The sequence below is a fragment of the Paenibacillus sp. JDR-2 genome (assembly GCF_000023585.1).
Lineage (GTDB): Bacteria > Bacillota > Bacilli > Paenibacillales > Paenibacillaceae > Pristimantibacillus.
In genome coordinates this window covers 4,455,620-4,686,305 of sequence record NC_012914.1, presented here as the reverse complement: position 1 = coordinate 4,686,305, position 230,686 = coordinate 4,455,620, and the positions used below count along the sequence as shown (strand labels likewise).

The window sequence follows — 230,686 nt, the reverse complement described above, 5'->3', positions numbered from 1 at the left end:
GCAAGGGGAAGCGCAGCCCCCTCGGCAGAGGGTGGCGATAAACCAGGATCCAGCGTTGTGCCGGCGGATCCGGCTTTCACCAATGTGTCCGTACACGACCCTTCCATCGTCCGGGACGGAGATACGTATTATGTGTTTGGCTCTCATATTGAAGCAGCTAAGTCTACCGATCTGATGAACTGGACGACCTTCACCAACGGATATACAACACCTAATAACGTCCTTTACGGCAATCTCTCGCAAAACCTTGCGACTTCCTTCAAATGGGCGGGCGAGAATGACTCCGACAGCAAAGGCGGCTTCTCCGTCTGGGCGCCGGACGTATTCTGGAATGCCGGCTACCGCAACGCGGACGGAACAAAAGGCGCTTATATGCTTTATTACTGCACGTCTTCGACGTATATCCGTTCAGCGATTGGCTTTGCGGTATCCCAAAATATCGAGGGTCCCTATACGTACGTAGATACGCTTGTGTATTCCGGCTTCACGGCAAATGTAGCTTATGATGCCAACAGCGTCATAAACAAAAAGTGGACCAATACCAATATTCCGCAGTTAATATCGGCAGGCAAGCTGGGCGGCGAGAGCGACAAATGGTTTAATGCGGACGGAACGTTCGCCAATATCAACTACCCGAACGCGATTGACCCGCAGTTGATGTTCGACAAGAGCGGCAAGCTGTGGATGTCCTATGGCTCCTGGTCGGGCGGCATCTTCTCCCTGCAGATTGATCCGGCGACCGGCAGAGCCATTTATCCGGGCAAGGATTCGGTTACGAAGGACGGTCGTTTGACAGACCGTTATTTCGGGACCAAGATCGCAGGCGGTTATTACAAATCCGGCGAAGGGCCTTACATGGTCTATAACAAAGATACGGACTACTACTATTTGTTTGAAACCATTGGCTGGCTGGGCGCGGACGGCGGTTATAACATGAGGCTGTACCGCTCGAGAAATCCGCTGGGCCCATTTGTGGATGCGGCGGGCAAAAGCGCGGTGCTTGCGGAAGATACCGACAACTCGGCAGTTGGCAACAAGCTGATGGGCAACTTCCTGTTCAAGCGCGAAGTAGGGGACCCGGGAACCGGCATCGGCTACGGCTACGTATCCCCGGGACATAATTCTTTCTACCAGGATCCGAAGACAGGAAAAATGTTTCTCGTCTTTCATTCCAGGTTCCCGCAAAAAGGCGAGGTCCACGAGGTTCGCGTTCATCAAATGTTTATGAACAAGGACGGCTGGCTCGTAACCGCGCCTTACCGGTATTCGGGAGAGGTTCTGGAGAAGGTGAACCGCCAGGATCTGATCGGCGAATATAAGTTTATTAACCACGGCAAAGGAACAACGGCCGATATTGTGGAGTCGAGCTATATTACGCTGAATAAGAACAACAAAGTGTCTGGCGACGTGGAAGGCACATGGAAAACAACCGGCCGTAACGATGCCGAGCTTACCTTAGGCGGCATGACGTACAAAGGCGTGTTCGTCAAGGGCTGGGATCCGATGTCGCAGTCGTTTGCGATGACTTTTACGGCGATGTCGGGTGACGGAGTTACGATCTGGGGAAGCAAGCAGAAGGAGGAGACAGAATCGCAGATTGTACAGGATGTCCTGGCCGATCTAACTGTGGGGGATACAAGCCGCGTAATTGCGAATTTGAATCTTCCTTCGGAAGGAGCACGCCATGCCTCGATTGCTTGGACTTCCAGCAATCCGGCTGTGGTAACTTCCCAGGGCGTTGTAACCCGGCCGGCTTCCGGCTCGCCTTCGGCGACGGTAACATTAACGGCGGTTGTTAGGAAGGGAATGGTATCGGAAGCAAAGAGCTTCGCTTTAACGGTCCTTCCTTACACGGACGCATCGCTGGTTGCGAAGTACTCGTTCGAAAATAATGTAAGCGACTCTACCGGCAGCTTTGGTGCAGGTTCGGTTACCGGCAACCGGATCGATAATACGGGAGGCACGTTGTCCTATTCGGCAGGAGTGGCTGGCCAAGCCGCCGTGTTCGATGGCAATTCCGGTGTACGGCTTCCTAACAAGCTGATCGACAGCAATCAGTATTCGGTATCGCTTTGGGTGAAGCCTGATCAGCTGACGACGTATACGACCACCTTTTTTGGTGCCAAGGATGGCTTTAACTGGGTGAGTCTGGTGCCAAAGGGTCCGGCTGCAGACAATACAATGGTATGGTCCGGAAGCGGCGTCTGGTATGACGGCATCGCGGGACTTACGATTCCAACCGGTGAATGGACGCAGCTGGCTTATTCCGTTGATAACGGTACCTTGACCGTTTACGTTAATGGCGTACAGAAATTCAGCGGTTCGAACTTCCCGGATATTTTCACAGGTACGGATTCGGTCTTCAGTCTTGGCGTGAACTGGTGGGATGCACCGTTCAAAGGTCAGCTCGATGAACTGCAGGTGTATGAAGGAGCTCTTAGTCCGGCTCAAGCAGCGGAATTGGCAAATCAATAAAACAATTGCAAACGGGACGATGCGGGCTTGCTCCGCGGCGTCCCGTTTGCGTTATTTTCTCCTAATCGATCGGCGTACAGGGGGAATTGTCCATTAAAAGGCGATTTGTACCCCCTAAATCGGGAAATCGGTACGCTAAACGACCGAGATGTACCTACCTTCGCAAGCGGACGATCGCTACAATCGGATGTACGGTAAGCGTTTTCATTACGGAGTCCGCATTTACTGACGTACTTACATAACGGACGCGCAGCGCTGCCGAATAACACGGGTAAAGGGGATGCAAAGATTGAGCGTTAACGCAAAACGCCGGAATAAGGCGTGGATGGGGATACTTCTGGTGGTCGCCGTCCTGGCGCAAATCGGCTTCATTCCACCGCGGACGAACGTCGCGGAGGCGGCCGACAACGGTTTGGCGCAGAAGCCTTACATGGGCTGGAGCAGCTACAGCATGCAGGTGTACGACGGACCGTCGGGCAACTGGATCTCGGAAGATAAAATTAAGCTGATGTCCGATACGATGCACGAAAAGCTGCAAGCCCACGGATACGAATACATTAATATCGACGCGGGCTGGAACGGCAGCATGGACGAATACGGACGGCCTGTTCCGAGCACGGAGAAGTATCCGAACGGCTTCGAGAACCTCATAGACTATGTGCATGCCAACGGGCAGAAGGTTGGTATCTATATGATTCCCGGCATATCGCCGGACGCGGTTGAACGCGACCTGCCTATCTATGGAGCTCCGGAATGCACAATCGGCGACATCGCCGTGAGGCCCTATAAATACGGCGATTATTGGAATCTCGGCTACAAGATCGATTTCAGTAATCCATGCGCGCAAAAATGGGTCGACTCCGTTGCCGATCTGGTCGCGTCGTGGGGCGTCGATTTCGTTAAGTTCGACAGCGTGACGCCGGGCTCCGGCCATAACGACGAGAGCATCGATGCGCGCGGCGACGTTAAAGCGTGGTCGGAAGCGTTAAGCAAGCACGGCATCTGGCTGGAGCTGAGCTGGGCGCTAGATCACAACTACGTGGATTATTGGAAGAAATACGCTAACGGCTGGCGCATCGACTGGGATGTCGAGGCGTACGATCCGAACATTGGCATGACGCAATGGGCCAACGTCGCCAGGTTGTTCCCGGGCGCGGCTCTTTGGTGGCGCGATGCCGGACCTGGCGGCTGGAACGACTTCGATTCCCTGAACGTCGGCAACGGTGAAACGTCAGGCTTGACGAAGGACGAACGGCAGACGGCCGCTACTTTGTGGGCCGCTTCGGCCGCGCAATTTTATACCGGGGACGACTTAACCAATCTGGATGATTACGGCTTATCTCTCTATACGAACGATGAGGTAATCGCCGTCAATCAAGCGGGTCATCCGATTCATCCGGTATCGATGGATACCGATCAGCAAGCTTGGTACGCCAATAACGGTGACGGCACGTATACGGTGGCGTTGTTTAATCTTGGCAGCAAAGGCGCTCGGGTTGGCGTGAAATGGAGCGATATCGGCTTAAGCGGTACCGGTTCGATCCGCGACCTGTGGAGCCATAAGGAAATGGGCAGCTCGGCAACCGGCATTGATCCGTTATTCCTCGAGCCGCATGCATCGCGCCTGTTTAAGGTGACGGTACAAAACGGCACCTCGATCGTTAACGATGACGATACCGGCATGAAATATACGGGCGATTGGACGCGCAACGGCGGCAACGAGCTTGTGCGCGACGCACAGGACTTGTCCGTTGTCATCACGGACTCTTCGGGTTCGGGTGGCAGCTCCGGCGTGGATTCGGGCGCTGGCAACAGCGGTGATTCTGGTGCTGCCGACGGTTCAACGGGTTTGGGAGACGCTGCGTCTTCCTCCTATACGGTTACGATCAACGATGATGATCCGGCAATTGCGTACGCCAATAAATGGGGTCACAGCACCGGCCGGTCCTTCGGCGATTACATGGGCGACGTGCATTACGGCGAGCCGGATGGTTCGGAGCCGGAGTTAACGTACACGTTCCAGGGTACGGGGATTGAGCTGCTATCGGAGCAAAGCACAAGCAGCGGCAAGATTGATATCTATATCGACGGTGAATTTAAGTCGACGGTTGATTCCTATGGAAGCGACCAGGTCGGACAGCATTCCGTATTCAGCGTGGCTGATCTGCCGCAAGGCACGCATACGCTGAAGGCGGTCCGGAATGCAGGCGGCCAATATTATTTCCTATTTGATGGGTTCAAGGTTACGGCGGATACGCTGCTGGGCAGCCCTTCGTCGACAAGTTTCAATAAGGATGAACCGACTGACATTACGGTTCCGCTGCAACTAGGCAAGAGCTCGTTGACCGGCGTAAGCAACGGTGGATCGGCGCTCCAGCAAGGAACCGACTATACGGTGTCTGACGGCGCCGTGACGATTAAGTCGTCTTATCTGGCGCAGCAGGCTTCCGGTCAGGCAGCGGCACTCAGCTTCCAATTCGCGGGAGGCGCCGCACAGACGTTATCCATTGCCGTTAGCGGCACTTCGATCAGTCCGGTATCGGCTTCGTTCGATAAGCGTCCAGGCGCTCAAGCGGATCTTGCGGTTACGCTGACGCTTGGCGACTCTAACGAGCTGACCGGCGTTAAGAACGGCGCAAATGCGTTGACGGAAGGAACGGATTATACGGTTGACGGCAACGTTGTCCGTATCGCCAAATCCTATTTGGCATCGCTGCCGGTTGGGGACGCAAGCTTGTCGTTCGAATTCTCGAGCAGCGGCCCAAGAACGCTTGCGCTTACCGTAATTAATTCGGCTTCGCCTGGCCGTTACGTCTTCGTAAACAATGACGACCCGGGCATCCGCTATACGGGCAGCTGGAACCGCAGCAGCGGCCGCGGTCTCGGCGACTACAAGGATGACGTGCAATGGACGGAGAACAATGACTCCTTCTTCACGTATACGTTCCAAGGCACGGGGATTGACTATATTACCGAGGTCGATGAAGGTCAAGGCAACGTTGAAATCTTCATCGATGGAGTCAGCCAAGGCAATGTAAGCACGTACGAGGCGGGTGCGCACAACGCTCCGCAGCGGACCGTGTATACGGTTCGCGGCTTGACGAACGGCTTCCATACGATCAAAGCCGTGAAGAAATCAGGGAAATTTATGCTGCTCGACACGCTGCGCGTGCAGCTGCCGGACCTGATCGATGTTTCCTCGACGGACTTTGCGAAGAACGCGCCTGCTGATGTCAGCGTTAATCTGCTGGCAAGTCCGGACAGCCTGAACGGCATATATAACGGTTCAACAGCGCTTGTTCGCGGCACTGATTACGCGATTGAAGATCATGTGTTGACCATCAAGCAACAGTACTTGGCCACTCAGCCGGTCGGAACAACGAAGCTGACGCTACGCTTCCGGGGCGACTACGGCGACGACGCGCATGCGTCCGCGGCGGAAGGAGCAGCCTTCTCCTATACGTTTAAAGGCACCGGCATCGAGCTGCTGTCGCCGGTTGGACCAAAGCAAGGCGAGATGGAAGTATATATTGACGGTGAGCTGAAGAAGACGGTTAATGCTCATGCAGACAGCCGCGACTCGCAAGTAAGCCTGTACAGCGTCTCGGGATTAACCGCGGGTTCGCATACGATCCGCGTCGTTAATAAGTCCGGTGAGCTGATGCTTGCCGATGCCCTGCGGTTTACCGCTGCGGAAGCAAGCGTGCCGCCGGTATCCGGAGGCGGAGGAAGCGTAACGACGCCGGTTGAGCCTGCAGCGCCAAAAGTTGTTCGCACGACGCAGCCGGACGGAACGGTGCGGGATGAGCTGACGCTGGCCGCCACGGAAGCGAAAGCGCTCATTGACGCGCGTAAGGCATCGGGAGCAAGCTCCTTAAAGCTGGTGGTGCCGGATTCGAAAGGCGAAGCGGCAGAGACCGGAGTGAAGCTGGATGCGGAAGCGGTCAAACTGCTCGCAGCCAGCGGACTTGATCTGGATATTGACGTGTCCGGCGCGAAGATCCATGTGCCTAATGCGGTATTGAAAAACGTAAACACGGAAGTACACTTCGTCATTTCGCCGGTTAACGAGCGGAAAGCGCAGCTCGAACGCCGCGCCAATCTGTCCACGGTTGTTTCCGCAGCCGTCAAGGACAGCAAGATAACGCTGATCGGCATTCCGGCGGATATTGACACAAATCTGCCGGAAGGAGAGACAACGCTTGTGCTGCCGCTTCCTGCGGGAGATTGGAACTCCGAAGCGCTTTCGCATATCGGCGTCTACATCGAGCATAGCGATGGTACGGTAGAATACAAGCAAGGCTCTGTTGTCGATATGGACGGAGGCAAGGGAATTCAATTCAAGAATTCGAAGTTCAGCACATTTGCGCTCGTGAAGCTGGGCGAAGCTTCGGAATCGGCTCCGGCCGCGTACATGAATGGCTTCGAAGGCAATCTGTTTAAGCCGGAGAAGGCGATTACCCGCGCGGAGATGGCGACCATTCTGTCGCGTATTGCGCAGGACGCCACGGCAGGAGAAGACAGCCGCGTTTATAGCGACGTCAAGCAAGGGTACTGGGCGGCGGATGCAATCCGCAAGGCTACGGCAGCCGGTTTGATGAAAGGTTATGCCGACGGCACGTTCCGTCCGGAGAAGGCGATTACGCGTGCCGAGATGGCACAGCTTGCCGTACGTCTTGCCGGTGGCGGCTCCAAATTAGGCGCCGGCTTCGCGGATACAACCGGTCACTGGGCGGAGCAAGCGGTGAAAGCCGCCGAAGGTGCCGGTTACATTAAAGGGTACGCCGACGGCATGTTCCGGCCGGATCGCACGCTGTCTCGCGCCGAAGCCGTTGTTGTAATCAATCGCTCGTTGGGCATTAACCCATCCAGCGGCGGAGCATCTTCCTGGAAGGATGTTCCGGCAAGCCATTGGGCATACGGCGACATTGAAGCAGCATCCATCCAAAAATAAATCATAAAAGCAAAAGAAGAAGCATCGCTTTCCGTTTACCGGAGAGCGATGCTTCTTTCGCGTTTCCCCGCCTGCCAAGAGCAGCATCCGTCGGGATCGTATGATATTGCCCGCGCAATAATTTCCGACACGAAGACCGCTGCCTTCTCCCTGAAAAAAGGATGATTCGTGCCGTCATCCTTCATCCGTTTCAAATCTTCTGCCACGACATCCTCATCCCACAGCTCCGGATACCAGGCTGCCCCATGATACAGCTTCTTTCCCATGAACAATCGTACAATTTTGCCTCTTTTGCCGGGACTTTCTACTATTTTGACGGGTTTGCATTATCTTGATTAGCGCTTGTATCCATGGTTTGAAAGGGTTTTCTCAAAAATGTCCGATTGGCGGAAAGGCGAGGGAGGTTTAATAATGAGGTCATGCGATGCAACCAAAACTTGGAGGTGACCTCAAATGAAGCAGGCGGCTGCTCCCAGCCAAGCAGAACTGATGCAGGCGACAACCATTCATGCAAGAACACGACCTAACGTGCTGGCGAGACTCAAGAAAGACAAGTGGCTGTACTTGCTTTTAACTCCAGGCCTGTTATATTTCATTATTTTCAAATACGTACCCATGTGGGGCGTGCTGCTAGCGTTCAAAAACTATCAGCCCTTCCTTGGCTTCTGGAAAAGTGATTGGGTGGGGCTAGAGCATTTCCGGGTGTTCTTCACCAATCCCGAATTTTTCATGCTGCTGCGAAACACTTTAATACTTTCCTTGTACAATTTGGTGTTCTACTTCCCGGCACCTATTATATTAGCTCTTCTATTAAACGAGCTGAGGCTGGCGTTCTTCAAAAGAATCGTACAAACCTTGATCTACATCCCGCATTTCATCTCGCTTGTTATCGTAGCCAGCTTGACGTATGTCTTTCTGACGACGGAAGGCGGTGTGATTAACGAGTTCCTATTCAAGTATACGGGCGCCAAGATCGATTTTCTCGCCAGTCCGGATTGGTTCCGGCCGATGATTATCATGCAGACCGTCTGGAAGGAAACCGGATTTGGCACGATTATTTTTCTGGCAGCGCTTGCAGGGGTAGATGTCGAGCAATACGAAGCGGCGATTACGGACGGGGCGAACCGTTGGAGGCAGCTGTGGCATATTACGCTTCCGTCGATCCGCAGCACGATTATTATTTTGCTGATTCTGCGGATGGGCGATGTGCTGGACAACGGATTCGAGCAGATCTTCCTGATGCTGAACCCGTTGAACCGGGAGTCTGCCGAAGTGTTTGATACCTATGTCTATATGATGGGGATCACGCAAGGGGCGTTCAGCTACAGTACGGCCGTAGGCTTGTTCAAGGCGGTTATTGGCGTCACGCTTGTGCTTGGAGCGAACTGGCTGGCCAAACGGTTTGGACAATCCGGTATTTATTAGGTCATGCTTACGAAGTAAGAATTACCGCAATAGCCTTAACCCGGCTTTTTGCGCAGCAAAGGGGGGATTAGTTCGTGGCAAAACAATATAGAAGCGCATCCGGGACCGCATTCGATATATCGAACGCGATTGTGCTAAGCGTCATCAGCCTGCTGGCCGTGCTGCCTTTTATCTACATCATAGCGGGATCCTTCGCATCGGATGCGGAATTAACGAAGAGAGCCGTGTTCCTGATTCCGAGTACGTTTACCACCGCGGCCTACCAGTTTATTTTCTCAACGGATACGATTCTGCAAAGTATTAAGGTGTCACTGTATGTAACGGTTGTGGGCACGGCAGTGAATCTGTTCTTTACGGTGACGATGGCTTATGCCTTGTCCAAGCGTAATCTGATGGGGAGAAATACGGTGCTTAACTTGATCGTATTCTCGATGCTGTTCGGCGGAGGACTGATTCCGACCTACCTGGTTGTCCGCGATCTTCATCTGCTCGATTCTTTTTGGGCCTTAATGCTTCCCGGCGCGATTAGCGCTTTTAACTTGATTATCGTGAAAAACTTCTTCCAGGAGCTGCCCGCCGAGCTGGAGGAAGCGGCCAGGATTGACGGATGTACCGAGCTGGGACTGCTGTGGAAAATCGTCCTGCCGCTCTCGATGCCGGTGCTTGCGACATTTACGCTGTTTTATGCGGTAGGGCATTGGAACAACTTCTATTCCGCCCTGCTGTACATCAACGATCCGCAGAAATGGCCGCTTCAGGTTATGCTCAGACAAATCGTGCTGCTCTCGCAGACGGCCGCCGGCGACATTAATTCCATGGATCCAAACTTTGTCGCACCGCCGGATCAATCGATCAAAATGGCCGTTATCGTCATTGGCACCATTCCGATTCTGCTCGTCTATCCGTTCCTTCAGAAGCATTTCGCCAAAGGGGTCTTGATCGGCTCGGTCAAGGGGTAATACGGATTGCGATATAACAAATTAAAATTAAAGGGAGGCACCAGTAAAGATGAACAAAAAGACGCAAAAATGGGTAGCAACAGCAGCTCTCGGAACATTGGCCATGACAGCGATTGCCGGCTGCAGCGGCAACAAAGAAGATACGGCTAAGCCGGAAGAATCGGCAGGTGCAACGGCAACCGCCGCAGCCACAACCGACGCGGCCGCCGAGAAGCCGCTGGACATCAGCATTATGCTGCCAATCTTCAAGACGAACTTTCCTAAAGACGACGGTCCTGTTGTCACGGAGATTGAGAAGAAGACAAATACGAACATTCACCTGGAATGGGTGCCTAACGCCTCCTACGGGGATAAATTCAACATCACGCTTGCTTCCACGAAGCTTCCTGAAATTATATACGTACCGGGCTCGAAAGATCCCAGCTTTGTGAACGCCGTTCGTTCCGGCGCTTTCTGGGAGCTTGGTCCTTATCTGAAGGATTATCCGAATTTAAGCCAGGCGAACGAGGTCATTATGAACAACTCCTCCATCGACGGCAAAAACTACGGCATCTACCGTGGACGCGCCCTTGGACGTAACGGGATTGTCTACCGCAAGGATTGGCTGGAAGCGGTTGGTCTTGAACCGCCAAAGACGGTTGATGAGTTTTATAACATGCTGAAGGCGTTTAAGGAGAAGGACCCTGACAAGAACGGAAAGGACGATACGTACGGCATGGTGCTGGTGAAATGGACCGGAGCTTGGGCAAGCGCCTTTGATACGATCAAGCTGTGGTTCGGCGCGCCAAACAAATGGGGCGTTGTAGACGGAAAGCTGGTGCCGGAGCATCAGACGCCTGAATATTTGGAAGCTCTTAAATTTATGAAAAAGCTGTACGACGAGAAGCTGATCAACCAGGACTTTGCGGTATTCGATTCCGCGAAATGGGTGGATCCGATCGTTAACGGCCAAGCCGGCGTTATTGTTGACGTGACGGATACAGCCGGACGGATTGAAGATAAGATTCATGCGGCGCTTGCCAAGGAAAACAAAGATAATCCGGATGCCCAATACATGGACAATATGATTGGCGTGACGGGAGCGGATGGTAAGCTAAAAGCGCTGCCGACCTCCGGCTTCGCAGGCTTGCTGGCGATTCCGAAAGGGACGGTCAAGACGGAAGAAGAGCTGAAGCGCGTGCTTAAATTCCTGGATCAAATGAACGATGACGATCTGACAACGCTGGCCGGATATGGCATTGAAGGCAAGCATTATACGCTGGACGGGGAATTTATCGTGCCTACCAAGGATGCTGCCCTTCTGGAATCCGAGGTGGAAGGCCTTAACCAGATGCTCCCATTCATTCCTGCAGGCCGCGGGCGCGTCGTGCAGCAAACGCCGCTTCGTCTGCAAACGACGGAAATTCAGAAGGAAGCCGAGCAATACATTGTTGCCAACCCGGCTGAGCCGTTTATCTCCGACGTTTACTCGCAAAAAGGCCAGCAGCTGGACAACATCATCAACGATGCGCGCATCAAGTTTATCGTAGGTCAAACCGATGAAGCAGGTCTGATGGCGGCCTTCGAGACATGGAAGAAATCCGGCGGCGACGACCTGGTGAAAGAAATGAACGAGCTGTACGCAGCCTCCGCGAAATAGAATAAGCAGGCCATTAGCACCCATCAAAAATTCCTTCGGGAGGATGGGTGCTTTGGCATGACCGGAAAAAACTCTGAATTTCGCACAAAATAGTCTGATTTTCATGCTTCCCTTTTATTGGAATCTATTATAAGGTCAAATTTATAACCGAATGGAATGGGGGAATAGGATGCTCCATGGAAAGAAAATTTGGCGGAACCGCACGGATTCCGGCAAAGGACGCTTTTTTAGAAAAAGCTTAATTATGATTTTCATCGTTTCCGGCATTCCCGGACTTATTATCGGAGGACTTATCTATTGGATGGCCGGCGGCCGAGTAGAAAGCGAGCTGCTGCAGCTTCACTACCAGCAGATTGAACAACGTTCCGAGCAAATGGATGATCAGTTAAGCAACCTGGAGCTTCTGCTTTCCCACTGGGCATTTGACAACAAATTCGACTATAGCTTAAACGGACTTGATTTTGTCCGCGATTTCAAGAGGACCGACGATATAACAAAGACGCTGATCGCCATGCAAGGCTCGAATGCATTGGTCAAGAAAGCCGAGCTGTTTGTTGGCGGGAAGAGCCGGATATTGTTTAATCCCGAATATACGCCGCTGCAGGACCAGCAGGATTTAAACCTATACAGCAAGCTGATACACGGTAAAAACCTGACCTATTGGACCCAGTGGGCGTTTGATTCCGATCATCCGGATCAGAAGGACTTGACGCTCGTGCACCATATTCCGGGGGGCAGTCCAAATCCGTTTGGCGTGCTGGTCTTCCGGTTTGACAGCGAGAAGATTGCCAGTCTGCTTCAGACGATGACCCCGTATTACGAAGGGGAAGCTTTCCTGCAGCAGAAATCGGGAGATCTTTTTGTTTCCGCGAACGGAAGCGCTTCCAACGATTCGTTTGTGGTGGCGCTGCGCGAGAAGATCAATGAGATGAATACGGAGAAAGGCTCCTTTTTCTTCGACTGGAAGGGTTCGACCTACACCGTGTCTTACGGCAGCCTGTCGCGAATTTCGGATGAATGGCTGTACGTCTCGGCCTCTCCGATCAACAGCATTATCGCGCCGGTGATGTTCATCTCTAAGCTAGTTATTACGGTAAGCCTGATCTCCTTGCTGCTGGCGGCTTTGTTATCCTGGCTCGCCTCCCACCGGATCTATTCGCCGGTCAAGCGTCTTGCGAATCTGCTTGGAGGTTATTCGGGCGGAGCGGCATGGACGGGCAAGGAGGATGAGTTCGCGCTAATCGAGCAGCAATATCAGCATCTTCATAAGGAGCGGCTTGAGCTGAATTCGAAGCTGGCGGAGCAGCTGCCCCATGTGAAAGAAAGCTTTCTGCATCAGCTGCTCCAGGGTTATCTCTATGCGTATTCGGACGAAGATTTGCTGCGACGCATGGAAAAGTTCAAATGGGAGGTGCGCGGCCGTTATTTTGCCGTCTTGTTCATTCAACTTAACGGAATCGCGAATATGGACGAAAAGTTCCGCAGCGGAGACGAAGGGCTGGTTACGTTTGCGGCCGTAAATATGATAAAGGAGCTGGCGTCCAAGCATTTCGAGCAAAGCGACACGCTTAACTTTCATGATTTAACGGCAGGAATCATGCTCTGTATTCCGGAAGGCGGCTCGTATAAGCAGGCGGTTGAAGCTTTCAGCGAGGAGCTGACGACTTCGGTGAACCGGATTTTGCGGATGAGGGTGACCCTTGCCGTCAGTCGCCAGACTGCTCATATTTCCGACCTGCCGAACGAGTTCGAACGGGTCAAGCAGGCGGTCAGTTACCGTAATTGCGATAATGCCAACCAGATTATCGATATGGAGCAGGGAGTGCTGGGCGGCGAGGCTTGGGCGGAACCGCAGTATCCTTTTACCTTGGAGCGGGAGCTTATTCAGGCACTTCGTACGGGCAAGGAAGAAGAGGCAAGCGAGCTGCTTAGCGCGTTTGTTGGCGCGTTATCCTGCGCCGGAGCCAAGGAAATCGAAGTGCAGCAAGGAATGCTCCATCTGCTTGGCAATATCCAGCATGTCATTATGGTATCCGGGGTTAATCCGAACAGGCTGTTCAAAGGCGTTAATCTGTATGAGCAGCTGTCCCAAATCCGGGAGCCGAAGCGGATGCTTTGCTGGTTCAGAGATAAAGTACTTGCTCCTTACCAGAAGGAGCTGTCCTGCCGGGCGGGCTCCGAGGTGAAGAGGCTAATCGAAGCGGCGATGATCTACATGCAGCAATACTACAGGCAGGATATCTCGCTGGATAACTGCGCGGAGCATATCGGCACCAATCCGTTTTACCTGAGCAAGTCATTTAAAGTGGTGACCGGGAAGAATTTCATCGACTATCTGACGGAGCTTAGAATCGAGAGGGCCAAAGAGCTGTTACGGGAATCGGAATTGAAGATCAATGACGTAGCCGAACAGGTCGGTTACCAGCACAGCTACTTCAACCGGATTTTCAAGAAGCTGGAGGGCATGACGCCAACCAGCTATAGAGAGCAAAGCCAACACCTGTAAGCAAGATCGTGCAAACGGCGCAATAATTTGCAAACCGTCGTGTGACCCTTCCGCAATATTGTCTCATTGAGCGTTAATCCGCCAGCTTCTACAATGAGGCCAAACGACGAAGGAGATGAGGATAATGGCTGCCACGATTCGATTGCACGGCTTATCGCCAAATCAGAATACAATGCCGGTCGGGATGACTTGGGGAATTCCGTGGAAGGAAGGCGAGCTTGGACGAGGCGAAGCTTTGCGCCTGACAACCAGCTTGGGCGAGCCCGTGCCGATGCAGCACTGGGCGACCGCTTACTGGCCGGACGGAAGCGTGAAATGGTCCGCTCACGCAGCGGCAAGCGCTGAAAGCGGAGCGGAATCTTACACCTTAACGAAAGGGGAAGCAGCAGCTGCCCCTTTAACGGTTAAGGTGACGGAGACGAGTGATGCGGTTCAGCTGGATACCGGCGTTATCGTTTGCAGGCTTGGCAAGCAGGGCAGCAGCTGGCTGCGCGGCATTACCCGGAATGGGGTGGAGTTGTGCAGCGGCGGAAAGCTTTTTTGTATAAGGGAGAGCGCAAGCGAAGTATCCGGCGTCCGGACGGTCCGGCAGGAACCGTTTGAAAGCCGGGTGCACCGGTTAACTATTGAGCAGGAGGGTCCCGTTCGCGCGGTTGTGAAAATCGACGGCAGGCACCGGGCAGCCGCCGGTACGCGGGAATGGCTTCCTTTTTCCATGAGGCTCTACCTGTATGCGGGTCTTGAGACGATCCGGATTGTGCATACGTTCTTCTATGACGGCAACCCGAACGAGGATTTCATTAAGGGACTTGGCATACGCTTTGCCGTGCCGATGAGGGGCGAGCTATACAACCGTCATATCCGTTTCTCGGGAGATAACGGGCTCTTCTCGGAATCTCCCAAAACCCTTCATACCCGGAGAACAAAAGGAAAATACCGGGAGCTGTTCGCGCAGCAAACAACAGGCGGCAAGTTCAGCTTTGACGCTGCGGAGGACGCGTATTTCCTTGGCTTGCTGGATGACTCGGCGACTTGGGACGGCTACAAGCTTATGCAGCAGTCGTCCGAGCATTACCGGATCTGGAAAAGAACCGGCGAAGGCTGCAGTTGGGTAAAAGCGACGGATGGTCATCGGGCGGGAGGACTTGCTTTTGTTGGCAGCGAAGGGGGCGGACTTGCCTGCGGGCTGCGGCATTTCTGGAGAAAGCATCCTTCGGGCTTTGAGGTTCATGGAGCTTCAGGTGACGAGGCTGCGTTTACCGCATGGTTATGGACGCCGGAAGGCGAACCGATGGACATGAGGCATTACGATACGAAAACCCATGTGGAATCGTCCTATGAAGGGGCGGAGGAACTGCGCGCAACGCCTTATGGCATCGCCAATACGAATGAACTGACGCTCTGGTGTACGGAGGAAACGCCGGGGCCGGAGCTGCTGAAGCTGATGGGGCGGGAAACGGACAATCCGTCCCTGCTTGTATGCGAGCCGTCCTATTACCATGAAGCCGGAGCTTTTGGAATATGGAGTCTGCCGGATTATTCGACTGAAGAGAAGCGGCAGCTTGAAGCAAGGCTGGACGGCATTATTGCCTTTTACCAAAAGGAAGTCGAGCAGCGCAAATGGTACGGATTGTGGGATTACGGCGATTACATGCACAGCTACGATCCGGTGCGGCATGTCTGGAACTATGATTTGGGCGGCTGCGCCTGGCAGAACACGGAGCTTGCGCCCAATATGTGGCTGTGGATCATGTTTCTGCGATCGGGCCGGGAAGATATCTTCCGGATGGCGGATGCGATGACCAGGCATACAAGCGAGGTAGACGTCTATCATTTCGGCGAATATGCCGGTCTTGGCTCGCGCCACAACGTAGTCCATTGGGGCTGCGGCTGCAAGGAAGCAAGGATCGGCATGGCAGGTCTTCACCGTTACTTTTATTATCTGACGGCGGATGAGCGGATCGGCGATATGATGAACGAAACGAAGGACTCGGATTTTACAACCGTTAATCTTGACCCGATGCGGTATTATTTTCCGAAAGACGAGCATCCGACCCATATCCGGGTTGGTCCGGACTGGGCGGCTTTCAGCTCGAACTGGATGACGCAATGGGAACGTTACGAGAGTACGGCTTACCGTGACAAAATTCTGGTCGGCATTAACAGTATCAAAGGAGCCAATTACCGGCTGATATCCGGTCCGACCTACGGTTATGATCCAAAGACGGGAATTTTAACGCCGATGGGCGACGATAACTGGGGACGGCATCTCGCGATTTGCATGGGCGGACCGCAGGTATGGTTCGAGCTGGCCGGCATGCTGAAGAATCCGGAATGGGAAGAGATGCTCGCGGAGCTTGGCGTTTATTACAACAAGACGCAGGAAGAGAAGGATAAGCTGACGAAGGGCGAGATTAGCGCAACGCGCTTCGAGCATCCGGTGCTCAGCGCGGCGATAGTTGCTTACGGCGCTTACTACATGAAAGATGAAGCAACGGCCCGGCAATGCTGGGATATATTGCTTGGCAATCCGTTTGCGGCCGTGAATCTTCAGGAGGAAGCCGCGACGGTTGCCCACATCGACGTTCTGCAGGAAATCGACTGGATGAATACGAATGAAGCAGCCCAATGGTCGCTGAATACGATTATCGCCTTGGAGCTGATCGCAGACCATCTGCCTAAGCTTCAGGAGAATCCTCTACAGGAGTTGACTTGACGATGACAAACAGCATGCTGATTCCCGCCGGATGGAAAATGATTTATAATAACCCGCTGCGTTCGGCTGAGGACGTATCGGATTTCCGGATGGAAGGGGATGCATCCGTCACCTTTCCGATGGGGCGCATGCGTCTTGAAAGCACGCGAGACCCCGAAGAGGGCCAGGCCGCTAATCTGGTCTTCTGGTGCCCGGAGCAATTCCCGCCTGATTTCGTTGTCACCTGGGATTTCTGGCCGGTCCGCGAACCGGGGCTGGCAATTCTATTCTTCTGCGCAGCGGGAATGGAAGGCCAAGATTTGTTTGATGCCGGGTTAGCCGGCCGCAGCGGAATCTACGACCAGTATCATCATGGTGACATCAACGCGTTCCATGTATCCTATTTCCGTAGGCGACACGCGGAGGAAAGACGGTTCCATACCTGCAATCTGCGGAAAAGCTACGGCTTTCATCTCGTTGCGCAAGGAGCGAATCCGATCCCGGATGCGGCGGATGCGGAGGGACCATACCGAATGCAGTTGCTGAAGCAGGGGCCGTACGTGCAATTTGCCGTAAATGATCTATTGTTGTTCAGTTGGAAGGATGACGGCACCACCTGGGGGCCGCTGCTTGGGAAAGGCAAGCTGGGCTTCCGCCAGATGGCCCCGCTTATTGCGGAATACGGAAATTTACAGGTGTATGCCCCTTAAGGGGATGCATGTGGTAGAAACAGGAGGTTAAAGCAATGGCGATTGTGATGTGTTTCCCGGAAGGAAGACATAAAGCGTTGACGCTTAGCTACGATGACGGCAGGTTCGCCGACCGGCGGCTGGTCGATATTTTTAACCGTTACGGGTTGAAAGGTACATTCCATCTTAATTCCGGACTCCTTGGAACAAACGACCGAATTGGCGGCGATGAAGTCAGGTCCCTATATGCCGGGCATGAAGTGTCGGCTCATACGCTGACTCATCCGACGATTGCCCGCTGTCCGAATGAGCAGATCGTATACGAGGTTATGGAGGACCGGCGCAATCTGGAGCGGATTGTCGGCTACACGGTCCGTGGAATGTCTTACCCTAACGGGTCTTACAACAATAGGATTAAACAGCTGCTGCCCGGTCTTGGCATCGAGTATGCGCGGGTTGTTCCCAGCACGGGACATTACGGCATGCCGGATGACTGGCACGAGTGGCAGCCGACCTGCCATCATAACCGGGATCTGATGAAGCATGCGGAGGAATTCGCCGGACTTCAAAAATCGCAATATTTGTACCTGATGTATGTGTGGGGCCACAGCTACGAATTTGACAGCGACAACAATTGGGAGCTGATGGAACAGTTCGGACAATTCATCGGCGGTAATCCGACGATCTGGTATTGCACAAATATGGAGCTTGTGGATTATGCGAAAGCCTTCGAGGGGCTGAAGTTTGCGGCTGACCTTAGCTTCGTCTACAATCCTTCCGCCATCGGCGTGTGGCTGAAGGTTGACGCTGAGACGGTGGAAGTGAAGGGCGGACAGCAGATCAGTCTGAATAAATAAAATTTTTTTAGGCTTATGCTTACGAAGCAAGAATCATCACAGTCAGCCTTCAGGCTGACAATTCTTTTTAGGAGGGACAAGGATGTCTTCTGTATCCACAACGGAGCCTTATCTTCTTGGAACCATAGATCTGCAAGCTGCGGGGGCAAACTGCAAAGTGCTGCTCGGCGATCTGAACGGCGACGGCCGGATGGAGCTGCTGATGGTACAGCCGGATAACCGTCAGGATGTCCGTTATATTCCCCATCAAGTGCAATGTCTGACCGCTTATGATCTCGAGGGCAATCTGCTGTGGCAGACCGGCAAGCCCGATCCCGGAGCGGGACGCCATGGCTCGGATTATCCGGCGCAGATTGCGGATATCGACGGGGATGGCAGGCTTGAAGTGCTTTGCGTCATGGCTGACCGGCTGCATATCCTTAACGGGCATGACGGCTCGGTTCGATCGACCCATGAGCTGCCTGATCCGCATGCCCACGACTGTATTATTGTCGCAAACCTGACGGGTGGCACGCATGCCGGAGACCTTATTTTGAAGGACCGTTATCATCGTCTGTGGGCGCTGGACCGTGAGTTCAAGCTATTATGGACGCATGAGGGGAATCCGGGCCACTTCCCGTGGGTTTACGATTTGGATGGCGACGGAAGAGATGAAGTCATGGCCGGCTACGACCTGCTTGATTATGACGGCAAGCTGCTGTGGAGCTGTCATGATCTGGACGATCATGCCGACTGCATCTGGGTTGGGGATGTGAACGGAGACGGGGAGCCCGAGCTTGTCATCGGCGGCAGCGTGACGGTTATGTATGACCGGCATGGCAAGGAGCTGTGGCGATATGAGGGCTCCGTTGAATCACAGCATATCGCGCTGGGCCGGTTCCGGACCGATCTACCGGGCTTGCAGATTGCCGGGCTGGACCGGCTTGTCCGGGAGGATGACGGCAAAGGTCTGGTTGGCAAGGACGCCTTGTTCCTGCTTGACAGCGAAGGCAAGGAGCTGTGGAAGGAAGACCGGAAGACGCCGGGCTGGCTTACCATTATTGAACCGTTAAGGGGCTGGACGGAGGATGCGCCGGACTACATTCTGGCTTACCGGCGCGGAGGCGGCGTATTCCCAACCCTGTATGACGGCTCTATGAATGCAGTGGTAGAATTCCCTTCCGAAGGGTATGCCGTCCACGCGGACTTATGGGGAAGCGGCACGGAACAGGTTATTATTTATTCCAACAATAAGGCATGCATTTATTCCAGCAAGCAAGTGGAGCTGAGCAAGCGCGTAACCGATTCTCCGCTGCCGCAGCCCAAACGGCTGTCCAGCTCAACCTTGTATCCCGGCGGAGAAATAAAGTAGAGGAGCTAGAAACGAAATGACGCGAAACTATCGATTTGATTTTGGCACAGGCACCCCGGCCGAAGGCTACACGAAGATTACGCCGCAATCCGTCTATGATTCCTTTACGGGTTACGGCTTTACCCGGACGGATCGGATTAACGCGAAGGACCGCGGAGAACCGGGAGCCTTGCGCAGTGATTTCTGCATCCCGCTTGATACGGCCTTTTTGCTCGATGCAGAAGACGGTATCTACCGCGTCTCTGTCCTGCTGGGGGATGAAATTGCCGAGACCGAAACAACCATTAAGGCTGGCCAGGGACGCCTGTTCGTGCATAAGCAGCGGACAGCTCCAGGCAGCTTTTCCCGGATCAGCTTTTCGGTATGGGTAACCGGCGGGCAGTTAAAGCTCTCTTTCTCCGGGCTTGCGCCTCGCATTAACGCGTTGGAGGTGGAGCCGGCGCCGCAAGCCTGTACGATTTTCCTGGCGGGAGATTCGACGGTTACGGATCAGCCGGATGACGGATATCCGTACGCGGGCTGGGGTCAGATGCTTCCGATGTTCGTGAAGCAAGACGCTGCAGTAGCGAATTATGCCTTATCCGGCCGCAGCTCCAAAAGCTTCATCAGCGAAGGCGTGCTGGATCAAATCTGGAGCCGCATCAAGCCTTACGATTATTTGCTTATCCAGTTCGGCCATAACGATCAGAAGTTTGACGAAGAGCGGCACACGGAGCCTTTTACCACTTACAAGCAGACTCTGAAGGCCTATATCGACGGGGCGAGGGAGCGGAAGGCGATTCCGGTTCTTGTCACTTCCGTGCAGCGCCGCTTCTATGAGGAGGACGGAACGCTCCGGGATACGCACGGGGATTATTTGACGGCGGTCAGGGAGCTGGCGGCCGAAGAGGAAGTGCCGTTAATCGACTTGGCGAAGGCAAGCAAAGCCTTGTTTGAAGCGTTAGGTCCGGAAGATACCAAGAAGCTGTTCATGTGGCTGGCTCCGGGGGAATTTATGAACTTCCCGGACGGCACCGAAGATAATACGCATTTCCAGCAGCTTGGCGGGATCGAGATCGCCAGACTGGTCTACGAGGAATTAAAGACACTGAAGCTGCAGCCGCTTATGCTTTATTTGCGCTGATAGGATTTGGAATTTTTGAAATTCAACAAGTTTTGACAAAAATATTGCCTAAAACAGGATGAGTTAAGAAGAAAGTTGGTTGCCAATTGATGGGGAAAACAGTACAATTGGTGCAATGAAACCGCTTTCTTCTTTTTTTTGCTTGGAGAAGTCCCGCTGGATTTCATATTTTTACGCCTAACATGAAACGGGTTTCATGAAACCGGTTTCCGAAACAAAGGGGGGAGCTCGCAAGTTTTGCCAGTATCATCCGCGTTTGATCGTACTCTAATCTATTTAAAGGAGCGAAAAGAAAGTGCGGAAAAAACCGATTGTTTGGCTTTTACTGCTGTCATTAGGTGTTTCCTTGTTCAACTTTACGCCGATTCCCAAGGTGTCGGCAGCTTCGGCTATCGATTTTCAAGATCATTTTACGGACGGGAATTATACGGCTGATCCGGAGTGGACGATTGCTTCCGGTACATGGACGGTAGCAGCCGATCCGGCTGATGCAAGCAATAAAGTGCTTAGCCAGACCGATGCCGGCGAAGGCATTATTACTACGGGAGATAACTGGACGGATTCCACGGTTTCCATGCGGTTCTATACGGGAGCCGGCGGTGCTTATCCGGGCATTCTGGCCCGCGTCCAAGACTATAAAAACTTTTACTATTTCCAGATGCAGGCTGCAACCGGGCTTACCCTGACCAAACGGGTCAATAATACGGATGCAACGATTAAAGGCGCCACCGCTTATACGCTGAGCAAGAATACCTGGTATACGCTGAAGCTTGTGCTTATTGGCAGCTCAATCAAAGCTTATATCGTGGAGAACGGAAAAGATAAGCTTCTGTTTGACGCAGTCGATACAACGTTTGCAAGCGGGAAGATCGGCATCCGCAACAAATGGCAGTCGGTTCAAGTGGATGACGTTATGGTTACGGATATCCCGGCAGCCAATTCGGCCGCCATTCAATCGGATGCGCAGACCAGCTCCTCCGTTGCGTTGAAATGGAATGCCGTTGAAGGAGCAAGCAGCTATAATGTGTACCGTTCCACAACTTCTGGAAGCGGTTACAGCTATGTGGGCAACACCTCCGAAACCAGCTATTCGGATACAGGTTTGAGCTCGGATACGGATTATTATTATAAGATCGCTTATTTGTACGGGGGACTTACCGAGTCCCAGTGGTCGCCGGAATTTAACGTGAAGACAATAGGCGTAGCGCCTGCTGCGCCAACCGGTCAGACCGCGGCAGCGGTTAATTCATCGAAAATCAATCTGAGCTGGGCTGCCGTTGCCAAGGCAACCGGCTACAAAGTGTACCAGTCTTCGAATGGCGGCACATCTTATGAGAAGATTTACGACGGAACCTCTTTAAGCTTCCAGGCTACGGGCCTGACAGCCAACAAGGAATACAGATACCAGATTACGGCCTACAATGCTTTTGGCGAATCTCCGCCTGCATCCGTTCAAGCAACCACCTATGCGTTTGACGCGCCGGCTAGCTTCAAGGCCGCATCCGCAACGGATTCTTCGGTTACGCTTAATTGGGATGCATTGCCTGGTACCGAAGTTGCTTATTCCGTCAAGAGAGCGACGAGTGCTACGGGAACCTTTACCGAAGTGTACAACGGTACCGATAAAACCTTTACCAATACCGGATTAACGCAAGGTACGGGTTACTTCTACACGATTAGCGCAGTCGTAGACGGCGTTTCCTCCGCTGTATCCGATTTGCTTGGGGTGAGTGCAGTGCGTACATCTTTGGTACCGGGTTCTCTATGGGCAGATACAACGGGCAATCCGATTGACGCTCACGGTGCGGGCATGATGTACGACGAGAAAACGAAGAAGTATTACTGGTATGGCGAATACCACAAAGGCGGTTGGCCGGCTGCAGGCGTCCGAGTGTATTCTTCCACGGACCTGATGAACTGGAAAGACGAGGGTATGGCTCTTACGTTAATCAACTCTATGGATGATTTTACGAATGACCCTCTGATCTCCAAGCTGTATGAAGGAAGAACGGATACCGTTAACGTATGGGCGGATATCCGTAAAGGAAGAATTGTTGAACGGCCTAAGGTTGTTTATAACGATGAAACGAAGAAATACGTCATGTGGGCTCATATCGACGGCGATAAGGATCCTTACAACAACAACGCCAACTACGGCAAAGCTCAAGCGGGTGTTGCAATAAGCGATTCGCCAACCGGACCGTTCGTCTACCAGCGAAGCTACCGGATGGACCAGGCTCCTGCCGGCGAGATTGACTACCAGCCAGGCAACCCGGGTATGGCAAGGGATATGAACCTCTTCAAGGACGATGACGGAACCGCGTACCTGATCTATTCGAGCGAAGAGAACCTAACGATCTACATCTCTAAGCTGATGCCGGATTATCTCGATGTAACCGGCTGGCATAAAGACGGCAACGTGGACGAGAACGGGAACGCTGTACGCGATGCTTCGTACAAAGCCGTTAACGGCGTTGACTATGTGCGGGTATTCCCGGGAGCCCAGCGCGAAGCACCGGCCATGTTCAAATATAACGGCCATTATTACTTAATTACTTCCGGTGCAACAGGCTGGTCAGCCAACCAGAACAAATATACGGTAGCGGATAACATCTTTGGCCCATGGGCTCCGATGCAGGATCCGTTCGTCCGTACGTCGGCAAGCGATCCGGACCCGACGAAAGCCTTTAATACGCAATCGACGTATGTTATTCCGGTTGATCCGGAGAACGGCAAATTTATCTACGTAGGGGATATTTGGAACGGCGGCAATTTTGCCAATGACGGAGCCAAATACGTGTTCCTGCCAATCGAGTTCGGAATGGGAACGGATATTGCGATTAAATGGTATGCGAGTTGGACACCGGACCTGCTGAACGCAATGGGTCAAGTGAACGTGACCACCAAGTTCCCTGAAGCGGTTAAGCTTGGGGAAGTGCCTAACTTGCCGAACCAGGTTGACGTCTTGGGTAAAACGGGAACCGTATCAACACCCGTAACCTGGTCCATTAATTCTCATGCTCTTACAGCAGCGGACTTCGCGAAGCCGGGTCCAATTACGGTTCAAATGACGCTGCCGGAGTATTACAACAAGGTGCAGAGCATCAAGATGTACGTCGTGCCGGACAATGCGCTGTATTTCGTAAACGCAGGCGGTTACGCGACATCCGATTACAAGCTGCTCGCTTCTTACATGCAGGACACATTGGCGAACAAAACGGTAATCGAGCAGGCCTACAATGCAGCCGATGCTTCGCCTTGGGGTTATCTTGGCGCAGATTCAATGCCTTCCGGTTCGGCTGACGGGGATATTTTCTCTACGGTCCGTTACTTGAACGGCGGTAACGTAGCCAACTCTCCTAAGGGCACGGACCTTGCTTATCAGTTTACCCTGGAGAACGGTTCGTATGATGTGTATCTGGGCTTTAACGATCCGTGGAGCAATGCGAGCAGAAAAGCCAATCTGCTCATTAACGGGGACAATAAAGGAGCTATTACGTTTACGCCAAGCAACACGATGGCCGTTACAAGCGTAAATGTAACAAACGGCACGATGAATATTACAATCAGAAATACGGCATCGCAAGACCCGATGATCAGCTGGATTATGATCGTAGATCCGGATTTGACGCCGGCTGCGGATTCTACAATGGGCCTTACGGCAACGGCGGCATCTTCAACCAGCGTGAAGCTTGCCTGGAACAAAACGACCGGTGCGCTTGGTTATAATCTGTACCGTTCGGATAGCGAAGAAGGAACATTCGCGAAAGTGTACAGCGGCACGGCCGGCACTTACACCGATAGCAGCCTGCCTTCCGAGCATACGTATTTCTATAAAGTTGGCGTGATTGACGGAACGGGCACGGAGTCTGCATTGTCGACTGTGCAAAATGTCGCGATTGCCCGCACGGCGAAAGAAATCGCTGACGGCATTACGGCGATTACGGCTCCGGCGAAGGATGCTACAGCGCTGACGCTGCCGGAAGTACCGGCAGGATTCACGATTGCCATCCAGTCTTCGGACAACGAAGTGATTGGAACAGATGGCGTTATTACGCCGCCGGCAGCAGAAACCACGGTTAATCTGGTGCTTCGCGTAACAAGAACGTCGGATAATACGACAGCGGATACGGCTTCCATCGCTGTAGTTGTACCGGCGAAATCGGAAGAAGGACCAGTCGAAAGCACGGCGCAGGAAGTAGCTGACGGCATCACCTCCATAACGGCTCCGGCGAAGGATGCTACAGCGCTGACGCTGCCGGAAGTACCGTCAGGGTTTGCGATTGCCATCCAGTCTTCGGACAACGAAGTGATCGGCACTGATGGCGTTATTACGCCGCCGGCGGTAGAAACCACGGTTCATCTGGTGCTTCGCGTAACAAGAACGTCGGATAATACGACAGCGGATACGGCTTCCATCGCAGTAGTTGTACCGGCGAAATCGGAAGAAGGACCAGTCGAAAGCACGGCGCAAGAAGTAGCTGACGGCATCACCTCCATAACGGCTCCGGCGAAGGATGCTACAGCGCTGACGCTGCCGGAAGTACCGTCAGGGTTCACGATTGCCATCCAGTCTTCGGACAACGAAGTGATCGGAACAGATGGCGTTATTACGCCGCCGGCGGCAGAAACCACGGTTCATCTGGTGCTTCGCGTAACGAGAACGTCGGATAATACGACAGCGGATACGGCTTCCATTGCAGTGGCTGTACCTGCGAAATCGAGCCAAAGCAGTTCCGGCAGCGGCAGTAATTCCGGCTCCTCAACCGGTCTGACGCCAGTCGTTACATCGGACCTGGCAAGACTTACGGTAAACGGAGTTATGGATTCGTCTACCAAAGTCGCGAAAGGTTCCGTAACGAGCGCCGACCTGACGAAAGCTTTAACGCTTGCCCCGGTACTGCGGGACGGCAGAAAAATAGTAGAGATTGAATTGCCGCAAGTGGCAGGAGCGGAAGCGTATGAGCAGCAAATTCCGGCCAGCTTGCTTGGACAGCTCGAAGACTCGCAAGAGATTCGGGTAAAAACGCCATTTGGCACCGTAACGCTGCCGGCAGGCATGTTTACATCCGCGGAGCTTGGTTCCGCCCAAAACGTAACTCTTCATATTGGACCTGCAAGCTCTCTTGCGGAAGGGAAGCCGGCTGTGGATATTCATTTGCTGGCGGACGACAAGCCGCTTGGCTTCCACAATGACAATGTTCAAGTCCTAGTAACCATTCCATACACGCCTGCGGCAGGCGAAAATCTGGATCATCTCGTCATCCTGTACGTGAAGAATGACGGTACGACGGAGCCTGTACCAAGCGGTTATTATGATCAGGCAGCTGGCGTAATGGTGTTTACAACGACGCATTTCAGCAAGTATGCAGTTGCGGAAGTGCACAAGACCTTTAATGACCTGGCTGCCGTACCTTGGGCCAAAGCACAGATTGAAGCTCTGGCATCCAGAGGAATCATTAAAGGCACTTCGGCTCAAACCTATTCGCCAAATGCGGCGATCACGAGAGCTGATTTCATTCAGCTTCTTGTATCCACGCTTGGTCTGACAGCCGAAGTAGATTCAAACTTCGCGGATGTCCAATCTACCGATTATTATTATCAGGCGGTAGGCATTGCGAAGAAGCTTGGCATTACGAACGGCATTGGCGATAACCGCTTTGATCCGCGCGCAAGCATCAGCAGGCAAGATATGATGACGTTAACAGCCAAAGCGCTGGTAGCGGCTAACAAGCTGTCTGCGATGAACGGTACCGCAGCTGATATCAACGGTTATGCGGACGCGGATCAAGTAAGCCCGTATGCGGCAGACAGCATCGCAACTCTCGTTAAGAACGGCATCGTTCAGGGGGCGGGAAGCAAATTGTCTCCTCTGGCGACAACTACAAGAGCGGAAGTTGCCGTTATGCTGTATAACATTTACAAGAATTAGAGTATGAGCGGGGGCAATCCGGAAGCAGTCATTCTTCCGGATTGTCCTTTTCTATGCAAAGGCTGATATAATAGCGCTAGATTAAAGGAGGTGTTCGATACGCATGCCGGATGTCGTCTTTTACCGCGACCAGGCGCTTCCGTTTCTTGAGGCCAAACGATGCCGGAAGAGTGATTTTGCCTATCAGAAGCATTTCCATGAAGAGTATTCCGTAGGGCTGATCGATACCGGGGAGACCCATGCGTGGTGTGACGGAACGCTGCACCGGGTGGAGGAAGGCCGCATGATCAGCTTCCCGCCAATGATGCTTCACGCCTGCCAACCGGAAGAAGGAGCGGACTGGAGTTACAAAATGCTGTTTATCAAGCAGGATTGGCTTCAAGGGCTGAAGCAGCGGGAGCTTGAACGGCTTCATATTCCTTTTCTGCTGGAAGAGAACAAGAACAAGGCATGCCGGATCCGCATCAACCGGACTATGGAAGCTTTATCGGGAGCAGGTTCTCCGCTTGAAATCGAAACCTCGCTGATCGAGCTTATCGAGGCGGTAGTCAGCCGGAATGATTCCGACTTTGCGCATCAGCGCCGCAGAACCAGACAAGACCGTAAATACGTCAATCTGGTCAGAGAATACCTGCATGAGAATTATACCGAAAAGATTACTCTGGACGAACTGGAGAAGATGACGGATATCAGCAGATTCCATCTGATCCGGTTGTTTAAGGAATCGAGTCATCTGCCGCCCCATGCCTATCAGAACCTGCTGCGGATTAATCATGCCAAGACGGAGCTTATGAAGAACCGGCGGGCGATAGCGGATATTGCGGCGGAAGCCGGATTTTATGACCAGAGCCATTTCTCCCGCATGTTCAGCAGGATTGTAGGAGCTACACCGCAGAAGTACGCGTTATCGCTGTAAGAATAGAGCAATTTTATACAATACGGTCACTCTCTTTTCACTTACAATAAACGCAATTGGGGAAAAGGGAGTGGCATCGCCGCATGAATCAGCATTTGGAATTGGAACAACAGTTAACTATAGCCTTGAAATCTATCGCTCGCCGTTCGGATTTGAAAGCTTATGTGGAGCAGAACCCGCTGGTGAACCGGATTTTGCGTCAGGCTGCGTTAAGGTATACCGCGGGAGATAATCTTTCGGAAGGATTGGAAGCCGGAAAAGAGATTTTGAGAAGGGGTTATTCTCTTTCTATCGAATACATTGGTGAGAATACATCGGATGCCAAGGAGTGCGAACAAGCCGCGGCGGAGATGAAAGCGCTTATTCAGCAATTGAAGCAGTCGGGACTCCCGGGGCGGGTATCTTTTGATCTGTCGCATATCGGTTTAATGATAAGCCGAGCGCTTGCGTATGCCAACTTGACCGAGCTGGCCAGACAGGCGGAAGGAACGCAGATTGAGTTGTTCATCAGCATGGAAGAGTCGGGGAAAACGGATCCTATTTTATCCGTCTATAAGCAGGCTGCGGCCGAGTATTCCTGCATAGGCATTACCTTGCAGGCGCATCTCAACCGAACGCCGGCGGATTTGGCGGCGCTGACTTCGCCCGGCCGGATCCGTATCGTAAAAGGAGCTTATCAAGAACCGGATCATCTGTCGCTTGCACGGTCGTCCGAGCTGAATGAGCGTTATTTGAATCTAGTTGAATTGGCAATCCGTCAAGGCCATCAGGTATCCATCGCTACCCATGACGACGCGATTATCGACGCCGTACGGGAGAGAGGCTGGTTAACAAGCGCTCAAGCGGAGCTTGAAATGCTGTACGGCATTCGTCCGGAGCTGGCTAACCGGCTTCGGAGCGAGGGGAATCCGATACGGATTTATATCCCGTACGGCCGCGAGTGGTACTTGTATTTATGTCACCGGATTGCGGAATATCCGCCTAATCTGTATCAGGCTGTCATTGATATGGTAAGCGGACAGGCAGTGAACAACAACTATTAGTATGGGAGCGTGTTCGTAATGGCATCTAACTTTCATCTGAACGACGGTTCTTCGCATCCGCCAAGAATGGAAATCCAGCAGTCCTGGTGGGCGATGATTGGTCTTGGCGAGAACGGCCGGGAATGGACGATGGAGGAGAAGTTTGAGAAAATTGCCGAAGCCGGCTTTACCGGCATTAGCGCCACGATGCCGCCTGAACAGGAATATGAGCAGTGGCACCGTCTGCTGGACAAGCACCAGTTCAGCTTCAGCACGATTGCTTTTCCGGCGAACGTAAAGGACATTCTGGATACGCTTGAAGCCGCCAAACAATTCGGCCGGGTTCAATACATCAATTCGCAGGTCATGGATGCCTTTGTGGTTGGCGATGAAGCCGTGCAATTGCTGGAGGGACTCCTGGAAGCGTCTTCGGAAGCGGGCATTCCGCAATTTATCGAAACCCACCGGGGAAGAATCACGCAGGATCTGCTTCGGACGACCGATTACGTACGCGCTTTGCCGCAGTTAAAGCTTATTATCGATCTGTCTCATTACGTTGTTGGCGGTGAGCTTGACGGCACGCATAACCGCTCGGAAGCCGAGTTTGACGTGCTGCTTCAGCGGACGGCCGGAATTCACGGCCGTATCTCCAATGGAGAGCAGGTTCAAGTGGATATGGTTAACGGAGATCATCCGATGGTTAAGCATTTCAAACGCTGGTGGCGCAAAGGGATGCGGAATTGGTATGCGAATGCCGTGCCTGGCGATATTCTTTCCTTTATCCCGGAGCTGGGTCCTCCGGGTTACGCGATTACGAGAGTGGTTGAGAACGACCGCGAGGTCGAGACAACCGACCGCTGGCAGGAAGCTTTGCTGCTGAAGCAAATCGCCGAGGAATTATGGGAAGAAGTTGTAGCCGAGGCTTCCAATTCGCAAGCCATACGATAAAAGACAAGAGGAGCTGTCTCAAAAGGTGATCGCTCACTTTAAAGATGGCTCGCATTAGTAAATAAAGAGTGATTCTTATGAAAATAGTGCTGCATAGGGTTACCCTTGCAGCACTATTTTTGTTCTTGCTGCTTTCTTCAGCAAATTGTGGGCAAGCGAAAGCCACCCGACCTCCAGGCTAACTTTCGGCAAGCCTCGAAGTAGGAATCTGCGGAATCCCCGATTATTTTTTATTTGGCCAAACACACTTTCCGGTTCATGCATCCGTCGAACTGACAAGGCATGTCCATCTTCACTCTTTAACTGCTCCCCGGCATGTTGTTTGAGGCGGAGATATTCCATGCTGACCTTGATTTCACGATCTCCTTGTACCTTCGTCCATCTCTCCTTCAGCGGACAACCTTCACACGAAAGGCTGCGATAATGGCGAGTGGTAATTTCATAGCCACTTTCTGTGGTACTTTTGCTTTCATAACGGAATAGAAGTTTCTGTCCTGCTGAACATGTCCACGTATCTTCTGTCTCGTCATACAACCCATGCTCGAACTTGCTTATATCTTGCTTCCATGCTTTGGTGTTTTCTTTGTGGTAGGTATTGTATTTCACAAGTACTCGTTGTTCCTCTGACTCCAGATAAGCATAGTTTTCTTCACTCCCATAACCTGCGTCTGCAAAAATGGTTCCTGGCAATTGACCAAGCAATGCTTTTACTTTGTCCAGATGCGGCTTGAGACAACGCGTATCTGTTGGCCGTTGGTGAAGGCTGTAGCTAATGATGAACTGGTCTTCTGTTCCAATCTGCACGTTATACCCTGGCTTCAATTGTCCATTTCGCATGTGATCTTCCTTCATGCGCATAAACGTGGCGTCGGTGTCGGTCTTGCTAAAGCTGTTGCGGCTTCCGAGTGTTTCCTGCTGCACTTCATATTTTTGCAGGCGAGGCAGAAGATCCCTCCGAACAAGGCGCACAGTTTTCTTTAACGGTTTGTCCTTCGGTTTTTCTTGAAGTTTGTTTTCTAGTCGCTGAACCGCTTGCTCCAGCTTTTCGCTCGTGATAGCGGAAGCCTCTCCGAGCTCAGGAAGGTCCACGTTATTCAGCGCCTGATCTTCCTGTTTCTCTGCCTCTTCAATGGCAGCGAACAAAGCCTGCACTTTCTCTTGCAGCTTCATCTTCTGTTTGACGACAGCTTTACACCAGACAAACGTGTAACGATTGGCATTCGCCTCGATTTTCGTTCCATCCAAGAAGTAGTGCTCCAGCTTGATGAAGTTCTCTTCCTTCAGAAACTGAAGAACAGCCGTGAAGACGGTCTCTAGCACATCTTTCATACGTTCCGAGCGGAAACGGTTAATGGTGCGGAAATCTGGGCGCTGTCTAGCGGAAAGCCACATAAACATGATGTTCTTACGTACCGCTTTCGCGATTTGACGAGAAGAGTAAATGCACTGCGTGTAGGCATAAATGATGACCTTCATAAGCATTTTGGGGTGGTAGCCTATCTCGGCCACCTCCGGGATAGGCTTTAGTGAAGAGATTCATATCTAAGTGATTGACCGCGTCGTTGATGACGCGAACGAGATGGTTTTTGGGGTTATCTTCCTGCAAGTCCATTGGCAAGGACAGCTGATCCATGGTATATTCTTTGTACATAAGAAGCCTCTCTCTATTAAGGTGGTTGGGTGGTACCTCCATTTTAACAAGGATCGGCTTCTTGTTGTTTTGTCCTTAAAGCATTTCATTGACAGGTTAATGGCAAACGGAGCATTTTAATGATTCTGGAGAAGCGTTAGCGGTCGCTTTTGTGAAGGGATTCCAACCTTACCTCGTTGATTCAAGGAATCCCTGAGCAATGGCGATTGGAAGAACATTAAAATGCGCAGGCTGCTGTTTAACCCAAACCAAAATAACAAAGGGGGTGTCCCATTCGTCATATTAATGACTTATGGGACATCCCCTTTTTTATGCCCGTTTTATAGAAATGATCAATAAAAGGGTTCATTTTGCCGATTCGCTGAATAAATCATCAATCGCAATCAAGCTTTTGCTAATACCCATTTAGAATACAGACATTCTATAATTTGGATGCTTGATTGAGTGCGGAAGGAGGGCAGATGAGTTTTTGTAATCGCTATCATATGAATTATATTTTGAATCGCGATGAGGAGGAACTGATGGATGAAGACAAAATGGTTGCTAATCATGATGACGGCTTGCTTGCTAATGAGCACATTAATCACGGGCTCGAAGGGACAAGCCGCACACGCGGCCGATGCGGCGGTTCCGCCGGGAACGATTCCGCTTGGAGCGGACGGGCGAAGCCAGCTCTACCCGGACAATTGGTATCCGGGGTTTGAGGATGGGGAAGGAAAGTTCCTTCATGACTTCTCTTATGCGGGTTACCACCGGGGCGAAGCACCGCTTCCAACTGTTGATCTGGCCGGAAGCATCGATGTGACGAAAGCGCCCTACCTTGCGGATTCCACGGGGCAAAACGATGCGACTTCGGCTATCCAGCAGGCAATTAATGATGCATCAGCCGCTGGAGGCGGTGTTGTCTACTTGCCGGAAGGCACCTATAAGCTGAATCCGCCTGCCGGACAAGCCTATGCGCTTGGCATCAACGCCAGCAACGTAGTGCTTAAAGGAGAGGGAATTGGCAAGACGTTCCTGTACAATGCCTCCGAATATATGAAACAGAAGGATATTATCCGGATTGGCGGCGGCGATTGGGTGAAGACGGATACGTCCGCCAAGCTGAGCAAATCGCTCGGCAAGCCTACCGTTCTGCTGCCGGTTGATCATGCGTCCGGTTTTGCCGTTGGCGACTATGTGCTCATTACCTTCGATACAACCCGGGAGTTTCTTGCGGAGCTGGGGATGCAGAACAAATGGGCTTCGCGCCTTGGCAAGGTGGAGCCGATCTTTTACCGGCAGATTGTCGCCGTAGACGAAGCGCATAATACGCTGACGGTAGACGTTCCAACCCGTTATCCGCTGAAGATAAGAGATAACATCACCATAACGAAAACGGCAGCGCCAATCTCGGAGATCGGGCTGGAAGATTTCTCGATGGCAAATGTTCAAAATTCCAAGAGCGGTCTTGGCGAGGATGATTACAAGGTGGAAGGAACGGCCGGCTACGAGACGGATAATGCAAAAGCCATCAATGTCATAGCAGCCGCGAACAGCTGGATCCGCAATATCAGCACGTATAAGCCGGAGGGCAACTCTACGTATCACATTTTATCCAAAGGCATCATTCTTGACCGGACCAAAAATATGACCGTCGACCATGTCACGATGCAATATCCGCAATACCGAGGCGCGAACGGCAACGGATATTTGTACCAGTTCATTGGCAACGATAATCTGATTACGGACAGCAACGCGATTGGCGCGAGGCATAGCTTCACATATGCGAACTTCTCCGCGAACGGCAACGTGATGCACAATGTGTACTCGGAAAATTCCTCGCTAATGACCGACTTCCATATGTATCTCAGCATGGCGAATCTGATAGACAATATGACGGTAAACGGCGACGGCATCTCTGCCATTACGCGGGATTATGGCTCGTCGGCAACGAACCGCCATGGCGTTGTGACAACCGAGAGCGTGTTCTGGAACACGACGGGGCTTAAAGCGCATAGCAGCAAAAAGGGCATCATCGTCGAATCCGAGCAGTTCGGCAACGGCTATGTCATCGGAACAAAAGGTCCCGTAAACGGTGTTAACGTGCAAATTACCGGATCCATTCCGGAAGCCGACACGAAGCCGTTTGATATGGCGGAAGGCATTGGCGAAGGCGACAGATTATCGCCGCAAAGCCTCTATGAGGATCAGTTCGAACGGCGGAACAGCCAGCTTGCGGCAGGACTTGCTTCGGTGCTGGTGAACGGGGAACCGGTTGAAGGCGTACAATTCCTGAAAACCGCGTATACGGTCGTCCTGCCTTACGGAACAAAAAATACGCCAACCCTGGAGGCAACGCCTCTAGCTGGCAGCGCGTCCATGCAAATCGAGCAGCCGGCCGGCCCGAACGGCAGGGGTACGATTCATGTCGCCAATAAAGGCCGGACTCAGAATTATTCGGTGACCTTCCAGGTTGCGGCGAATCCGGCTCTGCCGAAGAGCATCACGCTTTCACCGGACCGTTCCGTGCTGGGCTGGAGAACAACCAGCGATGCGATCAGCGCCGGGCATGAAGGCGTTATAAAGTCGCTGGTTACTCTTAACAACGGGGAAACCATCGATCCCTTGCAGGCCGGACTCAAGGTGAAATACACGCTTGATAACAAAGAGCTTGGAAGCATTAAAGGCAATGTGTTCAAGGCGAAAAAGCCGGGCACGGTCACCATTACCGCAACAAGCAAAATGAACGGCGTAACGGTGACGGGTATCAGAATCTTTACGGTACTGGAACCGATGGCGGAGCCGGAAGGCAAGCTTGCGGATATCCGCCAAGTGACGGCTAGCGCCAATGACGGCAATCTGCCGGTAAATACGATGGACCGTGATCCGGATTCCCGATGGTCGGCGGACGGCAGCGGCCAATATTTGTTGGTGGAGCTTGCGAAGGCGCAGAAGATCGACCAGGTCAGCATTTTGTTCTACAACGGCAATACGTGGTACAGCACCTTCGATATTGAAGTATCGGAGGACGGCGTTCATTTCGAGAAAATACTAGATCACCAGAAGAGTCATAAGCCATCGCCTAACGCGATCGAGAATTTTCCGCTCCCTAAGTCTGTAAAGGCAAAGTACATCAAATATGTAGGATACGGGAACGAATTAAACGGCTGGAACAGTATCGTGGAGTTCTGGGCGCATAAGGCCACGGAATAAGATCTGCAAGAGGAGAGGGATGACCCTCTCCTTGTTGCTATATAACCTGTGCCATTTGGGGAAAGATAATCCTCAACATGACGAAAAAGAGGTTGCACCCTTATGGAAGACAAGTCCAAATGGCTGCGAAGCCATCTGATACCGTTCAAACAGAATAGGCTCTTGCAGATCACGATAGCCGTATTTTCCGTATTCTGGATCATCATGGCGATCCGTCCATCCGACTGGAAAATATGGGCGGTCGAAAATTCGCTCCTGGTTGCTTTTGTCATTGTTCTGATTGTGGTGTACCGGAAGTTTCCGCATAGCAATTTATCATATGTGCTAATCGCAATTTTCCTCGCGATGCATGCTTACGCCGCGCATTACACGTATCAGGATACACCGATCGATGATTGGCTGAAGCAGATTTTTCATATCAAAAGAGGGTTCTACGACCGGATTGTCCATTTCGCTTTTGGCTTGCTTATCGCCTTTCCCGTACGGGAGGCGGTTCAATATTTTCTGAAGCTTCACAAGAAATGGCCAGCTTATATCGTGACGTTTACGATGATTATGACGGCAAGCGCATTATACGAACTGCTCGAAATGTGGTCGGCTTATTTGTTCAACAAGAAGATGGCGGCTAAATATATCGGGCTTGAGGGAGATGTGTTTGATTCGCAGAAGGATATGACGTCGGCTCTTGGAGGAGTGCTGATTGCTATCGTAATATTTCTGATTCTGCATAATACGTTGAACCGCAGGAATAACACGATCGGGAAAAATACGGATTGAAAAGCCGATTTTGATATGCTATGATGTGCAAAAGCAAAAGCGCAGAAGAGAATAACATGCAAGCGGCTTATGTCCAGAGAGCAGAGGGAATGGTGAAACCTTTGCCTTAAGCGTTGCATGAGGTCATCTCGGAGCTGTTGACTGAAGGCTGAGTTTCAGCTGTGTAGGCTCAACCGGATTGGCACACGTTATTGTGCAGCAGGTAAGCAGAAGCTTATCTCATGAGACCGGATTTGCAAGAACGCCGGTGAACCAGGGTGGTACCGCGAAGATAACCCCTTTCGTCCCTAGGCAAGTTCAGCTGTATGCTGACGCCTGTGGAAGAAAGGGGTTTTATGATTTTCATAAAAGAAGCGTGGAAGAGAAATAGCGGCATGCGGCTTATGCACAGAGAGCAGAGGGATTGGTGGAACCTTTGCCGTAAGCGATGGACGCGGTCATCTCGGAGCTGTTGACCGAAAGCTGAAGTTCAGCCAAGTAGGCTCAACCGGAATTGCACACGTTAACGTGCAGCAGGCAGGAGCATTCCTGCCTCTTGAGACCGGATTCGCGAGATTCCGGTGAACCAGGGTGGTACCGCGAAGACTAAACCCCTTTCGTCCCTTATGGCCTTGCAGCATTGCTGTGATTAGCCGGGGAAGAAAGGGGTTATTTTTTAATTACGGGAGGCTGCCCATTATGGAACAATCGACAAAAACCTGGATGACTGGTTCGGAAGCATTGCTGCGAGGATTATTGGATGAAGGCGTGGATACGGTATTTGGTTACCCGGGCGGAAGTGCTTTATATATTTACGATGCGATGACGAAAAATAAAGAGTTCAAGCATATTCTTACCCGGCATGAGCAAGGTGCGGTTCATGCCGCCGACGGCTATGCCCGTTCCACCGGCAAAGTTGGCGTATGCATCGCAACTTCGGGACCGGGAGCAACCAACCTGGTAACCGGCATCGCAACTGCCCATATGGATTCGATTCCCATGGTCATCATTACCGCTAATGTTCCTACGTATATGATTGGAACGGATGCTTTCCAAGAGGCCGACATTATCAGCATTACGATGCCGATTACGAAGCACAGCTATTCGGTACGAGATGCGGCAGATATTCCGCGGATTCTGCATGAAGCCTTTTATCTGGCGAGCACGGGAAGGAAAGGTCCGGTTCTGATCGATATTCCGAAAGATATTTCGAATGCCAAGCTGGAATACGAAGCGTATACGGCGGAGGTTAAACTCCGCGGCTATGAACCTGAACCGGCTATAGATGCAGAGCGTGTAGAAGAATGGATGAAGACGATGGCGGAAGCGGAAAGACCGGTTATCATTGCAGGCGGGGGGATCGTTCACGCGAATGCTTCCGAAGAGTTTATCCGATTTGTCGAGCGGACGCGGATCCCTGTTGTAACAACCTTGCACGGACTTAGCGGATTTCCGAGCGGACATGATTATGCGCTAGGCATGGCGGGCCATCACGGTAATTATGCAGCAAACATGGCTATTCAACAGGCGGATCTGATCATCTCGCTCGGCTCCCGGTTTGATGACCGTCTGACGATGAAGGTAGGGGGCTTTGCGCCGCAGGCCAGAAAGATTGTCCACATTGATATCGATCCGGCGGAGATCGATAAGATTATCAAAGCGGATATCAGCATCGTAGGCGATTTGAAGGGGATTCTTGCTTACGCCCGTACGTTGGCGGCTCCTGCCAAAACCGAAGGCTGGATGGAGCAAATCAGGCAGCATCAATCCCGGCATCCGCTGCGCTATAACGATTCGGATAACGAGCTAAAGCCGCAATATGTTCTCGAGATGATTTATCAGACCTCCCATGGCAACGCGATTATTTCAACGGACGTAGGCCAGCATCAAATGTGGACGGCGCAGTTTTACAAGTTTAATCAGCCGCGTTCGCTCCTGTCCTCGGGAGGACTTGGCACGATGGGATTTGGTTTTCCGGCAGCGGTGGGTGCCCAGATCGGCAATCCCGACCGGCTGGTTATCTCGATCAACGGCGATGGCGGAATGCAGATGTGCGCCCAGGAAATGGCGATTTGCGCGGTGCAGCAAATTCCGGTGAAGATCGTTGTTCTGAATAACCGGGTGCTTGGCATGGTAAGACAGCAGCAGGAGCTTATGTACGAGAACAGGCTAAGCCAGATTGATCTGGCGGGAAGTCCGGATTTTGTAAAGCTTGCGGAAGCTTACGGGCTTAAAGGGCTGCGCGCTTCGAGCAAGGCGGAAGCGGACGCTGCCTGGAAGGAAGCGTTGGAAACGCCGGGTCCGGTGCTCGTAGAGTTCGTAATTCCGATGGACGAGAACGTATACCCGATGGTTCTCGGCGGTACAGCGTTGGATGAAATGATTTTAGGAGATTTCGAGTAAAACTTCTCCCTTGCGATTACGTATAATGGGTAACGCGTAATGAACAATACGCTCTTCGTTTGTGTTACAGGAATAGCCTCCCGGATAGTGAAACCGGAATCCGCTGCATGAGTAATTTTCCCAGTAGCCTGTTGACATCATTAACTGTATACATTATTATAACAGTAACAACTTAAGTTACAGTTACTTACTTCAATTAAGGCGGTGATGACCATGAGTATTGCAGTCAGCGATTGGGTGCAAGGTCAAACGATCAGCGGTGAATTTGTTTTCGGCTATGTCGAGCATATCGACGTGGAACAAAATGTTGCAAAGGTTCATGTTGTAAAATCGGATAACGAGGATTCGGCCGGGCGTATGGCGCTTGCTAAGGTTCATCATTTAAGACAGCAAGCAGAGTGGGTTCCTGACGAGGAGGATATCCGGAGCTTGATTGACCTCGCTCTTGAGGCGCAGGATCAAGCCTGGTTCATGGAGCTCAGCGGTCAGCTGAAGGACACGGCGCAAGGCGATGCGAAATCCCGCAAATGGTTGTGGAACAATAACGGATCCCGTTTATCCCATATATTTGAGTAAAAATAAAAGGGTTCAAGTTAGCCGATTCGGCTTACTTGAACCCTTTCATTAATTTGAGCAAAGGATGATTTTTGCCGATATTGCCGAAAGGCATTCCGATTGGCAGGTTAGGTAAGACAGATGCGGCTGGTGCTGACGTTTTTTTCGCCGCGGCAGTCGTTTTGCCGGTTGGCTTACTTTTGCTTTTGTTTGCGCCTTTGCTTTTTCCGTTAGTGGCTTTCCCTTTATTGCCTTTATTGTCTTTATTGTCGCTATTGCCATTAGTACTGCTATTGCTGCTATTGCTGCTATTGCTGTCTTCCCCGTTAGCCTGGTTTTCGGTTTCTCTCCCCGTTTCCTCCAAATCTGCCTCTGATGTCGTTGAGCCGTTGCCGTTACCGACTTGAATGGATTCGGGAGCGATTTGTTTGGCAAATCCAAAATGGATAATGCCGCTGTTATTCACGATAATGACCTTTCCGATACAGTTAAACATGCAAGACTCGCATCCCCTCGCTGCGGCAGCTTATCTCATAGTTTATGGACAAAATTCCGAAACCGAATGGGTGTTTTAATAGGGCGATAGAGCCTTTTTCCAACAGCGGGCTGAGAAGAACAAAAGGCCATGCCCAAGCCGGGCATGGCCTTTTCATGATTATGACTGTGCTGCTGGCTTCATGGTATGATCCTTCGGTTCCACCGCCCTTGGCTCTGAAGCCTTGGTCTCGAACCTGTCCCAACGGATGACGTTCTCCAAAAGGATGACGAGGATAACTCCGATTATAAGTCCGTTGGAGAGAATTGGCGTCAGGAGCGGAGGGAACTCCGCAAAGGCAGAAGCCGGGATGTTCATGATGCTTATCCCTGTTAATACAGGAAGCGCGACGCGATAGATCGTCTTGGCATTAAACGTGGTTCCCTGAAAGGAACGAATTGCAGTGCCAAACATCTGCAGGTAAGCGACGAATAATACCGCATTCCCGACGGACAACGGCAGCTTAGCCAGCCAGCCTCCTAATGCCGGGAAGATTCCGACGACAATGAACATCGTTGCTCCGGCAATAAGCGCGGCACGGCGCAGTACCTTCGTATTTTCCAGAAACCCGATCGACGATGCGAATGTTCCGAACGGGATCAAGCCTAGACACCCCGCCAGAATCGAGAAGCCGTTCGTGAACAGGATCGAGCGGACGAACTGTTTATTGGTTGCTTCCCGTTTGAAAAGCCTTCCCGCCGCCGTCAAGCTCGTTAGCGTATTGGTCATATTGACGAGCCCGGCAAGCAGGCCCACCATAATAATGCCAGGCTCAAAGCCCGGGGTTCCCCACGGAAGCCAAAGCCAGATGCCGGTGCCGCCGCTTGCCGTTTCCATGCGGCTCTGACTTCCGAAAAAGACGGCGTAAGCGATCCAGCCTACAATAATCCCGCCCAGCAGGGAGAATTGTCCCCATTTCCCTTTGCCTTTCAAATGAATAAAAGCAACAACGATAATAATAAAGAGGGACAAGCCAGCCAGCTTCAAATCCCATTTTCCGTTTTGATCGTATCCAATCATTCCCTTGAAGAATGTGTTGGCGAGCTGGAAGGTAAGCAGCAGCAGGAACACGCCCATAACCATCGGCGTAAAGATGCGCCGCAGTACGTTCAGGAACCCGCATAACGCAAGAATAATGACTACGCTGCTCGAGATGATAAAACCGCTGCTAAGGCTTGCCGCAACCGTGCCGATATCCAGTCCCATCGCGGGTGCGGAGGCGCAAATGCTGAGCACAAGCCCCCACCAGACGCCGGCCGGACCATCCATTAACGCATAACGGTGCCCCCAGACCGCCTGAACGATACAGAGCAGACCGGTCAATATGAACGAGCGCTGCATGGAAGAAGCGATATCCTCCGGCGCAAGTCCAAGCGCATGGCCGATCGATAGCGGCACCATAACCGTATTGGTAAATATAAAGAACAGCCACTGCATACCGGCAAGCAGTACGGTGAAGCTATCTTTTGTTTTCAACATTACTATTCCCAGCTTTCTTCAAAATTTCCGTTCACTTCGAGCTTCGTTTTTCTCCCGAATGCTTCGTATATGGTATCATGAGCATAACTATATTAAAAATATTAAATAAATTGCGAAAGCATATGGAAATCATATAGCAGACGTACGGATGGGAATAAAAAACAATGGATATTAAACAAATGCGTTATTTCATAGCCCTTGCGGAAGAGCTTCAGGTAACATCGGCGGCGCAGCGCCTGCATATGTCGCAGCCTCCGCTCAGCCAGCAGCTGAAGCTGATGGAGGAGGAGCTTGGCGTGTCGTTATTTATCCGCAGCGGCCGCCATCTGGAGCTGACGGCGCCTGGCAAAACGTTATATGAGCATGCGCTTACCATTACAAGGCTGCTGGAGGAAGCGAAGGAAGAAGTGAAGGAATCGGGTCTTGGACTTCGGGGGAAGCTGTCGATCGGAATCAATACGTTGTCGGATGAACGGCTTCCGGTCGTGCTTAGCGCCTTCCGCCAGTTGTATCCGAAGGTCACGTTCAAGATTCAGCAGAATGAGACCAATACGCTGACGAGATTGATCAAAGACAAAGCCTTGGATCTGGCGATCGTCCGGCTTCCGATCAGCCTGGTGGAATTTGATCACGTCATTCTTGGCGCCGAGCCTTTGTTTTTCGTGACGGGAGCAGGAGACGGGGAATTTGACAAGGTTACGTACGAATGTATTGCCAAGCACCCGCTTGTTCTCCCGAGTACCGAAGGGTTAGGGCTTTATCATCTGATTCTCGATCAATTCCACTCGCGTGGACTTTCGCCTGCGATTATAGGAGAATGCTCGGATATCGGCATGCTCGTGGAGCTTATTGCTTCTGGCTTTGGCGCTTCGATTCTGCCGCGCACCTCGGTGAACCGATATCAGAATCACCGTATCCGGGTTGTGCCAATCGACGGGCCGGACGTTACTTCAAGCTCGGCGATTATTTGGCTGAAGCAGCACTATTTGAGTAAAGCCGCACAGAAGCTTATTGATTTGATTACTTGATCTTTATTTAAATAAGGAATGAACGTATTGCGAGGGAGTCCTGTCGGTATATTTCTTAAACACTCGGCCAAAATAATTCAAATCATTAAATCCGACAAGGAAAGCAATATCTGTTATGGGAAGAGTACCGCTTTGCAAATAAAGCTTGGACTCCTCAATCCGTTTCCAATTGACATAATCCGTAAATCCCATTCCGGTTTCCAGTTTGAACTGTCTTGATAGATGAGAGGCGCTTACTTCTACCGTCTCGGCAAGACCGGATAGCGTCAATGGCTGGTCCAGATGCAGTGAAATGTAGTCTACAGCTTTCCTAATGGATATGCTGTATTGTTTGGTGGAGTCCTCCTTCACCGCTTCGCAATATTCGATCATTATCCTTTCGCCGATTTTTTTGATATGCGGCAGGTTGGACGCCCGTTCAATCATAATCGCAAACCTCTCCGAAATCGTATGGAGCTGCATCGGCTTCATGCCGCCTCGCTCCGCTGCAATTCTGCAAATCGTATTACTGACAATCAGCAAATTTTTGGCCGATCGGATCGGGCTTTCCGGAAACCGGTCGGGTAATTCAAATATCCCCGCGGCTTCTTTCACCATTTTTTTTACCGCTGTAGTATCTCCCTTCGTTATAGCGTTCATCACGGTTTTCTCATACCGGTACCTGATATCGATAATATTGTAATTATCCGCGATGTCGGATCGCTGCTGTTCCTTGTCCACTGGCGGAAGAGTTTGAATGTCCGTTGTAATGAGGCGGGCATCAACGGGTTCATGCGCGCACAATTGGACAAGCAGGTCGCCTAAGGAGGTTCCTTCGTTGCTGCTGATCATCCTTAAGGATCGATAAAATTCCTGAAGAACCTTGCGTTCTCCGATAGGCAGACGGTTCAGGTAGATGATGCCGCTAATAAAGTCGCTATCCGGATTACTGGACAGAAAAGGTCCGAGCAGTACATAGCTTGTCTTTAAATCGGCGCTTTCCGTTGCCGCTGCCGCAATAAATTCGAGACCGCATGTATTTACGTAATAAAAGTAGCTGCCTGGCGGATTTTTATCCAAACAAGCAAGGATCGTTCCGTACTCAGCGGATAAATCCGTCATACACGCAGGAAGCTGGTGCGACACCCACTCCAGCATGGTATGGCCATTCCGGTCGATAACCCGAACGTCCAGCTTGGTTACTTGATGAACAATCGTGGCAATTTTATTAACTTTGATTAAGTGCTGAGGTTCCATTTCCAACATCGCTTGAATCACTTCCTTCTGTATCTTTGTAATAATTTTATCCTACATCAATATTGTGCGAAATCAAACATGATTGTGCGATCATTATTGGAAGAAATCGCTTACAATCACAAATGTAATCGCTATCATGCATGGGCGGATGACGGGAAGGGAGCAAGAAGGATGAGAAAATATATAAGTCTCAACGGAAATTGGCTATTTACGAAGCAGCAGATACCGGACGCTGCAGCCCGCGCAACGGATGCAAACGGATGGGAACCGGTGGAGGTTCCCCATACTTGGAACGCAATCGACGGCGCAAACGGGTTTGATTTTTATAAGGGCGCTTGCTGGTATAAAAGAGAATTTTCGATAGACCGTTCCGCTTCAGGCAACCGCGTGTTTATCGAGTTCAAGGGCTCGAACAGTATCACGGATGTGTATATCAACGGTACTTACTTGGGTCAGCATCGCGGGGGTTATTCGACTTTCCGGTTTGATATTACGGAGCATGTATGCTTCGGGGAAGCGAATATGGTGTCTGTTAAGGTGGACAATACGGTTGTTGACGATGTCTACCCGCAGATGGCCGATTTCACCTTCTTCGGAGGCATTTACCGGGATGTCAACCTCGTGATCGTGAATCCCGTTCATATTGACATGATGGATTATGGTTCGCAGGGCGTATATGTGATCCAAGAACAAGTTAGCCGGGAACAAGCGGTCCTTACGATTCGGACAAGAATGGTAAACTCGCTTGATTCGCAAAAGAAAGTAAGACTTTGGGCAGACCTGGTTGATGCAGACGGACGTACCGAAGCTTATACGGCTAAGGAAGTCGTGCTGGCAGCGGGAGAAGCGCTTGAGGTGGATATGCCGCTGACCGTTTGTCAGCCGACATTATGGAATGGCCGCAGCAATCCGTATTTATACGAAGCTCGAGTCTCTATTAATTCCTTTAACGATACATTGGATTCGCTTTCCATTCCCGTGGGAATTCGTTATTTCGAAGTAGACGCGGAACAAGGCTTCTTCCTGAACGGCGAATCGCATCCTCTGCGCGGGGTATCCAGGCATCAGGACCGTAAAGATATGGGCTGGGCTATTTCCAAGCGAGAGCATGAGGAGGATATGGCGCTTATTAAGGAGGTTGGAGCGAACACGATTCGTCTGGCGCATTACCAGCATGATCCATACTTCTATGATTTATGCGATCAAGAAGGGATGGTCCTCTGGGCCGAGATTCCTTTTATCTCCGTAATGTCCAAGAATGAGCTGGAAGGCATCAACGCGAAGCAGCAGATGATTGAACTGATCCGGCAAAACTTCAACCATCCGTCGATTTGCTTCTGGGGCATCCAGAATGAAATCCAGATCAGCGGCGAACGTCCCGAGCTTAGAAGGCTGGTAGGCGAGCTGAACGAATTGACCAAGAAAGAAGATCCGACGAGATTAACGACGATGGCCAACGTCATGTTCGTTCCGGATAACGACGATTATAACCGCGTCACCGACGTTGTGGGGTACAACAAATATTACGGCTGGTACCAAGGCAAGGTTGAAGACTTCGCAGTCTGGATCGACGGGTTCCGCCAAACGAATCCGACTGTCAAGCTCGGCATATCGGAATACGGGGCGGAGGGCATCGTTGAATACCATAACGACGACCCGCAGGTGAAGGATTACTCGGAGGAATACCATGCTTTATTCCATGAGAAGGTATGGAGCATTTTCCATGCACGTCCGTTCCTTTGGTCAACCTATGTTTGGAATATGTTCGACTTTGGAGCCAACATCCGCGACGAAGGCGGCGTGAAGGGGCGCAACAATAAAGGCCTTGTGACGTATGACCGTCAAATTAAGAAAGACGCCTTCTATATGTACAAAGCGAACTGGTCGGATGAGAAATTCGTTCATATTGCCGGCAAGCGTTATATTGACCGCCCAAACGAATCGATTTCGATAAAAGCATACTCCAACTGCGATGAAGTATCGCTTTACGTAAACGGCGTTCAGCAGCAGACGTTATCATCTGATAATCGGATCTTTATTTTCGATCATTTGCCGCTTCAAGAAGGCTTGAATACGGTACGCGTTATCTCCAATGCTAACGGCATGCCCGTAGAGGACAAGGCATGGTTTAACCGGACCAACGAACCGAATCCAAGCTATGAAGCGCCGGAAGACAAAGGCGGAATCGTAAGCAACTGGTTCCAGCTTCCCGAAGAGGAAGATATCGAGATGGAAGAGCTGATCATTACGGACGATGTGTTCTCTACCCGCTGCACGATTAGGGAAATGATGAATCATCCGGAAGCGAGATTAGTCGCGGAGAAATATCTGGGCGCTAATTTCGTGGACAACCCCATGTATGGGATGGCTGAGGGCATGTCGATGGAATTGATAGCAGGCATGGCTTCCGATGTTTTCACGGAAAAAGTGATGTACCGCATCAACAAAGAATTGACGAAAATCAGCAGAACCTGAGATCTTAGCTTTCATAGAGGGGGCAAGCAGCAATGAGCCAGACTGCACCGCTTGAAAATACTCGGCAAATGATTAGCGAAATAGAGATAAGAAAATTTGGATTGCGAGATAAAATAGGTTATTTGTTCGGCGATTTCGGGAACGACTTTTTCTTTATTCTGGTAAGCTCGTTCCTGATGGTCTATTATACGGATGTTTTTCATATCAGCGCAGGCATTGTAGGAGTTTTGTTTCTGATTGCGCGTCTGTGGGATGCGGTGGCCGATGTCGCGTGGGGACGCTTCATAGATTCGCGTAAACGGAGTCCGCAAGGCAAGTTTAAGCCATGGATATTCCGGATGTCGTTTCCGCTCATTATCTCCGGGGTGCTCATGTTCGTCCGGATTCCGAACATGTCCGAAGGCTTTTACTTGGCTTATGCCTTTGTTACGTATTTGATTTGGGGAACGTTCTACAGCACGGTCAACATCCCGTACGGCTCCATGGCTTCGGTCATTACGAGCGATCCGGTTGAACGTACCCAGCTGTCGACCTACCGCACGATGGGCGGATTATTTGCAAGCGTCATCATTAATGTCGTAGGTCCTCAAATTTTGTTCGTCGACAACGAAGCGAATGCAGGCAGGTTCATGCTGGGAGCTATTTTATTCGGGCTGTTGTCGCTCAGCTGCTACATGGCTTGTTACCGGATGTCGACGGAGCGGATCGACCGTTCCGAGTCGCAATTGAACAAAATGAACGTATGGCGCTCGTTTAAGGGACTGACTAAAAATAAGCCGCTTATCTCGATTCTGGTCATATCTCTCGTCTTTATGATGTTAACGATGCTGACCGGTGCGGTAAATGTGTATCTTTACAAAAATTATTTTGGAAACGCATCCGTACTAAGCATTGTTGGTCTGGTTCAAGTCGTTGCCATATTGGCCGCCATACCGCTCTCCAAGCCGCTGATTGCCAGATTCGGCAAAAAAGAAGTAGCGGCTGCCGGCATGTTGTTCGCGGCTGCCGTGAACTTGATTCTTTATTTCATCCCTGGTCTTGACGTTGGGGTATTCATAGGCATTTCCGCGTTAGGCGCATTTGGGTCTGCCTTCTTTAATCTGGTCATCTGGGCTTTTGTAACGGACGTAATTGATTATCATGAATACGTTACCGGGATGCGGGAGGACGGAACCGTCTATTCCGTATACTCCTTCGCCCGCAAAGTTGGTCAAGCGTTTGCTGGCGGTTTAGGCGGTATCGCGATTACGGCTATCGGGTACAACTCCGCGATAAAGACGCAGACGGAAGATACGCTGAACGGCTTGTACCTGCTCGGCACGCTTGTTCCCGCTATCGTGTTCTTGGTTGTTGCTCTGCTGCTCGCTTTTGTCTATCCGCTCAATAAGAAACGGACAAGCGAGCTTGCAACCGATCTGGCGAATAGCAAGAGAATAACGTAATCGACTTAGCCCGAGACTTTTGAAGTCCGGGCTTTCTTTCCAGGAGGGGGACTAATGATGAGGCTGTGGAGAAGGTCGGATTTCCATTCCATTCGTTTCAAAATCATCATTGGACTGCTGATTGTCGTGACCCCTATCTTATTTCTGTTGATTTATAACAATTTGTATTCTATTCAGCTTGTTCGCAATCAGGTCTCGCAGTCCAACAAGAACATGCTTCATCTGTACATGGGGCTAATCGACAAGGAACTGGAAGGTATTGACGATTACCTGTTCCGTTTCGCCACGGAAGAGACAGGACTCTTGTATTTGGACCGGTCTGAAACGGATGATCCCGATTTGTACAATCTGGCCAAATACCGATTATATCAACAGCTCTATTCGGTTACGGGCTCTGTGTCACTCGATTATTACTTCTTGTATTCACCCGCCAACCGCGAGTTGGTGCTTGCCCCCAAGAATCAAGCTGCTGAAAGCAGGGATTTGGATACGATTCGGCAGCAGCTTAACCATGCCGTAGAGAACCAGCATAGGAATCCGACCTTCCGGTATTGGAAGTGGTCGAGTCTTGAGCTGGGAGGAAAGAGTTATTTTATTCGCTTGTTCAAATCCGGAAATGTATATATTGGGGCCTTGGTTAACTATGACCGTGTTATGAGCGCGCTTGATGAACTGGACCTCGGAGCCTCGGGCCAAGCCGTTATGCTTGACCGCGACGAGCAGCCGATTGAGGGAGCGGATTGGATCAACGACCGTCATATCAACGTCCTAGCATTGCGGGAAGATTATCGCATGACGGGAGACGTTCAGCGGTTTATGGTCATCCGGGAGCAATCGGGGAGAGGCGATTTTGCTCTAGCCGCCATCTTGAGTGACCGCAGCATTATCGAAAAGCTGCCTTATAAGAAGCGTATTATTGTTCTCATTGCACTAGGGACGGGGGGGATTCTGCTCGGGGCTTGGTTATTCCTCCGAAGAATCGTTCTGATTCCCGTATACAGGCTGATGGTCGCCATGCGCCGGATGAGGGAGGGGAAGCTGGATACCCGGATGGAGGTTGGCTCCACGTCATTGGAGTTCGAGCTCATGAACGAAAGCTTTAACAGTATGGCCTCCCAGATCGAGAGACTCAAAATCGATATTTACGAAGAGCAACTTCTTTCCAAAAGGGCTGAGCTCAAGCATTTGCAGCTTCAAATCAATCCCCATTTCTATTTGAACTCTCTGAACACGTTCTACTATCTTGCAGAGGATAACAAAAGCGAAGTAATCAAAGAGCTGTCTCTATCGCTAATTCGCTATTTCCGCTTTATGTTCCGAGGACATTCGGATTTTGTCAGCGTTAGGGATGAGATTGAGCATGTTCGCAATTATTTGCGCATTCAGGCCTTTCGTTTCCCGGAACAAATGAAGTATGAAATTGCCGTTACGGAAGAGCTCTTAGATGCGCGGATCCCTCCGCTGCTTGTACAGACATTCGTCGAGAACGCAATTAAGCATGCAGTGACGCTGGATCAGCCAGTTACGATTTTCGTTACGATCAGGCGTTTAACGGATGCAGACGATGATCCAATGCTTGTCCGCGTTTATGATGACGGCAGCGGTTTCCCAGAGGAGGTCATTCGTAAATTTGAAGAGGGTGAAAGTCTGCTGACCGAGGCCGGTGAACGCATCGGCATTTGGAATGCGAAGCAAAGGCTGTCGCTGCTTTATTCTGGACAGGCGTCAATGGCTATCAGCAATTCACCGGGAGCGGATATTCGTATTCAATTGCCGGTCAGGGCGGAATAAGGAGGGACTTATGTTATCGCTGCTCATTGTGGATGACGAAGTGTATATTGCCAGAAAAATTCAAGCTAGCGTAAACTGGGAGGATTTGGGGATCTTTGAAATATGCTTGGCTCATAATATCCGGCAAGCGAAGGAAATCATAGAAAGCCGGCAGATCGATATCGTCATCTGCGATATTGAGATGCCGCAAGGCACAGGGATCGATTTGCTTGCTTGGGTCCGCGAGAAGGAGCTGCCCATCGCGTTTATTTACTTAACCTGCCACTCCGAATTCGAATATACGAAAAAAGCGATTCAGCTTGGCAGTCTCGATTATCTGCTGAAGCCCGTTCAATCGGAGGAGTTAAGATCGGTTGTCGCGGGCGCTGCCAAGAAAATCGATAAAGAAAAGCCGCTATATGCCGAGCAATTCTGGCAAGAGCTGCTGCAGCAGCGAATCTCCTCATCGCCAAGCAACCTCTACCCATTAATCCACAAGAGGCAGCTTCCTTACTCGGAGAATACGAGAATGATGCCCGTATTGATCGGCATTCATCAATGGGAGAAGAAGCTGTCGCCGCTGGACGAAAACAGGCTGGAATACGCGATTCGAAAAGCTGCCGAGGAGATTGTTCTTACGGATAGAAGCGGAATGATCCTGCATGTGAAGAGAGGCACGCTGCTGCTCTTGCTATCCGAGTGCCCGATAAGGGGAACGGAAATAACGGAACTAGGCTCCAAGCTTCAGCTGTTCATTCATGAAAGCGCAAAGTATTTCTATTGCAAGCTGTCCTGTTATCCCGGGCGGTTTGTCAGCGTCCCGGAAATACTGGGCCTCTATGAGAAGCTGGCCGATAACCATTGGAATAACGTTTCCCGTTGGATGCGGGTATTGCCGTTCAAGGAACAGCAGGAGTGCCAATTGGACTTGCCGGGTCCTCCTATGAACGTCTGGTCGGAGATGCTGAAGCAAGGGGACAAATCCGGGCTGCAGGATGATATCGCGCGGCTGGTGGAGAGCTGGCGAAGCGTTGAAGGGCTTGATGTGAAGAGACTTGAGCAGTTCTATCAATCCTTTATGCAGATGTTTCTGTTCACCACGCAGCAGCAAGGTCTTCCGGCCGAGGGCCGTTTCCTGCCTCTCTTATCGCCAGAGAGGGCACGGAAGGCAACGAGTTCTCTCGAAGATGTGGAGGCCTGGGCGAAAGAGCTTGTAGAGGAAGCTCTCGGCATGGTTATCGATGAGGATGAGCAGCAACTTCTGATCGACAAAATCAAACGCTACATCACCCTGCATATTGACCAAGGCCTGTCCCGCCAGTATATCGCCGACCATGTCGGGCTGAGTCCCGGCTATGTCGCTAAGCTCTTCAAGAAAGCCGCAGGATTATCCGTGTCCGATTATATCGTCGAGGAGAAGATGCGGATCGCCAAGGAGCTCCTTGCCAAGTCCGATATGACGGTCAGCAGCGTTGCGCTTGCCGTAGGCTTCTCGAACTTTGCTTATTTTTCCGCCATATTCAAGAAAAAGGTCGGAAGCACTCCGGTTGACTATCGCAGAAATACGGGACTGTATCGGAATCCAATAGAGCGATAGCCGATTATTGGTAGCCCGGAAAACGCGATTTCCTTAATAATAGGGACATAGCCGGCGATTAATCGTGAACGTTCGGTTAAAGGAGATATGAGGGGGCCTTAAGTATGAAGAGGGTATGGAAATGGACCAAATCGGTGTTGGCAGTCAGCATAAGCGCAAGCGTGGTTCTGGCGGGATGCTCCTCTGGAGGCAATAAGGAGAATAGCCCGGCACAGGGCTCAAGCTCAGCGTCCTCGGGTGCCGCTGAAACAGGATTAAAGCCGTATGCATTGACCTTTGTGTTCCCGACAACCGCAGATGCGAAGGATATGGGCCTGGTCGAGGAAGCAGTCAACAAAATTACAAAAGAGAAGATTAATGCCACGGTCAAGTTCGTTCCCATATCTTTTGGCGCTTGGGCGCAGCAAACGACACTCATGTTGTCCGGCAATGAAAAGGTCGATGTCATCTTTAGCGGTATCGGCACTTATAACCAGCAGGCTTCCAAAGGGCAGCTGCTGCCAATGGAAGACTTGATTGAACGATACGGCCAAGAGGCAAAAGCCGCACTGGATGATCAAAGTCCGCAAATTCTGGAGGCTGCCCGCATAGACGGTCATATTTACGGCATGCCGGATATTAAGGATTTGGCGGAGAATTACGGTTTTACCATCCGCAAGGATCTGGTAGACAAATACGGCATTGACTTATCCGCCGTTAAGACGATAGACGATCTTGATCCTGTATTTCAAAAGCTTAAGGACAATGAGGCAACGATGTTTCCAACCTATAAATACTCACTGTCCATTATCGATACGATTTCCAATGGTTATATGGATAACCTGGGCGACGGATTTGGCGTGCTGCCGAACTTCGACAATAACCTGAAGGTTGTTGACTGGTACGAAACGCCTGAATACGCCAAGCTGCTCGACACCGTGAGAAGATGGTATTTAGCAGGCTTTATTCCCAAGGATATCGCAACCAGCACGGAAACCGGCACGCAAGTGATGAAGGCGGGGAAAACAGCCTCTTATTTATCCCATATGAAGCCGGGCTTCGCGGAGCAGGAATCCAGAAACTCCGGTCAGACGCTAGAATCGATCGAATTGCTGCCGGCTGCGGCGACAACGGGCAAAATTACCCGGTTCCTGCTCAGCATAGCGAACAACTCGGACAATCCGGACAGAGCGATGATGTTCATTAACCTTTTGTATACGGACAAAGAACTGTCCAATCTATTGGCATGGGGGATAGAAGGCAAGCATTACGTGAAGCAGGCGGACGGCACAATCAACTATCCGGCCGGCGTCGACGCGACAAACACGGGTTACGGCTTGTTTACGGGTTATTTGTTCGGCAACCAGTTCCTGCAGTACGTTTGGTCCGGGAATGACCCGCAGCTCTGGACAACGATGTCCGATTTCAATAAAGCGGCGAGAAAATCGAAAGCCCTCGGATTCTCGTTTAACGCGGAACCGGTCAAGACAGAGCTGGCCGCCGTTACCAATGTAACCAACCAGTTCAAAGTCTCTCTGGAGACCGGCACCATTGATCCGAAGAAAAACCTGCCGGAGTTCATTAAACAGCTGAAGGCTGCGGGTATTGACAAAATTGTTGCGGAAAAGCAGAAGCAGCTTGATGCATGGGCTGCCCAGCAGTAGTCGAATACGGCCCCGCACGAGGGACGGGGCCTTAAAGGATGTGAGCCGGATGAGCGAACCATTCAAGGCAAAGATGAAGATCGTGAAGAGATACCGGGCACTGCTGCTTATGACGCTTCCCGGCGTGATCTACCTGCTGATCAACAATTATTTTCCGATGCTCGGCATGGCTATTGCCTTTAAAGATATCAATTTCGCCAAAGGCATTATCGCTAGCGATTGGGTCGGCTTCAAGAACTTCGAATATTTATTCAAGACCCGGGATGCTTTTCTCATTACCCGCAATACGCTTCTGTACAATGTTGTATTCATCATTCTCGGCACGGTTCTTGCGATTGGACTCGCGATCGTTCTCAACGAGATCAAAAATCGTTACGTCTCCCGGACTTATCAAAGCATCATCCTACTGCCGCATCTCATCTCCATGGTTATTGTCGGCTATCTCGTGTTTGCCTTTTTGGACAACAGCAACGGGTTTATGAATAAGACTTTGCTGCCTTGGCTCGGATTGTCGGAAATTTCCTGGTACAGCGAGGCAAAGTATTGGCCGTATATTCTGACCATCGTGCATGTGTGGAAGTCGATCGGTTACTCCTGCATCATCTATTTGGCGGCCATCATCGGCATTGATCAGGAGTATTACGAGGCGGCAAAAATTGACGGCGCAAGCCGCTTGCGTCAAATTTTCAGCATTACGGTTCCGCTCATTACGCCGGTGATTACGATATTAACCTTGCTTTCAATTGGACGAATCTTTTACTCCGATTTTGGATTGTTCTATCAGGTTCCGCTAAATACGGGCATTCTGATGCCGGTTACCCAAACGATCGATACGTACGTTTATCGCGCGCTGATCAATCTTGGCGATATTGGCATGTCGTCGGCTGCGGGGATGTACCAGTCGCTTGTAGGCTTTACTCTCGTCATTCTCTCCAACGCGGTCGTGAAGAAATTCAACAAGGACAATGCGTTGTTCTAGGAAGGTGGGCTCCGATATGAACGACGGAGGCAAATGGTATCAAGGCTTTCTGCACGGATTCATGATGATTTTATCGGTTCTAACGTTATTTCCGTTCGTGCTGCTCTTGTCCGGCTCCTTGTCGGACGACAACGAAATTATCCGCAGCGGCTATGCCGTCATTCCCAAGATGCTTAGCTTCTCCGCCTATGATTATTTGTGGAGCGACGCAGCAGACATTGTCCGTGCTTACGGAATAACGATCTTTGTAACGGTGGTTGGAACGGTGGCGGGGCTATCCATTATCGCCTTGCTGTCTTATCCGCTTTCCCGAAGAGAGCTGCCATTCCGGGGACCGCTCGCCTTTTACGTCTTTTTTACGATGCTGTTTAACGGAGGGCTTGTGCCTACTTATCTGGTCTACACCAATATGTTCGATGTGAAGAACAGCATGCTGGCTCTGCTTGTTCCCGGATTGCTTATGAATGCCTTTTACGTCATCTTGATGCGGACATTCTTCGCCACATCGATTCCGCCTGCCATTATCGAATCGGCTTATATGGACGGGGCCAAGGAATTCCGCATCTTTCGCAGCATTATCATTCCGTTATCCACGCCCGTGCTTGCGACAGTAGGATTGTTCCAGACGATTGCGTATTGGAATGACTGGTTTAACGGTCTGATCTATATTACCGATCCAAAGCTGTTTAGTCTGCAGAACCTGCTTAACCGGATTTTGCTGGATGTTCAGTTCCTCCAGACCAGCCAGGATTCGATCGCGATGGGCACGCATATCCCGCTTTTATCCATGAGATTGGCGATGGCGGTTATCGGTATTATTCCAATCCTTATCGCTTATCCGTTCTTCCAGAAGTATTTCGTCAAGGGAATTACAATCGGAGCTGTTAAGGGCTAGTTCCCGGACTGACTAAACTATTACAACTAAAGGAGAGATTTGAGAGATGGAAAAAGTACGTCTTGGCATTATCGGTTTAGGCGCGGAGGGCGGCATGTACGCAGGCCTCCTCACGGATGGTAAAGTGAACAATATGGTTCTTGGCGCCGTTTGCGATATTGATCCGCTCAAGAGAACCCTGGCAGCGGAGAAGTACCCGGAGATCCCTTTCTATGAGGATTATATCCAGATGATGGAAAGCGGAGAAGTGGATGCCATTGTGACCTGCGTCCCGCATTACCTTCATCCCGAGATGGGAATTGAAGCGCTGAAAAGAGGCGTGCACGCCTTGGTTGAGAAGCCGGCAGGCGTCTATACGAAGCAGGTACGCGAGCTGAATGAATTTGCGGCGACGAAGCCGGAGCTGACTTTTGGCATCTTCTTTAATCAGCGCACCAACAGGCTTTATCAAACGCTGAAGAAGATGATAGAGGATGGGGAGATTGGAGCGATTCGCCGGACGAACTGGATGATTACAACCTGGTGGAGACCTCAGGGCTATTATGATCAAAGCGAGTGGAGAGCCACTTGGGGCGGGGAAGGCGGCGGCGTGCTCGTGAACCAGGCGCCTCATCAGCTGGATCTCATGCAATGGATTTGCGGGATGCCAACCAAAGTGTATTCCAATGTGAAATACGGCTATCAGCGCAATATCGTTGTTGAGGATGAAGTAACGGCCATGTTCGAGTACGAGAACGGCGCCACTGGCGTATTTGTCACCTGCACGCATGATGTTCTTGGCACGGACCGCTTTGAGATTCTGGGGGATAAAGGAAAAATCGTTGTAGACGGCAGCCGCAAGCTGACCATCAAGCGTCTTGCCCGACCGGAATCCGAGATGAGCAGCTCGATGAGCATGCAGGATGTGATGAAGATTTTTATGGGTCACTCGGGCAATGACATCTATACGGAGGAAGTACTCGAGTTCAACGATGCCTTCGGCATCCAGCATATTTCCGTTATGGAGAACTTCGCCGCGAATATTATCGACGGTACGCCTCTTATCGCGCCGGGCAGCGACGGTATCCACGGTGTTCGACTTGCCAACGCGATTCATCTGTCGAGCTGGTTGGGCAAGGAAATAGAGGTTCCGTTCGATGAAGAGCTCTTCCTTGCCGAGCTGAATAAACGCATTGAAGCAGAAAATAAATATCCGGTTAACGCATAAAAAACGCGTATTGGAGGAGGAGACTACCATGAATAAAGGTAAAATCGGCGTTCAAATGATGATGTTAAAGGGCAAAGCGGAAGAGCTTGGCGTATATGAAACGCTGCGTAAAGTAAGGGAGCTCGGTTATCGGAGCGTTGAAGTATCGCAAATACCCATGACGGAAGAAAACGTAACGGAGCTTCGCAGAGCAAGCTTGGACTTTGATATCGAAATCGCTTCTTTAAGCGCAGCGGTTGATCCTATGGTGCCCGGCATGCCGGGGGAATTTCTATCGACTCATTTCGAGAAGATCGTTGCCGACTGCAAGACGCTCGGTTGCGGTTATCTGCGCATTCCGATGCTGCCCTTCACCTCCATGGGCGATAAAGAAGCCGTGCTTGAGTTCGTCCGGCAAGCGGACAGTTACGCAGAGCGTTTGCTTCCTCACGGCATTTCTCTTTATTACCACAATCACCATGCCGAGTTCCAAAAGTTTGACGGCGAGTATTTGCTTGACATCATTAAGAATCATACCAAGCATTTGGGCTTTGAAATGGATGTTCACTGGGTGCAGCGCGGCGGGGAAAATCCGGTTACCTTTATCCAGAAATACGAGGGCCGGATTGCATTGATTCATCTGAAGGATTACCGCATTGGCGCTTTGAATTACGATTTTTCAAAAGGGATGGATATGCAGGGCATAATGAACGCTTTCAATAATATCGTGCAGTTCGCCGAGGTTGGAGAAGGCAGCCTCGACATCAGCGGCATTATGAACGCGGGAGCTGCCAGCGGCGCGAAATATTTCCTGGTCGAGCAGGATGACGTATACGGTAAAGATCCTTTTCATTGCCTGGAGACTTCCGCGAACAATTTGCGGAAGCTGGGTTACGGAGATTGGTTCTAGGAATCTTAGATAGCCGCCCTCAAGCAGGGCGGCTTCTTTGTGCCGGAATTAATCGCGTTAATTGTTCAAACCCTGAAAATCGTACAATTGAATCTAAAAAATAGCCAATGCTTTTTGCCGGACAGGTCGTTATATTATTGTTTGTAATCGATTTCATAATTAGGAAAGGTGCTTATGAAGTAAGAAGCATCACAATTGGCCGGATAGGCCACTGAGGCGACAATTCTTTTAAGGAGGCTTGTTAATGAAACTGAAAAAAGTACTGACCTTGGCCGTGACGGCTTGTCTTGCGGTGGGGATGATGGGCTCCATCAAGGTACAACATGCGGATGCGGCTATCGGAGCAAGCGATTTTCTGAAGACAAACGGAAAACAGATTAAGAACAACAACGGCAATGGCAGCGTCGTCAGTCTCCATGGCACGAACCTTGGCGGCTGGATGATGGAAGAAAACTGGATGTCCCCGCTTGGCGGCACCGACGAGTGGACGGTCCGGGGAACGCTGATTAACCGCTTTGGATCTTCCGCAGTCGATTCCTTGAAGGACAGCTATCAGGATTTATGGATTCAGGCAAGCGACCTGGACACGATTAAAAACATGGGTCTTAACTTTATCCGGGTGCCGATTTATTGGGAGAACATGATGAACCGCGACGGTACGATGAAGTCGGATGCCGTATCGTTCGGCAATCTGGACTGGCTGGTATCTAACGCGCAATCCCGCGGTCTGTATGTGCTGCTTGATCTGCACGGGGTACCGGGCAATATGAACGGCTGGCAAAGCGGCGGCCGCGAAGGCGCCAACGAGCTGTGGAGCAATACCACGTACCAGAACTGGGTTGTGCAGCTGTGGCAGCGGATTGCCACTCACTACAAAGACAACCCGACGATTGCCGGCTACGATCTGCTGAATGAACCGGTTAGCAATAACGGAAGCTTGTCGATCAGCCAAATGTATGACCGTCTGTACAAAGCCGTCCGCGCGATTGACCCGGATCATATGATTTACGTGGAAGCTTTCGGCTACTGGAACAATATCGTGGCTCCATCGACATACGGCTGGACGAACGTGGTGTACGAGGTGCATAGCTATGACTGGAACGATACGGACTGGAATAGCCAGAACAACAGCATCAACCAGTGGTTCTCGGATATTATCTGGCATCAGAATAACTGGAATGTGCCGGTCTACTCCGGCGAGTTCACGTTGTTTACGCATAACGACTTATGGGAGAAATGGCTGTCCGGCCTGGATGCGCTTGACGTATCCTGGACGAACTGGTCTTTTAAAGTAACGAGCGGCGGCAATTGGGGCTTGTACCAGAACAATACGAACCCGTTCCCGAACGTAAGCAGCGACAGCATTGCAACGATGCAATCGAAGCTTGCCAAATTCACAACCAACAACTTTACGCCAAATACGACCCTTATAAATATGTTCAAAGCTTACGCGAAGCTGAATGCGCCTTCCAGCCTGCAGGCGAAAGCCAACAATCTGTACGTTACGGCAGAAAATACCGGCGCTTCGCCGCTAGTAGCCAACCGCACTTCCGTTGGCACATGGGAGAAATTTATCGTGGTGACGAACGCGGACGGCACGGTATCGTTCCTGTCGCTTGCCAACAATAAATATGTCAGTGCCGATCTTAACAACAACGGCAGGCTGATCGCGCAGGCGCAAGGTATTGCGGCTTGGGAGAAATTCACCAAATCAACCAATGCCGACGGCACGGTATCGTTCAAGTCGGTCGCCAACAATAAATATGTCAGCGCGGATTTGAACCTTGGCATGCTGATTGCCAACCGCGACAGCGTCAGCGGCTGGGAAGCTTTCACTCTGACGGCTGCGCCGTAATGCTCGAATTGAAAATGAATTCCAAGAAGACCGCCCTCCCGCAGGGCGGTCTTCTTTGTGCCAAAATGCCGTGTCCCATCTACCAGCGCATGAATCTACTAATAGAAAGAAGATACATGAATGACCCGAAGGAGGGGATGTCGTGCAAGGAAGAACTAAAGGAAATGCCCAAGGCATTGACGTATCCCATTACCAGGGAACGATTGATTGGTCGAAAGTAGCGGGCGACGGCATAACGTTTGCTTTTGTCAAAGCAACCGAAGGGGAGAACTATAAGGATCCAACCTTTCTGCAAAATGCCAACGGAGCGGCAGCGGCCGGACTTCTGGTAGGGGCTTATCATTTTCTGAGGGCAACCTCCTCGGCTGCGGCGAAACGGGAAGCGCAGTATTTTCATCAAACGGCTTCGCAAGCCAGCAGCCTGCTATTACCTCCCGTAATGGATTACGAGACGAATTCGGGCAACCTTAGCGATGCCGGCATGAGCGCGGTAGCGAAAGCTTTTCTGGAAGAGACGGAGCGGTTATTTGGCGTAAAGCCGATTTTTTATACCGGCAACGCCTTTGCGAATCATTTTGATATCTCGCTGAGCAACTATTCGTTGTGGATTGCCAGATACAACGCTACAACGCCGCCGGATGATGCCAAGGCTTGGACCAAATGGACGTTCTGGCAATACAGCGACGGAAGCTCGGGCGGTACCTTGCCTAGCGGGACCCGGAAGGTGTCCGGCATTAGCGGTAATGTCGATCTGAATGAATATGCGGGGACGGAAGACGATTTGCTTAGAGCCTATGCGCCGGAGGAGGATAAACCAATGACAGAAGCGGAAAAACAACAAATGGAGGAGCTTCAGCAGCGGATTGCCGCGCTTGAGACTCATGTTAACATTTCGGGTAACCAAACGCCGCCGAGCTGGACGAAGACTTCGACTTCGGCAGCGATGAAAGCGGGAATTATTACTTCGGTCAACGATAAAGGAATGCCGGAGTTTATTACGATTCAAATGCTGTATAACGCGGGATTGTGCAATGCGGAGCTGATCAAATTTTTCAAGGAGTTCAGCGCCGACACGCGCAAAGCAATCGAAGATCTGCTGAAGAAAAAATGAATAAGCGAAAAAATCCCTTTCCGGAAGTCCGGAAGGGGATTTTTGTTGTTTTGCGGGGGGCTGGCACAGTATAGTAAAAGTGGTGATCGCCCTTGAAGGATATTCCATTATATAAACAAATTCAGGAAGCTATCAAAACCCAAATCTCGCTTGGTAATCTGCGTCCGGGTGACCGGATACCGTCCGAGACGGATTTGGCCGCGCAGTTTCACGTCAGTCTGATGACCACCAAAAATGCCTTGGCCGGTCTCGCGGAGGAGGGAATTGTCGTTCGCTCCAAGGGGAAAGGCACGTTTGTTGCCGGACAAGCGCCGTACAAACTGTTTTTCTCGGCTGATGAAGGAAGCAGAGGGGGGCCGGAGCTCCCGGCAAACCGCCATTCGTCCAGCAAGCTTATCGGGATGATCATTCCTTCCATGCGTACGAAGGTGGAACAGCGCCTTTTGGATGCTATCGAAAATGCGGTTAACAGCTATGGCTATACGCTGGTGATCCGCGTATCCAGGGGCAGCACCGCTAAAGAGCTGCAATCGCTTGAAGATCTTGGCGCGCTTGGCATCGGCGGTTTAATCCTCTTCTCCATAGGAGCTCAGCATGAACGCCAGACGGTTATAAGGGCGGAGGAGCTCGAATGTCCGGTAGTCTTGATCGACCGTTATTACAACGATATGCCTGTCGTCAGCGTCTGCTCGGATAATAAGGCGGGTGCGCGAAAAGCCGTATCGTATCTTTTCAGAAAGGGACATGATCGTCTTGCCCTGCTGACACCCCCCGTAGAGCATAGCGTAATGGCCGACAGGCTTGCAGGCTTCGAAAGCGCAGTGACTGATTGCGGGCTGAAGCCATCATCCGTTTTACGATATACCGTTCCTTATGAGAGATTTAACGTCTCAAGGAAGGATGGGGCTGAGCTTATCAATCAATGGATGCTTATGCATCATGGCAGCTTCTCCGGCCTTGTTGCTACGGATGTGGAGCTTGCCCGATTGGCTTATCATGCTTTGAAAAGGATAAACCGGGCGGCAGATAAACAATTGGTTGCGTTTGACGATACCGGGATTCCGGAGGTAGCTTATATCCGCCAAAACGAAACCGCAATCGGCGCCAAGGCCGTCTCGCTGCTGATGGGCCATATCGCTCGCGGTGAGCAGCTTCAAGGCAGGTTTGTTATACCGACTCAGCTGATTTTGCCCTCATAAATAAGGAGGAGGCAGACCTATGATGGTCTGCCTCCTTTGCATTACGGGTTAACTTTGAAATTATCGAACCGCGTGTGGTTATTCATCGTGCGCAGGCCTACCTTCCCGTGAGTAAACGGATTGCCGCTGTTATCGGTATAGGTGATTTTCGGAGTTGTCATATCGTTTACGTAGACCTTAATCGTCGTTCCCGAAGCGACAACCTTCATATGATGCCAAGCCCCCGCTGCCAGTGATACAGGGGAGGAGGCGACGCCCGCATAGTTGTAATTCATCTTGCCCAGGTAGACGCCATCCGGTTTGATAAAAGCATAATAGCCTTGAATGTAATCGGGGTTGTTAACCAGCACGGTACCGTTTGACGGATTATTCACTCTTACCAAGACGCCGGCGTCCCCGGTCGTGTCGACGAGCTTGATATCCGATTCAACCGTATAATCCGCCCAACGCTCATTGCCGATCGTTGTTTTGCCGAATACGCCTCCGCCAGCAGAGTCCAGCTCGCCCGAATTGACGGACCAGTTGCCTTCAAATCTTGTCCAGCCGTTATCATTGCCGTCATTAAAGTCATCCGACAGGCTGGTCACCGCATCCCCGCGGGAGAACGTCATGCCCGAGAAATCGAATTCGCCTTTGACGAACTCAAAGCGCAGCTCATGATAACCGGCTGTCAGATACAGCCCTTTTTTGCTTGAAGTTATCCACGTTTCCCAGTCGCCGGAGCTTGGCACGCCAACGACGCCGGTCAGGTCGGTCGCGCCGTCCCATACGCGGTAGCTTGCATCGGTAAACGTAGTCGCAAGACGCACATCCAGATCATAATAGCCGGTCTCCGCCACATTCACGCGGTATTTCAGCCATTCTCCGGTCTGATTCCAGCCCACGACATTTTTGCCTTCGGCTGCCGAGCTGCGAATATCGACCGATCCGCTGCGGTAAGCACCGCCGATATTGTCGGCCGTCAGATCGTGATAAGCCGTTCCTTCAGCGCCGTTCATATAATGAACGGCTTCGATTTTGCCCGGAAGAGGCTTGTACGCATTCCATGCGCTGCTGCCGTTCACTTTATTGCTAAAGGCCGTATAACCAAAGTCCGCATGGGCATCCGTTGTGGTATAGCCGATTTTGCCGCCGCCGATGCCGCTGACGGTCCGGGTTTGTTTTTTCATGCCGTCCACAAACACGGTGAAGCTGGTACCGGCTTTCTCAACGCGGATCTGATGCCACTTGGTATAGTCGTAGCCGGAAGGCAGCGCGGAATATTGCCAGCCCTGGCTGACGCCGCCAACCACAAAGTTCGTTTCCAGCCGGTTCAGGCTGCGGTTCAAGACGGCTGTTCCGTAATTGCTCTCATCGGTGTAGGAGAAGACGGTTCCGTATACCGGATTGCTGCTGGTACCCTGCTTCATCTGCTTGGTGTTGAACTCCGCCGTATAATCGCCGGCAGTGCCCGCGCTGGTAACTTGGCGGTAAGTATTGGTGTTCCCAATCGTATCCTGCCACATCAGCTCTTGATTGTAGATCCCCCATGTGCCGCCCCCGATAGTTGTCCAGCCGGTTCCGATAGAGGTGCGGTTAAAACGGTCCTCGAAATCCGCCAGCTCGGGATTTTGCTGGGAAGCCGTTGTTGGACCAAGGACCAGCATCTTATCTCCGTTCCAGGCGATGCGGTCCAGATTCATTTTGCGGCCCGGGTAGGTCAGATTGCCATTCGATGCATGACTGTGGTAGACCATAAAATCCGAATCCAGGTCAGGACCTTTGATCACGCTGTTATGGCCAAGTCCGACATTCGAGCCTTCCGTGTCGATCAGAACCGGATTCTGGCTATCCGCCGGCGCGAAGCCGGTCGTTGGGCTTGCGCTGGTTGCGTAATTGACCCGGTACCCGGTGCTCCACACATGATTGCCGGTATAGGTCATATAATATTTGCCGTTGCGCTTGAAGGTTGTGGAGCCTTCCGTCCAGCCTGCCATCGATAAGCCGGTGCCGACTGCGGCACCAAAGGCCGTAGGGCTTGTCATCGGCCGTGCGTTAATCGTATTGGAGCCGGTCGAGTAGAAATACCATTTGCCGTCATCGTCAATAAAGACGTTGCCGTCAATTCCCATGCCCAGATTGCCTGTTGCAACCGTAAACGGGCCTGTTGGACTCGTACTCTGCAGCACGTAATGACCGCCTCCCCCAGGGGAGGTGTACATATAGAACATGCCGTTCCAGTAGACGACTTCAGGCGCATACGCCGCCTTGGTAATCGCTTCCGTCGTACACAAGCCGCGATAGCTCCAGTCGACGAGATTAGTAGAGGACCATACTTTAACGCCGCTCTGATCGTCAACGGTACTGACGTAAAGATAATAGGTGCCGTTAAATTTCAAAATATACGGGTCGCCTTCGCCATAGAAATCGTTGTTCGCCCAATGCCAGGAGTCTGAAATCGTAATCGGATTGCTGTACGCGCTCACGTGAAGCGGCATAAGCATAACGGCTGCGGCCGCTCCGACGAGCAGGGTTTTCCATTTTTTCAACCTCATTCATCTCCTCATCCTATTATGATCAACGCTTTAGTAAGCGTTTTCATAAAGTAGTATAGCAAACGTATCCTGCAGTCTCTTATATCTAATTAGATATAAAATATAAAGGCATATGTCGTGATTTTGCAGAGGTAAAGCTGAGCGGAATGACGAAGCGATAAAGATCACGACCTAGGGGGATTCAAGGTGAACAACGTGTTGAAACCGCTGAAGGCTGTTTCTTTTGAAGAGCTTCCGCTTGGCGCTATCCGGCCCGCAGGCTGGCTGAAGGATCAGCTGGAGATTCAAGCGGAGGGAATGACCGGGCATCTGGACGAGTTCTGGAGCCATGTTGGTCCAAGCAGCGGCTGGCTTGGCGGAACGGGGGAGAGCTGGGAACGCGGACCTTATTATTTGGACGGGCTATTGCCTCTCGCGTATCTTTTAGAGGATGAGAGACTGATCAATAAGGTGAAGCCCTGGATCGATTGGACGCTGGAGAGTGCCAGGGAGGATGGGCAATTCGGGCCTGCTTCGAATGACGACTGGTGGAGCCGGATGGTCATGCTGAAGGTGCTCATCCAGCATGCGGAGTATACCGGCGACGAACGGGTTATCCCTTTTATGACCAATTACTTTAGATACCAGCTGAAGCAGCTGCCGGAACGTCCGCTTGCCGATTGGGCGAAGGCAAGGGGCGGGGATAATCTGATTAGCGTGTATTGGCTGTACAACCGTACCGGTGATCCGTTCTTAATGGAGTTGGCGCAGCTGCTGATCGTACAAACCGAGGACTGGAAAGGGCTGTATGAGCAATATCCGTATTGGTACCGTCAAACCTCCTTTGATCACCGGGTCCATGTGGTGAATGTGGCTATGTCCTTCAAGCAGCCGGCCCTACAGTATTTGCTGACCGGCGATGAGACGGATAAAGCGGTTGTATATAAAGCCATTAACAGCGTTATGGCTTGTCATGGCCAGGTGAACGGGATGTTCTCCGGCGATGAATGGCTTGCCGGCACTCATCCAAGCCAGGGGACAGAGCTGTGCTCGGTTGTCGAGTATATGTACTCTCTGGAGAATCTTATACGTATAACCGGGGACGGCTTTTTCGGGGACATTCTGGAGAAGATCGCCTATAATGCGCTGCCCGCAGCGATAAGTCCGGACTGGAAGGTTCACCAGTATGATCAGCAGGCGAATCAGATTATGTGTACGCATGCCAAGCGCAATTGGACGGAAAACAACAATGAAGCCAATCTGTTCGGGGTCGAGCCGCATTTCGGCTGCTGTACGGCCAACATGCATCAAGGCTGGCCAAAGCTTGCGGCGAGATTATGGATGGCTTCGGAAGGCGGCGGAATAGCGGCAATCTCCTACGCACCTTGCCTAGTAACAGCTGCATTAGGGTCAGACAAGAAAACAAAAGCAGAGATCCAAGTAGAGACCTCATACCCGTTCAGGGATACGGTCAACATAAAGGTCGGGCTGGAGTCTTCGGCGGCTTTCGCCATGAAGCTGAGAATTCCTGCATGGTGCGAGGAGCCCGTACTGCAGATTAATGGCGAGCCTTATCCGCTGCAGCCCGTGAATGGTTTTGTTTCTATTGAACGTATATGGATGCCGGAAGACGAGCTTCTGCTTACTCTGCCTAGGCACGCGACACTTATTCCGCGCGCGAACGGAGCTGCCGGGGTTCAATATGGCCCCCTTATGCTGGCTATTCCAGTCAAGGAGCAGTGGCAGAAGCACCGCACTTACCCGCCTTATCATGACTGGGAGCTGTATCCGCAATCTCCGTGGAACTATGGCGTGGAGCTTAACGAGTTGACGCTTGCCGATAAGGGAAGGGTGTTGGAGGAGGAAGTCCGGAGGCAGCCGTTTGCCGCAGACAATCCCCCGCTGCGCATGAGGGTAAACGCACGCAGAATTCCTCAGTGGACGATGGAGATGAACTCAGCGGGAACGCCCCCGGTTAGTCCGGTTGCCAGCAAGGAACCGCTCGAAGAAATTGAACTGGTTCCTTATGGCTGCGCAAGGCTGCGGATTGCGGAATTCCCGGTTCTTCTTCGCTAGTCTAATTCTATCATTAGAAATAAAAAAAGCCGATCATCGGTAGTCCCTGTTTAATCGGGAATGCCTATGATCGGCTTTTTCTATTATTCGGTTCTGATCTTATCTTTGTAATAGACATTGACCATAATATCCTGCTTGTAGTTGCCGAAGTGTCTGCCGAACAGGCTGATTCCGCCGCAATGGCGGGCAGTCTCGAGAGAAGCGAGCTTGAAGCGGAAATCCTCGCCAAGCTTCAAGCCGACATCCGTAAGAGTGACCTCGGACAGCTTAACGCCATCCAGAAACGTACCGGTCGCCTGAATGGACAAACTTTTGAGCAGACCGTTCTGCGTTCCAAGCTGCCACCAGGAAGGGGTTAGCGCTCCGCGTTTGCTGCCGAAGTCCCCCGGGCAAGTCCATATGCCAACCTCAATGTCATTGATGTAAAAGCTGATATCGGAAGGCCAATTCTCGTTATACGAAGGGGCTTCCGAACAGAGCTCGAGCGAGATGTCCAGCTGGGAAGCCGCTTGTCCGGCATGCAAGTAATTCGGAACACGGTATTCGACGTAACCGCTGCCGAACCATAGATGCGACGCATTCATTCGTTCCGGATCGGAGAAGTACCTCGGATCATCCACAAGTCCAAGAATTTTGCTCTCCGATGCAAGGCCGCAGGTTGGCTTAACCGCATAATCCGAATATTGGCCAATCGGGATTTCCACCGTATATTTGGTTTCCTCATTCAAAGCTTTTTCCTGTGAAGAGGTGCGAAGCTGCAGGGTAAGCGAGTCGATAGCGAGCGAGCACATTTTCGGGCTTCCCCGGGTTCCCGACAGGCTTTCGGTCTTGATAAGGCCGCCTTCCTCCATCTTCTGAATATGCTTCGTTACGATTGCCGACGACAAGCCTAACGTTTCCGCGAGCTCTTTGATGCTCATCGGTCCGTTATTAAGCAGCTCGATCATCTTCACCCTCGTCTCCGATGAAAAACATTCGAGCATCGTCATATATTTGGTGCTGACTTGTATATGCACGCCGGTTTCCTCGCTTTCCGTTGTCTTGGCTATTATATAACCTAATTGTTAATAAAACAACTTTTTAGTTGACGGTTAATGGGGCAGGCGATAAAATAGGCAACAGATTCATATGGTTTTGTTAATATAACAACTAACTGGTTAACTAATGGAGGCGTAACAGATGACAAACTTGCCAAGAGCCGAATACCCTAGACCTCAATTCAACCGTAACGCATGGGAATGCCTGAACGGGGAATGGGAATTTGAATTTGACGATGCGCGCGTAGGCGGGGAAGAAGGCTGGCATTCGGGCAGCAAGAGCTTTTCGAAAAAAATCCAAGTGCCGTTCAGCTTTGAGAGCGAACTAAGCGGCATTGGCGATCCGAATTTTCATGATGTGGTATGGTACCGCAGAAAGCTGGATATTCCGAAGTCCTTCCAAGGAAAACGGGTTGTGCTTCATTTCGGCGCCGTAGATTATGAAGCTTATGTATGGGTAAACGGCCAATTGGTCGCTTCCCATGAAGGCGGTCATACCCCGTTCCAGGCTGACGTTACGGAAGCTTTGCGCTCGGACGGCGACAACACGCTTGTGGTAAAAGCAGTGGACCACGGCATGGATGTATTCCTGCCGCGCGGCAAACAGTTCTGGGAAGAGAAATCCCGTTCGATCTGGTATACCCGTACAACGGGCATTTGGCAGTCCGTGTGGATGGAGGCGGTATCGCCGGTTCATCTTCGCAAAGTGAAATACGTGGCGGATATCGATACGAATGAAATTCAGATCCGTTCGTTTGTTGGCGGATTTGCCCAAGGAATGAAGAATGTCAGCCTGTCGGTAAAGATCTCCTTTGCCGGAGAGGTTGTGTCGGAAGATACGTATCAAGTGCGTGCGGGAGAAGAAAGCCGGAAGATTAAGCTGAGCGGCTTGAACGACCATGGCATGGACCGGTTCTGGTGGCCGGAGCGTCCAAACCTGTACGACGCGGAATTTGTGGTGTACGTTGACGGTGCGGAAGTTGACCGGGTGACAAGCTACTTCGGCATGCGGAAAATTTCGCTCGAGAACGGCAAGTTTAATCTGAATAACCGTCCTTATTACAGCAAGCTTGTTCTGGATCAAGGCTACTTCCCGGACGGCAACCTGACACCTCCTTCGGACGAAGCGATTAAGCAGGATGTGGTGCTGATGAAGGAAATGGGCTTCAACGGCGCGCGTAAGCATCAGAAGGTCGAAGACCCGCGCTTCCTGTACTGGTGCGATAAGCTGGGGCTGATCGTATGGGGCGAAATGGCGAACGCTTGCGACTACTCCGAAGAATACGTCCGCCGCATTACGAAGGAATGGCAGGAAGCGATCGACCGCGACTTCAACCATCCGTGCATCGCGGTATGGGTACCCCTGAACGAAAGCTGGGGCGTGCCTAACATTCAGGTCGACGTTCGTCAGCAGCAGCATGCGCTTGCGATGTACCATTTGACCAAGTCGATTGATCCGACCCGCCTTGTCATCTCCAATGACGGTTGGGAAATGGTTGCAACCGACCTGTACAACATCCATGACTACGAGTGGAGACGCGAAGTACTCGAAGACCGTTATGGCAGCGTAGAAAAAGCCGTATCGGCTATGCCGGCTAACCGCCGCCTTAGCGTAGCGGGATACGAATATGACGGACAACCAATCATCATCACCGAGTTCGGCGGCATTGCCTACAAGAAGAGCGAATGGGAAGGCTGGGGTTATTCCGGCGCATCGAGCGACGAGGACTTCGTTGAACGTCTCCGCAACGTTATTCAGCCGCTTATCTTCTCCGGCGTTGTCCAAGGCTACTGCTATACGCAGTTGACGGACGTCGAGCAGGAGATCAACGGTCTGCTGACGTACGACCGCAAGCCGAAGGTGCCGCTTGAGCTGATCAAAGCGATCAACGAAGGCAAGTAATCGGGGCTTCGGCGGCTGTTGGTCGACGCGATCGGCTGGTTTCCGCAGGAAATGGCCGAGTTGCGGTCGGAACGGCCGTTATTGAGCGGGCTTAACGATGCCGCGCATCGTTAAGGTCCGCAAGTTAGCCGGATTACCGGCCAAAAAGGCATTATTGGACGGTCTTAACGATGCCGCGCATCGTTAAGACCAGCGAATCAGCCGCTTCTGACAAACCCCGGACAGCACGAGAAAATTCTCCCAGCTGTCCGGGGTTTTGCGTTCAGGCTGGGGACAAATTTTTCGCAACGATCTAAAAATATGTCCATTCCTTCTAAAAAAGCGACATGGGCGCGTTATCCCCGGCCAGCTAGAATGAGTATCAGAAAGAGCCACACACACATTCTAGGGGGAAGCGAACATGAAGAAATCGATGAAGGTCTTAGGTACCTCGTTAATCGCACTTAGCCTTGTTGCGGCAGCAGGCTGCGGAAGCAACAGCAATAACGGCGGCAAAGACGCGGGATCAAACAACCAGGCAAACAGCGGCGCAAACGCGGCTGCGGGAAATAGCGGAGACGCGAAAGCGGAGAAAGCCGACATCCTGTTCTGGACACCGTTCTCCGGTGCTGACGGCGAGTTCATGAAGAAGATTGTAGAGAAATACAACTCTTCCCAGGACACGTACAAAGTGAAGCTCGTCATTCAGCCGAACGGCGAATACTACAAACTGCTTGACGTAGCGATGAGCGCGGGCAAAGACCGTCCGGACCTGGCGATCATGCACGTTGACCAAATTCCGACTTACGTGAACAAAGGCCAGCTTCAGCCGTTGGACGATCTGGCGGCGGCAGCTTCGATTAATAAAACCGATTACGTAGAAGCTCCGGTAAACTACGAGACAATCGACGGCAAATGGTACGGCATTCCGCTTGATATCCATCCGCTCGTCATGTACTACAACAAAGATTTGTTCGACAAAGCGGGAATTACGGCTCCGCCAACAAACCGCGCCGAATTCGAAGCCGATGTTGAGAAGCTGACAGACAAAGCGAAAGGCGTATACGGATATGTAGTTCCAACGCTTTGGCCGCAGCAATTTATTTTCCCGACGCTGGTATGGCAAAATGGCGGCGACCTGTGGAACGGTACGGATGTCGCTTACAACTCGCCTGAAGCAGTTGAAATGGTGCAATGGATGCGCGGCCTCGTAGACAAAGGCGTATCGCCGGGCAATGTTCAACAGGACGGAGAAAATACGCTGTTCCTGCAAGGCAAAAACGCGATTCAATTTAACGGTCCTTGGATGAAAGGCCAATTCGACGAAGCGGGCATCAAGTACGGCGTAGCTCCGGTTCCGCAAATCGGCAAGGCTAAACAAGCGGTATATGCAGGCTCCCATAACTTCGTATTGCCTAAAGGCGTAACAGACGCAAATGTCGTTAAAGGCATCGGCGACTTCCTGAAATACGTATCGACCAACTCGATGGATTGGGCGGCTTCCGGCCAAGCGCTGGCTTCCAAGCCAATGCTGGAAAGCGCGGAATTCAAAGCTCTCGACATGCAAAGCAACGTAGCGAAATCGTTTGATTACGTTCAATTCGCGCCAAACGTTCTGAACTGGGGAACGATCTCCGATCCGATCTGGGGCGAACTGAGCAATGCGCTGCTTGGCAAGAAGGACGCTCAAAAAGCGATGGACGATGCCGTAGCGAAGTCCAGACAAGCGATGAAAAAATAAGTACGGCAGGACGAAGAAGCTGACAACCAGCTTCTTCGTCCCTCTGTTTATACCTTTAATCAGAATGGAGGAGCTGTAATGGTCAAGAGCTCTTTGCAATCCCGCTTAACGTCAACCTTGTTCGTACTGCCGTACCTGCTCAGCTTTTGCGCTTTTCTGCTGATCCCGATTTTATACGGCATTTATATTTCGTTCCATAACTTCGAACTGCTGTCGGATTCGCATAAATTCGTAGGTTTCGATAATTACGTTAAAATCTTTACGCCCGGCTCTTATTTGTTCGAACAGTTTACAACCGGTCTGTGGAATACGGTGCAATTCGTTTTGTACTCGGTTCCGCTGCTGGTTATTCTTGGCCTTGCGCTCGCTTTGCTGCTGAATCAGCTGCCGAAGCGGATCCGCGGACTGTTCCGTACGTTTTACTTCATGCCTTACGCCATATCGGGTTCGGTAATGGCCGTTATCTGGCTGATGATGTTCGATACGAACGCGGGCTTCCTGAACGGATTGCTAGCCAAGCTTCACATTGATCCGGTTGCGTGGCTGACGGATTTGCCGTGGGTGTGGGTGTCGCTCGTATTGACTACGCTGTGGTGGACGATTGGCTTTAATATGATTATTTTCACCAATGCGCTGAATGAAGTGCCGGAGGATTATTACGAGGCGGCTTCGATTGACGGTGCGAATGCTTGGAAAAGGTTCGTCAGCATCACCCTGCCATCGATCCGTCCGGTTATGCTGTTTATCATCATTACTTCAACCATTGCATCGTTTAACGTGTACGCGCAGCCGTTCCTCCTCACGCGTGGCGGTCCCGGCGACAGTACGAAGGTTCTGCTTATGAACGTGCTGGACGAAGCGTTTAAAGGCAAGCAGGTCGGCTCGGCTTCGGCGATGGCGATTCTGATGGCGCTTATCATTATTATCGTGTCGGCTGTCCAGTACAAAATCGCTTACGGAAGGAAGGAGTAGAAGCATGAAAAAAACATTACTTGTTCTCGTTGCAGTCATCATAGCGGTTATTTTCCTGCTTCCGCTCATCTGGATGTTGTCCACTTCCTTCAAAAACGATTTCGAGGCTCTTGCCGGACAGCTGAGTCTGATTCCGAAGAAACCAACGTTCGAGAACTACCTGGACGGGTTAAAAGGCAACCTGATGAACGTTCCGATTACGCGCTGGATCTCGAACTCTTTGTTCGTCGGCGCTGCGGGCACGGCGATTGTCCTGCTCTTCTCGTCAATGGCGGCATACGCGCTTGCCCGTCTACAGGACTTGCCGTTTAAAAAGCTCATGTTCCCGATATTTATCGGTTCGATGATGATCCCCGGCGTCCTGACGTTCCTGCCGATGTATTTGGAATTTAACGCCCTTGGCTGGATCAATACGTATGCGGCGCTTATCCTTCCTTATTCGTCCGGTGCATTTGGCGTATTCCTATTGTTCCAGTTCTTCACGGCGTTTCCGAAAGAGATCGAAGAGGCCGCGCGGATCGATGGCGCTAACAAATGGCAGATCTACTCCCGTATTCTGCTTCCTGCTTCGGTATCGATTATGGTTACGCTCGCGATCTTTACGTTTATGGGCATTTACAATGATTTCGTATGGCCGCTTTATTCAACAACTTCGCCGGAGATGCGCACGATTACGGCAGGCATTGCGATGATGGCGCAGGGCAGCTATACGCAGGCATACGGCAAGCTGATGTCGATGACGGTTATCGCAACGCTGCCGGTATTCATCATCTTTATCGTAGGCCAGCGCTCCTTCGTAAAGGCTATTACGCAAGCCGGTGTTAAATAGTAGAAAAATGGATGCTTACGAAGTAAGAATTGCATTCGCAATTCTTTTTAGGAGGTAATCAGAAATTGAACGCAAAACGATGGGCTGTCCTGACAGCAGCGGTGCTGCTGGTCGCGGCGGCTAGTATAGGAGTGTGGGTAATGAACGATAGCACAAACGAAGCAAGCCAGGTTGCAGCCGAATACAAAGGCCATGGCGGTACGTTCAAAAATACGCTGGCGGAGATCGATACGCCGGACCCCGCCGTGGTGTACAAGGACGGCTACTATTATATGACGTTTACGCACAACGGCGCGGATATCATGGTCATGAAATCCCGTACCATCGATTTCAAGCAGTCTGAGCGGAAGGTTGTCTGGTATCCGGATATCGGAACCAATTACTCAGCTGAGCTGTGGGCGCCGGAAATCCAGTTCATTCAGGGGAAATGGTACATTTATTTCGCCGCTGACGACGGTCAGAACGAGAACCACCGGATGTTTGTTCTGGAAGCGGACACCGATGATCCGATGGGCAGCTATACGTTTAAAGGCCAGGTGAAGGATGACACCGATAAATGGGCGATCGACGGACTCGCGATGGAGCTCAACGACAAGCTTTATTTTGTATGGTCCGGCTGGGAAGGCGATATCAACGTGCAGCAAAATACGTACATCGCCCCAATGAGCGATCCGCTGACCATCAGCGGCCCTCGCGTCCTTTTGTCCGAGCCTGATCTGGAATGGGAGAAAGCAGGGGGTCCTCCTTATATTAATGAAGGACATTCGATTCTTCATCATAATGGCCAGGTTCATATCGTGTATTCGGGAGCGGGCAGCTGGACGCCGTTTTATGCGCTTGGCATGCTCTCACTGAAGGAGGGCGCTGATCCGCTGGTGGCCTCGAACTGGACGAAAGCGCAGGAGCCGATTCTGAAGATGGACGAGGACGCCGGCGTTTACGGTCCAGGACATAATTCCTTCGTAACCTCGCCGGGCGGTACGGAGCAATGGATCGTTTATCACGCAACAACCGCGGCTACGGACGGCTGGGGCAACCGGAAAGCTCGCGCGCAGAAGCTGGCATGGGATGAAGCGGGAAATTTGCGGATCGGCAAGCCGATAAGTCTGGATACAGCTATTGAGGTTCCTGCGGGCATGGGAGTCTTCAAGGCGGCGGAAGCCTCTGCTGACGTAAGCTTTGATCTGATTCCTTCCACCATTCATACTGCGGCACCTCTTCTTATCCATTATCTGAACGATACGGGAGAAAAGCTTCAAGCAGGCGTTAGCGTCAATGGTGAACAAGCCGTTGATGTTGAGCTTCCCGAAACGGATGGGACGGGTTACGCTTATGCCGACATTTCGCTCGCGGCGGGCATGAATGAGGTTCATATCGCAATTGCAGGCGGGCAAGGCAAGATTGATGCCATTGAGCTACCAAGATATGAAGCGGAGTATGCGGCTGCGGGAACGCAAGGCGAAGCAGAAGAGAATCTGTTCTCGTCAGCGGGAGGCAAGGCCGTGATTACGCCGGGTGAAGGCGAGGCTTTGCGGTTTGCCAACATTCAAGTGCCGGTAAGCGGAGCTTACGAGATCAGACTGGCGGCCGCTAATTCCTCCGGCCATGATGCGGAGCTTCAAGTTCGCATAGACGGCAGCGGGGGCAAGTCGAAAAGGATTGTTTTTCCAAACGGAAAACGCAACAATTACCAGACTCAATCGGTCATCTTGCAATTGAAGGCGGGCAAGAACGCCATTATACTTGAGAATGCGACAGCAGAGGTGCATGTCGATTATATGGACATCTTGAGAAGTTCCGCACAATAGGATTACGCTTTCGAAGCAAGAATTGTTCAGCAATTTTACTAACCTAAATCCTTCACAATTCTTTAAGTAACGCTTTCGAAGCAAGAATTGTTCAGCAATTTTACTAACCTAAATCCTTCACAATTCTTTAAGTAACGCTTTCGAAGCAAGAATTGTTCAGCAATTTTACTAACCTAAATCCTTCACAATTCTTTTTAGGAGGCGCTGGTCATGAGAGGCTTGTCCTTTCGTTCTTATCTTACATCAGGCTTAAGTATCATCATCGCGGCAAGCCTTACCTTGACTGGCTGCAGCCATAGCAATAATGGCACGGCGGCATCCGCCGAGCCTAAAGCACCAGCTATTCAGCTTAATTATTGGACCCCCTTCAGCGGGGGAGATAATTTGTTTATGACCGAGATGGTCGATCAATTTAATAAAGAACACGAAGACATTCAAGTCGTCCAGATGAATTCAAGGCTGGACGACTATTATTCGCGGTTACGAACGGCCATACTTTCCGGCAACGCGCCGGATGTGGCCATTATTCACGCAAGCTCCTTGCCTCAATTCGTACAGAACGGTTACATTGAAGATTTATCCGGCCCGGCGCAAGAAGCGGGTCTGGATTGGAACTTATATAACAAAGCAGGGATGAAGGCAGTATCCTTCCAAGGGAAGCCTTATGCCGTACCGCTGGATACCCATATGCTTGTCATGTATTACAACAAGACGTTTCTGGAGCAGGCCGGTGTTCTTGACGCGCAGGGCAAGCCGGTGCTTCAAGGCGGGGAAGACGGATTTACCCATTTTCTTCAGCAAATCAAGCAGGCCGTTCCTAGCGATGTCGCCCCGCTTGCCCAGCCAAGCACCCGGATTGATGCCGTGTGGTTCTGGTGGAGTCTGTATAACCAGATTCAAGGCGGGGGGAAGTTCTATAACGCGGAAGGAACAAAGGCGGTGCTCAACAACCCGGCTGCTCTGAAGGCGTTGAACTATATAGATGGGCTGTATAAGAGCAAGCTGATTCCGCCTAATATTCCGGACTCCTTCAAGCTATTTAATGAAGGAAAAGCAGCAGTGCTCATTACGGGCGTATGGGCAACCGGCGCGCTTGAGAAAAACGATGCCCTGAACTTTGGCGTAGTGCCGCTGCCAACGATCTATGATAAGCCGGCAGCATGGGCGGATTCCCATACGCTGGCGATTCCGTCGCAGCATGATATGTCGCAGGAGAAGCGGGATGCGGCGATGCTGTTCATGAAATGGCTGGCCGAGCATGGCGCCAAGTGGGCGGAAGCGGGCCATGTTCCCAGCGCCAGCGCGGTGATGGATACGGAAGCGTTCAAGTCGCTGAATTATCGCAGCGATTACGCGGCCGCCGCCAATTCCGTCGTCTTCTGGCCGAAGCATACGAAGCAGCATAGCTTTATCGAAGTCATTATCCGGCAGTTCGAACGGATGATCTACGGTCAGCAGACGCCGGAGCAGGCGCTCCAGGCAACCGAAAAGCAAATCAATCTTGAGCTGTCGAAATAAGCGGGGTGGGCGATGATGACATTCTATAGACGCTTACAGCAATGGTTCAAAAATCTGGCGCTTGCCCGCAAGCTTATACTAGTCAACGTGCTCCTTATTGTGGTACCGCTGGGAGTGATCGGTGCGTGGTCCTTCTCGATCTTTGCCTCCAAAATGGAGGAGCAGGTCGGCAAGTATCAGCTTCAGATGTTGAAGCAGGTGACGCTGAATATCGATACGTATATGAATGAGCTGAACCGGCTGTCGCTGATGCCGTATCAATATCAGGAGATTCTGGATTTTCTCGCAACGTCCAGAAAACCCGGCGAAGCCTTATCCCTGCAGGAAATCGATGATTTAAACAACTTTGTCTCCAAGGTGTTTCTTAACGGACGCGTCGATATAATGGGTATTTCCTTGTTCGGCGAGCATGGCGCATCTTATGTCGTGCTGCCGGAAAGCCAATACATGACGACGTATCAGCTTGGCGGCAATACGGAATGGCTGGAGAAGGCTAAGGGCCGCTTCGGACAGCCGACTTTTATAACAACCCACGAAGTTAAGTCGACAAGCGGGACTGCCTATCAAGTATTCTCGATTGCCCGTGAGCTGAGAAGCTTCGACAGCGGAGATACGCTTGGCTATATCGTGATTGATATCGATCCGGCGGAAGTGCGCAAGCTGTTGTCTCAGGTCAGCCTAGGAAGCAAGGAATCGCTGTACATGACGGACAGTGCCGGAGATCTGGTGCTGCGCAAGGAGAAAACGGCGATTTATCCCGTTATCGAAGGCTTGTCGGATGAAGGCGTCTCTCATCATAAGATAGACGGAAAAAGCTTGCTTGTCGCCCATGTCAGCTCGGAGGTAACGGGCTGGACCACCGTTGGCGTCGTTCCCGTATCGGTGCTGATGAAGGACAGTCTCGTGGTCCGCAACTCGATTATACTGATCGGCGGCATTTGTGTCGGACTTGCCGTGTTGCTGTCGGTTTTTATCGCGTTCAGAATTACGAGTCCGCTGCGGATGCTGCGTTCGCTTATGCGCAAGGTGGAGAGGGGCGATCTGAAGGTATCGTTCCCCGTCCGGCAGTGGGACGAGGTTGGCCAGCTGGGCAATGCCTTTAACATGATGGTGTCTCATCTGAGCGAGCTGGGCTACCGTCTGTACGAGACGGAAATCAGGGAAAAGGATGCCGAGATCGCCGCGCTGCAAAGCAAGATTAATCCGCATTTTCTATACAACACGCTTGGTTCAATCTCCATGTACGCCGAAGTGGAGGGCAATAGGGAAGTGGTTACGATGACGAATAATTTAAGCCGTCTGCTTCGATATTCGTTAAGCGGGCGCAAGGAAACCGTAACGCTGCGCGATGAGCTGGACCATGTAAAAGGTTATATGACGATTCAGAAGATGCGTTACGACGACCGGATTGATTTTCGTCTAGAGGTGGATGAATCGTTGTACGGCTGTCCGGTTATTCCGCTGATGATTCAGCCGATCGTAGAAAATGCCATTAATCACGGGCTTGATAAAGGGATCGGAGAAGGAAGAATTCAATTGTCCTGCTATCAGGAGCAGGGGATGCTCATGATTGTCATTGAGGACGACGGCATTGGCATGACCAGCGAGCAGCTAAGCGCGATGCGCAAGCGAATGGATAAAATTCATGATCTGGGAGGTACCTCCGGCAATGGTCTGATGAACGTTCACCGCAGAATCCGTCTGCATTACGGCGAGCAATACGGTCTGCAACTGGAGAGTATGCCGTTCCAAGGGTTAAAGGTCATCTTAACGATGCCAATCGCTTATTCAATGACGGGATAGGGAGGAGACTGGCACATGCCAAACATTCTGATTGTTGACGATGAGGCGATATTCCGCAGGGGACTTCGCAAAATGATCGAGTCCTCTTCCGGCAGCTGGGAGGTTGCAGGTGAAGCGAAGGACGGGTACGAAGCTCTGGAAATGGTGGAGAGCCTCAAACCCGACGTGCTATTGACGGATATCCGGATGCCCCGGATGGACGGGCTGCAGCTGATTCAGATTGCGAAGGAGCGGTTTCCGAAGCTGCTTGTTATCGTTCTTAGCGGCTTTGACGAATTTACGTATTTGCAGCAATCGCTCCGCCATGGAGTTAGGGATTATCTGATGAAGCCCGTGGAGCGGGAGGAGCTGTTCAAGACGCTGGGGAAGCTGGAGAGCGAGCTCGCCAAATTACAGCAGCAGGTACCTGAACTGTATACGGCGGAGCCGGCCGATGCGCGGATCATTCGCCAGCATGTAAGCGAGCATCTGGTGGCAGGGCTGCTCAAGGGTTATGTGAACGAGACGGATCTAGCCTTGCTTGCGAGAATCGGCGTTACTTTCCAAGAGCCGTGTTTCGCCTGCATGATTATCAAGCTGGATAAGGATCTGCTCGATAAGGAGCGGTACGAGAAAGCGGACCCAAGCTTGTTCCAGCTGTATATTCAGCAGATCGTCCAAGAGCTTTTGGATCAGCGGGCAAAAGGGTTTTCGTTTATTTTATCCGAGACCGAGGTTGTAGCGCTTGTTAATCTGCCCGGTCAGCCGGGGGCAGGCGACCCGCTGTTCGAACTGTCGGAGACGATTCGCAGGCGCATGATCTCCTTGTCGAGATTAACCGTAACGATTGGACTTGGCAGAACCGTAGGCGGAATCAAGGAAATTCCGCAATCGTTCCATGAGGCGAAGATCGCCCAGCTGCACCGTTTAATCGTAGGAGGCGACCGCGTGATCAGCTATTCGAGGATTAAGGATGGCGAAGAGGAGATGGCCTGGAGCTCGCTTCTAGAGCTTCCGCTTGAGCTTCTTGAGTCCTCGATTCAGGAAGGCAAGCGGGAACAGACGAGACAATACGCGGCTATGTTCGTAACGGCTCTCTGCTCGCAAGCCCGAAGTCCGGAAGTCATTCACCAGCAGATTTGCAAGCTGCTGATCCACGGGTATGAGGAAGCGGAGAAGCTGGAGCTCACGCAAAGCTGGCTTGGCGACCGCACGATCCAGGCGGTGCTGCTGGAGATTTGTTCTCTCACTTCCCGCACGGAGCTGATCGATTGCTGCAGCGCTTATCTGGAGAAGCTGGCCGAATGTATCGCGAACGGGCAGAAAAACGCCGACCATGATCCTATCGAGAAAGTCATCCGGTACGTGAACCAGCATTATCAAGAGCCTTTGTCGCTGACGCAAGTCGCGGAGAAGGTTTATCTGAACCCGGCTTATCTGTCAACGTTGTTCAAGCAGCGGACGGGCAGTTCGTTGGTCGAGTACTGGACGGAGCTTAGAGTCTCCGAAGCGAAGAGGCGTCTGGTCTCCTCCAACGAAAAGGTGACGATTATCGCCGAGAGCACGGGATTTGGGAATATACGCCATTTCAACCGGGTATTCAAAAGCGTTACGGGCTTTGCCCCGATCGACTACAGAGAACAAGCCAGGTCGGTGAAGGTATAGAGAAGATTAACAGCCTGCGGAACCGTTCATGTTCTGCAGGCTGTTTTGTTTTTCGCAGGAAGGGAGGCTTTCCGCAACAAATCGATTTCCTTTGCGTCTGTAAAGTGGAATTATTTGGAGGGAGGTCATGCCATGGGCATAAAATCAAAAATAGTGCTGTTCTGCTTCATCCTAGCTTTATTAACTTGTACTTTAGTAATCATTCGCCAGAGCGGCGAGCAAGGAATGGAGAGAGCCGCGCTTTCCCTAAACCAGCCGATGGCAAGGGTGGCTTATATTGAAAAGCTGGGGAAGATGAATGCCATCGTATTTTATGACTGGGGTACTTATCCGGAGTATTTCGGAACAGCGCGATTGAAGAAAACGATATTCGGCTGGCATTTTACTGGCGGTTCCACTTCAGCCGAGCCCAAGGAGCATAAGTTTGGCTGGTCGTTTAACGGTTTGAAAGGCGATTTGAAAGGCGATGTGCCGCACTACGCAGGCATGTATTCCGGAAAGATCTATGACTCCGAGATAGTAAGCATGTGGAAGAAGAGCAGATCGAGCGGTAAAGAACTACCTTGTCAAATCATCGAGTACGGGGCTGGCGAGAGGTTCTGGTTCTATTTATCGGAGCAAGAAGAGGGGCCGGATTCCGTTATTCTTGCACGGTCACGGACGGGCGAGATTTTGGAGCAGTATCCGAGTGAATAAGCAAAAGCTTTCCCAACGCTTCTATTAATAAAGCGTAGGAAAGCTTTTTTCATAATCATACGGTTCATTAGAAACATTTTAGATCAGCAGCTGCTCCAACTTGGAGACCGTTTGTTCATCGGCCGGGAGGTTAACGGTGACGGTAAACTGGGGAGAGTCCGATACGATAAAAGAAAGCTGGTTAAACTCTAAAGTTCCGGCTACCGGATGGTAATTGACTTTCTTCCCTTCCGGTCCGTTCAGCACGTCATGCTGCGGCCACCATTCCCGGAATTCTTCGCTTGTTCGCTGCAGCTCGTCGATCATCTCCAGCCACCAGGCATCGCCCGGGAATTTGGCGTAACCGGCACGGAATTGGGCAAGTCTGTGCCGTGCATGCTTCTCCCAATTCTCCTTCAGGAGCTCCCGGACGCCGGGCAAATGGAAAGAGCGCCATACGGTGTTGCGTTCGCGCTCCGACATCGATTCGAAGGGGCCGTATATGAGGTCTGCGGCTTTATTCCATGCTCTGATAATCAATCGTTGATCGGTTATAAAGGCCGGACTTGTACCTTGACGGTCAAGGAAGATTTGCAAATTGTCGCTGATTCTGTTCTGGTCCAAGGAGGGGTCAGCCGGAACCTGCTGGATAGCCAGCAGGAACAAATGCTTCCGCTCGTCGGCATCCAGCTGCAGCGCGCGGCTGATGCAGTCCAGTACTTGCGCGGATACCTGAATCGGACGGGCCTGCTCCAGCCATGTATACCAGTCCACGCTTACTCCTGACAGCATAGCGACTTCCCCGCGTCTTAGCCCGGGTGTCCGCCTTCGTCCGCTTGCCGGCAATCCCGCTTGCTCCGGAGACAGCCGGGCTCTCCGCGTCTTCAGAAACTGCGCAAGCTCTTTTAATCTTACAGAGTCGTCCATGCTTCAGAACCTTCTTCCTTCTTCCCGATATGAAATGTTTATTCAATTCCTATCGTAGGAGAAAAACTCCTAGGATAAGCTCTCCTCTTAATCTCTTATCGAATTCATTATACACTCTATGGGAATTCGACATGAAGAGTAAGGTAGGGGAAAAACAATGGAGAAAGCTTTGCAACAAGTATCCGGCAGGAGCCGGCTGCTTCTGCTCGGACTATCGCTTGGCTATTTTATGGTGCTGCTTGATATGACGGTCGTTAGTGTTGCCCTTCCGGCGATCCAAGAAGATCTCGGGGGCGGGATCATAGATCTGCAATGGGTAGTGAATGCCTATACAATCGTGTTTGCCGGGCTTTTGCTGTCAATGGGAGTTTTCGCAGACCGATTGGGAGCAAAACGGGTCTATGTCGGCGGTCTCATTCTGTTCCTTGCCGCATCGGCAGCATCTGCGGCCGTAACCACAACAGGCGCACTCATCGCTTTGCGGGCTATTCTTGGAATCGGGGGAGCGGCTTTGCTGCCAGCCTCGTTAACCTTATTGTCCCATGCCTATCCTGTGCCGGGAGAACGGGCCAGGGCACTAGGAGCGTGGACCGCGGTTACGGGAGCCGCAATGGCGGCAGGGCCTGTGGTTGGAGGAATACTCGTTGACTCGTTTGGCTGGCGGAGCATTTTTTTGCTTAATGTACCGATTGCCGCAGTTAGCCTGCTGCTGACTTGCATGCAGTTAGAAGAGACTCCTCGATTCGCGCATAGGAGCTTTGACGCAGGCGGGCAGGTAACCGCTTTGGCGGCCATAGCCGCGTTATCCTTCAGTTTGATGGAGGGACAGTACTACGGCTGGGGCTCTCCCGTTATTTTGGGAACGGTTGGTTTGGCGGCTTTGAGCATGATCCTGTTTGTCTTTACTGAAGCAAAAGGGCAAGCTCCGCTCTTTCCTTTAAGCTTGTTCAAGAACAGTACCGTTTCCACGGGGCTGATAGCCGGAATGGCCATTAATGTGGGATTGTCCGGCGTATTGTTTGTATTGCCCCTATACTTCCAGCAGAGTAAAGGGTTATCGGCTCATGATGCCGGTCTGTCGCTGCTCCCGATGATGCTTCCGCTGGCCTTTAATCCGATTCTGACCGGTCGGATCGTCAGCCGGATTGGCGCACGGAAGCCAATGGCGGCAGGATTTGGCCTTGGAGCAGCAGGAACGCTAATCCTGGCATGGACCCATTCCGGCACAAGCTATGCATGGACTTTTATCGGCTTGCTTATGATAGGTTTTGGAGTTTCTTTTACTATTCCATCGCTGATGGCGGCGGTTATGTCCTCCGTAGCGAGGGAACAGACTGGCGCGGTTTCCGGGGCGATCAACGCAAGCCGCCAGCTTGGGTCGGTTCTTGGCGTTGCCCTGCTTGGAGCGGTGTTGAACGGCAGCCAGTCGTTTCTATCCGGCATGCGGATTTCTTTTATCCTGATTGCAATTCTGCTGGCCGGAGGTTCTGTTCTGACCCTTGCCGTATTCGGCAAGAAGTGATAAAGCGGCCGATGGGCTGGCAAGCATCATAATATAACACCTAATATTCCCAATAATACACCTCGTCCTGTAAACCCTTACATTCTAAGATGGGAGATGCAACTAATCCTTGACGAGACTTAAGGGGGAGTACGAATGGCACGAAGCAAGGCAATGCTGTCTGCTTTGATGGCGCTGCTGCTGCTGTTGACGGCGTTTCCGGTATATGCGGCAGACAATGACAACAATCAAGCAGTCGCTGCGGTTAGCAGCGGGTCGGACAGCTATGTGCGGATCAAGAACAAATGGAAAAGCAATTATTTGTACGAGGGCTCGGACGGCGTTGTCCGCTATGGCTTTACGGCGATGGACAACGAGAGCTCCCATTGGCTGATTGAAGAAAGCGGCGGGGTGAAGCGGATCAAGAACCGCGCGACCGGCCATTACATCTCGATGGAGGATACGAATCAGCGGCGTGATCCTTTGTACAGCCGGAGCATTGCAACGAGCACCACGGATGATCAATGGATCATAACGGATTCCAGCCGGGCCGGTTATGTCATTATTAAGAATGCCGGCGACCCGTCCGCGAACCTGGTTATTCACCAGGAAGACCAGCTAGGATTCGCGGAAGTCAGCGGCGATATCAATATCACGTTCGAAAGCCCGCAATGGGCGCTGGAGCCGGTTGATCCGGCAGGCGTTCCGGTACGAATCGTTAACCAGTTCAAGGCCGGGCAATATTTGTACGAGGATAAAGACGGCTTTGTCAAATTTGGCGCTGCCGGCGGTATTACCGACCCGATAACCCATTGGTATATGGAAACGGTTGAATCCAAAGATGACGGAAGCTCGGTAATCCGCTTGAGAAACCGCGCGACCGGGCACTACGTTACGCAAGGCGATGAAGGCTGGATGCAGCTTAAAGCCATTGCGCAAGACGGCACGAAAAGCGAGTGGACGATGGCGGCAGCAGCAAGCGCGGGCTTCGTTACTTTCACGAACGTATTTGCCGCGCAAGGAGAAACCCCGTTAAATTACGTGCTTAATACCCAGTTCCCGGATGATACCAATGTCCGTGCCAATGACTGGGCTCAGCCGGCATGGGGAAGCGCGCAATGGCGGATCGATATGGCTGCGGATGTTCAGCCTGTCCGTATTGCAAGCTATTCCGATGAACCGGCGGGAGCTTCTTATCTGTACGAGAACAATGGCATTGTGCAATATGGAGCACCGGACAGCACGAATGCAGGCAGCTACCTTTATCAGTGGATTATGGAAGATTTCGACGGCAAGACGCTTATCCGCAACGTGGCAACCGGTCACTATATCCGGAGCGGGTCGGCTCAGCCGACAGATCCTCTGACGGTCGATAAACCGGCGACTATCGATGCTTCTTATCAGTGGACACTGGCATCTTCGAAAATCTACGACGATTATAAGACGATCCAAAGCGCAAGCGGGGCCAATGTCTATCTGCATAACGCGGATGCAACAGGATCTGCCCAAGCAGGCACGGTGGATCCGGATACGAACCCGGCACAATGGCTGCTTGCCGATCCTTCGGCAGCTACGGACGGTTCCCCGCAGTTTGTGCGTATTATGAATGAATGGCAATCCATGTATCTATACGAGGATTCGCAGGGCAATTTGAAATACGGCAATATCCGCGAGGACGATCAGCGCGATCAATGGGTCATCGAGCGGTTCCAAGGCCGTAAGCGGATCAAGAACCGCGCGACCAACCACTATATCAATTTGCAAAATGTAACGGACGGTCATATCAAAGTATCCGACGTGGAGGATGACTGGAGAAGCGCCGTTTGGGTTATTGAGGATAAAGGTGGCGGCTCCAGGCTGATTCATAGCGTTCTGGACGCAAACGATGCGGAAGGCTCGCAGAAATACATCAACCTGCAGAACCTGACCAAATATGCTGAGTACGGCATTATTAATCCGAACTGGGGCAGCCCGCGTTGGCGCTTTATCAATGTGCCGGAAGCTGAGCCAAGCCATATTCGGATCAAAAGCAAGCTGACCGGCGGTTATCTGTACGAAGTGACGGAAGCTGGCGCGGATTTAGGCAAATTGAAATTTGCCGACATTCCCGAATCCGATTCCTCGTCGATCTGGTTCCCGGAAGATGCAGGCGACGGAGTTGGATCCGTTCGGCTCAAAAACCTCGCAACCGGCCATTACGTCTCGATGGAAGGCGTCGGCGGTTCAGTCGAGCAGGACGCGCCGGACTTCAAGCTGGTAGCGGAAAGCATCTACCCGCAATGGGGCAGCGCCAAATGGTACCTGCAGGATAGCGCAAATGAAGGCTACGTCAATATTAAAAGCGCTTGGGCCGGCCACTTTGTCTATGAGGCGGGCGGAGACGACGCAGGGTATGCGAAAGTAAGCAAGCTTGTTGCCGGCAATGATGAAGGGCAGTTCGCGGCGGAAGCGGTTGAGGTGCCGGAAGCGCCGCTGCCAGCTGTTCCCGTCCGGATCAAAAATGCGGCAACCGGCCAATTCCTTTACGAGAACCATGGCGGTGTTGTGCTGTACGGCAATGTGGATGCAGATAACGGATATTCGCATTGGCTGCTTGAAGAAGATAACGGATCCTACCGCATCCGCAACCGCGTAACCGGTCATTACATCTCGGCAGACGATAATTACCGGTATATCACGAGCGGAGCATTGGAAGAAGCAGCGGCAAGAGCAGCTTGGTCCATAGAGCCGCAAGGCGCAACCTACTTGATCCGCAGCTTATACGGCAGCTTTGACGACGAATATATCAATGTTCAAAATAGTGCGGGCTACGCGGAACGCGGCTTGTTCCCTGCATCCTATGGGACGCTGCAATGGAGCTTTGACAACGCGCCGGTTGACTTTAGAACGCCGGTAATGGGCGATGAGAGGAATGAAGTAACCAGCACTCCGATTTTTAACGATACCAATTACATCACTATAACGGCTGGCGGTAAAAATCTTGCGGAATCAAACGGCAAAGCGGTTGTTACGGCAAGCTCCGGCACGGGTAATTCAAGCGCGGAATGGCTGCTGCAGGACTATAACGGACGCAAGCTGATTAAGAACCGCGCTGCAGGCAAGCTGCTGTCGCTGGACCTTTCTCTCAAGGATAATGCGGTTATTACGGATGCCGAGCAGTGGGTCATTGAAGAACAATTAGGGCATTTTGTCCTGATTAATGCGGCGGATAAGAATGGAGCTTTGCATGTGGAAGGCAGCGTTCTGCAGTATGGTGAAGATGCTACTCCAGCCGTGTGGAGCTTTACTCCGTCCCTAAACAAGGTTGTTTATGAAGCGGAGAACGCCTTCCATAGCCAGAGCATCACGGCAGCAGCTTTATCGGAAGGTTATACGGGCACGGGTTACGCAGCGGGCTTGAAGAATAATAACGACTTGATCCGCTTTGTAGTCAATGCGGAAGAAGCGGGTGCTTACGAGGCTTCCATCCGTTACATGGGAAGTCAATCCGGTACCCTGAAAGTAACGGTTAACGGTATTCCGTCTGATGACGCAAACCTCCCTGCAGCTTCGAACTGGAAGAATGCCGATACCTCGCTTGAGCTTCGCGCAGGCGTAAATACGGTTATGGTGCAGGGAGCATTAGGCAGCGGCGGCTATTCCATTGATTCGCTTTCCATTAATCATGCGGTGAATCTGGATTATCGCGGAGCGACCGTTCCTTACGTCACTTACGAAGCTGAGCATGCGGCTACCAATGCCGAGCTGATTGGACCATCCCGAGTTTACCGCGACATGGCCTCCGAAGCTTCGGGCAGACAGGCGGTTTCGCTTAATGAGACTGGCGATTATGTAGAGTTTACTCTCGCTCAGCCGGCCAACTCTATCGTTTTGCGTTATGCGATTCCCGACAGCGCGGACGGCAGCGGTCTGCAGGAAACGTTGGGTTTATATGTAAATGGCGAATTTAAGCAAAAGCTTAATCTGACTTCGAAATATGCTTGGGAATACGGCAGCTACCCGTGGTCCAATGATCCGAAGCAGGGCAGCGCGCACCGCTTCTTCGACGAGATCCATGCGCTGATTGGCGATGTGCCTGCCGGTGCAACGATCCGGTTGGAAAAAGACGCGGATAGCACGGCTGATTATTACGTGATCGATATGGCCGACATGGAGCAGGTTGCGGATCCTTTGACCATGCCGGACGGCTTCCTGTCCGTCGCTGATTACGGTGCAACCGCCGATGATGGCGCGGATGATACGGCAGCCTTCAATGACGCCATGGCAGCAGCCAAAGCCGCAGGCAAAGGCGTCTGGTTCCCGGCGGGGACCTTTGAGCTTCGAAGCAGCTTGCTGCATGTCAGCGACGTGACCATCCGCGGTGCAGGCATGTGGTATACCACTCTTCTTGGAGCAAGATTTATCGGCGATGGCGGACATACCGAAGTGTATGACCTGCTCGTTGACGGCGACTTGAATGTGCGCGATGACGAAGCAAGCACGCATGGCTTCGAAGGCGAGTTCGGTCCGGGTTCCGTTATCCAGAATGTATGGATTGAGCATTCCAAGACAGGTCTCTGGCTTACGCGCCTGAAAGGAGGCAGCGGCTATACGGACAGCTTGCATATGGTTGGTCTCCGAATGCGCAATCTGATGGCGGACGGCATTAACTTCTGCGTCGGAACAAGCAATAGCATGCTGGAGCAGAGCGACATCCGTTATCCGGGTGACGACGGCATTGCGGTGTGGTCCGCGGAAGGCGTAGCCAGCGTAAATAATACGGCACGCTTTAATACCGTATCTCTTCCTTGGCTCGCCGACAATATGGTTATTTTCGGCGGCAAAGACAACAAGTTGACTGACAATATCGCCAAAGACACCATTACCAATGGTGCGGGCGTAGCCGTATCGACACGCTTCAATCCGGTTCCGTTCAGCGGTACAACGGTGGTTGAACGCAATACGCTGATCCGCACAGGCAGCTTTGATACCGGCTATGGCATGAACCTTGGCGCGATATGGGTATTCGCAAGCGAGAAGGACCTGAACGGTACCGTATACATTCGGAATAACACGGCGCTCGACAGCACGTATGCCGGACTCATTGTTCAAGGCGACTTTAACGTGAGCGGCGTTTCCATCGAAAATACGGTTATTGACGGGGCGGGTACAAACGGGGTAGATGTTACTCCTAACGTAAAAGGCTCCGTTATTGCGGATAACATTATCGTGCGCGGTGAACGGATCTCTGTTGTTAATGATTCGAATCCGGCCTTTGCGTTCGAGGAGCAGAACGAAGGCTTCGCAAGCCTATTGAAACCGTTCCAGTTCGCGGTAGGAAATGACCGCATCGGACCATTCGAGATGGAGAAACAGGCCTCGGAAGCGGTTCATGTCTTTAACCGAAGCGGGGAAGAGGTAACGGGAGAAGCGGTTATAACGACAGACAATAGCAATATTGCGTATCTGGATAACGGACAGTTAAAAGCAGCACGTCCAGGGAATGCAAAAATCTCCGTCACTTATAACGGCACCAAGCGGGTGTTTACGCTTCAAGTGACTGGCGGGGAAGACAGCAGCACAGGTACAAATCCGGGTAACGCTGGCAATATAGGAAGTAACGGAACGGATGTCATTACGGCGGCTTTAAAGCCGGAAGACAATGACCTTGCCTTGAAAAACAAAGTAAACGACGGACATTCTTTCGTTACGGTTGATATCAGTGCTTCAGCGGCATCCGGCAAAGCGGCCTTTACGGTAAAAACATTGCTGGAGCTGGCCGGTTCCAAGCCGGACACGGTCTTGGTCGTGAAGAGCCAGCTGGGAAGCTATACATTCCCGTTGAAGCAGCTCTCCGCGATTTTGAAGGCTAACGGTATCTCAGATACAGCTAACGCGATATGGACCTTCTCCATACAATCGCCTTCTGCCGATCTGACAGCCAAGCTGAATAAGGATGCGGAAGATCAAGGCGTAACTACGGTTGGCTCTGCGCTTGACTTCAGCATCACGGTTCAATCCGGAGCGCAAACGGTTGTTATTACAAGCTTTGGCGGAGTTTATGTGGAAAGAACCATTACGGTAGATGGCGTGCAAGAAGCAGGCAAATTAACCGTATTGGTCTACGATCCGGCAACGGGTACGTTTAGTTCAGTACCAGCTCTTATCACGGTGAAGGACGGCAAGACCGTTGTGACCATTAAGAGCATGGGCAACAGTATTTATACCGCAGCGAAGCTTGACCGTACCTTTACGGATACGGCCAGCCATTGGGCAAAAGCGGACATTGCTCTCCTTGCCGGCAAAGGTATTCTGAACGGCGTATCGGCTGGCAAGTTTGAACCGGAACGCGCCGTAACCCGCGCCGAGTTCGCCGCCATGCTTGTTCGCGCGTTAGGCATCCGCCAGATTGGCGAGGCACGTACTTTCAAGGATGTTCCAGCCGGCGGCTGGTATGAGGAGACGGTGAAGCTCGCATCCGGTGCAGGTATCATCAATGGCTATTCGGACGGAACCTTCCGTCCGAATAGCAAGGTAACCCGCGAAGAAATGGCCATGATGGCAGTCAAGGCCATTGAGCTGGCAACAAGCAGCAAGCTTGCTGCAGCAGACTTGAATTACAAGGATGCTGGCCGTATTTCCGATTGGGCATCCGATGCCGTAGGCAAAGCGACTGGTGCAGGCCTGTTAAAAGGCATGCCGGACGGTTCGTTCGCACCGGCAGGCAGCGTAACCCGCGCCGAAGCGGCAACGCTTCTGAAACGTTTGCTGGTATCGGCAGGATTGTTGAACGGATAAATTAGTGAGCAAAAAAAGCGACTGTGCTGACATGCACGGTCGCTTTTTGTTATAGTTGCAGGTACTACGCCATTTAGTGGTAAAAGGAGGAAACATCATGGAATACGGTTTTTTATTGCGAATTGTTTTGGCAGGCGTGTGTGGAGCACTTATCGGATATGAACGAAAGAGCAGAATGAAGGAGGCAGGCATCCGAACGCATTTCGTAGTAGCGGCCGGAGCGGCGCTAATGATGTTAATTTCTAAATACGGTTTTCAAGACATGATTGGAAAAAGCGACATAGCTCTGGATCCGTCGCGTATTGCGGCTCAAGTGGTGAGCGGTGTCGGATTTCTTGGTGCGGGAATGATATTCATGCAGCGGCAAACCGTTAAAGGATTGACTACGGCTGCCGGCATATGGTTAACTGCGGGCATAGGTATGGCGATCGGCGCAGACCTTTATATTGTGGGGATCGGCACAACGATTCTTATTCTGGCCGCGCAAAAGCTGCTGCATAGCAAGATCAATTGGCTGGCAGCACCGAGGACGGAACAATTATCGATCCGTTTGCGTAACGAGCCTGATGTTTTGAACTATATTATAGATTTCCTCAAAGAGAGAAATATATCGATTTTGCATTTTCATACGGAGAAGCTTGAAGACTCTTCCGAGCTTGCGCTGGATATCACCGTAAAACTGCCCACAAACTTTGAAATTGAAAAAATGCTTCCACTGATACAAGAGGTTTCTTATGTAACCGTTGTTGAGATTCAATAGTTTCCATATAGAGGAGAAATAAAGAATGAACCAAGACGAGATATTTATGAGAGAAGCCATCAAGCTTTCTAAGCTTGCCGTCGAGCATGGCAATGAACCTTTTGGAGCGGTATTGGTCAAAAACGGCGAAATCGTATACTCCAATGAAAACCAGATTTATTCGGCAACGGACCCAACGTTTCATGCGGAGGCAGGCTTGCTGCGGAGATTTTGCGCAGAAACGCATATAACCGATTTACGGGAATATACCTTGTATTCGAGCTGCGAGCCTTGTTTTATGTGCAGCGGGGCGATGGTATGGACTAGGCTGGGACGTCTCGTTTACGCGGCCAGCGATATGGATTTGTGCAACCTGCTGGATGCGAAGGGGAGTCCATGCTCCGGGATTGTATTTAAACATTCCCACCATAAACCTGAAGTCCTTGGAGGCATATTAAAAGAGGAAAGCTTAAGTGTATTAGCCGATTATTTTTCGCTGCATTCCAAAGGCTAGTACATTTTAATCATAGAAAAGCCCTGCTCAATAGCTTCAAAAAGCTGCGAGCAGGGCTTTTAAATTTACGGAAATACGGTTACTTCACGGAGACGCGGATGGAGGCTGTTTTACCGCCGAAGGCTGCTTTAATCGTTGCGCTGCCTTTGCGTACGGCTGTAATTTTGCCATCCTTGACGGTTGCGATGGACGTATTGGAGGAAGTCCATGTTGCGCTGCTCGTCGCGTTCACCGGGTTGCCCGTATAGTAGATGGCCTGCACGCTGATCGTCAAAGTGTCGCCCGCAGACATCTGCGCGGATTTACTGGAGAGCTGCAACGATTTCAGCTTTGGCGTAACCGTGACAGGAACTTCAACCGTTTTGCCTTGGTATTTGCCCGTCACTTTGGTTGTACCCACATCAAGTGCCTTAACGGATGATGAACCGCTAATCGTAGCAACATTTTCGTTTGCAACAACCCAGTTCATTTTGGTGCCGATGGAAACCTTCTTGCCGTCCTTGTAATATCCCGTAACCTTAATTGCCTTGGACCGTCCCGGGTTGAGTTCAAGCTTGGTGGGCTCAACAACCATCTTAACAATTTCCTCTTCGATTTTAACGCGAACGGAGACGGTTTTGTTCAGATAGCTGCCTGTTAAGGTTACGTTTGATGCTTCCAGACCTTTTAACGTCTTTTCCAGCAAGACGATATTGTCGGATGTCGTATTCCATTCAATGGCTTCGGAAATATCGGCTTCCGTACCGTCCTCGTAGATGACCGTAACGTTAGGAAGGTTTGTTTCTTTACCCAAAATAATACTCATGTCTTTAGCATCCGATAAAAGCTTGATTGGCTTCAAATGAACAACAAGCTTTACCGTGGCTTTCAGATCCTGCACGGTTCCCGTGAGGGTTGTCTCGCCAAGCTGGTTGGCTGTCCAGACGCCATCCTTAAGCTCGGCAATTTCATCGTCAGCAACGGTCCATTTCACAAGCTTCGAGACATCAATGCTGGAGCCGTCGAACGTGGTTGCCGTTACTTTCGGAAGCTCGCCTTCGATACCTTTGAAGCCATCGATCGAAGTTTTGTCAGCCTTCAGCTTGGTAATGCTCGGATATACCGTCACATCGATACTGCGGCTAACGCCACGGTATGCCACGGTAATCTTAGTCGTGCCAACCGCCTTCGGAATGACTTTGCCTTGATCAACGGTAGCGATCGTTATATCGGAAGAAGTCCATGTGCCTACGGTTGTAATGTCCGAAGAGACGTTCGAATTGCTGAGCACCTCCGCTTTGATCTGCAGAGGAGCGTCCTGCAATTGCATATGGTATTCCTTCTCCGGAGCAATCTTGATGGACTGGTAAGGCGTCCGGACGACAACCGTGAGCGTATCCGTTACTCCAAGATAAGAGACCGTGACGGTCGTTTTGCCTGCGCTGACGGCAGTAAGGACGCCTTTGTTTACAGTAAGGACTTTGGTGTTGGCGCTAGACCATTTGGCTTCGTTTGTGACATCGGAAGTTTCTCCGGATTTCAATACGGCGTCTGCTTCCAGCTTGTAATCATCGCCGCCAATTTCAAGCTCCAACAGATCGTTAGCCGCTTCCGGAGTAATAGCGATGGATTTGTAAGGCGACGATATCGTCAGTTTAATAGAATCCGACTTGCCTTTGTATTTCGCCGTGATCGTAACCGTGCCGGCACCAACAAGCGTGATGCGGCCATCATCGACGGTAGCGATGGACGAGCTGGAAGTTGTCCATGTCGCGTCGTCCGTAACGTTCTCGCCGTCTCCGTCAAGCGTAAAGACAAGCGATTGTCCAAGAAGCACATCGGTTAAAGCAGCGGGAGCTGCTTGTCCGTTTTGCATAATGGTAACCTGATTGTATACGTAATCCGAAGCCGCTTTGATCGATAAGGAGAACCCTTTATAGGTAGCGGTGATGGTGGCAGTACCTTTGGCTACGCCGCTTAACACGCCTTTATCAACTTTGACTATGGAACTATTGGATGATTTCCAAGTTACGTCGGTCGTTACGTCTTTTTTGGATGTTGAGCCCGAAATGGTAGCAAGCACGGTGAGGTCGACATTGCCGTCTTCGACGAGCATTTCCAGCGATGATGTGCTTGGATTGTAATCTGACTCCGCGTAGCTCCATTCGATGCCTGTCACGGTATCCGTCGTCGCCGCCTGCGCAACTCCACCAAGACTAGTCATGACCAGCGTCATGGCAAGAACAGCTGCTAGCCAGCCGCGTACCAACTTGAACGACAGAATTCCTCTGATGTTTTCCTTCACTAATTCCCTTCCCTTTCCTTGGAAAATGTTTCTTGCTCTCTTTTGTTAACGGCATTTGAGGGGGGAAAATAAACCTTAACCGTTAAATTTACTATATATAAACATAAAGAAGAAACCGATGGCCGGCTTCTGCCTTTATGGAGAACTTCATGTGTACACAGAAATAATTGGTATTTTGCTACAAGTTTCTTAACGAAAAGTGAGTAACTTTAGTTGCAGGAAATATGGAAACATTTTGATTTTAAACTCGTCAATAAACTTAAATGCTGGTGTATTGGGGGTGAGGAAAGTGCAAAAAGGATGGCTTTTAATAGTAATGATCATTTTTATTCTAGGTATTACGGGCTGCGGAAACGATCTGTTAGACGGAAAAGAAATTGTTAACGTTAGGATGGAGTGTGCGGATGAATGCAAGCCCATGAAGCCATCTTCAATTAAAGAGGGAGATATGACATACGAGAAAACAGATGAACTTAACGTATTTGAGCGGGCGATTACCAGAGCGAAATTAATAAAAGGCGAATTGGATTATGGCGTTTTCTTTTACATGCACCTTATGTTGGATGATGGTTCACAGAGGAAATTCGTATTGAACATTACTGACGAGGATGGACGTACCGCCTTACTCGTAGATACGGATAGCGGAAAAGGTTACGCCATACCTGAAAATCTAACGGAGGAGCTTAGAGCAATTATTTGGTGATATATTGATAATTGAAAAATCGGGATTTAACCGAATATCAATTGGAGGTGATAATAAATGCTTAATAGATTACAGGCCGTTTTTATTGATAGAGACGGGACCATTGGCGGTACGGACGAAGTAACGTATCCAGATGCATTTCAATTATTTGCTTTTACAAAAGAGTCTCTGGAAACCCTCAAAAACGCGGGAGTACGAATATACTCGTTTACTAATCAGCCTGGAATATCGCGTGGAGAGGCTACGATTACGGATTTTCGGAACGAACTTTATTCATTTGGTTTTGATAACGTATATATCTGTCCGCATCAACTTGAAGAAGGGTGTTCATGCCGAAAACCTTCATCCGCTCTACTTATTCAGGCGGCGCAAGAAGAAGGTCTGGAGTTGAAGAATTGCGCTGTCATTGGCGATAGGTGGACAGACATGATTGCCGCCAAACGAGCAGGATGCATGAAAGTATTAGTAACAACAGGTTCCGGGAAAAAGGATTTATCGAAATTCCAATCCCATCAGTTTTTTGGCGAATGGCTTGAAGCTGCCCCTGACTATGTGGCTGAGAACCTATTAGATGCTGTCAATTGGCTCTTAAAGTAACGGATCAATTAGTGGTAGATTGGAGGGAGTCAATTGAAATTAGAAGTTATGCCACTGGATAAATCTCATATTCCCGAAATGAAGTTTTTAATAGCCGGTTACTTGAATTCCTCCTCTAATGGAATAGAAGAATCTGAATCTTCACCCGAATTGCTCGAACAATGTGATCAAATCCTAAACAGGCTTCTCAGTGACAACTCAGCTTTTTGTTTTGTAGCAACTCAAGAATATGAATCCCTTGGTTTCATCGTCCTTTCTTGGAGCTTCTCGCTCAGCAAAGGGTATCCCGTATTGCGTATCGAAGCCTTATATTCATCGCCCGGGCATAGAAAAAAGGGCGTTGGCAGGAAACTTTTACAGCATGCTATTGATTTAGCCTATTCCAAAAAAGCAGCACGACTACAGCTTGAAACTGATGAAGATAACGTGCCGGCTCGTGCTTTATATAAAAAACTTGGATTTACGTTGATCCAAGGCAAGGACGTATATATGTCTTTTTTACCACTATAGAATGTATAAGACAGCGGAAACTAAAATTCTATATGGCGATAAAGGCTACCACTAAACGCGGTCGCACATCTTCGCAAGGCTTCGATAGAGGCTTTCTCATAAAGTCCACCCTGCAGAAGTTGAACTAGAATTGTCGGATGCTAGCAACATCTCCCTGCTATTCTAAAGAGGAAAGGAGGTCTTTGGTAAAATATGCTGGAACATTTAAATGGAGCTTTAAACTATATCGAACAAAATCTTGAAAACGAGATTGATGAACATGAGATCGCAAAGCGTGCATTCTGTTCCGTGTACCACTTTAAGAGGATGTTTGCCTATTTGGCAGGTTTCCCGCTGCAAGAATATATCCGTCGCAGACGTTTGACGCATGCAGCGCTGGATTTGCAGGACAAAACCGTCAAAGTAATCGACATCGCCATAAAGTACGGATACCATTCACCGGACTCTTTTACGCGGGCTTTTCACAATCTACATGGCATTACGCCAACAGAAGCGAGAATGACTAGCCACTCACTAACAGCATATCCTCCAATGACCTTCCGAATATCGATAGGGGGAAGTGAGCCAATGAGATACAGGATTGAGCAAAAGGAAGCTTTTCAACTAATTGGAGTAAGTAACCGAGTTATGACTGTTGATATGGGGGAACATCCAGGCGTAGAGCAGGTTTGGAAGTCCACGGATAATAAAACATATACCCAGCTTAGGTCGCTAAATAATGTTGAGCCGCACGGAATTGTGCATGTGAGTTTCGCAGAAGGAATACGTGTACATCATGAGTTTGATTACTACATGGCGGTTGCTTCCACTGAAAAATGCCCAGAAAACTTGTCTCAATTCATTGTTCCGACTATGACATGGGTTATATTTGAAGTGAAAGTTCCTTGGGAGAAGGAGAAGTGGCACCGTATTTATGGAGAGTGGTTCCCTTCCTCCGGGTATGAGCAAGCTGAGGGTCCCATGATTCAAGTTGGTCCTGAAATCGAGGCAGGTATAGCAAAACAAGCGATCACTGAAGAAGTAGAAGTCGAGTTATGGATACCTATCGTTAAAATCAGCTAAAAGGAGGCGGCTCAGTAACAGTGAAAGTTATTGATTTATCTATACCAATAGCAGATGGAATGTCTGTATATCCCGGCGATCCGGAGGTGCGCGTCAAGATCGCGCACACCTACGAAAGTCATACCTGGGAGTTGCGGCATCTATCAATGGGCAGCCACTCCGGAACACACGTGGATGCTCCATCTCATATGCATGCTGGTGGCGCCACCTTGGATGAACTGCCGTTGGAGCGATTTTTTGGAGCTTCGCGTATAGTTCGCGTTGGAGACTCTGCGTGGCCGGAAGCTCGAGGGTTGTTTTTCTTCGAGTCGGCCGGGCTGGAATGCTTTGATCGGCTTGCAATTCTGCGGCCACCGTTTGTTGGCGGTGAATTGACGGAAGAATTGGAGCGGGCATTGCTTGGAATCAACATCATAACTTATACAGGACTGCAGGGGTTGAATCGTCTTCCCGCTGATACGGACTTTATATTTTACGGGTTTCCACTGCGGATCGCTGGCGGTGACGGGTCGCCGGTTCGGGCAGTTGCTGTAATCGAAGCGGAAGAGAAAGAGGAGTTGTCATAAGGACAGCTCCTCTTTATTTATAGTCTGAAAGTTCGGCTGCTCAGACAAAACTGTGGTATTCTGAAGTTGAATTTCAATGAAGGAAGGGAAATATTATGGATCAAGATAACCCGGTTGTCATCCTGATTCAAATCGTTGTCCCGCTGGCATTAACCTTTTTGTTAGCTTACAAGTACATCGATTTCCGCACCAAAACCACGCATTTTGTCTGCCCGGCATGCCGTAGTTCATTTAAGTTATCCAAAAAGGATTTCGCTTTTGCTCTAAAAACGGGAGCTGTCAATGAACGGATCGTTACTTGCCCCGTTTGCGGTTACAAAGGCAGTATGCCAATTGTGAAGGACTAACGGCTTCTGGAATTAGGTACAGGAGGAAGACAATATTGATTCCAGCAACGAAAAAACTTATAAGTATTATCCATTCGTCTGAACCTAGCAGTGATATTTCATATATAAATGAGATTAGCAAATACGGTGGACTCGAGGATGCCATTGAATTATTCCGAATATTTATGGAAGATCCTCAGGATTACAATAGAATTCTGCTGCTAGAACCTATAAGGAAGCATGGAGACTTACAATTAGCTCAAGTCATTTACGACAGATGTTTTTATAAACAAAATTTAAGAGATGAAATGCCCAGCGAAATTTTACATGTGTTAGGTTATCTGGGGTATACAAAATGCACGGAAACTCTTGTGTCGCTTATGACCGCAGACGACTGGCATATCTCTAAGAACGCGGTTCTAGGGCTGCTTCATTTACCGTGTAACAAATATGAGAGCCAGATAAAATCCGTTATCGACGAATCATTTGGGAAGAATCTATTTGATGAGTTTGTTCCCGCATTAAGCTATAAAGTTTTAGACAGCAGCGTTGTGCCCAAGCTTTTTGAATGGGGAGATCGGAGTGCCTCTGTTGATTGTAATGCGGGAATCATTCTTGGTATCGCCTTGTTTGGACCTGATTACAAGCACGTCATAAAAAATATTTTGTGGAATCAGAACTGGGAAGCTCATGGAAGGAGTACGGGGACATGTGTATGGTCTTACGTTGCCATGCAGCACGTACGATTAACCTTTAAGGAGTTAATGCAAGATATCAGAAACCTCCAGGAGGGCATCCATTTTAAGAATGACCTTTTTTACCGTCTAAATGTTTTATTCGAAATGTTGAAGTGTAAGTTAACCTTTAATGATCAACCACTCCGGTTTACATTAATTAATGATGAATCGGTATTTGATATCCATCAAACTCTATTTGAATCAAGCAATGATGACAGGGATGATTCCATTATAGGTTTAATTACAAATTCGCTTGATGAAGAAATAGATTTATTGAACAAATATTATCATTTGAAAGAAAAGTTTGAGATGAAAATCGAGCATATGATCGAGCTAGATCATTTAGCGGGAAATTAAGAGTTCTCACCTATAAAACAACCCGAGGCTGCCCCATCATGGGGCAGTCTCTTTTTCTAACGAAACTACGTAACGCTATTCGCTCCAATTAGGTGACTTTTTATTTCTAACGAAACTACGTATCGTTATTCCCGGCTTTTGCCCTTATTTTAACCACGAAGGGTACCAATAGCGTTATGTAGTTTCGTTAGATTTGAAAAACCGCTGTTTTCCGTCAAATAACGTTACCACGTTTCGTTAGCACCCCCGATCCCCCTGATCCCCCCCAACAACATAACATTCAGCGAGTCCCCAACCAAGAAGTCAATTCTAACAAGAAAAAAGTAAAAATAACGGCATAGGTCGCATTCCCGCATTCTCTATAATAAAAACAACTTCACTACTTCCTACTATATTCTAAGAAATTCGAGGTGCTTAAGATGGAGACTTCACCACAAGCGATGGGCAAGCTGGAGAAGCCGAAAAGAGTACGCTCGCTGCAAAGCGGAGAGACGCTGGCCGGATGGCTGTTCGTGAGCCCGATGCTCATTGGCGTATGTATTCTCGTTCTTCTTCCGATTGTTGCGACAATCGTACTCAGCTTCGCCGACTGGAACTTTGTTCAGGGCTGGAAAGGGCTCGACTGGGTGGGCTTCGGCAACTTCAAGAAGCTGTTCCACGACGATCAGTTCATCCGCTCGGTACGCAATAACTTTATCTTCCTGCTCGCCGTACCAATCTATATGCTGATTTCCATGGTGCTCGCCGTCATCATTGACCGCCATGTTTACTTGAAAAGCTACTTCAAAGTTGCTTACTTTATGCCTTACATTTCCAGCATCGTTGCCGTAGCGATCGTATGGCAGGTATTGTTCCAGCCTTCTTACGGTCCGATCAACCAGATTCTGCACACGTTTGGAGTAAGCAATCCGCCGAAGTGGATCGCGGATCCGCATTTCGCGCTTGCCTCCATTATGATGATTGTCGTATGGACATCGATTGGGTTCAACATGATTATTTACATTGCCGGTCTGCAGTCGATTCCAAAGGATTTATACGAAGCGGCCGATATTGACGGGGCGAACGGCTGGACCAAATTTGCGCGTATTACCTTCCCGCTGCTGTCGCCAACATCTTTCTTCCTGCTTGTAACCGGCATTATCTCGACCTTTAAAGTATTCGACATTATCGCGGTTATGACGCAAGGCGGGCCAATCGGCTCCACGTCGCTGATGGTATGGTATCTGTACGATACGGCTTTTGTGAACTTGAAGGTCGGCTACGCATCTTCGATCGCGGCCATGCTGTTTATCTTCGTTCTTCTCATTACGTTCGGACAATGGCTTGCACAGAAAAAATGGGTTAATTACTAACGGAAGGAGACCAACCTCATGGAGACATCTAACACAGCTTTCAACTGGCGCAAAGGCGTTCTTACCGTCCTCATGTTTGCCGTCAGCATCTTGTTCCTGCTTCCGTTCATCTGGATGCTGGTCACTTCGTTCAAGATCGAGAAGGACGTCTTTGTTTATCCGATCGAATGGATTCCGCGTCACTGGCACGCCATCGAGAACTATAAGGAAGTATGGGTAGGAGACTATCCCTTCTGGAAATATTATTTGAATTCCATCAAAATCGCCGTCATCACGACCTGTATTTCAGCGTTGTTCTCATCCCTTGCCGCATACGGCTTCTCGAAGATCAAGTTCAAGGGCAGCAATTTCGTGTTCCTGATCGTGCTTGCGACTTACATGGTGCCAAGCCAGGCGATTCTGATTCCGCAGTTTATTTTGTACCGTCAGATCGGTTTGTTCGACAGCCACTGGGGCCTGATTCTGCTCAGCAGCTTCAGCGTACTAGGTACCTTTATGCTCCGGCAGTTCTTTATGGGTATTCACCAGGAGTTTATCGAATCTGCTAAAATAGACGGGGCCAACCATTTCCGGATCTACTGGAGCATCGCCTTCCCGCTGGTTAAACCGGCAGTTGCGACCTACGCGATTCTGCGTTTTATCTGGACCTGGAACGATTACCAGAATCCGCTGATCTTCCTTCGCACAGACCGGCTGTTCACGATTCCGCTGGCTATGCAGAAGTTTACGTCGCTCAGCGGTGAGTTCTACTCGCTAATTATGGCTGCTGCCGTATCGGCGATCCTGCCGCTCCTCATCATCTTTATCATTGGTCAAAAAAGCGTTATCGAGGGTATTGCATTAGGCGGCGTAAAAGGGTAATGATCATGAAAGCGTTAGCAAGAAAGTCGAATTTGTTGCAATTTAGGTAAAGATAGTTTCATCCTTACCGAATTGCCGCTCACTATAATGAAAACTATCAACATCCTATAACCTTGCATTTCAGAGAGGGGCATTTAGAAATGAAAAAGAGATGGGCATCAGGATTGGCGATTAGTTTACTGCTGACTGGAGTATTGGCAGGCTGCGGAAACTCCAACAACAACAACAGTGATTCGGGCAACAAGAACGCAAGCGCGGCTCCTTCGACGGAAGCAAGCTCCAATGCTGGCGGCAACAGCGCGGCTAGCGGAGATCCGGTAAAACTCCGCCTCTACACGTACGGCACGGAGCAAGCGTACAACTGGAAAGCAACATTGGATGCTTACCACGAGAAGAACCCGAACGTAACCGTTGAGCTTGTACAGCTGAGCGAAAAAGGCGACACGCAGGAATCGATGAAAAAGCTCGATCTTGCAGTAGCATCCGGCGAGCAAATCGACGTTATGATGTTTAGCGACGCGGCAGGTTACGCACAGCGCGTAGCGCTTGGCATGGCAGCTCCTCTTGATGACTTCCTTGCGAAAGACGGCTACAAGGTAGAAGAGGATTACAAGGTTGATACTCATCTGAACGGCAAAGTGTACTCGCTGCCAGGCAAGTTCAATCCTTGGTACGTTCTTTTGAACAAGGACAATCTGGACGAAGCGGGACTTGCGGTTCCGACGGACTGGACTTGGGATGAATACGCGGACTACGCGAAAAAGCTTACCAAAGGCGAAGGCGCGACAAAACGTTACGGCACTTACTTCCACGGTCCGCAAAACGGCGGCTGGATGGAGTATCTGAAGCTGATGATGGAAAACCAGCCAACCGGATCCGAATTCCTGAAAGCGGACGGCACGTCCAATCTGGATGATCCTAACTTCAAGAAGACGCTTGAGCTTCGCGTAAAAATGGAAAAAGAGGATAAGTCCTCCGTTCCTTACTCGGATATGATCTCGCAAAAGCTGGCTTACCGTAACCAATTCTTTAACCAATCGGCAAGCATGCTGACAATCGGCTCGTGGATGAATACGGAAATCGGCGGTACGGACACTTTGCCTCTGACGTTCCATGTAGCGGTTGCGCCATTCCCGAAAAACAATGCAGGCGACCAATCCGGTATTACGCCGGTTACCACGGACTATGTAGCGGTATCGGAAAGCTCCAAGAAGAAGGAAGAAGCTTATAAATTCGTTCGTTGGTACACAACGGAAGGCCAAGTCGTTCAAGGCAAAAACATTCCGGCTTGGAACGGCGTAAGCAACGATCAGGTAGCAGGCATCATCGATACGATTCTTGCCGGCACGAAGAACCCTGAGCTTGTTGACAAAGATAGCCTTGTAAATACGCTCGTGAACTCGAAAGCAACTGAAATTATCGCCCCTGCTTCTTATCAAGCCGAAGTATACAAAGCGATCAACGAAGAGTACGAGAAGCTGATCCTTGGCAACCAAGACGTCGATACAACCGTTGCAAACTCCAAGAAACGCGTGGACGAAATTATTGCGGCGAACAAAAAATAATAAGGTATAATAAATATCCAAAGGGGACGGGAGTTACTGTCCCCCTTTTCTATCTAAGGGGGACTTCTCGCGATGTACCGCATCAGGTCTTATTTTCACTCCATACGAGGAAAGCTTTCTCTTGTAGCGGTTATATGTATTCTCATTCCCGCCGTCTTAACGATGCTGATTTATAACTCGCTGACCCGTGAAGCCGTAGAACGCCAGGCCAAGGAAAACGCGACGGATTCCATGCAGCTCGTTAACGGCTCGATCAATAATCTGTTTCAAGGCATGCTCAACACAGCGAATTATTTGCAGGCAAACGCGGATATGAAATCAAGCTTTATCAAGATGCTGAATACGGATTTGGATCCCTACGAGAAATTTACGGCAACGAGCCGGATTATGCAGCAGCTTGAGACGCTGACTTATATAGGGGAGAAGAGCTACATTACGATTATCCTCACCAATGGCGAGACCTTTACAAACTATTCCAAGGATGAAATGGATCCGCTTACTTTTCAGAAGGAATCCTGGTTCAATAATTTGAAGCAGCTCACGGGACTGCAGTCTTACTGGGTGAGTACTTCTCCGACGATTTTTCCTTATGACCGCATAAGCAGTCCGTATCAGATCTCGGTTGCAAGAACGCTCCGGTTCGACAGCACCCGGATTTACGGATACGTCATCGTGACGATGATGGAGAACAAGTTCAGCAAGATCTTAGGCAGCTTGACGGGCAGCCAGGAGGTGGTCCTTGTAGACGGTGACGGCAAGATCCTGTCATCGCCTCAGCTGGAGCAAGTGAACGGAAATTTCGAATACAGCAAGCAGATGGCGGAAAGGGACTCTCGGGTCGCTTCGTCCATTATTAAAGACGAAAACAAAAAGCTGCTGCTGACAACGGCGGATCTTTCCTTTAATGACTGGCATCTGGTAGCAACGGAGCCTTATCAGGATGCGATCGTGAACATCAGCTCGATTTTTAGCCGGGTCTTTTTATTCCAGATCGTATCGTTTATCGCCTTTCTCGTGGTGCTGCTCCTCTTGATGAGACAGCTGACGAAGCCGCTGATCAAGTTAGGGAAGGTAGCTTCAAGCGTGCAGCGGGGCAATCTGGAGGTACGCTCCAGTATCCGCGGCGCCGATGAGATCGGAAGATTGGGATTTCTGTTCGACCAAATGCTCGACCGCATTAAGGAGATGATTACCGAGGTATCGCTCACGCAAGCGCGCAAGCGCAAAGCAGAGCTTGCGATGCTGCAGGCCCAGATTAACCCGCATTTTTTGTTTAACGTGCTTAATTCGATCCGGATGAAAGTGATGCGGAGCGGCGACCAGGACAGTGCAAAGATGATCGCCTCATTGTCCAAGCTGCTGCGAATGACGATCAGCCGTGATGAAGACGCCATTCTGCTGCATGAAGAAATCGAGCTGTTGACGCATTATGTCGAGTTGATGAATTTGCGGCAAAAGGAAGAAGCGCAGTTGCTGGTGGACGTTGACGTAACATCTTTTGATATACGGGTTCCCCGGTTTATTTTGCAGCCGCTGGTGGAGAACGCTTTGATACACGGCTTTAACCAAAGTGCCGGAACGATCCGGATTACGGCAGAGAGAAAGGATCGCTTCCTTGAGTTGTCGGTGGAAGATGACGGAATTGGAATGGATGAAGAGGGACTGGAACGGCTGAGAGCACGGCTTATGACTGCGGGAGCAGGGGCGGAAGAGGTTCAGGAAACCGGGCGCTCAAAAGGTCCCGGAATGTCCGGAATTGGCGTGGCGAATGTCGCGGAGCGGATGCGGATTATGTTTGGCGATGCCTTTCATATCACCGTCGATAGCGATCATGGAACACGCATTATGATGCATATCCCTATTCGGGAGGAGGGGCGTCCTCATGTATAAAGTGATGCTCGTGGATGATGATTATCCGGTAATCGAGCTGTTATCGGAAGTAGTGGATTGGGAGAAGCTTGGTCTTGTTTTGTCCGGCAAGCATGAGAACGGACTCGCGGCATGGGAGCATGTGCAGGAGGAAATACCGGATATTCTCGTGACCGACATCGGGATGCCGAAGATGGACGGTCTGGAGCTGGCGCAAAGGGTAAAAAAATTAAATCCTTCGGTACGAATTGTTATTCTTTCTTGCCATAGCGAATTCCAATACGCCCAACAGGCGATGCGGCTGGATGTTCAGGATTATTTGCTCAAGGATCAGCTGGATCCGGAGGAATTGATTGGGCTGCTGCAGAAGTTTAAGGAAGGCTTTGACGGCGAACGCCAGATGTTATCCGAGCAAAACAAGATGAAGCGAATGGTCAGCGAATCCCAGGATTTGCGCAAGGAGAAGCTATTCCGCGAATTTGTCCAGCAGCCGCTTATTTCCGCGGAGCAATGGCAGCGCGATTTCGGCTCCTACGGGTTGTTCCAGCCCGGGGAGTTATGTCTTCCCGTAGCCGGCTTTATCGAAAGCTATAACCTGATCAAGAACCGGTTCGACTCGGATCAGACGCTGCATTTTGCCATTAGCAACGTGATGGAAGAATTGTTGATCGAACTGCCTTTGCGCGTTGTGCATATCGGATACAGCAGCAGGCAGTCCTTGCTGCTCTTCGCTTTTAAGCCGGGGCTTAAGCAAAATGTATATGATCAGGTGCAGGCAAGCCTTCAAACCGTACAACGGACGCTTGGGCAAGTGCTGAAGATTCAGATGGCCTTTCTGATTGGGACGGGCTGCGACAATCCGCAGCTGCTGAAGCAGGCATTATGCAACCTGCTCAAAGCCGACGAACAGCGATTTTATTTGTCCAAAGGGGAAACTGCCAAATGGCAGAAAGGGGCTCAGCATTCCTCCGGGCTTCTTGCGATGTACGACCAGGCAGCCGCGGAGATTCGCGAAGCGATTATGGCGAAGGACAGCGATAAAGTCAGAACGTTAGCCGGCAAATGGGAAACGCATATCCGCAAGGAGCAATACGCTTCCGAAGAAGTGAGGGATTGGGTGTTGAAGCTGCTTATCGATATGCGGCTCAAGCTTCATGCCATGCTGTTTGCCTCCCAGACCTTAACCGCCGAGAAGCTGCATAAGGAAATTGTTTATTTCGATTCGTTATGGGGACTGTTCGAGTGGTTCCATACGCAGCTTCAGTCTTACATCGCTGCAAGGGAAGAGGCATTGCCGGTAAGCAAACGCCGCGAAGTATCGGAAGCCCGCAAGTACGTATCGATGAATCTGGGCAAACGGATTTCGCTGGAGGAAGTAGCCGCTCATCTGCATATGAATCCTAGCTATTTCAGCCGCTTCTTCAAGAAGGAGACCGGCCTGACCTTTATTGAGTATGTCACCGACCAGAAGATCGAGCGTGCGAAGGAATTGCTCGATCAGACGAATTATTACGTAAGCGAGATTTGCGAGATGCTCGGCTATGACAACCAGAGCTATTTCATCAAGACATTCAAAGCGCAGACCGGCTTAACGCCAACCGAATATCGCGGTTAGGAGGAGAGATACTTGCGGACGAATTATGAATGGCAGAAGGAATTACTGGAAAGGTGGCTGATAGATCAGCCAGCGGCGGCCAGCGATGTATATACGTACTCCGGTAGCAAGGTGGACTGGAGAGGGATGGCGGAATCCCAGGCGTACTCGGACATGATTGGGGAAATTAGGGCAGAGGGAGAACGTCTGCTTGATCGTCCGATTCCCGTTCTGACCCGGGAGACATATGATCTGTTCGAGAAGAGCGGGAACCGACTCATTTACGAAGGGCTTTATTTCGAACGCAGGAGCCGGCTTACTTCGTTTGCGCTGCTGCATTGTCTTTTCCCGGATTCAACGGAATATCGCCAGGCCCTGATCGATACGATTCAGGCGGTTCTGGAAGAGATGACCTGGTGCTTGCCGGCTCATATGAGAGGGAATTCGGTTGACCGCCATATCGATCTTTTTGCTTCCGAAACGGGATTTGCTTTGGCCGAGATTCTGACGATTACGGAACAATCTCTTCCTTTGGCACTTCGGGAGGCTATTGGGACAGAGATCGAGCTAAGAATATTTACCCCTTATCTGGATGATCGATATCCTCCTTATCATTGGGAAGCTGCCGATCACAACTGGGCAGCCGTATGTGCCGGATCGATTGGAGCAACCGCCATTTTGCTAGGCGTTGACAAGGAACGGAGAGCGGTTATCCTTCACCGGGCAATCGGAACGATGAACCACTATCTATCCGGCTTCGGGGAAGACGGAGCTTGCGCGGAAGGTCCGGGCTACTGGAATTACGGCTTTGGTTATTTTGTTTATTTCGCAGACTTGCTGAAGCGCGCCACAGGCGGCAATGCGGATTTGCTTGATTCCGCTCACGTACGGACCATCGCCGGATTCCAGCAAAAAGCGTATCTCGTGGGGAACCGGCCAGCCAACTTCTCGGATGCGTCGGATCATGTAAGCGCAAACATCGGCTTGTCCGATTATCTTGCCTTTCACGTTGAGGAGGCAAGCTTCGCGCCATTATCGATACGGGCAGGTTTTACGGATGATCATTGCAGCCGATTTGCCCATGCATTGCGCAATTTGCTCTGGTTCAGACCGGAAGCACCAAGACAATCGGATTGGCCAAGCGGAAGCTGGTATTTGGCGGATGCCCAGTGGCTGATTTCCCGGGTTAACAATGCTTGCGGCAGCTTTGGCTTTGCAGCCAAAGGCGGGCATAACGATGAACCTCATAATCATAATGACGTTGGCCATTTTATTCTGATTGCGGAGGGTGATCCCGCGTTTGCCGTGGATCTTGGGAGCGGGGAATATACGGCGCAATACTTTGGCGAAGGCCGTTATGAATACGACTGCACGGGAGCGCAAGGACATTCCTTGCCGATTGTGAACGGACAGCTTCAGGCCGTTGGCGCGGAGAGCAAGGCTTCCGTGGAATGGGTAGAACAGGGAGAGCTGGAGGACCGGCTTAAGCTGGAGCTTGCAGCGTGTTACCCGGGCAGCGGACTTGCAACGCTTGAGCGCGAATTTGTCTGGCGTAAAACCGGACTTCCGGAGCTTGAGTTAACGGACAGCTTCCGATTTAACCAGCAAGGTTCGGTGATCACGGAGGTTATCGTCAGCAAATGTCCGCCATATGTGCAATCAGAAGGCCAGATTGTCTTGAAGGGCAGCCGGCATTCGGTTTTGTTGTCCTATGAACCGCAAAGCCTGGACGTCTCCATTGTAGAACGCGTGTATTCCAATCATTCGGGCCAGGAAGAAGGCTATTATCGCATTTATCTTATTTCGAAAGATGAAGCATCCCTTGAGAAGACGTTTAAACTAAACTTCAAATTTCAGGAACAGGTGGAGTCCTAAATGACAAATACAACCGCTGCTAGCCAGCTCGAAATCGCATCATGGGTAAATGAAGCTTGGGAACAAACGGTGCAAAAGGTCCTGCGGACAAGCGTCCGTATCGGTGCGGAATTCCCGCATGCGAGCCAAGGCGGCAAATATGTGCTTGAAGCCCCGCACTGGTGGACGGCAGGCTTCTGGCCGGGACTATTGTGGTTATTGCATGAAGGTGAAGCGAATGCCGACCTACCTTTTCGCCGGATTGCGGAAGAATGCGAGCTGAAGCTGGACGAGGTGCTGGACGGGTATGACCGGCTTGACCATGATATCGGCTTTATGTGGATTCTGACCAGCGTCATCAATTTCAAGCTGAATGGCGGAGAAGAGTCCCGACGAAGAGCACTGAAGGCAGCCAATTATTTGATGGGCCGATTTAATCTGAAGGGCAATTTCATCCGGGCCTGGAACCCTTGGAGTGAAGGAGAGGACAACAGCGGCTGGGCGATTATTGACTGCGCGATGAACGTACCTCTCTTGCAATGGGCAACCCGGGAGACCGGCGACCCAAGATACAGCCATGTTGCGGAAGCCCACATGGGTACCGTATTGAACCACTTTATCCGTACCGATGGCTCGGTCCGCCACATTGTCCGCTTTGATTCCCAGACTGGCGAGGTTGCCGAATTTATCGGCGGCCAAGGTTATGGACCGGAGTCCGCTTGGTCCCGCGGCACAGCTTGGGCGGTCTATGGACTAACTTTGGCCGCGAAGCATACAGGCCGCAAGGACCTTCTGGATGCAGCCAAGCAGGTATCGCATTTCTTCCTGTCGCAGCTGCCTGCGGACAGCGTGCCGGTATGGGATTTCCGTGCGCCGGAGGAGACGAAGTGGCTGCGCGATTCTTCGGCGGGGGCCTGCGCGGCATGCGGTCTGCTGCTGCTGGCTGAGCTTGTGCCTTCGGCGGAGGCATCCGGCTATCGCGGCGCCGGAGAGCGGATTTTGAAGTCCCTGTACGAGAACTACGGTTCGTTTGGCGAGGAAGAGGAAGAAGGACTTATCCTGCATGGAACCAGCCATTATCCGGAACGCAAAAATATGGATGTGCCGCTGATCTACGGCGATTATTTCTTTGTGGAGGGTCTCGCGCGTCTTAAAGGAGGCGTCGCGATTCCATGGGAGTAATCGCGCCAATAGCTTCGAACCCGCTGCGCGGAAAAGCGGACCTGGAGCTGGCGTTCAGCCAACTGACCAAGCCGCTTCTGCCGTATTACTCAACCGGAGGAGCACGTCTGGATCTGAACGGATCCGGTGCGGGCCAGCCGCCTGACATTGCAGGGATGGAAGGCTTCTCCCGTATTGTCTGGGGGCTGGCGCCGCTTGCGGCAGGCTGCGCCAAGGTTGACGAAGAGCTGCTGCAGCTTGTGCTGAAAGGAATAACAAACGGCACAAATCCCGCGCATGGGGAGTTTTGGGGAGAAGTCGCCGATTATGATCAGCGATTGGTGGAGATGGCTTCGCTAGGCCTAGCTTTAGCTATTGCTCCGCACCGCTTGTGGGAGCCGCTTAGCGATGAAGCGAAGCAGCATTTCTACAACTGGCTGAATCAGATTAACAGCCGCCGGGCTCATGATTGCAACTGGCTGTTCTTCCATGTCCTTGTTAACGTAGGCTTCTATAAGCTTGGTCTGCCTTACGCGAAGGAGCAGCTTGAGACGAACCTGAACCGGCTGGAGCAGTTTTATCTGGAGGATGGCTGGTACGAAGACGGAGTTAACGGACATAGCGACTATTACGTGCCTTTGGCTTTTCATTACTGCGGACTTCTTTATGCGGCACTAATGAAGGAAGAGGATCCCGATCGTGCAGCACGCTTTGAGGAACGAGGAATCCTATTCGCCGGGCAGTTCGTGAACTGGTTCGCCGAGGATGGACGAGCCATTCCGTACGGACGCAGCTTGACCTACCGTTTCGCGCAGGGGGCATTGTGGGGAGCGTATGCTTTTGCCGGTGTGCAGCCGTTTGAACTTGGTGTCGTCAAGGGATTGTATTTGCGCCATCTGCGATGGTGGTTAAGCCAGCCGATTTTCTCGTCTGACGGCGTATTATCGGTTGGATACAGCTATCCCAATCTGATTATGGCCGAAAATTATAATGCTCCTGGCTCCGTTTATTGGGCATTTAAGGCTTTCCTGCCTTTGGCCTTGCCGGACGATCATCCGTTCTGGCGGGCAGAGGAGCTTCCTCTGCCGGGGCTGCCGGCCATCTCGGTGCAGCAGGCTCCTCATCTTGTTGTTTGCAGGCACAGCGAACGCGATCATGTTGCAGCCTTTAACGCGGGTCATCTCGGCACCAATGAGCATACTCATACCTCGGCGAAATATGAGAAGTTTGCATACTCCGCTTCCTTCGGCTTTAGCGTGCCGCGTGCGGAATGGGGATTGTCCCAAGGAGCTTATGACTCCATGCTTGCCTTAAGCGAAGGAGATAACTTGTATCGCGTCCGCCGGAAAAATGAAGAGACCAACATCGATGGCGACATCCTTGCGTCTGTCTGGAAGCCATGGCGGGATGTAACGGTGATGACTTATCTGATCGCCGGACTGCCTTGGCACTTAAGGATTCACCGGGTCGAGACGGCAAGAGAGCTGGATGCGGCCGAAGGCGGTTTTGCTCTTCCGCTAGACGCAAAGCTTGCCGTCAGCAAGCAAACCTGCAGCGTAATCGGCCGTACCGGCTTTGGAAGCAGCGGCGTATCGGGCATTCGGGGCTTTGAGCGGGCCGAGCTTATTCAAGTCCAGTCCAATACCAACCTGATGCATCAGAGGACGGCAATTCCTACGCTCCAGGCAAAACTTCAGCCGGGTTCGCATATTCTAATCGCTGCGGTCTATGGGGAGCCTGGCGCTCTGGAAGAAATTCAGCCCGAGCAATGGCGTCAGTCTATCCAGTTGTCCATAGAGGACAATCAGATCCGAGCAGTTAGTCCTTCCGGCAAAGAAATCATCATTAGCTTATAAGGGGATGAACCGCTGGCGCCCAAGCTGCATACGATAATGGCAGAAGCCTACTGGGGGAATGCCAATGAAAAACGTTGCAGCATCAAGCGGCCGTCGGCCGTCGATTACGACCTTTGTTCTTGTCCTTTACGTGCTTCTTGTGATCTTATTGTTCTTCTGCTTCTAAAAAAATGGCCGTGCGACTGTATTCGCACGGCCATTTTCTTACTGCTCAGGACGGAGCATTCAAATGATTCTGTAGAAGCGAGATTATGCTTCCGATGCAGCTTTCTTACAGAAAGCTTTTAGCGTTCGCTTTTGTGAGAGAATTCCAACCTTATAGAGTTTATTCAAAGGAATCCTGGAACAATGGCGATCGTAAGAACATTTGAATGCGTAGTCCATTAGAAACCTAAGTATTGCGGCTCCTCGTTTTCCAGCTCTTTTACACGGCTGGCCACTTGATCGACGATTGTTTGCGTCTGTTGCGCTGCCTGCTCGAACATTTGCTTAGCCGATTTGTTTTCGGTCGACAAAGCAAACTGTTCCAGGCTTGCCTGCGCGCTCTTTAAAGAGGCAACGCATGTTTTTACATCGGATGCTACGGTCATATCCAACACCTCCTTAAGAACTTGACAACAAAACTAATATGTCAGCCTTTCTCTTCTGACATTCATGGGAATTAATAGAAGTTTGACCTGAACCTTTTTCCTGCTGTGGAAAATGGTTATTCGTGTTGCGATCTGTCTTTTGACAAATAATCTAAACGTAGAAACAAGCGACAGGGGGAAAAGAATTGTGCAGGACTGGTTAGAGGTTACTCTACGCACCTTACTGTCGATATTTGTCCTTTTCCTGCTTACTAAACTGGTAGGTAAACGGCAAATATCCCAGCTTTCTTTCTTTGAATACATTACCGGTATTTCGATCGGTAACCTGGCTGCATACGTATCTCTTGATTTGGAGGCAACTTGGTTCTTGGGCCTGATCTCGCTTGGCGTATGGGTTGCTGTCTCCGTCGGGATCGAATTTTTGCAGCTGAAGAGCAAGAAAGGCCGTGACCTTATCGACAGTAAAGCAACCGTTCTGATCAAGGGCGGCAAAGTGCTGGAGGACAACCTGAAGAAGGAACGGCTGACCTCCGACGAGCTGCTGGAACAGCTTCGCAAGAAGGATGTATTCCGCGTAGCCGATGTTGAGTTCGCGATTATGGAGCCAAGCGGGGATATCAGCGTTCTGCTGACGAGGGAGAACCAGCCGCTTACTCCTGCGCATCTGGGCATCAAGGTGGCACCGGAACATGAGCCTCAGACGGTTATCATGGACGGCAAAATTATGGATGAGCCGCTGTCCACGGTTGGCCTTAACCGCAGGTGGCTTGCTACCGAGCTCGAGAAGATCGGGGTTGGGCTGGACAATGTTTTTATTGGCCAGGTTGATGCTTACCGTCAGCTCTATGTAGATCTTTACGATGATCATATTAAAGTCCCCCAGCCGCAGCTGAAGGCAGAGCTGTATGCCTTGATGAAGAAGATAGAAGCGGATTTAGAACTGTTTGGACTTTCAACGAAAAACACGGATGCAAAGCATATGTACGAACGGTGCGCGCAAGAAATGCGGCAGGTCATTACGGAAATGAAGCCGCTGCTGCATCATTAACTTCAAGCGTCGGGAGGTAAGGATGATGTCGAGCAATAAAAAGAAATTTACCCCGGTACAGCAGGAGTATCAGGAGCTAGCTAAAAAACATGAGCCCAAACGGCCTATCTTCATTAACTGTCTTAAAGCTTTTCTGGTGGGCGGGTTGATCTGCATTATCGGCCAATCCATTCAGGAGATGTTTGTTCATTGGGCCGGCTTTGACGAGAAAAAAGCCAGCAATCCTACGGTAGCGATTATGATCTTCCTGTCTGTGGTTTTAACAAGCCTAGGGATCTACGATAAAATCGCGCAATGGGCAGGAGCCGGTTCTGCCGTTCCGGTTACCGGGTTTGCCAATACGATGTCTTCGGCGGCTATCGAGCACCGGAGTGAAGGACTTGTGCTTGGCGTAGGCGGGAAAATGTTCAAAATTTCCGGTCCGGTTATCGTATTTGGCGTAGTTGCGGCTTTTGTTGTAGGCATTGTTCATCTGATCTTTAATCCTCATGCCGTTGGAGGAGGACATTAATTATGTTAAAAGGCCATCAAAGCTGGCTCTTTGAGAATCATCCCGTTATTGCAGGGACGGCTGCTATTGTTGGTCCGTTCGAGGGACAAGGCCCTCTGGCGCACGACTTTGATATTGTCCATGGAGACCTCCGGCTTGGGCAGGACAGCTGGGAAAAAGCCGAACGGACCTTATTGGAGGAAGCGGCCAATCTGGCTATCGAGAAGGCTCAGATAACGAAGGAATCCATCAATTTTCTGGTGGGCGGCGACCTGATGAACCAGATCATCAGCTCCACCTTTGCGGCAAGAACGCTGCAAATTCCGTATATCGGCGTTTTTGGCGCCTGCTCGACCTCCATGGAAAGTCTCGCTATCGCGGCTAATTTGGTCAATTCGCGCTCAGCCCAATACGTGATGTCGAGTGCCTGCAGCCATAACGCTACAGCAGAGAAGCAGTTCCGTTATCCGACCGAATACGGTTCCCAGAAGCCGCCAACCGCTCAATATTCCGTAACGGGAGCGGGAGTTAGCGTTTTGACGCAGCAGGGCGATGGCCCTTATGTTACCTCGGCTACGATGGGACGCGTCGTGGATATGGGCATTAGCGATCCATTTAATATGGGAGCGGCAATGGCGCCGGCAGCGGTCGATACGATACAAGCCCATTTTCGTGATTTTCGTATTGAGCCCGGTTATTATGATCTGATTGTGACGGGCGATCTATCCAAAGTTGGTTATGCGATTGCGAATGAATTATTCGAAAAACATAATTTCCCTATTCATCAGACCGTCTACAAGGACTGCGGCATGATGATGTATAACTATGAGAAGCAGCAGGTGCAGGCAGGCGCCAGCGGTGCGGGCTGTTCGGCGACCGTTACTTACGGCCATTTGCTAAGGCGGATGCGCGAGAAGGAGCTTAATCGCATTCTTGTTGTTGCGACGGGGGCGCTTTTATCGCCAATCTCCTTCCAACAGGGCGAGACGATCCCTTGTATCGCGCATGCGGTTTCCATTGAGAATGAGGTGAGGCAGCCATGATTTTCTTATGGGCTTTTCTGGTGGGCGGAGCGATTTGCGTCATTGGCCAAATTTGTTTTGACGTCTTTAAGCTGACGCCTGCCCACACGATGACATTGCTTGTCGTGCTTGGCGCGATCGGAGACGGTGTCGGCATTTATGACCCGTTGATTAAATTCGCCGGCGCGGGCGCATCCATTCCGATTACCAGCTTCGGCAACGCGTTAGTGCACGGTGCGCTGGAAGAAATGAAGAAGACCGGCTGGATCGGCATTATTACGGGCATTTTCAAGGTGACCAGCGCCGGCGTGTCCGCCGCGATTATTTTCTCCTTCATCGCCGCCTTGTTCGTAAAGCCAAAAGGTTAAACATACTTAGCAATATGGACCTTCGCAATTTGCTGCGGAGGTTTTTTTATTGCCGCTGGGACATTTCGCCGTTCGATACATATCCTTTCTTCCGTTGACAAATAATGTACTTACCATGTGTACATAAAAAAGGAGTGTAACGTTATGGCAGTAAAAAGCGCCGGAGGCGGAAAGTACCGCAAAATGTCCATGTCGCCAAAGGAATACCAAGCCTTTGCGAAGACTCGTGAGCCTTCGCGTTCCATTTTCGGCAATTGTATTCGTGCGTTTATTATAGGCGGTGCCATCTGTGTACTGGGGCAGGCCATTCAGCAGCTCTTTATTCATCTGGCTCATATGAAGCCTGAGGATGCCAGCAATCCAACCGTTGCCGTGCTGATTATTATTTCTGTCATTCTGACGAGCATCGGGGTTTACGACAAAATCGCCCAGTTTGCCGGAGCAGGTTCTGCCGTACCGGTAACCGGGTTTGCCAACTCCATGTGTTCCGCCGCTCTTGAGCACCGCAGCGAAGGGCTGGTGCTAGGCGTAGGAGGAAATATGTTCAAGCTGGCCGGCTCCGTTATCGTGTATGGTACCGTTGCGGCGTTTTTTGTCGGCATCGCCCATTTGATCTTTGGTACGGGTGGTGCTCATTAAGATGCTGCAGGGTAAACAAACATGGAAATTTGAGAACCGCCCGGTTATTATCGGGGCGGCTACCGTTGTCGGTCCCGACGAAGGCGACGGGCCGTTGGCTGGGGATTTTGACCTCGTGCATCCGGAGCTGGACCTGCAGCAGAAAAGCTGGGAGAAAGCAGAGCGGCTCTTGCTGGAGCAGGCATCGGAATTTGCGCTGAACAATGCCAAGATCGCTAAGGATCAGCTGCAGTTCTATGTCGGCGGCGACCTGATGAATCAAATTATTAGCAATAGCTTTGCGGCAAGAACGCTAGGCGTGCCCAATCTCGGCGTGTTTGGCGCTTGTTCGACCTCGATGGAGTCGCTTGCGATTGCTTCCTTAATGGTAGACTCGGGTGCCGGGCAATACGTGCTGGCCGGTACATGCAGCCACAACTGCACGGCGGAGAAGCAGTTCCGTTACCCGACGGAATACGGTGCGCAGAAGCCGCCTACCGCGCAGTATACCGTAACCGGTGCCGGCGCCGTAGTTGTTGCCGCTTCAGGCGAAGGACCGGTCGTTGAATATGCAACGATCGGCAAGGTTATTGACCTCGGAGTCAAGGATCCGTTTAATATGGGAGCGGCTATGGCGCCTGCGGCCGTGGATACGATACAGGCGCATTTTAACGATACGGGCCGCACGCCCAAGGACTACGACCTGATTGTAACCGGAGATCTCGCTAGCGTCGGTCATCCGCTTGCCAAGGAGCTGCTCATCCGTGACGGGGTTCCCATGGATGAGACGACATTCAAAGATTGCGGATTGATGGTTTTTGACGTGGAGAAGCAAAAGGTACAGGCGGGAGGAAGCGGCTGCGGCTGCTCGGCCGTTGTAACCTATGGCCATATCCTCAAAAAAATCGCCAATGGAGACTTGAAGCGCGTACTTGTAGTTGCGACGGGCGCCTTGTTATCCCCGCTTTCCTTCCAACAAGGGGAGAGTATTCCTTGTATTGCACATGCCGTTGCGATCAGCGGCGGAAAGGAGTAGAGCAGCATGCAATTTCTATGGGCATTTGTTGTAGGGGGCGCGATCTGCGTCGTTGGCCAGCTGCTATTTGATGTCGTGAAGCTGACTCCGGCTCATACGATGGCTACGCTTGTTGTGGCAGGGGCGATCATCGACGGTCTCGGCTGGTATGAGCCGCTCGTTAGCTTTGCCGGGGCGGGCGCAACCGTGCCGATTACCAGCTTCGGCAATGCGCTTGTTCACGGCGCGTTGACCGAGCTTCAAAATTCCGGCTGGATTGGGGTCATCTCCGGAATCTTCAAAGTCACAAGCGCCGGTATTTCAGCGGCGATTATCTTCTCCTTCCTGGCGGCGCTTGTCGTCCGTCCGAAGGGTTAAAGGTGAAAAGCAGGCTTGCCGCATTTGGGCAAGCCTGCTTTTTCTTTGCAAGGCGCTATATTTATCTGCCGCTTCCTGTCCCGCGGGAGATCATTCTTGTAACCTGAACGATAAGCCTCAGGAAGAGGCTATTTTGAGGAAACGCCAGATAACGCGGTTCCCATTCCGGATCAAACTTATCCTTGAAGCGACGGATACCCTGGAATCCATAGAAGTGGCCTCCTTTTAAGAAAACCCATCTTGCCAGCTTCTCCCCGCGGTAGGCATAGACCGATTCTCCGACACTGGAGAGAGGCGCCATCCCCAGATTAAAGATTTCATAGCCCTCCGATTTAGCCCATTGCAGCAAATGAACAAACAGAACATCCATTACGCCGCTAAGGCCGTCCCGGTGACGCATCAGATCAATGGAAACGGATTTGTGATGGTCGTACACCGGCATAATGCTGGCGAAAGCGGCGACGCGGTTCTCATTATCCCGCAGGACGGCAATCGGAGCCAGCTCCAGATAAGATTCGGAGAAGGTGCCCAGCGAGAAGCCTTTTTCCTTATCGTCTTCCAGCCATTCATCGGACACTGCCTTGAGCTCGGACAGCAGCATTGTACTGAATGGCGGCTTCGCGATATCGAATGTAAATCCGTTCCGTTCATACCGGTTGCAAGCCGCCCGCAAATCCGCTTTTCGCCTGCCGGATAATTGGAACTGCTCGAGCGGAACAATCGCTTCCTCTCCAAGCTTGAAGAACCGGTAGCCGTATTCGTGATAGAGCGGCAGGTTTTCGGCTTTCACCTGGTAAAAGACGGCCGTCGCCGCGTAATGATCCGCGTAATCGCGGAATTGACGCACGAGCTGCCGGACAGAAGCCGGATCCCCGATCGGATCGCCAAGCGCTACAAGGGTTTTGCCGATGCGGCCATACGAGAGTACCGCTTGATTGTCGGGCGACCACATGAAGCTCTTGTCGCCCATATACAATAGATGGGTCAGGAAATTGCCGGGATGCTTGGCGAGCAGCTGCTCCAGCCTCTCCCAATCCTGAGGCCCCGGTTTAGGGGCAGGGGGAAGGCTTGGCACGAATATTCTCCGGACCGTAAGCAGAATCCAGCTCACAGCGAGCGCAATGATACCTTCGCGCAGCAGCTCTTCATCCTTCAACGTATAACGGGCATGCCATTTGGCATGATGGAACATGCCGGGCGGAAGCTCGTTGGTCGATATTCCGACAGACAGATACAGCAGCATAACGATAAGCGAGATGCCTGCCCAGCCAATCGTTTTGCGCAAGGTGAAGATGGATTCCTTCCGGTTGAACCTGTCTTTGGACAGCCATAAGAGCAGGCAGACAAACAGAAGAAAGATGGCTTCTTCGAATTCGAAGCCCTTCAGAATTAAGGCGAACGTACCGCCGATCAGCAGAATCATCGCCAGGAAGTACGCCCGTTTAACGCGGAAACGGATGCCCTCGGAGACCATCAGCATTAGAAGTCCGATGAGGACGGCCAGCTGGTGGGAGCCCTTCATCGTAAAAGGAGTTACGAACTGCTCGAGCAGCTGCATCCGGTGCCAGCTGCCCGGCGTGGCGGAGGAGACTAATAGCAGGATGCCGCTTATAAATACAAGAGCCGAAAGGGCCCAAGTGCTAATATCGCTAAGAACGGCTGTTTGGCTAGGCCAATTCCAGATCGTATGCCAGCGTTTGATAGCGGGCTTCAGAACCTGCTCCTGCGTTTGATTCCATCTTTCCTTGCTCGGAATCCATTCCGTTGTCGCCAGCGCTAGCCCAACTGCCCACGGAAGGAAACAATAAAAGATCCGGTAGAGCACAAGTACGGCCAGCCCTTGGTCGGGCGATAAGCCGAGGTGCTGGAAAGCAAGCAGGACGATCGCATCAAAGGACCCAAGTCCGCTCGGAACAAAGCTCGCTACGCCGGCAACGGCTGCCACGACATAGATGCTCATAGCCTCCCGGAATCCGATAGGCAGATACATCAAGTGGATGATCAGCCAGAAGGAGAGGCCGGCCATCAGCCATTCCGCTAATGATGTTGTAATCATGCGAAGCGCCGGCGGTTTCGACAAGGAAACTTCATCTTCCTGTTCCTTATCTGTCAATCCAAGCAGATTACGGAGCCTGGGCAGCCTGCCGAGCAAAGCGAACAGCACCGCATACACGGCGATCAGGATGACGGCAAGATACAGCCAGAGATGATGCGCAAGCAGGCTGCGGTCATTCCAGACGCCAACTAGCAGCAGGATGGAGAGAATAGACAATCCGGTAAGGGCGGATAAGGACTGGTACACCAGCGACCGCAGCCATGCCGGGCCTTGAATGCCCCATTTGCGGTACAGCGTGATTCGGAGCCCCGCCCCCGTCAACCCTGCGAAGCCCATGGCATTGTTGAAGGAATTGGCGATCCAGCTTATTTTGAGCACGGCGGTCCAGGGCATTCGCGCCTGATTCCATCTGACTAATGTAAAGTCGTATGCCGACATGACCGCTACCGCCAGGAAACAGACGGCGGCAAGCTGAAGATGGTCGCTCCAGTGCAAATGCTTCAGCAGATGGAGAGCCGCCGCCGGCTTAATCTCTTTGATGAAGCCGCTGGTTTGCGTGTACAGAAAGAGAAGAATGGCAACGGGGAACAGCAGTTTGAATACGTTTTTGAATCGGTTGGTAAAACGGGATAGATGAGTCAGCAAACGATGGCACCTTCTTAAGGGAATGTTTTACGCGAACAGAACATTTTCGTTCTTTCGTTCGTCTAAAAGTGAAGATATTGCCAATATATCATATGAGAATACCGATTCCCACTTTTTACAGCAGCAGAGCAATACGGTTGTCAGGTTATGTGGAATCCTCCAATTTTTTTCGGCAGTTCGTTCATTTGTGCTACTCGAAGGTACTGCTGTAAAATGGTACTAAATCCCCTTATTATTTGCATCCACTATTCTTAGCAGGAGGTATGTCCATGGAAACACGCCTTGCCGATATGCAATTATGTTCCTTAATCCTAAATAGCTTGAATGAATGTATTCTCGGAAAACAAAGTGAAATAGAACGTTTAATGGTGGCCGTCCTTGCAGGGGGCCACGTATTGCTTGAGGATGTTCCCGGGACGGGCAAAACGCAGCTGGTGAAAGCACTGGCGAGAACTATAGGCGGCCAATTTCGCCGGATTCAATGCAATCCCGACCTTCTACCGACCGATATTACGGGCGTGTCGATTTATCATCCGAAGCAGGAGCAATTTATATTCCGTCCGGGACCGGTCATGACAAACGTCCTGCTCGCCGACGAGATTAATCGGGCGACTACAAAAACGCAATCCGCCCTTCTGGAAGCGATGGAAGAGGGCCATGTCACCGTTGACGGCGATACGTATATGCTCCCGGCTCCCTTTATCCTGCTCGCTACGCAAAATCCGATCGATTTCGAAGGTACGTATTCTCTGCCGGAAGCCCAGCTCGACCGCTTTATGATGAAGCTGACCCTTGGCTATCCGAACGAAGCGGATGAGCAGCGGATGATCTTGGCAAGAGAGTCCGGTCATCCGTCTGACCGCATGGAGCAGATTACTTCTATAGAAGATATCGAAAGAATCCAGCAGCAGGTACAAGCCGTTCATATCGATGATGCGGTCGGCAATTATTTGATTCAGCTTGTGCGGGCTACCCGTTCGCATCCCCATGTTCTTCTTGGCGCAAGCCCGCGTGCCGCAATTGCGTTATCGCGTGCGGCGAAAGCCAGCGCGTTCCTTGCCCAGCGTACGTTTGTCACTCCGGATGACGTCAAGCAATTAGCGCCGTATGTTCTTTCCCACCGTCTGCTGCTTCACACGGACGCAAGGATGAACGGGCTGAGAAGCGAAGATATTATCGCCGACGTTCTTGAGAAGACAAAGGTTCCCGTAAGACTGGAGCGATGATCCTATGAATGCGGTGAAAGAGACGAAGACCCGTAAACGCTGGAGGCTTATCGCAATCATTTATGGCGCCGCATTGCTTTATTTGTTGTTTCAGGGCGGAAAAACGGCATTAATGCTGTTTATGATATTGAACGTGCTGCTGCTTTATTTGGCTTTAGGGCGTTGGAGCGGAATCAGCCGCGTGTCCGGCATCCGCAGCTACCGGCAGACCGGGGCTGCCGCGGGCAGCGACCACTCGCTTACGGCAGGCAGCACGCTGGATGTTCAGTTATCGGTAAAGGTTCCGGGCGTTTACCCGATTCCTTATGTATTGGTCAGAGACAGGCTGCAGCGCCATAACGGCCAGCAGCTGCAGTTCGAAGCCTCTTTTGTCCCGAGCTTCAAGCGTTCCGGCGATGTGCTGTATCAGACGCCGCCGCTTCAGCGCGGAGAATACCGCTTCGTCACAACCGAATGCATTTCCCATGATATATTCGGCTTGTTTGAGCATTCCGGCCGATTCGGCTCGGAGTCGGCATTCAGCGTATTGCCGCAAATTGTTCCGCTGCGCCAATGGCATAGCATTCAAAGCGGCTTCCGGGGGCCTTTCTCCCATGCCGCAGCCCCTCGGGCCGCAAAAGAAACCACGCAAATCAACGGCGTGCGGGAATATTTGTACGGCGACCGGCTATCGCGGATTCACTGGAACGCAACAGCGAAGACCGGCGACTGGAAATCAAAGGCGTTCGAGAGAGAGTCATTGCCGCGTACGCTTATTATTCTTGACCGATATGCCGCCGATTACCCCGCTTCGGGTGCGGAACGGTTCGAGCTGGCGGTATCAACCGCAGCCTCGCTTATAGACAGCGGTTTGAAAGGCGATACGGCAATCGGACTAATGTCTGCAGGCAAAAAGCTGACGATTCTCCCACCTAAGTCCGGTGCAGAACAGCGCAATGCGCTAATGAGGCATTTGACCTTTGTGGATGCCGATGCCGAGCAAGGGCTGTACAAGTCTCTCGTGGCAGCCGACTCGCGGCTGGAACAGGGTTCCTTTGCAATCGTTATAAGCGGAACCTCCGGCAGGGAAGCTATCCGTTCGATGGAATGGCTTTCCCGCAAAGGTCTTACGCCATGTCTGATGCATATCGGCGGTGACAGACGGCTGGAGGAACAATGGCGCCTGATGATACGCAGCAAAGGCTGGGCATTATTTGAACTGAAGCAGCTGCAGGAGCTTCCTGCCGTGCTGGAAGGAGGCCGGGCATGAGCCTCTTGCCGCGTTTGTTTACTTTCTGCCGTACGGTGATCATCAAGGTTACGCCGAACTGGTATATGAAGCTCTCGCAATTATTTATTGCTCTTATGCTTATTCATACGATCCGGATCTTCGAGGACTTCTGGTGGAGTGAGACCTTCTACGCGGCCAGCTTCACGCTGCTCTTCGCTGTTGCTGCCGACTGGCTGCTGCCGCGAAGCATGCGGGTGCTGCGGATTGTTGTTCAGCTATTGCTTGCGGTAGGCGCGACGGCATATTTTGCCGATTTGAAAAAAGTCGTCTTAACCGTTTCCGATCAAGAGAACCGGCTGGGCGATTTGTTCCGTACGTTGTGGGGGTATGCCGAGCAGCTGTATCCTTTTATATGGATCAGCGGTGCTCTGCTCGTTTTGTATATCTTGTTTGATATGTGGATTACAACAAGGATGCGATTATTCGGATTTATAAGCGTCAATATTCTCGTTCTGACCATTGCGGATTCTTTTACTCCAATCTGGCTGTGGGATGAGGTCGCCTGGATTGTCTTCTTGGGCCTGCTCTGGCTGGTAGCCAACCATCTGCATAAGCTGGCAAGCCATCATCCGAACAGCTGGAAGGAGCTTACGGAATATCCGCTTCAGTTGCTGATGCCCATCGTTATTGTTTTGTCCGTGCTGATGACAGCCGGCATTCTGATGCCGACCGTATCGCCGATTATTCAAGATCCTTATACGATGTGGAAGGAATCCAAGGGCGAGACGGTTAACGTATTCCTTGGAGACAAAGGAATCGCGGCTCCCGTTGACGTGAGCAGCAGCAATACCAAGTCCGGCTATGGACGCGATGATTCGGAGCTTGGCGGCGGTTTTGATTTTGACTATTCGCCGGTTATGACGATTACAACCAACCATCGGAGCTACTGGAGAGGCGAGACGAAGACGGAGTACACCGGAGCGGGCTGGACGGTGAACGACGAGACGGAGCGGAACCGGTTAGCCTCGGTGGGGAAAGACTGGGAGCTTCCGCTGATCGAAGGACGCGAGAAGGCCGAGACGATGAAGGTGGACCAACAGGTCCGGATGTCGAACAATAATATTTATCCGGTTTTGTTCGCCGCGTCTCCAATTACAGCTGTTCATTGGGTGGATGATCCTGATGCTTCCGTATTGCCGAAAAGCTTAAAGTGGGCGGTTAACGAGCAGGAGTTGATCTGGTCTGACAAGCCGCTGCGCAGATTCCCGCAAAGCTATGCGGTAACCTCGGAAGTAACCATATTAGATGAAGAAGGACTTCGCAAGACAGAAGCCGAATTGCCGGATCCGGCCGAGACGAAGCAATATTTGCAGCTTCCGTCTTCCTTGCCGGGCCGCGTAAGGTCGCTTGCCGTATCGCTAACGGCTTCGGCAGTGAATGATTACGATAAGGCCAAGCTGATTGAAACTTATCTCCGCCAGAACTTCATGTATACGAATGAACCGGACAAATCAAGGCTGACCGGAGACAGCAAGGATTTCGTCGACCAGTTCCTCTTTGAACTGAAGGAAGGCTATTGCGATTATTTCTCGACGGCTATGGCGGTAATGTCCCGTTCTATCGGATTGCCTACCCGCTGGGTAAAAGGCTTCGCTCCTGGCGTACTCCCTGCCTCGGAATATGTGCCGTCTGCCGGCGGAATTCCAAGCGAAGCGGAATTAAATCCGGACGGAGCTGGCACGTATACCGTCCGCAACTCGGATGCGCATTCCTGGGTAGAGATTTATTTCGACGGGTATGGCTGGATTCCGTTCGAGCCTACGTCAGGCTTTACCTTCCCTTACTCGGTGACGGAGGTGCAGCAGGAAGCATTGCCGACGCCTACCGCAGCGGTTGATACCGATCCGGTACAGGAGGAAGCGACCGAAAGCACGGGAGGCAACCATTCCGCTATCATCTGGGGCAGTGTATCGGCAGCCGTTCTTGTCGTGCTTGTGCTTGTTCTTGTCTTGCTGCGTACTCCATGGATCCGATCCAGATACCGGGCTTATTCCGGCAATGACCGGATTGTATGGGAGACGGAGAAGCTGCTGCGGCTTTGCCGGCGCAAAGGTTATGAACGCGGGGAGCATGAGACGCTTCGCGAAGCGATTCAGAGATGGTCGCCAAGCCACAAACGGCTGAACAATCTTTTCCACGAGGTGTTGGGCGAGTTCGAACGCGCGAAATACAGTTCCGTTCAGGCAACAAGCTTGGAGACCGACCGGTTTATTCTAAAGATCAAAGCGATTAAAGAGGAATTGTAGAAATTGCGTATATTATATAGAAGGAAAAATCGCCGCTCGCTTTGCGCGGGCGGTATTTCTTTTGCAACAAAATCCGAATATATGGTATAGTTTCGTAAGATAGCAGGAGATGAGCGAAAGTTCGAGGGGGCAAGGCAGCATGTTCGAAAGATTATTGCCGCATTTACGAGTAAATTCGGTGTACGATATTCAGCTGGACGAGTTATATAAAAAAGGTGTCCGCGGAATTATCACCGATCTTGATAATACGCTCGTTGGAGCGCGTGAGCCGCTTGCAACGCCACAGCTCACGACATGGTTGGAACAAGTTCGGGATTATGGCTTTAAAGTTGTCATTGTGTCGAATAATAACAGGACGAGAGTGTCCAAATTCGCTGATCCGCTGGGCATTCCGTTTATTCATGCCGCGCGCAAGCCGGCGAATAAAGCGTTCCATAAAGCATTGAGCGTGCTGGGGCTGCCCGTGGAGCAGACCGTTGTGCTCGGCGACCAGATGCTCACGGATGTACTCGGCGGGAAACGTATGGGTTTGTATACGATTCTGGTCACGCCGATTGCTCCTGCTGACGAAGGAATAATGACCCGCGTGAACAGGAGAATCGAACGGTTTGTTCTTTCCCGTTTGCGTAAAAAAGGGACATGGTATGAGGGGGAGACGAAGTGAGAGAAGAGCAGCATAGTCAGTCGCATGCATGCGCAGGCTGCGGAGTAAAGCTCCAGACGGAGCATCCGGAAGAGTCGGGCTACTTGCCCGAAGCGGCATTAAGCCGGGAGCCGGTTATTTGCCAAAGATGCTTCCGTATTCGTAATTATAATGAAGCTTCATCGATAACGGTCGATCAGGATGATTTCTTGCGCCTGCTCGGCAGCATCGGGTCGACGGACAGCTTGGTTGTCCATATTGTCGACTTATTTGATTTTGAGGGCAGTCTGATTTCCGGCCTGCAGCGTTTTGTAGGCAATAATCCGGTAGTGCTGGTGGTCAACAAGGTTGATCTGCTGCCTCGGTCGGTTAATCTGAACCGTCTACGGAACTGGGTTCAGAAGCAGGCGAAGGCAGAAGGGCTGCGTACGGTAGATATCGTGCTCTGCAGCGCCAAACGGAATATCGGCTTCGAGCATGTTATTGAAGCGATAGAGCGTCACCGGAAAGACCGCGATGTCTATGTCGTTGGAGCAACCAATGTCGGCAAATCGACATTGATTAACCGTCTTATCCATGACTACAGCGATATGGAACGTGAACTGACGACTTCCCGTTACCCGGGAACCACGCTTGACGCGGTCCATATTCCACTCGATGACGGCAAGTCGATTATCGATACGCCTGGGATTGTGTATCCTACCCGGATGACGGAAATCGTTCCGCGCGGCTTCCTTCAGGCTTTGCTGCCGGATAAGCCGATCAAACCGCTGGTTTACCAATTAAATGATCAGCAGTCGTTGTTTATCAACAGCTTGGTCCGGTTCGACTTTGTTGAAGGTGAGCGTCAATCGTTTACTTTCTATATCTCCAATGCTCTTCATGTGCACCGCACAAAGCTGGAGCGGGCTGAAGAGCTGTACGCAGACCACCGAGGAGAGCTGCTTGGCGGTCCGTCGCGTGAAGAACTGGATGAAATGCCGGCGTGGACCCGCCATTCGATTCGCATTCCGCGGGGAGCGAAGAAGGATATTTTCGTATCCGGCATGGGCTGGATTCAGGCGAACGGCACTTCCGGCGCGATCGTGGACATCTATGCGCCTAAGGGTATCAAGGTCCTGCTTCGCGATTCGCTTGTATAGAAGAGAGGGGAACGGGAACATTGACGGTATCCGCGCTTGACAATGGGATTACGGGAAACCGTATTGACAGCCAAACGGTGCTGTATGGCGTAATTGGAGATCCGGTTCGTCATTCGAAATCACCGATTATGATGAATCGCGCCTTTCGCGAGACGGGAATTAACGGAGCCTACATGGCCTTTCATATTTCGCCCGACAAGCTAGGAGAATTTGTTGCGGGCATTCGGGCGATGGGCATTCGGGGAGTCAATGTGACGATACCCCATAAGCTGGATATTATGAAGTATATGGATGAGATTGACGCGGGCGCGCAGGCGATCGGAGCAGTCAACACGATTGTGAACGATAATGGCCGTTTGACCGGATATAACACGGACGGAATCGGATATGTCCGGTCCTTGAAGGAAGAAGCGGAGCCGGAGCTCGCGGGCAAGCGGATACTCGTCATTGGCGCAGGTGGCGCATCGCGCGGAATCGTGTACGCGCTCGCCGGCGAGCAGCCTTCGGGCATTACAATCGCCAACCGTTCGGTGGAGCGGGCTGAAGAGCTTGCGCAATCGTTCCGGTCCCTGGCGGATATCCGGGCCATTGCAAACGATGGGCTGCAGGCTGCCTGCAAAGAAGCGGATATTGTCATTAACACGACCTCGGTTGGCATGCATCCGAATACCGATGCAACCCCGATTGACGCGGCATGGCTAAAGCCAGGCGCCGTTGCAAGCGATCTGATTTACAATCCGCTGCGCACGAAGTTCCTGCTGGACGCTGAGCGGCATGGCTGCCGCGTGCATGGCGGACTCGGCATGTTTATTTATCAGGGGGCTTACGCCTTCGAATATTGGACAGGGCAGCAAGCTCCGGCAGCCGCGATGCGCGAGACGGTATTGCAATCCCTTGTCTAGTTCTATGCAACATTAAAGACAACCTATAGAGATGAAAGAAGGAACTACCATGTTAACAGGCAAACAAAAACGTCACCTCAGATCGCTGGCCCATCATCTTCAGCCGATCTTCCAGGTAGGCAAAGGCGGCACCAACGATCAGCTTGTCCGTCACATTGAGGAAGCGATTGAAGTACGTGAACTGATCAAGATTTCGGTACTGAACAACTGTATGGACGATCCTAGAGAGATCGGTGCGGAAGTAGCGGAAGCTGCCGGTGCCGAGCTGGTACAGGTTATCGGAAAAACGATTGTTCTGTACAAGCAAGCGACCGAAGAAAAGTACCGCAAGATCGAGCTGCCTAAGGCTGCGGCGAAATAACGCGTTGCCCGAAAGGATGGGTAGCGCTTAATGAACAGAATCGGCATTATGGGCGGAACATTTGATCCGGTTCATACCGGACATCTGATTGCGGCTGAAGCAGCTCGTGACGGCTGCGGGCTGGACGAGGTGTGGTTTATTCCGACCTATCAGCCGCCGCTTAAGGATAATCAGCCGGGTGCGAGCAGCAAGCTGAGACTTCAGATGGTCCAGGAAGCGCTGGGAGGCAACCCGGCCTTCAAAGCACTTGATATCGAGCTGGAGCGCGGCGGAATGAGTTATTCCATCGACACGGTGCTGGAACTGAAGAAACGGTACCCGGATAAAGCTTTTTCCTATATTATCGGTTCGGACCGGATTAACGATCTGCCCAAATGGCATCGTATAGAAGAACTGGCGGAGCTGATTACCTTCATTGGACTGGAGCGGGAAGGGACGGCGGTGCAGCTGGATGAACTGCCGGAATACCTTCGTCGGCGCGTGACGATGGCGGCCATGCCGCCGATCGGCATATCGTCCACGGAGATCCGAAGCAGAGTATATGCGGGGCGTTCGATTGCTTATCTGGTGCCGGACACCGTTCAACAGTTTATAAAGGGGAGAGGGCTTTATGAATCGTGAACAAATGATCGAATCGGTCAAATCGCAAATGCCGGAGAAGCGCTGGAAGCATGTAGAAGGAGTTATGGAAACTTCTATTATCCTTGCCGGGCGATTCGGGGAAGATCCGGTAAAAGCCGAGCTTGCGGCTATCCTGCACGACGTGGCCAAATATTGGCCGATTGCGAAGATGGAACAGATTATTCGGGAGCAGCAGCTTGACCAAGGGCTGCTGAACCATGATAAGGCATTATGGCATGCCGAAGTCGGCTACTGGGTAGCCGAGCACGAATATGGCGTGAAGGATCGGGAAGTGCTGGATGCCATCCGGTATCATACTTCCGGGCGGGTAGGAATGACCAAGCTGGACAAAGTGGTTTGTCTAGCCGATTATATGGAACCGGGACGCGACTTTCCCGGAATCGACCGCATACGCGAGCTGAGCGAGACAAGTCTTGAACAGGCGCTTATCGCGGGTTTTGATTCAACGATCTTTTTCCTGCTCGAGAAAGGGAACCGGATTTATCCCCTTACGGTGGAATCCCGCAATGATTTAATTGAACAGCAAAAACAAGGAGGCTGAGCTATGACCGTACATTCGGATGAATTGATGCAAATTACGGTGGCGGCTGCGGAAGACAAGAAAGCGCATCGCATCGTAGCATTAAACTTGAAAGAAATCTCGCTGGTGGCTGACTATTTCGTTATCTGCCACGGTAACTCCGATACACAGGTACAGGCGATTACGACTGAAATCCGCAAACAGGCGGAAATGCGCGGCGTACGCGTAAAAGGAATTGAAGGCATGGATTCGGCACGCTGGGTACTGATTGACCTTGGCGATGTTATCGTCCATGTGTTCCACCGCGATGAACGCGATTACTACAATATCGAACGCCTGTGGTCCGATGCGAAGGTAGTGGAGTTCGCATGAGTCTGACAGCCGGTACGATTGTAACGTTAAGGGTGGCACGCGAAGTGTCGCCCTACGGCTATTTCTTGACCGATGAAGAGTCGGAGGTGCTTCTGCACTATACCGAGCTGGTTGGCAAGAAGCCGAAAATGAACGATGAAGTAGAGGTCTTCATTTTCTATGATTCCGAGGACCGGATTGCCGCAACGATGAAGCGTCCAAAGATCCTACTTGGAGAGATGGCACGGCTGAAGGTTGCCGACGTACATCCGCGTCTCGGCTGTTTCCTTGAGTTTGGACTGGGACGGCAGCTGCTGCTTCCGATTTCCGAGCTGCCGGAGAAGATGGAGTTCCGTCCGCTGCCGGGCGACGAAGTTCATGTTGTGCTTGGTCATGACAAAGCCGGACGCTTGCTCGCCAGAACGGCTGGCGAGGACGAGCTTGGACCGCTTGTATTCGAGGCTCCTCAATCGTGGCGCAACCAATGGGTGGAAGGCTGGGTCACAAAATCGCTCCAGATGGGCTCGTTTGTGCTTGTTGACGGCGGCGTGGTTGGCTTTGGCGTATACGGACTGATTCCGGCACCCGAGCGTGTTCGTCCGCTTCGCCTTGGCGAGCGGGTATCCGCGCGCGTAACGTTTATCCGCGAAGACGGACGAGTAAATCTGTCGATGGCGAAGCTGAAGCAGGAAGGGCGGCTAGAGGATGCGGACCGCATTCTCGCTTTCCTGAAGGAGCGTCCGGGCGGCGGCATGCCTTACTCCGACGAAACGCCTGCGGATACGGTCAAGCAGCGCTTTGGCATCAGCAAATCGGCCTTCAAGCGCGCTTTAGGGAAGCTGATGAGGGATGGCCTCATTACGCAAAAAGGAAGCTGGACTTATCTGGCGGATCCGGCCAAAGCGGATGATGCCGGTTCGGATGCTGCTGCGTCTGCTAAGCCTTCGGAGGAATAACGGCATGGATGCATACGGTCAATTTGCATCGGTCTACGACCGGCTGATGCAGGACATGCCTTATGAAGACTGGCTGCAATTCGCCCATGACAGCTGGGAGCGTTACGGTATGCCTAAGACCGTTGCGGATCTCGGCTGCGGTACAGGCAGCATTGCGATTCCTCTGGCCTTATCCGGGCTGGAGGTGTACGGCATCGACCTGTCAGCCGATATGCTGACCGTTGCTAGCAGCAAATGGAATGAAGCTTCCACGCAAATGGCCCGCGCACGGGGGAACGTAACCTGGCTGGAGCAGGATATGCGGGACTGGACGCTTGCGGAGCCCGTCGATTCGGTGATTTCGTTCTGCGATTGCGTGAACTATCTGACCGAGGAAGAAGATGTGGAGGCAGCCTTTAAGGCGGCTTACGATAATTTGCGCGAGGGCGGACTTTTCCTGTTTGATGTCCATGATCCGAAAGTATTCCTTCGTTACGCGGAGGAGCAGCCTTTTGTGCTGGACGAGGACGAGGTTGCTTATATATGGACTTGCGAGCTCGATGAGTCCAGACTGCAGATCGAGCATCATCTGACCATATTCGCCGAGGAGAAAAGCGGGAAGTTCGAGCGCTTCGAAGAAATGCACGAACAGCGGGCGTACGGCCGCGGCTGGATGGAAGCAGCCTTGAAGCGTGCGGGCTTCCGCACGGTTGACTGCTATGCGGACTTTGAACTCGAGCCTGCGGGAGACCGTTCGGAGCGGTTGTTCTTTGCAGCTGTTAAATGATGAGGTTGAGATTTTAAAAGCAAACAGGGTTGTCTTCCGTCACTTCAAGTGACAGGAGACAACCCTGTTTATATTCCTTCTACTAATCGTATGCAGCCTCACCTAAGACAGCGTAGCCGTTTATAGTTGAGAGGCTGTAATCGTGTCTGTGAGCTCTTCCGCATCATCGCCCGTCACTTTGTGCGGAGGTACGAAGCAGGAGCGGCAGCGGGGCTCGTAGCTCTCCGTATCGCCGATGAGGAAGACCGGTCCAAGCTTGGCTGGCTTGCCGTTGACGATACGTTGGGTGAAGGTTGCATTGGCATCGCCGCACACGGCGCAGAATGACGTCAGCTTCACAATTTCGTCGGCAATCGCCAGCAAGCCGCCGATATAACCGAATTCTTTGCCCCGGTAGTCCATATTTAGACCGTCTACGATAATGTGTTTTCCTTGATAAGCCAGCTCTTCTACCAGAGCGATGATAGGCTTCCCAAAGAAGGACGCTTCGTCAAACGCCACGACATCGGCATCTTTCGACTCGAGCAGAATTTGTTCAACCGATGATGCCGGGAGCGCGCGCGGTACGCTTGTTGCGGGAAGCCGGTAGCCGATCCGGCTGACGATCTCCTCATTGCTGAATCGGTCATCCTCGGCCGGCTTATAAGCCCTAACCTGCTTGCGGCCGTATTTCATCAGCTTCTGGCAGCGGCGGATGAGCTCTCCTGACTTCTCCGAAAACATCGGTCCGATAATGACCGTAATGAACCCTCTATCCATGACTTATCCCTTACCTTTACTTCAATGGTTGTATTATTTTATCAGAATAAGTCGCAGATGCAACAGGGTTATTCGACATAATTTTTGATTGGGGAACACTAGATATAGATTTTGCTATAAATCTTTGCCGTCCAAATTCCGATCTATTAATTACTCCCTCAATGCGTCTTTCAATCTGCTGTTCATAGAATCCGGGGAAGCCGATCCGCGGGCGGCCGCCAGTCTCAAACGTTTCAATTCCTGCTTCAGACGATCATTCTCCCGGCTCAAACCATCTATGTAAGGCAGCAGTTCCGGCACGGAATACCCGGCATCCCGGAATAGCTGGAGCACGGCTTCGCGCAGCTGCTCCGGTGTCGTTTGCTTGTCCATTCGTACCTCCATATTAGCAATAAAATGTCACTATCCCATCATATCTTCATCTGTTAAAATAGTCGAGTGTCGAAAAAGCCCAAATAAATAATTTCTCCATAATTTGCATTGACGAGACCTATATCTTGATGTAGAATCAAATTCATCAACTACATATTGAGTTGTGTAGTCAGATTTCAACGATTTTGTCAACTAGCGCATTTGACATCTTTGCTGTCAGAAGCGCTTTTATATTGCTGAAATTTCAGTGATAGACGTTGCTTTTTCGTTTAAGGAGAGAGAAGCATGCTGGTAGTCTACGATTCAAGAACAGGCAATGTGAAACGCTTTATCAATAAATTGAATATGAGAGCGGTGCCCATTGGCGAGCTTGACATAGTGGACGAGCCTTACGTGCTGGTTACCTACACGACAGGATTTGGTCAGGTGCCGGAGCGCGTCATGAATTTCTTGAACCGCAACAGCAATAATCTGCAAGGGGTATCCGCAAGCGGCAATCGGAACTGGGGAGACGGCTTCGCGAAGAGCGCGGACACGATCTCTAGCCTGTTCAACGTGCCGGTCCTATCGAAGTTTGAATTATCCGGTACGAATCAAGATATGGAATACTTTGTCGAAAGGGTGCGAAATATTGAAACACATCGAGCTGAACAACGAATTGATGCAACGAGGAGCGGACGGCTTCTATCAATTGGATAAAGATAAAGAAGCGGTAGCCGCTTTTATGGAGGAAGTGGAAGCGAAAAGCGTGAAATTCGGTTCCCTCCGCGAGAAGCTGGACTACCTCATCGAGAATGACTTTTACGAGAATGTATATGACCAATATACATATGAGCAGATTGAAGCGGTGTTCACGTTGACCGAGAGCAGCGGCTTCCAGTTCGAATCGTATATGGCCATCTCGAAATTCTACAAAGACTACGCAATGAAGACTAACGATAAATCGAAGTATCTGGAGCAATATCCGGACCGCGTAGCAATCGTTGCCTTGAACCTTGGCGAAGGCGACGGCGCCAAAGCGCTCCGCATCGCGGAAGCGATGATCGAGCAGCGTCTGCAGCCGGCTACTCCAACGTTCCTGAACGCTGGCAAAAGCCGCCGCGGCGAGATGGTATCCTGCTTCCTGCTTGAGATGGACGATTCCTTGAACTCTATCAACTACGTTCTTGGCACCTGCATGCAGCTGTCGAAGATCGGCGGCGGCGTAGCGGTTAACCTGTCCAAGCTGCGCGGACGCGGCGAGGCAATCAAAGGCGTAGAAGGGGCTGCCAAAGGCGTTATGCCGGTACTGAAGCTGATGGAGGACGCATTCTCCTACGCGGACCAAATGGGTCAGCGCAAAGGCTCAGGCGCAGGGTACTACAACATTTTCGGCTGGGATATCATCGAATTCCTGGATTGTAAAAAAATTAACGCCGACGAGAAAACACGGATCAAAACATTGTCGATCGGCTTGATCATACCTAATAAATTCTACGAGCTGGCTGCAAAGAACGAAACGCTGTACGTCTTTGGCCCTCATTCCGTTCATAAAGCATACGACAAGCATCTCGACGACATGGATATGGACGTTATGTACGAAGAACTGCTTGCTAACGATAAAGTTGTGAAAAAAGCGGTCATGAACGCCCGCGACATGATGACAAAGATCGCTTCGATTCAGCTGGAGTCCGGCTATCCTTACATCATGAACAAATCAAACGCCAACCGAGTTCACGCCTTAAAGGATATCGGTCAAGTCAAGATGTCCAATCTCTGTACCGAAATTTTCCAGGTGCAAGAGACTTCGACAATCAACGACTACGGCATGGACGATGTGATCCGCCGCGACATCAGCTGCAACCTGGCTTCGCTGAACATCGTTAACGTTATGGAACGTAAAAAGCTTAAAGAATCCGTACACGTCGGCATCGAAGCTTTGACTACGGTCAGCGACGTATCCGAGATCGACAACGCTCCGGGCGTACGCAAAGCAAACGAAGAGCTTCATTCCGTTGGCCTTGGCGCAATGAATCTGAACGGCTTTTTCGCGAAGAACAAGATTGCTTACGAAAGCGACGAAGCGAAAGAGTTCGCGAGCGCATTCTTTATGATGATGAACTACTACTCGATCGAGAAAAGCATGGAAATCGCCAAAGAACGCGGCGCAAGCTTCAAGGATTTCGATCGTTCCGAATACGCAAAAGGCACTTATTTCACCCGTTATATCGAAACGGACTTCCGTCCAGCATCGGATAGTGTAAAAGAACTGTTCGAAGGCATGGAAATCCCGTCTCCTCAGGACTGGGCTGATTTGAAAGAGAAAGTGCAAAAAAACGGCTTGTACCATGCTTACCGTCTGGCTATCGCGCCAACGCAAAGCATCTCGTACATCCAAAACTCGACTTCGAGCGTTATGCCGATCGTAGAGCATATCGAGACACGTACTTACGCGAACTCGACGACGTACTATCCGATGCCTTACCTGGCTCAAGATAACTACTTCTACTACAAATCGGCTTACAATATCGATCAATTCAAGCTGATTGACCTGATTTGGGAAATTCAGCAGCACGTGGATCAAGGCATCTCGACCGTCCTTCACGTAAACAGCAACGTAACAACCCGCGAATTGGCGCGCTTCTACATCTATGCCGCTCAGAAGGGGCTCAAATCGCTCTACTATACGAGAACGAAGCGTCTTTCCGTTGAGGAATGCACAAGCTGCGCCGTATAATTCGAACTAACGATAAGGCTGCCGGAAGAGGAGAATCGGAAAGCAGCCTTTAACCAAAGGAGCAGGATTGATGAAAGCAGTAAACTGGAACCGTCCGGATGACGATTTTACGCTTACCTTCTGGCAGCAGAACGTGATGCAGTTCTGGACAGACGAAGAAATTCCACTTTCCGACGATAAAATGGACTGGATGGAAATGAGCGACACCGAACGCACCGTATACAAAAACGTGCTGGGCGGACTGACGCTTCTCGATACGATTCAAGGCGGCGTGGGCATGCCGAAAATTCTCGAGCATGTGGACGGCCTGCAGCGCAAAGCGGTACTCGCGTTTATGTCGATGATGGAGCAGATCCATGCGAAATCGTATTCCAGCATCTTCACGACGCTGGCTTCGACGGAAGAAATCGACGCGATCTTCCAATGGGTTGAAACAAACGAGCAGCTGCAAAAGAAAGCGACTTTGGTATCTTCCTGGTACCAAGGCATTGAAACCAAGCAGCAGCTGTACAAAGCGATGGCCGCTTCGGTATTCCTGGAGAGCTACCTGTTCTACAGCGGCTTCTTCTACCCGCTCTATCTGGCTGGTCAAGGAAAAATGACAAGCAGCGGCGAGATTATCGACCTGATCCTCCGCGACGAAAGTATCCACGGCCTGTATGTCGGCGTTCTGGCTCAAGAGCTGTTTAACCAATTTACGCCGGAAGAGCAAGCTCAACTGAAAGAAGAAGTGTTCGCCCTTCTGAACACATTGTACGAGAACGAAGTAGTGTACACGGATAACCTGTACAGCCCGATTGGCCTGCAGGAGGATGTAAAAGCTTACGTTCGTTACAACGCGAACAAAGCACTGATGAACCTGGGCTTTGAACCATATTTCCCGGAAGAGCCGGTCAACCCGATCGTCTTCAACGGCATCAGCACGCATACCAAGCAGCATGACTTCTTCTCGAAAAAAGGCAACGGTTATGTGCGTACCGTTCATATCGAGCAACTGCGCGACGAGGACTTCGTCTTCAATATGTAAGACCATTCTAAGCCGGCTTCCGTAGCCGGCTTTTTTGTTTGCGGACGTCCGGAAAAAACAATTAAAATACTATCCTGAAAATGGTAATTCATGTTACACTATTGGCGAATTATCAGCTCATCCCAGCGTAGACTTACAATTTTTTAGGGGGAATTCGCTTGGACAACTGCTCCATCATTACGAAGCCTGCTATTCATTTGGCGGGCATCAGTTATTGCGGTCCGTATTCCGCATTTCCGGATGAAGCGATCCGGCTGCAGAGCGATTTTTTATCCCGCAAGCATGAATTGAATACCGTATCCAAATCACCTGTTCTGTACAGCCCGTATTTCGGCAATGAAGTGTTTGCTTCCTATTGGGCGTGTTATGAGGTGTATCATATGGAGGAGCTTCCAAGGGGCATGGTACAATTCACCATTCCGGAACACCGCTACGCCATGGTAGCTACCTCGAATAAAAGGATTGGCGAAGCTTATGAGCAATTGTTTGCTTGGATGAATGAGCGGAAGCTGAACAAGCACGAAAGCGCGCTTGCGATCGAAGTATTTTACATTAACGAACGCCATTGGGAAGAGGAAGAAGTCGAGCTTCTAATTCCGCTAAGGGATGAATAATAAGATTACAACCTGCCTCTATTCGCGGCGGCTCCTCTTCGAGACGCGGCGATAGAGGTTTTTTCATATCTGCTGCCGCTTTTCCCAAGGAAGGATGCAGTCGTTTACGGTTGTCGTTTATAATAAGGATAACAGGGAGGGCGGAATATGAAACCGATCTATGTGGTGGATGCTTTTACAAGCGAGCCATTCCGAGGAAATCCGGCAGCGGTGTGCCTATGCGAGAAGCCGGAGGATGAACGGTGGATGCAGCAGGTGGCGGCGGAAATGAACCTGCCCGAGACAGCCTTTCTGGTCCCGATCGAAGACGGCTATGACCTTCGCTGGTTCACTCCCGAGGCGGAGGCAGACCTTGGCGGGCATGCCACGTTGGCAGCCGCTTATATGCTGTGGCACACGGGGAGGCTTCGTTTCGATCAGACAGCCCGGTTTGTAACGAAGAGCGGGGTACTGACCGTTACTTATGATGCCATTGACGGCTGGATGACAATGGACTATCCGGAAGAGACGCCGAAGCCGGTGAATGCGCCGGAAGCTATTATCCAAGGTCTTGGGCTAATTCCGCGTTATACGGCCAAGAACCGCCAGGATTATGTCGTTGAGGTGGATAGCGAACAAACCGTGCGCAGTTTAAGACCCGATCAGCAGCAGCTTGCTGCGGCAGGCGGAAGAGGGATCATTGTAACGGCTAAGGCGGCTGCCGGTGCGCCATATGATTATGTAGCGCGCGTCTTTTTCCCGAATGCGGGTATCTTGGAGGATCCGGTTACGGGCGTGGCTCATTGCGCGCTTGCGCCGCATTGGACCAGGAGGTTACGCAAACAGGAGCTGACGGGTTATCAGGCTTCGAAGCGCGGCGGTATCGTGAAGGTGGCCGTGAACGGCAGCCGCGTTCTGTTGGCCGGCCAAGCGAGGATGATTTTGCAAGGAACACTTGAAGTTTAAGACAATTGAAAAGCAAGGAGAGTTTGACTGCAATGAACTACGACGTGATATTATTTGATGCTGACGATACGCTATTCGACTACAAGAAAGCAGAGGACTTCGCTCTGACAAGCGTGTTTGAAGAATTCGGGGTTCAATCGCCGGATACCGACTATGTAGCTCTCTACCGGACCATTAATCAGGAGCTGTGGAATGACTTCGAAAAAGGGGCGATATCGCTCGCGGAGCTCCGCGTAGAACGCTTCAGCCGGCTTTTCAACGGAACGGGCCTTACGATTGGAGCCGAGGAGTTCAGCAACCGTTATCTCGGTTATCTTGGAGCAGGCGCGTATCTGATCGACGGAGCCGTGGAACTGGTGGAAGAGCTCCGTTCCAAAGTAAGACTAGCGATTATTACGAACGGAATCCGGGAAGTGCAGCTATCGCGTTTTTCCAAGGCTGGCGTGGACCACTATTTCGAGCATATTATCGTGTCGGAGGATACGGGCTATCAGAAGCCTCATATCGGCATTTTCGATTACACGTTTAATAAGCTTGGCATTACCGATCCGACCAGAGTGCTTATCGTTGGCGACTCGCTGACCTCCGATATTCAGGGCGGGCTGAACAGCGGCATTGATACTTGCTGGTATAATCCGCATAGCAAGCCGAATGCGACGCCCGTTAAGGCGAAATTCGAAATCAAACAATTATCCGAGGTGCTGACTCTTCTATGACAAAGACGTATTCATCGATTTTATTCGATCTGGACGGGACATTAACGGATCCCAAGCTGGGCATTACAAGCGCTATTCAATATTCCCTAAGCAAATTCGGCATTCGAATCGATAATTTGGACGTGCTTGATCCCTTTATCGGACCGCCGCTTGCCGGCTCGTTTAAGGAGTTCTACGGCTTTACGGACGAGATGTGCACGGAGGCGATCAAATACTACCGGGAGTACTTCGCGGAAAGAGGCATGTACGAGAACAAGCGGTACGAAGGCATTAAAGAAGTGCTTGCTGCCCTGAAGGAGCAGGGGGCTTCCTTATATGTCGCAACTTCGAAGCCTACCTTTTTCGCGGAAAAAATCATTGCTTACTTCGAGCTAAACGAATTTTTCGAGTTTATCGGCGGCAGCAACCTCGATAATACCCGCGTCGATAAAGGCGAGGTTATCGAGCATGTGCTTCTCTCCTGCGGTCTGTCCGCGGAAGACGCGGTGATGATCGGTGATCGCAAGCATGATATTATCGGAGCCAAGCGCCATGGCATAGACTCAGTTGGCGTTGGCTACGGTTATGGCAGCGAAGAAGAGCTGGAGCTGGCTGAGCCGACTTATTTGGCAGGTACGGTGAATGAATTGGGGCAACTGCTGGCGGGATTGGTAAGGAAGTGATAGTTGATGCCCGCATTCCATTGGAAATGCGGGCATTCTTGTTGCCGGCCTGAGTGCAGTAGGAGCAAGCTGGCTTTGCGGCGTACGGGGGCGTAGCAGGTAAAAAGCCTGCTGCCGGTATAGCCGGCTTGCCTTGCGGCACCCGGAGAGGGCAGTTAGCAGATGAGTAAACAGAGGCTAAAAAATAAGAGGCTCTGGCCTAAGTGGCATGCTGCCATCCGAGACCAGACCCTGTTTAGTTTTAGGTAGATAATGCCTTCTTCTTGCTGGACGGTAGAGAGCTGAATAAGGAAACCTTGTTCTTGCCGGTTGTTTTTGAATGGTACATGGCTTCGTCCGCCAGCTTGATGAGCTGGACGACCTCCTTACCGTCCTTGGAGGTGCTGACGCCAACGCTTACCGTAACGATGGTTTCTTTCTCAACGCGGCTGCGGATCGATTCGGCGACACGGTCCGGCTTTACCCGGTCGGTCGAAATGCAAGCAAGCAGCTCCTCGCCGCCGTATCGGCCGGCCGCGCCAATGCCTGCTGACTCTTCCTTCATAATCTCAGCGACCTGCTTCAGCACGCCGTCGGCCTTATGATGGCCTTGCGTATCATTCAGCTTCTTGAAGTTGTCGATATCGCAGAAGATGACGGCGAGACCTTTTTGCCTCTGCAAAATCTGTTCGGCCTTGGAAGTGAAGTGCCGCCGGTTGTACAAGCCCGTCAAGCCATCCGTAATGGACGATTGATAAGTCATCATCAGACGTTCGATGACCCACTCGAACAGCAAAAGGAATAGCTGCATGAAGTAGACGACCGGAAGGAAATAACTGAGCAGCACCAGCCAATCCACGGATCCGTGAAAAACGTAACCGTCAGCAATTCTCGACAGGTCCAGAATAAAATAAGTAATAAGGCTGGCTGAAAACCTGCCGTTCATCTCGGCGCCTTTGGTGCCGAGCAGGATCATAAAGGTTACGATTAATGAGTAGAAATCCAGTCCAAGGAGACGGTATTGCCCTCCCGGCAGCAAGTTGTCATCCGAAGGATCCATGAATACGGACTGCGCCGCGGCAATAACAAAGGTTAAGACGATTAGCAGAACAAAAGGCATAACTTTTATTTGCGCGCCGCGATGAGTATATAATTTCATGTATACAAAGTTTATAATGATGAAAGAGACGATCTGCAAAATCATCGAAACGATATGCAGCCAAGGCGGCAGCTTCTGCTCGGGATAAGCAAGCATTGCCAGTATGGTATTTTGCACCATAAACAGCGGGATCGTAAGGGTTAGAAGCCGGTAGATGCGTTTGTTCCGGTAGCTGGTATACAGCCGGGTTGACATGAAGAGCATCAATATAAGGATGATAATGACACAAGCAGAAGAAATAAGTTGACCGTTAGGCCCGGTTAGCCAGGTTAAAATTGTCATAATTGAGTATCACCATATCCTATGGAGTGTTGCTTTACAGAAACATATGTTCTAATATATCATGATTTAAGTGATGGTAAAAGCATGACCCCAGAACGAATTTGCCTAATAAAGCATTCTATCTAATAATTAAGATATCGGATTTTGACAGGGTAAAATTAAAGTTTGCGTGCTAATTATTAAGCAAATGCTTACGAAGCAAAAATTGTTTCACAATTTTTTTAAAGCAAATGCTTACGAAGCAAAAATTGTTTCACAATTTTTTTAAAAGCAAATGCTTACGAAGCAAAAATTGTTTCACAATTTTTTTTAGGAGGAAGGACATTGAACATACTGCAGGCTTTATTTTTTCCGCCGGAACAACCGGGCGGCGTGTCCTCCATGGTGCCATATATTCAAGAGCGTTTTTTGAAACTAGGCTGGCAAATGGAATTATTCTCGCTTCCGAAGCGGGTAAGAGGTAAAGGACAAGAAGACATTATATTCGAAACCTTTGATGTGACACCGTTCCTCGGTGATCCTATCGTAGATAAATATTTACAGACGATGAGAGACTACATTTGGTGGACGCGTCTGCGATTGAAGCGTTCCTATGATATTATTCATGCGCATCATCCGATTGCGGCGCTTGTCATGAAGCAGCTGTTCCCGGATACGCCGGTCATGATGACGATTCACTCCTCCTTCGAACGGGAGCTTGTCTTGAACGGTAAAATCGAGGAAAACAGCATAGCGCATCGCTTTCTGACCTCGATCTATGGCGAGCTGGAAGCAAAACTGGACCGGCTGCTTACGGTATCGGATTCTTTCCGGACTTATCTATCTCCTTACATGAAGGATACTTCCGCTATTAAGGTTATTCCCAACGGCTTCGACGAGAAGCGTTTCAAGCCGATTGCCCACGAGAACGCCGTTCCGCAGTTCATTACGGTATGCCGCCTGGTACCTGCAAAAGGTCTGGATATTCTGCTGCATGCCTGCGCGGAGCTGAAACATCGCGGTCATCCTTTTGTCCTTCATATTATCGGAGACGGTCCGATCCGGGAAGAGCTGGAGCAACTGGCGGTTGAGCTGGATTTATACGATGACATTATCTTCTACGGCTATATGCTTCATCCGGAAGAGTTCATGCCTTTCTTCGACGTTTTTGTTCTGCCGTCGCGCGCGGAAGCATTTGGCTCCGTGTTTGCCGAAGCGGCATTATGCTGGCTTGCCTTGGTCGGAACAAATGTCGGCGGTATCGCCGAGCAGATCGAAGACGGCGTAAACGGCCTGTTGGTACCGCCGGAAGATGCTCCTGCCCTTGCGGATGCGCTTGAGAAGCTTGTGGTGGATCCGACTTACCGATACAACCTGGCCCGTTCCGGCTGGGACAAGGCGAAAAAGGTCTATTCGCTCCAGCGTGTAATCTCGCAGATGAAGAAAGTTTACTTATCGTTGAAACCGGAGGAATAATCGTGACGGTTCCTTTTCGTTTTATACACGCGGCGGACCTGCATCTGGATAGCCCGTTTCGCGGCATGAGCAAGGTACCGGATGCGTTGAAGGAGAAGCTGATGGCTTCGACCTTCAGCGCCTTGCGCCGGTTATCGGATACGGCAATTCAGGAGCAGGTCGATTTTATCGTAATCTCGGGCGACTTGTATGATGAAGCGGACCGTTCGCTTAAAGCGCAGTTTCTTCTATTAAAAGAGTGGGAAAGGCTGCAGCGCTACGGGATATCCGTTTTTGTTATACACGGCAATCATGATCCGCTGAACGGCGCAAAGGCGGAACTGAAGCTGCCGTCCAATGTGACGCAATTTGGCGCTAATGGCATGGAATATCGGCCGGCTTACTGCAGAAACGGTGAGCTGGCTGCTTTTGTTTACGGGATGTCTTACGGGAAACGGCATGTAACGGAAAATATTGCCGCCCGTTATTCGCCGGTTGAAGGGGCGCCTTTTCATATTGCTTTGCTGCATGGCAACGTTAACGGAGATCCCTCCCATGATCCTTATGCGCCATGCTTGCTGGAGGAGCTAACCGGCAAAGGCTTTGATTATTGGGCCCTTGGCCATATACATACAAGAAAAGTACTTCATGAATACCCGCATGTTGTTTATTCAGGCAATATACAAGGGCGCAATCCGCGGGAGACCGGACCTAAGGGCTGTTATGTGGCAGAGGTCTCGGCTTCGCGGGCAGTACAGCTGACCTTTATCCCGCTTGATGACGTACGCTGGCTGGACGCGGAGCTGTCGATTAACGGTTTGCATACGGAGCAGGAGCTGCTGCAGCAAATGGAAGAGCTGGTGGAGCAGCTTGCCGCCGAAGGCGACGGACGGCCTGTTATGGTTCGTTTGACGCTGGAAGGGCAAGGTCCGCTGCATCACAAGCTAACGGAGATGATTACCGTGCGGACCTTGCTGGATCAGCTGCAGCAAGGTTCACTGCACGCATGGGTCTATGCGCTTGAAGGAAATACGCGAGCGGAGCTCCGTTTGTCAGAGCTTGAGGAAGAGGACAGCTTTGCCGGCGAGTTGTTCAGGCTGGCGCAGCGGTTAGAGCGGGATTCGGAAGCTTGGAGGCAAGAAGCGGCAGCCGCTGTTGCGCCACTCTCCAGCCATGCCAAGCTGGGAAGGCTGCTCCGCGGACACTGGGACGAGCTGCCCGAGCATTGGCTCGAGCAGGCTAGGGAGCATGTGCTTGGCTTGCTGACCGCAGAAGGGAGGAAGGACGAATGAAGCTGTTGGAAGTCCGGATTGACGGCTTCGGCCAGCTGCAAGGGTTTAACTGCAGGTTGGATGGTCCTTCAGTTATTTTATATGGCATGAATGAAGCGGGGAAAAGTACGTTGTTCGGATTTATCCGGACGATTTTATTCGGTTTTGCAAGGCGGAATCAGCCTGCGGAACGACAGGAGCCAGTTAATGGCGGTACTCATGGCGGTCAGCTGGTATTTCAGGATGCAGAAGGCCATACCTGCATAGCGGAGCGGTATGCCCACGCGAACGGAGGCCGTCTGAAGCTTAGACGGATTAGCCTGACGGAGCATGATTTTCAACCTGGCGAGGAGAGCTGGCCAACCCAGGAGGAATGGGAGCAGCGGTACCTTGGAGGCACAAACGAGCAGCTGTTTCGCGAGCTGTATGCAATCACCTTAACGGAATTGCAGCAGGTTGGAGCGTTATCGCATGAGGAATTAGGGAGGTACTTGTACCACGCCGGATGGGAGAACGGCAAGGCTATTGCGGCCGCCGAGAAAAAGCTGCAGCTCGAAATGGAGCAGCTGTTCAAGCCGCGCGGAGTTAACCAGCAGATCAATAAGCAGTTGAAGTCGCTGGAGAAGACCGAGCAGGAGCTTCGGGAGCAGGCAGATGCTATTCAGGTATATAATGGGCTCCAGCAAGAGCTTGAACGGCATAATCGGGAGCTGGAACAGCTTGAGGAAAAACAGCCGCATCGGCAGTCTGCCGTTCAGCTTGCGGGGAAAGCCCATGCGATAAGGCCTTTATGGCTCAAACAGCTGGAGCTCGTCCGGGAGCGGGAAGCGATCGCAAGTGCCGAGCGGATTACGGCGGAAGCGGAGCATAGCTGGCAGGAGCTGAGGAATGAGCAAAGAAGCCGCGCGCAAGAGGAAGAACAGCTTGAGCAAGAGGAGCAGCTGCTCACGCAAAAGCGCCAGGCCATTCAGGTAGACAAAGAGCTGCTAGTTCGAAAAGAGGAAGCTGAGGCATTGCTGCTCGAGAGCGAACGGATGCAGCTTCTAAGAGAGGAAAAAATTACGCTGACAGTCGAACTGCAATCGGACGCAGAAGCTTTAACCCGGCTGTTAGGCCGTATTGCTCCGAATTGGGGAGAGCAAGAGCTGTTGGATTTGCAGTTGACCGTATCGGACCGGGAATATGCGCGCGGGCAGAGACAGCTTGAGGCGGAAGCGGGGCGCAGCTCGGAACGACTAAACGCTGATCTGCAGGCCGTTATCCAGCAGGAAAGGGAGGCCGCGCAACAGCTTGCCGAGGCGGAAGCCGAACTGGCGCATGCGGAAGCAGCAGCTGGCGGGCGCAACGTGTTCGGCGGCGCCGGGTTCCTGCCGCAGACGAGCGACGCTATGCGGGCAGCTTGGAACAGCTGCGACGCCGCGCTGCGCGAGTGGGAGCTGGAGCGGCTGCAGGCACCAGCCGCCCGGGAGGAAGCGGGTCAGGGCTCTGCCGGCCCGCTATGGATTGGCGCGGCGCTGGCAGGCGGCGCCGCTGTTGCCCTTGGCGCCGCTTCGCTTAGCGGCGGCGCATTCCCTGGCGCAGCCGGCGCTGCCGCTGCGCTAGGCGCGCTCGCGCTCGCGCTGGCGGCGCTAGCCGCGGCCCGCGGGCGCAGCGCCGCCAAGCGCAGGCCGCGGCGCACTCGCGGCCCCGCGCCGGCGCAAGCGCGCGAGCAGCGCGTCCGCGCAGCGCTCGCGGGGCTCGTCAGCGCGCCCGCGGAAGCCGCCGCGGCGCTGCTGGCGGAGCCGCCGCACGCGGCCGGCGCGGCCCGCGAGCAGCTGCGCGCCGCAGCCGAGGCGCGAGCCACCGCGCTGCAGCGCAGCGAGCAGCTCGGCGCCGGCCATGCCGAGCTGGCTCGCCGGCATGCGCGGCTTCGCGCTGCCGCCGGCGAGCGCCGCGAGGCTGCCGCAGCCGCGGCGGAAGAGCGTGCAGCCGCTGCCCGGCAATGGCGCGGCTGGCTGGAAGCGATAGCGCTGCCGGACATGTCGCCGGATGCAGCGCTTGAAATATTCGAGCTCGCCGAGCAAGCTTTGCACCGACTCCAGCAGCGTGACCGCCGCGCTGCGAAGCTCGCTGCGGCCAGCACCCAGGTCGCCGCGTTCGAAGTCCGCGCGGCGGAGCTTTGCGCCGCCTTCCCGGACGCGGCGCAGCGTCTCCCTGCGGAGCCCGGGCTGGCCTTGCGGCTCCTGCAAACGGAGCTGCGCCGGCAGGCAGCGGCGCAGGAAGAAGCCGCCCGGCTGGATGAGCGGCTTCAAGCCCTGCAATTGGCCTTAACGGCTGTACAGGACAAGCAACAGCAGCTCAACTCTTCGATCCGTCTTCTCACAGAAGCTGCCGGCTTTAATAACGAAGCCGAGTTTGCCGCGATACTGGTTCACCGGAGCCGGCTGGAAGCGATCGATAACGAGCTGAACAAGCTGCAGATTGAGATTAAGGCGGGTATGTCGGAGCAACGGTTAAATGAGCTGGAGTTGCTGTTGTCCAGCCATGACGGAGATGAATTGAAGCAGCTCTTTGAGCAGCTTCAATTGGAAGCTGAACAGATGGAGGAGAGTAAAGGGGAGCTGCTGGATAAACGGGGCAGACTTCGCCAGCAGCTGGAGCATTTGCTGCAGGAGGAGAAGCACCGGGAGCTGCTGGCTGTCAAGGAAATGACGCTTGCCCGGATTACCGGGGATGCCGAGCGTTATGCCGTACTGTCTGTCAGCGCCTCCCTCATACGGACAACGAAACGAATTTATGAGGAAGAGCGGCAGCCTGCTTTGCTGAAGCTGGCCAGCGAATTTGTACGCAGACTTACGGAAGGAAGATATATCCGGGTAATGACGACTCCGGATCAGCCTTCCATCCGGCTCGAGACATCGGATAACCGATTGGTGGATTCCGTGATGTTAAGCCGAGGCACAGCAGAGCTGGTGTATCTGGCTATGCGGCTTGCTCTTGCCGTAGAACGAACAGCAGCAGCGGGTATGCCGCTGCTGCTGGATGATTTGTTTGTTAACTTTGACCGCCAGCGCCTGCACGCCGTTGCGCAATTACTTGGCGAATTGTCGTTATCTCGCCAATTGCTTCTGTTTACCTGCCATGAGCATATTCGGACAGCTCTACAGAATGGCATTCCTCATGCTAGGCAAATCGAACTGCCTGGCAGAAGCCGGCCGTTAGTGAGCCATCTTTCGTCGGATGACCAGATATAGCCAGCCTAAGCTGATTAGGCCGAAAATCGGATAAAGCGTCGAGAGCAGCGGGCCAAAGCCGATTTGGCTCGCAAAATAGCAGAAGGCGAGAATACCCAAAGTGATTAACGGACGCGACCATTTCAGCCGTTCCTGGAGCTGGAGGGTCAGACCGTAAATGTCTGCAATAAGCGTCGTAAAGATCTCGGCGAATATAAGGAAAATATAAATATACTGCACGATATGGCCAAGCTGCTTGGCGATGCCTCCCATCGGGATGGCAAACTGCTGGATGCCGGGCATATGAACGGATAACGCAATATGTCCGGCCAGCAGCATAATGCCAATTCCGATTCCGCCAATCCATGAGCCGAGCACAATGGTTTTACGGTCCTGAACCTCCGATCCAAGCGGCACAAGAACGGCTTGCGCCATCGACAGGTTAAAGGCGGTATACAGGAATGGGGAAGCCCATGCCGCCCATACCGAATGGTCGGTCGCAATCGTAATGAACCTATCGGCTTCAGGCGTTTGGAACGTGTCCAGCATAATTAGCGCGGTGAAGAGCAGCATAATCGGCACCACAATCGCATTAACCGTCAGAATCGCTTTCATGCCTTTGCGAAGCAGGAAGTAACAAGCGGCAATGGTGACGAGCAATCCCGTTTGATAGGAAACATTCCAATTCTCGTAAAAGATAGTGCCCGCGCCTGCAAGCATCACAGCCGTTACGCCCAGCAGAACAACCAGCATAAAATGGCTGATCCATTTCCCATACTTATCGCCAAACAACGCAATGTTCAGATCCTCGTAGGACTTCGCCCCGATTTCGCTGGCAATCAGCATCATTTTTCCGCCCAGCCATATAAAGAGCGCCGTCGCGACAGCGATCGTCAGTGTACCCCAATAGCCGAAGCGGGTGAAAAACTGCAAGATCTCTTGTCCAGTCGCAAAACCGGCGCCTACGATTGTGCCAATATAAGTGGATGCGATTTGCAGAACCTTCCCCGTACGCTTTACCATGGCATGTCCTCCCGAAAATAACCTTCTATATAAGAAGGTATGTCCAAATAGGGACGGGCATGACAGCAACTTCCAGATTGGAGGGCTTGCTAGGCGGCCGCTAACAGTTTAATGGATACGATCTTGTTATGATCCGGATCCAGATCAAATTTGAGCAGCGAGTCTTTTCCTTGGTAAGTAATAATGTAGCTGTTCTGGGAAGTTGGTTTTCCAAGCGCTTTAAGCAGAGTTTCCGTTTTGTCCTCGACACGAACGCCGCTAAGTCCGGTTGCAACCGACTTATCGTATACCTCTATGTATTGGATTGCTTTATCCTCGTTGATCCCCACGGCAAAACCTTTGTATTCGCGAACCTCTATTGTCTCCGAATCGTCTTTCAGGCTGTAGACATCAGTTGCTTTGCCATAGCGCTCGGATACTTTCATATCGGAATCGCCTATCTTAAGTCCAAGCATAACCGGATGGGAGGCGTCCCATTGCTGCTGTTTGCTTGCTGTGCCAGTGCCGGACGGGGAAGTGCTTTTGCCGGAAGATTCCGCGCTTGTATCGCCGCCGGATGTATTTGCGCCGCTTGCTTCAGGCTCTTTGCCGTATTTCCCGCTATCCTGCCCTTGAGAGTAGGTCTTCTGCGGACTGTCCCCCGTTGGATAAGTGTCCGATGAATGCTCGGCTAACTGCACGCTTGATGGAGATTCCGAGTTCATTGTGCTCGAACAGCCTGTTGTCGCTATGAGGGAAAGGGCCATTGCGGCCGTCCATTTTGCTGCATGGTATGTTCTTTTCGTCTTGTTCATGCGATTGCGCTCCTTTTGGGTCGCTTTTTGTCCTGAAATCTTATCTTTCTTAACGTCCATATCTGGAAGAAGTTGCTTTGCATTATATATCTCTTCTATATAAAATGATTCCTCTCCTGCTTCGATAAAAAATTTGAAAGAGCCGGGTTGCGTTGTTTGCCTATCCTATGGTAAGTTATCGAAAAGAGATTTTGGTGGAGGGAAATGACGATGGATATTTTAAAAGAACGAATTTTAGAGCAAGCATCGGTACTTTCGAGCGATGTGCTGCGGCTGGATTCCATACTTAACCACCAGGTCGATCCTGCTCTTACGATGGAAATGGGACATGAATTCGCAAAACGGTTTGCTGACGAGAAAATAACGAAAGTCGTTACGATTGAATCCTCTGGTATTCCCGTTGCTTATGCTACGGCGTACGTACTAGGTGTACCACTTGTATTTGCACGTCGCAAGAAAACTTTAATCGCGGATCCGGATGCTTATTCGGAGCGTGTTCCGTCCTTTACAAAAGGGATGGTGACCGATATTATGGTGTCGAAGCAGTTTTTGTCGGCTGAGGATAAAGTGCTCTTTATCGACGATATTATTGCAAACGGCGATGCAGCCCGAGGGCTGATCAAGATCATTGAAAGATCCGGCGCAGAGCTGGTAGGCATGGGGATTGTACTCGAGAAATCCTTCCAGGCCGGTTCAAGAACCCTTCGCGAGCAAGGTGTACGGGTAGAGTCGCTAGTAAATGTTACTTCTTTGAAAAACGGGCAAATTCAGTTCGACTAAGTTATAATGAGGGTGAAGGAACCGAGGGGAGGCAGCGGCAATGATAACATCTGAATTTTTGACTGCGAAACTGGGTGACGCGAAAATTCACTTCGAACGCGCACTAGATTGCAAGCATACGGAATTTGATGATTTGTATCCTTATATGATTGAGCATCCGCAATTTTTCTGGTACAAGCGTTATGTTGCATGGTCGGAGCTTCTTACTATTGTGAAGCTTTGCGAAGAGCTCGGTGAGGAATGGAAAGGTCAATTTACGGAACGTCAGGCAGAATATATCGCAAAGCGCGTCATGTCTTCGAGAGTGCTCGATGAATGGTATGAAACCAATGATTCCAAGGAGCATGTCGGTTAGTCCGTACGGAGGTATAAGCGGTGATTAGTGAAGAGCAGTTGGATCAGTTTCGCCAAAGCGGCGAGAAGATCCGTGTCGTTCGGGACGAGATGGAAGTGAACGACGTGGTAGGAATCGTTGTCGCTTGGGATGATGCTACGGTTGTCATCCGCCGTCACAACAGGCGGGTCGTCAGGCTGAGCCGCAATTACCGCTTTGAGCTTGCCTCAAGCGAACGCGGTTCTGCTGAGTAGCAAGTTAAGCAGGAAACTCTGTCACACAGGGTTTCCTGCTTTTTTTGCGTAGCGATGTACACAAAAAAGGTTTTGGTTGTCTATCGCTAGACTGACCAAAACCTCTAACTGTTTATGTATGGTGCGGTCGAGAGGACTCGAACCTCCACGGCTGTTACACCACTAGAACCTGAATCTAGCGCGTCTGCCAATTCCGCCACGACCGCAAATGTTGTTGCCAACGAAAAATATCATAACATTATCTGATGAGAAGAGTCAAGCAATTTGTTAAGAATAAGTTAAACAAAGAAAAAGGCTCCAGCTCATGCGCTGGAACCCTTTATGTATGGTGCGGTCGAGAGGACTCGAACCTCCACGGCTGTTACACCACTAGAACCTGAATCTAGCGCGTCTGCCAATTCCGCCACGACCGCATGCCTTATTACGTCCCTTATGGTAGCATGTACGGGTTTCATTCGTCAACACATCTAATAAAGTTGCAAAATTCAGCATATTTTTCCTCGGTTGGACAAACAATGAAGAGGATAAAAGGGAAAGGGTGTATGACGTGAACAAACCTAAAAGGGCAGCTGTCATTTGGATCATTGCACTCGTGTTATTTATGCCCGCCGGTGCGGGACGAGTGATGGCCGCAGAGGAAGAACAAGCGAAGTCCGCAAGACAGTTTGCGATTGTAATTGATGATTTCGGCAACGGTATGAACGGCACGGAAGAGATGCTGCAGCTGCCAGCTAAATTTACGGTAGCGATTATGCCGTTTATGCCAACTACCAAAAAGGATGCCGAAGAAGCGCATCGCCTTGGACATGATGTCATTGTGCATATGCCGATGGAGCCTAATAAAGGGCAAAAAAATTGGCTGGGTCCAGGAGCAATTACGGCTGACCTCAGCGATGAAGAGATTAAGAAACGGGTAGAAGATGCCATTGATGACGTTCCGTATGCGGTAGGCATGAACAATCACATGGGTTCCAAAATTACGGCTGACGAACGGATTATGCGCATCGTCCTTTCGGTCTGCAAGGAGCGGGGATTATTTTTCCTCGACAGCCGTACGACATTCAAAACGGTTGTGCCCAAAGTAACGGAGGAGCTTGGCGTGCCGGCACTCGCAAACAACGTATTCCTTGATGATGTATATACGGAGCAGCATGTGTCGAAACAAATGACGATTGCGAAAAAGCATTTGGAATCCCATGATACCTGCATTGTTATTGGCCATGTTGGACCTCCGGGCAAAAAAACGGCAGCCGTCCTCAAAGCATCCATTCCAGCGATGCAATCAGACGGCCAGGTTCAATTCGTCAAGCTGTCTGAGCTGGTTCCTTCATTATCGGGTGATCCATTTATACTGCCGAATCCCTGAGGCGATTGCCGAGGCAACGCGAAGCTGCTCGCGAGGGTCGGTGAGCATCGACCGGTCGCCTTCATGGCTAATAAAGCCCATTTCAACAATAACCGCAGGCTGATCAACCTTCCGCAGTAAATAGAAAGGCTTGCCCTCCCTCGGGTAAAACGAGGTTTGCTGTTGTCTGTTCAGCGTATCCTGTATGCAAAAAGCAAGAAGCGCGCTTTCGCCGGTAGACTGATGCAGAACAAGCGGACCATGCTTGGATCTGTCCTTGGTCCAGTTTACGTGAAGGCTGACCAGCATGGTTGTCTCGATCTCGTCGGTTAACTGGCGGCGTTGCGATAAATCGCGTTTATGGCGCGATTTGCTTACATGCCACCGGTTCTCTTCGCTAAGCGCATAATCACCGGTGCGATTCAATACGGCGGGAATGCCTTGACTATTAAGAAGAAGGTACAGCTTCTGGGCGATGGCCAGATTTATATCTTTTTCCAAGGTATTGCCGGCTGTTGCGCCACCGTCAATTCCGCCGTGGCCGGCATCAATTAACACGATAGCCGAAGGCATCGTCCAACCGTCCTCGGGAGCATGTGCGATTTGCTGTTTGTTTTCCGGAACGGCAGCCGACAGCTCGGGCGCAAGACTAAGCAAGCCGATAAACACAAAAATGGCAATCCGCATGACAAACAATTTGAATTCCTCCTTCAATATGCCAAGACTTGCGTGTAAAGCAGCTATCGATAGCGTGGCTTATTGAAGGAAAACTCATGCATGTTTACGATCTGGACATTCCGGGCAAACTTTTAGTAACAAATAAACCGACGAGGTGATCGTGCAGTGGCAAATGGACATGATCTGATCAAATACGTGACCGTGGAATTTGTGAACTACATCGAGACGCCGAGGGATGAACGTAAAGCAGCCAAAGCGACAGCCAAGGCTGCAAGGGAGCATTGGCTGTCGCGCTGGTTCGGATGGGGCGGAGCAAGCGTATTGCTATGGTGGAAAGGCCGTACGGAACGTTAGCGATAGAAGTGACCGAGCTCGGCAAGAAGCTTGAGGGGAATGTACCTTGTGCTGCTGCCGAGCTCATCTGTTTCCAGAGCGGCATAAACATTGCCATCCCCCCAGCTGTGATAGCCGGTTACCGACCACACATAAAGCATCTCTTTATTAAAGCGCTCTACCGTAAAACGCAGAGGCGTTTTGGAGCTTAACGCTTTGAGCACGATACCGGTATCCTCAGCGGACGCTGTTATAGGTTTTTCAGTCAGCCACGGCATTTCGCTATACGGATCAAAAGAACGGCTTTTCACGGCTCTCTTGATCACGGTGTTGCCCTGCAGGGCGTAACGTGCGGCAAGTCCTTCTTCGGCCTTGGCTGTTTTCTCTAACGCTGCTTTTTGCAGCGGCAGCCATTCACCGCTCATACCGTCCAAATACGTATTTTCCGCTGAACCGTTTACGTCCCAGACGGCTAGTAACGGATGAATATATAAAGCTTGGTTCGTATTAGGCAAAGAGGAGAGAAGCTCCAGCTGCGCAAGGGATTGATGCAGCGTTGTCTGGTCAAACAAGTATTCCCCCGTTCCGTATTCCCCAAGCGCAAACCCGCCATTTTCCTTGGCCTGAATAACCAAGTATCCGGCCGGTTGACCTTTATCCTTCACAATCGCTATCCAGCTATGCGTACCCGGGCCAAGAGGCGACACGGTAAATTCGGCATGATTCCACGCTTTGAACTCAGGTAATTTCGCAAGCTCGTCCATCCAGCCTCGTACGGTGGAGTGAAGCTCCGTTTCCTGCTGAGCCGTTACGGACGGCATTGATTCCGCCTGAAGGGTTTGAGCCGTGACAAGGAATGTTGACACCACCAATGCGGCTATAACCGTTTGTCGAATCCACTTTTTCACCCTGGCACATCCTTTCTTTCTTTTGCATCTGTTTCTGACATGGTCTCATTATATTGGACAAGCCCGCAGAAGGCTGTTGGAACCTGTCGCGGGCGTACCTCAATCGGTTGTTCTATTTTTGGCGTATTGCTGCGAATGCCGTCTGATTGTCTCTATTCAATGCCTTCCAGGTGGAAAATACCGCAGTTAATGGCGGAAGCCGTCACCCGCGGCTCATACTGCCATTTGATCTCGGTCTGGCGCTGGTTGAATTGCTCCTCGATGGCTTCCTTAGCTTCCTCCTCGGCGTGCTTGATCATCGGATCATAATAATGCCGGATCCTATCGAGCTCTTCCTCCAGCCTTGCCGCGGCATCGGCAGCCCAGGTATAGTCGTAATTTCTTAGCTTGCGTTCAAGCGAAGTCTCGATAACGCCTAATGCCTTGGCGTAGGACAGGCCGTTGCGTGTCAAATGGATATTCGAGGGCAGCCGCGGCGTCAGCTTTAAATTTTTAAGGCGGTCATAGAAGTTCTCGACCACGAGTCCCGTTGCGAGAGAGACGCCATAGCTGTGAATTTCCTCGCGCTTCCTGTCGCAAGCGAATTCGACACGCATATTTACCCCAAGCCATACGGTGTAGGGTGTCGATTGGAACGGAGTGCTGGAGCGTCGTTCCGGCTCCTGGAAAAGATTCACGTAGCTGCCGGAGTTTTTGGCTGCGCCAAACAGCTGCTCCAGCTTGCGGGAGCCGAAATAGAGATCTTCCCTTGGCGTGCGGATACCGCTGGCCATATTGTTGTTCACGAATCCGAAGGAACGGTTTAACGCCGCATCCACGGCCGTCGTTGCTGGGCCAGGTGTTGGCGGCGGAGCAGCAAGGTCCTCCTCGTATTTCTCCTTGTCTGTTACGAACAGATAAGACATCGTCTCCGGTTCGGAGCCCGTGCGGTCGACAAAGCTCCAGTAGAAGGGACGGTTCGTCAGTTCACGGTCGGCAGCAGGCGAGAGCTTAACCGTGAAGTGTGCAGGAGACTTCTCCAATATCGAGCATTGCGTGGCTTCAAGAAACCGCTGTACATATTTGTGGACTTGCTTCGAATTCACGGTCTCACCTCGACTTTCTGGCCCAGAGAGGTCATCTGGGCAAGGATGGTTGGTCCTTGAGGCGTCTCCGGCGTTTCCGTCTCATCACGAAGCTTGGATATGGAGGAGCCCAAATGATTAAGCCTTTCCTCCAGATGAACGGCGTTTCCTTCGGATTCGAGCAGCATTCTTGCCAGCTGCTGTTCGATGGAGCCGGCATCCGTTTCGAATCGTTCGAGAATATGGTCGAGTTCCCCGATTACAAGCTCAAACAGATTGATTTTCTCATGCAGCAGGTTCACGATATGCTCTTCGATGGTACCGAGCGTGCACAGATTATAGATTTTGACGTCTTCCTTTTGTCCAAGCCGGTGAACGCGGCCGATCCGCTGCTCGACGCGCATGGGATTCCAGGGAAGGTCGAAGTTAATCATGTTATGGCAGAACTGCAGGTTGATCCCTTCGCCGCCGGCTTCGGTAGCGATAAGCACTTGGGCGCGGCCGCGGAACAGATCCATCATCCAGTCTTTTTTACCGCGGTTCATGCCGCCCCGGTAAGGTACGGCCAAAATGTTGTGCGAGCGGAAGAACTGCAGCAGATATTCCTGCGACGCCCGGTACTCGGTGAAAATAATGACTTTATCGTTAATCTGCTGAATGAGCTCCATTACTTTTTCCGCTTTGGTATTGGCTTTGATCTGCTTGATAAATTCGACCAGCTCCCAGATTTTCGGACGGATCGGGGAATCCTCAGCCGTTTTCTTGAACAGATTAACAAGCGTAATAAATACGGCGTCCCGGCTGCTGCATACTTCGCGTTGCAGCGTAACAAGCGGAAGCATACTCATCATATCGACGCCGTCTTCCTTGTAACGGTCCCGAACGAATGCCGTCACCGCGTCATAGAGAGCCTTCTCTTCGGAAGACAGCTCCAGCGGGATATTTTTTACGACGCGCTTGGTGAACGATATGCCGCCATCTCCGCGCCTGTTGCGGATCATGACGGTGGACAACGCATCCTGCAGCTGATCTTCATTTTTCGGCAGACGCTTGTCGACAACGAAGTTGGCTGCGAACTCGCTTTGACCGCCTAGCTGGCCGGGCTTAAGCAGGGTAATAAGGTTATATAACTCATCCAGATCGTTCTGAATCGGGGTAGCCGTCAGAAGAAGGCAATATTTTTTGCGGAGCTGGAGCGCAAATTGGTAGTTTGTCGTCTTTTTGTTCTTGAGCTTATGCGCTTCGTCGATAATGATCATGTCGTAATCCTGGCCCAGAATAATCTCGCGGTGCGGATCACGCTTGGCCGTATCTATAGAAGCAACCACAACGTCGTATTGCCAGGTATGCTCTTTCTTTTGCGCGACGGCCGAGATGCCAAACTTCGAATTCAGCTCTCTCACCCACTGCAAGACGAGGGAAGCGGGAACAAGAATAAGAGCTTTTCGGACGAGACCGCGCACCATGTATTCTTTGATGACCAGACCGGCTTCAATCGTTTTGCCAAGTCCAACTTCATCGGCGAGAATTGCGCGGCCGCCCATCTCGTGAACAACCTTGCGTGCCGTATCCACCTGATGAGGCATCGGCTCGAAGGATGGAAGCGTTCGCAAACATTGCAGCTGCTCGAAGCTGTCGACCCGCTTGGCCTGTTCGGCTTCCATCGTCAGCTGATAGAGCGTCCAATCGTCCCATGGACCATTCTTGGCGACCCGGTTCTGAAGCTCGTCGAACCAGGTGCGGTCACATTGCAGGTCAACAAGCGGATGAAGCTTGCGCCGGACCATATTAGCTTCCGTAGAGGCGGGATTCACATTCGCCTGATCATTCATAGTAAAGGTCACGATAGGCAGCTCCTTTTGCGAATAGAGATAGTTGTCACTAGTATGGCCTTTTTCATCAAATCTTAGTAAATAAGCAGTAAAATTAGCGATAAGACAAGCAATAGAAAGAGAATAGCCAATGTAAGCGGAGAAAAGCGGCGAAATAGGTAAAAACAGCTGTGGATACCGATATGTAGTATAGTATAATAAGTAGTACACACAATATATGGTGCCCGACACATGCGATAAGAGGTGTGTATGCGATATAAGGGACATGGGAGGAAGGACCAATCGGATGGCAATGACGCAGAAATTGGAAGGCCTTAGCGAAAAAATATTTTTGGACCGTTATGCTTGGAAAAACGCGGACACAAAGAATACGGCAGTAGGGGATGTCGTACTGGTCCTGACGAAGGATGATCCGAAATTTCCGGCCAAAGAGGTCGGGGAAGTCACCGGACGCAGCGGCGATGAAGTAACCGTTAAGCTTAGAAGCGGGGACACCGTAACATCCAGCGTGGAGAAACTCACGCTTACTATAGAGAAGACTCCGGAAGAGATGTGGAACCGTCTAGCCGGTGCGATGGCTGGCGTCGAGCAAGGCGAAGAGAAGCGGCGTACCTGGACGGAAAGGTTCCGTTACATTCTGGATGACTGGAAGCTTGTTCCGGGCGGCCGTATTGCTGCCGGTGCCGGCGCAAGCGACGAATTGACATTGTTCAACTGCTACGTTATTCCTTCGCCAAAGGACAGCCGCGGCGGCATTATGACAACACTGTCGGAGATGACGGAAATCATGGCGCGCGGCGGCGGCGTGGGGATCAACCTGTCTTCGCTGCGTCCTAGACGGGCTGTTGTTGCCGGTGTTAACGGATCCTCGAGCGGTGCCGTATCCTGGGGAGGCCTGTTTAGCTATACAACCGGCCTGATTGAGCAGGGCGGCAGCCGCAGAGGCGCGCTCATGCTCATGATTAACGACTGGCATCCGGATGTGCTTGATTTCATTACGGTTAAGCAAACAATGGGGCAAGTGACGAATGCGAACCTCTCGGTATGCGTAAGCAATGCGTTTATGAAAGCCGTGAAGGAAGACCTGGATTGGGAGCTCGTATTCCCGGATACCAAGGAAACGGATTACGACGAGCTGTGGGACGGAGATCTGGAGGCATGGAAGAAGCTCGGCAAGAAGGTTGTCCATTATAAAACGGTTCGCGCACGCGATGTATGGCATACGATTATTGAATCGGCGTGGAAGTCCGCTGAGCCAGGCGTCGTCTTTATGGAGTATTACAACCAGATGTCGAACAGCTGGTATTTCAATCCGATTATTTGCACGAATCCTTGCGGCGAGCAAGGGCTGCCAGGCTGGGGCGTCTGCAACCTGTCTGCGATTAATCTGTCCAAATTTTACGATGAGAGCAAGCATGACGTGAATTGGGAGGAGCTGGGGAAGGTAACCCAGTGGTCCGTTCGCTTCCTCGATAACGTTATTGATACAACCCCTTACCATTTCGAAGAAAATGAGAAGAATCAGAAGAAGGAGCGCCGCGTTGGCCTTGGCACGATGGGGCTTGCCGAGCTGATGATCAAGCTGGGCGTCCGTTACGGCAGTCCGGAATCTCTTCTATTCCTCGATAAAATATATGGTTTTATGGCACGGGAGGCTTATCTCGCTTCGGCGGAGATCGCTTCGGAGAAAGGCTCGTTCGAAGCGTTTGACGCGGAGAAGTTTCTGCAAAGCGGGTTTATGAAAAACATGGTGTCGGAATTCCCTGAGGTAGGCGAAGCGGTTCTGGCCAAAGGCATGCGCAACGTGACCGTTATTACGCAGGCTCCAACAGGCAGCACCGGTACGATGGTAGGGACCTCGACAGGCATCGAGCCGTATTTTGCGTTCGAGTATTTCCGTCAGAGCCGTCTCGGCTTCGATAAACAGCTGGTGCCAATCGCGCAGGCTTGGAAGGACGCTCACCCGGGCGAAGAGCTGCCGGATTACTTCGTAACGGCGATGAATTTGTCGGCGAAGGATCATATCCGAGTGCAAGCGGCGATTCAGCGCTGGGTTGACAGCTCGATCTCGAAGACGGCGAATTGTCCAAGCGACTTTACGGTTGAAGAAACAAAAGAGCTGTACGAGATGGCGTTTGATCTAGGCTGTAAAGGCGTTACGATCTATCGCGACGGCAGCCGCGACGTTCAGGTATTGTCGACGAAGAAAGACGATGAAAAACCGGATGCGGCTGGCGAAGCCGCTGCGGCAGCGGAAGCGGTGAAAGAGGAAGATAAACTCGAGAATCTGAATACGACTCTTAATGCAAAAGAATCGCCGCAGGTAGAGCAGGAATTCGACAAGCAGTACAAACGCCGTCCGCAAATTCTTCGCGGGGCAACCTATAAAGTAAACACGCCATTTGGTATGGCCTATATCACGATTAACGATCTGAACGGTATTCCGGGCGAGATCTTCCTGAACGTAGGCAAAGCCGGTTCCGACGTATTCGCGATGGCGGAAGCGCTAGGCCGCGTCTGCTCCTTGTTCCTCCGTTACGGGGATCACGGCAACAAAGTGAAACTGCTGATCAAGCATCTTAAAGGCATTGGCGGCACCGGAGCCATCGGCTTTGGAGCAAACCGCGTAGAATCAATCGCGGACGCGGTTGCGAAGGCGCTGGAGATTCATATCGAGAGCACCAACGAGCAGGCGGCTGCTTACGAGCCTGTAAAAGCAGCTTCAGCCGTAGCCTTTGCTGCAGCACCTGCTGCGGAGGATTCGCATAAGCACGGCGAGGTGACCTCGCGAGACCTATGCCCATCCTGCGGATCGGCTTCGCTGATCAATATCGAAGGCTGCAAGCAATGCAGCAACTGCGGCTATAGCAAGTGCAATTAATTCATAAAGAAGTAAAGACCAGGAAGCGCGGATATTTTTTCTCGCGCCCTGGTCTTTTTTTATCCTTCTCCAGGGAATACATCAAGTTTTCCAAGGGAAGTTTAAAACGGACTGTCAGGGGCAGTGTTTTCGATGCGAAAAATGAGAAAATGAGGTGGAATGCATATGAGAATAGAGTGGCTGGTGGCCTTTCGTCAGATCGCAGAGATGAAGAGCTTAACGAAAGCCAGCGAATTCCTGCATATCAGCCAGCCCGCGTTAAGCAAGCAAATTCGCAATTTGGAAGTGGAGCTGGGAGCTCAATTATTGCTTCGGTCGACTACAGGCGTCACTTTAACACAGGCTGGACAAATTTTGCTTGAAGGAAGCAAAAATATTTTAAACGATATGAATGCCATTCGACGGGAGATTGCGCTAATTCAGGACGAGGGGAAATCCGACCTCACAATAGGTTCTTGGCCAAGTATAGCGACGATCTTTCTTCCAGGTCAAATTGCGCGGAGTCAGCAGGCTAAAGGACAGTTAGACATAAAATTCAGAGTATTTTATTGTTTCTACGATTTATTGACCAGTCTGGAAAACGGCATCATCGATGCCGCTTTATTTGATGATAGGGAGGTGAACCACTCCTTTTTCTCCACTCCGGTTTTTTCGGAAAAGTTCTTTATGTTTGTAAATGTCGACCATCCTGTTTACGGAAGTAAAGACGAAGTATTCTTTGATGAAATCAAGCATGAGAATTTTGTTATGTTGACTGAAGGCTGTGACGTTAGGATGTTGATTGATCAGGAGTTTTCCGGAAGAAACGAGAAAATGAATATAGCTTTGGAATTTGAGCTCGGACAAAGCATATTGGGCTATATTCACGCTAATTTGGGGATTTCTATTTTGCCGGAAATCTTTATTATTCAAATGAAGAATACGACAAAAGCGATTCCTATTGCCGATTTCGGAACGGTACGCCGGATCTCGGCCATAACGCGGGAAAAATCCGTTAACAGACAATTGGGGTTTATTTTTGACTCCGTATAAAAGCGTTTGGTTAATATTGCAAAAAGATGCCTGCTTGTCAAAAGGATTTCGATATGCTATTTTAAATGTGTAAACGGTTCCACATTGAGGAGAGAAGACGATATGGCAACCATTAGAGACGTAGCGAAGCATGCAGGCGTTTCGGTCGCGACCGTGTCGCGGATGATTAACGATACGGGTTATGTGCACGAAGATACGCGCAAGAAAATTGAAACCGCTATCAAGGAGCTTCATTATACGCCAAATGAAGTCGCAAGATCTTTATATAAACGAAAGTCGCGGTTGACCGGCTTGCTGCTGCCGGACATAGCGAATCCATTCTTTCCCGAGCTTGCGCGCGGGGTGGAGGATGAGATGCAGCGCAATGAGTTCCGGATCATCTTCGGCAACAGCGACGAGAATAAAGCGAAGGAGAAGGAATATATCCAAACCTTCGTACAGAATAACGTGGTTGGCATCATCGCTTCCACGAACTTTCCCGACAGCGACATGTACCGGAAGCTGAACATTCCCGTCGTGTTTCTGGACCGGACAGCGGATAACCGTCCTTCCGTCTATTCGGATGGACGGGAAGGCGGAAGAATGGCAGCGCGGGAAATTGCCGATCGCGGCAGCCGGCGGGTAACCGTTATGCGGGGACCAAGGCATATCCGGCCTGCTCAGGACCGTTACGAAGGGGCGGTTGAAGCTTTGGGGGAACGGGGCATCGTATTTAACGTCATTCAAACCTCGTCGTTCTCCTTTACGGATGCGGGGACATGGGCAAGGGAATTGTTCGAGCGGTATCCGGAGACTGACGGCGTTATCGCGAGCAACGACATTGTAGCGGCCGCCGTCTTGCATGAAGCACTTAGGCTAGGAAAGAAAGTCCCGGAGGACGTGCAGATTATCGGCTTTGACGATATTCCGCTCAGCCGTTTGCTGACTCCGTCGCTTACGACAATTCGCCAGCCGGCTTACGATATGGGAAAAGCGGCGGCCAGCCTGCTCATTCGGCTGATCGAAAATGAAGTAGTGGATGAACCAACCATTCAGATGCCCGTAACGTTTGCGGAACGGGATACAACCAGAAAGGCGGAAATGCAATGGCAAAAATAATAGTAGTCGGAAGTTCATCGGTCGACCTCGTCGTAACGGCGGCGAGGCGTCCCGGGGCAGGAGAAACGGTTCTCGGGGAAGGTTTTGCCACCGTTCCGGGAGGCAAGGGGGCTAATCAGGCGATTGCCGCTGCGCGTCTAGGCGCAGAAGTAACGATGATTGGACGCGTAGGAGACGATGTTTACGGTCAAGAAATTTTAAACAATTTTAGAATGAATAATGTTTTTAACGGATATGTGGAACCGGTTACACATATGGCGAGCGGAACTGCACATATTGTACTCGCGGAAGGCGACAATAGTATCGTTGTTGTTCCTGCGGCGAACAATGAAGTGACCCCGGCTTTTATTGAAAAATGCAAGGAAGCGTTCCACAAAGCCGACATCCTATTAATCCAGCAGGAAATTCCGGAGGAAACCGTCGCATATGTAGGTGAACTTTGCAAGGAAATGCAATTGCCGCTGCTGCTGAATCCCGCTCCGGCTCGTCCGCTCACGGAAGAGCTGATTGCGAATGCGACGTATTTGACGCCAAACGAGCATGAAGCAAGGGTTTTGTTTCCCGGCCTTAGCTTATCCGAAGCATTGCGCCGTTATCCGAACAAGCTGTTTATCACGGAAGGCAGCCGGGGAGTGCGATTCTTTGATGGGCAACAAGAGGTGCTGGTTCCTTCCTACAAGGTCGAAGCCGTCGATACGACCGGTGCGGGAGATACCTTTAACGCCGCGTTTGCCGTCGCGCTCGCGGAGGGAAGGCCGATTCGCGATTGCGTGAAGTTTGCTAACCGTGCCGCTTCCCTGTCCGTCACGAAATTCGGCGCGCAGGGCGGCATGCCAATACGGAGAGAAGTAGAGGAGCAGATGTAAGATGAAGAAGCAAGGCATACTGAACAGCCATATTGCCAAAGTACTGGCCGATCTCGGCCATACCGACACGCTGGTGATCGCGGATGTCGGCCTTCCCGTCCCTGAGGGCGTACTGAAGATCGATCTGGCGCTGACGCTTGGCACACCTAGCTTTGAAGATACCGTAAACGCCGTAGTGGCGGACATGACTGTCGAGAAAGTGATTCTGGCCGAAGAGATTAGTACGGCTAATCGGGATACGCTTCAATTTATAGAACGGAAGTTTCATGGCCTGGAGATCGGGAGATGCCCGCACGAGGAGTTTAAACGACTAACTCGCGAAGCTAAAGCCGTCATCCGCACGGGCGAAGCGAAACCGTACGCGAATGTGATATTGAAGGCAGGAGTTAATTTTGGATAAGAGGAGGAGCCAGCATGCACATTGAGATGAAAGGCATTCATAAAGCTTTTGGCGGCAACCAAGTGCTCTCCGGCGTCGATTTCGATTTGGTCGCAGGCGAGGTTCATGCCCTTATGGGGGAGAACGGGGCAGGCAAATCCACCTTGATGAATATATTGACGGGTCTGCATGCCAAAGACGAAGGAACGGTTCTGATCGAAGGGAAAGAAACGTATTTCGCAAACCCGAAGGAAGCGGAACGTAACGGGATAGCTTTTATCCATCAGGAGCTCCATGTTTGGCCGGATATGACCGTGCTGGAGAATCTGTTCATCGGACGCGAGATGTCCGGCAATTGGGGGTTGTTGAAGGAAAAGAAAATGCGAGATCTGGCGAAGGAGCAATTCAAACGCTTAGCCGTGGATATTCCGTTAAGCGCCTTGGCCGGGTCCTGTTCGGTCGGCCAGCAGCAAATGATCGAAATCGCCAAAGCTTTGTTAACGGACACCAAAGTCATCATTATGGACGAACCAACTTCGGCTCTGACGGAAAGAGAGATAAGAAAGCTGTTCGATGTCATTGAAGCACTGAAGAAGAACGGCGTTTCCATCGTTTATATCTCGCACCGGATGGAGGAGATCTTCGAAATCTGCGATCGCATCACCGTCATGCGGGATGGCCGTACCGTTGATACAAAGCTTATTCCCGAAACGAATTTCGATGAGGTCGTAAGAAAAATGGTAGGCCGGGAGCTAACGGAACGATATCCCGCTCGAACACCAAATCCCGGTGATACCGTGTTGGAAGTAAAACAAGCCTCGCGAAAAGGCTTGTTCGAAAATGTCAGCTTCCAAGTTCATGCGGGTGAAATCGTAGGCTTCTCCGGTTTAATGGGGGCAGGCCGCACGGAGATGATGAGAGCTTTGTTTGGCCTGGACAGGCTGGACGGCGGCGAAATCCGTTTCTTCGGCAAGAAAGCCTCCATCCGGAAGCCGGTGGATGCCGTCAAGCTAGGGATTGGCTTTATCACGGAGGACAGAAAGGATGAAGGGCTTATTCTTGACTTCTCCGTGAGAGATAATATGGTTCTTCCCAGCCTCAGCAGCTTCACATCCAAGGGATTGCTCTCTTCCAATAAGGAGAAAACGTTTGTTGACGCCTTGATCAAAAGGCTGCAAATCAAAACCCATACGGCGGATACGGCTGTCGGCAATTTGTCCGGCGGCAATCAACAGAAGGTTGTAATCGCCAAGTGGGTAGGCATCGGACCGAGACTGCTTATTCTAGACGAACCGACCCGCGGAGTGGATGTGGGTGCTAAACGGGAAATCTACCAGTTGATGAACGAACTGACGGCACATGGCGTCGCGATCATCATGGTATCGTCGGAATTGCCCGAGGTGCTTGGCATGAGCGACCGCATTGTGGTTGTGCATGAGGGTCGCATCGCGGGAGAGCTGAGCAAAGAAGAAGCGACGCAAGAGAATATTATGATGCTCGCGACAGGGGGACTGTAACATGACAACTGGAAATGAAGAAAAAAGCGGCTTTCCGCTTTCGCAAATTACGCAAAAATTAGGGCCTTTGCTTGGTTTGATTTTATTGATCGCGATCGTATCGATTATGAATCCTAGTTTTTTGGAACCGCTTAATATTTTGAATCTTCTGAGACAGGTGTCTATTAACGCTTTGATTGCGTTCGGCATGACCTTTGTCATTCTGACGGGCGGCATCGACTTGTCGGTTGGCTCCATCCTGGCCTTGTCTAGCGCGTTTGTGGCAAATATGATGCTGGCCGGCTTTGATCCGATTATCGCCATTCTGCTCGGCTGTATGGTCGGCGGCGTTATGGGGATGGTAAACGGTCTTATGATTACGAAAGGGAAGATGGCACCCTTTATCGCTACCTTGGCGACCATGACGATTTTCAGAGGTCTTACTCTCGTATACACGAACGGTAATCCGATAACGGGCCTGGGAGACAGCATGGCATTTCAATTATTCGGACGCGGGTATATGTTCGGCATTCCGGTCCCGGCCATTACCATGATTCTTACCTTCGCGGCTTTGTGGATTATTCTTCATAAGACGGCCTTCGGACGCAAAACTTACGCAATCGGCGGCAACGAAAAAGCGTCCATCGTATCCGGCATCAAAGTAACGCGAGTCAAAATCATGATCTATTCCTTGGCGGGTATGCTATCCGCCCTGGCCGGCGCCATTCTTACTTCCCGATTGAATTCGGCACAGCCAACGGCAGGCACCTCCTACGAGCTGGACGCGATTGCTGCCGTCGTTCTTGGCGGGACTAGCCTTTCGGGCGGCCGCGGGCGTATCGTCGGCACGCTCATCGGCGCGCTTATCATTGGCACCTTGAATAACGGTCTAAATCTGCTTGGCGTATCTTCCTTCTACCAGATGGTTGTTAAGGGAATTGTCATATTGATCGCCGTACTCATTGACAGAAAGAAATCGGCATAAGGAGAGATTGTTTATGAAAAAGCTTTCTTTGTTAGCGATGGCATTGTTCATCTTCCTCATTACGGGATGCTCGATGGAGCCGCCAAGCTGGGCGAAGCCCGATACGGGCGGAGATGTGAAGAACATGAAGATTGGCCTCTCCGTCTCGACCTTAAACAATCCGTTCTTCGTATCGATGAAGGAGGGCGTTGTTGCGGAAGCGAAAAAGCATGGTATCGAGACCATTGTGGTCGATGCGCAGAACGATTCCGCCAAACAGAGCAACGATGTCGACGATCTGATGCAAAAGGGCGTCAATGTCCTTCTTATTAACCCAACCGATTCCGCGGCGATCTCGACGGTCGTTCAATCGGCTAACGAACTTGGCATCCCCGTTATTACGCTGGACCGTTCCGCAGACAGCGGGAACGTCGAAGCGCTTGTCGCTTCGGATAACGCGAAGGGCGGACGTATGGCGGCTGAATATATCGAGAAGCTGCTCGGCAAGGGGGCGAAGGTAGTCGAACTCGAAGGCGTCGCCGGCGCTTCGGCCACCCGGGAACGCGGGAAAGGCTTCCACGAGCTTGCGGATACGGATTTGAAAGTAGTTGCGAAGCAGACGGCGGACTTCGACCGTACAAAGGGATTAAATGTCATGGAAAACCTTCTTCAGGCAAATCCCGACGTGCAAGCCGTTTTCGCCCATAACGATGAAATGGCGCTTGGTGCCATTGAAGCGATCCGGAGCTCCGGCAAGGATATCCCGGTAATCGGCTTTGACGGCAACGAAGACGCGCTGAAGTCGATTGCGGAAGGAAAACTTACGGCAACCGTCGCACAGCAGCCGGAGCTTATCGGCCAGCTTGCCGTGCAAGCCGCATACGATGTATTGCAGGGCAAAAAGGTGGAAAAATCGATTCCGGCACCGCTGAAGCTGGTGACAAAAAACGAAAACCAATAGGAACACTACAGCCTCGAAGCGCGAAATTCGCGTCTTTGAGGCTGTTTGTTTTACTAGCCGAGATATTGATCAATAAATAGCGCCTCATAACGATTCATTATGACCTCCCAACTTAACGGTAGTACAAACCGTCCTTACGGAGTGTTAAAGTATGTTCACTGGCCGAATACTTTCGGTCGGGAAAGATCATTTTAGATATTAGTCAAGGAGGCTGTTATCGATGACGAAACGTGTTCTAATGGTGGTTACAACCGCGGATAAATTAAGCGATACGGAGCGAACGGGCCTGTGGTTGTCCGAATTTGGCGAAGCTTATGTGGCATTTAGCGGCGAGGGATACGAAATAACAATCGCAAGCCCATTGGGCGGACAAGCTCCTTTGGATCATAGAAGCCTGGAAGGAATATCGCAGGAACTGCGGGATACCGCTAGTTTCCTTACAGATACGATAAAGCTTAGTCTCGTCAATGATATTGATTCTTACGATGCCATTTTTCTTCCCGGCGGTCACGGTACCATGTTCGACATGCCAGGCAATGAGCTGCTGCAATCGATTATCCGTACCTTGTATGAAGCGGGAAAAGTAGTGGCAGCCGTGTGCCACGGACCTGCTGCTCTTGTAGGGGTGCAATTGTCGGACGGCCAACTGTTGGTTGCCGGGAAAACCGTTGCGGCTTTTACCGACGAGGAAGAAAGGGAAACGACCTTGGACCAATACATGCCGTTTCTATTGGAATCCAAGCTTCGCGAACTAGGCGCTAACGTTGTCCTGTCTCCTAATTGGACCGATAACGTGCAGGTAGACGGGAATCTGATCACCGGTCAGAATCCACAGTCTACGGAAAGCGCGGCAAAAGAGGTTATTGCCCAATTAAACCGTTAAATCAAGAAGGGGTCATGCTTACATGATAACCATAGTTGCAATCCTGAAAGCCCGCGCAGGAAACGAACAGCAGCTTCGGGACGAGCTGTTGAAGGTAGCAGTGCCTTCACGTGCCGAAGGAGGCTGCATCGATTATATTTTGCACAATAGTCCGGAACATCGGGAACAATACGTGCTGTATGAAACTTGGAAAGATGAAGACGCCTTGCAAGCGCATCTTGCTTCTTCGCATTATCAAGAATATCGCCGGTCAGCCGAAGCCTGGTTAGCATCCAGGGAAGTATACCGGCTAAATAGAATCTAGGAGGAATAGATATGGTTATTACTGAACTTACTGCTGGACAACAAGCGATGAAAAGCTGGAAGATGCACCGCAACGCATTGCTTGAGCTTGCGGAAATGCTGCCGGAATCGGGCGGAACGTGGAGCCCTTGGGATGGCGCTATGACTACGCTCGAGCTCATTCATCATTTAGCTTGGACGCCGGATTTCTTCTTTGCGGGCATGGAGGAGCGCGAGATGAATATTCCTCCGGTCCCTGCAACAATGGCAGAAGCGCGTGAGCTTCTGAAGCAGCTGACCCATGAGCATGAGCAAAAACTTGCTTCCTACTCGGAATCGGATTTAAAACGAATCGCAAGCGTTAAAGCCTTGAATATTACTGAACCTGTATTGGAAATCCTTCATCGATTAGTCGGACATGAGGCGCATCACAAAGGCCAACTGTACGTGTATGCTCGTTTGCTTGGCGTGAAGCCGCCGTTTTACGTGGATTTAAGCGTATAACTATCAATGGAAAGCCCCGCATTTCAGGTGAAGTGCGGGGCTTTATTTCTAAACTTATTTAAACAACCGCGGCGTTTCTTCCCATAACTTGCGTGCTGCTGCTTTATCGACCGCCCAAGCTTTTACCCCAAAGGTCATGCTGTCATCCGTATGCAAAGGGGCGATATCGCAGTTCTCGCAATAAACGCCGCCGTAACCGTCTAATTGAGGACTGACCGCGCACCACACGACGGTTGCCGCGCCTTCGGAAACCGTTTTTCTCTCGTTGTCGTATCGCTCGTAGCCGCGTTCTCCGTTTGCCTTGATGGCTCCAAACGCCGTGAGTTCATCCTCCGACAACGCATGGGAGAGACCGGTAACGATACTGCCCGGGTGAACGGTAAAAGCTCGGATGTTATCTTGTTTAAACAGCTCGTCTACGGCAACGCTGAGCAAGGCAGCGGCTGTCTTCGCTTGTCCGTAAGCCAACCACTTGTCGTAAGCCGAATGAACGAAGTTAGGATCCTCGAAGTTAAACGCCGAATACCAATGGGCTCGGGAAGATAAGGTTACAACCCGGGCTCCGTTCGCTTTTTTTAGCTGAGGGAGAAGGTTATTAATTAAATGATAATGACCTAAATAGTTGGCCGAGATTTGCATTTCGTTACCCTGGTCATCTCTGGAGAGCGGAATAGCCATCACTCCAGCGCTATTAATCAGGATGTCCAGCTTGTCATTCCTAGACTGAAACCATCTGCTGAAAGCTTCAATCGTTTCCCGCTTGCTCAGATCCATCTCTTCCGGATATAACTCCACGTTAGGTATGCCGGTGAGTGCTTGACTTGCTTTGTTGACGTTTCTTGCAGGTACAATCACAGTCGCGCCAGCCGCGGCAAGCGCTTTTGCCGATTCCAAGCCTAGACCGGCAGATCCACCGGTGATGATGATGGTTTTACCTGTCAAATCAATGTCTTTTATGATTTGGTTAGCCGTTGTTCTGGCCGAATAACCGGATGGAATAGATTGTTGCATTAAATACCGCCACCTCGAAGTTTACTGAAGTGAGTCACCTTGTACTGCACCTTTTCGAGTATCCTTTGGCGTTTCTCAAGCTCAAGCTCCATCTTGACGGCGTGCTCCCGAAGAATCTCGTGACATCGCGCATAGTCTTTGGCCCGGTAAGCGTCAACATAGAATTTGATAAGCTCCAAGGACATATCCGTATCTTTCAAATTGACGATAAATTGCAGATATTCCACCGTCAATTCATCGTAAACTTTATATCCACGGGCATTTTTTGCCGGCTCGTCAATCAATCCAAATTTTTCGTAATAGCGAATGGTTGGGATTGGCAAGCCGATTAGCTTGGATACCTCGGAAATTTGATACAAGTGATTCTCACCTCGCGAAATCAAGGTTACAACGTAAAGTTGACTTGATGTCAACAGCAGACACGATGGAATTTTTACTCTTCTTCAAGTTTGCCCGTATCTTCCGTAAAGATTGCAAGATATTTGACCTGCTCGGAGACCGGGATGACCAGATGCTCCTCCAGCGAATTGAAGTACATGCCGTCCCCGGCGTTCATTTCGTATTCCGTGCTGCCGACCTTATATTTCATTTGACCGGATAATACATAAATAAATTCTTGGCCCTCGTGAGAGAAGACATGGCTTTTGACTTCTCCGCGCTCGGCAACAAACAGGTAAGGCTGCATGATCTTGTCCCGTCTGCCCGATGCAAAAGCAAAGAAAGAATACCCCTTATCCGTCTTGATCCATTTCTCGGGTTCCTGATAGTCCGACGCGTTTATGTAGACGGTGCCGCTCTTTGGCGACGGTTCAAGCAGGTCGGATACTTTGACGCCAAGCGCGGAAGCAATTTTCATAAGGGTGGCGACAGCCGGCATCGTGCTGCCGTTCTCGATCTTTGAGAGCATGCTTTTCGTAAAGCCGCAGGCTGCGGACACTTCATCTTGCGTCCGTTTTTGTTCTTTGCGGATTAATCGGATTCTTTTGCCCAATTCCATTTGTATCCCTCGCGTTATCCAGTTTACTATGTACTTACAACTTTACCGATACTTTCGCCAAAACACCAGCCATTTCAACGAAAAATACGGATTGCCGGATGGAAGGGGATGGATTATAATGGAGATATTATTCAACCTTGTTGAATTAAATTTAAATACGTTGAATGGGGTGGAGTGCGTTGAAGAAATTTAAAGTCGGCCTGGTTGGGGCGGGCGGAGTCTCTGAATTGCACCTGGAAGGCTACAAGGCAAACCCGGAACGCGTAACTATTACGGCCATCTGCGATCCGAATGAAGAGATTCTTCATTCCCGCGCGGATAAATACGGAATCGAGCAGCGATTTACGGATTTGAATGCTTTTATTCAAAACAGCGGTGTAGATGCGGCAGTCGTGTGTACGCCTACCTCCGTTCGAAAGCAGGTTGTTATTCCGCTGTTAGAAGCGGGAATTCCTCTACTCGTGGAAAAGCCGTTCTCCGATACGTTAAGCGACGCCATTGAAATTACGGAAAAAGCACAGCAGCTGAATGTTCCCGTAGCTGTTAATCAGAACTTCAGACGCCATTATCCATTTGAAATCGTGAAAAATATCGTTGCCGAACAAACCATTGGCAAAGTAACCATGATCATATTTAACGAAATGTTCTTCCGTCAGGATGCGGGCTGGCGGCTTAATCAGGAACGTCATGCCTTATCCGTCATGGGCATTCATTGGTTTGACGGCTTCAGGCAGATCTTGGGCTGTGAAGCCGAATCCGTTGTCTCTTTGATGAATTCCTCGGAGGCTATTAATTGCAAAGGCGAGACGGATGCCACCGTTCAGTTAAGATTTGAAAACGGTACCATCGTGACCTATACGCAAAGCTTTTCTTCGCGGATCAGCCGGACGGAGATGATCGTTATCGGTGAGAAAGGTACGGTGAAATGCAACCATAACCGGGCCGAACTATACCTGGGTGGCGATCACAATCCGTATAGCACATGGGATAACCATTATTCCCGCGAACAAAACAGCCTTGATAATATCGAGCAGCTGCTGACATGGATCGAGACGGGAACGGTCGCAAGCAATAGTGCGGAAGATAATTTAAAGACCGTTGCTCTTCTTGATGCTTCCTATCGTTCGGCCGCTGAATCGCAGATTATTAGGCTTAGCAGCGGGATCAGAATATGAAAATCAAATATGCATTCTCCAGACCAACATCATCCGAAGAGGAATGCCGTGATCTCTTTCAGGAGTTTACGAAGGCTGGTTATGACGGACTGCAGCTGAAGGCCGGACAGTACGCTCCCTATTTGCATCAACCGGAGCGGTTTCTGGAGGAATGGGGGCATAAGCAAGGTATAGGTTCCGCCCTGATAACCGGAGGGCATATCGATGAGCAAGGTGTCCGCCAGCTAAGGGAGTTGTTCCGATTCGGCAAGAAGATCGGAACGGAGCTTATCGTATTTTGCCATGGCGTATCCCGCAGCGAGACGAGAGCGGAGGATATTCGAAGGTATGCGGAGCAATTGTCCGAGCTTGGAAAAGAAGCGTTGCAATACGGATTAAAGCTGTCGCTTCACCACCACTATGGCCAGCCGGTTATGCACAGGGAAGACTTCGATATCTTTTTCGACCGCATACAGCCGGGGAACATTGGCTTAACGATTGATACCGCTCATTTGGTCAAATCGGGCATAACAGATGTTGCGGAGTTGATCAGGGCCTACGCTCGAGTAATCGATAACTATCATATGAAAGACTTTGCGGCAGGAGAGTGGCAGATCCTTGGCCGGGGAGAAATTTATTTTGAACCGATATTCCAAGCGATATTGGACACTGGCTACCGCGGCTGGATTTCGGCAGATGAAGAAAGCGGCGGGGAGATCGCCGAGGGATTAACCGAGTGTATAAGCTTCCTGAAGCAAGGCTTGCAATCTACAAGATAAAGGGTGAACTAATATGGCGACAATCTCGGATTTGCGCAAGGAAGAAGAGGGGCGTATCCTGCCGATGGATTGGGGGAAAATCCATTGGTTATGCGGCCAGGAGATCGACCCGGAGTCGGAAATGACCTTCGGAATGGTCTATATTGAAGCGGGTCAATCCAATGGCAGACATATTCATCCCAATTGCGAAGAGCTTATCTTCGTATTATCCGGTGAATGCGACCATACGCTGGGAGACGAAGTTTTCCATCTGGAGCCGGGCATGATGCTGCGGATTCCCCGCGGCATCCCGCATAATGCTACGGTAACAAGCTGGGAGCCATGCCGGATGATTATTGCCTACTCGGCTCCTGACCGCCAGACGATAGGAGAATAGCGGTTAAATAGCAACCTGCGCGTTTTAATGTTCTTCCGATCGCCATTGCTCAGGGATTCCTTGAATGAATGAGGTTTTCCAGAATCATTAAAATGCTCCGTTTGCCATTAACCGGTCAATGAAATACTTGATCAAAAAAAGAAAAATAGCGTTGCAGGGATAGCTCTCTGCAACGCTATTTTTATGACGCGAGCTGTTTTTCAGCGAGCGAACCCCTTTTTTGGCTCGGCTTCGAAGGGGAACAGCTTCCGTGCCGACTCCATAAATGTTTTTACCGCGATGGTGCAGTCCTCCAACGGACCGGAAGCGATATGAATATCCCGGTAAGCAGCGGGAGAGATTTGTTTTAGGACTATTCCCGGGGGAAGGTCCAGAAGGGACAGCTCGGACATGACGGCTAATCCTTCACCCGCAAGAATCATCTGAAGCGCGGTTCTGTAGTTGTACAGAATGTATTTAATAGTTGGCGTTTCACCGGAGCCTTCAAACCACTTTAAGACCGGGGGCTCATAGCCGGCTTTGCATATGAGCATGGGCTCATCCCGTAAATCTTCGGGGCTAATAATCCCTTTCTCATTCAGCGGATGATCGTCTCGCATAACCGCGTAAATACCCTCGCGGTAGAGAGGATAAGAATGAGCCGTTTTGTCGGATGGGATAAGCAGGCCAACGTCAATTTCGCGGTTATCCAGCCATTCCTGCACATCGGCGATCGTACCTTCAACGATGCTGAATTCCAGGTTGGGATATTGCTGCTTAATATGACTGATCAGTTTCGGTACAAAATAAGTAGCGGCAACCGGGAATGCTCCGATACGGACGCTGCCGGTTTCCATTCCTTTTTCGCTGGCGATTTCCTGGTCGATCTTATCATACCCTTGAAGAATTTCCCGGAAAGTCCGGACAATCCGCTCTCCAACAGGAGTAAGGGCAACTCCGTGACGGCGGTCCCTGATAAGCAGCGTAACCCCAAGCTCGCGTTCCAAGGTTGTAACGGCACGGCTGACGGCAGGCTGTGTCATATTCATTTTCTCCCCGGCGGTTGTAAAGCTGCGGGTCTCCGAAATGGCAACAATCAATTGAAGAAGTGATTTGTTCATAACATATTTGATATCTCCTTCATGATATATATTCATTTTATTTATGATGAGGTTTATTGTAACATGAATATAGACCAAGAGAAAGAAAGACCTGGAGGAGTTAACCGGGGAGAGGAGAGTTTGAGGATGAAAACAAAAGCATGGCTTTTTCTAGTATTGGCGAATCTGTTCTGGGCGGGGAATTTAATCTTCGGCAAGTCGGTTACGGCCGAATTTCCGCCGATCTGGGTAGCCTTCCTACGTTGGGCAATTGCGGCTATGGCCCTGATACCGATGGCTCAGCTTATTGAAAAACCAAACTGGAGGAAAGTGTGGAAAGCCAACTGGGGGATCTTGTTATTCCTGTCGCTGGTAGGCGTCGTATTCTACACCCTGCTTACTTACACCGCTTTGCAGCACACCTCATCAACAAACGGCAGCCTGATTAACAGCTTGACTCCGGCGGTTATGATCGTGTTGTCGCTGCTGTTCCTGAAAGAAAAAATGACGGTGTGGCAGGGAGCAGGACTAGTATTATCCTTCCTGGGTGTGCTGACGGTATTAACGAAGGGGCATCTGCTCGGCGTATTTCGCACACCTTATAATGAAGGAGACGGCATCTTGCTGATCGCGGTATTCTTGTGGGCAATCTATTCGATCATCAGCAAACGTGCGCAGCATCTTCCTCCGATTACGTTTGTGGCCTTTACTGCTGTTATTGGCGTCGTATTCATGGTTCCGCTGCTGTTTATCCAGCCATTACAGACTGAACATACAACAGCCCTTGGAGTAACCGGAGTTATTTATCTTGGCCTATTCCCTTCCATTGGTTCGTTCTTGTTCTGGAATCAAGGGGTCAAACAGCTTGGACCTGGCAAAGCCAGCATTACGATGAATCTGATGCCGATCTTTACGGCTATCCTGTCCGTACTGACGGGACAACAGCTGCTAGCTTCTCAAATCGTAGGCGGAGTTATCGTTATCGCAGGAATGCTGCTGTCGGCGAACCTTATCAAACGGTCGGATAGAAATGGCACTAAGCGGATGACTAAACATCGGACTGGTGTCATATAAACAAAAAGGCGGTTCTCAAAGTCTTTCACTTTGGGAGCCGCCTTTTTGTTTGGTCATGGAATGGACACGAATTCATAATAAATGCAGGAACGAAGAGCAGGCGGATTACGTAATAGATTCTATTGAAAAAAACGAAAGGAAGTGTATGCATGCAACAATCCGTCCGGACATGGTTTCGCTGGATCAGCTATTTGGAAGCAATCTCGTTTCTAGTTCTATTGGGAATAGCGATGCCTTTGAAATATATGTTCGATAGTCCGGAGGCCGTTGCGGTGACGGGCGGTATTCACGGGTTCTTGTTTTCTGTTTATTTGGTAGCTATTGCAGTGATGGCGGTTCTGTTCAAATGGAAGATTATCCGCATAGCCGGGGCGATTCTGGCCGCTTTTTTACCGTTTGGCCCTTTTGTTCTGGAACGAAGATTAAAAACGGAAGCTTAGAATCGCATGTGAGAAAAGCCCAGGCTCTTTCCAAGATTGTTGGAGAGAGTCCGGGCTTTTCTTTTTTTAAAATTTTATTTTTTAACAACAAAAAATAACTTCAAGTCAATAATGATTTTTTGCAAAACGATAAATACCGTGATAATATCTAGACGGTTATCTATAGCGATATTTATTGTTTGGGAGGCTTTCAAATTTATGAGCAGCGAACCTGTTATTAGTCTGCAGAATGTAACAAAGCGGATAGGGAGAAAAAACATTATCGATGATCTTACCTTTGACGTGCCGCAGGGCGAAATATTTGGTTTTCTTGGACCCAATGGTGCAGGAAAGACAACGACCATCCGAATGATTGTGGGTCTGATGTCGATTACCCAAGGGCAAATCTTGATCAAAGGAAAAAATATCAAGACCGAATTCGAACAGGCCATCCGCCATGTTGGTGCCATTGTGGAAAATCCCGAGATGTACAAATATTTGAGCGGCTACCATAATCTTGTCCATTATGCCCGTATGATTCCTGGCGTGACCAAGGAACGGATCGATGAGGTTGTTTCTCTTGTTAAGCTGGAAAGCCGTATTCATGAAAAGGTCCGAAAGTACTCGCTAGGCATGCGCCAGCGACTTGGCGTAGCGCAAGCTTTGCTGCATAGGCCATCCTTATTGATTCTGGATGAGCCTACAAACGGTCTTGACCCTGAGGGTATTCGCGAGCTGCGCGATTATTTACGGCATTTGACCCGTACGGAAGGCATTACGGTCGTTGTCTCCAGCCATCTGCTCTCGGAGATGGAGCTGATGTGCGATCGGGTCGCCATACTTCAGCGGGGCAAGCTGATTGACGTGAAGCCGATTGATTATTTTACCCAAGGGAACGATCCGGTCCAAACCTATCGGATTGAAGCGCAGCTAACCGAACGGGCTATGGCGGCTATTGGGCAGCTTGAAGGAATACAGGAACTTAAAGTTTCGGAAGAAGGCTTCATAGAAGTGACAACAGAGAGGGAGCGTATCCCCGATATTCTGGTTGAGCTTATGAAGAACCAAATTCGGGTCTATGGCGTGCAAAGGGTTCGCCGTTCCTTAGAGGATGGGTTCCTGGAATTAACGGGAGGTGGGCAGCTTGTTTAATTTGGTGCTTAACGAAAATATGAAAATTTACAGAAGGACTCGAACCTGGATCCTCATCGGACTTATGGCTGCCTTTGTTATATTCGGTAACATCATGATGTGGCATGACGGGAAGGACGCTCAAGGCGAAGGCTGGAAGTCTGAACTGAAGCAAGAGAAGCAAATGTGGAGCGATCATTTAAAAAACTCTGACCCGAATGAAGAGAACCGTGCGTACTATGAGGACAGGATTGCTGTCATCGACTATCATCTTGAGCATAATATTCGCACAACAAAAGGAACGATTTGGGATGGGATCAATGAGTCGGCAAATCTCGGAATATTGATCACTCTTTTTACCATTATTATTGCAGGAGATATCGTAGCCAGCGAATTCGCAACCGGCACCATCAAGCTGCTGCTCATTCGCCCGGCCAGCCGGATTAGAATCCTTGTCTCCAAGTATATCTCTATCCTGTTGTTCAGCATGGTCCTGCTGCTTACTTTGTTTATCCTATCTGTTGTGCTGAACGGAATTCTGCATGGCTTTCACGATATGGATTTGCCTCTGGTAAGCATAACGGATGGACATATCGCCGAAAAAAATATGTTCCTTCATCTATGGGAAACGTATATGCTCAATGGCGTGTCCACAATTATGTATGTCACGATAGCGTTTATGATCTCGTCCGCTTTCCGCAGCAGCGCGATGTCTATCGGATTTTCCATCGGAATTTTATTTGCGGGCAATATATTATTGCAGTTGCTGCAACGGTATGAGTGGAGCAAATACCTGTTATTCGCTAATACGGATCTAACACAGTATTTGGAGGGCAAGCCTTTCCAGGACGGAATGACGCTTTCCTTCTCCATTATCGTTCTTGTTATATACTTCCTGGTGTTTAATCTCATATCCTGGCTGATGTTCACGCGAAGAGACGTGGCGGCTTAAAGCAAAAAAGATCGAATCCCGATTTCTCCAAGGTTTCGATCTTTTTCTCTTCCCGTTAAAAGTTAACGTCTTAATCCCATCATATTGCCCGAGGTATATCTTCTTAAACCTCTATAAAAGAGCAGGATCCCTCCGGCGCACAAGAGAGCTGTCATGCCTAATGCGCCGTACATGAAGGGAAGGTTAATTTCGCGAATGAACGATACCGGCATGCTGCTGATGAAGCCAGCCGGAATAACGGTGAACAGGACAAGCCGGCCGAACCCTTTGAATATGGCCGTGGGGTAAGTGGCAAAGACAAGCAGCGCGTTAAACAGCTGAAAGCTTAATCCTTCCGTATTGCCAAGCCAGAACGAAAGACAACCGGCAATAACGCAGAAGAAAATAAAGATCATGCCGGAAATAAGCAGCGCTGCAATAAATTTAACGATTCCAACCGGGGAGACGTCGCCAAACCCTACAAAGATGAATATGGCAAACAGCAGATCGCCGATCGCGCTCACCGACATGCGGCTGATCAACACGTTCAAAAGCACCGGCTTAGGCTGAGCCAGGTAGACATCGAGTTGTCCGGTAGCGATTAGATTGGCCAGCCGGGTTGCGTTGCCGAAGAAGACGGACATGATTCCGAATCCGCCCGACGCGGCCGCCCACATCATCATAACATCCTGAAGCGTCCAGCCGTTAAGCACGGGGAAACGTTTGAAGTACATGCCCCAGAATATGATCCACACGATATTATTTACGATCATGGATCCAACCGTTAGAAGGAAGCTGAACCGGAATTCCATGGCACCCGCCAGGTTAAGCCTCCAGCTTGCCGCCGTGAACCGGAGCAGGCGCCCGAGCCTGCCTGGCTGGTCATGCTCGGATATACCCGCATGACCCGTATGCGACTTTTCATCCGCCATTAACATTGAGCTTTCGCACCCCTTTCCGGTATAACAGCCATACCATCACTCCAATAATGACTACCCACAGCCATTGTATGGCAAGGGCGCGAGAGATCTCGCCAAGATGCATGCCAACTGCCGTGCGGGCCGGAAAATAAACGACGGTCTGAAAAGGCAGCCAGTGACCGATTCGCTGCAGGCTTTCCGGAAACAGCTCTAACGGCATCAGCATCCCGCCAATGGTAAACAAAATCTTGTTATACACGAATTCGAGCCCGCGAGTTTCCTCCACCCAAAAGGCGCTAAGGGCAACAAGCATGCCGAGCATAAAGTTAACGGTGAAACCGCCAAGCGCCATAATCGGAAGCCAAGCGAGGCCGATACCGACAGGCAAGGGACCAACAAGCAGCAAACCAATCGCTGACCCAAGTATCAGGTTAATGACGTAACGGATAGCTACCTCGCTCATATACTCGGCATAATGGAACGCAATGAAGCTTACCGGCCGGATGAGCTTGAAGGCAACGTCGCCGCTTTTCACTTCCTCTTCGATCCGGGTACTAAGACTTGGAGTTGCGAGCACCATGGATTCGGTAAATACGAGATACCACATCATCTGTTTAAAGGTATAGCCATTAATCGTTGCTGTTCCTTCTCCAGCAAACGTCGTTTGCCATAACTGCATGAAAATATATAAGATCAGCAGCAAAAATACGGACCGTATCAGAAAATCAACTACATAGGCCAGCTGGCTGCGCAGCGTGATTTTACCGATAAACACATATTTCGCCGGCTTGGAGAGACTGATCACATAACCGCCTCCTTCGTGCGAAACGTCCCGTAAATCCTTGTTATAATATCCTCCATCGGCGGATCCTGAACGGTCATATCGACAATGCGATGGCTCGCCATCAAGGTCGACAGGACGGATTCGATCGTTGTAAGTCCGGTGTCGACGCTGAGCGACAAGCGCGATCCATCCCGGCTCAGCACCTCCACGCCTTCAAGCGCCATATGCCCCGGATCATCCTCCAGCAGGAGCTGAACCGTCTTATGCGTCAGGAATTGCTGCTTCATGAAGTCGACCCGTCCGTCAAACACAAGTCCTCCATGGTTAATCACAATCGCACGGTCGCATAACTTTTCGACATCGCCGGCATCATGGGAGGTTAGGAAGATTGTCGTACCTTCTTCGCGGTTCATCTCCAGAATCAGCTCACGGATTCTTTGCTTGACGACCGCGTCCAGTCCAATCGTCGGCTCATCGAGAAACAGAGCCTGCGGACGGTGAATGAGGGAAGCGGCAATCTCGCAGCGCATCCGTTCACCCAGGGACAGCTTCCGCACGGGGGTATGCAAGTAAGGGCCAAGCTCGAAGCGTTCGATCAGATTGTCGCGGCGCGCCTTGTAATCCTCCCGGCGGAGCTCGTAAATCCGGCTCATCAGCTCAAAGGTATCAAGCGGCGGGAGATGGTACCACAGCTGCGACTTCTGCCCGAATACGGAGCCGATTCGGTAAGCCAGCCTTGACCGTTCCGTCCACGGACAACAGCCTAATACTTCCGCCTTCCCGGAGGTTGGATGGAGAATGCCGGTCAGCATTTTGATCGTTGTTGATTTGCCCGCGCCGTTAGGCCCGAGAAAAGCGACCGTCTCTCCTTGCTCGGCGGAGAACGTAATGCCTTCGACGGCGGCTTTGTCCGCATAATGCGGCTTAATCAACGACTTGAGACTGCCGATAAACCCGGCTTGCTTTTTCTTGATTTGAAAGATCTTCTCCAACTGCTCAACCTCGATAGACCTCACTCTACTCACCCCTTAATTATTTTCCTGCAAAAAAGGGAAAGACCTCCGCAAAGTCTCGCCCTAATCTTGCAGGCGGAACTTTCCGAAGGTCTTTTATTCCTCACGGTGTAGCTTGGCGTCTACCCGCGCAAGCCGGCTTCGCTTGGTTCGCCATCCTGATGGAGTCGGATCCCTAGAAGCCCTTCCGAAAAACGTTTTTCCACATATTAACATGATACGTTAGGTGTGGCAACAGCTTTTTGCTTGCGAAATTTTATCCTGCAAGAGCATTGCCACTTGGCGGTTTCCTGTCTAAGATTAGGAGAATGGGAAGGGGATCGTTTACGTTATGTGGATCGTATTTTCAATATTTGCAGCCTTATGTTTTGGGTTGAGAGGAATTTTGTATCATTATACGAGTCAGCTTCCGTTAAGCCGAACCGTGCTGTTATGCGGCGTGTTCTCGATGGGGGCTGTCATCTGCGGAGTTACGGCACTGTTGTCCGGTCAGCCTTGGACGTCTGCGGCTCTTGTCGGCATTCAGATGGGCGTGTTTTCGTTTGTGGCCAATGCCAGCATGTTCAAGGGTTTTGCCGTAGGCAAAGCTTCGCTTGTTGCGATCATTACGGCACTTCCAGCCGTTCTCGTAGTCATAGGTGCATACCTGATGTGGGGAGAGGCGCTAAAGTATACCCAGTTGGCTGCCTTTGTTGTTATTGTGGCGGGAATATTGCTCGTACGGTATTCCAATGACCTCTCACTGAAAAATCTACAAGGTGCGCAATGGGGGCTTTTGTCTCTCGTGATGTTCGCCTGCAATGATTTGTCCGGCTCCTGGTCAACCAAGCTCGAAGCGCCGCTGTTCCCTACGCTGTTCTTTATGTTTACCTCTGGGTCCATTTGTTACGGCATTTGGTGGGTGAAGGACCGACTGGCTAGCAAGAGATACGGCCTGGCTGCCGCAACGGCGGAGGCAACGGTGGCAGCTGCCGCTGAGGATAGCCGGAATCCGGGCAAAAGGTGGAGCGAACGCCGCACCTTCCTGACGGGGATGCTCGTTGGGACAACCAACGCGGTTGGCATGATGATGATTGTAACGGCCTTTGATCTTGGCAAGGCAGGGCTTGTGTCTGCGGTAACCGCTTTGAATGTGCTGATCGTGCTTCTCTATACCCGGTTTGTCGTGAAGGAAAGCTTCACGAGGCTTGAAATAACAGGAATGGCATGCGCGTTTGGCGGAATTCTCTTCTTGCGGTTAGTCGCATAAGGAAATAAACAGTAAGCGTCATCAGGTCCTAGAACCTGGATGGCGCTTTTTTCTGCGATCCAGAGAATCGATTGTTAATTATTTGAAAATTATAACTTGACAGTCATTTGTGATGCGTATACATTTGTATACATAAAGAGAAGTGTATACGAATGTATACATCTATTGAAGGAGGCATAGACATATGCGTAACGGGCAAGGACACAGAGGCAGGCATCCCTTTAAGGAGGAGTGCAAGAATCGGGACGGAGGCAAAGCGCAAACGTTCCGGCGCGGCAGAGCGCTTGCATTTCTGGAGAAGCTTACGATTACCCGCACAACGTTGCAACGTCAGTTGAATGATCCGGCTTTTGAAGCGATTAAACCGGTGATCAGCGGCGAATTGAAGGCGACGGAAGCCATTATGGAAGAGTTTATTCACGTATTTCAGCTACACGAGCTGCCTGAGGAAGACATTCCTTCCGAAGAGGCTGCGGCTGGGGAAGAGAGCAGCTCTGAATCCACTAATGGAAGTGATGAGTCTTGAAATCAGAAGGTGTATTAAAACCGTATTTCAGACAGACCTGGCATATTTATCTCGGATCGTTTACCCTTCATGCGGCAGCCAGTATCGTCTTCGCTTATTTTCCGAAGGTGCTTGGGGATTTTACGGATAAGTTGAAGGGCGGAGAGCTTGGCTCCCAGGATGTTGCGCATTTCAGCTTGATGCTTGTTCTGATTGGAGCGGGTTATGCCTTGCTGGGGGGATACGGTCAATACCTGGTCATGTATGTCGGACGGTTGTTCGAATACATGACCCGTCGTCGTCTATTTACTCATTTTTCCGGTCTTAGCGAGCACTACTACTCGAAGAACGGCGTCGGCAAAATGCTGAACTACTTCATGAACGACGTAACCGGCGTCCGGGAATCCATCTCCATGGGCATTAACCAGACGGCTATGGCCTCCATGCTGCTCGTCTCCTGCGTAGGGGCGATGATTCTTAGCGATATTCCGCTCTATCTTATCGCTGCTTCCGTTGGACCTCTGATCTTTATCCCTTGGATTGTCATCAGGATTGGTCCGGTTATCCGTCAGCGTTCCCGCAAAGTGCAGGAGGCGCTTGGCACGATGACGGAGTCCGCGGAGGAGCAGTTCGGCGGCATCCGCGTGACGAAGAAGTTTGCAGTGGAGCCTATTATGATTAAGCGGTTTGGCAACAAGGTCGATCAGATCAAGACCAACCAGCTGTCGCTGGTACGGATCAGCTCGCTGTTCCAGGCAACGGTGCCTTTCCTCGGCAACCTGTCTCTTATCGTATCTCTGGCTTACGGCGGTTATTTAACGATCAAAGGCGATATATCGCTTGGTAATTTCGTCGCGTTAACGCTGTACGTACGGATGCTGATGAATCCGCTGCAGCAAATTGGCAACGTTATCAATACGGTTCAGCGGTCGCGCGCATCCTTGCAGCGGCTTAACGAATTAATCGCGGTTCAGCCGGATATTGTGGAGACCGATAAGGCGACAACGATTAATCTTTCCGCAAGTCCGATTCGCATGGAGAATTTAACGTTTACTTATCCCGGTGCTTCACAACCTTCGCTGGAGCATATTGATCTTGTTATACAGCCCGGAATGACGCTTGGCATTGTAGGGCGTACGGGCAGCGGCAAAACAACGCTCGTCAAGCAGCTGCTCCGGGTGTACGATCCGCCGGCCGATGCCATTCATATCGGATCCGAAGACATACGGGAGGTCACGCTTGAGAGCCTGCGCACGCAGATTGCTTACGTACCGCAGGACGGCTTCCTGTTCAGCACAACGGTCGGCGAGAATATTGCCTTTGCACGGCGGCAGGCCGGCCAGGGAGAGATTCATACGGCGGCCAAGCAGGCGCGGATTTACGAGAATATTGCCGAGTTCCCCGAAGGCTTCGAGACGAAGCTGGGAGAAAGGGGCGTCACGCTATCCGGAGGGCAGCGTCAGCGAACAAGTCTGGCGCGCGGCTTTATCATGCAGGCACCTCTTATGATCCTGGATGACAGCGTCAGCGCCGTAGATGCGGTGACCGAATCGGAGATTGTGCACACGATCCAGCAGGAGCGTCAAGGGAAAACAACCATTATTATCGCGCATCGGCTCAGCGCTTTAAAGCATGCGGATCTCATCATCGTATTGGATGAAGGGAAGATCGTTCAGCGGGGCAAGCATGAGGAGCTGCTTGCGGAACCTGGACCTTATGCCGAGCTCCATGCGATTCAAGAGGAGGGAAGCCAATATGCCGACAGCCGTTAACAACTGGCAGATGGATCAGAAGGCGGGTAACGGCAAGCAGCCCAAGCCGCAATACAAGTCTGCTTTTCGCATACTGAAATCTTATATCAGCCCGCACCGGAAGACGTTTACGCTGGTAACCATCTGCACGATTATTGCGATTGCCTCCGAGCTGTTCCAGCCTTATTTGGTTAAAATCGCGATCGACGATAACCTGATGGTAGGCAAGAACGATTACAGCAGCTTGATCGTGATCTGCGCGATTTATCTTGGCTTGTCCCTTTCAAGCTTGTTGTTTACCTATTTGCAGAATAACCTGCTGCAGGATGCCGGGCAAAGCATCGTAGCACGCATCCGGAAACAGTTGTTTGAGCATATTACCAAGCTGTCGATGTCCTATTTCGATAAAACGTCCAGCGGCAGCCTCATAACGCATGTATCGAGCGATACCGAGGCGGTTAACCAGTTTTTCAACCAGGTATTGCTGACCCTGCTGAGGGATGGGCTCACGCTGGTTTCCATTCTGGTCATGATGTTTTATCTCGATACCACGCTAGGGCTGTATTGTCTTCTTCTTCTGCCGATTATTGCGCTTATCGCTATTGGTTTCCGGTCCTTCATGCGCACGACGTATCAGATGGCGCGGACGCGCTTGTCCCGCCTTGTGGCGTTTGTTGCGGAGAATCTGGCGGGTATGAGCTTGATTCAAGTCTTTCATCAGCAAAAGGCGCAAGGTGAACTGTACAAGGAGCGGAACGAGGATTATTTCAAGGCTAATGTCCGCGAGATCCGTACGGCGGTTACGTTTAACCGGACCTTTGATTTGCTCGGAAACCTGACCATTGCTTTTGTTGTCTGGACCGGAGGAAAGGCCGTGCTTGGGCATACGATGGAATTTGGCGTATTGTACGCTTTTATAACTTACATCCGGCAGTTCTTCCAGCCGATCAACGCCATTACCCAGCAGTGGAATACGCTTCAGTCCGCTACGGTAGCGGTCAACCGGATTTGGGGCGTTCTTGATGTCGAGCCCGAAATCAAGGATGAGGCCAAACCTGTGAAAATAAACCATGACGCCGTTCAGGGTCGTGTAGATTATAACCATATTTCGTTCAGCTATGGGAACGGCACTCCGATCTTCCGAGGACTTGATCTCCATATCCGTCCCGGCGAGATGGTCGGAATCGTCGGTACGACCGGCGCGGGCAAAAGCTCGCTCATGAGCTTGTTATGCCGGTTCTATGACGTGAACGAGGGCAGCGTTCAAATCGACGGGAACGATGTCCGGCATATCCCGCAGGCTGAGCTACACCGGATTGTAGGTCTGGTTCAGCAGGAGCCTTACCTGTACGCGGGAAGCATTATCGACAACGTTCGGATGTTTGACGAGTCGATCACCAGGGAAGACGTTATCCGCGCCTGCGAATTTGTCGGAGCGGACCAGTTGATTAACCGTATGGCAGACGGTTACGAGACGAAGCTGTCCGAACGCGGCAGCGGATTATCCGCCGGCGAGCGGCAGCTGATCTCTTTTGCCCGGATTATCGTGTTCCGTCCTAAGATTCTGATTCTGGATGAAGCGACGGCGAACCTCGATTCCCAGACCGAGCAGCTCATTCAACGAGCGCTGCAGGTCGTGTCTGAGGGACGGACGACAATCGTGATCGCCCATCGCTTGTCCACCATTATGCACGCGGACCGGATAATCGTGCTTAGTCACGGAACCATCGTCGAATCGGGAACCCATGCCGAGCTGATTGAGAAGCAAGGCGTATACGAGGAGCTGTACCGCCACTCGCAAGGCGAGGCGGCAGCTACCTCGGAAGAATCCTCGCCGGAAGTGCAGACGATACCTTAAACGCGCGAGAATGAAAAAGCTGAAGCTCTTATTGATGAGAGCTTCAGCTTTTTTTGCGATTAACTAGTTTGGTTGCGGAGCCAAGCTCATCTCCACGCACATCAGGATAAAAGCGCCTGCTCCATGCAGATCGTTCTCGCTTGTTGGGCGGGCAATGTAATGGGCATAATCGCCAATACCCGTGCCGATGCAGATTTGGCCGATAACGACATGGCCGTTGTCATCAAGCTTCAGCGTATCAACGACTCCTTGGTAACCTTTCCACGCGTACTCCAAATATTTAGGATCCAGATAGCCGAATCGCACGGCTTTGGCGATGGCATGCACGTAAAGGGCCGTGCAGGAGTTTTCAAGCCAGTTATCCGGCAGATCCCCTTTATCGACAACCTGATACCATAAGCCGGTAGCGGAATCCTGGTATTTGATGAGCGAGACCAGCAGATCCTGCAGGATCGCGACAAGCGCTTCTTTATCCTTGTGATCCTCCGGCAGGTATTCGAACATTTCAAGCAGGGCAACCGGATACCAGCCAATCGCGCGGCCCCAGAATTCGGGCGCAAGACCGGTCTCCTGATCAGCCCAGGAAGCTTCCTTAGTCTCGTCCCAGCCATGATAGAGTAGTCCGGTAACCGGGTCCTTTGTATGCTTTTCCATCAGGATTGCCTGATAGGCCATCAAGTCAAAATAGTCGCTTTCGCCAAACGTCTTGCCGTACTGAACGGCAATCGGCCCGGCCATATATAATCCGTCAAGCCACATCTGATTCGGATAATGCTCCTTATGCCAGAAGCCGCCGGAAGGATTCGTTTTCCATGATTTGATCAGCGGCACAAGGGAATGCAGCGCTTTCTTGTACCGTTCGTCCCCGGTCTGCTCATACAGATTATACAGGAGAACGCCGGGCTGAATGTCGTCAAGCTCATCCGGCTTATGCTTCTTGATGCGGCCATCCTCCAGCACCTGGCTGTCGACCCAGCGTTTCAGATACTCATAATACTTCGGATTTTGCGTTTCCTTCCAGCATTTCTCCATCCCCGATAAAAAGACGCCCTGATGATAATGGAACCGGTCCGGCGGCAGTTGTTCCGGTTCGAATGTGGCCATTAATGCCTCGCAGGCTTTCTCTGCCCATTGCATGGGGGATAGTACGGTTTTGATCATTTGTATAAGCCTCCCTCTTGTTCATAGATTTATGCTAGCACGAGAAAGTGTGCATTTTTTGCGGAAAATGATGAATTCTTCTTATATCTTGCTGTAATTTAACCGAGGCGTATAATGATAGAAAAAGCACCTGGAGGGAGATGGCTAACGATGGGGGATTTCCAATACGATAACGGAGAGGGAACCTTCTCGGTATCTTACCGCAAAGCCCGGAGCCATAATATGCCCGTCAGCCATTTCCATAGCACCTATGAAATCTTTTGCCTGATGTCCGGGAAGCGGGAGTTTTTTATCAAGGACAGGACCCTTGTTATTCATGAAGGGGATATCGTTATTATCTCGCCGAATATTCTGCATCGGACAACCAATACGGAAACGCCGGAGCATGAACGGCTTATTGTCAATATTCACGAGAAGCATATGGCTGCGGGGAGCTATGTGGATGTCCTGCATCCGTTATCTGAGAGGGAGTATCTGATTGTTAAATGCACGCTTCAAGACCGGTTAGCCATTGAGACTATGCTGCAGACGATGATTGCGGAGATGTCGGAGAAAAAGCCGGGCTTCGAGCTGTACGCGTTGACGCTGGCCTTGCAGCTGCTTCTGATTTGCTGCCGGCATGCGAAGTCAAGCAGCATGGAGACTCTTGAATCGCCAAGCCCGATGCATGAGCGCATTTCGGAGGTTGTGCGGTACATGAACAGCCATTACATGAATGAGCTGTCGCTTCATTTGCTGGCGGAGAAGTTTTACGTAAGCCCTTATTATTTGAGCCGCTTTTTTAAGGAAGCCACAGGCTTTACGTTTGTGGAATATTTGAACAGCGTGAGAATCAAGGAAGCGAAAAAGCTGCTGGAGCAGTCCTCCATGAAAGTTAATCTGATTGCGAAGCGGGTTGGATTCGGCAGCGTGACGCATTTTGGCCGTGTGTTCAAATCGGTTACCGGGTACGTTCCTCTTCACTATAGAAAAGGAAAATAAGGCGGGCGAAAGTTGTCTTCATCCATAAAAGTTCATGAACTTGTCACTTATGAAGAGGGGGGCCGAATCTCTATAATGACAGGGAGAACAGAAAGGATGATGATTGTGCCTGCGAATAAGAGAGAAGAGTTTTACTTTGGATTAATGATGGTGACGGGGATGGCACTGGTCATGATCACGTATAATCTGATGCGTAATGATTTGTTCGGAACGCTTTCCCTGGGAGAAGTTATACTCCAATATGGATTAGGTTTTATGGTTGCGTTTGTCATTGAGATGTTTGTCGTAGGACCCCTTGCGAAAAAAGCCGCCTTCGCGCTGCCGTATGATAAATCCAAGAAAGTATTCGTAATCCTATCCCTTGCCTTCTGCATGGTGACGGGGATGGTACTGTGCATGTCGCTGTACGGACTGATCAGTTCTTCTTTGGCGGACAGCTTGGGAGAGGGATCGTTAATCAAACATTATTTCACGATTGTCCTTCACAATTATATGCTGGCTTTTCCGCTCCAATTGATTGTCATGGGACCGTTGGTACGTTTCTTGTTCAGCAGATACGTTGCGAGAAATCCAATGAAGCTGGCCGCTTAATAGAAAGACCGTGAGTATCCGATTGGGTGCGTCACGGCCTTTTTTTGTATCCTATTAGAAATTTATGGTAGAGTAGTGTGAGAGGTGGAATTGATGAACCGTTACAAGGAATCTATCAACGAGCTCAACGAATGGGAGCTTCGCGTTGTTTTAAATGAATTAATTAATGAAGCAGAAGTGAACTCCGATTCAGGCAAGCTATTGCAAGTTATAGACGACCGAATTGCAGATGCCCGTTCGAAGCGGGAGGAGACCGAACGGCTTCAACGTTTTGTACATATTGTATTTAGTCTATCGGATGCGGGCTCTTTGAAGGTCGCGCTTAGCGAAGCCGGCAGAAGGCATGAAAATAAGGTCTTGGCTTTTAATGACCTGTTCTCGATCGGTCCGATTAAGCATTTGGAACAGCCGGAAGGACAACGGAACAGGCAGCGATGGATGCTTGACCGGTTTTCTCCGTTCCGGGTTTTGAACGATCGCAACAGAGAATCTCAACTAGACCATATGATAGAGGAATTAAGAGCTATTCCCGAGGAGAAATCCGTTATCGTATGGTGCTCCAATAATTCGCATGACCAGACGGGAGTACGGCTCGTTATGCGCTTGTTAAGGGACCGGCAGCAGCCGGTTCAGCTCGTTAACTTTACGGAAAGCCTTCACGAAATGACGATTCCGCCAATTGCGCAAGCTTATGTTGATCGGGGAGTTTATCGCGATATGGTAAGTAATTACGAGAATGCGAGACTTCTATCTTCCAGGGAACGGCTGCAATTTATTGCGGAATGGGAAGAATTATCGAATTCAGACTACGAGCTTCGCCTTTGGCAGAGCGGGGAGATTAAAGGCAGCGAGATCGAAGCGATTGACGGAATTATTGTATCCGCCGCGGTGTCTGCCGTTCAAGAAAGCGGTGACGAAGAAGGATTCGTGAAAGCCGGAACGGTTGTGGCGAAGGTGTTCGAGCATTTTAACCAGGTTATTGGAGACGGCTTTATCGAATACAGGATATGGAGCTTAATCAGCAACGGAGTCTTTGAATTCAGAGGACTGCCGGGGGCGTTATATCAATATTCCATTAAGCTAGGATGATAGAGAGGGGGAAGCTGGGTGCCGAGTCCCAGTTATCGGAAGCAACAGGGCTGCTTGTTGGCTTGGATAACGAAGTGAGAGCATCCGAAGGCAGGCAGCAATCGATAAGGCAGAAGAGAACCTCATTTATTGAGCTTTATTATTAAAAGAATATAGTTAACCCAGAGTTCCGGACGACAAGTGCCGGAGCTCTTTTTTTCGTGCCATGACGCGCTATTATTTGAAGCGATTTTCGGAAGTCATTTAAATAGAGTTTTATGTCGCAATCTTATAGTCGAATCTTCCGATTTTCATTGAATAAAGGTGGAGGTAGATAAATATCTATGAACTATAACCGCATGGAAGCGCTTAACCAAGGGTGGTTGACTAATAGGGAGGGATTACGATGGCTCGCGGTAAAAGATTCTGGTCGATTTCCACATCGCTTGTTCTCTGTTCGACTTTGCTGTTTGCTTGTTCGAATAACGCGAACAACACAAACACGCCTAGCAACAGTCCAAGCACTTCGGCTGACACAGGCACGAAAGAGACGAATGCCGGTCAAACAAACGACGGGGGCACGATAGGAAATACGGAGAAAAAGGTCATTACGATTACTTATCGCGATGACGGAATTGGCGAGCAAGGCGTCATGTACAAATGGATACAAGAGCTCGCGGCGAATTTCCCGGACAAAAGCATAGAGATTAAGGCTACTCCAATCCAGGCGTCCGAAGGAGATTATTTCGCCAAGATTGCTCTTGCGCTCAAGTCGAAGGATACGGCACCGGATATCGTAACGGAGGATACGTTCATTCTGAACTCCGACGCTAGCGCGGGATATCTGACGCCGCTGGACGATAAAGTAGGCGCATGGGAAGACTGGACGAACGGCTCCTTCATCGAAGCGCTGAAAAAAGGCGTTACCGCAAGCGACGGCAAGGTATACGGCGTTCCTTACAATACGGATTCCAGGGGGCTTTGGTATAACAAAGAGCTCTTCAAGAAAGCGGGATTGCCGGAAGAGTGGGCACCAAAGAACTGGGATGAAGTGCTGGATGCAGCAAGAACCATCAAGAGCAAGCTTCCTGACGTCGTGCCAATCTGGATGAACATGGGCAAGGCAACCGGCGAAGCTACCTCCATGCAAACTTATGAAATGCTCCTCTACGGCACGGGCGAGAGACTTTACGATAACGATACCGGCAAATGGATTACGAAGAGCCAAGGCATTAACGATGCGCTCACGTTTATCCAAACGATAAACAAAGAAAAGCTTGGACCGCCTCTTTCGAAGGTTCTGAACGGTCAAGCGGGCAATACGGCTACCCGTGAATACTTGCCGCAAGGCAAGCTCGCGATCTCTCTCGACGGCTCTTGGATTACGGGCAATTATCTGGACGGCGGCGCCGCTCCATGGCCGGAGTACAAGGATGTCCTCGGCTTCGCGCCAATGCCAACCAGCAAAGGTCAGGCACCTGGCTCTATTACGCTTGCCGGCGGCTGGGCATTGTCAATCCCTGCGAACGCGCAGCATAAAGACGAAGCATGGGATGTTATTAAATTCGCCCTGAACAAAGAAAACTCGAAAAAGCTGGTTATCGCATCGGGCAATATTACCGTTCGCGCGGACGTAGGTTCGGATCCGGAATATACTCAAATGCCGTTTAACCAAATCGCAACCGACTATCTGAAAAATGCCGAGTTCCGTCCGGCGCAGGATAAATATCCGGAAGTGTCGACGCAAATTCAGACGATGGTCGAAGCCGTCGCATCCGGTACTTCAGCGAAGGATGCCGCGAACAAATATGCGCAGGATGTGACGCGTATCGTAGGCGCGGATAAAATTTTAGAAAAATAATAGAAAATGGCTTGCTCAAGCATTTCCTCCAGATGCGGCTGCTTGAGCAAGTCTTCTTTTCTGACGGCGGAGGAGGTAGACGAGAATGAGCAGTATAGCCTTAAATGGCATGGCAAAGCGAAAGCGGACATGGACGTGGCTGTATTTTTTGCTGCCCTCCGTGGCCATTATGCTTGTGTTTTTTATTTATCCAATTCTGCTGACCGTGTTCTATTCCTTCACCAACCTGGCTCTAACCGGGGAGGCGGCCAAGAATCTGAATTTTGTCGGCCTGGATAACTATTCGCGGATGTTCGAGGATCCTACGGTTCGGACGAGTATATGGAATACGCTCGTATTCCTGATTGGTTCGGCTGTTATCGGCCAACAGGTCTTAGGGTTCCTGATTGCGCTGCTGATGAAAAACAAAAACAAATGGTTCCGGAGAATTATCGGCACCATCGTATTGGCAGGCTGGGTTACGCCTGAAATCGTGTGCGCGTTATGCTTGTACAGCTTTTTCGCAGATGAAGGAACGCTTAACGCGATTATTACCTCGTTTGGATTCACCGAGGTCACCTGGCTGTACACGGTACCGATGATTACGATCATCCTGGCAAATATTTGGCATGGCACAGCGTTCTCGATGCTTGTATTTCAGGCTGCCCTCGATGATGTGCCTAGCGAGATTGAAGAGGCGGCCATTGTGGACGGCGCTTCGAAATGGCAGGTGCTGACGCGAGTAACGATCCCGTATATCAAGGATTCCATCACAACTAACGCGATGCTTGTTACGCTGCAGACGTTAGGCGTGTTTGGTCTCATCTACGCGATGACGGGCGGGGGACCGGGTACGTCTACAACCACGCTGCCGATCTTTATGTATAATCAAGCTTTCGTCAATTATCAGCTTGGTTACGGCACGGCCATCTCCTTATTGCTGCTGTTCATCGGCATTATCCTTAGCTTGTTCTATATCCGCTCAATGAAAGAGTAAACGGACAAGGAGAACAATTGTATGAGTGCAAAACAACGCAAATGGATCCTTCAACTGCTGCCCTATACCATATTGACGGTCATCGGGATTTGCTTTCTGCTTCCACTCTTATGGGTGCTTGTAGCATCCGTTGATACAAACGCGCTGCAGTCGCTTAAGACGCCTACCCATCTGACGGGGAACAACTATGTTGATGTTCTCACCAACAAAGACAATCAGCGTGCCTTCCTGATTGGCCTCTTGATGTCCGGCAGCCAAGCTGTTTTGGTTGTTATTCTCGGACTTCTGGCGGCTTATCCGTTGTCGCGTTATCAACTTAGATACAAGAAGCCGTTTATGCTGACGATCCTGTTTATGACCTCCTTGCCGATTACCGCCGTGATGGTACCGGTCTATCAGTTGTTTTTGACCTTGAAGCTGTACAACAATATTTTTGGCGTTATCCTTTTCTTTGTGGCTTCTGCGATGCCTTACGGCATATGGATGCTCAAAAACTTCATGGATTCCGTGCCCTCCGAGCTGGAAGAAGCGGCCTGGATCGATGGTGCTTCCGTGTTTGTCGGCATAAGGAAGGTAGTAGCTCCCTTGATGATTCCCGGTATCTGCACGGTTGCGATTTTCACCTTCTCCGGCAGCTGGGGTAATTTCTTCGTGCCGTATATCCTGCTGCAATCGCCGGAGAATTTCCCGGCTTCGCTCAAGATCTACCAGTTCTTCGGGCAGTACGGCATGGCGGATTACGGCAAATTAGCCGCATTCTCGGTGATGTACGCCATCCCGTCAGTCGCTTTGTATATCTTATCCCAGCGCTTTATGTCCAAAGGCTTTAGCATGCAAGGCGGCATGAAGGGGTAAGGAAGAGGACAAAGGAAGTGTGGAAACGAGAGAGAAAACCTTAAATGGCGCTGGCCGTTTAAGGTTTTTTCGTGCCAATTTTTGGACATTTAACTAGTTGACTTCAAATTTCTCTGGTGATATATTGTGTATACACGACATACACAATTTGATCGGAGGTACGGCATGCTGGCATTAGACATTCGGAATGTAAGCAAGACCTATAAAGATTTCAAGCTGAAGGATGTTTCGTTCCAATTGGAAAAAGGTTATATCATGGGGTTTATCGGAGCGAACGGAGCGGGGAAAACGACAACCATTAAATCAATCCTGAATCTGATTCATATCGATAGCGGGGAAGTATTTATTTTGGGCAAGAACATTGCCGAACACGAGTTGGAGCTGAAGCAGGAAATCGGCTTTGCTTTCGGGGATGTGGATTTTTACAACCGCAGCAAGATAAAAACCTTAACCGACGTGATCAAGAGGTTCTACAAAAATTGGAATGACGACACCTATTACAACTATTTAAGAAAATTCAAATTGGATGAAAACAAAAAAATCTCCGAGCTGTCGACGGGGATGAAGGTGAAATACAATCTGGCTCTTGCTTTGTCCCATAGCGCAAAGCTGCTCATTCTGGATGAACCAACGAGCGGACTTGATCCGGTCGCAAGGGATAACCTGCTGGAGATTTTCCAGGAGCTTGTAGGGGATGGGGAGATCAGTATTCTTTTCTCTACGCATATTACCTCGGATCTTGAGAAATGCGCGGACTTTATTACTTTTATCGAGAACGGGAGAATTGTCAAAAGCGCTGATAAGGAAGAATTCGTCGCGTCTTATCGCCTTCTGAGCGGCAAGGAAAGCCAATTGGACGAGGTGAGGGAGAAGCTTATTTCCTTTAAGAAAAATTCATTTGGTTTTACGGGGATGATTCATGCGGAAGACTTCGATCCGGCCTCCGGCATTAACGCAGCGATACCAAGTCTAGAGGAAGTTATGATTTATTTCGCGAAGAAGGAGGATATGCATGTATAATTTAATCGTAAAGGATTTCAAATTAGGAGTGCCGAAGATGTTTTTGATTATGCCCTTTCTGACAGGCGCTCTTATGTTTGTTCCAGGCTGGATTTATTTCATTGTCCTTTTGTATTTTTGTTGGATTACGATCCCCAATATGTTCGGCGGATTTCGGACCCAGAACGATACGATGTTTACGGCGATGATGCCCGTGACCAAAACGGATATCGTGAAAGCGAAAGTATCGGTTATCGTTCTTCTGGAATTATTGCATATTGTAATCGCAATGATCTTTGGTATCATAAGTAACAGCTTGTACGAGAACATTCCCTATTATTTCTTCGAGCCTCATATGGGCTTCTGGGGATTATGTTTTGTGATGCTTGCGATCTTTAACGTGTTATTCCTATCCATCTATTACAAAACCGCGTATAAATACGGGGAAGCAACGTACGTGGCCGTTGGGGCCGCCATGCTGTTTGCCGGAATCGCGCAATGGATCGGAATTCAGAGCCCTTATATGCATGACATTTTTTACGGCTCCGGCATTGACCGTACAGCCATTCAAGCTTCTATACTAATCGCAGGAATCCTAATCTTTGCCGCTTTAACCTGGATGGGTTATCGCATCGCGGTTAAACGGTTCCCTAAAGTGGAGATATAATGAATGAATGTAGCGATTTCCAACTCATCGGATAAACCCATCTATCAGCAGATTTTCGAGCAGATCAGCGCCCAGATTCTAAAAGGCGAATTAGCAAGCGGTTATGTTCTGCCGCCCATTCGCCAAGCCGCCCAGGAGCTTCGCGTCAGCATCATTACCGTCAAGAAGGCTTGGGAAGAACTCGAGCATGCCGGATTGATCAACACGGTTACGGGAAAAGGGTGCTTTGTAGCGGAGTTCCCGCCTGATCAAATGCTGAGAATACGCAACGAAATGATCCTGAAGCAAATGGCTGTCGATGCTTCCTATTACAAGTCCTTTGGTCTTTCGCTAGCTGAAGCGATTGAGCTAATGAAAAAGGTTTATTAAATACGATGATAACGGCGGTGCGAGACTTTGTTCGCGCCGCCGTTTTTTTTATCAGCCGTATACATACCAGACTCTTACGGATGCTTTAAACGTTAAGGTTCCTGGTTCAATGGTGGTACCGACATCGCCTGCGGGAACGGAAGCGGCTTTGAACATGACCGGCTCGAATCGGTTTCCCTGCGACTCCATAACCTTGCAAGGAACGGAAGAGAGGGAGACTCCAAGCGTTGAGGCAATCGCAAGCGCCTTCGCCTCGGCATCCCGAACCGCCAGCGTTAATGCTTTTCGCCGGGCTTCGTCCGCATGAGAGGATTGAAACGAAACGTCGGACACCATATTGGCTCCTTGAGCAACCGCCGCATCAATGACGCGCCCCGCATCCTTCGCCCCATCTATCGTAATTCTCAGCAGATGCACGGCTCTATAACCCCGAAAAACTTGCTTTCCGTCTATAAAATCGTATTGCGGCTCAATGGAGTATTGCGCGGTGGAGATGCTCTCCCGCGGTATGCCAAGGGCAAGCAAGGCTTGAATAATTGCATCTATGGTCTTGGCTTGATCGGTCTGAAGCGTTCCGAGGCTGTCGCTTTCTCCCGAAACCCCAAGAGTGACGATGGTTTCATCCGGCACGGCTGTTGCCACCCCTTCCCCCGTAACCTCGATTGTAAAATCACAGCAGGTCTGTGCTTGTTCCTTCATGATCGAACGACCTCCATCTCTCGGCAATATCTAATACTAATATAGACGTTTATCCATATGGAGATGTTTCGTATTTTTAAGCGTACGCGGCTAATAAAGCACGATCACGTATAAAGTGGTCGTGCTTTATTATTTTACGGGTAAATATTTTGCTTCCAAAAAATTGAAACGTCGTTTTGCGATCGTCGTATACAATGAACATCCAATTGAAAGGGGCACATAAACAGATGCGGGTAGTCCTGTTTGTAAAGGATTCTGAACGGGGGTTAAAGCAAATCGACGACAGGGAGTGGGATGCCGCCATGATCGCAACGCTAGAGCATGTTAACTATCTGACCGTTCATGGCGAGGAGTATCAGACACTGGAAGGGAAGCTGAACCTGGACGCCGGGCAGTTGGAGCTCCTGGTTGTAAAGATGAACAACAAATAGACGGGAAGAGGGGATTTGATATGCAAGAAGATAAAAAAACGGATTCGTTAAAATCCATCAAAGAAGGGATTCCTCTCAAGGTTCTGTCCACTTCGCTTGGTATCGCTTTGCTGGCTAATCTGGCTGCAGTACCGGTACACGCCGGAACAACAAGCTCGACCGAATCTCCAACCGTGGCTCCTACGGTATCCAGCACAACACCCAGTCCCAAGCTGGTTGAATGGTCAAGCGAAGCCGTTAAACGTTATTATGACCCTGCCGTTGACTGGAATCTGCCTCTGCCATCGGATAATGAGCTGGACAAAGAAGCGGTGCAAGAAAGTCCTCAAGTGACGGCCGGAGGCGGTTCCGGAGGGAGTACAACGATTGTTCATCAATCGTCGGGATTTGGCTGGGATGACCTGATGCTTTATCATCTGCTGTTCAACAACGGCAGTTCGTATTCTTCGCAAACCTGGGCTTCCTCCCATCGTTCCTACTATTACGGCAGTACCCGTCCTTATGAGCCCAAAAGCTATTCCAACGGGAAATTTCAGAATAAGCCGGTTGCAGGTTCAACGGTATCGCCGCCTAAGACCTCCAATTCCACCGGCTCGGTTACACGCCGGTCGACCTCTTCATCGCCTGGCGGCATCGGCGGCAAATCCAGCGGGTTGAGCTCTTCTTCAAGCTCCTCAGGCTCTCACTCCAGCTCTATTTCTTCGGGAGGTTTTGGGGGATGACGATTACAACGGAGGTATTCACGGTAATTGGAGAGCCGGATACAGACCGGACCCGCAAGGTCGGGATTCTTAAGGATATGGGATTTAGCTGGGCGGATCTGGAGTCGGAGACCTACTGGATTGATCAGGTGGTTGGAATGGACCGTACGATTTACGAAGAGCTTGAACAAGCCTCAAGGGAACTTTGGCTGATTCTGGACAAAACCGCGCGCTACATACACGGCAAACATGATTTATACCAGTTGATCGGCATCCCGACTATATTATGGGATTTAATAGATTCGTTGCCTATGCCGGAGAAGGGTGTAATGAGCAGATACGCTAGATTTGATTATGCCATTTCGCCTGACGGCAGCATCAAGATGCTAGAGTTAAACGCGGATACGCCTACCGGTTATGTGGAAGCCTCTATCGCAACGCCGTGGTTATGCGAGTTGGCCGGGATCCGGAATGTTAACGGGAAAATGAAAGAATTGGTTGCATCCGCCTGGGCGATTGAGAGGCCGGATACGGTTGCTTGCGTCGCGTACGGTTCGCATTTGGAGGATTCGGGGACAATAGAAGCCTTAGCCAAGCATAGCGGTCTAAACGTCCGACTGGAGGATTGCTTAAACCTATGGGTGGATGAGGGCATTTTAAAAAACGGGCAAGGAAAGCCGATCCATAGAATGTTTGCTCTCTATCCGAAGGAATGGATGGCGCATGACGACGGGGGAGAAGCGTTGGCTTATGCGGTAGAGAAAGGTTACTTGAATTTGTTCAACTCCGTTCATAGCATCCTGCTTCAATCGAAAGGTCTGCAAGCCGCGGCATGGGGATTATATGAACTGGATGTTCTATTTGATAAACATGAACGCGAAACGATAGAGCGGTATATGCTGCCGACCTACAATAAGCCCGTATTCGACGGGGATTTTGTATCCAAATCGATGTTTGGACGCGAAGGCGGTTCGGTCAAGATGTTCGATCAGTCGGGCGAGCTGGAGATGGAGGATCAAGAGGCGTTTGATACAAGCGAATTATTTCCTGTCGTGTATCAAAAAAGAACCCGGCTGTCCCGCATCCGCACCGCGGCCGGAGAGCTGCACCTCTTGGTTGGCATGTTTATGATCAACGGAGAGACGGCTGGACTTCTTGGGCGCGCCGGGGGACCTATTACCGGCAATTCAAGTCATTTTATCCCGATTGGAGTGTTGGAACCCGATGAAGAAATTAACGATAACCGCTAGTACCTTGTTGTTTTGTTTTTGTTTCATCCTCAGCTCATGCACGAACAATCCGGATTACGTGTATAGCACCAGTAACTATACGTCTTCGCAAGATACGGCCGTTGCTTCCGCAGCCCCTGTTAATCCGGTTAGGAATGTGCCGTGGGATTACCGGATCGTGGAAGAGAAGGTTGGCGATCTTGTCGGGAGCGATATGACGATCATTCCGGACAATACGCTCCTTCCTAATGACGGTAACTATGCAACGGGAGATAAGGTATGGATTCTACAATACATGGATGCGATGTTAACAACGGATGATGACAGACGCAGCCAGATCAAGCTGTCCTCCTGGGATACGCTGAAATCCTTTAAGGATGAGAAGAGCGCTCTTGCAGACCTTGGCAACTTAAAGGAATCGATTCAAACGGAAGTTAATTTGATTGGCGTATACAAGACGGAAAATGCCGGTAAAACACGCGAATTTGCCGTGCTAACGCTGCCGTCCGGCAATGTCGTGAAGCAGCCGATCAGCGACGAGAAGTATGCGGCTCTCAAGTCGAAATCCAAGGTTAAAGTAACTATCGAGCAGGTTCATTTGTACGATGACTATGATCAGGTGTATTCGAAATTCCGGGGGTGGGCGCAGTGACCGTTGTAATCAATCTTGTTGTCAGCGTTGTCGTTATCATTATTTTGCAATTAGCCGGTATGCTGTTCTTTAGCTTGATGACGCCGTTTAACGATCTGGAGGAATTAAAGAAAGGAAATATGGCCGTTGGGCTCGCGTTTGGCGGGAAGTTTTTGTCTACGGCACTGATCGTTGGCGTTGCGGCTTATACGAATACGTCCATATGGAATATGATGCTGTGGTTCCTGGTGGGCTACTTCATTCTCGTGGCTTCCTATTGGATCTTCGAACTTGTAACGCCGGGTATTAGAATCTCCGAGCATCTGCAAAAGGGGAATATCGCCATTGGAGCGCTTCTGTGCTTCGTGTTTATAGGAACAAGCTTTGCTGTCAGCAGCTTGATTATATAGTTTAAAGGAAGCCGATATTTAATTGGCTTCCTTTTTTTGTAACTATTTCTTTGCGATAAACGTCAATAACCATGCAATCTTGGAAAAGAGGTGCATGATCATGATAAAAATATGGACTGTTCTCATCATGTTCGCCGTTATAAGCATAGCAGGCTGTTCCTCTAACAAAGGCGATATAGCCGGAGACGAATTGTACATTCCAGAAGGGTATGCAGAGAAGTTAAAGGCTCAAGATCTAACCGAGGTTGCCGCGCTTCCCTATTTCTCGAGTCCGTTTATTACGGTAGCCGAAGATAGAAGCGGGCAGCAATACGCGGTGCTTTTTGATCGGTCCGGAGAAATTAGGCAGGAGAGGCTGCCGGTAAAATACGAAGTGATAATTGAATTGTTGAAGAGTAAAGGCTACAAAAGTGATCAAATGTCTAATGAGCGAAATCTTCATCTTTTTGAGATCAATCATAATCTTTATTGGAGCTACAGTGACGGTGAAGCTTCCGTTTATTTAGACGGGAAGGGGAACGAAACGGATCCTTTTAAGAAAGAGAAACAAAAATAACTCTTGATCACCCATGATCATCGCAAGATACTTCCTCACATTTACGCCATTAAACCAGGTCCCGTACATATTCTGTAGGTTCCAAGGATGCATTATATTGCTCAGGAGATGAATACGGCCTTCCATATGCATTGGGCCGGCCGGAGCCTATAGATGAAACGTGGCTGGTATGGAAAATCGTAAACCAGTTAAAGCAGATTACGAAAGCGGCTATGGATTACAAATTTAAGCTGATGAGCTGCCCGAGACCAAGTTCATAGCAGAGAATGCCACCTTCCACCCGGAACCTGGAGGACGGTTGTCAGGGTTGCTGTTGAATAGCGATATCCTTATACAAAACCAAAATACCATCTACACGCAGAATTGGCGTATAGATGGTATTTTCTTTTCCCCAGGTCACAATTTTTGCCCTAGAAGTCACTGGCGTGGTAGCCCGGGACCGGGGGAGATTTCTACAATGGCTTATGGAGTCAGCCTACAAGGGAGGAGGAAGCGTTCGTTAACGGTTCAAACCCTAAACTATTGGAGGTATTCTCATGCCCAGAAAGACAAGAAGCAGCAGGCTCTTCATTTATGTACTCACTCTGGCTTTATTGGTTCTTCAATTGCCTTACTCCGCGATTGTATCCGCAGCATCCGCAACCTATGAAGCTGAATCGGCAGCCCGATCCGGCGGCGTGGTTGTTGCGACCGACCATACAGGCTATTCCGGCTCCGGTTTTGCGGGAGGATATACGGATGCGAATAAAGGCAATGCAGCCACAGCCTTTGCAGTAAGTGCCAGCACCGCAGGCAGCTACACAACAGCGCTAAGATATTCTAACGGAACAGGCTCGGCGAAAACATTAAGCTTGTACGTCAATGGTGCAAAGCTGAAACAAATCTCGCTTTCGGCAACGCCGGACTGGAACAGTTGGTCCACTCAAACCGAAACCGTGTCCTTGAATTCGGGCAGCAACGCAATCACATATAAATTCGATGCTACGGATTCCGGCAATGTGAATCTGGACAACATCGTCGTCAGCGATACGTCCACTGGAACAACGCCATCCGGAACGAACTTGGCCTTGAACAAGCCGATCGCATCGAACAATAATTACGCCGGGTTCGCTGCAACCAATGCCGTGGACGGAAACATCTCCACTTATTACGAAGGTGCAGCTAACTCGTATTCAAACATCCTGACAGTAGACCTCGGAAGCGCGCAAAGCGTAAACTCCGTTGTCCTCAAGCTTCCGGCTTCCTGGGGAACGAGAACACAGACTTTATCCGTCGCGGCAAGCGCCGATAATAATACCTTTAATACCGCGGCAGCTTCCAATACGTACACGTTTAACCCGTCTTCCGGCAATACGGTTACGCTATCTTTTACAGCAACGTCAGCCAGATATATCCGAGTAAACTTTACCGCTAACTCCGGTTCTACAGGCGGGCAGGTTTCTGAGCTAGAGGTGTATGGAAGCGGAGGTACCGTAACTCCACCTACTTCTCCAGCGGGAACCTATGAAGCGGAGGCTGCCGTATTGTCCGGCGGTGCTTCCGTTGCAACGGATCACGCGGATTACAGCGGAACCGGCTTTGTAGGAGGATTTATTGATACCAATAAAGGCAATGCCTCGGCAATTTTCAATGTAAACGTGGCAGCGGCAGGCAGCTATACGGTTACGTTAAAATATGCAAACGGTTCCACGGCAGCGCAAACGCTTAGTCTCTATACGAACGGAACTAAATCGTTGCAAACTTCTCTTCAGGCAACCGCAAACTGGGATACTTGGAGCACAAAAGCCGATACGGTAACCTTAAATGCCGGCAACAACACCATCATGTACAGGTACGATACAACCGACACCGGCAATGTGAATATCGACAAAATCGATGTAGCGATTGTAGAGACCCCTCCGGTAACTCCTCCGCCATCCGGAACCTATGGGGCAACGATGCCTTATGACACATATGAGGCTGAATCGTTGACCTATACGGGAACGGTTGTAGGGCCAAATACGACCTTTGGCAATCTTGCCTCGGAAGCTTCCGGCCGGAAAGCCGTACAGCTTGCGGCGGCTGGCCAGTACGTGCAATTCACATTGGCGAAGGCTGCAAAAGGCGTAACGATCCGTTACTCCATTCCGGATAACGCGGCAGGAACAGGCATTGATTCGGCTATCAGCATGTACATTGGAGGCACGTTGTTTAAAGATATCAATCTGACATCCAAATACAGCTGGAACTACGGGGCTTGGGGAACGGAGGGCGGGGAGATCCGCTGGTCGAATAATCCAAACGCCACGCCAACAACTCCGCATCATCTGTATGACGAAGTATCGGTTGTGCTGAATCAGGAGTACCCGGCAGGTACGGTTATCAAGCTGCAGAGGAATGCATCGAACCTGAACTTCAGCTCAACGGCAAATGTGACAATCGACCTGATCGAAACGGAAGCCATTCCGGCTGCTCTAACGATGCCATCCAATTATGTATCCATCACCAGTTACGGCGCCGTAGCCAATGACGGCGCGGATGATACAACAGCCATCAACAATGCCATCAATGCGGTAAAAAATTCCGGCGGGACCTATAAAGGCGTATGGATTCCATCCGGTACGTTTACCTTGAATAACGGGAATAAAGGCGCAGGTTATGACGGCAGCGGCACCAGGCTGTATCTCGACAGCGGCGTCTCGATGAAAGGCGCGGGCATCTGGTATTCGACTCTGTCCGGCAACTATGCGGGACTGTATCTGCGCGGAGGCAACGTTACGGTCTCCGACTTCAAAATCAGCGCGAACGATATCATCCGCGATGATTACAACGGCGTATCCGGCGTAGAAGGCAACGGAACGAATTCCGCTCTGACGAACCTGTGGATCGAGCATGCGAAGGTAGGCTTCTGGCTGACCAACCAGACGAATAACGCAACGATCTCGAATTCCAGAATCCGTGACGTATGGGCGGACGGATTGAATCTTCATTACGGTACATCCAATTCAACGGTGACGAACAACTCGGTCCGCAACAGCGGTGACGACGGTCTGGCGATGTGGTCGGATACTTATCTGGATACGAACAACACGTTCAGCTACAATACGGTTCAAATTCCTACTCTCGCGAACAACATTGCCATTTATGGCGGTAAAGACAACAAGGTGATCGGCAATCTGCTGACCGATACGGTGGTTAACGGTTCGGGTATTTCGTTTGGAACAAACTTTAATCCTCCTTCGATGACAGGAACGCTGACTGTACAAGATAACGTACTGATTCGGACGGGTTCCTATCATAAAGATTACGGCTATCAAATCGGTGCGATTTGGGCATATTGGCTGAATAATGCGGGCAAAGCCCAGAACCTGACGGTTGCTGTATCCGGAAATGCCATTCAGGATAGTATCTACAGCGGTATTTTTATTGAAGAACCGGCTCCAAGCATTTCGGTTACGTATGCTTCGAACACGATTACCAATTCAGGAACTTACGGGGTGTACATCCGGGGAACCGCAACCGGCAGCTCCGTCTTTAACAATAATACGGTAAACGGCGCGCCATCCGGCAAGTTTTCCAATACGTCAAGCAGCTTTACGGTAACGGGTTCAGGCAATAACTGGTGATTCATAGGCAGGAAAATAAACAACCCGGCGGATGTAGCCGGGTTGTTTATTATTACCTTTATATTCCATTAAAAATTGTGAAACCATTTTCATAGCTTTACGTATTGTTCACAAGTTTGGCTTTTAATAAGCGTATGCTTACGAGGTATGAATGATCACGATGACCGAGCTACGGTCATTGTGATGATAATTCATTTTAGGAGGCTTTTTATGCCCGGCATCAGGATTGTTACCGATTCCACAACGGATTTACCTAAGGAACTGCTCGACCAGCATGAAGTGGAGGTCATTCCTCTGTCGGTGTATGTTGACGGGGAGACGTACGAAGATAACGTAACGATTTTTCCGCTTGATTTTATTCGAAAAATGAAAATGGCCTCCGAGCTCCCGAAAACCTCGCAGCCCGCCGTTGGCGTATTTCTCGATACGTACGATAGGTTCGGCAAGAATGGCGACACCATTATTTCCATTCATATGACAAGCGGTCTAAGCGGTACCTTTGCGTCGGCTAGCGCCGCTGCCGAGATGTCCGACAGCAAGGTGATCGTTATTGACTCTCAAATGATCTCCCAAGCGCTTGGGTTTCAAGTCATTGAAGCGGCTAAGCTTGCTAGAGAAGGACACACGGTCCAGCAAATCAAGACGAGATTAAAAAGCATGTTAGAAAATACTTCATTATTAGTTGTCGTGGACACATTGGAAAATCTCGTAAAGGGAGGCCGTATCGGCAAAGCAAAGGGCTGGATCAGCTCGGTGCTCAGCATTAAGCCGATCGCGATGCTGCAGGAAGGCGTGTATACGCCGATTACCAAGGTCCGGACTTCATCCCAGATTATTAAGAGCTTAATGGAACGATTCAAGAGCGATACCGAAGGCAAAGAGATAACCGAGATCGGAATCTCTCATGCCGATAATCTATCCTTAGCCGAGCGGCTTCGCGAAGAGATTAGCCGGATCACGGCAACGCCAGTCCGTATTCGTCCGGCAACACCGGTTATTACGACTCATACCGGTCCCGGGGCTATAGGGTTTATGTATTGCGCGGAGTAAACAAGAGGCTGTCTCTAATGAATAGAGGCAGCTTATTTTGTGTTATCCGGTGAAGCGAACACCATGCAAGATCTCCATGAACAATTGCTTGGTTTCAGGGTTTTTATCCATGCTGGAGTATTCGAGGACGTAAATTACTTTATCTTTGATAGGAATGATCGCGAAATATACGTCATGAGTGCCTGTAATACCGGATGCAGCGGTACCGTTATCCGCGTCCAGAGTAATCAACTTGACGTTTCCTATCGGGAAATTCAGATCCTCCTCACTGGTTATATCGCTGTGATTCGGCTTCATGGATTGAAAGCTGAAGTCTGCATCGTAATTGTATGTATAGATTTGACCGGAAAAAGGTTTTTCGAAAGTTAAAGAGGTAGAATCATATGGCTTCTTAATTGCCGTTGTCTCCGTACATCCTGTAAGTATTAGGCACAGCACAATTATGAGAGTTAAGCTCTTGAACATATTACCTCCGTTTATTATAGGAAAAAGAATGGGAATGATTCTTTCAATTACCTGACGAATATGGCTGAGAAAAGGTTCCTGGGGAATTTGACGAATTTTGTTGATTTTTCGCGAATATTTGGTATCATATTGACGAGTTTTATGGGGGGAGTCGATTGGATTGATCCGTATTTCTTCGTTAATAGAGAAGGGCTTTGAATATCAAGCATTACCTCAGGGCTTGCAGATGCTGGACAATATGCTGGTCATACAGCTTGTGGGCTTAGAAGAGTGTATAAGCGCAAGGCTTAGCTTCAGCTTTCAGAGCCGTGAATGGACCATTGATCAAGTGACGGAGACGGAAGCGCCAACAGAGTGGACAGCGGCAAGGTTATCCGAAGAGATAGAACGGGTTTTTGAGTATCGGCCGGAGCTCCTTGAAGCGGGAAAGCTGCTAATTGCGCGTATCGATGAAATAAATCAGATGGACGATGACGAATTCGAAGCGGTGTTTGTGCGCGGCGAATTGAAGGCGTTTATGCTGTAAAGATATAACCGGCCTTGATGGGGCCGGTTATTTTATTTTTTTCCGGGGCAGGAAAAGAAGAATGGGCGGTTAATGACTATAAGGTAGGCTTTATCATCTTGAATGACTGGAGAGTGCAGGTTGTGGCAAAAGAGAAAAATTGGGCAGGCAATTACACGTATAATGCCTTGGAATATCTCTATCCGGAGAATGTGGAACAAGTGCAGGAGATTGTTGTTCGAAACAGCAAGCTGAGAGTGCTAGGCTCGAGACATTCCTTTAACGGGATCGCGGATTCGCATGCAAGCCTGGTGTCGCTTCAGAAGATGAATCGTGTACTTGAATTGGATAAGGTAAACAACCGCGTAAAAGTAGAAGGCGGCATTCGTTACGGAGATCTGGGCGAATATTTGCATCGGGAAGGTTACGCGCTTCATAATCTGGCGTCGCTGCCGCATATTACGATAGCGGGAGCTATTGCAACGGCAACTCATGGCTCCGGTGACCGGAACGGCAATCTGGCAACCGCTGTTTATGCCCTTGAAATCGTAAAAGCGGATGGAACAATCACCGTATTCTCCCGGGATGACGAGGACGGAAAGTTTATTGGAGCTGTAGTCGGCTTAGGGGCTTTAGGCGTTGTAACAGCCATTACGCTGGACATTCAGCCATCCTTTGAGATTAGTCAATATATCTATGATCTTCTCCCGCTGGCGCAACTCGAGAATAACTTCGATGCCATTTACTCCAGCGCTTACAGCGTCAGTCTCTTTACGGATTGGAAGGGTTCTGCCATTAATCAAGTCTGGCAAAAGAGATTGGTTCACGAGGGCTCGGCAGGGGATGTGCTAGCGGAATTTTACGGAGCCAGCCTCGCGGAAGCGAAGCGCCATCCGGTACCGGAGCAAACTGCGGAAAATTGCAGCGAGCAGTTTGGAGTGCCGGGTCCATGGCATGAACGTCTGCCGCATTTCCGCATGGATTTCACCCCTAGTGCCGGCGAAGAGCTGCAAACGGAATATTTTGTGGCCCGCGAGCATGCCTACGAAGCGATTAGTTCAATCAGGGAGCTTGGCGAGCAGATCGCCCCGCTGTTGTTTATTTCCGAGATTCGTACCGTTGCTGCGGATGAGCTGTGGTTAAGCCCAAGCTATCAGCAGGACACCGTTGGCTTCCATTTTACCTGGAAACCGGACTGGGAAGCGGTGAAGCAGGTGCTGCCGCTTATCGAATCCAAGCTGGAGAAGTATAACGCAAGACCGCATTGGGGCAAGGTATTTACGATGCCGGCGGAGCGAGTCCAATCCCTGTTTGAGAAGCTGCCGGAATTCCGTGAATTGATGCTGGAATGCGACCCGGACGGGAAATTCAGGAATGATTTCATAAATGAGTATGTTATGGCGTAATAAATTTATTTGAATGAAAAGGGGTAGCCGCGGCTATCCCTTTTTTTTGGTTCCGCCAGCGCAGGGAAATAGATGAGATGAGTGTGGCGTCAGTCAGAAATGAGTTGCTTTATATGGGAAATATAGGGAGAATGAAGAGATTAATAGGTAGAAAGAGGCGAAGCTATCTTGGAATCGAGATTTCACCGGGCAAGAACCGAAGAAATGAAGTACCATGAGAAGTTTTATGCGGAACATGAGTTGTTTGCTCCCGGAACTTGGATTGCTAAACCTGTAAAAGCCATTATGGATACTTTCGCATTGCTGGATCCGTATCAGATGCGTGTTTTGGATCTTGGCAGCGGTGTTGGGCGAAATGCCATTCCCATTGCTCAAGCGATCAAAGCGAATAACGGAAAGGTGACAGCTGTCGATCTCCTCCCTTCTGCTGTCGCGATTTTACAGGAGAATGCGGAAAAATACGATGTTATAAATCATCTTGAAGCCGTAGTTGCGGATATCGAGCATTTCCAGATTCCGGCGGAATCCTATGACTATATCATTGCTTGCTCTTCCCTTGAGCACGTGTCCTCCGCAGATGCTTTTCGTAGGGTTGTTGCCCGAATGATAGAAGGGACAAGATCCCGAGGGATTCATGCAATCTTAATGAGCACTCAGACTGAGGAGCTGGATTATAGTACCGGCGTAGTGTCGGAAGGATTAATAGAATTAAACCTGTCGACAGACGAAGCTTTTCATCTCTTGAGAGAATGTTATAGCGGTTGGGAGATTGTGTTGGAGAGAGTGATTCCCCAGGCCGTTCAAGAAATCAAATACGGGAAGTCTATCGAATACCGGGGGAATTGGCTGACTTATATCGTTCGTCGTACAAGCTGAGGGGAGGGAAAACTTATGACGATGCCTACTCATATTTTGGCTGTTGGCGGTATTGTGGAGAATGATCGAGGCGATGTCCTGCTTGTGAAAACCCAGCATGACGGATGGGTGTTCCCGGGCGGGCAGGTGGAAGTCGGGGAGAATTTAAATGATGCTCTTATTCGTGAAATCGAGGAAGAGAGCGGGATTGCATGCGTTGTCTCGCAATTGATCGGCGTATACTCGAATACTTGCATGTACAAATGGCATGATGGGGTAACCGATGTGCCAACCAAGCTGATGCTGGATTTTGTATGCCGCCCGGTAGGCGGTTCCTTGCAAACTTCCGAAGAAACCTCGGAGGTATGCTGGGTCCGGAAGGAGAGGGTGCTTGACTTGATCCATTCCCTGGCGATTCGGACAAGGTATCAGGCTTACTTGGATTTTAACGGTACGGTTACTTATATGGATTACGTTACGAAACCCGACTTCGTTATTAAACTGGAAAGGAATGTCTAGCCTTATGAATTGTCTTGGCTGCCGCATTGCCAGCGGAATGGAACCGGATCTAAATATCGTTTATGAAAATGAGTATTTGACCTGCGTGCTGGACATTGTTCCGTTTAACGAAGGGCATCTCTTGATTTTGCCTAAGCAGCATTACCTCGATGTAGAAGAGCTCGATTCGGAAACGGCTCAAGCGATTATGGCTGCTTCTCAGAAGCTGTCCATTGTACTAAAGAAAATCTTTTGTCCGGACGGGATTAGTATTTGCCAGAACGGCGGTCTCTTTAACGATCTGACGCATTATCATATGCATCTGATTCCAAGATACAAGGGGGACGGCTTCTCCTGGAGCGAGCCGGCAACTCCTCATGGAGCGGAATTGCGGCTCCGTGAGACGAGAGAGCGCATGGTCCGGGGATTAACGGCGCATGTCCAAAAAAGCCCCTTTACTTCGTGACATTCTGTCTAATGTAAACGGTAATATTCGTCCCTATACTAGACATAGATGTAAGAGTAACGGAGTTGAATTCTATACGAGCAAGAACATGGCTACGGTAAGATATGGATAGGTTTAGGAGAGGAGTGTATAGCGATGTCAGCTAACCAGGATGAAGCGAATTTGATTGCCAAGGACCGTCAATACGTATGGCATGCTATGACGCCCTATAACGAGCAGGCACCTCCGATGGTCGTTAAGGAAGGACAAGGCTCATGGATTACGGATAGCCGGGGTAACCGGTACTTGGACGGGATGTCCGGTCTTTGGTGCGTGAATGTGGGGTATGGCCGGGAAGAGCTGGCGCGCGCGGCTTATGAGCAGCTCAAAACCATGTCCTACTATCCGATGACGCAAACCCACGAGCCGGCGATCCGACTGGCGGAAAAGCTGAATGACTGGCTGGAGGACGATTATGTCATCTTCTATTCGAACAGCGGGTCTGACGCGAACGAAGTAGCGTTTAAGATTGCAAGGCAATATCATGAACAATCCGGTGCGCCCAGCCGCTACAAGTTTATTTCCCGATACCGGGCATACCATGGCAATTCGATGGGTGCTTTAGCCGCAACCGGGCAAGCCCAGCGCAAATATAGGTATGAACCGCTTGCCGGAGGTTTCCTTCACGTCCGTCCGCCAGACAGCTACAGGCGTCCGGATGGGATGACGGTCGAGCAATTTAATTTGCAATGCGCGCAGGCGATTGAAGAGACGATCATATGGGAAGGGCAGGAGACGATCGCGGCAGTCATTATGGAACCTGCGATTACCGGCGGGGGAGTCCTTGTGCCTGAGCCTATTTATCTCGAAAAGGTTCGGGACATCTGCACAAGGCATGGCGTTCTGCTTATTATCGACGAAGTGATCTGCGGCTTTGGCCGTTCGGGCCGCAAGTTTGGCCATATGAATTACGGCATCAAGCCGGATATTGTCACGATGGCAAAAGGATTAACCAGCGGTTATCTGCCTTTGTCCGCGACGGCGGTTCGCAAAGACATCTACGAGGCTTTCAAAGGCAAAGACATGTACAGCCATTTCCGTCATCTGAATACGTTTGGCGGTGCGCCGGCTGCTTGTGCCCTTGCGCTGGCGAATCTTGAGATTCTGGAGCGGGAACGGCTGGTGGATCGGTCGGCCGCGCTTGGCGAACGGCTTATCGAGGGGTTAGCTGACTTGAAAGAGCATCCGATTGTTGGAGATATCCGGAGCTTCGGCTTTCTGGTAGGCATTGAGCTGGTCAGCGATAAACGGACGAAGGAGCCGTATCCGCTGTCTGGCGTTGTCCGAATCATAGGGGAGTGTAAGGCGAAGGGGCTTATAATAGGCAAAAACGGCGATACCGTCGCAGGCTACAATAATGTGCTTACGATCAGTCCGCCGTTGTCTTCCACAGATGAGGATATGGCATTTATCATTCAAACGTTAAAGGATGTATTCGAACATATATAATAGAAGAAAAACAAAAAAAGCCTGATCCCTATCAAGCTTCCGTGTTTGCTCTATGGTCGGGACGACACGATTTGAACATGCGACCCCCTGGTCCCAAACCAGGTGCTCTACCAAGCTGAGCTACGTCCCGGAAAAGAATGGTGCCGGCGATAGGAGTCGAACCCACGACCTACTGATTACAAGTCAGTTGCTCTACCAACTGAGCTACACCGGCATATTGTTTGTGTCGGGCACAAAACGTATTATGCCACAGCTTGTACGGATTATGCAAGACTTTTTTTGAGAAAGTTTCCTAGAGCTTTTTGGCCTTGAAATGAACAACGGCGCTATACAGCATTTTACCTGTATTGGCGTTAAATGCAGCATGGTGTTGGACTTGATGAACCTGCAGCAACAGTGCTTTATTGTTCTCGACCTGCTGCTCGATCTTCAGCTCCAGCGTGCGCAGATCGCTAGCTTCAAAAAATTCTACTTTATCGTCAATCAGATCCAACCGGAATTCCATCGTCTACTACTCCCGTCTCTGTCTTTATGTAAATTTTTCTTGTTCCGCTCAAGGACGGCGATAGCCGTTTCACCTTGGAATCTATTATAACGTCTTCGGGCAGCGAATCAAAGAGAGATGAGACTAAAGTCGGAGTGTTGGGAATTGAGCCATTTTTTGTTTACAAATAGGTATATATATCCTAAACTAGTCCTTGTGTGTCGAAAATAGCGTAATTAAACTGAAAAAGGCAAACTTGCCGAAAGGCAAGGACGCAAAGTTATGGGCCTAATGCTGCATAGAAGCGATGGCTGCCAGACCGCCGGACGCAGGACATAGTGCCTTAAACAGCTATCCGCCCGTCCATGGCCGGATAGCTTATTTTCTTTTTTCAGTGACAGCGAGGAGAGACGACGAGGATGAAGGAATGGGTTAAGAAGGCATTGCAATGGTTAGGTGCAAGAAAACAGCTTGTGGAGGGCAGGAGAAAGATTGGAGTTCGGCTGCTTCTGCTGACCAGCATCATCACTTTATTTAACGTAGCGGCAGGCGCGTTCATCTATACGCAAAATCTGTCGGTATCACATGCCGTCAAGAATGCGAATACGCTGACGAGTGCGCAGCGCGAATATGAAGGAATCTCCAATTCGCTGCTTCAAACGCTTCTGATGATGATCAACTCGATCGAGAACAACAATAACAGCCAGAATGCGGAGGTTGTTGATCCAAAAGAACGTCTGGCCGATATGCCGGGGCAGATCGAGCATTTGAAGAAGACGTTCGAGAAGCTGGACAAGATGTTCCCTGCAGCAGAGGAGCAGCAGAATTACATCGGTCAGGCGAACATCTACGAGATTGCCTACAATGATTTGAAGAGCTCGAATGTTACCCAGTTTGAAAATGTGACAGCCGAGATGAAATCGGCGCTTGTGCTTAGACTCGTTAATATTTATTTGAATGAGCTGGAGTTCGCCAATCAGAACGTCAATGCCCGGATTACCGTAGATGCGGCGCATACGGACGAGGTTCTCTCGAATAGCGTAGACACGGCGAATATGATCATCTTGATAAACGTACTGATTCTGGCCGTTATTCCGTTCCTGTTCACGGTTGGTCTGATCAGAAGCATCAGATCCGGTCTTCAAGGAATTATGGGACGTATTCAAGCTTATCAGCATAATGACTTTACATATAATAAAGCGCTTGACCGCAAAGACGAATTTGGCGATATCGACCGTTCGCTTGCGTCCATGGGCGATAATTTGAAAGAAACTATCAAAGCTACGCTAGGCGTAAGCCAGACCGTTCTCCAGATGTCGAACCAGATGGGCGATATGATCTCGCGCAACCGTACGGCATCCGAGCAGGTGAAAGGGCAGATCGATCTGGGAACTACCGTCCTGCTCTCCCAATATGACGATGCGACTTCCATATCGGCTGTCACGGAGCAGATCTCGGCAAGCTCGCAGGAAATTGCGGCGTCTAGCGATTATATCAACAAAGACATGCAACAGATGAGAGACGACTCCCATACCGGCTCGGTGGATATGGAAGGCGTTGTCCAAATGGTTAACCAGACGGTTGAGCAATTCAACCAGGTAACGGAAGCTTTTAACCGCATTACCGAACGTTACAGCAATGTATCGAAGTTTCTGGAGAGCATTCAGGATGTTAATACGCAGACAAACCTGCTGTCGCTTAATGCATCGATTGAGTCCGCGCGCGCAGGCGAGCATGGACGGGGCTTCGCGGTTGTAGCGGAGGAGATCCGCAAGCTGTCGGGTCAGACTGACCAGATCTCGAAAAATATTTCGAAAGAAATGTACCTGATTCAAGAGGATGTTGCGGCAAGCAGCAAGAGCATGGGTGCTTTCGCCGAAGTGATCTTCTCCACCAAGCAGGCCTCGACCGCTGCAAGCGACGTATTCAAAGGGCTGGAGAAGCAGAGCAATACGTTATCCGAACAAGTCAGCGAGATTTCGACCGCGATTAACGAAATTACTACCGGCATCACTCATATCGTTACAGCCGTGGACAAGCTCTTGCTGACCTCTTCCGAGGTTAATGGCAAGATGGAACAGATGGGGCATTTGTCCGTCGAGCAGAATAGCATTTCCGACAATCTGCAAGGGATGGCGCAGAATTTGCAGCAATCCTCGCATGAACTGAAGGAAAAAGCGGCAATCTTCAAAGTTTAATACCAATCTTATAGGCAAAAGTAAAGGACAAAGGCTGTTCTCCTTCCATGGAGAACAGCCTTTGCGTCGTTTTATAGTCTTGGATCGGCTTGCGCATTCTGGAAGCGGTGAATTCCGAAGTCATGGATGGAGGATTGCGGAATAGCCTCTCTAAGCGGATGCAGACTTGGGGTGAAGCGGACCTCAATGCCAAGCTCTACCAAGAGATCAAGCAGATTGGGAAGCGGCTGTACCGCAAGGGGGACCAAGGTTTCCTTGGATATGTAGTAACCGGCGTATTCGTCGAACAGTTCGAAGGACTCTGGAGGCAGCTCATAACGGTACAAGGTCGTTTGCTTCATCCGTTCATACCAGCCGGTCTCAACGGTGATGACCTTGTTGGCAGCCGTAGTGCCGAAAAATCTTTGTTCATCCTCGGGGGTTAATCCTTCCGATCTCGTATAGACGATCCGGGGACAATCTCTCGGGAAGAAAAACGTGAATTGATGCTCCTCATCAATAGCCCAGACAACGGGCGGCATATCGGTCCGGTTGGCTTTCACCCTCGGAACAAAGACGTCAATATCACTTTCCTCGCTGAAATGAAACAGTCTCATCCTCATAACCTCCAATCGAAGCAGTCGTCAGTGCTTATCTATTCTAGGATAGTCCACCTGGGTAAACAACTATTTTTCGTAAAAAAATGGATATTTTCGTTTCAACCTCTTTACATCACTAATGATCTAGTGTACTATTCAACTATAACACTAATACAAAAGGGAGAGGCGCTATGACAACGGCAAAAATTACGAATCCGTCAATCGTGCTTCAATTGGACGGTTTAACGAAGAAGATCGGCAACAAAGCGATTGTGGACGGATTATCCTTTGATATTGCAAAGGGAGAGGTTGTGGGATTGCTTGGTCCAAACGGCGCAGGCAAAACAACAACGATGCGGATGATTGTGGGATTAATCGGAATGTCGGAAGGGGACGTGCGAATTTGCGGACAAAGCGTCCGGACGAACTTCGAAAAGGCCATTAGGCATGTCGGAGGAATTATCGAGAACCCCGAGTTCTACCCGTATATGACGGGCTACGATAACTTGAAGCAATACCAGCGGATGACGGAGGGCGTTACCGGCGCCCGGATTGAGGAAGTCACGAAGCTGGTTGGCATGCAGGAGGCACTTGGCAAAAAGGTAAAAGCTTATTCGCTTGGCATGCGCCAGCGTCTTGGTATCGCGCAAGCGCTGCTCCATGAGCCTAAGCTGCTCATTTTGGATGAGCCGACAAACGGCCTGGATCCGGCGGGAATCAAGGAAATGCGCGAGTATTTGAAGAGGATCGCAGAGGCCGAGGGGATTGCGATTCTGGTCTCCAGCCATTTGCTCAGCGAGATTGAGCTGATGTGCAGCCGGGTTATTGTCATTCAAGAGGGCAAGTTTGTTACGGCCCGTTCCATCGGGGAAACGGAATCGCCGAAGCAGAAGGTGCTCACCATCTCCATGCAGGTAGGCAATGCGGGGCAAGCGCAAGAAGTGATCGGCCAGATCGACGGGGTTGAGGTAACGCAAAGCGATTCCTTCACCAACCGGATTGCAATCAAGCTGCTGCACGATCAGATTCCCGGTATTGTCGCGAAGCTTGCGGCGGAAGGCATTGCGATCTACCGGATTGAGGAAGTACGCGCAACCTTGGAAGAAGAGTTTATGAAGCTGACGGGAGGTAACCGCATTGCGTAACTTTACGGGATTATTAATTAATGAATGGCTTAAGCTCAGCAAAAAGAAATCGTTCTTCGTCGCCTATGCCATTCTCGCTGTTGTTTTCGCGATTTTAGCCTTTGCATTCTACAAATTGTCGCCGGACGGCTTGAATTCCACGGTTGATTTCGCAACAGGCACGATTATGCTTCAAGCCGCAGGCCAGCTCGTTCCGGTTCTTGCCGTTCTAGCCGCGGCAGGCAGCGTTACGCAGGAGTATCGTTACGGTACCATTAAGTTTCTTCTGATCCGGGCGCAAAGCCGCCACAAAATTTTGGCTTCCAAGTATATCGTCTCCGTGCTTTACGCGCTGACGTTAGTCGTAACCGCAGCCGTGTTTGCCGTAGTTGCCGGTTATATCGTATACGGCGGCGGGGCAGGAGAATCGACTTGGACGGATTTTCTTAGCAATATAGCGAGTCTGGCAGTCTATTCGATTATTTTCGTGACGTTGACCTTTATGATTGGGATCCTGACAAAATCAAACGGTGCGGCAATCGGTATCGGCATATTCTCCATGATGGTCGGCAGCCTTTTGGTTATGCTCCTGTCCCGTTATGCGATTACGAAGTATTTACTGTTCGCCAATACAGACTTGTCGGTCTACCGCAGCGATTCCGTGCCGGTTGAAGGGATGACGCTAGCCTTTTCCATTGTTATACTGCTAGTATATATGGCACTGTTCCTATCCGTCAGCTTCGCCGTTTTCAAGAAGCGCGACATCGCTTAAGCGGGGCGTTTGGGGCCGACAGATGGAAAGGAGAATCTTGACCCGTGACAATTGTATTTGACAACAATATGCCGATTTATATTCAGATTATGAACTATGTGAAGAAGCAGATTATTACCGGCAGATTAAATCCCGGGGACAAAATCGAATCGGTACGGGACCTGGCCCTTGAGCTGCAGATAAACCCCAATACGATTCAACGTACGTTCCAGGAGCTGGAGCGGGAAGGCATTGTAGAGACAAGACGAGGACTTGGCCGATTTGTGACGAGTAGGGAGTCGACGATTATGCAAATTAAGAAAGAGATGGCGGGCGAGCTGCTCGAACGCTTTGTTCAGGGGATGAGGGAGCTTGGCTTCGAGAAGGACGATATCGTGGCCATCGTGAAGGATGCCGTAAAAGACGGCAAAGCGGAAAGCCGTATTGACAGGAGTGAATAAGAGACGTGGAATCGATCTTGGAGCTATCGGGAGTAACTAAAACGTATGGAGCCAAGCGTGCGCTGGACAATGTTTCTTTCAAAATCCAGCCCGGCAGGATTATTGGCTTGCTCGGCAGCAACGGCAGCGGCAAAAGCACCTTGATGAAAATCGCCGCGGGCCTTATGCCGCCATCCTCCGGCCAGTTGATTATCTGCGGGGAACCTAGCGGTCAGCGGACCAAAGCTTTGACTTCTTTTATGCCGGATAAGCCGCTGACGGAATCCTGGATGCGGGTGAAGGATGCGATTGGCTTTTATAAAGATTTCTATCCGGACTTTGACGCCGCAAAAGCCGATGAAATGCTGCAATTTATGAAATTGCAGCCTGCGGACAGGATCAGCACGCTTTCCAAAGGGATGAACGAACGGCTGCAGCTGACCCTGGCTTTGTCCCGCAACGCCAAGCTGTATTTGCTTGATGAGCCGATTGGCGGCGTAGACCCGGTTGCCCGCGAGAAAATATTGGATGCGATCGTGAAATATTATAACGAAGACAGCTGTTTGATAATATCCACTCATCTGGTACGGGATATTGAACGGATTTTCGACGAGGTTATATTAATCAAGAACGGAAGCATTGTCCTTCAGGAGGAAGTGGAGACGATCCGGTTCTCGCAAGGCAAAAGCGTGGATGAGCTGTTTAAAGAGGTGTTCGCGGAATGATGAATTTGCTTAAGCTGGTCAAATATGATTGGAAACGCAACGCTGGCTTTTTGCTAATCGTCGGAGCCTTGTTTGTATTAACCGGAGCCGCGGTTACCGTGTACGGCGAGGTTAAGAACCTGGATACGGATCTGATTTACGTATTGACCTTTCTGGTCTATTTGGCCATAACGATTTCGCTGTGCGTAACGGTCTGCAGGACTTATGAGCGCAATCTCAGGTATTTTAACCGCCGGCTTCTCCCGCTGCCAGCTTTGTATACGGTGCTGTCTCCGTTATTGCTCGGAATCGCGGGGCTGGTTACCATTGGAGTTATTGGCGTGATCCATCTGATGGTACTTGGCGGTGTTGTGGACACGGTACATTTGCGGGTATTCGATATTCTGGCGGACAGAGGCTTCTGGGCAGTGCTTCTCTCCAGTATCTTGTTTGTGATTATTATTTTTTCAAGCATTACGGTGGCGAAGGTATTCAAAGGGAAAAAGGGCTCTTGGATAGGCGCTGCTCTCTTTATCGGGCTGCAGCTCGGCATTCAATGGGTGGAAACAAAACTGTTCCCAAGCATGGACGTCTCTACGGATCAGTTCTTTAAATCCGTTAACGTGAGGATAACCGATTCCCCAGATCAAGTCGTTCATGTGCAAGCCAGTGTACCGAATTATTGGGGACCGCTGCTCTATGAAGCTGCCGTCATCATTCTGCTGGTCTATATGATGACCTACTTGATTAACCGGAAGATTCAGGCTAGAGGATAGGATTTGCGATAGAGCTTCCTGAGGTGCCAAGCGCCCAGAGAAGCTCTTTTTTTGTCAGAAATTGATGCTTTCGCCCTATTCTTTCAGTTGACGGTCCCTTGCTTAAAGTGTTTCAATTAAATTTGATAAGGTTGAACGGATGAAGAAGAAGGGAGAGACTTGCAGCTTTGAATAACATCATGAAGCAGTTTATGAAGGCATCGCGGATACGCGTCCTTCCGGTTATGCTAATTCCCGTTGCGCTTGGCGCATTGGGTGCTTTTGTGTGGGACGGCAATTTTAATTTTTGGCTGCTTCTGCTCACGCTTGTCGGTTCGGGCGCAGCGCATTTGTTCTCGAATATGATCAATGATTTGTGGGACTACTACAACGGAACGGATGAAGCTGCCAAACAGGCAGAAGGGGTTATTTCGACAAACTCCGGTTATTTGACGAACGGAACGTGGACGATCCGCGCATTTGCAACCGTGACCTGGTCGCTGTTCGGAATTGCTGCGGTCAGCGGTATTATTTTGTCGGTGATCAGCGGATGGCCGGTTATCGTATTTGGCGGACTTGGAGGACTGATTGCTTATTTCTATGTAGCGCCGCCCATTCGTTTCGGCTATCGCGGTAAAGGGTATAGCGAAATCGCAATTCTGCTGTCGTTTGGTATTTTGCCCGTTGCCGGTGCGTACTATGTGCAGTCCTCGCAGCTGGACTACCGGGCGTTATTGCTTTCGCTTCCGATCGGACTGCTTACCACGCTTATTTTATTCAATCATCATTTCTTGCATTGGCAGGCGGACAAGCAAGCCGGCAAAAAAACGCTGGTTGTCGTATGGGGAGAACAAAGAGCGCTGGTCTTCTCCAGATGGCTGCTGGTGCTCGCTTACGTCTCGCTGGTTATTTGCGTGCTTGCGGGTGCGCTGCCTTGGTACGCGCTGCTTGGATTGTTAACGGCTGTTCCGCTATATGCCGTATACGGCAAGCTGAAGGAGCATAATCCTTCCCACGCCTATTTGCCTCTGATGGGCAATTCGGTTAAGGCAACTAACCGTTGCGGCGTAATTTTGATTGCTGCATTAATCATTCAAGGTCTCTTATAAGAGAGACGGCCAGAATTTCATAATGAAAGCTGAGGGAATAGAAGATGAGCAAACAATGGGTGCTTGGAGATTTTGATACGATCCTTGACGAAGGCAAAATATGGACGATTGGCGGCTTCCCGCTGCCGGACGGTACGTTCTGGCAATACCGCGAGCCGGATGCGGTGGTTATTGTACGCAATGGCATTCTTTACGTACGCGCTCCGCTTAGCCGCAAGCATGACAAGATTCAGATTCTCGATAATGCCAAGCATATGTATTATTCGGCGAAGCCGGTGGAAGTGCCGGAGAAGGGCGAGATCAGCTTCGAGCTCCAGATCCGTGCCCGTTCGCAGAACACGGCGCCTGGCGATTTGTACGACGGTTATGCTTCGTTGAACCTGCTTGACTTCACAACGGGAGGCGCTCTGGACTTCTTTGCAGGCAACGACAAATACGCAAGCGTTTATGCGGTTCTGCCATTCCCGGGCGTTTCGGTGCCGGAGACGGACAAGACAAGATATTTCTGCGTATTCAAGGAATCAACCGATTTCCAGGCCCGCGAGTTTAATACGTACAAAATTACGTACAACCGCGAAAATGACGAAATCGTCTTTTATGTAAACGGTACGGAAGTGCGCAGAGAGCATAACGTACCGGTCAAATTCAACCAGTTCACGGTAGCGCTTGGCATTATGACGGAAAAGGATTTGTCGCCGGAAGGAAGCGTATCCGTTCATGGACAGACGGTTATCGGAGAATATTCGCCGATTACGATTACGGTAACCGAATAAGATTGCAGACGAGCCGTCCCTGTTGGGACGGTTTTTTTGCGTTGTGCGCTGGCCAATCATTGACACTTGTATTAGAGAGCGGATTAGACAAAATAAATGACGAAGCGCTTGACATGGACTTCGGAGTATTGTAATGTTACTAACATAAATAAAGTTACTTATAAATCACCTAGGAGGCAGATAAAAATGTCAAATACTTCTACTATTTCGAAATCACTTATTGAGGCTATCCAAGCAAGACGCACTTATTATGCAATCAGCAATCAATCGCCAATTTCGGATGATCAAATCATCAGCCTTGTGCAAGATGCAGTGAAATATTCGCCGTCCGCGTTCAACTCCCAAAGCGCGCGCGTAGTTGTGTTGCTTGGCGAAAATCACGCTAAACTGTGGAACATCGTAAAAGAAACGCTTCGCAAAATCGTGCCTGCCGATCAATTCGCTTCCACGGAACAACGCGTTGACAGCTTCAAAGCCGGCCATGGCTCAGTGCTGTTCTTCGAAGACACAACTGTTGTTGAAGGTCTTCAAAACCAGTTCCCAAGCTATGCCGACAACTTCCCGAAATGGTCGCAGCATTCTTCCGCAATCGTTCAATACGTTGTGTGGACCTTGCTCGAGGAGCAAGGCCTGGGCGCTTCCCTCCAGCACTACAACCCGTTGATCGACGAAGAAGTGAAGCAAACTTGGAACATTCCGGCTAGCTGGCAGCTGATTGCTCAAATGCCGTTTGGTACTCCAACGGCAGAGCCGGGAGAGAAGCAATTCCAGCCAATCGACGAGCGCGTGAAAATTTTCAAATAATATCGTGAAAGCAAAGCAGCTCCTTGCGCGGGGCTGCTTTTTCTATACATGGAGACCGCAGTACTAGCCGTTATAAGTAAAAACATGTACAATAAAAACCGATACATCATTTATACCCTTTATTATTCGACTGGAGGACCCTATGAGTATCGATTCGCGTACGTTGAAGCAGCTGCTCCAGCTGCAGCTTTCACCAACTCTGGATTTTCAAACAGCGGCTAATCCGCTTGATGTGAATAGCGGCGACGGCAACACATCCATGTTTGACTTTTTGCTGTCTCAATATATGAACGGCGATTTTGCCGATATGGATAGTATCGAGCCAAGTATGCTTACCTCGGATTCGCTTGCCAAGCTGGCTAGCGTGCCTAGTCTGTACAGTACCGCATTAAGCGGCGCGGCGGCTGACCAGTCAAGCTCCTCACCAACCGACTATGACGCTCTGATCACGGAGGCTGCCGCCAAATACGGCATTGATCCCGAATTGATCAGAGGGGTTATTCGTACAGAGTCCGGATTTAATTCCGACGCGGTATCCTCCGTAGGGGCAAAAGGACTTATGCAGCTGATGGATTCGACTGCCCGCGGTCTTGGGGTAACGGATTCCCTCGATCCGCAGCAGAACATTGACGGCGGTTCGAAATATTTATCTTATCTGCTTGGCAAATACAACGGTAATGAACAAGTGGCGTTAGCCGCTTATAATGCGGGGCCCGGCCGAATCGACCGGCTTGGTATTTCAACGGACAGCGAACTGCTGGCTAACTTGGACAAGCTTCCGGAAGAAACGCAGCGGTACATAGGCAAAGTGCTTGGAGCCCGCTATTAATCCGCTTGATTATGCTTTGATATTTGGTTTGGAGTTACAACTTGCCTCTAAACGCGGCCGTTATTCTTGAGCGGTCCCGATAGAGGTTTTCTCTTTTTAAGAAAGGTGTTGAATATATGCTGTATTTCGATCATTGCGCATCCACTCCGCCATATGCGGAAGTTGTGGATACGTTCGCGGAAGTTATGAAAGCCCATTATGCGAATCCTTCCTCTATTCATCGTGCGGGAGTTGAAGCAGACAAGCTGATTGTCCGTTCCCGTTCCGTGCTTGCGGAGCAGTTCGGGGTAAAGCCGGAGGAATGGCTGTTTACGTCGGGCGGTACGGAGAGCAATAATCTCGCTGTAAAAGGGGCTGCCAGACAATTCCGCAGCCGCGGCAATCATCTGATTACTACGCAGATTGAGCATTCTTCCGTTAATGATGCTTTCCGGCAGCTTGAACAAGAAGGCTTCCGGGTAACCTATTTGCCTGTCAGCCCAACGGGGCACGTGGATCTCAAACTATTACAGGCGTCTATAACGGATGAGACGATACTGATCAGCATCATGCATGTCAATAATGAAGTAGGATCCATACAGCCTATTGAGAAGATCGGCCAACTGCTGTCCGAATACCCGCGTATCCTGTTCCATGTGGATGCGGTGCAGAGCATCGGCAAGCTCCCGGTTAAACTAAAGAAGTGGAGAATTGATTTGCTCAGCGGGTCGGCGCACAAGCTTCGCGGCCCTAAAGGTGTCGGGTATCTGTATGTGCGGGAGGGCCTGCAATTTCAACCTCTTCAATCCGGCGGCTCGCAGGAACGAGGCATGCGTGCGGGCACCCAAAATGTACCGGGCATCGTCGCTTCGGCTAAAGCGCTGCGGATGAGCATGCAGGCGGAGGAAAAGAACCGCTACCGGATGTACGCGCTACGGGAACGGCTGATCCGGCAGCTTGCGAAGATTCCGCAGCTGATGCTGAACGGCAGCGAGGATGCGGCGGTTATGGCGCCGCATATCGTGCATTTTTCCTACCCGGGCATGAAGCCGGAGGTTATCGTCCATATGATGGAGGAGCAAGGCGCCATTATCTCGACGAAATCGGCCTGTTCTTCAAAGGATAATAAGCCAAGCAAGGTGCTGCTGGCGATGGGATCGACCCCCGAACGTGCAGCGGGAGGGATCCGCATCAGCTTTGGCGACGAGCATACGGAGCAGGACATCGACAAGCTGGTTGACATGCTGAGCAGGACCGTTGCGCAGCTGAAGCCGCTTGAAAGGAGCAAATCTTAACGTGATTTATGATAAAGTAATTGTCCGCTATGGCGACCTCGTCATGAAGGGACGCAACCGCAATCAATTCGAGAAGAGGATGCAGCAGCAGATCAAGCTAGCTCTGAAGAGCTTTGCCGCATTGACGTACGCCAAGTCCTTCGGCAGGATGACGATTTCCTTGAACGGCGAGTCGTTTGAACCGATTGCAGAACGGCTGAAGGATGTATTTGGCATTATCTCGTTCAGCCCGGTCATTCAGGTAGAGAACGAGTTGGAAAAAATCCAGGCTGGGGCTTTGCAATTGATGACAGGGCTGGAGAAAGAACCGGCAACCTTTAAAGTAAACGCAAAGCGTGCTTGGAAGCCGTTTAAGCATTCTTCACAGGAAATGAATCATCTTGTTGGTTCCCATGTGCTGCGCGCTTTTGCCGATCTGAAAGTAGACGTGCGGAAGCCGGAAGTGGAGCTGCGCGTTGATACTTACGAAGAAGGCACCTTCATTTACAACACGGTAATTCCAGGGGCAGGAGGATTCCCGTTCGGCTCCAACGGCAAAGCGATGCTTCTGCTGTCGGGCGGTATTGACAGCCCGGTAGCGGGCTGGATGGCCATGCGTAAGGGCCTGGAGCTGGAGGCGGTGCATTTCCACAGCTACCCGTTTACCAGCGACAAGGCGAAGGAGAAGGTCATTGACCTCGCTAGAAGACTGTCTTACTATGCAGGAGCGCCGCTGAAGCTCCATCTGGTGCCTTTTACCGATATTCAGACAAGGCTGGTACAGGCCAAGCAGGATAGCATGATGATTACGCTGATGCGCCGTGCGATGCTTCGCATTACCGAGCAGCTGGCTGACAGAAACGGTGCCGGCGGCATCGTAACGGGCGAGAGCCTCGGTCAGGTGGCCAGCCAGACGCTCTCAAGCATGAATGTTATCGGACGGGCAACGGTACTGCCATTGCTGAAGCCGCTTATTATGATGGACAAGCAGGAAATTATTAACGAAGCGGTGCGGATTGGAACCTTCGAAACCTCCATCCTTCCTTACGAAGACTGCTGTACGTTATTCCTGCCGAAATCGCCAAGCACGAATCCGAATCTGAACGTTGTGGAACGGGCGGAGTCCTATATTCCCGAGCTTGTACAAATGCTGCTTGAGGCCGTGGAGCGTACAGAAGTCATAGAGTTGACGCCTGAAGCGCAGCCAGAGCAGGAACCGGCAGGGGAAGACCGCTGGTTCTAAGGAAATAAAGAAAAAGCAGAGAACCCGTTAAACGGTTTCTCTGCTTTTTTCTTGCACAGCCTGATTTCTGCGGTTGTTTGTAAGAAGTCCCGCAGCGATAATCAGCGCAATGATGAGGATGACGAAACACCAATAGAAAGCGGGGTTTTCCTTGAAGAACTCCTCGAACGCTTTTTCATGGGTAATCATCTTGGCCGCTGTATAACCGAGTACACCGGAGCCCAGATAAATGATCCATGTAAATTTGTTGATCAGCTTGATGAAGAGCGTTGAGCCCCAGACGATAACCGGTACACTGATCAGCAGGCCCAAAATGACAAGCACCGTGTTGCCGTGCGAAGCGCCTGCAACCGCGATGACGTTATCGATTCCCATAGCCGCATCGGCGATAATGATGGTCTGAATCGACTGCCAAAGCGTGTTGCCGGCTTTGACGTCGCCATGCTTATCGTCTTCCTGAACAAGCAGCTTATATGCAATCCATAAAAGCAGGATACCGCCTGCCAGATGGAGCCAAGGCAAACCGAGCAGCCGTACAACAGCGACGGTCGCGATGATTCGGATGCCAATTGCGCCTGCCGTACCCCACAGGACGGCTTTCTTCTGCTGATGCTGCGGCAAGTTGCGGGCGGCCATACCGATAACAATGGCGTTGTCACCTGCCAGGATGAGATCGATAAAGACAATATTGAGCAGAGCCAGCAAAAAATCCACTGAAAATACATCCATTATTCGTGACCCTCCCTTCCAACAATTTTGCGGTAGTCTCGAAAGACTTCATTTACTACGGATGAAGGACGGGGGAGGATTCAAAAATTTTTTGGACATCCCTTCATAAAACTTGTCCTTTTCTCATACAGGTGGTAAGAGAGGGGGCGAATGCAAAGTGGATAGTGTGCTGACTTTTCTTCAAATTGTCCTGATCAACCTGTTATTAAGCGGCGATAATGCCGTAGTAATCGCTATGGCCAGCCAACAGCTTCCTCCGAAGGAGCGCAAAAGGGCTGTATGGTGGGGAGCGCTTGCCGCTGTCGGGCTGCGATGCCTGTTGACGCTGGCTGCTATCTCCCTGCTTCAGATTCCTTATCTGCAGGCTATTGGTTCCTTGCTATTGCTGTATATTGCGGCTAAGCTCCTGTCGGACGCCGGACAGGAGGGCGAGGGCGATCTGCATATGCCCAGCAGGAAATCCAAATCATTGTCGCAGGCAGTGCGAACAATCGTCGCGGCGGATTTTATTATGAGTCTCGACAATGTCCTGGCAATTGCCGCGGTAGCGGATGGGGATACGGTGCTTATTCTGCTAGGGATCGCGCTCAGTATTCCGATGATCATTTGGGGGAGCCAAATTCTGGGCACTCTATTACACAAATTTCCTCCGCTTGTGTATATCGGTGCCGGACTGCTTGGATATGCTGCAGGAGGAATGCTTGTCCATGACCCGGGAATGGATGCCCTATTATTCAACGGTTCCCGTACGGCTGCCGAAGCTATACCGCTGCTCTGCATCCCGTTTGTCGTCATTATTGGTTTATTGAAGCGGAGAACTTAAACCCATTTTCACAAACCGTTCACAGGTGAACGGTATTTTTTTGCAATGTTCCTTCTGTTCCCGCTGGTATTTTCATCGCAGTTCCTTTAAACTATGATAGATAAAAACTGGCGTCGTACGTCTGTATGGGGGTAGACGTTGTAAGGAGCGGAACGCAAATGCCTAATAACAAATATTCCGCTGGAATTATTGTGTTACTAGCTGGGGTCGTTATTTTACTGGGCAAACTTGGTGTATTCAGCTTTTTGGGGGCTATTTTCTGGCCGCTGCTCGTCCTCATTCCGGGAATTTTGCTGCATGTTTTTTATTTTGGCAGACTTCTTCCCGCAGCAGTGCTTGTACCAGGTGGAATACTAACCGTGTCTGCGCTGCTGTTTATGGTTTGTAACATTTTTGGATGGGATGCACTGAAATATTTGTGGCCGCTGTTCCTGCTTGGCGCAGCCATCGGTCTATACGAATATTTTTTATTTGGCTCGTCCCGCCCGCGATTTGCGCTTACGGCGTCTATAGCGCTTGCCGTTGCTTCAGCTGTTTTTCTGTTGCTCGTCTTGTTATGGAGCTGGGGAATTTATCTTGTTGCGCTTGTCCTGATGATTGCCGGTGGCTGGATGGTAATCACAAACCGCTCGCGCCGCTGGTAAGTGTCCGGTAAGTGAAGTATTGTGTAAGGAAAGAAAATTAGACAAAATGGAGTGGATTATTAGTTATGCAAGCAAGAGAAAACATCCGGAATATTGCGATTATCGCCCACGTTGACCACGGCAAAACAACTTTGGTTGATAAGCTGCTGCAGCAATCAGGTACATTCAGAGAACATGAAGCTGTACAGGAGCGCGCAATGGATTCCAATGATCTGGAACGCGAACGCGGTATTACCATCCTGGCGAAAAATACGGCGATTACTTATAAAGACTACCTGATTAATATCGTCGATACACCTGGGCACGCGGACTTTGGCGGTGAAGTAGAACGGATTATGAAGATGGTTGACGGCGTATTGCTCGTTGTTGACGCGTTTGAAGGCTGCATGCCGCAAACAAAATTCGTATTGCGGAAAGCATTGGAAAGCAACCTTACGCCAATTGTTGTCGTTAATAAGATTGACCGTCCGAATGCCCGCCCTACGGAAGTAATTGATGAAGTGCTTGATCTGTTCATCGAGCTTGGCGCGAATGACGATCAACTTGAATTCCCGGTTGTTTATGCTTCCGCGCTGATGGGTACTTCAAGTCTTGAGTCCGAACCCGAGAAGCAAGAAGACAACATGCAGGCTTTGTACGAAACGATTGTAAGCCATATCCCGCACCCTACGGAAACGGTTGATGAGCCGCTGCAATTCCTTGTTACTTTGCTTGATTACAATGAATACCTGGGTCGTATCGCAGTTGGCCGCGTAAACCGCGGTATCGTCCGTCAAGGACAAACCGTTGCGGTTATCAACCGTGAGGGCGCTGTGAAGCAAGCCCGCATCGAGAAGCTGTTCGGCTTCCAGGGACTGAAGCGTGTCGAGATTGAAGAAGCAGGCGCTGGCGACATCGTTGCTATCGCTGGTATTAAGGACATTAACATCGGTGAGACGATTGCTGATCCTTCCAAGCCCGAAGCTCTGCCGGTATTGAAGATTGATGAGCCTACTTTGCAGATGACATTCCTTGTTAACAACAGCCCATTTGCAGGCCGTGAAGGTAAATGGGTAACATCCCGTAAGATTCGTGAGCGTTTGTTCAAAGAGCTTGAAACAGACGTAGCGCTTCGCGTAGACGAAACAGACAGCCCGGATGCCTTTATCGTATCTGGCCGCGGTGAACTTCACCTTGGAATTCTGATTGAGAATATGCGTCGTGAAGGATTCGAAATTCAAGTGTCGAAACCGGAAGTTATTATTAAGGAAGTTGACGGCGTTAAATCCGAGCCGTACGAACGTCTTTTGATTGACGTTCCGGAAGACAGCATGGGCGCCGTTATGGAAAGCCTCGGAACACGTAAGGCAGAAATGGTCAACATGATCAACAACGGCAATGGCCAAGTTCGTCTGGAGTTCATTATCCCTGCGCGCGGTTTGATTGGCTACCGTACTTCGTTCCTGACATTGACGCGCGGCTACGGCATTATGAACCATGCTTTCGACAGCTACGGTCCACTTGCATCCGGAGTTGGCGGACGTCACCAAGGCGTGCTCGTATCGAGCGAGACAGGAACATCGACCTTCTACGGCATGCTGGGTGTGGAAGACCGCGGTATTCAATTTGTTGAGCCAGGCACCGAAATTTACGAAGGCATGATCGTTGGCGAGCATACCCGCGATAACGACATCATCGTAAATATCTGTAAAGAGAAGGCACTGACTAACGTACGTTCCGCTGGTAAAGATGATACGGTTAAACTCAAAACTCCACGTCTGTTCTCTCTTGAACAAGCGCTTGAGTATTTGAATGACGATGAGTTCTGTGAAATTACGCCGAAGTCGATTCGTCTGCGTAAGAAAATCTTGAACAAGAGCGAGCGCGAGCGTGCTGAAAAACATCGCAAAACTGCGCAAGCAGGCGTATAATCACCGGGCAGGCTAAGGGGGTCACGGCATGCAGCAATGGTTGAGCGACCATCACGCCGTATCGTATTTGCTTATTCTTGGATTTACGATTTATATCTTCAACAAAGTGTTCAGGGCTAACAATCAGAAACTTCCGATCCTGAAAGAAGTTCTTGTCTATATCCTGATGGCCGTCGGCTCGTTTGTGCTGATGGTCCTTCAGGTCGACAAGCTTCCTATTATTCAATGTATGGGAATTGCCGTGCTTATGATGCTTATGCTTCGCGGCCGGCAGATCTACGACAAATGGAAAAATAACCGGGCCGAGAGCGGCGCCGTAAAGGAAGCTGATTCAGGCAAATGACGTTTGATGATGCCTTGTTCAACTGGCTGCAGATTCATATCGTAGCCGAAGACCGGCCGGATGATCGAGCGGCATTGGATACCCGTGACTTTTTCGCGCAAATTTTGTCGGAAGACCACGAAGTTGCCAATCCGCATATTTCGGCAACGGATGCGACGATGGTTCATGTCAAATATGAGCGCAACGGACGCACAAAGCTGCAAATGTATCCGCGGGAAGCTGCCGAGCAGCTTCTCGTTGATATCCGGTCCAATCCGAAATATAACTGACATAAAGGTGATGATCCTATGACGCAAGGCTCGGCTGAACTGCCTTCCCGGAGAGCAAATGCCAAGACCGCTCCTAGATCGCCTAAGCAACCGAAGAAAAGACGCGTATGGAAAGTTGTTTTACTGCTATTATTAGCTGTTATTTTGATTATCGTGGCATACTTCGGATTTTTGGCTAGCAAGGCGAACAATGCGATTCAGCAAATTGGCACCGTATCAAACGATGATGTAAAGATTCCGACTGCAGAATCCGTCAAGAAGAAAGCGGTTGGGATGGTGTTGCTTGGCCTCGACACAAGGGCCAAGGGCGGCGGAATGAATACCGACGTCATGATGGTTGCCGTCTTTAATCCAAATACCAAATCGGCTACTGTAATTTCGATTCCTCGCGACTCCTTGCTCATGCTGGACGGATATGGCGAGCGAAAGGCGAATGCCAACTACGCCACCTTCTTTAGCCAAGCCCGTTCCGAGAAAGGGCTGGACAAAGAAGCGGCAGAGGAGGATGCAAAACGCGCGATTCGGGATATGCTGGGCAAGTACTTTGGCGTAGATCTGAAATATACGGCGGTTGTTAACTTTAAGGGCTTCGAGGACGTTGTAGACGCGCTTGGCGGCATTGAAGTGAACGTCGATATGGATATGAAATACGTCGATAATTATGACGGCACCAACATCAATCTGAAGAAGGGTTTCCAAAAGCTTAACGGAGACCAAGCGCTTGATTTTGTCCGTTACCGGAAATCCAATGACGGCAAAAACATGTCCAGCGATTTCGACCGCAACAAGCGCGAGAGCGAAGTTGTAGCGAAGATCGTCGACAAGATGAAATCGCTAAACGGAATCACGAAGATGGGCGAGGTAATTGACGCTGTTGGCGACAACATGGAAATTGACATGCCGCCGAAGGAAATCCAGAACCTGATGAAGACGTATTTCGGCATCAGCAGCTCGGATGTTCAATTCATTCCGTTAGAGGGCGTGTGGAAGAGTCCGTACGTTTATCTGGATGAGGCCAAGCTAAGCGAGGCTCGTGCAGCTTTGCAAGCGAAAATGGCTGAATAACCATAGACTGGCGGTTCTTTTACCGCTATAATAGGTGTACGGATATGAAATCCTTCTTAGAGGAGGTCATGCGGATGCCCAAAGCCGTAACCGCGACATTCACATTTAAAAGAAGAAGCGGTGACGAGCGCTCGGGAAACCTCTTGAGCCTTGCGGCTGATGACTGCATCTGTGTGCCGGTCTCGGCATGTATCCGGATGGAACCGAATAAACTGATGACAGGCTTGTCCAAACGGACATACTGTCGTAAGGAAAGCCTAGTGATTTGATCACTAGGCTTTTTGTGTCTTATGGCGCGGTATACAAGCTAATGAAGTTTGTGTAAATTGTTGGCCCGTTGTTGTACTTCCGGATCCTGCGGCATAACTTCACGAGGGATCTGCGGTACGATACGGCCAATAATGTCGGCCATCTCTTCCGCAAAGCCGCTGATCGGCCTGCCGCGGCGGATATCCGCACCAATTTCGTTCAGCCGCTGTGACAAATCCATATCGGCTGTTACGATAGCATCAATGCCGTAGGGATCTTTATGGAAAGCTTCAGCGACGGAATATTTTATTGTGCCGACTCTGGAGCGATCAAGCTTGCTGTCGACATCGATCCCAACCACGGCGGTGTTTCCGAGCACCACGCAGTGCGCATTCGTAACACCTTTGATGCCCATGGCCAGCTGTTCCAAATGCTTGGAGACTTGCTCAGGATTCGCAATTTCTTTCTTCTGAGGACTTGTCTGCTGTGCGCGAACAGAGCCATTATTTTGAGGAGAGGGTGATGTTTCGTTTCGAGCGACGGTGCCGCAGCCAGCAGTAATTGCCGCAATAGCGATCGCCGCAATAAGTTTCCGGTACATGTTGGTTCCACCTCTTTTTTCTTGTTGCACATCGTCTAATCAGAATGTAGTGTACCCGCAGCCAAGTATGGCTATGTATGTCTATCTATTGAATGACCGACGCCGGGAGGGTTCTCATGAAAAAAATATTCGTGCTCGACACTAATGTGCTGCTTCATGATCCGCAATCGCTCTTTGCCTTCGAGGATAACGAAGTCATCATTCCCGCGGTGGTGTTGGAAGAAATCGACTCCAAGAAGAGGCTGGCAGACGAACTAGGGCGCAATGCGCGTTCCATATCCCGGTTGCTCGATGGTATGCGGGTGGAAGGGCATCTACACGAGGGCATAACGCTTCCTAACGGCGGATTGTTAAAAGTGGAGCTTAATCATCGGAGTTTTATGCGCGTACAAGAGATGTTCGGAGAAATGACCAATGACAACCGAATTCTTGCTGTCGCGCTCAACTATCACTTGGAACAGCTGGAGAATGAACAAACCAGCACTGTCGTTCTTGTAAGCAAAGATGTGCTAGTCCGGATCAAAGCGGATGTGCTGGGCCTCGAAGCCCAGGATTATTTGTCGGACCGGACCGTGTCCACGACTGATTTTTATGCCGGCTATGAGACCTTGTTTGTCCATCCGTCTGTTATCGATGAATTTTATACGTACCGGTTCCTGACGGTCAAAAGCATGCAGAATATCGCCAGGCTGAAGCCAAACGAATTTGTAATCCTGCGGGATGAGATGGGAACCTCCAAATCCGCCTTGCTGAAGGTCAGCCAGGATGGCGTACGCCTAGAGCCGTTGTTCTTAAGCAATGATCCGATTTGGGGAATTACGGCCCGTAACGCTCAGCAGCGCATGGCTCTTGAGCTGCTGCTCAACGATGAAATCCCGCTTGTCACTCTGACCGGCAAAGCCGGAACAGGCAAAACGCTGCTTGCGCTTGCCGCTGGCCTCTTGAAGGTGGAGGATGAGCATAAATACAAAAAACTTTTGATTGCCCGTCCAGTCGTACCGATGGGCAAGGATATCGGTTACCTGCCGGGCGAGAAGGAAGAGAAGCTGCGGCCATGGATGCAGCCGATCTACGATAATCTGGAGTACCTGTTTGATACCAAGAAATCCGGCGACATTGATAAAATATTGATGGGTCTAGGAAGCATCCAGGTCGAAGCGCTTACTTATATCCGCGGCCGCTCGATACCGGGACAGTTCATTATTATCGACGAAGCTCAGAACTTAACGAAGCATGAGGTCAAAACCATTGTTTCCCGCGTGGGAGAGGGCAGTAAAATCGTTCTGATGGGCGATCCGGAGCAGATCGACCATCCTTATCTCGACGCGGTGAGCAACGGGCTCACGCATATCGTCGAGCATTTCAAGAGCGAAGGAATCAGCGGACACATCACTCTCGAAAAAGGCGAGCGTTCCAAGCTCGCTCAGCTCGCGGCAGACCTCTTATAATTCTTCTTCTAAAAAGAAGCGGTGCCGGGGAATCCCAGCACCGCTTCTTTTCGGTTTAAAGGCAAAGGTTAATAGGGCAAACGGAGTATTTGAATGATTCTGGAGAAACGTAGTGCTCGCTTTTGCTCGGGGATTCCTTCCTTGTCATCGTGGATGAGAGGAATCCCCGAGCAATGGCGATCGGAAGAACATTCAAATATGCAGTTTGCCCCATTAACCTATAGGCCGGGGGGGATAAAGTCCTAGACTTGTTTGGACAACTCTACGATTTATTGCTATGATAGGTTTTAATAGACTAGACTGCGGGGGCTTAAGATATATCGGAAAGGGAGAAGTGTGTGGCTACAAGGAGATTTGTGATGATCCTTGCAGGAGCAGTGCTGTTGTCCGTTATTTTGCTTATTCCCAACATGGACCCGCATAAGCCGGCATCATCCGGCGGCAGCTCCCATAATGCAAATACTGGACCTGTCGCTAACGAGCATGACGATGAGCCGATGGAATCCATTGTTGTAACCGTTTCCATGTCGCCTGAGCAATTTGCTTTTTTGGAAGAGGCAAATGAACGATTTAAACTAAAATATCCCAACATCCTTGTAGAGCTGCTGAATATCGAATCGAAGGAAGAAGCTTATTCCACTTGGAAGCAAGATCTTTTGCTTGGTACTTCCTCCGATATTATGCTGATGGACAGCGGCTGGGTAAGGGAGTTTGCCGTCATGGGCCTGCTTGAGCCCGTTGATAGCGTCAATACGGCAAGCACTTTATCCGACCAGCCGGCCAAGCTGCTTGCTCCGCTCAAGTGGAATAGTTATCTCTGGGGTATCCCTTTTGATGCGGATCCGCCAATCCTTGTGTGGAACAAGGCTATGCTGACCGAACAGAATATGAGCGATCCACCAAAGGATTGGACAAGCTTCCTGCAGCTCACGGAACGTTTAGCGGCTTCCGGGACGTCACCGGAGTCTTTGCTTAACTTGCCTGCGGATTTCAGCGGAACGGCAGCTTGGCTGGATGCCTGGAGCGGTGCAGACAAACGCGGGGCGGCTACCTTAATCCTGAACGAAGAGTCGGCTAACCGTCTAGAGGAGACGGCTTCTTTGACGATTCCGTCCATAGCCGTTAATAACCGCTTGCTTGGCACTGAGATGGACAATCAGCATTTGCTTGTCTCGGTTTTACCGTGGTCGGAATATAAAGGACTTTCGCAATCAGAGCAGGATAAACTGCTAATCGACAAGATTAAGCTTCGCAACTTGTGGCTTGGAAGCCGCAGCTTTGTTGTCTCGGCTAATACGGATAAGGCAGAGGCGGCCTTCAGCTGGATTAAAGAGATGACAAGCGTGACCGAGCAAGGGCGTAATTATGAACGCTTCGGCAAATTGCCTGCTAAAAATTCGATATACGAAATAGGCGGATATTCGGGCTCTACGGCCCAATATCCGCCAACATGGTGGTTGCCTTTGCTTAATGAAGAACCCATCGGGGAGCCTCCTGCTCCTAACTGGCATAAGGAATGGAGCCGATGGGAAGCTTTATGGCAGTTGTATACGAGCGGGGCAACAGACATTACCGCCTTTATCCAATCGGTTACAGCTTCATCTTCAAATAAACAGTAAGCTCCTTGTCTTTCATTTCAACTGATTTAGCTTGTATGAATTTAATAATGTCGCCAGGATAAAAGCCGAGATCAAATTTGTCTTCAAGTGATTTCCTTGTCGTATCGGGCAGCGCAAAACCGTTAAACAACAGCTCATCGACATGGAATACAATGCCGTTCTTCGGCTTTTCTTCCACGGTATAATGACCGGAGACGGCAATATCCATGTTATCGTGCTTGCCTGATGCGGTTACTTTGCCGTCTTCAAACCGGAAGGAGAAATCGTTAAACCGTTTATCCTGCTCCCTGAGGAAAGCGTTCAAAGCGTCTTCCGGAATATGAATCGTATAATTAAACCCGTTTATCTCCAGGTACTGCTTATTGTCCTCAATCCAGCTTGGCAGTTTGTTCATCGCTTTGGATAAAGCATCGAAATACTGCTCCACTTCTTCAAGTCCGGCCGATTCCCAATAGTTCGTCAGCTCCTGCATCAGCAAGCGAAGCCGATCCGCGTCGGAACGTCCGGCGAGCTGGCCGTCAATCTGCTGCTCCAGCTGCGCAACCCGGCTGCGCTGGGTTTGAAGCCGGTTTTCAATATCTTCAAGCTCCGTTTTTCTTCCGTCCAATTTGGCGTATTCCTCTTTCAAGCTCTTATATTCCTTCGTGTAGGAATCAAGCGTGTTCCGGTCCTGCGAAAAAATAATGTCTACGTAGTCCAGCATGGCGAATAAATCGTGAATCGAATCGAAGGATAGAATCGCGCGCAGCAGAATCTCGCGTTCACCCATATAATAAGCGCGAAGGACCTTGCCGGCTTCTTCACGCTTCTCCATAATTTCCTGATCACGCTGCACAATCCGTTTGTCGGTGACGGACATGTCGTCTATAACCTTTTCTTTTTCTGTTTGTATGCGTGCAATTTCTTTGTCTATCTCAACGATAGACAAGCTCTTTTCCAAAATCTGATTGACCTGCTCGTCCTCCGTTAATTGAGGCTCGGCCATGACGGGAAGCTTGCAGATGGCAAGCATAAGAACGATAAGAAGGATAAAGAGCCATCTGCCGCGAACATAAATGCGATGGAATGCCACCAGCCGCCTCCTTTCTTACGTTGCTAGGCCTGTACAGCTAACATTGTATGCGACGGTTCCATTTATTATATCTTATAAGCGGGAGATGAGCAGGTGAAAATAGGTAAAAAATCGTTAATCATCCGTATTTCGGAACAGATAGCCGGTATGCCTGCGGTCGGCTGGCGGGCTGGCAGCACGGGCTCTGCAGACCTTCATTGCATGACTTTCAAACAATATATGAGTTTATGTTTATATGATAAGCAAGACGGTTATTACCGTTCGGGACCTGTGCGAATAGGGCGGGAAGGCGATTTTTACACCAGCTCTGCCGTAGGTGCCGTGATGGCGCATTGCTTGACGAATTATGTGTATGACTACGCTGTCCATTCTGCCGGAGGCCATATTCAGCTTGTGGAATGGGGAGCGGGCACAGGGCGGCTTACGATGCAAATCCAAGAAGCCTGGCGGGCAAAAGCAGAACAATCTTCCGCGCTTCAATGCCGGTCTATTCTAGTCGATGATCATCCGGGCCACCTGGAAGAAGCGAAGCGTGCCATCAGCTCAAATACAAGCTATACGGCGTTATTCCTGTCTTCTGACGAAGCCATGCAGAGCGGGCGGCATTGGCAGGAGCTGCCTGCGGTTGTGCTCGCCAATGAGCTGCTGGATGCCTTTCCGGTGAATCGGGTGACGGTTGAGCAGGGAAAGCTTGTTGAACTTGGCGTAGCCGGAAATGCGGAGGATGGCTTTTACGAGGTGCATATGCCGCTCTCGGATGAACGGATTGCTGCTGCATTGCAAAAAAGCGGTATTCACCTAACGGAAGGACAGCAGACGGAGGTTAATCTCGATGCGGAGCAATGGCTTGCAAGCCTTGCCGAAGTACTGGAGGCTGGGCGCGTCATTATCGTTGATTACGGTCATGAGGCGGAAGAATATACGGCGAAACACCGAATGAAAGGGACTTTGCTGTGCTACTCCGGTCATATCGCGTCCGACGAGCCTTACCTTCGAATCGGAGAGCAGGATATAACGGCGCATGTGCCCTTTACGTCGCTTCGTCATGCCGCGGAAGCCGGAGGATGGCGCATTGCTTATTACGATACCCAGAAGCAGTTTCTCATTGATCACGGGGCCTTTGAGCTCCTACAAAATCATGCGGAAACGGACCCTTTCGGTCAAACGGCCAGGATGAACCGGGCGGTGCGTCAACTGCTACTGAGCGACGGAATGAGCGAGACGTTTAAGGTACTTGTGCTGGATAAATGAGAAAAGGTGCGGCTCCGGAGGAGCTGCACCTTTTTTTTGTCGTTCGCAAACTTTAGAAGGGGTTGCCCATTTTGAATACGGTCCAGTAAGTAAAGCCTACAAACGAAATTGCCATATATCCCCAGAACATGAGTATGTATGTTCGTTCGCTAAATTTGAGATAACCCAGGAAAACGAAAGCCACCGCTTGTGCAAAAAACAGAAGTGCGAATTCAGTCATGTGACCTGCGAAGGCCATCAAGCCGATCACAAGAGTCCAAAAACCGAGTACCCGATACATGCGTGCCATGAAACCATCCCCCCTTCGCTCTGACCCGAATTTCTATTGTACATTATAACGGTTGAATTTGGCAGTGTAAACAAGCAAGTACGAACAAAATCAACTATTTTGTGTAAATTGAAAGCGTTATGATATCAGTTTGCTCGTTAATCGAATGAATTATGTATGAGCTTTTTGAAATTTGGATATACAAATTAGTATCCGATAGATTCTATGAACTCTACCAAGGGCATAGAGATAAAGTAAGCGCCTTTACGTAAGGAGGTTTTGGTCGCATGACAGCAGTCAGACAAGATGCGTGGAGTCCCGACGACGATCTTATACTCGCCGAAGTTACACTACGCCATATTCGCGAAGGTAGTACCCAGCTAGCGGCATTTGAAGAGGTAGGGGAACGTATAGGACGGACTTCTGCGGCTTGCGGTTTCCGCTGGAACAGCTGTGTCCGCAAACGTTACGAAGAAGCGATTCAAATCGCCAAGCAGCAGCGCCAGAAGCGCAATTATTTGAAAAAACAGGCGATTGTCGCAACCCCTCATGTCTCTTCTATTGCCGTTTATGATGCAGAAGAAAGAGCATTTAGCGCTAATGCGGTAACGACGGAAGAAGGTTTATCCGTTGATTCCATTATCCGTTTTCTTAGACAGTTCAAGACCACTTATCAGGACGTAAGCCGTCAAATCAAATCCTTCGAGAAAGAACTGAAGGAAAAAGATGATGAAATTGATCGTTTGCGCGATGAGAATGAGAGATTGTCTAGAGAAGTAAATAATGTTCAGACCGATTACCGGGCCGTCAATGATGATTATAAAACATTGATTCAAATCATGGACCGGGCACGCCGTCTGGCGGTGTTAACGCATGAAGAGGAAGCAAAGCCTCGCTTTAAAATGGATGCAAACGGAAATTTGGAACGAATTGAATAGGTGAATGCCCCGCCGGCGATGTACGGCGGGGTGTTCGCTTTTTATCTGGAAACAAGTATGCTATAAATACGAGCATACTTTTTTTATGCCCAATACTTCTGAAGTGGTGATTGAGGTTTGAAGATACATATAGTTGGAGGCGGAGCGATTGGTCTTCTGCATG

Annotated in this window: 198 protein-coding genes, 4 tRNA genes, 1 pseudogene and 1 riboswitch (2 of these 204 cut by a window edge); of the genes and pseudogenes, 163 read left to right on the top strand and 40 right to left on the bottom strand. The window is 50.6% G+C overall.

Annotated elements, in window-relative coordinates:
• Both PJDR2_RS20695 and PJDR2_RS20690 read left to right on the top strand, forming a co-directional pair.
• Positions 1–2,475: the 3' portion of a LamG-like jellyroll fold domain-containing protein gene (locus tag PJDR2_RS20695; RefSeq protein WP_041613531.1), read on the top strand. It extends 60 nt beyond the left edge of the window; only the last 2,475 of its 2,535 coding nucleotides appear in the window; its start codon lies off the left edge, out of view; its stop codon occupies positions 2,473–2,475.
• 289 nt (positions 2,476–2,764) lie between these two features.
• The gene (locus PJDR2_RS20690) at positions 2,765–7,429 is read left to right on the top strand and encodes a X2-like carbohydrate binding domain-containing protein (protein ID WP_049790065.1); all 4,665 of its coding nucleotides are present in this window, start codon (positions 2,765–2,767) and stop codon (positions 7,427–7,429) included.
• A 35-nt stretch (positions 7,430–7,464) separates the two neighbouring features.
• Here the strand turns inward: PJDR2_RS20690 and PJDR2_RS20685 are convergent, their stop codons facing one another.
• The gene (locus PJDR2_RS20685) at positions 7,465–7,701 is read right to left on the bottom strand and encodes a hypothetical protein (protein WP_015845672.1); all 237 of its coding nucleotides are present in this window, start codon (positions 7,699–7,701) and stop codon (positions 7,465–7,467) included.
• A gap of 217 nt (positions 7,702–7,918) precedes the next feature.
• Between PJDR2_RS20685 and PJDR2_RS20680 the strand changes: the two genes are divergently transcribed.
• From PJDR2_RS20680 to PJDR2_RS20620, 13 genes are all read left to right on the top strand, one after another.
• Complete coding sequence (locus tag PJDR2_RS20680) at positions 7,919–8,854, top strand: ABC transporter permease (protein WP_150106683.1); 936 nt, start codon at positions 7,919–7,921, stop codon at positions 8,852–8,854.
• 74 nt (positions 8,855–8,928) lie between these two features.
• Positions 8,929–9,813, top strand: coding sequence for a carbohydrate ABC transporter permease (locus PJDR2_RS20675; RefSeq protein WP_015845670.1), 885 nt, complete (start codon positions 8,929–8,931; stop codon positions 9,811–9,813).
• 49 nt (positions 9,814–9,862) lie between these two features.
• The gene (locus PJDR2_RS20670) at positions 9,863–11,452 is read left to right on the top strand and encodes an extracellular solute-binding protein (RefSeq protein ID WP_015845669.1); all 1,590 of its coding nucleotides are present in this window, start codon (positions 9,863–9,865) and stop codon (positions 11,450–11,452) included.
• A 244-nt stretch (positions 11,453–11,696) separates the two neighbouring features.
• Complete coding sequence (locus tag PJDR2_RS20665; RefSeq protein WP_265525065.1) at positions 11,697–13,958, top strand: helix-turn-helix domain-containing protein; 2,262 nt, start codon at positions 11,697–11,699, stop codon at positions 13,956–13,958.
• A gap of 124 nt (positions 13,959–14,082) precedes the next feature.
• Entirely contained in the window at positions 14,083–16,674 is a 2,592-nt protein-coding gene (locus PJDR2_RS20660; protein WP_015845667.1) for a hypothetical protein, read from the top strand.
• Between the two features lie 2 nt (positions 16,675–16,676).
• Positions 16,677–17,363 carry a YesU family protein gene (locus tag PJDR2_RS20655; protein WP_015845666.1) on the top strand — a complete coding sequence of 229 codons (687 nt, stop codon included), beginning with the start codon at positions 16,677–16,679 and terminating at the stop codon, positions 17,361–17,363.
• Positions 17,364–17,398: 35 nt separating this feature from the next.
• The gene (locus tag PJDR2_RS20650) at positions 17,399–18,199 is read left to right on the top strand and encodes a polysaccharide deacetylase family protein (protein ID WP_015845665.1); all 801 of its coding nucleotides are present in this window, start codon (positions 17,399–17,401) and stop codon (positions 18,197–18,199) included.
• Between the two features lie 82 nt (positions 18,200–18,281).
• Complete coding sequence (locus PJDR2_RS20645) at positions 18,282–19,550, top strand: FG-GAP-like repeat-containing protein (protein WP_015845664.1); 1,269 nt, start codon at positions 18,282–18,284, stop codon at positions 19,548–19,550.
• 16 nt (positions 19,551–19,566) lie between these two features.
• The gene (locus PJDR2_RS20640) at positions 19,567–20,673 is read left to right on the top strand and encodes a rhamnogalacturonan acetylesterase (RefSeq protein WP_015845663.1); all 1,107 of its coding nucleotides are present in this window, start codon (positions 19,567–19,569) and stop codon (positions 20,671–20,673) included.
• Between the two features lie 295 nt (positions 20,674–20,968).
• Positions 20,969–26,605, top strand: a complete 5,637-nt coding sequence (locus tag PJDR2_RS20635) for an S-layer homology domain-containing protein (protein WP_015845662.1) — start codon at positions 20,969–20,971, stop codon at positions 26,603–26,605.
• A 103-nt stretch (positions 26,606–26,708) separates the two neighbouring features.
• Complete coding sequence (locus tag PJDR2_RS20630) at positions 26,709–27,521, top strand: helix-turn-helix domain-containing protein (protein WP_015845661.1); 813 nt, start codon at positions 26,709–26,711, stop codon at positions 27,519–27,521.
• Between the two features lie 83 nt (positions 27,522–27,604).
• Entirely contained in the window at positions 27,605–28,564 is a 960-nt protein-coding gene (locus PJDR2_RS20625; RefSeq protein WP_015845660.1) for a proline dehydrogenase family protein, read from the top strand.
• 18 nt (positions 28,565–28,582) lie between these two features.
• Positions 28,583–29,491, top strand: coding sequence for a sugar phosphate isomerase/epimerase family protein (locus PJDR2_RS20620; protein ID WP_015845659.1), 909 nt, complete (start codon positions 28,583–28,585; stop codon positions 29,489–29,491).
• Positions 29,492–29,590: 99 nt separating this feature from the next.
• On the opposite strand, the pseudogene PJDR2_RS20615 reads toward PJDR2_RS20620, so the two are convergent.
• Positions 29,591–31,142 (bottom strand): annotated as a pseudogene (locus PJDR2_RS20615) (IS1182 family transposase).
• A 525-nt stretch (positions 31,143–31,667) separates the two neighbouring features.
• Here PJDR2_RS20615 and PJDR2_RS32015 point away from each other — a divergent pair.
• From PJDR2_RS32015 to PJDR2_RS20595, 4 genes are all read left to right on the top strand, one after another.
• Complete coding sequence (locus PJDR2_RS32015) at positions 31,668–34,337, top strand: discoidin domain-containing protein (protein WP_015845658.1); 2,670 nt, start codon at positions 31,668–31,670, stop codon at positions 34,335–34,337.
• A gap of 102 nt (positions 34,338–34,439) precedes the next feature.
• A complete protein-coding gene (locus PJDR2_RS20605) occupies positions 34,440–35,114 on the top strand; it encodes a DUF2238 domain-containing protein (protein ID WP_015845657.1) in 675 nt (224 codons plus the stop codon).
• Between the two features lie 678 nt (positions 35,115–35,792).
• Entirely contained in the window at positions 35,793–37,496 is a 1,704-nt protein-coding gene (ilvB, locus tag PJDR2_RS20600; RefSeq protein WP_015845656.1) for a biosynthetic-type acetolactate synthase large subunit, read from the top strand.
• 213 nt (positions 37,497–37,709) lie between these two features.
• The gene (locus PJDR2_RS20595) at positions 37,710–38,072 is read left to right on the top strand and encodes an IDEAL domain-containing protein (protein ID WP_015845655.1); all 363 of its coding nucleotides are present in this window, start codon (positions 37,710–37,712) and stop codon (positions 38,070–38,072) included.
• A gap of 31 nt (positions 38,073–38,103) precedes the next feature.
• On the opposite strand, the gene PJDR2_RS20590 is transcribed toward PJDR2_RS20595, so the two are convergent.
• Both PJDR2_RS20590 and PJDR2_RS20585 read right to left on the bottom strand, forming a co-directional pair.
• The gene (locus PJDR2_RS20590) at positions 38,104–38,547 is read right to left on the bottom strand and encodes a hypothetical protein (RefSeq protein WP_015845654.1); all 444 of its coding nucleotides are present in this window, start codon (positions 38,545–38,547) and stop codon (positions 38,104–38,106) included.
• A gap of 159 nt (positions 38,548–38,706) precedes the next feature.
• Positions 38,707–40,065, bottom strand: a complete 1,359-nt coding sequence (locus PJDR2_RS20585) for a uracil/xanthine transporter (protein ID WP_015845653.1) — start codon at positions 40,063–40,065, stop codon at positions 38,707–38,709.
• A 164-nt stretch (positions 40,066–40,229) separates the two neighbouring features.
• Between PJDR2_RS20585 and PJDR2_RS20580 the strand changes: the two genes are divergently transcribed.
• Entirely contained in the window at positions 40,230–41,093 is an 864-nt protein-coding gene (locus tag PJDR2_RS20580; RefSeq protein WP_015845652.1) for a LysR family transcriptional regulator, read from the top strand.
• Positions 41,094–41,096: 3 nt separating this feature from the next.
• Here the strand turns inward: PJDR2_RS20580 and PJDR2_RS20575 are convergent, their stop codons facing one another.
• On the bottom strand, positions 41,097–42,338 hold the full coding sequence (locus PJDR2_RS20575) for a helix-turn-helix transcriptional regulator (RefSeq protein WP_015845651.1): 1,242 nt from the start codon (positions 42,336–42,338) through the stop codon (positions 41,097–41,099).
• Positions 42,339–42,500: 162 nt separating this feature from the next.
• Between PJDR2_RS20575 and PJDR2_RS20570 the strand changes: the two genes are divergently transcribed.
• The 12 genes from PJDR2_RS20570 (at position 42,501) to PJDR2_RS20515 (ending at position 59,391) form a co-directional block, all read left to right on the top strand.
• The gene (locus tag PJDR2_RS20570) at positions 42,501–44,804 is read left to right on the top strand and encodes a glycoside hydrolase family 2 protein (protein WP_015845650.1); all 2,304 of its coding nucleotides are present in this window, start codon (positions 42,501–42,503) and stop codon (positions 44,802–44,804) included.
• A gap of 32 nt (positions 44,805–44,836) precedes the next feature.
• Complete coding sequence (locus tag PJDR2_RS20565; protein ID WP_015845649.1) at positions 44,837–46,246, top strand: MFS transporter; 1,410 nt, start codon at positions 44,837–44,839, stop codon at positions 46,244–46,246.
• Between the two features lie 54 nt (positions 46,247–46,300).
• Positions 46,301–48,037, top strand: coding sequence for a sensor histidine kinase (locus tag PJDR2_RS20560; protein ID WP_015845648.1), 1,737 nt, complete (start codon positions 46,301–46,303; stop codon positions 48,035–48,037).
• A gap of 10 nt (positions 48,038–48,047) precedes the next feature.
• Positions 48,048–49,613 (top strand): response regulator transcription factor, encoded by a 1,566-nt coding sequence (locus PJDR2_RS20555; RefSeq protein ID WP_015845647.1) that lies wholly within the window; start codon positions 48,048–48,050, stop codon positions 49,611–49,613.
• A 104-nt stretch (positions 49,614–49,717) separates the two neighbouring features.
• Complete coding sequence (locus PJDR2_RS20550) at positions 49,718–51,256, top strand: ABC transporter substrate-binding protein (protein ID WP_015845646.1); 1,539 nt, start codon at positions 49,718–49,720, stop codon at positions 51,254–51,256.
• Positions 51,257–51,305: 49 nt separating this feature from the next.
• Positions 51,306–52,235, top strand: a complete 930-nt coding sequence (locus tag PJDR2_RS20545; RefSeq protein ID WP_015845645.1) for an ABC transporter permease — start codon at positions 51,306–51,308, stop codon at positions 52,233–52,235.
• A 16-nt stretch (positions 52,236–52,251) separates the two neighbouring features.
• Positions 52,252–53,130 carry a carbohydrate ABC transporter permease gene (locus PJDR2_RS20540; RefSeq protein WP_015845644.1) on the top strand — a complete coding sequence of 293 codons (879 nt, stop codon included), beginning with the start codon at positions 52,252–52,254 and terminating at the stop codon, positions 53,128–53,130.
• A 46-nt stretch (positions 53,131–53,176) separates the two neighbouring features.
• Positions 53,177–54,337 carry a Gfo/Idh/MocA family protein gene (locus PJDR2_RS20535; protein ID WP_015845643.1) on the top strand — a complete coding sequence of 387 codons (1,161 nt, stop codon included), beginning with the start codon at positions 53,177–53,179 and terminating at the stop codon, positions 54,335–54,337.
• Between the two features lie 28 nt (positions 54,338–54,365).
• The gene (locus tag PJDR2_RS20530; RefSeq protein WP_015845642.1) at positions 54,366–55,226 is read left to right on the top strand and encodes a sugar phosphate isomerase/epimerase family protein; all 861 of its coding nucleotides are present in this window, start codon (positions 54,366–54,368) and stop codon (positions 55,224–55,226) included.
• Positions 55,227–55,470: 244 nt separating this feature from the next.
• The gene (locus tag PJDR2_RS20525) at positions 55,471–57,081 is read left to right on the top strand and encodes a cellulase family glycosylhydrolase (protein ID WP_015845641.1); all 1,611 of its coding nucleotides are present in this window, start codon (positions 55,471–55,473) and stop codon (positions 57,079–57,081) included.
• Between the two features lie 142 nt (positions 57,082–57,223).
• Positions 57,224–58,192: a glycoside hydrolase family 25 protein gene (locus tag PJDR2_RS20520; RefSeq protein ID WP_015845640.1), complete on the top strand. Its 969-nt coding sequence runs from the start codon at positions 57,224–57,226 to the stop codon at positions 58,190–58,192.
• Positions 58,193–58,284: 92 nt separating this feature from the next.
• Positions 58,285–59,391, top strand: coding sequence for a GntR family transcriptional regulator (locus PJDR2_RS20515; protein WP_015845639.1), 1,107 nt, complete (start codon positions 58,285–58,287; stop codon positions 59,389–59,391).
• 41 nt (positions 59,392–59,432) lie between these two features.
• Here PJDR2_RS20515 and PJDR2_RS20510 read toward each other — a convergent pair whose 3' ends face one another.
• Positions 59,433–61,925: a family 43 glycosylhydrolase gene (locus PJDR2_RS20510; protein WP_015845638.1), complete on the bottom strand. Its 2,493-nt coding sequence runs from the start codon at positions 61,923–61,925 to the stop codon at positions 59,433–59,435.
• 186 nt (positions 61,926–62,111) lie between these two features.
• On the opposite strand from PJDR2_RS20510, the gene PJDR2_RS20505 reads away from it, so the two are divergent.
• A complete protein-coding gene (locus tag PJDR2_RS20505) occupies positions 62,112–63,980 on the top strand; it encodes a beta-L-arabinofuranosidase domain-containing protein (protein ID WP_015845637.1) in 1,869 nt (622 codons plus the stop codon).
• 83 nt (positions 63,981–64,063) lie between these two features.
• Here PJDR2_RS20505 and PJDR2_RS20500 read toward each other — a convergent pair whose 3' ends face one another.
• The gene (locus PJDR2_RS20500) at positions 64,064–64,996 is read right to left on the bottom strand and encodes an ArsR/SmtB family transcription factor (protein WP_015845636.1); all 933 of its coding nucleotides are present in this window, start codon (positions 64,994–64,996) and stop codon (positions 64,064–64,066) included.
• 163 nt (positions 64,997–65,159) lie between these two features.
• Between PJDR2_RS20500 and PJDR2_RS20495 the strand changes: the two genes are divergently transcribed.
• From PJDR2_RS20495 to PJDR2_RS20455, 9 genes are all read left to right on the top strand, one after another.
• Positions 65,160–66,920 carry a glycoside hydrolase family 2 protein gene (locus tag PJDR2_RS20495; protein ID WP_015845635.1) on the top strand — a complete coding sequence of 587 codons (1,761 nt, stop codon included), beginning with the start codon at positions 65,160–65,162 and terminating at the stop codon, positions 66,918–66,920.
• Between the two features lie 400 nt (positions 66,921–67,320).
• Positions 67,321–68,640, top strand: coding sequence for an ABC transporter substrate-binding protein (locus PJDR2_RS20490; protein ID WP_015845634.1), 1,320 nt, complete (start codon positions 67,321–67,323; stop codon positions 68,638–68,640).
• Between the two features lie 78 nt (positions 68,641–68,718).
• Positions 68,719–69,612, top strand: a complete 894-nt coding sequence (locus PJDR2_RS20485; RefSeq protein WP_015845633.1) for a carbohydrate ABC transporter permease — start codon at positions 68,719–68,721, stop codon at positions 69,610–69,612.
• 4 nt (positions 69,613–69,616) lie between these two features.
• Positions 69,617–70,441, top strand: a complete 825-nt coding sequence (locus PJDR2_RS20480; protein WP_015845632.1) for a carbohydrate ABC transporter permease — start codon at positions 69,617–69,619, stop codon at positions 70,439–70,441.
• Positions 70,442–70,506: 65 nt separating this feature from the next.
• Positions 70,507–72,249 (top strand): family 43 glycosylhydrolase, encoded by a 1,743-nt coding sequence (locus PJDR2_RS20475; RefSeq protein ID WP_015845631.1) that lies wholly within the window; start codon positions 70,507–70,509, stop codon positions 72,247–72,249.
• Between the two features lie 210 nt (positions 72,250–72,459).
• The gene (locus tag PJDR2_RS20470) at positions 72,460–73,767 is read left to right on the top strand and encodes an ABC transporter substrate-binding protein (RefSeq protein WP_015845630.1); all 1,308 of its coding nucleotides are present in this window, start codon (positions 72,460–72,462) and stop codon (positions 73,765–73,767) included.
• Positions 73,768–73,779: 12 nt separating this feature from the next.
• Entirely contained in the window at positions 73,780–75,570 is a 1,791-nt protein-coding gene (locus tag PJDR2_RS20465) for a cache domain-containing sensor histidine kinase (RefSeq protein ID WP_041613529.1), read from the top strand.
• A 15-nt stretch (positions 75,571–75,585) separates the two neighbouring features.
• Complete coding sequence (locus tag PJDR2_RS20460; RefSeq protein ID WP_015845628.1) at positions 75,586–77,214, top strand: response regulator; 1,629 nt, start codon at positions 75,586–75,588, stop codon at positions 77,212–77,214.
• A gap of 132 nt (positions 77,215–77,346) precedes the next feature.
• Positions 77,347–77,910: a hypothetical protein gene (locus PJDR2_RS20455; RefSeq protein WP_015845627.1), complete on the top strand. Its 564-nt coding sequence runs from the start codon at positions 77,347–77,349 to the stop codon at positions 77,908–77,910.
• Between the two features lie 78 nt (positions 77,911–77,988).
• Here the strand turns inward: PJDR2_RS20455 and PJDR2_RS20450 are convergent, their stop codons facing one another.
• Positions 77,989–78,816: a helix-turn-helix transcriptional regulator gene (locus PJDR2_RS20450; protein WP_015845626.1), complete on the bottom strand. Its 828-nt coding sequence runs from the start codon at positions 78,814–78,816 to the stop codon at positions 77,989–77,991.
• A 157-nt stretch (positions 78,817–78,973) separates the two neighbouring features.
• Between PJDR2_RS20450 and PJDR2_RS20445 the strand changes: the two genes are divergently transcribed.
• From PJDR2_RS20445 to PJDR2_RS20430, 4 genes are all read left to right on the top strand, one after another.
• Positions 78,974–80,338, top strand: a complete 1,365-nt coding sequence (locus PJDR2_RS20445) for an MFS transporter (protein ID WP_049790064.1) — start codon at positions 78,974–78,976, stop codon at positions 80,336–80,338.
• Positions 80,339–80,473: 135 nt separating this feature from the next.
• A complete protein-coding gene (locus tag PJDR2_RS32010; protein WP_015845624.1) occupies positions 80,474–87,094 on the top strand; it encodes an S-layer homology domain-containing protein in 6,621 nt (2,206 codons plus the stop codon).
• Between the two features lie 97 nt (positions 87,095–87,191).
• On the top strand, positions 87,192–87,854 hold the full coding sequence (locus tag PJDR2_RS20435) for an MgtC/SapB family protein (protein WP_015845623.1): 663 nt from the start codon (positions 87,192–87,194) through the stop codon (positions 87,852–87,854).
• Positions 87,855–87,879: 25 nt separating this feature from the next.
• Positions 87,880–88,347 (top strand): nucleoside deaminase, encoded by a 468-nt coding sequence (locus PJDR2_RS20430; protein WP_015845622.1) that lies wholly within the window; start codon positions 87,880–87,882, stop codon positions 88,345–88,347.
• 79 nt (positions 88,348–88,426) lie between these two features.
• Here PJDR2_RS20430 and PJDR2_RS20425 read toward each other — a convergent pair whose 3' ends face one another.
• Positions 88,427–90,631: an Ig-like domain-containing protein gene (locus PJDR2_RS20425; RefSeq protein WP_015845621.1), complete on the bottom strand. Its 2,205-nt coding sequence runs from the start codon at positions 90,629–90,631 to the stop codon at positions 88,427–88,429.
• 289 nt (positions 90,632–90,920) lie between these two features.
• On the opposite strand from PJDR2_RS20425, the gene PJDR2_RS20420 reads away from it, so the two are divergent.
• The 15 genes from PJDR2_RS20420 to PJDR2_RS20350 all read left to right on the top strand — a co-directional run bounded on the left by PJDR2_RS20420 (position 90,921) and on the right by PJDR2_RS20350 (position 107,601).
• Positions 90,921–91,334, top strand: a complete 414-nt coding sequence (locus tag PJDR2_RS20420) for a hypothetical protein (RefSeq protein WP_041613528.1) — start codon at positions 90,921–90,923, stop codon at positions 91,332–91,334.
• A 57-nt stretch (positions 91,335–91,391) separates the two neighbouring features.
• Complete coding sequence (locus PJDR2_RS20415) at positions 91,392–91,931, top strand: HAD-IIIA family hydrolase (protein WP_015845619.1); 540 nt, start codon at positions 91,392–91,394, stop codon at positions 91,929–91,931.
• 33 nt (positions 91,932–91,964) lie between these two features.
• Positions 91,965–92,441 (top strand): GNAT family N-acetyltransferase, encoded by a 477-nt coding sequence (locus PJDR2_RS20410; RefSeq protein WP_015845618.1) that lies wholly within the window; start codon positions 91,965–91,967, stop codon positions 92,439–92,441.
• A 192-nt stretch (positions 92,442–92,633) separates the two neighbouring features.
• Positions 92,634–93,503 (top strand): AraC family transcriptional regulator, encoded by an 870-nt coding sequence (locus tag PJDR2_RS20405; protein ID WP_015845617.1) that lies wholly within the window; start codon positions 92,634–92,636, stop codon positions 93,501–93,503.
• A 20-nt stretch (positions 93,504–93,523) separates the two neighbouring features.
• Positions 93,524–94,069 carry a cyclase family protein gene (locus PJDR2_RS20400; protein ID WP_015845616.1) on the top strand — a complete coding sequence of 182 codons (546 nt, stop codon included), beginning with the start codon at positions 93,524–93,526 and terminating at the stop codon, positions 94,067–94,069.
• Between the two features lie 95 nt (positions 94,070–94,164).
• Positions 94,165–94,416: a hypothetical protein gene (locus tag PJDR2_RS20395; protein WP_015845615.1), complete on the top strand. Its 252-nt coding sequence runs from the start codon at positions 94,165–94,167 to the stop codon at positions 94,414–94,416.
• A gap of 35 nt (positions 94,417–94,451) precedes the next feature.
• Positions 94,452–95,489: a hypothetical protein gene (locus PJDR2_RS20390; RefSeq protein ID WP_015845614.1), complete on the top strand. Its 1,038-nt coding sequence runs from the start codon at positions 94,452–94,454 to the stop codon at positions 95,487–95,489.
• Between the two features lie 419 nt (positions 95,490–95,908).
• Positions 95,909–96,841 (top strand): carbohydrate ABC transporter permease, encoded by a 933-nt coding sequence (locus tag PJDR2_RS20385; protein WP_015845613.1) that lies wholly within the window; start codon positions 95,909–95,911, stop codon positions 96,839–96,841.
• Positions 96,842–96,859: 18 nt separating this feature from the next.
• Positions 96,860–97,702, top strand: coding sequence for a carbohydrate ABC transporter permease (locus tag PJDR2_RS20380; RefSeq protein ID WP_015845612.1), 843 nt, complete (start codon positions 96,860–96,862; stop codon positions 97,700–97,702).
• Between the two features lie 140 nt (positions 97,703–97,842).
• Positions 97,843–99,267, top strand: a complete 1,425-nt coding sequence (locus PJDR2_RS20375) for an ABC transporter substrate-binding protein (RefSeq protein ID WP_015845611.1) — start codon at positions 97,843–97,845, stop codon at positions 99,265–99,267.
• A gap of 72 nt (positions 99,268–99,339) precedes the next feature.
• Positions 99,340–101,157, top strand: coding sequence for a sensor histidine kinase (locus PJDR2_RS20370; RefSeq protein ID WP_015845610.1), 1,818 nt, complete (start codon positions 99,340–99,342; stop codon positions 101,155–101,157).
• On the top strand, positions 101,150–102,751 hold the full coding sequence (locus tag PJDR2_RS20365) for a response regulator transcription factor (protein WP_015845609.1): 1,602 nt from the start codon (positions 101,150–101,152) through the stop codon (positions 102,749–102,751). Before PJDR2_RS20370 ends, PJDR2_RS20365 begins: the two co-directional genes overlap by 8 nt.
• Before the next feature lie 12 nt (positions 102,752–102,763).
• The gene (locus PJDR2_RS20360; protein WP_015845608.1) at positions 102,764–104,605 is read left to right on the top strand and encodes a heparinase II/III family protein; all 1,842 of its coding nucleotides are present in this window, start codon (positions 102,764–102,766) and stop codon (positions 104,603–104,605) included.
• Positions 104,606–105,766, top strand: a complete 1,161-nt coding sequence (locus PJDR2_RS20355) for a glycoside hydrolase family 88 protein (RefSeq protein WP_015845607.1) — start codon at positions 104,606–104,608, stop codon at positions 105,764–105,766.
• On the top strand, positions 105,757–107,601 hold the full coding sequence (locus PJDR2_RS20350; RefSeq protein ID WP_015845606.1) for a DUF2264 domain-containing protein: 1,845 nt from the start codon (positions 105,757–105,759) through the stop codon (positions 107,599–107,601). The genes PJDR2_RS20355 and PJDR2_RS20350 overlap by 10 nt, the downstream gene beginning before the upstream one ends.
• A 383-nt stretch (positions 107,602–107,984) precedes the next feature.
• Here PJDR2_RS20350 and PJDR2_RS20345 read toward each other — a convergent pair whose 3' ends face one another.
• A complete protein-coding gene (locus PJDR2_RS20345; protein ID WP_015845605.1) occupies positions 107,985–108,191 on the bottom strand; it encodes a DUF1657 domain-containing protein in 207 nt (68 codons plus the stop codon).
• Positions 108,192–108,378: 187 nt separating this feature from the next.
• On the opposite strand from PJDR2_RS20345, the gene PJDR2_RS20340 reads away from it, so the two are divergent.
• The 7 genes from PJDR2_RS20340 (at position 108,379) to spoVAE (PJDR2_RS20310) (ending at position 113,130) form a co-directional block, all read left to right on the top strand.
• A complete protein-coding gene (locus PJDR2_RS20340) occupies positions 108,379–109,239 on the top strand; it encodes a DUF421 domain-containing protein (RefSeq protein ID WP_015845604.1) in 861 nt (286 codons plus the stop codon).
• Between the two features lie 22 nt (positions 109,240–109,261).
• Positions 109,262–109,750, top strand: coding sequence for a stage V sporulation protein AC (spoVAC, locus tag PJDR2_RS20335; protein WP_015845603.1), 489 nt, complete (start codon positions 109,262–109,264; stop codon positions 109,748–109,750).
• A gap of 2 nt (positions 109,751–109,752) precedes the next feature.
• On the top strand, positions 109,753–110,772 hold the full coding sequence (gene spoVAD, locus PJDR2_RS20330) for a stage V sporulation protein AD (protein WP_015845602.1): 1,020 nt from the start codon (positions 109,753–109,755) through the stop codon (positions 110,770–110,772).
• The gene (spoVAE, locus tag PJDR2_RS20325) at positions 110,769–111,119 is read left to right on the top strand and encodes a stage V sporulation protein AE (protein ID WP_015845601.1); all 351 of its coding nucleotides are present in this window, start codon (positions 110,769–110,771) and stop codon (positions 111,117–111,119) included. Before spoVAD (PJDR2_RS20330) ends, spoVAE (PJDR2_RS20325) begins: the two co-directional genes overlap by 4 nt.
• Before the next feature lie 144 nt (positions 111,120–111,263).
• A complete protein-coding gene (gene spoVAC, locus PJDR2_RS20320; RefSeq protein WP_015845600.1) occupies positions 111,264–111,758 on the top strand; it encodes a stage V sporulation protein AC in 495 nt (164 codons plus the stop codon).
• Between the two features lies 1 nt (position 111,759).
• Positions 111,760–112,773: a stage V sporulation protein AD gene (gene spoVAD / locus PJDR2_RS20315; protein WP_015845599.1), complete on the top strand. Its 1,014-nt coding sequence runs from the start codon at positions 111,760–111,762 to the stop codon at positions 112,771–112,773.
• 6 nt (positions 112,774–112,779) lie between these two features.
• Complete coding sequence (gene spoVAE / locus PJDR2_RS20310; protein ID WP_015845598.1) at positions 112,780–113,130, top strand: stage V sporulation protein AE; 351 nt, start codon at positions 112,780–112,782, stop codon at positions 113,128–113,130.
• A 61-nt stretch (positions 113,131–113,191) separates the two neighbouring features.
• Here the strand turns inward: spoVAE (PJDR2_RS20310) and mprF are convergent, their stop codons facing one another.
• On the bottom strand, positions 113,192–115,831 hold the full coding sequence (gene mprF / locus PJDR2_RS20305) for a bifunctional lysylphosphatidylglycerol flippase/synthetase MprF (protein ID WP_015845597.1): 2,640 nt from the start codon (positions 115,829–115,831) through the stop codon (positions 113,192–113,194).
• A gap of 269 nt (positions 115,832–116,100) precedes the next feature.
• On the opposite strand from mprF, the gene PJDR2_RS20300 reads away from it, so the two are divergent.
• The 12 genes from PJDR2_RS20300 (at position 116,101) to PJDR2_RS20245 (ending at position 126,856) form a co-directional block, all read left to right on the top strand.
• Positions 116,101–117,057, top strand: a complete 957-nt coding sequence (locus PJDR2_RS20300; protein ID WP_015845596.1) for an AAA family ATPase — start codon at positions 116,101–116,103, stop codon at positions 117,055–117,057.
• A 4-nt stretch (positions 117,058–117,061) separates the two neighbouring features.
• On the top strand, positions 117,062–118,306 hold the full coding sequence (locus PJDR2_RS20295) for a DUF58 domain-containing protein (RefSeq protein ID WP_015845595.1): 1,245 nt from the start codon (positions 117,062–117,064) through the stop codon (positions 118,304–118,306).
• Positions 118,303–120,573 carry a transglutaminase TgpA family protein gene (locus PJDR2_RS20290; RefSeq protein WP_015845594.1) on the top strand — a complete coding sequence of 757 codons (2,271 nt, stop codon included), beginning with the start codon at positions 118,303–118,305 and terminating at the stop codon, positions 120,571–120,573. Before PJDR2_RS20295 ends, PJDR2_RS20290 begins: the two co-directional genes overlap by 4 nt.
• Before the next feature lie 139 nt (positions 120,574–120,712).
• Positions 120,713–121,237, top strand: a complete 525-nt coding sequence (locus PJDR2_RS20285) for a YqeG family HAD IIIA-type phosphatase (RefSeq protein ID WP_015845593.1) — start codon at positions 120,713–120,715, stop codon at positions 121,235–121,237.
• Positions 121,234–122,358: a ribosome biogenesis GTPase YqeH gene (gene yqeH, locus PJDR2_RS20280; protein ID WP_015845592.1), complete on the top strand. Its 1,125-nt coding sequence runs from the start codon at positions 121,234–121,236 to the stop codon at positions 122,356–122,358. Before PJDR2_RS20285 ends, yqeH begins: the two co-directional genes overlap by 4 nt.
• Before the next feature lie 20 nt (positions 122,359–122,378).
• Positions 122,379–123,260: a shikimate dehydrogenase gene (aroE, locus tag PJDR2_RS20275; RefSeq protein WP_015845591.1), complete on the top strand. Its 882-nt coding sequence runs from the start codon at positions 122,379–122,381 to the stop codon at positions 123,258–123,260.
• 49 nt (positions 123,261–123,309) lie between these two features.
• On the top strand, positions 123,310–123,621 hold the full coding sequence (gene yhbY / locus PJDR2_RS20270; protein ID WP_015845590.1) for a ribosome assembly RNA-binding protein YhbY: 312 nt from the start codon (positions 123,310–123,312) through the stop codon (positions 123,619–123,621).
• 30 nt (positions 123,622–123,651) lie between these two features.
• Complete coding sequence (gene nadD / locus PJDR2_RS20265) at positions 123,652–124,242, top strand: nicotinate-nucleotide adenylyltransferase (protein WP_015845589.1); 591 nt, start codon at positions 123,652–123,654, stop codon at positions 124,240–124,242.
• Complete coding sequence (gene yqeK, locus PJDR2_RS20260) at positions 124,232–124,804, top strand: bis(5'-nucleosyl)-tetraphosphatase (symmetrical) YqeK (RefSeq protein WP_015845588.1); 573 nt, start codon at positions 124,232–124,234, stop codon at positions 124,802–124,804. Before nadD ends, yqeK begins: the two co-directional genes overlap by 11 nt.
• Before the next feature lie 3 nt (positions 124,805–124,807).
• Positions 124,808–125,155: a ribosome silencing factor gene (gene rsfS, locus PJDR2_RS20255; RefSeq protein WP_015845587.1), complete on the top strand. Its 348-nt coding sequence runs from the start codon at positions 124,808–124,810 to the stop codon at positions 125,153–125,155.
• Complete coding sequence (locus PJDR2_RS20250; protein WP_015845586.1) at positions 125,152–126,090, top strand: S1 RNA-binding domain-containing protein; 939 nt, start codon at positions 125,152–125,154, stop codon at positions 126,088–126,090. The genes rsfS and PJDR2_RS20250 overlap by 4 nt, the downstream gene beginning before the upstream one ends.
• Before the next feature lie 4 nt (positions 126,091–126,094).
• Positions 126,095–126,856 (top strand): class I SAM-dependent DNA methyltransferase, encoded by a 762-nt coding sequence (locus tag PJDR2_RS20245; protein WP_015845585.1) that lies wholly within the window; start codon positions 126,095–126,097, stop codon positions 126,854–126,856.
• A 120-nt stretch (positions 126,857–126,976) separates the two neighbouring features.
• Here PJDR2_RS20245 and PJDR2_RS20240 read toward each other — a convergent pair whose 3' ends face one another.
• Together PJDR2_RS20240 and PJDR2_RS20235 are read right to left on the bottom strand one after the other, a co-directional pair.
• Entirely contained in the window at positions 126,977–127,615 is a 639-nt protein-coding gene (locus tag PJDR2_RS20240; RefSeq protein ID WP_015845584.1) for a thymidine kinase, read from the bottom strand.
• A 150-nt stretch (positions 127,616–127,765) separates the two neighbouring features.
• Entirely contained in the window at positions 127,766–127,987 is a 222-nt protein-coding gene (locus PJDR2_RS20235; protein WP_015845583.1) for a hypothetical protein, read from the bottom strand.
• 285 nt (positions 127,988–128,272) lie between these two features.
• Here PJDR2_RS20235 and nrdI point away from each other — a divergent pair, with 285 nt between their 5' ends.
• The 7 genes from nrdI to PJDR2_RS20200 all read left to right on the top strand — a co-directional run bounded on the left by nrdI (position 128,273) and on the right by PJDR2_RS20200 (position 134,667).
• A complete protein-coding gene (gene nrdI / locus PJDR2_RS20230) occupies positions 128,273–128,686 on the top strand; it encodes a class Ib ribonucleoside-diphosphate reductase assembly flavoprotein NrdI (protein ID WP_015845582.1) in 414 nt (137 codons plus the stop codon).
• Positions 128,619–130,703, top strand: coding sequence for a class 1b ribonucleoside-diphosphate reductase subunit alpha (gene nrdE / locus PJDR2_RS20225; RefSeq protein WP_041613527.1), 2,085 nt, complete (start codon positions 128,619–128,621; stop codon positions 130,701–130,703). The genes nrdI and nrdE overlap by 68 nt, the downstream gene beginning before the upstream one ends.
• A gap of 70 nt (positions 130,704–130,773) precedes the next feature.
• Complete coding sequence (gene nrdF, locus PJDR2_RS20220) at positions 130,774–131,730, top strand: class 1b ribonucleoside-diphosphate reductase subunit beta (protein WP_015845580.1); 957 nt, start codon at positions 130,774–130,776, stop codon at positions 131,728–131,730.
• A gap of 158 nt (positions 131,731–131,888) precedes the next feature.
• Positions 131,889–132,344, top strand: a complete 456-nt coding sequence (locus PJDR2_RS20215) for a GyrI-like domain-containing protein (RefSeq protein ID WP_015845579.1) — start codon at positions 131,889–131,891, stop codon at positions 132,342–132,344.
• 147 nt (positions 132,345–132,491) lie between these two features.
• Complete coding sequence (locus PJDR2_RS20210) at positions 132,492–133,289, top strand: PhzF family phenazine biosynthesis protein (protein WP_015845578.1); 798 nt, start codon at positions 132,492–132,494, stop codon at positions 133,287–133,289.
• Between the two features lie 32 nt (positions 133,290–133,321).
• Positions 133,322–134,005 (top strand): YjjG family noncanonical pyrimidine nucleotidase, encoded by a 684-nt coding sequence (locus tag PJDR2_RS20205; protein WP_015845577.1) that lies wholly within the window; start codon positions 133,322–133,324, stop codon positions 134,003–134,005.
• Positions 134,002–134,667 (top strand): HAD family hydrolase, encoded by a 666-nt coding sequence (locus PJDR2_RS20200; RefSeq protein WP_015845576.1) that lies wholly within the window; start codon positions 134,002–134,004, stop codon positions 134,665–134,667. Before PJDR2_RS20205 ends, PJDR2_RS20200 begins: the two co-directional genes overlap by 4 nt.
• Before the next feature lie 241 nt (positions 134,668–134,908).
• Here PJDR2_RS20200 and PJDR2_RS20195 read toward each other — a convergent pair whose 3' ends face one another.
• A complete protein-coding gene (locus PJDR2_RS20195) occupies positions 134,909–136,087 on the bottom strand; it encodes a GGDEF domain-containing protein (protein WP_015845575.1) in 1,179 nt (392 codons plus the stop codon).
• A 324-nt stretch (positions 136,088–136,411) separates the two neighbouring features.
• Here PJDR2_RS20195 and PJDR2_RS20190 point away from each other — a divergent pair, with 324 nt between their 5' ends.
• From PJDR2_RS20190 to PJDR2_RS20180, 3 genes are read left to right on the top strand one after another with little or no spacing between them, the layout of a single operon-like run.
• Positions 136,412–137,542, top strand: a complete 1,131-nt coding sequence (locus PJDR2_RS20190) for a glycosyltransferase family 4 protein (RefSeq protein ID WP_015845574.1) — start codon at positions 136,412–136,414, stop codon at positions 137,540–137,542.
• A 2-nt stretch (positions 137,543–137,544) separates the two neighbouring features.
• Positions 137,545–138,813 carry a metallophosphoesterase family protein gene (locus PJDR2_RS20185; protein WP_015845573.1) on the top strand — a complete coding sequence of 423 codons (1,269 nt, stop codon included), beginning with the start codon at positions 137,545–137,547 and terminating at the stop codon, positions 138,811–138,813.
• Positions 138,810–142,025, top strand: a complete 3,216-nt coding sequence (locus tag PJDR2_RS20180; RefSeq protein ID WP_015845572.1) for an AAA family ATPase — start codon at positions 138,810–138,812, stop codon at positions 142,023–142,025. The genes PJDR2_RS20185 and PJDR2_RS20180 overlap by 4 nt, the downstream gene beginning before the upstream one ends.
• Here PJDR2_RS20180 and PJDR2_RS20175 read toward each other — a convergent pair.
• On the bottom strand, positions 141,990–143,027 hold the full coding sequence (locus PJDR2_RS20175) for a membrane protein (RefSeq protein WP_015845571.1): 1,038 nt from the start codon (positions 143,025–143,027) through the stop codon (positions 141,990–141,992). The genes PJDR2_RS20180 and PJDR2_RS20175 overlap by 36 nt on opposite strands.
• Positions 143,028–143,116: 89 nt before the next feature.
• Positions 143,117–143,821: a hypothetical protein gene (locus tag PJDR2_RS20170; RefSeq protein WP_015845570.1), complete on the bottom strand. Its 705-nt coding sequence runs from the start codon at positions 143,819–143,821 to the stop codon at positions 143,117–143,119.
• A 210-nt stretch (positions 143,822–144,031) separates the two neighbouring features.
• Between PJDR2_RS20170 and PJDR2_RS20165 the strand changes: the two genes are divergently transcribed.
• From PJDR2_RS20165 to PJDR2_RS20155, 3 genes are read left to right on the top strand one after another with little or no spacing between them, the layout of a single operon-like run.
• Entirely contained in the window at positions 144,032–144,601 is a 570-nt protein-coding gene (locus PJDR2_RS20165; RefSeq protein ID WP_015845569.1) for a xanthine phosphoribosyltransferase, read from the top strand.
• Between the two features lie 40 nt (positions 144,602–144,641).
• Complete coding sequence (locus PJDR2_RS20160; protein ID WP_015845568.1) at positions 144,642–144,956, top strand: hypothetical protein; 315 nt, start codon at positions 144,642–144,644, stop codon at positions 144,954–144,956.
• A 20-nt stretch (positions 144,957–144,976) separates the two neighbouring features.
• A complete protein-coding gene (locus PJDR2_RS20155) occupies positions 144,977–145,189 on the top strand; it encodes a hypothetical protein (protein ID WP_015845567.1) in 213 nt (70 codons plus the stop codon).
• Between the two features lie 119 nt (positions 145,190–145,308).
• On the opposite strand, the gene PJDR2_RS20150 is transcribed toward PJDR2_RS20155, so the two are convergent.
• Together PJDR2_RS20150 and PJDR2_RS20145 are read right to left on the bottom strand one after the other, a co-directional pair.
• Positions 145,309–145,395, bottom strand: a tRNA-Leu gene (locus PJDR2_RS20150).
• A gap of 120 nt (positions 145,396–145,515) precedes the next feature.
• Positions 145,516–145,602, bottom strand: a tRNA-Leu gene (locus tag PJDR2_RS20145).
• 125 nt (positions 145,603–145,727) lie between these two features.
• Between PJDR2_RS20145 and PJDR2_RS20140 the strand changes: the two genes are divergently transcribed.
• Entirely contained in the window at positions 145,728–146,555 is an 828-nt protein-coding gene (locus PJDR2_RS20140) for a divergent polysaccharide deacetylase family protein (RefSeq protein WP_015845566.1), read from the top strand.
• Here the strand turns inward: PJDR2_RS20140 and PJDR2_RS20135 are convergent.
• Positions 146,520–147,230, bottom strand: a complete 711-nt coding sequence (locus PJDR2_RS20135) for an N-acetylmuramoyl-L-alanine amidase family protein (protein WP_015845565.1) — start codon at positions 147,228–147,230, stop codon at positions 146,520–146,522. The genes PJDR2_RS20140 and PJDR2_RS20135 overlap by 36 nt on opposite strands.
• Positions 147,231–147,377: 147 nt before the next feature.
• On the opposite strand from PJDR2_RS20135, the gene PJDR2_RS20130 reads away from it, so the two are divergent.
• On the top strand, positions 147,378–147,566 hold the full coding sequence (locus PJDR2_RS20130; protein ID WP_015845564.1) for a YqzE family protein: 189 nt from the start codon (positions 147,378–147,380) through the stop codon (positions 147,564–147,566).
• Here PJDR2_RS20130 and PJDR2_RS32005 read toward each other — a convergent pair.
• The 3 genes from PJDR2_RS32005 to PJDR2_RS20115 form a co-directional block, all read right to left on the bottom strand.
• On the bottom strand, positions 147,563–148,453 hold the full coding sequence (locus tag PJDR2_RS32005; RefSeq protein ID WP_150106526.1) for a hypothetical protein: 891 nt from the start codon (positions 148,451–148,453) through the stop codon (positions 147,563–147,565). The two genes, PJDR2_RS20130 and PJDR2_RS32005, sit on opposite strands and share 4 nt — an antisense overlap.
• Before the next feature lie 152 nt (positions 148,454–148,605).
• Positions 148,606–149,538 (bottom strand): YqhG family protein, encoded by a 933-nt coding sequence (locus PJDR2_RS20120; RefSeq protein ID WP_015845562.1) that lies wholly within the window; start codon positions 149,536–149,538, stop codon positions 148,606–148,608.
• A complete protein-coding gene (locus PJDR2_RS20115) occupies positions 149,535–151,304 on the bottom strand; it encodes a DEAD/DEAH box helicase (protein ID WP_015845561.1) in 1,770 nt (589 codons plus the stop codon). Before PJDR2_RS20115 ends, PJDR2_RS20120 begins: the two co-directional genes overlap by 4 nt.
• Before the next feature lie 331 nt (positions 151,305–151,635).
• On the opposite strand from PJDR2_RS20115, the gene PJDR2_RS20110 reads away from it, so the two are divergent.
• From PJDR2_RS20110 to PJDR2_RS20060, 11 genes are all read left to right on the top strand, one after another.
• Positions 151,636–154,230 (top strand): adenosylcobalamin-dependent ribonucleoside-diphosphate reductase, encoded by a 2,595-nt coding sequence (locus PJDR2_RS20110; protein WP_015845560.1) that lies wholly within the window; start codon positions 151,636–151,638, stop codon positions 154,228–154,230.
• Between the two features lie 165 nt (positions 154,231–154,395).
• Positions 154,396–155,262: a LysR family transcriptional regulator gene (locus PJDR2_RS20105; protein WP_015845559.1), complete on the top strand. Its 867-nt coding sequence runs from the start codon at positions 154,396–154,398 to the stop codon at positions 155,260–155,262.
• 102 nt (positions 155,263–155,364) lie between these two features.
• Entirely contained in the window at positions 155,365–156,360 is a 996-nt protein-coding gene (locus PJDR2_RS20100; protein ID WP_015845558.1) for a LacI family DNA-binding transcriptional regulator, read from the top strand.
• A complete protein-coding gene (gene rbsK, locus PJDR2_RS20095; RefSeq protein ID WP_015845557.1) occupies positions 156,348–157,226 on the top strand; it encodes a ribokinase in 879 nt (292 codons plus the stop codon). Before PJDR2_RS20100 ends, rbsK begins: the two co-directional genes overlap by 13 nt.
• A gap of 1 nt (position 157,227) precedes the next feature.
• Positions 157,228–157,626, top strand: coding sequence for a D-ribose pyranase (gene rbsD, locus PJDR2_RS20090; protein WP_015845556.1), 399 nt, complete (start codon positions 157,228–157,230; stop codon positions 157,624–157,626).
• Positions 157,627–157,640: 14 nt separating this feature from the next.
• Positions 157,641–159,122 carry a sugar ABC transporter ATP-binding protein gene (locus PJDR2_RS20085; RefSeq protein ID WP_015845555.1) on the top strand — a complete coding sequence of 494 codons (1,482 nt, stop codon included), beginning with the start codon at positions 157,641–157,643 and terminating at the stop codon, positions 159,120–159,122.
• Position 159,123: 1 nt separating this feature from the next.
• On the top strand, positions 159,124–160,086 hold the full coding sequence (rbsC, locus tag PJDR2_RS20080) for a ribose ABC transporter permease RbsC (RefSeq protein ID WP_015845554.1): 963 nt from the start codon (positions 159,124–159,126) through the stop codon (positions 160,084–160,086).
• Between the two features lie 13 nt (positions 160,087–160,099).
• A complete protein-coding gene (gene rbsB / locus PJDR2_RS20075; protein ID WP_015845553.1) occupies positions 160,100–161,026 on the top strand; it encodes a ribose ABC transporter substrate-binding protein RbsB in 927 nt (308 codons plus the stop codon).
• A 220-nt stretch (positions 161,027–161,246) separates the two neighbouring features.
• Positions 161,247–161,909, top strand: a complete 663-nt coding sequence (locus tag PJDR2_RS20070) for a type 1 glutamine amidotransferase domain-containing protein (protein WP_015845552.1) — start codon at positions 161,247–161,249, stop codon at positions 161,907–161,909.
• Between the two features lie 22 nt (positions 161,910–161,931).
• Positions 161,932–162,213 carry a putative quinol monooxygenase gene (locus tag PJDR2_RS20065; RefSeq protein ID WP_015845551.1) on the top strand — a complete coding sequence of 94 codons (282 nt, stop codon included), beginning with the start codon at positions 161,932–161,934 and terminating at the stop codon, positions 162,211–162,213.
• 11 nt (positions 162,214–162,224) lie between these two features.
• Positions 162,225–162,695 carry a DinB family protein gene (locus PJDR2_RS20060; RefSeq protein WP_015845550.1) on the top strand — a complete coding sequence of 157 codons (471 nt, stop codon included), beginning with the start codon at positions 162,225–162,227 and terminating at the stop codon, positions 162,693–162,695.
• Positions 162,696–162,749: 54 nt separating this feature from the next.
• On the opposite strand, the gene PJDR2_RS20055 is transcribed toward PJDR2_RS20060, so the two are convergent.
• The 3 genes from PJDR2_RS20055 to PJDR2_RS20045 form a co-directional block, all read right to left on the bottom strand.
• Complete coding sequence (locus PJDR2_RS20055; RefSeq protein WP_015845549.1) at positions 162,750–163,706, bottom strand: SDR family NAD(P)-dependent oxidoreductase; 957 nt, start codon at positions 163,704–163,706, stop codon at positions 162,750–162,752.
• Complete coding sequence (locus tag PJDR2_RS20050; protein WP_015845548.1) at positions 163,706–164,065, bottom strand: MerR family transcriptional regulator; 360 nt, start codon at positions 164,063–164,065, stop codon at positions 163,706–163,708. Before PJDR2_RS20050 ends, PJDR2_RS20055 begins: the two co-directional genes overlap by 1 nt.
• Before the next feature lie 74 nt (positions 164,066–164,139).
• On the bottom strand, positions 164,140–164,703 hold the full coding sequence (locus tag PJDR2_RS20045; protein ID WP_015845547.1) for a helix-turn-helix domain-containing protein: 564 nt from the start codon (positions 164,701–164,703) through the stop codon (positions 164,140–164,142).
• A 179-nt stretch (positions 164,704–164,882) separates the two neighbouring features.
• Between PJDR2_RS20045 and PJDR2_RS20040 the strand changes: the two genes are divergently transcribed.
• From PJDR2_RS20040 to PJDR2_RS20030, 3 genes are read left to right on the top strand one after another with little or no spacing between them, the layout of a single operon-like run.
• Positions 164,883–165,878, top strand: coding sequence for a Gfo/Idh/MocA family protein (locus tag PJDR2_RS20040; protein ID WP_015845546.1), 996 nt, complete (start codon positions 164,883–164,885; stop codon positions 165,876–165,878).
• Complete coding sequence (locus PJDR2_RS20035) at positions 165,875–166,636, top strand: sugar phosphate isomerase/epimerase family protein (protein WP_015845545.1); 762 nt, start codon at positions 165,875–165,877, stop codon at positions 166,634–166,636. Before PJDR2_RS20040 ends, PJDR2_RS20035 begins: the two co-directional genes overlap by 4 nt.
• A gap of 13 nt (positions 166,637–166,649) precedes the next feature.
• Positions 166,650–167,012 carry a cupin domain-containing protein gene (locus tag PJDR2_RS20030; protein ID WP_015845544.1) on the top strand — a complete coding sequence of 121 codons (363 nt, stop codon included), beginning with the start codon at positions 166,650–166,652 and terminating at the stop codon, positions 167,010–167,012.
• A 200-nt stretch (positions 167,013–167,212) separates the two neighbouring features.
• Here PJDR2_RS20030 and PJDR2_RS20025 read toward each other — a convergent pair whose 3' ends face one another.
• Positions 167,213–168,112, bottom strand: coding sequence for a LysR family transcriptional regulator (locus PJDR2_RS20025; RefSeq protein ID WP_015845543.1), 900 nt, complete (start codon positions 168,110–168,112; stop codon positions 167,213–167,215).
• A 126-nt stretch (positions 168,113–168,238) separates the two neighbouring features.
• Here PJDR2_RS20025 and PJDR2_RS20020 point away from each other — a divergent pair, with 126 nt between their 5' ends.
• The 4 genes from PJDR2_RS20020 to PJDR2_RS20005 all read left to right on the top strand — a co-directional run bounded on the left by PJDR2_RS20020 (position 168,239) and on the right by PJDR2_RS20005 (position 171,667).
• Entirely contained in the window at positions 168,239–169,165 is a 927-nt protein-coding gene (locus PJDR2_RS20020; protein ID WP_015845542.1) for a DMT family transporter, read from the top strand.
• A gap of 149 nt (positions 169,166–169,314) precedes the next feature.
• Positions 169,315–169,605, top strand: a complete 291-nt coding sequence (locus tag PJDR2_RS20015) for a DUF3817 domain-containing protein (protein WP_015845541.1) — start codon at positions 169,315–169,317, stop codon at positions 169,603–169,605.
• A 198-nt stretch (positions 169,606–169,803) separates the two neighbouring features.
• Positions 169,804–170,736, top strand: coding sequence for an ABC transporter ATP-binding protein (locus PJDR2_RS20010; RefSeq protein ID WP_015845540.1), 933 nt, complete (start codon positions 169,804–169,806; stop codon positions 170,734–170,736).
• A complete protein-coding gene (locus PJDR2_RS20005) occupies positions 170,729–171,667 on the top strand; it encodes an ABC transporter permease (protein ID WP_015845539.1) in 939 nt (312 codons plus the stop codon). Before PJDR2_RS20010 ends, PJDR2_RS20005 begins: the two co-directional genes overlap by 8 nt.
• A gap of 62 nt (positions 171,668–171,729) precedes the next feature.
• Here PJDR2_RS20005 and PJDR2_RS20000 read toward each other — a convergent pair whose 3' ends face one another.
• The 3 genes from PJDR2_RS20000 to PJDR2_RS19990 are packed head-to-tail and all read right to left on the bottom strand — an operon-like array spanning position 171,730 to position 174,366.
• Positions 171,730–172,584, bottom strand: coding sequence for an ABC transporter permease (locus PJDR2_RS20000; protein ID WP_015845538.1), 855 nt, complete (start codon positions 172,582–172,584; stop codon positions 171,730–171,732).
• The gene (locus tag PJDR2_RS19995; protein WP_015845537.1) at positions 172,568–173,371 is read right to left on the bottom strand and encodes an ABC transporter permease; all 804 of its coding nucleotides are present in this window, start codon (positions 173,369–173,371) and stop codon (positions 172,568–172,570) included. The genes PJDR2_RS20000 and PJDR2_RS19995 overlap by 17 nt, the downstream gene beginning before the upstream one ends.
• The gene (locus PJDR2_RS19990) at positions 173,368–174,366 is read right to left on the bottom strand and encodes an ABC transporter ATP-binding protein (protein ID WP_015845536.1); all 999 of its coding nucleotides are present in this window, start codon (positions 174,364–174,366) and stop codon (positions 173,368–173,370) included. Before PJDR2_RS19990 ends, PJDR2_RS19995 begins: the two co-directional genes overlap by 4 nt.
• Before the next feature lie 328 nt (positions 174,367–174,694).
• Between PJDR2_RS19990 and PJDR2_RS19985 the strand changes: the two genes are divergently transcribed.
• The 4 genes from PJDR2_RS19985 (at position 174,695) to PJDR2_RS19970 (ending at position 179,726) form a co-directional block, all read left to right on the top strand.
• Positions 174,695–175,612 carry an EamA family transporter gene (locus PJDR2_RS19985; protein ID WP_015845535.1) on the top strand — a complete coding sequence of 306 codons (918 nt, stop codon included), beginning with the start codon at positions 174,695–174,697 and terminating at the stop codon, positions 175,610–175,612.
• Positions 175,613–175,796: 184 nt separating this feature from the next.
• Positions 175,797–176,138, top strand: a complete 342-nt coding sequence (locus tag PJDR2_RS19980) for a hypothetical protein (RefSeq protein WP_015845534.1) — start codon at positions 175,797–175,799, stop codon at positions 176,136–176,138.
• Positions 176,135–177,889, top strand: coding sequence for an ABC transporter ATP-binding protein (locus PJDR2_RS19975; RefSeq protein ID WP_015845533.1), 1,755 nt, complete (start codon positions 176,135–176,137; stop codon positions 177,887–177,889). Before PJDR2_RS19980 ends, PJDR2_RS19975 begins: the two co-directional genes overlap by 4 nt.
• Entirely contained in the window at positions 177,873–179,726 is a 1,854-nt protein-coding gene (locus PJDR2_RS19970) for an ABC transporter ATP-binding protein (protein ID WP_015845532.1), read from the top strand. The genes PJDR2_RS19975 and PJDR2_RS19970 overlap by 17 nt, the downstream gene beginning before the upstream one ends.
• A gap of 63 nt (positions 179,727–179,789) precedes the next feature.
• Here the strand turns inward: PJDR2_RS19970 and PJDR2_RS19965 are convergent, their stop codons facing one another.
• Entirely contained in the window at positions 179,790–180,887 is a 1,098-nt protein-coding gene (locus PJDR2_RS19965) for a glycoside hydrolase family 88/105 protein (protein ID WP_015845531.1), read from the bottom strand.
• 150 nt (positions 180,888–181,037) lie between these two features.
• Here PJDR2_RS19965 and PJDR2_RS19960 point away from each other — a divergent pair, with 150 nt between their 5' ends.
• The 9 genes from PJDR2_RS19960 to PJDR2_RS19920 all read left to right on the top strand — a co-directional run bounded on the left by PJDR2_RS19960 (position 181,038) and on the right by PJDR2_RS19920 (position 189,254).
• The gene (locus PJDR2_RS19960; RefSeq protein WP_015845530.1) at positions 181,038–181,868 is read left to right on the top strand and encodes an AraC family transcriptional regulator; all 831 of its coding nucleotides are present in this window, start codon (positions 181,038–181,040) and stop codon (positions 181,866–181,868) included.
• Positions 181,869–181,964: 96 nt separating this feature from the next.
• A complete protein-coding gene (locus PJDR2_RS19955; RefSeq protein ID WP_015845529.1) occupies positions 181,965–182,459 on the top strand; it encodes a hypothetical protein in 495 nt (164 codons plus the stop codon).
• Positions 182,460–182,552: 93 nt separating this feature from the next.
• Complete coding sequence (locus PJDR2_RS19950) at positions 182,553–183,548, top strand: DUF1835 domain-containing protein (protein ID WP_015845528.1); 996 nt, start codon at positions 182,553–182,555, stop codon at positions 183,546–183,548.
• A 385-nt stretch (positions 183,549–183,933) separates the two neighbouring features.
• Positions 183,934–185,388 (top strand): ABC transporter substrate-binding protein, encoded by a 1,455-nt coding sequence (locus PJDR2_RS19945; RefSeq protein ID WP_015845527.1) that lies wholly within the window; start codon positions 183,934–183,936, stop codon positions 185,386–185,388.
• A gap of 85 nt (positions 185,389–185,473) precedes the next feature.
• Complete coding sequence (locus PJDR2_RS19940; RefSeq protein ID WP_015845526.1) at positions 185,474–186,364, top strand: carbohydrate ABC transporter permease; 891 nt, start codon at positions 185,474–185,476, stop codon at positions 186,362–186,364.
• A 21-nt stretch (positions 186,365–186,385) separates the two neighbouring features.
• Positions 186,386–187,219: a carbohydrate ABC transporter permease gene (locus PJDR2_RS19935; RefSeq protein ID WP_015845525.1), complete on the top strand. Its 834-nt coding sequence runs from the start codon at positions 186,386–186,388 to the stop codon at positions 187,217–187,219.
• A 165-nt stretch (positions 187,220–187,384) separates the two neighbouring features.
• Positions 187,385–188,239 (top strand): ABC transporter ATP-binding protein, encoded by an 855-nt coding sequence (locus PJDR2_RS19930; RefSeq protein WP_015845524.1) that lies wholly within the window; start codon positions 187,385–187,387, stop codon positions 188,237–188,239.
• A complete protein-coding gene (locus tag PJDR2_RS19925; RefSeq protein ID WP_015845523.1) occupies positions 188,232–188,885 on the top strand; it encodes an ABC-2 transporter permease in 654 nt (217 codons plus the stop codon). Before PJDR2_RS19930 ends, PJDR2_RS19925 begins: the two co-directional genes overlap by 8 nt.
• 3 nt (positions 188,886–188,888) lie before the next feature.
• Positions 188,889–189,254 (top strand): GntR family transcriptional regulator, encoded by a 366-nt coding sequence (locus PJDR2_RS19920; RefSeq protein ID WP_015845522.1) that lies wholly within the window; start codon positions 188,889–188,891, stop codon positions 189,252–189,254.
• A 51-nt stretch (positions 189,255–189,305) separates the two neighbouring features.
• Here the strand turns inward: PJDR2_RS19920 and PJDR2_RS19915 are convergent, their stop codons facing one another.
• Positions 189,306–189,953, bottom strand: a complete 648-nt coding sequence (locus PJDR2_RS19915; RefSeq protein ID WP_015845521.1) for an SIMPL domain-containing protein — start codon at positions 189,951–189,953, stop codon at positions 189,306–189,308.
• A 227-nt stretch (positions 189,954–190,180) separates the two neighbouring features.
• Here PJDR2_RS19915 and PJDR2_RS19910 point away from each other — a divergent pair, with 227 nt between their 5' ends.
• The 8 genes from PJDR2_RS19910 (at position 190,181) to PJDR2_RS19875 (ending at position 198,566) form a co-directional block, all read left to right on the top strand.
• Positions 190,181–190,384 (top strand): hypothetical protein, encoded by a 204-nt coding sequence (locus tag PJDR2_RS19910; RefSeq protein WP_041613525.1) that lies wholly within the window; start codon positions 190,181–190,183, stop codon positions 190,382–190,384.
• 20 nt (positions 190,385–190,404) lie between these two features.
• The gene (locus PJDR2_RS19905; RefSeq protein WP_015845519.1) at positions 190,405–191,106 is read left to right on the top strand and encodes a hypothetical protein; all 702 of its coding nucleotides are present in this window, start codon (positions 190,405–190,407) and stop codon (positions 191,104–191,106) included.
• Entirely contained in the window at positions 191,103–192,335 is a 1,233-nt protein-coding gene (locus PJDR2_RS19900) for a glutathionylspermidine synthase family protein (protein ID WP_015845518.1), read from the top strand. The genes PJDR2_RS19905 and PJDR2_RS19900 overlap by 4 nt, the downstream gene beginning before the upstream one ends.
• Positions 192,310–192,966, top strand: coding sequence for a hypothetical protein (locus PJDR2_RS19895; protein WP_015845517.1), 657 nt, complete (start codon positions 192,310–192,312; stop codon positions 192,964–192,966). Before PJDR2_RS19900 ends, PJDR2_RS19895 begins: the two co-directional genes overlap by 26 nt.
• Positions 192,963–193,355: a DUF350 domain-containing protein gene (locus PJDR2_RS19890; RefSeq protein ID WP_015845516.1), complete on the top strand. Its 393-nt coding sequence runs from the start codon at positions 192,963–192,965 to the stop codon at positions 193,353–193,355. The genes PJDR2_RS19895 and PJDR2_RS19890 overlap by 4 nt, the downstream gene beginning before the upstream one ends.
• Before the next feature lie 100 nt (positions 193,356–193,455).
• A complete protein-coding gene (locus tag PJDR2_RS19885; RefSeq protein ID WP_015845515.1) occupies positions 193,456–193,911 on the top strand; it encodes a hypothetical protein in 456 nt (151 codons plus the stop codon).
• Between the two features lie 536 nt (positions 193,912–194,447).
• Positions 194,448–197,516, top strand: coding sequence for a discoidin domain-containing protein (locus PJDR2_RS32000; RefSeq protein WP_015845514.1), 3,069 nt, complete (start codon positions 194,448–194,450; stop codon positions 197,514–197,516).
• Between the two features lie 210 nt (positions 197,517–197,726).
• Complete coding sequence (locus PJDR2_RS19875; RefSeq protein WP_015845513.1) at positions 197,727–198,566, top strand: DegV family protein; 840 nt, start codon at positions 197,727–197,729, stop codon at positions 198,564–198,566.
• A 42-nt stretch (positions 198,567–198,608) separates the two neighbouring features.
• Here PJDR2_RS19875 and PJDR2_RS32950 read toward each other — a convergent pair whose 3' ends face one another.
• Complete coding sequence (locus tag PJDR2_RS32950) at positions 198,609–198,797, bottom strand: hypothetical protein (RefSeq protein WP_150106523.1); 189 nt, start codon at positions 198,795–198,797, stop codon at positions 198,609–198,611.
• A gap of 394 nt (positions 198,798–199,191) precedes the next feature.
• On the opposite strand from PJDR2_RS32950, the gene PJDR2_RS19865 reads away from it, so the two are divergent.
• The 6 genes from PJDR2_RS19865 to PJDR2_RS19840 all read left to right on the top strand — a co-directional run bounded on the left by PJDR2_RS19865 (position 199,192) and on the right by PJDR2_RS19840 (position 204,249).
• Complete coding sequence (locus PJDR2_RS19865) at positions 199,192–199,557, top strand: hypothetical protein (protein WP_015845511.1); 366 nt, start codon at positions 199,192–199,194, stop codon at positions 199,555–199,557.
• A 122-nt stretch (positions 199,558–199,679) separates the two neighbouring features.
• The gene (locus tag PJDR2_RS19860) at positions 199,680–200,942 is read left to right on the top strand and encodes an FAD-binding protein (protein WP_041614437.1); all 1,263 of its coding nucleotides are present in this window, start codon (positions 199,680–199,682) and stop codon (positions 200,940–200,942) included.
• A 168-nt stretch (positions 200,943–201,110) separates the two neighbouring features.
• Entirely contained in the window at positions 201,111–201,818 is a 708-nt protein-coding gene (locus tag PJDR2_RS19855; protein ID WP_015845509.1) for a class I SAM-dependent methyltransferase, read from the top strand.
• 15 nt (positions 201,819–201,833) lie between these two features.
• Complete coding sequence (locus PJDR2_RS19850; RefSeq protein WP_015845508.1) at positions 201,834–202,316, top strand: NUDIX hydrolase; 483 nt, start codon at positions 201,834–201,836, stop codon at positions 202,314–202,316.
• A gap of 4 nt (positions 202,317–202,320) precedes the next feature.
• Entirely contained in the window at positions 202,321–202,761 is a 441-nt protein-coding gene (locus PJDR2_RS19845; protein ID WP_015845507.1) for an HIT family protein, read from the top strand.
• A gap of 135 nt (positions 202,762–202,896) precedes the next feature.
• Positions 202,897–204,249: an aspartate aminotransferase family protein gene (locus tag PJDR2_RS19840; RefSeq protein ID WP_015845506.1), complete on the top strand. Its 1,353-nt coding sequence runs from the start codon at positions 202,897–202,899 to the stop codon at positions 204,247–204,249.
• Positions 204,250–204,302: 53 nt separating this feature from the next.
• Here the strand turns inward: PJDR2_RS19840 and PJDR2_RS19835 are convergent.
• From PJDR2_RS19835 to PJDR2_RS19825, 3 genes are all read right to left on the bottom strand, one after another.
• Positions 204,303–204,379: transfer RNA gene (locus PJDR2_RS19835), tRNA-Pro, on the bottom strand.
• Between the two features lie 8 nt (positions 204,380–204,387).
• Positions 204,388–204,463: transfer RNA gene (locus tag PJDR2_RS19830), tRNA-Thr, on the bottom strand.
• A 78-nt stretch (positions 204,464–204,541) separates the two neighbouring features.
• On the bottom strand, positions 204,542–204,754 hold the full coding sequence (locus tag PJDR2_RS19825) for a YrzA family protein (protein WP_015845505.1): 213 nt from the start codon (positions 204,752–204,754) through the stop codon (positions 204,542–204,544).
• Between the two features lie 218 nt (positions 204,755–204,972).
• Positions 204,973–205,060, top strand: a riboswitch (cyclic di-GMP riboswitch).
• A gap of 92 nt (positions 205,061–205,152) precedes the next feature.
• Here PJDR2_RS19825 and PJDR2_RS19820 point away from each other — a divergent pair.
• Positions 205,153–206,931 (top strand): methyl-accepting chemotaxis protein, encoded by a 1,779-nt coding sequence (locus tag PJDR2_RS19820; RefSeq protein WP_015845504.1) that lies wholly within the window; start codon positions 205,153–205,155, stop codon positions 206,929–206,931.
• Between the two features lie 71 nt (positions 206,932–207,002).
• Here PJDR2_RS19820 and PJDR2_RS19815 read toward each other — a convergent pair whose 3' ends face one another.
• The gene (locus tag PJDR2_RS19815) at positions 207,003–207,527 is read right to left on the bottom strand and encodes a DUF6886 family protein (RefSeq protein ID WP_015845503.1); all 525 of its coding nucleotides are present in this window, start codon (positions 207,525–207,527) and stop codon (positions 207,003–207,005) included.
• Between the two features lie 173 nt (positions 207,528–207,700).
• On the opposite strand from PJDR2_RS19815, the gene PJDR2_RS19810 reads away from it, so the two are divergent.
• From PJDR2_RS19810 to thiI, 11 genes are all read left to right on the top strand, one after another.
• A complete protein-coding gene (locus PJDR2_RS19810) occupies positions 207,701–208,654 on the top strand; it encodes an ABC transporter ATP-binding protein (RefSeq protein WP_015845502.1) in 954 nt (317 codons plus the stop codon).
• On the top strand, positions 208,647–209,405 hold the full coding sequence (locus tag PJDR2_RS19805) for a DUF2705 family protein (RefSeq protein ID WP_015845501.1): 759 nt from the start codon (positions 208,647–208,649) through the stop codon (positions 209,403–209,405). Before PJDR2_RS19810 ends, PJDR2_RS19805 begins: the two co-directional genes overlap by 8 nt.
• Before the next feature lie 44 nt (positions 209,406–209,449).
• A complete protein-coding gene (locus PJDR2_RS19800) occupies positions 209,450–209,845 on the top strand; it encodes a GntR family transcriptional regulator (RefSeq protein ID WP_015845500.1) in 396 nt (131 codons plus the stop codon).
• A gap of 5 nt (positions 209,846–209,850) precedes the next feature.
• Positions 209,851–210,549 (top strand): ABC transporter ATP-binding protein, encoded by a 699-nt coding sequence (locus PJDR2_RS19795; protein WP_015845499.1) that lies wholly within the window; start codon positions 209,851–209,853, stop codon positions 210,547–210,549.
• Positions 210,546–211,304 (top strand): hypothetical protein, encoded by a 759-nt coding sequence (locus PJDR2_RS19790; RefSeq protein ID WP_015845498.1) that lies wholly within the window; start codon positions 210,546–210,548, stop codon positions 211,302–211,304. Before PJDR2_RS19795 ends, PJDR2_RS19790 begins: the two co-directional genes overlap by 4 nt.
• Before the next feature lie 179 nt (positions 211,305–211,483).
• The gene (locus PJDR2_RS19785; protein ID WP_041614434.1) at positions 211,484–212,392 is read left to right on the top strand and encodes a prenyltransferase; all 909 of its coding nucleotides are present in this window, start codon (positions 211,484–211,486) and stop codon (positions 212,390–212,392) included.
• Between the two features lie 44 nt (positions 212,393–212,436).
• The gene (locus tag PJDR2_RS19780; RefSeq protein WP_015845496.1) at positions 212,437–213,165 is read left to right on the top strand and encodes a DUF6081 family protein; all 729 of its coding nucleotides are present in this window, start codon (positions 212,437–212,439) and stop codon (positions 213,163–213,165) included.
• A gap of 204 nt (positions 213,166–213,369) precedes the next feature.
• Positions 213,370–213,969, top strand: a complete 600-nt coding sequence (locus tag PJDR2_RS19775; RefSeq protein WP_041614433.1) for a nitroreductase family protein — start codon at positions 213,370–213,372, stop codon at positions 213,967–213,969.
• A 142-nt stretch (positions 213,970–214,111) separates the two neighbouring features.
• Positions 214,112–214,798 (top strand): lytic transglycosylase domain-containing protein, encoded by a 687-nt coding sequence (locus PJDR2_RS33750; RefSeq protein ID WP_015845494.1) that lies wholly within the window; start codon positions 214,112–214,114, stop codon positions 214,796–214,798.
• 116 nt (positions 214,799–214,914) lie between these two features.
• Complete coding sequence (locus PJDR2_RS19765) at positions 214,915–216,072, top strand: cysteine desulfurase family protein (RefSeq protein ID WP_015845493.1); 1,158 nt, start codon at positions 214,915–214,917, stop codon at positions 216,070–216,072.
• Position 216,073: 1 nt separating this feature from the next.
• A complete protein-coding gene (gene thiI / locus PJDR2_RS19760) occupies positions 216,074–217,294 on the top strand; it encodes a tRNA uracil 4-sulfurtransferase ThiI (RefSeq protein WP_015845492.1) in 1,221 nt (406 codons plus the stop codon).
• A 27-nt stretch (positions 217,295–217,321) separates the two neighbouring features.
• Here the strand turns inward: thiI and PJDR2_RS19755 are convergent, their stop codons facing one another.
• Entirely contained in the window at positions 217,322–218,023 is a 702-nt protein-coding gene (locus PJDR2_RS19755; RefSeq protein ID WP_015845491.1) for a TerC family protein, read from the bottom strand.
• Between the two features lie 157 nt (positions 218,024–218,180).
• On the opposite strand from PJDR2_RS19755, the gene PJDR2_RS19750 reads away from it, so the two are divergent.
• The 6 genes from PJDR2_RS19750 (at position 218,181) to PJDR2_RS19725 (ending at position 223,077) form a co-directional block, all read left to right on the top strand.
• Positions 218,181–218,846 carry a TerC family protein gene (locus PJDR2_RS19750; RefSeq protein WP_015845490.1) on the top strand — a complete coding sequence of 222 codons (666 nt, stop codon included), beginning with the start codon at positions 218,181–218,183 and terminating at the stop codon, positions 218,844–218,846.
• A gap of 158 nt (positions 218,847–219,004) precedes the next feature.
• The gene (locus tag PJDR2_RS19745; protein ID WP_015845489.1) at positions 219,005–219,490 is read left to right on the top strand and encodes a hypothetical protein; all 486 of its coding nucleotides are present in this window, start codon (positions 219,005–219,007) and stop codon (positions 219,488–219,490) included.
• A gap of 65 nt (positions 219,491–219,555) precedes the next feature.
• Complete coding sequence (typA, locus tag PJDR2_RS19740; RefSeq protein ID WP_015845488.1) at positions 219,556–221,400, top strand: translational GTPase TypA; 1,845 nt, start codon at positions 219,556–219,558, stop codon at positions 221,398–221,400.
• Between the two features lie 28 nt (positions 221,401–221,428).
• Positions 221,429–221,743, top strand: a complete 315-nt coding sequence (locus PJDR2_RS19735; RefSeq protein WP_015845487.1) for a YlaH-like family protein — start codon at positions 221,429–221,431, stop codon at positions 221,741–221,743.
• Positions 221,740–222,012 (top strand): hypothetical protein, encoded by a 273-nt coding sequence (locus tag PJDR2_RS19730; protein WP_015845486.1) that lies wholly within the window; start codon positions 221,740–221,742, stop codon positions 222,010–222,012. Before PJDR2_RS19735 ends, PJDR2_RS19730 begins: the two co-directional genes overlap by 4 nt.
• A gap of 18 nt (positions 222,013–222,030) precedes the next feature.
• Complete coding sequence (locus PJDR2_RS19725; RefSeq protein WP_015845485.1) at positions 222,031–223,077, top strand: LCP family protein; 1,047 nt, start codon at positions 222,031–222,033, stop codon at positions 223,075–223,077.
• Between the two features lie 307 nt (positions 223,078–223,384).
• Here PJDR2_RS19725 and PJDR2_RS19715 read toward each other — a convergent pair whose 3' ends face one another.
• Entirely contained in the window at positions 223,385–223,927 is a 543-nt protein-coding gene (locus tag PJDR2_RS19715) for a YhcN/YlaJ family sporulation lipoprotein (RefSeq protein WP_015845483.1), read from the bottom strand.
• Between the two features lie 116 nt (positions 223,928–224,043).
• On the opposite strand from PJDR2_RS19715, the gene PJDR2_RS19710 reads away from it, so the two are divergent.
• Together PJDR2_RS19710 and PJDR2_RS19705 are read left to right on the top strand one after the other, a co-directional pair.
• Entirely contained in the window at positions 224,044–225,375 is a 1,332-nt protein-coding gene (locus tag PJDR2_RS19710) for a PhoH family protein (protein ID WP_015845482.1), read from the top strand.
• A gap of 338 nt (positions 225,376–225,713) precedes the next feature.
• The gene (locus PJDR2_RS19705; protein WP_150106522.1) at positions 225,714–226,994 is read left to right on the top strand and encodes an extracellular solute-binding protein; all 1,281 of its coding nucleotides are present in this window, start codon (positions 225,714–225,716) and stop codon (positions 226,992–226,994) included.
• On the opposite strand, the gene PJDR2_RS19700 is transcribed toward PJDR2_RS19705, so the two are convergent.
• The gene (locus PJDR2_RS19700) at positions 226,966–228,066 is read right to left on the bottom strand and encodes a coiled-coil domain-containing protein (protein ID WP_015845480.1); all 1,101 of its coding nucleotides are present in this window, start codon (positions 228,064–228,066) and stop codon (positions 226,966–226,968) included. The genes PJDR2_RS19705 and PJDR2_RS19700 overlap by 29 nt on opposite strands.
• Before the next feature lie 93 nt (positions 228,067–228,159).
• Here PJDR2_RS19700 and PJDR2_RS19695 point away from each other — a divergent pair, with 93 nt between their 5' ends.
• Entirely contained in the window at positions 228,160–229,317 is a 1,158-nt protein-coding gene (locus PJDR2_RS19695) for a class I SAM-dependent methyltransferase (protein WP_015845479.1), read from the top strand.
• A 52-nt stretch (positions 229,318–229,369) separates the two neighbouring features.
• On the opposite strand, the gene PJDR2_RS19690 is transcribed toward PJDR2_RS19695, so the two are convergent.
• Complete coding sequence (locus PJDR2_RS19690; protein ID WP_015845478.1) at positions 229,370–229,606, bottom strand: DUF2626 domain-containing protein; 237 nt, start codon at positions 229,604–229,606, stop codon at positions 229,370–229,372.
• Positions 229,607–229,872: 266 nt separating this feature from the next.
• Here PJDR2_RS19690 and PJDR2_RS19685 point away from each other — a divergent pair, with 266 nt between their 5' ends.
• Both PJDR2_RS19685 and PJDR2_RS19680 read left to right on the top strand, forming a co-directional pair.
• Positions 229,873–230,523 (top strand): RsfA family transcriptional regulator, encoded by a 651-nt coding sequence (locus PJDR2_RS19685; protein WP_015845477.1) that lies wholly within the window; start codon positions 229,873–229,875, stop codon positions 230,521–230,523.
• Between the two features lie 117 nt (positions 230,524–230,640).
• Positions 230,641–230,686, top strand: the start of a protein-coding gene (locus tag PJDR2_RS19680; RefSeq protein WP_041613524.1) for a ketopantoate reductase family protein. 908 nt of this gene lie beyond the right edge of the window; only the first 46 of its 954 coding nucleotides appear in the window; the start codon lies at positions 230,641–230,643; its stop codon lies off the right edge, out of view.

Excerpts from the sequence above, each read along its gene's own strand:
- PJDR2_RS20680 (WP_150106683.1), top strand. The coding sequence starts at position 7,919 with ATGCAGGCGACAACCATTCATGCAAGAACACGACCTAACGTGCTGGCG.
- PJDR2_RS20670 (WP_015845669.1), top strand. The coding sequence starts at position 9,863 with ATGAACAAAAAGACGCAAAAATGGGTAGCAACAGCAGCTCTCGGAACA.
- PJDR2_RS20665 (WP_265525065.1), top strand. The coding sequence starts at position 11,697 with ATGATTTTCATCGTTTCCGGCATTCCCGGACTTATTATCGGAGGACTT.
- PJDR2_RS20660 (WP_015845667.1), top strand. The coding sequence starts at position 14,083 with ATGGCTGCCACGATTCGATTGCACGGCTTATCGCCAAATCAGAATACA.
- PJDR2_RS20655 (WP_015845666.1), top strand. The coding sequence starts at position 16,677 with ATGACAAACAGCATGCTGATTCCCGCCGGATGGAAAATGATTTATAAT.
- PJDR2_RS20650 (WP_015845665.1), top strand. The coding sequence starts at position 17,399 with ATGGCGATTGTGATGTGTTTCCCGGAAGGAAGACATAAAGCGTTGACG.
- PJDR2_RS20645 (WP_015845664.1), top strand. The coding sequence starts at position 18,282 with ATGTCTTCTGTATCCACAACGGAGCCTTATCTTCTTGGAACCATAGAT.
- PJDR2_RS20640 (WP_015845663.1), top strand. The coding sequence starts at position 19,567 with ATGACGCGAAACTATCGATTTGATTTTGGCACAGGCACCCCGGCCGAA.
- PJDR2_RS20630 (WP_015845661.1), top strand. The coding sequence starts at position 26,709 with ATGCCGGATGTCGTCTTTTACCGCGACCAGGCGCTTCCGTTTCTTGAG.
- PJDR2_RS20625 (WP_015845660.1), top strand. The coding sequence starts at position 27,605 with ATGAATCAGCATTTGGAATTGGAACAACAGTTAACTATAGCCTTGAAA.
- PJDR2_RS20620 (WP_015845659.1), top strand. The coding sequence starts at position 28,583 with ATGGCATCTAACTTTCATCTGAACGACGGTTCTTCGCATCCGCCAAGA.
- PJDR2_RS32015 (WP_015845658.1), top strand. The coding sequence starts at position 31,668 with ATGAAGACAAAATGGTTGCTAATCATGATGACGGCTTGCTTGCTAATG.
- PJDR2_RS20605 (WP_015845657.1), top strand. The coding sequence starts at position 34,440 with ATGGAAGACAAGTCCAAATGGCTGCGAAGCCATCTGATACCGTTCAAA.
- ilvB (WP_015845656.1), top strand. The coding sequence starts at position 35,793 with ATGGAACAATCGACAAAAACCTGGATGACTGGTTCGGAAGCATTGCTG.
- PJDR2_RS20595 (WP_015845655.1), top strand. The coding sequence starts at position 37,710 with ATGAGTATTGCAGTCAGCGATTGGGTGCAAGGTCAAACGATCAGCGGT.
- PJDR2_RS20590 (WP_015845654.1), bottom strand. The coding sequence starts at position 38,547 with ATGTTTAACTGTATCGGAAAGGTCATTATCGTGAATAACAGCGGCATT.
- PJDR2_RS20585 (WP_015845653.1), bottom strand. The coding sequence starts at position 40,065 with ATGTTGAAAACAAAAGATAGCTTCACCGTACTGCTTGCCGGTATGCAG.
- PJDR2_RS20580 (WP_015845652.1), top strand. The coding sequence starts at position 40,230 with ATGGATATTAAACAAATGCGTTATTTCATAGCCCTTGCGGAAGAGCTT.
- PJDR2_RS20575 (WP_015845651.1), bottom strand. The coding sequence starts at position 42,338 with ATGTTGGAAATGGAACCTCAGCACTTAATCAAAGTTAATAAAATTGCC.
- PJDR2_RS20570 (WP_015845650.1), top strand. The coding sequence starts at position 42,501 with ATGAGAAAATATATAAGTCTCAACGGAAATTGGCTATTTACGAAGCAG.
- PJDR2_RS20565 (WP_015845649.1), top strand. The coding sequence starts at position 44,837 with ATGAGCCAGACTGCACCGCTTGAAAATACTCGGCAAATGATTAGCGAA.
- PJDR2_RS20560 (WP_015845648.1), top strand. The coding sequence starts at position 46,301 with ATGATGAGGCTGTGGAGAAGGTCGGATTTCCATTCCATTCGTTTCAAA.
- PJDR2_RS20555 (WP_015845647.1), top strand. The coding sequence starts at position 48,048 with ATGTTATCGCTGCTCATTGTGGATGACGAAGTGTATATTGCCAGAAAA.
- PJDR2_RS20550 (WP_015845646.1), top strand. The coding sequence starts at position 49,718 with ATGAAGAGGGTATGGAAATGGACCAAATCGGTGTTGGCAGTCAGCATA.
- PJDR2_RS20545 (WP_015845645.1), top strand. The coding sequence starts at position 51,306 with ATGAGCGAACCATTCAAGGCAAAGATGAAGATCGTGAAGAGATACCGG.
- PJDR2_RS20540 (WP_015845644.1), top strand. The coding sequence starts at position 52,252 with ATGAACGACGGAGGCAAATGGTATCAAGGCTTTCTGCACGGATTCATG.
- PJDR2_RS20535 (WP_015845643.1), top strand. The coding sequence starts at position 53,177 with ATGGAAAAAGTACGTCTTGGCATTATCGGTTTAGGCGCGGAGGGCGGC.
- PJDR2_RS20530 (WP_015845642.1), top strand. The coding sequence starts at position 54,366 with ATGAATAAAGGTAAAATCGGCGTTCAAATGATGATGTTAAAGGGCAAA.
- PJDR2_RS20525 (WP_015845641.1), top strand. The coding sequence starts at position 55,471 with ATGAAACTGAAAAAAGTACTGACCTTGGCCGTGACGGCTTGTCTTGCG.
- PJDR2_RS20510 (WP_015845638.1), bottom strand. The coding sequence starts at position 61,925 with ATGAGGTTGAAAAAATGGAAAACCCTGCTCGTCGGAGCGGCCGCAGCC.
- PJDR2_RS20495 (WP_015845635.1), top strand. The coding sequence starts at position 65,160 with ATGACAAACTTGCCAAGAGCCGAATACCCTAGACCTCAATTCAACCGT.
- PJDR2_RS20490 (WP_015845634.1), top strand. The coding sequence starts at position 67,321 with ATGAAGAAATCGATGAAGGTCTTAGGTACCTCGTTAATCGCACTTAGC.
- PJDR2_RS20485 (WP_015845633.1), top strand. The coding sequence starts at position 68,719 with ATGGTCAAGAGCTCTTTGCAATCCCGCTTAACGTCAACCTTGTTCGTA.
- PJDR2_RS20480 (WP_015845632.1), top strand. The coding sequence starts at position 69,617 with ATGAAAAAAACATTACTTGTTCTCGTTGCAGTCATCATAGCGGTTATT.
- PJDR2_RS20470 (WP_015845630.1), top strand. The coding sequence starts at position 72,460 with ATGAGAGGCTTGTCCTTTCGTTCTTATCTTACATCAGGCTTAAGTATC.
- PJDR2_RS20465 (WP_041613529.1), top strand. The coding sequence starts at position 73,780 with ATGATGACATTCTATAGACGCTTACAGCAATGGTTCAAAAATCTGGCG.
- PJDR2_RS20460 (WP_015845628.1), top strand. The coding sequence starts at position 75,586 with ATGCCAAACATTCTGATTGTTGACGATGAGGCGATATTCCGCAGGGGA.
- PJDR2_RS20455 (WP_015845627.1), top strand. The coding sequence starts at position 77,347 with ATGGGCATAAAATCAAAAATAGTGCTGTTCTGCTTCATCCTAGCTTTA.
- PJDR2_RS20450 (WP_015845626.1), bottom strand. The coding sequence starts at position 78,816 with ATGGACGACTCTGTAAGATTAAAAGAGCTTGCGCAGTTTCTGAAGACG.
- PJDR2_RS20445 (WP_049790064.1), top strand. The coding sequence starts at position 78,974 with ATGGAGAAAGCTTTGCAACAAGTATCCGGCAGGAGCCGGCTGCTTCTG.
- PJDR2_RS32010 (WP_015845624.1), top strand. The coding sequence starts at position 80,474 with ATGGCACGAAGCAAGGCAATGCTGTCTGCTTTGATGGCGCTGCTGCTG.
- PJDR2_RS20435 (WP_015845623.1), top strand. The coding sequence starts at position 87,192 with ATGGAATACGGTTTTTTATTGCGAATTGTTTTGGCAGGCGTGTGTGGA.
- PJDR2_RS20430 (WP_015845622.1), top strand. The coding sequence starts at position 87,880 with ATGAACCAAGACGAGATATTTATGAGAGAAGCCATCAAGCTTTCTAAG.
- PJDR2_RS20415 (WP_015845619.1), top strand. The coding sequence starts at position 91,392 with ATGCTTAATAGATTACAGGCCGTTTTTATTGATAGAGACGGGACCATT.
- PJDR2_RS20405 (WP_015845617.1), top strand. The coding sequence starts at position 92,634 with ATGCTGGAACATTTAAATGGAGCTTTAAACTATATCGAACAAAATCTT.
- PJDR2_RS20395 (WP_015845615.1), top strand. The coding sequence starts at position 94,165 with ATGGATCAAGATAACCCGGTTGTCATCCTGATTCAAATCGTTGTCCCG.
- PJDR2_RS20385 (WP_015845613.1), top strand. The coding sequence starts at position 95,909 with ATGGAGACTTCACCACAAGCGATGGGCAAGCTGGAGAAGCCGAAAAGA.
- PJDR2_RS20380 (WP_015845612.1), top strand. The coding sequence starts at position 96,860 with ATGGAGACATCTAACACAGCTTTCAACTGGCGCAAAGGCGTTCTTACC.
- PJDR2_RS20375 (WP_015845611.1), top strand. The coding sequence starts at position 97,843 with ATGAAAAAGAGATGGGCATCAGGATTGGCGATTAGTTTACTGCTGACT.
- PJDR2_RS20370 (WP_015845610.1), top strand. The coding sequence starts at position 99,340 with ATGTACCGCATCAGGTCTTATTTTCACTCCATACGAGGAAAGCTTTCT.
- PJDR2_RS20365 (WP_015845609.1), top strand. The coding sequence starts at position 101,150 with ATGTATAAAGTGATGCTCGTGGATGATGATTATCCGGTAATCGAGCTG.
- PJDR2_RS20355 (WP_015845607.1), top strand. The coding sequence starts at position 104,606 with ATGACAAATACAACCGCTGCTAGCCAGCTCGAAATCGCATCATGGGTA.
- PJDR2_RS20350 (WP_015845606.1), top strand. The coding sequence starts at position 105,757 with ATGGGAGTAATCGCGCCAATAGCTTCGAACCCGCTGCGCGGAAAAGCG.
- PJDR2_RS20345 (WP_015845605.1), bottom strand. The coding sequence starts at position 108,191 with ATGACCGTAGCATCCGATGTAAAAACATGCGTTGCCTCTTTAAAGAGC.
- spoVAC (WP_015845603.1), top strand. The coding sequence starts at position 109,262 with ATGATGTCGAGCAATAAAAAGAAATTTACCCCGGTACAGCAGGAGTAT.
- spoVAD (WP_015845602.1), top strand. The coding sequence starts at position 109,753 with ATGTTAAAAGGCCATCAAAGCTGGCTCTTTGAGAATCATCCCGTTATT.
- spoVAE (WP_015845601.1), top strand. The coding sequence starts at position 110,769 with ATGATTTTCTTATGGGCTTTTCTGGTGGGCGGAGCGATTTGCGTCATT.
- spoVAC (WP_015845600.1), top strand. The coding sequence starts at position 111,264 with ATGGCAGTAAAAAGCGCCGGAGGCGGAAAGTACCGCAAAATGTCCATG.
- spoVAD (WP_015845599.1), top strand. The coding sequence starts at position 111,760 with ATGCTGCAGGGTAAACAAACATGGAAATTTGAGAACCGCCCGGTTATT.
- spoVAE (WP_015845598.1), top strand. The coding sequence starts at position 112,780 with ATGCAATTTCTATGGGCATTTGTTGTAGGGGGCGCGATCTGCGTCGTT.
- PJDR2_RS20300 (WP_015845596.1), top strand. The coding sequence starts at position 116,101 with ATGGAAACACGCCTTGCCGATATGCAATTATGTTCCTTAATCCTAAAT.
- PJDR2_RS20295 (WP_015845595.1), top strand. The coding sequence starts at position 117,062 with ATGAATGCGGTGAAAGAGACGAAGACCCGTAAACGCTGGAGGCTTATC.
- PJDR2_RS20290 (WP_015845594.1), top strand. The coding sequence starts at position 118,303 with ATGAGCCTCTTGCCGCGTTTGTTTACTTTCTGCCGTACGGTGATCATC.
- PJDR2_RS20285 (WP_015845593.1), top strand. The coding sequence starts at position 120,713 with ATGTTCGAAAGATTATTGCCGCATTTACGAGTAAATTCGGTGTACGAT.
- yhbY (WP_015845590.1), top strand. The coding sequence starts at position 123,310 with ATGTTAACAGGCAAACAAAAACGTCACCTCAGATCGCTGGCCCATCAT.
- nadD (WP_015845589.1), top strand. The coding sequence starts at position 123,652 with ATGAACAGAATCGGCATTATGGGCGGAACATTTGATCCGGTTCATACC.
- yqeK (WP_015845588.1), top strand. The coding sequence starts at position 124,232 with ATGAATCGTGAACAAATGATCGAATCGGTCAAATCGCAAATGCCGGAG.
- rsfS (WP_015845587.1), top strand. The coding sequence starts at position 124,808 with ATGACCGTACATTCGGATGAATTGATGCAAATTACGGTGGCGGCTGCG.
- PJDR2_RS20250 (WP_015845586.1), top strand. The coding sequence starts at position 125,152 with ATGAGTCTGACAGCCGGTACGATTGTAACGTTAAGGGTGGCACGCGAA.
- PJDR2_RS20245 (WP_015845585.1), top strand. The coding sequence starts at position 126,095 with ATGGATGCATACGGTCAATTTGCATCGGTCTACGACCGGCTGATGCAG.
- PJDR2_RS20240 (WP_015845584.1), bottom strand. The coding sequence starts at position 127,615 with ATGGATAGAGGGTTCATTACGGTCATTATCGGACCGATGTTTTCGGAG.
- PJDR2_RS20235 (WP_015845583.1), bottom strand. The coding sequence starts at position 127,987 with ATGGACAAGCAAACGACACCGGAGCAGCTGCGCGAAGCCGTGCTCCAG.
- nrdI (WP_015845582.1), top strand. The coding sequence starts at position 128,273 with ATGCTGGTAGTCTACGATTCAAGAACAGGCAATGTGAAACGCTTTATC.
- nrdF (WP_015845580.1), top strand. The coding sequence starts at position 130,774 with ATGAAAGCAGTAAACTGGAACCGTCCGGATGACGATTTTACGCTTACC.
- PJDR2_RS20210 (WP_015845578.1), top strand. The coding sequence starts at position 132,492 with ATGAAACCGATCTATGTGGTGGATGCTTTTACAAGCGAGCCATTCCGA.
- PJDR2_RS20205 (WP_015845577.1), top strand. The coding sequence starts at position 133,322 with ATGAACTACGACGTGATATTATTTGATGCTGACGATACGCTATTCGAC.
- PJDR2_RS20200 (WP_015845576.1), top strand. The coding sequence starts at position 134,002 with ATGACAAAGACGTATTCATCGATTTTATTCGATCTGGACGGGACATTA.
- PJDR2_RS20195 (WP_015845575.1), bottom strand. The coding sequence starts at position 136,087 with ATGACAATTTTAACCTGGCTAACCGGGCCTAACGGTCAACTTATTTCT.
- PJDR2_RS20180 (WP_015845572.1), top strand. The coding sequence starts at position 138,810 with ATGAAGCTGTTGGAAGTCCGGATTGACGGCTTCGGCCAGCTGCAAGGG.
- PJDR2_RS20175 (WP_015845571.1), bottom strand. The coding sequence starts at position 143,027 with ATGGTAAAGCGTACGGGGAAGGTTCTGCAAATCGCATCCACTTATATT.
- PJDR2_RS20170 (WP_015845570.1), bottom strand. The coding sequence starts at position 143,821 with ATGAACAAGACGAAAAGAACATACCATGCAGCAAAATGGACGGCCGCA.
- PJDR2_RS20165 (WP_015845569.1), top strand. The coding sequence starts at position 144,032 with ATGGATATTTTAAAAGAACGAATTTTAGAGCAAGCATCGGTACTTTCG.
- PJDR2_RS20160 (WP_015845568.1), top strand. The coding sequence starts at position 144,642 with ATGATAACATCTGAATTTTTGACTGCGAAACTGGGTGACGCGAAAATT.
- PJDR2_RS20115 (WP_015845561.1), bottom strand. The coding sequence starts at position 151,304 with ATGGTCCGGCGCAAGCTTCATCCGCTTGTTGACCTGCAATGTGACCGC.
- PJDR2_RS20110 (WP_015845560.1), top strand. The coding sequence starts at position 151,636 with ATGGCAATGACGCAGAAATTGGAAGGCCTTAGCGAAAAAATATTTTTG.
- PJDR2_RS20105 (WP_015845559.1), top strand. The coding sequence starts at position 154,396 with ATGAGAATAGAGTGGCTGGTGGCCTTTCGTCAGATCGCAGAGATGAAG.
- PJDR2_RS20100 (WP_015845558.1), top strand. The coding sequence starts at position 155,365 with ATGGCAACCATTAGAGACGTAGCGAAGCATGCAGGCGTTTCGGTCGCG.
- rbsK (WP_015845557.1), top strand. The coding sequence starts at position 156,348 with ATGGCAAAAATAATAGTAGTCGGAAGTTCATCGGTCGACCTCGTCGTA.
- rbsD (WP_015845556.1), top strand. The coding sequence starts at position 157,228 with ATGAAGAAGCAAGGCATACTGAACAGCCATATTGCCAAAGTACTGGCC.
- PJDR2_RS20085 (WP_015845555.1), top strand. The coding sequence starts at position 157,641 with ATGCACATTGAGATGAAAGGCATTCATAAAGCTTTTGGCGGCAACCAA.
- rbsC (WP_015845554.1), top strand. The coding sequence starts at position 159,124 with ATGACAACTGGAAATGAAGAAAAAAGCGGCTTTCCGCTTTCGCAAATT.
- rbsB (WP_015845553.1), top strand. The coding sequence starts at position 160,100 with ATGAAAAAGCTTTCTTTGTTAGCGATGGCATTGTTCATCTTCCTCATT.
- PJDR2_RS20070 (WP_015845552.1), top strand. The coding sequence starts at position 161,247 with ATGACGAAACGTGTTCTAATGGTGGTTACAACCGCGGATAAATTAAGC.
- PJDR2_RS20065 (WP_015845551.1), top strand. The coding sequence starts at position 161,932 with ATGATAACCATAGTTGCAATCCTGAAAGCCCGCGCAGGAAACGAACAG.
- PJDR2_RS20060 (WP_015845550.1), top strand. The coding sequence starts at position 162,225 with ATGGTTATTACTGAACTTACTGCTGGACAACAAGCGATGAAAAGCTGG.
- PJDR2_RS20055 (WP_015845549.1), bottom strand. The coding sequence starts at position 163,706 with ATGCAACAATCTATTCCATCCGGTTATTCGGCCAGAACAACGGCTAAC.
- PJDR2_RS20045 (WP_015845547.1), bottom strand. The coding sequence starts at position 164,703 with ATGGAATTGGGCAAAAGAATCCGATTAATCCGCAAAGAACAAAAACGG.
- PJDR2_RS20035 (WP_015845545.1), top strand. The coding sequence starts at position 165,875 with ATGAAAATCAAATATGCATTCTCCAGACCAACATCATCCGAAGAGGAA.
- PJDR2_RS20030 (WP_015845544.1), top strand. The coding sequence starts at position 166,650 with ATGGCGACAATCTCGGATTTGCGCAAGGAAGAAGAGGGGCGTATCCTG.
- PJDR2_RS20025 (WP_015845543.1), bottom strand. The coding sequence starts at position 168,112 with ATGAACAAATCACTTCTTCAATTGATTGTTGCCATTTCGGAGACCCGC.
- PJDR2_RS20020 (WP_015845542.1), top strand. The coding sequence starts at position 168,239 with ATGAAAACAAAAGCATGGCTTTTTCTAGTATTGGCGAATCTGTTCTGG.
- PJDR2_RS20015 (WP_015845541.1), top strand. The coding sequence starts at position 169,315 with ATGCAACAATCCGTCCGGACATGGTTTCGCTGGATCAGCTATTTGGAA.
- PJDR2_RS20010 (WP_015845540.1), top strand. The coding sequence starts at position 169,804 with ATGAGCAGCGAACCTGTTATTAGTCTGCAGAATGTAACAAAGCGGATA.
- PJDR2_RS20000 (WP_015845538.1), bottom strand. The coding sequence starts at position 172,584 with ATGTTAATGGCGGATGAAAAGTCGCATACGGGTCATGCGGGTATATCC.
- PJDR2_RS19985 (WP_015845535.1), top strand. The coding sequence starts at position 174,695 with ATGTGGATCGTATTTTCAATATTTGCAGCCTTATGTTTTGGGTTGAGA.
- PJDR2_RS19980 (WP_015845534.1), top strand. The coding sequence starts at position 175,797 with ATGCGTAACGGGCAAGGACACAGAGGCAGGCATCCCTTTAAGGAGGAG.
- PJDR2_RS19970 (WP_015845532.1), top strand. The coding sequence starts at position 177,873 with ATGCCGACAGCCGTTAACAACTGGCAGATGGATCAGAAGGCGGGTAAC.
- PJDR2_RS19965 (WP_015845531.1), bottom strand. The coding sequence starts at position 180,887 with ATGATCAAAACCGTACTATCCCCCATGCAATGGGCAGAGAAAGCCTGC.
- PJDR2_RS19960 (WP_015845530.1), top strand. The coding sequence starts at position 181,038 with ATGGGGGATTTCCAATACGATAACGGAGAGGGAACCTTCTCGGTATCT.
- PJDR2_RS19955 (WP_015845529.1), top strand. The coding sequence starts at position 181,965 with ATGATGATTGTGCCTGCGAATAAGAGAGAAGAGTTTTACTTTGGATTA.
- PJDR2_RS19950 (WP_015845528.1), top strand. The coding sequence starts at position 182,553 with ATGAACCGTTACAAGGAATCTATCAACGAGCTCAACGAATGGGAGCTT.
- PJDR2_RS19945 (WP_015845527.1), top strand. The coding sequence starts at position 183,934 with ATGGCTCGCGGTAAAAGATTCTGGTCGATTTCCACATCGCTTGTTCTC.
- PJDR2_RS19940 (WP_015845526.1), top strand. The coding sequence starts at position 185,474 with ATGAGCAGTATAGCCTTAAATGGCATGGCAAAGCGAAAGCGGACATGG.
- PJDR2_RS19935 (WP_015845525.1), top strand. The coding sequence starts at position 186,386 with ATGAGTGCAAAACAACGCAAATGGATCCTTCAACTGCTGCCCTATACC.
- PJDR2_RS19930 (WP_015845524.1), top strand. The coding sequence starts at position 187,385 with ATGCTGGCATTAGACATTCGGAATGTAAGCAAGACCTATAAAGATTTC.
- PJDR2_RS19925 (WP_015845523.1), top strand. The coding sequence starts at position 188,232 with ATGTATAATTTAATCGTAAAGGATTTCAAATTAGGAGTGCCGAAGATG.
- PJDR2_RS19920 (WP_015845522.1), top strand. The coding sequence starts at position 188,889 with ATGAATGTAGCGATTTCCAACTCATCGGATAAACCCATCTATCAGCAG.
- PJDR2_RS19915 (WP_015845521.1), bottom strand. The coding sequence starts at position 189,953 with ATGAAGGAACAAGCACAGACCTGCTGTGATTTTACAATCGAGGTTACG.
- PJDR2_RS19910 (WP_041613525.1), top strand. The coding sequence starts at position 190,181 with ATGCGGGTAGTCCTGTTTGTAAAGGATTCTGAACGGGGGTTAAAGCAA.
- PJDR2_RS19905 (WP_015845519.1), top strand. The coding sequence starts at position 190,405 with ATGCAAGAAGATAAAAAAACGGATTCGTTAAAATCCATCAAAGAAGGG.
- PJDR2_RS19900 (WP_015845518.1), top strand. The coding sequence starts at position 191,103 with ATGACGATTACAACGGAGGTATTCACGGTAATTGGAGAGCCGGATACA.
- PJDR2_RS19895 (WP_015845517.1), top strand. The coding sequence starts at position 192,310 with ATGAAGAAATTAACGATAACCGCTAGTACCTTGTTGTTTTGTTTTTGT.
- PJDR2_RS19885 (WP_015845515.1), top strand. The coding sequence starts at position 193,456 with ATGATAAAAATATGGACTGTTCTCATCATGTTCGCCGTTATAAGCATA.
- PJDR2_RS32000 (WP_015845514.1), top strand. The coding sequence starts at position 194,448 with ATGCCCAGAAAGACAAGAAGCAGCAGGCTCTTCATTTATGTACTCACT.
- PJDR2_RS19875 (WP_015845513.1), top strand. The coding sequence starts at position 197,727 with ATGCCCGGCATCAGGATTGTTACCGATTCCACAACGGATTTACCTAAG.
- PJDR2_RS19850 (WP_015845508.1), top strand. The coding sequence starts at position 201,834 with ATGACGATGCCTACTCATATTTTGGCTGTTGGCGGTATTGTGGAGAAT.
- PJDR2_RS19845 (WP_015845507.1), top strand. The coding sequence starts at position 202,321 with ATGAATTGTCTTGGCTGCCGCATTGCCAGCGGAATGGAACCGGATCTA.
- PJDR2_RS19840 (WP_015845506.1), top strand. The coding sequence starts at position 202,897 with ATGTCAGCTAACCAGGATGAAGCGAATTTGATTGCCAAGGACCGTCAA.
- PJDR2_RS19825 (WP_015845505.1), bottom strand. The coding sequence starts at position 204,754 with ATGGAATTCCGGTTGGATCTGATTGACGATAAAGTAGAATTTTTTGAA.
- PJDR2_RS19820 (WP_015845504.1), top strand. The coding sequence starts at position 205,153 with ATGAAGGAATGGGTTAAGAAGGCATTGCAATGGTTAGGTGCAAGAAAA.
- PJDR2_RS19815 (WP_015845503.1), bottom strand. The coding sequence starts at position 207,527 with ATGAGACTGTTTCATTTCAGCGAGGAAAGTGATATTGACGTCTTTGTT.
- PJDR2_RS19810 (WP_015845502.1), top strand. The coding sequence starts at position 207,701 with ATGACAACGGCAAAAATTACGAATCCGTCAATCGTGCTTCAATTGGAC.
- PJDR2_RS19790 (WP_015845498.1), top strand. The coding sequence starts at position 210,546 with ATGATGAATTTGCTTAAGCTGGTCAAATATGATTGGAAACGCAACGCT.
- PJDR2_RS19785 (WP_041614434.1), top strand. The coding sequence starts at position 211,484 with ATGAAGCAGTTTATGAAGGCATCGCGGATACGCGTCCTTCCGGTTATG.
- PJDR2_RS19780 (WP_015845496.1), top strand. The coding sequence starts at position 212,437 with ATGAGCAAACAATGGGTGCTTGGAGATTTTGATACGATCCTTGACGAA.
- PJDR2_RS33750 (WP_015845494.1), top strand. The coding sequence starts at position 214,112 with ATGAGTATCGATTCGCGTACGTTGAAGCAGCTGCTCCAGCTGCAGCTT.
- PJDR2_RS19765 (WP_015845493.1), top strand. The coding sequence starts at position 214,915 with ATGCTGTATTTCGATCATTGCGCATCCACTCCGCCATATGCGGAAGTT.
- PJDR2_RS19755 (WP_015845491.1), bottom strand. The coding sequence starts at position 218,023 with ATGGATGTATTTTCAGTGGATTTTTTGCTGGCTCTGCTCAATATTGTC.
- PJDR2_RS19745 (WP_015845489.1), top strand. The coding sequence starts at position 219,005 with ATGCCTAATAACAAATATTCCGCTGGAATTATTGTGTTACTAGCTGGG.
- typA (WP_015845488.1), top strand. The coding sequence starts at position 219,556 with ATGCAAGCAAGAGAAAACATCCGGAATATTGCGATTATCGCCCACGTT.
- PJDR2_RS19735 (WP_015845487.1), top strand. The coding sequence starts at position 221,429 with ATGCAGCAATGGTTGAGCGACCATCACGCCGTATCGTATTTGCTTATT.
- PJDR2_RS19730 (WP_015845486.1), top strand. The coding sequence starts at position 221,740 with ATGACGTTTGATGATGCCTTGTTCAACTGGCTGCAGATTCATATCGTA.
- PJDR2_RS19725 (WP_015845485.1), top strand. The coding sequence starts at position 222,031 with ATGACGCAAGGCTCGGCTGAACTGCCTTCCCGGAGAGCAAATGCCAAG.
- PJDR2_RS19715 (WP_015845483.1), bottom strand. The coding sequence starts at position 223,927 with ATGTACCGGAAACTTATTGCGGCGATCGCTATTGCGGCAATTACTGCT.
- PJDR2_RS19710 (WP_015845482.1), top strand. The coding sequence starts at position 224,044 with ATGAAAAAAATATTCGTGCTCGACACTAATGTGCTGCTTCATGATCCG.
- PJDR2_RS19690 (WP_015845478.1), bottom strand. The coding sequence starts at position 229,606 with ATGGCACGCATGTATCGGGTACTCGGTTTTTGGACTCTTGTGATCGGC.
- PJDR2_RS19685 (WP_015845477.1), top strand. The coding sequence starts at position 229,873 with ATGACAGCAGTCAGACAAGATGCGTGGAGTCCCGACGACGATCTTATA.